The 227,031-nt window shown below is 63.6% G+C and carries 222 protein-coding genes, 3 tRNA genes, 3 pseudogenes and 1 CRISPR repeat array (1 of these 229 only partly in view); of the genes and pseudogenes, 118 read left to right on the forward strand and 110 right to left on the reverse strand.

Going from position 1 to position 227,031, the window contains the following annotated elements; genetic code table 11:
- Positions 1-276: 276 nt before the first annotated feature.
- Positions 277-636, forward strand: a complete 360-nt coding sequence (locus NO887_RS06060; protein ID WP_256417583.1) for a response regulator — start codon at positions 277-279, stop codon at positions 634-636.
- A 15-nt stretch (positions 637-651) separates the two neighbouring features.
- Here the strand turns inward: NO887_RS06060 and NO887_RS06065 are convergent, their stop codons facing one another.
- Entirely contained in the window at positions 652-1,032 is a 381-nt protein-coding gene (locus NO887_RS06065) for a DUF7522 family protein (protein ID WP_256417584.1), read from the reverse strand.
- Positions 1,033-1,220: 188 nt separating this feature from the next.
- Between NO887_RS06065 and aglJ the strand changes: the two genes are divergently transcribed.
- The 4 genes from aglJ to NO887_RS06085 all read left to right on the forward strand — a co-directional run bounded on the left by aglJ (position 1,221) and on the right by NO887_RS06085 (position 5,574).
- On the forward strand, positions 1,221-2,285 hold the full coding sequence (aglJ, locus tag NO887_RS06070; protein WP_256417585.1) for an S-layer glycoprotein N-glycosyltransferase AglJ: 1,065 nt from the start codon (positions 1,221-1,223) through the stop codon (positions 2,283-2,285).
- 97 nt (positions 2,286-2,382) lie between these two features.
- Positions 2,383-3,501 carry an AI-2E family transporter gene (locus NO887_RS06075; RefSeq protein WP_256417586.1) on the forward strand — a complete coding sequence of 373 codons (1,119 nt, stop codon included), beginning with the start codon at positions 2,383-2,385 and terminating at the stop codon, positions 3,499-3,501.
- Between the two features lie 92 nt (positions 3,502-3,593).
- Positions 3,594-4,739, forward strand: coding sequence for an FtsZ/tubulin family protein (locus NO887_RS06080; RefSeq protein ID WP_256417587.1), 1,146 nt, complete (start codon positions 3,594-3,596; stop codon positions 4,737-4,739).
- Positions 4,740-4,839: 100 nt separating this feature from the next.
- Positions 4,840-5,574, forward strand: a complete 735-nt coding sequence (locus NO887_RS06085; RefSeq protein WP_256417588.1) for a profilin-fold protein — start codon at positions 4,840-4,842, stop codon at positions 5,572-5,574.
- A 24-nt stretch (positions 5,575-5,598) separates the two neighbouring features.
- Here the strand turns inward: NO887_RS06085 and NO887_RS06090 are convergent, their stop codons facing one another.
- A complete protein-coding gene (locus NO887_RS06090; protein WP_256417589.1) occupies positions 5,599-5,823 on the reverse strand; it encodes a hypothetical protein in 225 nt (74 codons plus the stop codon).
- 225 nt (positions 5,824-6,048) lie between these two features.
- On the opposite strand from NO887_RS06090, the gene NO887_RS06095 reads away from it, so the two are divergent.
- The 3 genes from NO887_RS06095 (at position 6,049) to NO887_RS06105 (ending at position 9,436) form a co-directional block, all read left to right on the forward strand.
- Positions 6,049-7,230, forward strand: coding sequence for a 5-(carboxyamino)imidazole ribonucleotide synthase (locus NO887_RS06095; protein ID WP_256417590.1), 1,182 nt, complete (start codon positions 6,049-6,051; stop codon positions 7,228-7,230).
- A gap of 297 nt (positions 7,231-7,527) precedes the next feature.
- Positions 7,528-8,136 carry a 5-(carboxyamino)imidazole ribonucleotide mutase gene (gene purE, locus NO887_RS06100; RefSeq protein WP_256417591.1) on the forward strand — a complete coding sequence of 203 codons (609 nt, stop codon included), beginning with the start codon at positions 7,528-7,530 and terminating at the stop codon, positions 8,134-8,136.
- Positions 8,137-8,185: 49 nt separating this feature from the next.
- Positions 8,186-9,436, forward strand: coding sequence for an NAD(P)/FAD-dependent oxidoreductase (locus NO887_RS06105; RefSeq protein ID WP_256417592.1), 1,251 nt, complete (start codon positions 8,186-8,188; stop codon positions 9,434-9,436).
- 29 nt (positions 9,437-9,465) lie between these two features.
- On the opposite strand, the gene NO887_RS06110 is transcribed toward NO887_RS06105, so the two are convergent.
- From NO887_RS06110 to NO887_RS06120, 3 genes are all read right to left on the reverse strand, one after another.
- Positions 9,466-9,909, reverse strand: a complete 444-nt coding sequence (locus NO887_RS06110) for an Hsp20/alpha crystallin family protein (protein ID WP_256417593.1) — start codon at positions 9,907-9,909, stop codon at positions 9,466-9,468.
- A 3-nt stretch (positions 9,910-9,912) separates the two neighbouring features.
- The gene (locus tag NO887_RS06115) at positions 9,913-10,068 is read right to left on the reverse strand and encodes a DUF7559 family protein (RefSeq protein ID WP_256417594.1); all 156 of its coding nucleotides are present in this window, start codon (positions 10,066-10,068) and stop codon (positions 9,913-9,915) included.
- Positions 10,069-10,215: 147 nt separating this feature from the next.
- The gene (locus NO887_RS06120) at positions 10,216-11,784 is read right to left on the reverse strand and encodes a hybrid sensor histidine kinase/response regulator (RefSeq protein ID WP_256417595.1); all 1,569 of its coding nucleotides are present in this window, start codon (positions 11,782-11,784) and stop codon (positions 10,216-10,218) included.
- A gap of 287 nt (positions 11,785-12,071) precedes the next feature.
- Here NO887_RS06120 and NO887_RS06125 point away from each other — a divergent pair, with 287 nt between their 5' ends.
- The 3 genes from NO887_RS06125 to NO887_RS06135 all read left to right on the forward strand — a co-directional run bounded on the left by NO887_RS06125 (position 12,072) and on the right by NO887_RS06135 (position 15,823).
- Positions 12,072-12,854, forward strand: a complete 783-nt coding sequence (locus NO887_RS06125; RefSeq protein ID WP_256417596.1) for a sulfite exporter TauE/SafE family protein — start codon at positions 12,072-12,074, stop codon at positions 12,852-12,854.
- Between the two features lie 115 nt (positions 12,855-12,969).
- Positions 12,970-14,862 (forward strand): radical SAM protein, encoded by a 1,893-nt coding sequence (locus NO887_RS06130; RefSeq protein WP_256417597.1) that lies wholly within the window; start codon positions 12,970-12,972, stop codon positions 14,860-14,862.
- Positions 14,863-14,866: 4 nt separating this feature from the next.
- Complete coding sequence (locus NO887_RS06135) at positions 14,867-15,823, forward strand: MBL fold metallo-hydrolase (protein ID WP_256417598.1); 957 nt, start codon at positions 14,867-14,869, stop codon at positions 15,821-15,823.
- Positions 15,824-15,854: 31 nt separating this feature from the next.
- On the opposite strand, the gene NO887_RS06140 is transcribed toward NO887_RS06135, so the two are convergent.
- Positions 15,855-16,475, reverse strand: coding sequence for an HAD family hydrolase (locus NO887_RS06140; protein WP_256418002.1), 621 nt, complete (start codon positions 16,473-16,475; stop codon positions 15,855-15,857).
- Positions 16,476-16,533: 58 nt separating this feature from the next.
- A complete protein-coding gene (locus NO887_RS06145; protein ID WP_256417599.1) occupies positions 16,534-17,022 on the reverse strand; it encodes a DUF7321 family protein in 489 nt (162 codons plus the stop codon).
- Between the two features lie 151 nt (positions 17,023-17,173).
- Here NO887_RS06145 and NO887_RS06150 point away from each other — a divergent pair, with 151 nt between their 5' ends.
- The 7 genes from NO887_RS06150 to NO887_RS06180 all read left to right on the forward strand — a co-directional run bounded on the left by NO887_RS06150 (position 17,174) and on the right by NO887_RS06180 (position 21,530).
- On the forward strand, positions 17,174-18,025 hold the full coding sequence (locus NO887_RS06150; protein ID WP_256417600.1) for a DUF7319 domain-containing protein: 852 nt from the start codon (positions 17,174-17,176) through the stop codon (positions 18,023-18,025).
- A gap of 95 nt (positions 18,026-18,120) precedes the next feature.
- On the forward strand, positions 18,121-18,768 hold the full coding sequence (locus NO887_RS06155) for a halocyanin domain-containing protein (protein ID WP_256417601.1): 648 nt from the start codon (positions 18,121-18,123) through the stop codon (positions 18,766-18,768).
- Positions 18,765-19,154: a DUF7318 family protein gene (locus NO887_RS06160; RefSeq protein WP_256417602.1), complete on the forward strand. Its 390-nt coding sequence runs from the start codon at positions 18,765-18,767 to the stop codon at positions 19,152-19,154. The genes NO887_RS06155 and NO887_RS06160 overlap by 4 nt, the downstream gene beginning before the upstream one ends.
- Positions 19,155-19,161: 7 nt before the next feature.
- Positions 19,162-19,971 (forward strand): cytochrome b, encoded by an 810-nt coding sequence (locus NO887_RS06165; protein ID WP_256417603.1) that lies wholly within the window; start codon positions 19,162-19,164, stop codon positions 19,969-19,971.
- Positions 19,972-19,975: 4 nt separating this feature from the next.
- Positions 19,976-20,764 carry a cytochrome b family protein gene (locus NO887_RS06170; protein WP_256417604.1) on the forward strand — a complete coding sequence of 263 codons (789 nt, stop codon included), beginning with the start codon at positions 19,976-19,978 and terminating at the stop codon, positions 20,762-20,764.
- Positions 20,765-20,803: 39 nt separating this feature from the next.
- Positions 20,804-21,241, forward strand: coding sequence for a DUF7315 family membrane protein (locus tag NO887_RS06175; RefSeq protein WP_256417605.1), 438 nt, complete (start codon positions 20,804-20,806; stop codon positions 21,239-21,241).
- Positions 21,242-21,245: 4 nt separating this feature from the next.
- Complete coding sequence (locus NO887_RS06180; protein ID WP_256417606.1) at positions 21,246-21,530, forward strand: DUF7314 family protein; 285 nt, start codon at positions 21,246-21,248, stop codon at positions 21,528-21,530.
- Between the two features lie 484 nt (positions 21,531-22,014).
- Here NO887_RS06180 and NO887_RS06185 read toward each other — a convergent pair whose 3' ends face one another.
- From NO887_RS06185 to NO887_RS06205, 5 genes are all read right to left on the reverse strand, one after another.
- A complete protein-coding gene (locus NO887_RS06185; RefSeq protein WP_256417607.1) occupies positions 22,015-22,458 on the reverse strand; it encodes a DUF7313 family protein in 444 nt (147 codons plus the stop codon).
- 14 nt (positions 22,459-22,472) lie between these two features.
- Positions 22,473-23,348, reverse strand: coding sequence for an NAD(+)/NADH kinase (locus NO887_RS06190; protein WP_256417608.1), 876 nt, complete (start codon positions 23,346-23,348; stop codon positions 22,473-22,475).
- Between the two features lie 72 nt (positions 23,349-23,420).
- Positions 23,421-24,773 (reverse strand): M28 family peptidase, encoded by a 1,353-nt coding sequence (locus NO887_RS06195; RefSeq protein WP_256417609.1) that lies wholly within the window; start codon positions 24,771-24,773, stop codon positions 23,421-23,423.
- Between the two features lie 64 nt (positions 24,774-24,837).
- The gene (locus tag NO887_RS06200) at positions 24,838-25,473 is read right to left on the reverse strand and encodes a DUF420 domain-containing protein (protein WP_256417610.1); all 636 of its coding nucleotides are present in this window, start codon (positions 25,471-25,473) and stop codon (positions 24,838-24,840) included.
- Between the two features lie 87 nt (positions 25,474-25,560).
- Positions 25,561-26,613 (reverse strand): NAD(P)-dependent glycerol-1-phosphate dehydrogenase, encoded by a 1,053-nt coding sequence (locus NO887_RS06205; RefSeq protein WP_256417611.1) that lies wholly within the window; start codon positions 26,611-26,613, stop codon positions 25,561-25,563.
- A gap of 198 nt (positions 26,614-26,811) precedes the next feature.
- Here NO887_RS06205 and NO887_RS06210 point away from each other — a divergent pair, with 198 nt between their 5' ends.
- Positions 26,812-27,210, forward strand: coding sequence for a DUF6276 family protein (locus NO887_RS06210; protein WP_256417612.1), 399 nt, complete (start codon positions 26,812-26,814; stop codon positions 27,208-27,210).
- 246 nt (positions 27,211-27,456) lie between these two features.
- On the opposite strand, the gene thsB is transcribed toward NO887_RS06210, so the two are convergent.
- From thsB to NO887_RS06235, 5 genes are all read right to left on the reverse strand, one after another.
- Positions 27,457-29,112: a thermosome subunit beta gene (gene thsB, locus NO887_RS06215; protein WP_256418003.1), complete on the reverse strand. Its 1,656-nt coding sequence runs from the start codon at positions 29,110-29,112 to the stop codon at positions 27,457-27,459.
- A 304-nt stretch (positions 29,113-29,416) separates the two neighbouring features.
- Positions 29,417-29,584, reverse strand: a complete 168-nt coding sequence (locus tag NO887_RS06220; RefSeq protein ID WP_256417613.1) for a hypothetical protein — start codon at positions 29,582-29,584, stop codon at positions 29,417-29,419.
- A 295-nt stretch (positions 29,585-29,879) separates the two neighbouring features.
- A tRNA-Ser gene (locus tag NO887_RS06225) sits at positions 29,880-29,961 on the reverse strand.
- 27 nt (positions 29,962-29,988) lie between these two features.
- Positions 29,989-30,222, reverse strand: coding sequence for a DUF7981 family protein (locus tag NO887_RS06230; protein WP_256417614.1), 234 nt, complete (start codon positions 30,220-30,222; stop codon positions 29,989-29,991).
- A complete protein-coding gene (locus NO887_RS06235; protein WP_256417615.1) occupies positions 30,223-30,603 on the reverse strand; it encodes a Rid family detoxifying hydrolase in 381 nt (126 codons plus the stop codon).
- Positions 30,604-30,689: 86 nt separating this feature from the next.
- On the opposite strand from NO887_RS06235, the gene NO887_RS06240 reads away from it, so the two are divergent.
- A complete protein-coding gene (locus NO887_RS06240) occupies positions 30,690-31,061 on the forward strand; it encodes a DUF7577 domain-containing protein (RefSeq protein WP_256417616.1) in 372 nt (123 codons plus the stop codon).
- A 39-nt stretch (positions 31,062-31,100) separates the two neighbouring features.
- Here NO887_RS06240 and ubaA read toward each other — a convergent pair whose 3' ends face one another.
- On the reverse strand, positions 31,101-31,913 hold the full coding sequence (ubaA, locus tag NO887_RS06245) for an SAMP-activating enzyme E1 (protein WP_256417617.1): 813 nt from the start codon (positions 31,911-31,913) through the stop codon (positions 31,101-31,103).
- A gap of 193 nt (positions 31,914-32,106) precedes the next feature.
- Here ubaA and NO887_RS06250 point away from each other — a divergent pair, with 193 nt between their 5' ends.
- Both NO887_RS06250 and NO887_RS06255 read left to right on the forward strand, forming a co-directional pair.
- A complete protein-coding gene (locus tag NO887_RS06250) occupies positions 32,107-33,171 on the forward strand; it encodes an ornithine cyclodeaminase family protein (RefSeq protein WP_256417618.1) in 1,065 nt (354 codons plus the stop codon).
- Between the two features lie 66 nt (positions 33,172-33,237).
- On the forward strand, positions 33,238-33,735 hold the full coding sequence (locus tag NO887_RS06255; RefSeq protein WP_256417619.1) for a dihydrofolate reductase: 498 nt from the start codon (positions 33,238-33,240) through the stop codon (positions 33,733-33,735).
- A gap of 6 nt (positions 33,736-33,741) precedes the next feature.
- Here NO887_RS06255 and NO887_RS06260 read toward each other — a convergent pair whose 3' ends face one another.
- Both NO887_RS06260 and NO887_RS06265 read right to left on the reverse strand, forming a co-directional pair.
- A complete protein-coding gene (locus tag NO887_RS06260; RefSeq protein WP_256417620.1) occupies positions 33,742-33,993 on the reverse strand; it encodes a hypothetical protein in 252 nt (83 codons plus the stop codon).
- Between the two features lie 16 nt (positions 33,994-34,009).
- Positions 34,010-34,858, reverse strand: coding sequence for a 23S rRNA (uridine(2552)-2'-O)-methyltransferase (locus NO887_RS06265; protein ID WP_256417621.1), 849 nt, complete (start codon positions 34,856-34,858; stop codon positions 34,010-34,012).
- A 192-nt stretch (positions 34,859-35,050) separates the two neighbouring features.
- On the opposite strand from NO887_RS06265, the gene NO887_RS06270 reads away from it, so the two are divergent.
- The 14 genes from NO887_RS06270 to NO887_RS06335 all read left to right on the forward strand — a co-directional run bounded on the left by NO887_RS06270 (position 35,051) and on the right by NO887_RS06335 (position 45,996).
- Positions 35,051-35,233, forward strand: coding sequence for a CbtB domain-containing protein (locus NO887_RS06270; protein WP_256417622.1), 183 nt, complete (start codon positions 35,051-35,053; stop codon positions 35,231-35,233).
- A complete protein-coding gene (locus tag NO887_RS06275; protein WP_256417623.1) occupies positions 35,234-36,076 on the forward strand; it encodes a CbtA family protein in 843 nt (280 codons plus the stop codon).
- The gene (locus NO887_RS06280; RefSeq protein ID WP_256417624.1) at positions 36,073-36,432 is read left to right on the forward strand and encodes a (2Fe-2S) ferredoxin domain-containing protein; all 360 of its coding nucleotides are present in this window, start codon (positions 36,073-36,075) and stop codon (positions 36,430-36,432) included. Before NO887_RS06275 ends, NO887_RS06280 begins: the two co-directional genes overlap by 4 nt.
- A gap of 173 nt (positions 36,433-36,605) precedes the next feature.
- Complete coding sequence (cbiT, locus tag NO887_RS06285) at positions 36,606-37,223, forward strand: precorrin-6Y C5,15-methyltransferase (decarboxylating) subunit CbiT (RefSeq protein ID WP_256417625.1); 618 nt, start codon at positions 36,606-36,608, stop codon at positions 37,221-37,223.
- Positions 37,220-37,918: a cobalt-factor II C(20)-methyltransferase gene (locus NO887_RS06290; RefSeq protein WP_256417626.1), complete on the forward strand. Its 699-nt coding sequence runs from the start codon at positions 37,220-37,222 to the stop codon at positions 37,916-37,918. The genes cbiT and NO887_RS06290 overlap by 4 nt, the downstream gene beginning before the upstream one ends.
- Positions 37,915-38,841: a cobalt-precorrin-4/precorrin-4 C(11)-methyltransferase gene (locus NO887_RS06295; RefSeq protein WP_256417627.1), complete on the forward strand. Its 927-nt coding sequence runs from the start codon at positions 37,915-37,917 to the stop codon at positions 38,839-38,841. The genes NO887_RS06290 and NO887_RS06295 overlap by 4 nt, the downstream gene beginning before the upstream one ends.
- The gene (gene cbiG / locus NO887_RS06300) at positions 38,838-39,953 is read left to right on the forward strand and encodes a cobalt-precorrin 5A hydrolase (protein ID WP_256417628.1); all 1,116 of its coding nucleotides are present in this window, start codon (positions 38,838-38,840) and stop codon (positions 39,951-39,953) included. Before NO887_RS06295 ends, cbiG begins: the two co-directional genes overlap by 4 nt.
- Entirely contained in the window at positions 39,950-40,846 is an 897-nt protein-coding gene (locus NO887_RS06305; RefSeq protein WP_256417629.1) for a precorrin-3B C(17)-methyltransferase, read from the forward strand. Before cbiG ends, NO887_RS06305 begins: the two co-directional genes overlap by 4 nt.
- A 22-nt stretch (positions 40,847-40,868) precedes the next feature.
- Positions 40,869-41,894: a precorrin-3B C(17)-methyltransferase gene (gene cobJ, locus NO887_RS06310; RefSeq protein WP_256417630.1), complete on the forward strand. Its 1,026-nt coding sequence runs from the start codon at positions 40,869-40,871 to the stop codon at positions 41,892-41,894.
- Position 41,895: 1 nt separating this feature from the next.
- Complete coding sequence (locus NO887_RS06315) at positions 41,896-42,198, forward strand: ferredoxin (RefSeq protein WP_256417631.1); 303 nt, start codon at positions 41,896-41,898, stop codon at positions 42,196-42,198.
- Positions 42,195-42,959, forward strand: a complete 765-nt coding sequence (locus tag NO887_RS06320; RefSeq protein ID WP_256417632.1) for a cobalamin biosynthesis protein — start codon at positions 42,195-42,197, stop codon at positions 42,957-42,959. The genes NO887_RS06315 and NO887_RS06320 overlap by 4 nt, the downstream gene beginning before the upstream one ends.
- Complete coding sequence (locus tag NO887_RS06325) at positions 42,956-44,185, forward strand: CbiX/SirB N-terminal domain-containing protein (protein ID WP_256417633.1); 1,230 nt, start codon at positions 42,956-42,958, stop codon at positions 44,183-44,185. The genes NO887_RS06320 and NO887_RS06325 overlap by 4 nt, the downstream gene beginning before the upstream one ends.
- 1 nt (position 44,186) lies before the next feature.
- A complete protein-coding gene (locus NO887_RS06330; RefSeq protein WP_256417634.1) occupies positions 44,187-44,558 on the forward strand; it encodes a DUF3209 family protein in 372 nt (123 codons plus the stop codon).
- Complete coding sequence (locus NO887_RS06335) at positions 44,536-45,996, forward strand: transcriptional regulator (RefSeq protein WP_256417635.1); 1,461 nt, start codon at positions 44,536-44,538, stop codon at positions 45,994-45,996. The genes NO887_RS06330 and NO887_RS06335 overlap by 23 nt, the downstream gene beginning before the upstream one ends.
- A 29-nt stretch (positions 45,997-46,025) precedes the next feature.
- Here NO887_RS06335 and NO887_RS06340 read toward each other — a convergent pair whose 3' ends face one another.
- Entirely contained in the window at positions 46,026-48,293 is a 2,268-nt protein-coding gene (locus NO887_RS06340) for an ATP-binding protein (RefSeq protein WP_256417636.1), read from the reverse strand.
- A 34-nt stretch (positions 48,294-48,327) separates the two neighbouring features.
- On the opposite strand from NO887_RS06340, the gene cobN reads away from it, so the two are divergent.
- Genes cobN through NO887_RS06355 form a run of 3 tightly spaced genes read left to right on the forward strand, consistent with a single transcriptional unit; the run spans position 48,328 to position 53,952 of the window.
- A complete protein-coding gene (gene cobN, locus NO887_RS06345) occupies positions 48,328-52,347 on the forward strand; it encodes a cobaltochelatase subunit CobN (RefSeq protein WP_256417637.1) in 4,020 nt (1,339 codons plus the stop codon).
- A 28-nt stretch (positions 52,348-52,375) separates the two neighbouring features.
- The gene (locus NO887_RS06350) at positions 52,376-53,176 is read left to right on the forward strand and encodes a precorrin-8X methylmutase (protein ID WP_379812350.1); all 801 of its coding nucleotides are present in this window, start codon (positions 52,376-52,378) and stop codon (positions 53,174-53,176) included.
- On the forward strand, positions 53,173-53,952 hold the full coding sequence (locus NO887_RS06355) for a cobalt-precorrin-7 (C(5))-methyltransferase (RefSeq protein WP_256417638.1): 780 nt from the start codon (positions 53,173-53,175) through the stop codon (positions 53,950-53,952). The genes NO887_RS06350 and NO887_RS06355 overlap by 4 nt, the downstream gene beginning before the upstream one ends.
- A gap of 25 nt (positions 53,953-53,977) precedes the next feature.
- On the opposite strand, the gene NO887_RS06360 is transcribed toward NO887_RS06355, so the two are convergent.
- From NO887_RS06360 to gatB, 3 genes are read right to left on the reverse strand one after another with little or no spacing between them, the layout of a single operon-like run.
- Positions 53,978-54,481: a GNAT family N-acetyltransferase gene (locus NO887_RS06360; protein ID WP_256417639.1), complete on the reverse strand. Its 504-nt coding sequence runs from the start codon at positions 54,479-54,481 to the stop codon at positions 53,978-53,980.
- Positions 54,478-54,696 (reverse strand): ubiquitin-like small modifier protein SAMP2, encoded by a 219-nt coding sequence (gene samp2, locus NO887_RS06365; RefSeq protein WP_256417640.1) that lies wholly within the window; start codon positions 54,694-54,696, stop codon positions 54,478-54,480. The genes NO887_RS06360 and samp2 overlap by 4 nt, the downstream gene beginning before the upstream one ends.
- A gap of 31 nt (positions 54,697-54,727) precedes the next feature.
- Positions 54,728-56,215, reverse strand: coding sequence for an Asp-tRNA(Asn)/Glu-tRNA(Gln) amidotransferase subunit GatB (gene gatB, locus NO887_RS06370; RefSeq protein WP_256417641.1), 1,488 nt, complete (start codon positions 56,213-56,215; stop codon positions 54,728-54,730).
- Positions 56,216-56,312: 97 nt separating this feature from the next.
- Between gatB and NO887_RS06375 the strand changes: the two genes are divergently transcribed.
- From NO887_RS06375 to NO887_RS06405, 7 genes and pseudogenes are all read left to right on the forward strand, one after another.
- Positions 56,313-57,008 carry a phosphoribosyltransferase gene (locus NO887_RS06375; protein WP_256417642.1) on the forward strand — a complete coding sequence of 232 codons (696 nt, stop codon included), beginning with the start codon at positions 56,313-56,315 and terminating at the stop codon, positions 57,006-57,008.
- Between the two features lie 15 nt (positions 57,009-57,023).
- Complete coding sequence (locus NO887_RS06380) at positions 57,024-57,689, forward strand: HD domain-containing protein (protein ID WP_256417643.1); 666 nt, start codon at positions 57,024-57,026, stop codon at positions 57,687-57,689.
- Positions 57,690-57,886: 197 nt separating this feature from the next.
- Positions 57,887-59,308, forward strand: a complete 1,422-nt coding sequence (locus tag NO887_RS06385) for an FAD-dependent oxidoreductase (protein ID WP_256417644.1) — start codon at positions 57,887-57,889, stop codon at positions 59,306-59,308.
- Between the two features lie 86 nt (positions 59,309-59,394).
- Positions 59,395-59,550 carry a hypothetical protein gene (locus NO887_RS06390; protein ID WP_256417645.1) on the forward strand — a complete coding sequence of 52 codons (156 nt, stop codon included), beginning with the start codon at positions 59,395-59,397 and terminating at the stop codon, positions 59,548-59,550.
- An 11-nt stretch (positions 59,551-59,561) separates the two neighbouring features.
- Positions 59,562-60,560 carry a YeiH family protein gene (locus NO887_RS06395; RefSeq protein WP_256418005.1) on the forward strand — a complete coding sequence of 333 codons (999 nt, stop codon included), beginning with the start codon at positions 59,562-59,564 and terminating at the stop codon, positions 60,558-60,560.
- 247 nt (positions 60,561-60,807) lie between these two features.
- Positions 60,808-61,242 (forward strand): annotated as a pseudogene (locus NO887_RS06400) (transposase); the annotation flags it as partial.
- Between the two features lie 237 nt (positions 61,243-61,479).
- Positions 61,480-62,787 (forward strand): acetamidase/formamidase family protein, encoded by a 1,308-nt coding sequence (locus tag NO887_RS06405; RefSeq protein ID WP_256417646.1) that lies wholly within the window; start codon positions 61,480-61,482, stop codon positions 62,785-62,787.
- An 85-nt stretch (positions 62,788-62,872) separates the two neighbouring features.
- Here the strand turns inward: NO887_RS06405 and NO887_RS06410 are convergent, their stop codons facing one another.
- The 4 genes from NO887_RS06410 to NO887_RS06425 all read right to left on the reverse strand — a co-directional run bounded on the left by NO887_RS06410 (position 62,873) and on the right by NO887_RS06425 (position 65,735).
- Positions 62,873-63,013 carry a hypothetical protein gene (locus tag NO887_RS06410; protein WP_256417647.1) on the reverse strand — a complete coding sequence of 47 codons (141 nt, stop codon included), beginning with the start codon at positions 63,011-63,013 and terminating at the stop codon, positions 62,873-62,875.
- Between the two features lie 109 nt (positions 63,014-63,122).
- Positions 63,123-64,286 carry a CapA family protein gene (locus NO887_RS06415; RefSeq protein WP_256417648.1) on the reverse strand — a complete coding sequence of 388 codons (1,164 nt, stop codon included), beginning with the start codon at positions 64,284-64,286 and terminating at the stop codon, positions 63,123-63,125.
- 11 nt (positions 64,287-64,297) lie between these two features.
- Positions 64,298-64,630 (reverse strand): type II toxin-antitoxin system HicB family antitoxin, encoded by a 333-nt coding sequence (locus NO887_RS06420; protein WP_256417649.1) that lies wholly within the window; start codon positions 64,628-64,630, stop codon positions 64,298-64,300.
- 79 nt (positions 64,631-64,709) lie between these two features.
- A complete protein-coding gene (locus tag NO887_RS06425; protein WP_256417650.1) occupies positions 64,710-65,735 on the reverse strand; it encodes an NADP-dependent oxidoreductase in 1,026 nt (341 codons plus the stop codon).
- 124 nt (positions 65,736-65,859) lie between these two features.
- On the opposite strand from NO887_RS06425, the gene NO887_RS06430 reads away from it, so the two are divergent.
- Positions 65,860-66,168, forward strand: a complete 309-nt coding sequence (locus NO887_RS06430) for an AbrB/MazE/SpoVT family DNA-binding domain-containing protein (protein ID WP_256417651.1) — start codon at positions 65,860-65,862, stop codon at positions 66,166-66,168.
- Positions 66,165-66,593 (forward strand): PIN domain-containing protein, encoded by a 429-nt coding sequence (locus NO887_RS06435; RefSeq protein WP_256417652.1) that lies wholly within the window; start codon positions 66,165-66,167, stop codon positions 66,591-66,593. The genes NO887_RS06430 and NO887_RS06435 overlap by 4 nt, the downstream gene beginning before the upstream one ends.
- 261 nt (positions 66,594-66,854) lie before the next feature.
- Here NO887_RS06435 and NO887_RS06440 read toward each other — a convergent pair whose 3' ends face one another.
- Both NO887_RS06440 and NO887_RS06445 read right to left on the reverse strand, forming a co-directional pair.
- Positions 66,855-67,799, reverse strand: a complete 945-nt coding sequence (locus tag NO887_RS06440) for a DUF368 domain-containing protein (protein WP_256417653.1) — start codon at positions 67,797-67,799, stop codon at positions 66,855-66,857.
- 99 nt (positions 67,800-67,898) lie between these two features.
- Positions 67,899-71,048: an oligosaccharyl transferase, archaeosortase A system-associated gene (locus NO887_RS06445; protein ID WP_256417654.1), complete on the reverse strand. Its 3,150-nt coding sequence runs from the start codon at positions 71,046-71,048 to the stop codon at positions 67,899-67,901.
- Positions 71,049-71,182: 134 nt separating this feature from the next.
- On the opposite strand from NO887_RS06445, the gene NO887_RS06450 reads away from it, so the two are divergent.
- The 10 genes and pseudogenes from NO887_RS06450 to NO887_RS06495 form a co-directional block, all read left to right on the forward strand.
- Positions 71,183-72,325 (forward strand): glycosyltransferase, encoded by a 1,143-nt coding sequence (locus tag NO887_RS06450; protein WP_256417655.1) that lies wholly within the window; start codon positions 71,183-71,185, stop codon positions 72,323-72,325.
- Positions 72,322-73,377, forward strand: a complete 1,056-nt coding sequence (locus tag NO887_RS06455) for a glycosyltransferase family 4 protein (RefSeq protein ID WP_256417656.1) — start codon at positions 72,322-72,324, stop codon at positions 73,375-73,377. Before NO887_RS06450 ends, NO887_RS06455 begins: the two co-directional genes overlap by 4 nt.
- Before the next feature lie 103 nt (positions 73,378-73,480).
- Complete coding sequence (locus NO887_RS06460; RefSeq protein WP_256417657.1) at positions 73,481-74,542, forward strand: glycosyltransferase; 1,062 nt, start codon at positions 73,481-73,483, stop codon at positions 74,540-74,542.
- A 190-nt stretch (positions 74,543-74,732) separates the two neighbouring features.
- On the forward strand, positions 74,733-75,506 hold the full coding sequence (locus NO887_RS06465) for a hypothetical protein (protein ID WP_256417658.1): 774 nt from the start codon (positions 74,733-74,735) through the stop codon (positions 75,504-75,506).
- Complete coding sequence (locus tag NO887_RS06470; RefSeq protein WP_256417659.1) at positions 75,503-76,723, forward strand: sulfatase-like hydrolase/transferase; 1,221 nt, start codon at positions 75,503-75,505, stop codon at positions 76,721-76,723. Before NO887_RS06465 ends, NO887_RS06470 begins: the two co-directional genes overlap by 4 nt.
- A gap of 2 nt (positions 76,724-76,725) precedes the next feature.
- A complete protein-coding gene (locus NO887_RS06475; RefSeq protein ID WP_256417660.1) occupies positions 76,726-77,712 on the forward strand; it encodes a glycosyltransferase in 987 nt (328 codons plus the stop codon).
- Positions 77,713-79,149: an oligosaccharide flippase family protein gene (locus tag NO887_RS06480; RefSeq protein ID WP_256417661.1), complete on the forward strand. Its 1,437-nt coding sequence runs from the start codon at positions 77,713-77,715 to the stop codon at positions 79,147-79,149. It abuts the gene before it with no gap.
- A 555-nt stretch (positions 79,150-79,704) separates the two neighbouring features.
- Complete coding sequence (locus NO887_RS06485; protein WP_256417662.1) at positions 79,705-79,953, forward strand: hypothetical protein; 249 nt, start codon at positions 79,705-79,707, stop codon at positions 79,951-79,953.
- 6 nt (positions 79,954-79,959) lie between these two features.
- The gene (locus NO887_RS06490) at positions 79,960-80,391 is read left to right on the forward strand and encodes a DUF7985 family protein (protein ID WP_256417663.1); all 432 of its coding nucleotides are present in this window, start codon (positions 79,960-79,962) and stop codon (positions 80,389-80,391) included.
- A gap of 138 nt (positions 80,392-80,529) precedes the next feature.
- Positions 80,530-80,898, forward strand: a pseudogene (locus NO887_RS06495) (sugar phosphate nucleotidyltransferase); the annotation flags it as partial.
- A 216-nt stretch (positions 80,899-81,114) separates the two neighbouring features.
- Here NO887_RS06495 and NO887_RS06500 read toward each other — a convergent pair.
- A complete protein-coding gene (locus tag NO887_RS06500) occupies positions 81,115-82,299 on the reverse strand; it encodes an orc1/cdc6 family replication initiation protein (RefSeq protein ID WP_256417664.1) in 1,185 nt (394 codons plus the stop codon).
- A 1,621-nt stretch (positions 82,300-83,920) separates the two neighbouring features.
- Between NO887_RS06500 and NO887_RS06505 the strand changes: the two genes are divergently transcribed.
- From NO887_RS06505 to NO887_RS06515, 3 genes and pseudogenes are all read left to right on the forward strand, one after another.
- Positions 83,921-84,433 carry a winged helix-turn-helix domain-containing protein gene (locus NO887_RS06505; RefSeq protein WP_256417665.1) on the forward strand — a complete coding sequence of 171 codons (513 nt, stop codon included), beginning with the start codon at positions 83,921-83,923 and terminating at the stop codon, positions 84,431-84,433.
- Complete coding sequence (locus NO887_RS06510; protein ID WP_256417666.1) at positions 84,430-84,882, forward strand: toxin-antitoxin system TumE family protein; 453 nt, start codon at positions 84,430-84,432, stop codon at positions 84,880-84,882. The genes NO887_RS06505 and NO887_RS06510 overlap by 4 nt, the downstream gene beginning before the upstream one ends.
- A 41-nt stretch (positions 84,883-84,923) precedes the next feature.
- Positions 84,924-85,184, forward strand: a pseudogene (locus NO887_RS06515) (hypothetical protein); the annotation flags it as partial.
- A gap of 96 nt (positions 85,185-85,280) precedes the next feature.
- Here the strand turns inward: NO887_RS06515 and NO887_RS06520 are convergent.
- From NO887_RS06520 to NO887_RS06525, 3 genes are all read right to left on the reverse strand, one after another.
- A complete protein-coding gene (locus NO887_RS06520; RefSeq protein WP_256417667.1) occupies positions 85,281-86,507 on the reverse strand; it encodes an orc1/cdc6 family replication initiation protein in 1,227 nt (408 codons plus the stop codon).
- Positions 86,508-87,133: 626 nt separating this feature from the next.
- A complete protein-coding gene (locus NO887_RS18790) occupies positions 87,134-87,604 on the reverse strand; it encodes a toxin-antitoxin system TumE family protein (protein ID WP_465261999.1) in 471 nt (156 codons plus the stop codon).
- Positions 87,604-88,266, reverse strand: a complete 663-nt coding sequence (locus NO887_RS06525) for a DUF7342 family protein (protein ID WP_256417668.1) — start codon at positions 88,264-88,266, stop codon at positions 87,604-87,606. The genes NO887_RS18790 and NO887_RS06525 overlap by 1 nt, the downstream gene beginning before the upstream one ends.
- A gap of 340 nt (positions 88,267-88,606) precedes the next feature.
- Here NO887_RS06525 and NO887_RS06530 point away from each other — a divergent pair, with 340 nt between their 5' ends.
- The 4 genes from NO887_RS06530 to NO887_RS06545 all read left to right on the forward strand — a co-directional run bounded on the left by NO887_RS06530 (position 88,607) and on the right by NO887_RS06545 (position 90,826).
- Positions 88,607-89,041, forward strand: coding sequence for a toxin-antitoxin system TumE family protein (locus NO887_RS06530; RefSeq protein WP_379812361.1), 435 nt, complete (start codon positions 88,607-88,609; stop codon positions 89,039-89,041).
- Between the two features lie 81 nt (positions 89,042-89,122).
- Positions 89,123-89,947 carry an SWIM zinc finger family protein gene (locus tag NO887_RS06535; protein WP_256417670.1) on the forward strand — a complete coding sequence of 275 codons (825 nt, stop codon included), beginning with the start codon at positions 89,123-89,125 and terminating at the stop codon, positions 89,945-89,947.
- A gap of 178 nt (positions 89,948-90,125) precedes the next feature.
- Entirely contained in the window at positions 90,126-90,383 is a 258-nt protein-coding gene (locus NO887_RS06540) for an AbrB/MazE/SpoVT family DNA-binding domain-containing protein (protein WP_256417671.1), read from the forward strand.
- Positions 90,383-90,826, forward strand: a complete 444-nt coding sequence (locus tag NO887_RS06545) for a type II toxin-antitoxin system VapC family toxin (RefSeq protein WP_256417672.1) — start codon at positions 90,383-90,385, stop codon at positions 90,824-90,826. The genes NO887_RS06540 and NO887_RS06545 overlap by 1 nt, the downstream gene beginning before the upstream one ends.
- 414 nt (positions 90,827-91,240) lie before the next feature.
- Here NO887_RS06545 and NO887_RS06550 read toward each other — a convergent pair whose 3' ends face one another.
- Positions 91,241-91,585: a DUF2249 domain-containing protein gene (locus NO887_RS06550; protein WP_256417673.1), complete on the reverse strand. Its 345-nt coding sequence runs from the start codon at positions 91,583-91,585 to the stop codon at positions 91,241-91,243.
- Positions 91,586-92,339: 754 nt separating this feature from the next.
- On the opposite strand from NO887_RS06550, the gene NO887_RS06555 reads away from it, so the two are divergent.
- The 3 genes from NO887_RS06555 to NO887_RS06565 all read left to right on the forward strand — a co-directional run bounded on the left by NO887_RS06555 (position 92,340) and on the right by NO887_RS06565 (position 99,720).
- On the forward strand, positions 92,340-93,029 hold the full coding sequence (locus NO887_RS06555; protein WP_379812364.1) for a fumarylacetoacetate hydrolase: 690 nt from the start codon (positions 92,340-92,342) through the stop codon (positions 93,027-93,029).
- A gap of 1,141 nt (positions 93,030-94,170) precedes the next feature.
- A complete protein-coding gene (locus NO887_RS06560) occupies positions 94,171-97,143 on the forward strand; it encodes a hypothetical protein (RefSeq protein WP_256417674.1) in 2,973 nt (990 codons plus the stop codon).
- A gap of 291 nt (positions 97,144-97,434) precedes the next feature.
- Complete coding sequence (locus NO887_RS06565; RefSeq protein WP_256417675.1) at positions 97,435-99,720, forward strand: nitric-oxide reductase large subunit; 2,286 nt, start codon at positions 97,435-97,437, stop codon at positions 99,718-99,720.
- Between the two features lie 78 nt (positions 99,721-99,798).
- On the opposite strand, the gene NO887_RS06570 is transcribed toward NO887_RS06565, so the two are convergent.
- From NO887_RS06570 to NO887_RS06580, 3 genes are all read right to left on the reverse strand, one after another.
- On the reverse strand, positions 99,799-100,110 hold the full coding sequence (locus NO887_RS06570; protein WP_379812368.1) for a CGCGG family putative rSAM-modified RiPP protein: 312 nt from the start codon (positions 100,108-100,110) through the stop codon (positions 99,799-99,801).
- A gap of 134 nt (positions 100,111-100,244) precedes the next feature.
- Positions 100,245-101,333 (reverse strand): radical SAM protein, encoded by a 1,089-nt coding sequence (locus NO887_RS06575; RefSeq protein ID WP_256417677.1) that lies wholly within the window; start codon positions 101,331-101,333, stop codon positions 100,245-100,247.
- A gap of 155 nt (positions 101,334-101,488) precedes the next feature.
- The gene (locus NO887_RS06580; RefSeq protein WP_256417678.1) at positions 101,489-101,863 is read right to left on the reverse strand and encodes a DUF2249 domain-containing protein; all 375 of its coding nucleotides are present in this window, start codon (positions 101,861-101,863) and stop codon (positions 101,489-101,491) included.
- A 495-nt stretch (positions 101,864-102,358) separates the two neighbouring features.
- Between NO887_RS06580 and NO887_RS06585 the strand changes: the two genes are divergently transcribed.
- A complete protein-coding gene (locus NO887_RS06585; protein WP_256417679.1) occupies positions 102,359-103,048 on the forward strand; it encodes a helix-turn-helix domain-containing protein in 690 nt (229 codons plus the stop codon).
- Positions 103,049-103,090: 42 nt separating this feature from the next.
- On the opposite strand, the gene NO887_RS06590 is transcribed toward NO887_RS06585, so the two are convergent.
- From NO887_RS06590 to NO887_RS06625, 8 genes are all read right to left on the reverse strand, one after another.
- The gene (locus NO887_RS06590) at positions 103,091-104,086 is read right to left on the reverse strand and encodes an ABC transporter permease (protein WP_379812497.1); all 996 of its coding nucleotides are present in this window, start codon (positions 104,084-104,086) and stop codon (positions 103,091-103,093) included.
- A 20-nt stretch (positions 104,087-104,106) separates the two neighbouring features.
- On the reverse strand, positions 104,107-104,877 hold the full coding sequence (locus NO887_RS06595) for an ABC transporter ATP-binding protein (RefSeq protein WP_256417681.1): 771 nt from the start codon (positions 104,875-104,877) through the stop codon (positions 104,107-104,109).
- A complete protein-coding gene (gene nosD / locus NO887_RS06600; RefSeq protein WP_256417682.1) occupies positions 104,874-106,400 on the reverse strand; it encodes a nitrous oxide reductase family maturation protein NosD in 1,527 nt (508 codons plus the stop codon). The genes NO887_RS06595 and nosD overlap by 4 nt, the downstream gene beginning before the upstream one ends.
- Positions 106,390-107,175, reverse strand: coding sequence for a hypothetical protein (locus tag NO887_RS06605; protein WP_256417683.1), 786 nt, complete (start codon positions 107,173-107,175; stop codon positions 106,390-106,392). Before NO887_RS06605 ends, nosD begins: the two co-directional genes overlap by 11 nt.
- Before the next feature lie 3 nt (positions 107,176-107,178).
- Complete coding sequence (gene nosZ / locus NO887_RS06610; RefSeq protein WP_256417684.1) at positions 107,179-109,098, reverse strand: TAT-dependent nitrous-oxide reductase; 1,920 nt, start codon at positions 109,096-109,098, stop codon at positions 107,179-107,181.
- Positions 109,099-109,409: 311 nt separating this feature from the next.
- Positions 109,410-110,000, reverse strand: coding sequence for a halocyanin domain-containing protein (locus NO887_RS06615; protein ID WP_256417685.1), 591 nt, complete (start codon positions 109,998-110,000; stop codon positions 109,410-109,412).
- Between the two features lie 132 nt (positions 110,001-110,132).
- A complete protein-coding gene (locus NO887_RS06620) occupies positions 110,133-110,675 on the reverse strand; it encodes a DUF2249 domain-containing protein (RefSeq protein WP_256417686.1) in 543 nt (180 codons plus the stop codon).
- 72 nt (positions 110,676-110,747) lie between these two features.
- The gene (locus NO887_RS06625; protein WP_256417687.1) at positions 110,748-111,983 is read right to left on the reverse strand and encodes a pyridoxal-phosphate dependent enzyme; all 1,236 of its coding nucleotides are present in this window, start codon (positions 111,981-111,983) and stop codon (positions 110,748-110,750) included.
- 96 nt (positions 111,984-112,079) lie between these two features.
- Between NO887_RS06625 and NO887_RS06630 the strand changes: the two genes are divergently transcribed.
- Entirely contained in the window at positions 112,080-113,003 is a 924-nt protein-coding gene (locus NO887_RS06630) for a Vms1/Ankzf1 family peptidyl-tRNA hydrolase (protein WP_256417688.1), read from the forward strand.
- A 141-nt stretch (positions 113,004-113,144) separates the two neighbouring features.
- On the opposite strand, the gene NO887_RS06635 is transcribed toward NO887_RS06630, so the two are convergent.
- The 5 genes from NO887_RS06635 to NO887_RS06655 all read right to left on the reverse strand — a co-directional run bounded on the left by NO887_RS06635 (position 113,145) and on the right by NO887_RS06655 (position 116,139).
- Positions 113,145-113,678, reverse strand: a complete 534-nt coding sequence (locus tag NO887_RS06635) for a PIN domain-containing protein (protein ID WP_256417689.1) — start codon at positions 113,676-113,678, stop codon at positions 113,145-113,147.
- A gap of 5 nt (positions 113,679-113,683) precedes the next feature.
- A complete protein-coding gene (locus NO887_RS06640; protein ID WP_256417690.1) occupies positions 113,684-114,271 on the reverse strand; it encodes a helix-turn-helix domain-containing protein in 588 nt (195 codons plus the stop codon).
- An 87-nt stretch (positions 114,272-114,358) separates the two neighbouring features.
- Positions 114,359-114,802 carry a rhodanese-like domain-containing protein gene (locus NO887_RS06645; RefSeq protein WP_256417691.1) on the reverse strand — a complete coding sequence of 148 codons (444 nt, stop codon included), beginning with the start codon at positions 114,800-114,802 and terminating at the stop codon, positions 114,359-114,361.
- Positions 114,802-115,128: a cupin domain-containing protein gene (locus tag NO887_RS06650; RefSeq protein WP_256417692.1), complete on the reverse strand. Its 327-nt coding sequence runs from the start codon at positions 115,126-115,128 to the stop codon at positions 114,802-114,804. The genes NO887_RS06645 and NO887_RS06650 overlap by 1 nt, the downstream gene beginning before the upstream one ends.
- Positions 115,129-115,158: 30 nt before the next feature.
- Positions 115,159-116,139, reverse strand: coding sequence for an alpha/beta fold hydrolase (locus NO887_RS06655; RefSeq protein ID WP_256417693.1), 981 nt, complete (start codon positions 116,137-116,139; stop codon positions 115,159-115,161).
- Positions 116,140-116,441: 302 nt separating this feature from the next.
- Here NO887_RS06655 and NO887_RS06660 point away from each other — a divergent pair, with 302 nt between their 5' ends.
- Complete coding sequence (locus NO887_RS06660; protein WP_256417694.1) at positions 116,442-118,073, forward strand: sulfatase family protein; 1,632 nt, start codon at positions 116,442-116,444, stop codon at positions 118,071-118,073.
- Complete coding sequence (locus NO887_RS06665) at positions 118,073-118,495, forward strand: GtrA family protein (RefSeq protein WP_256417695.1); 423 nt, start codon at positions 118,073-118,075, stop codon at positions 118,493-118,495. Before NO887_RS06660 ends, NO887_RS06665 begins: the two co-directional genes overlap by 1 nt.
- 134 nt (positions 118,496-118,629) lie before the next feature.
- Here NO887_RS06665 and NO887_RS06670 read toward each other — a convergent pair whose 3' ends face one another.
- Positions 118,630-119,331 (reverse strand): TVP38/TMEM64 family protein, encoded by a 702-nt coding sequence (locus tag NO887_RS06670; RefSeq protein ID WP_256417696.1) that lies wholly within the window; start codon positions 119,329-119,331, stop codon positions 118,630-118,632.
- 153 nt (positions 119,332-119,484) lie between these two features.
- Between NO887_RS06670 and NO887_RS06675 the strand changes: the two genes are divergently transcribed.
- Both NO887_RS06675 and NO887_RS06680 read left to right on the forward strand, forming a co-directional pair.
- Positions 119,485-119,826, forward strand: a complete 342-nt coding sequence (locus NO887_RS06675) for a 4a-hydroxytetrahydrobiopterin dehydratase (protein ID WP_256417697.1) — start codon at positions 119,485-119,487, stop codon at positions 119,824-119,826.
- Positions 119,827-119,926: 100 nt separating this feature from the next.
- Positions 119,927-120,409, forward strand: coding sequence for a hypothetical protein (locus NO887_RS06680; protein ID WP_256417698.1), 483 nt, complete (start codon positions 119,927-119,929; stop codon positions 120,407-120,409).
- Between the two features lie 36 nt (positions 120,410-120,445).
- Here NO887_RS06680 and NO887_RS06685 read toward each other — a convergent pair whose 3' ends face one another.
- From NO887_RS06685 to NO887_RS06695, 3 genes are all read right to left on the reverse strand, one after another.
- Positions 120,446-121,408 (reverse strand): ATPase, encoded by a 963-nt coding sequence (locus NO887_RS06685; RefSeq protein ID WP_256417699.1) that lies wholly within the window; start codon positions 121,406-121,408, stop codon positions 120,446-120,448.
- The gene (locus NO887_RS06690) at positions 121,405-121,686 is read right to left on the reverse strand and encodes a DUF5827 family protein (protein WP_256417700.1); all 282 of its coding nucleotides are present in this window, start codon (positions 121,684-121,686) and stop codon (positions 121,405-121,407) included. The genes NO887_RS06685 and NO887_RS06690 overlap by 4 nt, the downstream gene beginning before the upstream one ends.
- A gap of 100 nt (positions 121,687-121,786) precedes the next feature.
- Positions 121,787-123,043: a KaiC domain-containing protein gene (locus NO887_RS06695; RefSeq protein ID WP_256417701.1), complete on the reverse strand. Its 1,257-nt coding sequence runs from the start codon at positions 123,041-123,043 to the stop codon at positions 121,787-121,789.
- A 223-nt stretch (positions 123,044-123,266) separates the two neighbouring features.
- On the opposite strand from NO887_RS06695, the gene NO887_RS06700 reads away from it, so the two are divergent.
- On the forward strand, positions 123,267-124,094 hold the full coding sequence (locus NO887_RS06700) for an NAD(+)/NADH kinase (protein WP_256417702.1): 828 nt from the start codon (positions 123,267-123,269) through the stop codon (positions 124,092-124,094).
- Between the two features lie 52 nt (positions 124,095-124,146).
- Positions 124,147-124,827, forward strand: coding sequence for a TVP38/TMEM64 family protein (locus tag NO887_RS06705; RefSeq protein ID WP_256417703.1), 681 nt, complete (start codon positions 124,147-124,149; stop codon positions 124,825-124,827).
- A 378-nt stretch (positions 124,828-125,205) separates the two neighbouring features.
- Here NO887_RS06705 and NO887_RS06710 read toward each other — a convergent pair whose 3' ends face one another.
- The 3 genes from NO887_RS06710 to NO887_RS06720 form a co-directional block, all read right to left on the reverse strand.
- On the reverse strand, positions 125,206-125,928 hold the full coding sequence (locus NO887_RS06710; RefSeq protein WP_256417704.1) for a DUF4382 domain-containing protein: 723 nt from the start codon (positions 125,926-125,928) through the stop codon (positions 125,206-125,208).
- Between the two features lies 1 nt (position 125,929).
- Entirely contained in the window at positions 125,930-126,217 is a 288-nt protein-coding gene (locus NO887_RS06715) for a hypothetical protein (protein ID WP_256417705.1), read from the reverse strand.
- Between the two features lie 312 nt (positions 126,218-126,529).
- Complete coding sequence (locus tag NO887_RS06720; protein ID WP_256417706.1) at positions 126,530-126,892, reverse strand: DUF5518 domain-containing protein; 363 nt, start codon at positions 126,890-126,892, stop codon at positions 126,530-126,532.
- A 130-nt stretch (positions 126,893-127,022) separates the two neighbouring features.
- Here NO887_RS06720 and NO887_RS06725 point away from each other — a divergent pair, with 130 nt between their 5' ends.
- The 3 genes from NO887_RS06725 to NO887_RS06735 all read left to right on the forward strand — a co-directional run bounded on the left by NO887_RS06725 (position 127,023) and on the right by NO887_RS06735 (position 128,642).
- Entirely contained in the window at positions 127,023-128,012 is a 990-nt protein-coding gene (locus NO887_RS06725) for a hypothetical protein (protein ID WP_256417707.1), read from the forward strand.
- 7 nt (positions 128,013-128,019) lie between these two features.
- Positions 128,020-128,346: a WNWW family protein gene (locus NO887_RS06730; RefSeq protein WP_465262002.1), complete on the forward strand. Its 327-nt coding sequence runs from the start codon at positions 128,020-128,022 to the stop codon at positions 128,344-128,346.
- A gap of 119 nt (positions 128,347-128,465) precedes the next feature.
- Entirely contained in the window at positions 128,466-128,642 is a 177-nt protein-coding gene (locus NO887_RS06735) for a hypothetical protein (RefSeq protein WP_256417709.1), read from the forward strand.
- A gap of 63 nt (positions 128,643-128,705) precedes the next feature.
- Here NO887_RS06735 and NO887_RS06740 read toward each other — a convergent pair whose 3' ends face one another.
- The 3 genes from NO887_RS06740 to NO887_RS06750 all read right to left on the reverse strand — a co-directional run bounded on the left by NO887_RS06740 (position 128,706) and on the right by NO887_RS06750 (position 132,030).
- Positions 128,706-129,773: a type II glyceraldehyde-3-phosphate dehydrogenase gene (locus tag NO887_RS06740; protein ID WP_256417710.1), complete on the reverse strand. Its 1,068-nt coding sequence runs from the start codon at positions 129,771-129,773 to the stop codon at positions 128,706-128,708.
- Between the two features lie 137 nt (positions 129,774-129,910).
- On the reverse strand, positions 129,911-131,668 hold the full coding sequence (locus tag NO887_RS06745) for a tryptophan--tRNA ligase (protein ID WP_256417711.1): 1,758 nt from the start codon (positions 131,666-131,668) through the stop codon (positions 129,911-129,913).
- Between the two features lie 68 nt (positions 131,669-131,736).
- Positions 131,737-132,030 (reverse strand): hypothetical protein, encoded by a 294-nt coding sequence (locus tag NO887_RS06750; protein ID WP_256417713.1) that lies wholly within the window; start codon positions 132,028-132,030, stop codon positions 131,737-131,739.
- Positions 132,031-132,384: 354 nt separating this feature from the next.
- Here NO887_RS06750 and NO887_RS06755 point away from each other — a divergent pair, with 354 nt between their 5' ends.
- Positions 132,385-132,570: a hypothetical protein gene (locus NO887_RS06755; RefSeq protein WP_256417714.1), complete on the forward strand. Its 186-nt coding sequence runs from the start codon at positions 132,385-132,387 to the stop codon at positions 132,568-132,570.
- A 128-nt stretch (positions 132,571-132,698) separates the two neighbouring features.
- A complete protein-coding gene (locus NO887_RS06760) occupies positions 132,699-135,308 on the forward strand; it encodes a hybrid sensor histidine kinase/response regulator (protein WP_256417715.1) in 2,610 nt (869 codons plus the stop codon).
- A 63-nt stretch (positions 135,309-135,371) separates the two neighbouring features.
- Here NO887_RS06760 and NO887_RS06765 read toward each other — a convergent pair whose 3' ends face one another.
- Positions 135,372-135,767: an OsmC family protein gene (locus NO887_RS06765; RefSeq protein ID WP_256417716.1), complete on the reverse strand. Its 396-nt coding sequence runs from the start codon at positions 135,765-135,767 to the stop codon at positions 135,372-135,374.
- Between the two features lie 122 nt (positions 135,768-135,889).
- Here NO887_RS06765 and NO887_RS06770 point away from each other — a divergent pair, with 122 nt between their 5' ends.
- Complete coding sequence (locus NO887_RS06770; RefSeq protein ID WP_256417717.1) at positions 135,890-136,753, forward strand: aldo/keto reductase; 864 nt, start codon at positions 135,890-135,892, stop codon at positions 136,751-136,753.
- 12 nt (positions 136,754-136,765) lie between these two features.
- Here NO887_RS06770 and NO887_RS06775 read toward each other — a convergent pair whose 3' ends face one another.
- Positions 136,766-138,118 carry an adenylosuccinate synthase gene (locus tag NO887_RS06775; RefSeq protein ID WP_256417718.1) on the reverse strand — a complete coding sequence of 451 codons (1,353 nt, stop codon included), beginning with the start codon at positions 138,116-138,118 and terminating at the stop codon, positions 136,766-136,768.
- Positions 138,119-138,461: 343 nt separating this feature from the next.
- Between NO887_RS06775 and NO887_RS06780 the strand changes: the two genes are divergently transcribed.
- On the forward strand, positions 138,462-138,767 hold the full coding sequence (locus NO887_RS06780; protein WP_256417719.1) for a hypothetical protein: 306 nt from the start codon (positions 138,462-138,464) through the stop codon (positions 138,765-138,767).
- Positions 138,768-138,841: 74 nt separating this feature from the next.
- On the opposite strand, the gene NO887_RS06785 is transcribed toward NO887_RS06780, so the two are convergent.
- Both NO887_RS06785 and NO887_RS06790 read right to left on the reverse strand, forming a co-directional pair.
- A complete protein-coding gene (locus NO887_RS06785) occupies positions 138,842-141,181 on the reverse strand; it encodes a DUF7527 domain-containing protein (RefSeq protein ID WP_256417720.1) in 2,340 nt (779 codons plus the stop codon).
- Between the two features lie 83 nt (positions 141,182-141,264).
- Positions 141,265-141,750 carry an NUDIX hydrolase gene (locus NO887_RS06790; protein ID WP_256417721.1) on the reverse strand — a complete coding sequence of 162 codons (486 nt, stop codon included), beginning with the start codon at positions 141,748-141,750 and terminating at the stop codon, positions 141,265-141,267.
- 3 nt (positions 141,751-141,753) lie between these two features.
- Here NO887_RS06790 and NO887_RS06795 point away from each other — a divergent pair, with 3 nt between their 5' ends.
- Both NO887_RS06795 and NO887_RS06800 read left to right on the forward strand, forming a co-directional pair.
- Complete coding sequence (locus NO887_RS06795) at positions 141,754-141,951, forward strand: hypothetical protein (protein WP_256417722.1); 198 nt, start codon at positions 141,754-141,756, stop codon at positions 141,949-141,951.
- A 40-nt stretch (positions 141,952-141,991) separates the two neighbouring features.
- On the forward strand, positions 141,992-142,474 hold the full coding sequence (locus tag NO887_RS06800) for a cupin domain-containing protein (protein WP_256417723.1): 483 nt from the start codon (positions 141,992-141,994) through the stop codon (positions 142,472-142,474).
- Positions 142,475-142,523: 49 nt separating this feature from the next.
- On the opposite strand, the gene NO887_RS06805 is transcribed toward NO887_RS06800, so the two are convergent.
- Positions 142,524-143,495, reverse strand: coding sequence for a transcription initiation factor IIB (locus NO887_RS06805; protein ID WP_256417724.1), 972 nt, complete (start codon positions 143,493-143,495; stop codon positions 142,524-142,526).
- Positions 143,496-143,811: 316 nt separating this feature from the next.
- Here NO887_RS06805 and NO887_RS06810 point away from each other — a divergent pair, with 316 nt between their 5' ends.
- Both NO887_RS06810 and NO887_RS06815 read left to right on the forward strand, forming a co-directional pair.
- A complete protein-coding gene (locus NO887_RS06810; RefSeq protein ID WP_256417725.1) occupies positions 143,812-144,996 on the forward strand; it encodes a M24 family metallopeptidase in 1,185 nt (394 codons plus the stop codon).
- Between the two features lie 114 nt (positions 144,997-145,110).
- Complete coding sequence (locus NO887_RS06815; protein ID WP_256417726.1) at positions 145,111-146,295, forward strand: MFS transporter; 1,185 nt, start codon at positions 145,111-145,113, stop codon at positions 146,293-146,295.
- Between the two features lie 43 nt (positions 146,296-146,338).
- Here the strand turns inward: NO887_RS06815 and NO887_RS06820 are convergent, their stop codons facing one another.
- From NO887_RS06820 to cas6, 14 genes are all read right to left on the reverse strand, one after another.
- A complete protein-coding gene (locus NO887_RS06820) occupies positions 146,339-146,575 on the reverse strand; it encodes a DUF7120 family protein (RefSeq protein ID WP_092566076.1) in 237 nt (78 codons plus the stop codon).
- A gap of 57 nt (positions 146,576-146,632) precedes the next feature.
- Complete coding sequence (locus tag NO887_RS06825; RefSeq protein ID WP_256417727.1) at positions 146,633-147,235, reverse strand: CDP-alcohol phosphatidyltransferase family protein; 603 nt, start codon at positions 147,233-147,235, stop codon at positions 146,633-146,635.
- On the reverse strand, positions 147,232-147,822 hold the full coding sequence (locus NO887_RS06830) for an adenylate kinase family protein (RefSeq protein WP_256417728.1): 591 nt from the start codon (positions 147,820-147,822) through the stop codon (positions 147,232-147,234). The genes NO887_RS06825 and NO887_RS06830 overlap by 4 nt, the downstream gene beginning before the upstream one ends.
- Positions 147,819-148,913, reverse strand: coding sequence for a histidinol-phosphate transaminase (hisC, locus tag NO887_RS06835; RefSeq protein ID WP_256417729.1), 1,095 nt, complete (start codon positions 148,911-148,913; stop codon positions 147,819-147,821). The genes NO887_RS06830 and hisC overlap by 4 nt, the downstream gene beginning before the upstream one ends.
- A gap of 83 nt (positions 148,914-148,996) precedes the next feature.
- On the reverse strand, positions 148,997-149,179 hold the full coding sequence (locus NO887_RS06840) for a DUF7511 domain-containing protein (RefSeq protein WP_256417730.1): 183 nt from the start codon (positions 149,177-149,179) through the stop codon (positions 148,997-148,999).
- A gap of 127 nt (positions 149,180-149,306) precedes the next feature.
- On the reverse strand, positions 149,307-150,125 hold the full coding sequence (gene hisF, locus NO887_RS06845) for an imidazole glycerol phosphate synthase subunit HisF (protein ID WP_256417731.1): 819 nt from the start codon (positions 150,123-150,125) through the stop codon (positions 149,307-149,309).
- A 162-nt stretch (positions 150,126-150,287) separates the two neighbouring features.
- Positions 150,288-151,629: a CRISPR direct-repeat array (repeat unit 30 nt; unit sequence GCTTCAACCCCACGAGGGTTCGTCTGAAAC).
- A 103-nt stretch (positions 151,630-151,732) separates the two neighbouring features.
- Positions 151,733-151,993, reverse strand: a complete 261-nt coding sequence (gene cas2 / locus NO887_RS06850) for a CRISPR-associated endonuclease Cas2 (RefSeq protein WP_256417732.1) — start codon at positions 151,991-151,993, stop codon at positions 151,733-151,735.
- A 1-nt stretch (position 151,994) separates the two neighbouring features.
- Positions 151,995-152,990, reverse strand: a complete 996-nt coding sequence (gene cas1b, locus NO887_RS06855) for a type I-B CRISPR-associated endonuclease Cas1b (protein ID WP_256417733.1) — start codon at positions 152,988-152,990, stop codon at positions 151,995-151,997.
- A gap of 2 nt (positions 152,991-152,992) precedes the next feature.
- A complete protein-coding gene (locus NO887_RS06860; RefSeq protein WP_256418006.1) occupies positions 152,993-153,541 on the reverse strand; it encodes a CRISPR-associated protein Cas4 in 549 nt (182 codons plus the stop codon).
- A gap of 8 nt (positions 153,542-153,549) precedes the next feature.
- Positions 153,550-156,180, reverse strand: a complete 2,631-nt coding sequence (locus tag NO887_RS06865; RefSeq protein ID WP_256417734.1) for a CRISPR-associated endonuclease Cas3'' — start codon at positions 156,178-156,180, stop codon at positions 153,550-153,552.
- A gap of 3 nt (positions 156,181-156,183) precedes the next feature.
- Positions 156,184-156,963, reverse strand: a complete 780-nt coding sequence (cas5b, locus tag NO887_RS06870; protein WP_256417735.1) for a type I-B CRISPR-associated protein Cas5b — start codon at positions 156,961-156,963, stop codon at positions 156,184-156,186.
- Positions 156,964-156,965: 2 nt separating this feature from the next.
- Positions 156,966-158,060: a type I-B CRISPR-associated protein Cas7/Csh2 gene (gene cas7b / locus NO887_RS06875; protein ID WP_256417736.1), complete on the reverse strand. Its 1,095-nt coding sequence runs from the start codon at positions 158,058-158,060 to the stop codon at positions 156,966-156,968.
- A 3-nt stretch (positions 158,061-158,063) separates the two neighbouring features.
- Positions 158,064-160,196, reverse strand: coding sequence for a type I-B CRISPR-associated protein Cas8b/Csh1 (cas8b, locus tag NO887_RS06880; protein ID WP_256417737.1), 2,133 nt, complete (start codon positions 160,194-160,196; stop codon positions 158,064-158,066).
- Positions 160,183-160,989 carry a CRISPR-associated endoribonuclease Cas6 gene (gene cas6 / locus NO887_RS06885; RefSeq protein WP_256417738.1) on the reverse strand — a complete coding sequence of 269 codons (807 nt, stop codon included), beginning with the start codon at positions 160,987-160,989 and terminating at the stop codon, positions 160,183-160,185. Before cas6 ends, cas8b begins: the two co-directional genes overlap by 14 nt.
- 259 nt (positions 160,990-161,248) lie before the next feature.
- On the opposite strand from cas6, the gene NO887_RS06890 reads away from it, so the two are divergent.
- Positions 161,249-161,707, forward strand: coding sequence for a DUF7992 family protein (locus tag NO887_RS06890; protein ID WP_256417739.1), 459 nt, complete (start codon positions 161,249-161,251; stop codon positions 161,705-161,707).
- 44 nt (positions 161,708-161,751) lie between these two features.
- Here the strand turns inward: NO887_RS06890 and NO887_RS06895 are convergent, their stop codons facing one another.
- Positions 161,752-162,777, reverse strand: a complete 1,026-nt coding sequence (locus NO887_RS06895) for an aldo/keto reductase (protein ID WP_256417740.1) — start codon at positions 162,775-162,777, stop codon at positions 161,752-161,754.
- A gap of 79 nt (positions 162,778-162,856) precedes the next feature.
- Here NO887_RS06895 and NO887_RS06900 point away from each other — a divergent pair, with 79 nt between their 5' ends.
- Positions 162,857-163,561, forward strand: coding sequence for a haloacid dehalogenase type II (locus NO887_RS06900; RefSeq protein WP_256417741.1), 705 nt, complete (start codon positions 162,857-162,859; stop codon positions 163,559-163,561).
- Between the two features lie 55 nt (positions 163,562-163,616).
- The gene (locus NO887_RS06905) at positions 163,617-164,357 is read left to right on the forward strand and encodes an SDR family oxidoreductase (protein ID WP_256417742.1); all 741 of its coding nucleotides are present in this window, start codon (positions 163,617-163,619) and stop codon (positions 164,355-164,357) included.
- 205 nt (positions 164,358-164,562) lie between these two features.
- Here the strand turns inward: NO887_RS06905 and NO887_RS06910 are convergent, their stop codons facing one another.
- The 4 genes from NO887_RS06910 to NO887_RS06925 all read right to left on the reverse strand — a co-directional run bounded on the left by NO887_RS06910 (position 164,563) and on the right by NO887_RS06925 (position 168,972).
- Entirely contained in the window at positions 164,563-165,735 is a 1,173-nt protein-coding gene (locus NO887_RS06910) for a pyridoxal-phosphate-dependent aminotransferase family protein (protein WP_256417744.1), read from the reverse strand.
- Positions 165,736-165,834: 99 nt separating this feature from the next.
- A complete protein-coding gene (thrS, locus tag NO887_RS06915; RefSeq protein WP_256417745.1) occupies positions 165,835-167,820 on the reverse strand; it encodes a threonine--tRNA ligase in 1,986 nt (661 codons plus the stop codon).
- Between the two features lie 55 nt (positions 167,821-167,875).
- Positions 167,876-168,298, reverse strand: a complete 423-nt coding sequence (locus tag NO887_RS06920; RefSeq protein ID WP_256417746.1) for a CoA-binding protein — start codon at positions 168,296-168,298, stop codon at positions 167,876-167,878.
- Between the two features lie 71 nt (positions 168,299-168,369).
- Positions 168,370-168,972, reverse strand: coding sequence for an RAD55 family ATPase (locus NO887_RS06925; protein WP_256417747.1), 603 nt, complete (start codon positions 168,970-168,972; stop codon positions 168,370-168,372).
- A 211-nt stretch (positions 168,973-169,183) separates the two neighbouring features.
- On the opposite strand from NO887_RS06925, the gene NO887_RS06930 reads away from it, so the two are divergent.
- A tRNA-Arg gene (locus NO887_RS06930) sits at positions 169,184-169,258 on the forward strand.
- Positions 169,259-169,751: 493 nt separating this feature from the next.
- Here the strand turns inward: NO887_RS06930 and NO887_RS06935 are convergent.
- The 3 genes from NO887_RS06935 to NO887_RS06945 all read right to left on the reverse strand — a co-directional run bounded on the left by NO887_RS06935 (position 169,752) and on the right by NO887_RS06945 (position 171,588).
- Complete coding sequence (locus NO887_RS06935) at positions 169,752-170,759, reverse strand: tyrosine-type recombinase/integrase (protein ID WP_256417748.1); 1,008 nt, start codon at positions 170,757-170,759, stop codon at positions 169,752-169,754.
- 58 nt (positions 170,760-170,817) lie between these two features.
- Positions 170,818-171,192 (reverse strand): hypothetical protein, encoded by a 375-nt coding sequence (locus NO887_RS06940; protein WP_256417749.1) that lies wholly within the window; start codon positions 171,190-171,192, stop codon positions 170,818-170,820.
- Between the two features lie 213 nt (positions 171,193-171,405).
- Positions 171,406-171,588, reverse strand: coding sequence for a hypothetical protein (locus NO887_RS06945; RefSeq protein WP_256417750.1), 183 nt, complete (start codon positions 171,586-171,588; stop codon positions 171,406-171,408).
- Positions 171,589-171,643: 55 nt separating this feature from the next.
- Between NO887_RS06945 and NO887_RS06950 the strand changes: the two genes are divergently transcribed.
- A complete protein-coding gene (locus NO887_RS06950) occupies positions 171,644-172,786 on the forward strand; it encodes a DUF8102 family protein (RefSeq protein WP_465262000.1) in 1,143 nt (380 codons plus the stop codon).
- A 429-nt stretch (positions 172,787-173,215) separates the two neighbouring features.
- Here the strand turns inward: NO887_RS06950 and NO887_RS06955 are convergent, their stop codons facing one another.
- A complete protein-coding gene (locus NO887_RS06955; protein ID WP_256417752.1) occupies positions 173,216-176,050 on the reverse strand; it encodes a helix-hairpin-helix domain-containing protein in 2,835 nt (944 codons plus the stop codon).
- A gap of 287 nt (positions 176,051-176,337) precedes the next feature.
- Between NO887_RS06955 and NO887_RS06960 the strand changes: the two genes are divergently transcribed.
- The 3 genes from NO887_RS06960 to NO887_RS06970 all read left to right on the forward strand — a co-directional run bounded on the left by NO887_RS06960 (position 176,338) and on the right by NO887_RS06970 (position 178,167).
- Positions 176,338-176,931, forward strand: a complete 594-nt coding sequence (locus NO887_RS06960; protein WP_256417753.1) for a site-specific integrase — start codon at positions 176,338-176,340, stop codon at positions 176,929-176,931.
- 167 nt (positions 176,932-177,098) lie between these two features.
- Positions 177,099-177,686: a nucleotidyltransferase domain-containing protein gene (locus tag NO887_RS06965; RefSeq protein WP_345780159.1), complete on the forward strand. Its 588-nt coding sequence runs from the start codon at positions 177,099-177,101 to the stop codon at positions 177,684-177,686.
- Positions 177,679-178,167 (forward strand): DUF8154 family protein, encoded by a 489-nt coding sequence (locus NO887_RS06970; protein ID WP_256417755.1) that lies wholly within the window; start codon positions 177,679-177,681, stop codon positions 178,165-178,167. The genes NO887_RS06965 and NO887_RS06970 overlap by 8 nt, the downstream gene beginning before the upstream one ends.
- 819 nt (positions 178,168-178,986) lie before the next feature.
- Here the strand turns inward: NO887_RS06970 and NO887_RS06975 are convergent.
- Positions 178,987-180,324, reverse strand: a complete 1,338-nt coding sequence (locus NO887_RS06975) for a restriction endonuclease (protein WP_256417756.1) — start codon at positions 180,322-180,324, stop codon at positions 178,987-178,989.
- Between the two features lie 289 nt (positions 180,325-180,613).
- Between NO887_RS06975 and NO887_RS06980 the strand changes: the two genes are divergently transcribed.
- Positions 180,614-183,517, forward strand: coding sequence for an N-6 DNA methylase (locus tag NO887_RS06980; protein ID WP_256417757.1), 2,904 nt, complete (start codon positions 180,614-180,616; stop codon positions 183,515-183,517).
- Between the two features lie 47 nt (positions 183,518-183,564).
- On the opposite strand, the gene NO887_RS06985 is transcribed toward NO887_RS06980, so the two are convergent.
- The 5 genes from NO887_RS06985 to NO887_RS07005 form a co-directional block, all read right to left on the reverse strand.
- Positions 183,565-184,401 carry a hypothetical protein gene (locus NO887_RS06985; protein ID WP_256417758.1) on the reverse strand — a complete coding sequence of 279 codons (837 nt, stop codon included), beginning with the start codon at positions 184,399-184,401 and terminating at the stop codon, positions 183,565-183,567.
- A 234-nt stretch (positions 184,402-184,635) separates the two neighbouring features.
- Entirely contained in the window at positions 184,636-184,869 is a 234-nt protein-coding gene (locus NO887_RS06990) for a UPF0058 family protein (RefSeq protein ID WP_256417759.1), read from the reverse strand.
- A gap of 369 nt (positions 184,870-185,238) precedes the next feature.
- Positions 185,239-187,365: a DUF7845 domain-containing protein gene (locus tag NO887_RS06995; protein WP_256417761.1), complete on the reverse strand. Its 2,127-nt coding sequence runs from the start codon at positions 187,363-187,365 to the stop codon at positions 185,239-185,241.
- Between the two features lie 523 nt (positions 187,366-187,888).
- Positions 187,889-187,960: transfer RNA gene (locus tag NO887_RS07000), tRNA-Ala, on the reverse strand.
- Between the two features lie 84 nt (positions 187,961-188,044).
- A complete protein-coding gene (locus tag NO887_RS07005; RefSeq protein ID WP_256417762.1) occupies positions 188,045-188,554 on the reverse strand; it encodes an SRPBCC family protein in 510 nt (169 codons plus the stop codon).
- 125 nt (positions 188,555-188,679) lie between these two features.
- Here NO887_RS07005 and NO887_RS07010 point away from each other — a divergent pair, with 125 nt between their 5' ends.
- Genes NO887_RS07010 through NO887_RS07025 form a run of 4 tightly spaced genes read left to right on the forward strand, consistent with a single transcriptional unit; the run spans position 188,680 to position 193,310 of the window.
- Positions 188,680-189,873 carry an ABC transporter substrate-binding protein gene (locus NO887_RS07010; protein ID WP_256417763.1) on the forward strand — a complete coding sequence of 398 codons (1,194 nt, stop codon included), beginning with the start codon at positions 188,680-188,682 and terminating at the stop codon, positions 189,871-189,873.
- The gene (locus NO887_RS07015) at positions 189,870-191,147 is read left to right on the forward strand and encodes an ABC transporter substrate-binding protein (RefSeq protein WP_256417764.1); all 1,278 of its coding nucleotides are present in this window, start codon (positions 189,870-189,872) and stop codon (positions 191,145-191,147) included. The genes NO887_RS07010 and NO887_RS07015 overlap by 4 nt, the downstream gene beginning before the upstream one ends.
- Positions 191,140-192,351 (forward strand): FecCD family ABC transporter permease, encoded by a 1,212-nt coding sequence (locus NO887_RS07020; protein WP_256417765.1) that lies wholly within the window; start codon positions 191,140-191,142, stop codon positions 192,349-192,351. The genes NO887_RS07015 and NO887_RS07020 overlap by 8 nt, the downstream gene beginning before the upstream one ends.
- 2 nt (positions 192,352-192,353) lie before the next feature.
- Complete coding sequence (locus tag NO887_RS07025; RefSeq protein ID WP_256417766.1) at positions 192,354-193,310, forward strand: ABC transporter ATP-binding protein; 957 nt, start codon at positions 192,354-192,356, stop codon at positions 193,308-193,310.
- 65 nt (positions 193,311-193,375) lie between these two features.
- Here NO887_RS07025 and gltB read toward each other — a convergent pair whose 3' ends face one another.
- The 3 genes from gltB to NO887_RS18520 all read right to left on the reverse strand — a co-directional run bounded on the left by gltB (position 193,376) and on the right by NO887_RS18520 (position 201,749).
- Positions 193,376-198,058, reverse strand: coding sequence for a glutamate synthase large subunit (gltB, locus tag NO887_RS07030; protein WP_256417767.1), 4,683 nt, complete (start codon positions 198,056-198,058; stop codon positions 193,376-193,378).
- A gap of 282 nt (positions 198,059-198,340) precedes the next feature.
- Positions 198,341-198,520: an HEWD family protein gene (locus NO887_RS07035; protein ID WP_256417768.1), complete on the reverse strand. Its 180-nt coding sequence runs from the start codon at positions 198,518-198,520 to the stop codon at positions 198,341-198,343.
- Positions 198,521-198,647: 127 nt separating this feature from the next.
- Complete coding sequence (locus tag NO887_RS18520; protein ID WP_256417769.1) at positions 198,648-201,749, reverse strand: PGF-CTERM sorting domain-containing protein; 3,102 nt, start codon at positions 201,747-201,749, stop codon at positions 198,648-198,650.
- Positions 201,750-202,064: 315 nt separating this feature from the next.
- Between NO887_RS18520 and NO887_RS07045 the strand changes: the two genes are divergently transcribed.
- A complete protein-coding gene (locus NO887_RS07045; protein WP_256418007.1) occupies positions 202,065-202,805 on the forward strand; it encodes a hypothetical protein in 741 nt (246 codons plus the stop codon).
- Between the two features lie 53 nt (positions 202,806-202,858).
- Here the strand turns inward: NO887_RS07045 and NO887_RS07050 are convergent, their stop codons facing one another.
- Together NO887_RS07050 and NO887_RS07055 are read right to left on the reverse strand one after the other, a co-directional pair.
- On the reverse strand, positions 202,859-203,449 hold the full coding sequence (locus NO887_RS07050; protein WP_256417770.1) for a DUF7097 family protein: 591 nt from the start codon (positions 203,447-203,449) through the stop codon (positions 202,859-202,861).
- Positions 203,450-203,547: 98 nt separating this feature from the next.
- The gene (locus NO887_RS07055) at positions 203,548-204,894 is read right to left on the reverse strand and encodes an alkaline phosphatase family protein (RefSeq protein ID WP_256417771.1); all 1,347 of its coding nucleotides are present in this window, start codon (positions 204,892-204,894) and stop codon (positions 203,548-203,550) included.
- Positions 204,895-205,014: 120 nt separating this feature from the next.
- Between NO887_RS07055 and NO887_RS07060 the strand changes: the two genes are divergently transcribed.
- The 3 genes from NO887_RS07060 to NO887_RS07070 all read left to right on the forward strand — a co-directional run bounded on the left by NO887_RS07060 (position 205,015) and on the right by NO887_RS07070 (position 207,333).
- Positions 205,015-206,001 carry a PhzF family phenazine biosynthesis protein gene (locus tag NO887_RS07060; protein WP_256417772.1) on the forward strand — a complete coding sequence of 329 codons (987 nt, stop codon included), beginning with the start codon at positions 205,015-205,017 and terminating at the stop codon, positions 205,999-206,001.
- 90 nt (positions 206,002-206,091) lie between these two features.
- Positions 206,092-206,286, forward strand: coding sequence for a DUF7333 family protein (locus NO887_RS07065; protein WP_256417773.1), 195 nt, complete (start codon positions 206,092-206,094; stop codon positions 206,284-206,286).
- A gap of 96 nt (positions 206,287-206,382) precedes the next feature.
- Positions 206,383-207,333 carry a calcium/sodium antiporter gene (locus NO887_RS07070; RefSeq protein WP_256417774.1) on the forward strand — a complete coding sequence of 317 codons (951 nt, stop codon included), beginning with the start codon at positions 206,383-206,385 and terminating at the stop codon, positions 207,331-207,333.
- Positions 207,334-207,345: 12 nt separating this feature from the next.
- On the opposite strand, the gene NO887_RS07075 is transcribed toward NO887_RS07070, so the two are convergent.
- Together NO887_RS07075 and NO887_RS07080 are read right to left on the reverse strand one after the other, a co-directional pair.
- Positions 207,346-208,455, reverse strand: coding sequence for an OBG GTPase family GTP-binding protein (locus NO887_RS07075; protein ID WP_256417775.1), 1,110 nt, complete (start codon positions 208,453-208,455; stop codon positions 207,346-207,348).
- 271 nt (positions 208,456-208,726) lie between these two features.
- Positions 208,727-209,179 (reverse strand): hypothetical protein, encoded by a 453-nt coding sequence (locus NO887_RS07080; protein ID WP_256417776.1) that lies wholly within the window; start codon positions 209,177-209,179, stop codon positions 208,727-208,729.
- A gap of 202 nt (positions 209,180-209,381) precedes the next feature.
- Between NO887_RS07080 and coxB the strand changes: the two genes are divergently transcribed.
- From coxB to NO887_RS07095, 3 genes are all read left to right on the forward strand, one after another.
- Positions 209,382-210,155, forward strand: a complete 774-nt coding sequence (coxB, locus tag NO887_RS07085) for a cytochrome c oxidase subunit II (protein WP_256417777.1) — start codon at positions 209,382-209,384, stop codon at positions 210,153-210,155.
- Complete coding sequence (locus NO887_RS07090) at positions 210,152-212,650, forward strand: cbb3-type cytochrome c oxidase subunit I (RefSeq protein WP_321169352.1); 2,499 nt, start codon at positions 210,152-210,154, stop codon at positions 212,648-212,650. The genes coxB and NO887_RS07090 overlap by 4 nt, the downstream gene beginning before the upstream one ends.
- A gap of 151 nt (positions 212,651-212,801) precedes the next feature.
- Complete coding sequence (locus NO887_RS07095) at positions 212,802-212,948, forward strand: hypothetical protein (RefSeq protein WP_256417778.1); 147 nt, start codon at positions 212,802-212,804, stop codon at positions 212,946-212,948.
- Positions 212,949-213,032: 84 nt separating this feature from the next.
- Here the strand turns inward: NO887_RS07095 and NO887_RS07100 are convergent, their stop codons facing one another.
- Complete coding sequence (locus NO887_RS07100; protein WP_256417779.1) at positions 213,033-213,782, reverse strand: GNAT family N-acetyltransferase; 750 nt, start codon at positions 213,780-213,782, stop codon at positions 213,033-213,035.
- 99 nt (positions 213,783-213,881) lie between these two features.
- Positions 213,882-214,157, reverse strand: coding sequence for a cytochrome C oxidase subunit IV family protein (locus NO887_RS07105; RefSeq protein WP_256417780.1), 276 nt, complete (start codon positions 214,155-214,157; stop codon positions 213,882-213,884).
- Positions 214,158-214,301: 144 nt separating this feature from the next.
- On the opposite strand from NO887_RS07105, the gene NO887_RS07110 reads away from it, so the two are divergent.
- Entirely contained in the window at positions 214,302-214,820 is a 519-nt protein-coding gene (locus tag NO887_RS07110) for a hypothetical protein (RefSeq protein ID WP_256417781.1), read from the forward strand.
- A gap of 56 nt (positions 214,821-214,876) precedes the next feature.
- Here the strand turns inward: NO887_RS07110 and NO887_RS07115 are convergent, their stop codons facing one another.
- Positions 214,877-215,413 carry a halocyanin domain-containing protein gene (locus NO887_RS07115; protein WP_256417782.1) on the reverse strand — a complete coding sequence of 179 codons (537 nt, stop codon included), beginning with the start codon at positions 215,411-215,413 and terminating at the stop codon, positions 214,877-214,879.
- Positions 215,414-215,547: 134 nt separating this feature from the next.
- Between NO887_RS07115 and NO887_RS07120 the strand changes: the two genes are divergently transcribed.
- Positions 215,548-216,147 (forward strand): hypothetical protein, encoded by a 600-nt coding sequence (locus NO887_RS07120; protein ID WP_256417783.1) that lies wholly within the window; start codon positions 215,548-215,550, stop codon positions 216,145-216,147.
- A gap of 70 nt (positions 216,148-216,217) precedes the next feature.
- The gene (locus NO887_RS07125) at positions 216,218-216,931 is read left to right on the forward strand and encodes a diphthine--ammonia ligase (RefSeq protein WP_256417784.1); all 714 of its coding nucleotides are present in this window, start codon (positions 216,218-216,220) and stop codon (positions 216,929-216,931) included.
- 39 nt (positions 216,932-216,970) lie between these two features.
- Here the strand turns inward: NO887_RS07125 and NO887_RS07130 are convergent, their stop codons facing one another.
- The gene (locus NO887_RS07130; protein WP_256417785.1) at positions 216,971-218,224 is read right to left on the reverse strand and encodes a Glu/Leu/Phe/Val family dehydrogenase; all 1,254 of its coding nucleotides are present in this window, start codon (positions 218,222-218,224) and stop codon (positions 216,971-216,973) included.
- A 167-nt stretch (positions 218,225-218,391) separates the two neighbouring features.
- Positions 218,392-219,021: a class IV adenylate cyclase gene (gene cyaB, locus NO887_RS07135; protein ID WP_256417786.1), complete on the reverse strand. Its 630-nt coding sequence runs from the start codon at positions 219,019-219,021 to the stop codon at positions 218,392-218,394.
- A 152-nt stretch (positions 219,022-219,173) separates the two neighbouring features.
- On the opposite strand from cyaB, the gene NO887_RS07140 reads away from it, so the two are divergent.
- Together NO887_RS07140 and NO887_RS07145 are read left to right on the forward strand one after the other, a co-directional pair.
- Positions 219,174-220,109 carry an FKBP-type peptidyl-prolyl cis-trans isomerase gene (locus NO887_RS07140; protein ID WP_256417787.1) on the forward strand — a complete coding sequence of 312 codons (936 nt, stop codon included), beginning with the start codon at positions 219,174-219,176 and terminating at the stop codon, positions 220,107-220,109.
- A 56-nt stretch (positions 220,110-220,165) separates the two neighbouring features.
- Positions 220,166-220,426 (forward strand): DUF8049 family protein, encoded by a 261-nt coding sequence (locus NO887_RS07145; protein ID WP_256417788.1) that lies wholly within the window; start codon positions 220,166-220,168, stop codon positions 220,424-220,426.
- A gap of 48 nt (positions 220,427-220,474) precedes the next feature.
- Here NO887_RS07145 and NO887_RS07150 read toward each other — a convergent pair whose 3' ends face one another.
- The 3 genes from NO887_RS07150 to NO887_RS07160 all read right to left on the reverse strand — a co-directional run bounded on the left by NO887_RS07150 (position 220,475) and on the right by NO887_RS07160 (position 222,331).
- Positions 220,475-221,110, reverse strand: a complete 636-nt coding sequence (locus NO887_RS07150; RefSeq protein ID WP_256418008.1) for an RAD55 family ATPase — start codon at positions 221,108-221,110, stop codon at positions 220,475-220,477.
- A 65-nt stretch (positions 221,111-221,175) separates the two neighbouring features.
- The gene (locus tag NO887_RS07155) at positions 221,176-221,868 is read right to left on the reverse strand and encodes a MinD/ParA family ATP-binding protein (RefSeq protein ID WP_256417789.1); all 693 of its coding nucleotides are present in this window, start codon (positions 221,866-221,868) and stop codon (positions 221,176-221,178) included.
- 70 nt (positions 221,869-221,938) lie between these two features.
- Positions 221,939-222,331: a YlbF/YmcA family competence regulator gene (locus NO887_RS07160; protein WP_256417790.1), complete on the reverse strand. Its 393-nt coding sequence runs from the start codon at positions 222,329-222,331 to the stop codon at positions 221,939-221,941.
- A gap of 124 nt (positions 222,332-222,455) precedes the next feature.
- On the opposite strand from NO887_RS07160, the gene NO887_RS07165 reads away from it, so the two are divergent.
- The 6 genes from NO887_RS07165 to NO887_RS07190 form a co-directional block, all read left to right on the forward strand.
- A complete protein-coding gene (locus NO887_RS07165; RefSeq protein WP_256417791.1) occupies positions 222,456-222,656 on the forward strand; it encodes a DUF7576 family protein in 201 nt (66 codons plus the stop codon).
- Between the two features lie 112 nt (positions 222,657-222,768).
- Positions 222,769-223,494: a ribosome assembly factor SBDS gene (locus tag NO887_RS07170; protein WP_256417792.1), complete on the forward strand. Its 726-nt coding sequence runs from the start codon at positions 222,769-222,771 to the stop codon at positions 223,492-223,494.
- Positions 223,495-223,585: 91 nt separating this feature from the next.
- Positions 223,586-224,068 carry a YbaK/EbsC family protein gene (locus NO887_RS07175; protein ID WP_256418009.1) on the forward strand — a complete coding sequence of 161 codons (483 nt, stop codon included), beginning with the start codon at positions 223,586-223,588 and terminating at the stop codon, positions 224,066-224,068.
- A gap of 125 nt (positions 224,069-224,193) precedes the next feature.
- A complete protein-coding gene (locus tag NO887_RS07180; RefSeq protein WP_256417793.1) occupies positions 224,194-225,237 on the forward strand; it encodes a metal ABC transporter substrate-binding protein in 1,044 nt (347 codons plus the stop codon).
- A 94-nt stretch (positions 225,238-225,331) separates the two neighbouring features.
- Positions 225,332-226,072 (forward strand): metal ABC transporter ATP-binding protein, encoded by a 741-nt coding sequence (locus NO887_RS07185; protein WP_256417794.1) that lies wholly within the window; start codon positions 225,332-225,334, stop codon positions 226,070-226,072.
- On the forward strand, positions 226,072-227,031 hold the 5' portion of the coding sequence (locus NO887_RS07190; RefSeq protein ID WP_256417795.1) for a metal ABC transporter permease. 114 nt of this gene lie beyond the right edge of the window; only the first 960 of its 1,074 coding nucleotides appear in the window; the start codon lies at positions 226,072-226,074; the stop codon falls past the right edge of the window. The genes NO887_RS07185 and NO887_RS07190 overlap by 1 nt, the downstream gene beginning before the upstream one ends.

The following is a 227,031-nucleotide window of genomic DNA, read 5'->3' on the forward strand; positions in this document are numbered from 1 at the left end:
TGGTTTGTGCCGGAGTTGTCGGCTTCTGCGCGCGGGCCGAGGCCCGCTCGCACGGCCCGAGGCGCGTAGCGCCTCGCTGTCCTCTCCGGCCTACTCGCGTCGTCCTTCCGACCGGCGTCGGAAGTCCCCGCTCCTTGAGGCCGGAGGCTCCGCCTCGAAACTGCTGATCAGTTGTCTCGACTGTGGTCAGCGTGACCCTCACGTCGGAGATCTGTCCCCGGTTCGCCGGTGCGCGAATCCGCGCGCTTTATGCCACCCACGCGCTCATCCGCGGACATGACCCAGCGGGTGCTCGTCGTCGACGATTCGGCCTTCCAGCGGACCGTGGTTCGGGATGCGTTGGAGGATCCCTTCGAGGTCGTCGGCGAGGCGGAAAACGGTGCGGAGGCGGTGGAACTGTTTGAGGCGTACGAGCCCGACGCGGTGTCGATGGACGTTGTCATGCCAGAGATGACCGGAATCGAGGCGACGGCAGCGATCAAGGACCGCTGGCCTGACGCGGTGATCGTGATGTGCACGAGCGTCGATCAACAGGAGAAAATGATGGAGGCGGTCAAAGCCGGCGCTGACGGCTACGTGACGAAACCCGTCGACGCCGACGAGTTGGTCCCCGAGTTCGAGAGTCACTTCGGGTGACAGGAATCGGGACTGTCAGACCGGGTCGAACGACCGCAGCACCGACGCCAGCGCGCTCGCGAGCTCCTCGAAGCGGTCGATCTCCATCGAGTCGGTTGTCACCCACACGCCGTGATCTCCAGCGATCACCCGCGTGAGATAGCCGTTCTCGAACACGCGTACGGTGAACAGGTAGTCTCCGAGTTGGGTGTTCGCGTACATGGACTGAGAGTGGAACCCCTGCCGCTCGTTCTCCGCGAAGCCGACGAGGTCGGCCGTCTGGCTCAGGTCGCTGCGGAGGTACAGCTGTTCGATCTCGTCTTCGGTGAAGTACGTCAGGCTCCGGAGTTCGTCACCGATGGCCGTTCGCGCCGCGCTGAGCAACTCGTCGACGTTGTCGTCTGCTGGGCGTGACATAGATTGACATTCTGTCGTCGGATACATGAGCGTATGGGTGGCCGCAGAACCGACCGCACCCGGAACTCGGCCGTCTGTACGCCGACTCCGCCTGCACCCGCCCGGATTTGTCCGAGAATCCGTTCGAGTTCCCGATCGGCCGTCACGGAGGGACAGAGTTTAGCGACTCCCCCGACATCGACCCGCTAATGAGCGACTTCGACGACGTCTGCGTCCTGTTGCCCACGATGGACGAGGTCGAGACCGTCGCGCGCGTCGTCGAGGACTTCCGCGAGGCCGGACTCGACGAGATTCTCGTGATCGACGGCGGGTCGACGGACGGGACGCGTGCGGCCGCCAGCGAGTCCGGCGCGCGCGTCGTCGAACAGTCCGGACGCGGCAAGGGTCAGGCCGTTCGCGAGGCTGTCCGCGACCACGTCGATGCCCCCTACGTCGTGATGGCTGACGCGGACGCAACCTACGACGCGGCCGATGTCGACGCGATGCTCGAACCCCTCCTCGCCGGCGAGGCCGACCACGTCATCGGGAACCGGTTCGCGGACATGCGACCGGGAGCGATGACGCGGCTGAACCGGATCGGGAACCGATTGATCAACGCCGCGTTCCGCGCCATCCACGGTGAGCGGTACCGCGATATCCTCTCCGGCTATCGCGCGTTCACGCGTGAATCGTTCCTGCGGCTCCACCTCACTGCTGACGGGTTCGGCATCGAGACAGAGATGGCGGTCGAATGCGTGAAAAACCGGGATCGGGTGGCCGTCGTCCCGATCACCTACCGCGAGCGCCCCGGCGGCTCCGCGACGAACCTCCACCCGATCCGCGACGGCGGCGTGATAATCATCGAGTTGTACCGGAAGGCCAAGACCAACAACCCCCTGTTTTACTTCGGGAGCCTCGGTGCCGTTTCGACTGGTTTCGGTGCGATGCTGACCGCCTACGTGCTTTACCGCTGGTTCGTGCACGGCGAGGCCCATCAGATCGTCGCCATCGGCGCGGTCGGCGCGGCAATCTTGGGGATCCAACTGCTCGTGTTCGGCGTGCTCGCCGACATGATCCTGTCGCTACACCGCGAGCAGGTGACGCGCTACGAGCGGGCACTGGCCGAGCGGCCGGCGGCGCAGTCGTCGGATTCGCCGTCGACCGCCGACGCGGAGGAGACGCGTGGGGCGGTGGGCGACGGTGGGGCCGATGGAGATGACGAGAGGGGGAACGACCACAGCGCCGACACCGCCGACGACGCGTCGGGGAAGTGACGCGGCTCGCTGCTGGGGAGACTGACGCGGGCTCGCTGCTGATTCTGTATCGCCCGCGAGCCCCATAGTTTATGTCGACTCACGGAGACGAGCGGCCATGGACGAAAAGCGGTTCGTCATCGCAATCTTCGGCCTCGTCATCGCCCTCCTCGTCGGATTCATCGGCTACCGGTTCGTCGCGCCGCTCACCGTCGCGGTGTTCCTGTACTACTCGACCCGGCGGCTGTTCCGGAATCTCGCTCGCTTCAGACTGCCTGCACGCGCTCGGGCGGTCCTCTCGCTGTCGCTCATCGGTGTGCCGCTGATCGGGCTGTTGGGGTACACAGTGCTTCTCGTCTTACTCGAGGCTCGTCGATTCATCGAACGATACCCTGTCGCCGAGACGGTCGGACCGGAGAACTCGTGGGTCGCCGACCTCGCCGCGCTCTCGAACCCGACGTTCGAGGGACTCGTCGCGGCGTACCGGTCGGGGCAGTTCGACCCGCTCATCGAGTTCGTCTCCGAGCAAGCGCCGCTGCTCGCGAGCACGCTCTCGGGGCTCGCGCTCAACCTCCTCATCACGATCGTCGTCACGTACTACCTGCTCCTCGACGGCTCGAAGTTCCACGAGTGGCTGCTCACGTTCGACGACGACGCGATCGTCCGCGAGTACCTCGAGGCCGCAGACGAGGAGCTTGAGGCGGTGTTGTACGGAAACCTGCTCAACGTCATCGCCATCTCGATCATCGCAGTCGTGACCTACACCGGGTACAACGTGATCGCCCCGGCCGCAGTCGAGATCCCGTATCCGGCGCTCGCCGGTGCGCTCACGGGGGTCGCGAGCCTGATTCCGGTGATCGGGATGAAAATCGTGTACATCCCGCTGGCGGCGATAACCGCGATCCAGCCGATTCTCTCGGAAGAGCTTTCACTGCTCGCGTATGTCGCGGGCTTCCTCGTTGTCGCCGCGATCGTGGTCGACACCATCCCCGACATAGTCCTCCGCCCGTACTTCAGCGGGAAGACGACCCACGTCGGACTCCTCATGCTCGCGTACATCTTCGGTCCCGTCGTGTTCGGGTTCCACGGACTGTTCCTCGCGCCCATCATCCTCGTGTTGGCGCTCACGTTCGCCGACACGGCGCTGATCCGTCTGCTCGGCGGAGAGCGAGACGACGGCGACGACGAACCGGGCCGGACTGTGTCCGCCGGGCAGCGTCGACTCAACGACTTCTGAGTCGGATCGCGGTGCGAACGCGTCCCGTCGATCTCGACCGCGCTCCCGTCCGTGAAAAGAGATATACCGCCGGTCAACGACCGGTGTGACATATGCGTGTACACGCCATCGGCCTCGGCGGTGCCGGGGGCCGGATCGTCGATCGATTCGCGGCCGACCACGACGGGGAGCGGTTCCTCCACGGCGTCAGCGCGTTCGACACCGACGCGGCCGCGCTCGGCGACCTGCAGTCGCTAGACGAGTCGCGGCGGTACTGCTTCGGTGACGCCGCGGGCGGAGACGGGCTCGACGGCGACCTCCACGCGGCGCGTCGCCTCGGCGACGCACACGCCAGCGAACTTGGCCGGGAGATGGACGACCAGCGCCCGTCGGTCGCGGATGCGTTCCTGATCGCCGTCGGCCTCGGCGGCGGCGCGGGTGCCGGCGTCGCCCCCGCTCTCGCCGAGGAACTGATGCGGCTCTACGACACGCCAGTGTACGCGCTCGGACTCCTCCCGACGCCGGCGGAGTCGGAGCCGACCCCGATCGACCCGGCCACGGCCGGATCGGCGGCACCCGAGGAGCGACCGCCAGAGCGACCGCTGGCCGAGAAGAACGCGGCGCGAACGCTTGAAGCCCTCTCCGAGCGCTGTTCAGCGATGTTCCCGTTCGACAACGACGCGTGGCTCCGGCCCGGAGAAGATCTCACCGGGGTGCGAGACCGCCTGAACGGCGTCGTCGCCGATCGGGTCGCGGCGCTGTTCGGCGCGGGCGAGTCGGACGACGCCGAATCGACGCCACAGCAGGTGCTCGACGCGAGCGACGTGGCGCGAGCGGTCGGCGGCGACGGCGAGATCGCATCGATCGGGTACGCGACGCAGACGGTCGATCCCCCCGAGACGGAATCCCGGTTCGGGCTCGGGCTGTTCGGGTCCGCGGAGCCGGCGAAGGTGGACACGAGCGCGGCGGTGTCGGCGATCGAGACGACGATCCGAAAAGCGGTCCGCGGGAAGGGCACCGTCGAGGTTCGGGAGGGGCGGGCCGACCGGACGCTGCTCGTGGTCGGCGGTCCGCCCCCATGGCTCAACCGCGAGGCGATCGCCGACGGCCGGCGGTGGCTCGCCGAAGAGACCGGCTCGGGCGCGATCTTGAGCGGCGACGCGCCCGTCCCGGATGGCGAGGAGGTGTTCTCGGTGGTGGTGCGGTCGGGGATCGACGAGCCCGAGCGGATCCGCGAGATCCGAGAGGCCATCCGGTGAGTAGCTGCCTGAGTAGCTGCGATCACCACCGCCCGAGTAGCCACGACTTTCCCTCCCGCAGATCCGACTTGATTAACCCGATGCGGCGCACACAGACTGTGTGACCAGCCACGCCGATCTCGGCTTCGATATCGACATCCGCGACACGGACGCGGTCGCCGACCGGCGCGACGAACTCGTCGCCGCCGTCCGTGACCACGCCGGACAGATCGCCTACCAACTCGCGCGGCTTCAGGGCGGTGACTACGGTCGACAGGCGTTGTCGACGCCCGGCGGCGAGTGGACGGTCAAACACGAGGCCGGCGAGCTCGAGTTCCTTCTGTTCTCGCCGACCTCTGGCTCCGACGTGTACGTGGTCTCGACGAAGCAGCCGCCGGACCCCGGAGCCCTCGCGACCGCCCTCGCCGACTACCCGAACGTCGTCGCCGCGTGGAACGACCACGTCGCGTCGCTGTCCGGCGTGCTCGACGACGTGAGCGCCGACTTCCCCGAGCCCGACTCCACGGACGGCCTCGTCGCCGAGCGCGACCGCGTGCTCGACGCGATCCGCGACGCCTGCTCGGTGATGGCCGGCGAGATCTACCGGTACGAGGGCGACGAGTACGGAACGTTCACCTCCCGCGTCGACGGCGACCGATGGGAGTTGAAGTGGGACGAGGGGACGGTGTCGTACCTCCGTGTCGGAGGCACCGGCGGCTGCTACCTCCTCTCGCAGTACGAGGCTCCGTCGGCGCTCGACGTCCGCGAGTACGCCGAGCCGTTCCGCGGGTTCGTCGACGCGTACAACGAGTTCGTCGCCGACGCCGAAAGCGACCTCGCCGCCGTCGACCTGTAGCGGGTCGCAGTCGCCTCGACAGGCTCACCCGTCGGCCGACGGCCGAAACGCCCCGAACGCGTACTCCAGCCCGAACATGACGACCGCCATCGTCAGGGCGCGAACGAGGAGGAGTTCGCCGCTCGACAGCAGACCGAAACCGAGAACGCCGACGGCCGCAGACGCGCCAAGCAGGGCCGCGTAGCGCCCGCGGGAGAGCCCTCGAACCCACTCGTCGCCCCGGTCGTAGAGCCGCTTCGCGGTGTTCATACGTAGCGGAGACGCCCCCGAACTGATACCTGTTCCGGAGGCGCGGCAGCGCTTCGGTGTCGTGTCCGATGTCGCTTTCGCGTCCGATATCGCTCGCGTCCGGCCTTTCTCGCGTCCGATATCTCTCCCGTGTCCGGCCTCTCTCGCAGATCTATCCACGTTCGTGCATAGGACTTCACCCAATGTGGGAATATTTATGCAGTGACGTTCGGTACGCGGCCGTGTATGTCGATCACTCTGCCGGGACCGACGCTCGGCGTCGTCGGCGGCGGACAGCTGGGCCGGATGATGGGCGAGGCGGTCGCGCGCCTCGGCGTCGAGGTCGTCGTGTTGGACCCGACGCCCGACTGTCCGGCGAGCCCCGTCGTGAGCGATCAGATCGTCGCCGACTTCGACGACGCCGACGCGGTCCACGAGCTCGCGAGCCGCGTCGACGCGCTCACCTTCGAGATCGAACTGGCCGACCCCGACGTGCTGACGGCTGCGAGCGAGGAACACGACGTGCCCGTTCAGCCCGACCCGGACACGCTCCGGACGATCCAGGACAAGCTGGTTCAAAAGGAGGCACTGCAAGACGCCGGAATTCCCGTTCCCGAGTTCGTTCCCGTCGCGACGGCCGAGGGGCTCGAACGCGTCGTCGAGGAGTTCGGCGGCGTGATGCTGAAGGCCCGCGAAGGCGGGTACGACGGGCGGGGGAACGTTCCGGTCGAATCGCCAGACGACGCGGCCGACGCGCTCGATTCGATCGGCGGCGACGCGATGGCCGAGGAGTTCCTCGACTTCGAGCGCGAGATTGCCGTGATGGGACTGAAGGGGGCCGACGGCGAGACGCGGACCTACCCCGTCACGGAGACGATCCACCGCGAGGAGATCCTCCGCGAGAGCGTCGTGCCGGCCCGTAGCGACGACCCGGTGATCGCCGAGGCGGAGGCGGTCGCGGACGACGTCCTGTCGCTGCTCGACGGGCGGGGAGTTTACGGGATCGAACTGTTCGAGACCCGCGAGGAGGAGGTGTTGGTCAACGAGATCGCACCGCGTCCGCACAACTCCGGGCACTGGACGATCGAGGGAGCGGCGACCTCCCAGTTCGAGAACCACGTCCGCGCCGTTCTCGGCTGGCCGCTCGGCCCGACCGACCTCGTCGCCCCCGCGGTCACGGCGAACGCCCTCGGCGACGTGGATGAGACCCAGCCGGCGACACTCCGCGGCGTCGAGAGTGTGATCGCCGCGCCCGACGCCGCCCTCCATTGGTACGGCAAAGAGGACGTGCGCCCGCTCCGGAAGATGGGACACCTGACGGTGACCGGGGAGGACGGCGAAAGCGAGGCTGACGGCGAAGCCGACCGCGACGCGCTGCTCTCGCGTGCGCGAGAACTACGCGACGGATTGACCTTCCGCGACGCGTGAGGCCCGAGACGGATTGGTCCTCCGCGACGCGTGAGTTTGTCCGGGCCACACTCGCGTTCGACGAGGGCGGTGGCGCGCCTGCGAGCGCCCGATAGGGCGCGAGGAGCCCGCGAGGGAGGGAAGGGGCGGCCGCGATGCGGTGCGGGTCCGCGGCCGCCCCTGACCGAGGTTGGGGAGGAGTGAGGCGGTGCAGAGGTGTGAGGCGGTGCAGAGTGTGAGGCGGTGCGGCGACGGATTTCGACGACGCAACGAGACGCATTCGGCACTTCCTTATCTCCGACCGCCGAAACCGCGCACATGCCCAGCGTTCAGGACCTCATCGACCGACTCGAATCGGAGGCCGAATCGGACGCGGACCCGGAGACGACCCCGGACGTGGGAATCATCATGGGCTCTGACTCCGACCTCCCGACCATGGAAGGGGCGTACGACGCGCTCGACGAACTCGGGTTCGCAGAGCAGACGGACTTCACCGACGCGCCCGACTCGCGGTTCACCTACGAGAGCTACGTGGTCTCCGCGCACCGCACCCCCGAACTCATGTACGCCTACGGCGAGACGGCGGCCGCCCGCGGGCTCGACGTGATAATCGCCGGCGCGGGCGGGAAGTCGGCCGACCTCCCGAACATGACCGCCTCCATCGCGTACCCGATCCCCGTGATCGGCGTGCCCGTGCAGGAGAAATCGGTCGACTCTGTCATCGGGATGCCCACCGGCGCGCCGATCGTCGCCGTCGACGCCGGCAAGTCGTTCAACGCCGGGCTCTCGGCCGCGCAGGTGCTCGCACGCGAGCACGACGCGATCGAAGAGCGGTTGATAGCGTACCACGAGGACCTGAAGGGCGGCGTCGCCGACGTGTCTGCGGACCTCCACGACCTCGGCATCGACGGGTTCCGCGAGCGATAACGCGCGCGTCGCCCGGCATCTCTTCGGTCGCACCCGACGCAACTGCTCCATGATCGACCGAGACGCACCGCCCCCGGCGGTCGCGGTCGTCGGCGGCGGCGCGGTCGGCGTCACCGCCGCGGCCGACCTCGCCGCCCGCGGCGCGGACGTGACGCTCTACGAGCGCGACGACCTCGGGAGCGGGAGTTCCGGCCGCGCCGCCGGAGTGCTGTACGACGCCTACGCCGAGGATGTCGACGCCGCGATCGCCGCGCGGTCGATGGAGCGATTTCGAGCGTTCGACCGGTCGCTCCCCGGATTCGCGTTCACGCCGTGTCCGTACGTTCTCGCGGTCCGCGAGGGCGACGAGGACGCCGACGCCGTCCCCGCGATGATCGATCGGATGCGCACACACGGGCGGGCGGTGACGCTCGTCGACCCCGCGACGCTCGCCGACCGCTTCCCGATCGCCGCGGACGACCTCGCGGTCGCGGCAGTTGCTACGAACGCCGGCCGGTGTGACCCCGCGAGCTACGTCGCCGCCATGGCCGACCGGGCCCGCAGCGAGGGCGTCGCGATCGAGACCGAGACTCCGGTGAGGCTGTCTCGCGACGATGATCAGCTGACGGTGTCTCGCGACGACGGTCGGCCGACGGTCCGGACGCGCTCCGCGGGCGACTCCGTGGACGCGTCGGATCGCGGCCGCAACGACTTCGATTCGGTCGTCGTCGCCGCCGGCGCGCACACCGCGGCCCTGTTCGACAGCGTCGGCGTCGACGTGCCGGTGATCCCCTACCGCGTGCAGGCGCTCGTGGCGGCCGTCTCCTACGACGGACCCATGGTCTACGACGCGACTGCCGGCGTCTACTTCCGTCCGCATCCGGCGGGACTCCTCGCCGGGGACGGCACCGAACCGCTCGCGGCCGACCCGGATGGCTACGATCGTGAGGCCGACGACTGGTTCGTCGAATCGGTCACGGCGACGCTTCGCGAACGGCTCGCCGACGCCGCGACCGATGAGGACGGGCCGCCGGTGAATCGCGCGTGGGCCGGACTCTGTACGGCGACGCCGGATGGCGATCCGCTCGTCGGTCCGATCGCCGACATCGACGGTGCGTTCGTCGCCGCCGGCTGGCAGGGACACGGGTTCATGCGCGCACCGGCCGTGGGTGAGCACGTCGCGGAGGGCGTGTTGGCGTCGCTCTCGGACGACGGACCGGACGAGCCGTGGATCGACGCTTTCGATCCCGATCGGTTCGAGGGCGACGAGACGTTCGACGTACGGGACGGAATCGCCGTGGAACGGCGAGACGAGGGATAGCTAGGGACGGGCAGTCGGGGACCGGTCAACTAGGCGCTGTCCGTCGGCTCATCGTCGGTCGCGTCCTCCTCGACGACGGTCACGTCGCTCGCCGCGTCGGACTTCGGAATCTCGACGTGGAGCGTCCCGTTTCGCGCGAGCGTCGCGTTCGCTCCCTGCGGCGTCACGTTCGCGTCGGCGGGGAGCTCCACGCTTCCCGACAGCGAGACGCCGCGTCCGGGGAACACCAGTTCGTAACCGTCGTAGAAGTCGCGGAAGCGGTCGAGCGTGACCTCGACGGTGTGATCGAGGAAGGTGACGTTCAGGTCCTCTCCGCGCACGCCCGGCGCGTCGAAGACGACGAGGTAGGCGTCGTCGCTCTCGAGGAGGTCGTACGAGAGCGGACGGCGCTCCTGCATCTTGCTCCACCCCCGCCCGACGCGTTCGAGGACCTCGCGAAACGCGGACCGTCCGGCCTCGACGAGTCCGCTCACGGGTTACACCTCGATTTCCGCGAGGTCGCTCCCACCGCAGTACGGACACGAGAGATCCGTGACCGAGTGGTCGTCGGGAACGTCGTAGGTGTAGTGGTTCTCGAACATGTCGAGCTCGCAGTCGTCCGACTCACATTTGACCTCCATGGTCGATGGCATATACTCACCCGTTGGACCGGCGGCGGCTTAAACGACGTGGCGACGGAAGTCGTCCCGTCCACGGAGCATCCGGCGGAACCGATCGTCGGGACCACGGCGATCTCGGAGCACGCGACCGTCGGAGCACACGCCCGCCGGGCCCGCGGTTCAGTCCCACTCGACGCCGGTCACCGCGATCCGAGCACCACCGTCCGTCCCCGCTGTGGCCTCGACGTTCCAGCCGTGCGCCTCGGCTATCTGCGCCACGATCGGGAGCCCGAACCCCGTGCCGTCCTCCTCCGTCGAGAACCCCATCTCGAACACATCCTCGCGGTGCTCCTCCGGAATTCCCGGCCCGTTGTCTTCGACGTAGAACCGCTTCTGGCTGTCGCCGCCCTCGGTGGGTCCGCGATCGCCACCGATCTCCCCGACGGTCACCGTCACGTCGTCGCCGGCGTGTTCGACGGCGTTGCGCGCGAGGTTCTCGACGAGCTGCGCCAGCCGGCTCGGGTCCGCCTCGACGGTCCGGTCGATCTCGACCGCAAGCGTCGCGTCGCCGGTGGCGACGTTTCGCCACGCTCGTCGCACGACGGCCGACAGCGACACGGGCTCCGTCTCCGTTATCCGCTCGCCGCTCCGTGCGAGCTCTAGGAGATCGTCGATGAGAGACTCCATATGCTCGTGGGCGGCGGCGGCGCGGTCGAGGTGATTGCTTTCGACCTCTTCGCGGGCGAGTTCGACGCGACCGGACGCCACGTTCAGCGGGTTTCGGAGGTCGTGAGAGACGATGCTGGTGAATCGTTCGAGCTCTCTGTTCCGCCGTTCCAGCTCCTCCTCGTAGCGCTTTCGCTCGGTGATGTCGAAGATGAACCCCTCGAGCACCGGCTCGTCGCCGTCTTCCGGCGTGACGAGCTGTCCTCGCTCCCACATCCACTTGATCGAACCGTCCTTCGTGTGAATCCGGTACGTGACTTCGAACTCGCTGTCCGAGTCCATCGCCTCCTGTACGACCTCCCATGTCCGCTCGGCGTCGTCGGGGAGGAGAACGTCGTCGCCCCAGACGACCTCGTCGCTCTCGAGTTCCGCCGTGGTGTAGCCGGTGACAGACTCGCTGTCGCCTTTCACGATCTCCATCGGCCACTCCGGCTCGTTCCGACAGCGGTAGACGAACCCCGGGAGGTTACTGACGAGCGTCTCCAGCCGCCGGGCGTGGTCGGCGTGGCGATTCGCCGTGTCCGCGGTCTCACCGTCTTGACCGGCTCGTTCGACCGCTGACCGAATCGCCGCCGCGAGCGCGTCGTCGCCGCTGTCGGTACCGTCTACGCCGTCGCCACCGTTGTCGTCTGTTCCATCACCAACGTCATCGGCGTCAGCGTCGCTCTCATCGCTCTCACCGGGAGGATCCCGCGGCACGTAGTCGGTGACGCCGGCAGCGATCGCCTCGCTGGCGACCGCCTCGGATCCGTCGGCCGTGTAGAGCACGAACGGCACGTCCGAAACGATCTCGCGCACGCGCCGGAGGAACTCGATCCCGTCCCACTCGGGCGGGCGGTGGTCGGAGACGACACAGTCGACCGACGCCGAACGGATTCGTTTGAGCCCTGCTGAGGTCGTCGTCACGGTCTCGACGCGCACGTCGCAGCCTCGATCTTCGAGGGCGCTCACGCCGTGCTCGACGACCGCCGGGTCGCCGCCCGCTGCGAGGACGCCAAGTGCGTCGGCGACGGCGTCGGACATAACCGACTATTCTCCATAGGTGTGATAATAGTTAGGGGTTCAGCACGCTTCACAGTCGAACCGGAACCGCGCGCTCCGCAAGCGCGACGAGGATGCCGTCACCGCCCGCGACGTACGCATATGCCCCGACCGATCCAGTGTGAAATTGGCGTCCACACCGCTGACGGTCCCTCCACAACTCAGCAGCTCGATCGCTTCGCTCTCGGCGGTGTCTCGATACCGTCTCTCAACAGCGGACGACATCGAGATGCCGAACCAATATTATATCTCCTCAAAAGTGGGAACGTATGGGTGGTCTCGTGGGCGGATTCCCACTTCTCACACTTCTGGTAGGTATCGCATTTCTCTCCGGAGTCGGTATTACGACACTCGGGCCCGGTGGAATCTTTGTGACTATCGCGTTGTACTCGCTGACATCGATCCCGTCAAGTACGGTCGCCGGAACGGCTCACGCGACGTTCATCGCGACCGGGGTCGTCGGAAGCGTTGCGTACGCTCACTCTGGAGAGATTCAGACGGGTCAGGGTCGATTGATAGCGACGATACTTAGCCTCTCGAGTGCCATCGGGGCTCCGCTCGGGGCGTATCTCAACGCCTTTCTGCCAAGAACGACCTTCGGCGTTTTGCTGGGTGTCGTCGCGATGGCGACCGGTGGTACTATCATCTATCGTGAGCGGCGTCGACTCAGTCCGGTGTACCAACTGGACGCGGCAGATCGCCGGGATCAGATCCTTCTCGGAGGGATCGGACTCGTTCTCGGAGCCGTCAGCGGGGCATTGGGTGTGGGTGGTCCTGTGCTCGCGGTTCCGGTGCTGATTCTGATCGGCGTTCCCATGTTGCTGGCGATCGCTGTCGCCCAACTCCAGTCGATCTTCATCGCAGCGTTTGCAACGACGGGATACGTTCTCCAAGGCGATGTCTCACTCCCACTTGCAGCGACAATCGGGATTCCACTACTCGCGGGCACCGTCGTCGGCTGGAAAGTCGCTCACGTGGTCAATCCGGACAACTTAACGATCGCGTTGGGCGTCGTTCTCATTGCTGTCGGTCCGGCTCTCGCATTCCACTGACAGCTCGATGAACACGATCGCCCGTTCTCCCCGCTCGCCCTGACCGATCGGGCCAGAGTTCGCGCGTTTCTCTTCCGCACGCTTTTCCCGTCTCGGCCGACTACGGTGGGGTAACATGACCGATCCGTCCGCGGCCGGCCGCGGCTCTCTCCCGCCCGCTCCGGCCGACCTCTCCGTCACCATCGTCGACGGCTACGTCGACGAGCCGGCGCACTTCGGGGTGCCGCCGTACATTTCGACGTACCCGCGGTACACGGCCGGCGCGCTCGTCGACGCCGGTGTCCCCGAGTCGCAGATCACCTATCACACCATCGACGAACTCCGCGACGACCGCGGCAAGCGCGCCGGCGTGGCCGACGCCGACCTCTTCGTCTATGTCGGCGGGATGACGGTGCCGGGCAACTACGTCGGCGGGACGCCCGCCGAACCCGACGAAGTGCGAGAGTTGGGGTGGACCGCCGACGGCGTCACGCTGCTCGGCGGGCCCGTGCGGTTCGGCGTCGGCGAGGAGAACGCGGGCGCGACCGAGACCGAGCGCGACGACCTCGACTACGACTTCGTCGCGATGGGCGACGTGGAGGCGGCCGCGTTCGACCTCGTCCGCGAGGGGTTAGAGGGGTACGGCAACCGGATGCGGAGCAACGAGGAGGTCGACCGCTGGGCCCGCAAGGGGGCGTTCGTCGTCGAGCAGCACCCGAACCACCCCGACTACCTCATCTGCGAGATGGAGACCTCCCGTGGCTGCGCGTACCGGTGTTCGTTCTGCACGGAGCCGCTGTACGGGAGTCCGGCGTTCCGCGAGGCGCGGTCGGTCGTCGCCGAGGTCGACGCGCTCTCCGACCGCGGCGTGCGCCACTTTAGGCTCGGTCGGCAGGCCGACATCCTCGCGTTCGGCGGCGACGGCGAGGCCCCGAACCCCGACGCGCTCCGCGAGCTGTACGGCGGGATTCGTGAGGTCGCGCCCGATCTCCGGACGCTCCACCTCGACAACATGAACCCGGTGACGATCACGGAGTACCCCGAGGCGTCCCGCGAGGCGATCCGTGTCATCGCCCGTCACAACACGCCGGGCGACACGGCGGCGTTCGGGCTCGAATCCGCCGATCCTGTTGTCCAAGAGCAGAACAACCTGCTCGTCACCGCCGACGAGTGTCTTGAGGCGGTCCGCGTCGTCAACGAGGAGGGCGGCTGGCGGCCGGGTGACCCGCCAGCCGGCGAGCCCGGGGGCGTCCCGGGACCGGACACCAACCGTCGGTACGGCCCCTCCACCGGGCCGGACGCGAGCCCTCGACTACCGAAGCTGCTCCCCGGGATCAACCTCGTCCACGGGCTCGCGGGCGAACGGCCCGAGACGTACGAGCACAACAAGCGGTTCCTCCAGCGCGTCTACGATGAGGGGCTGATGCTCCGGCGGATCAACGTCCGACAGGTGATGGCGTTCGCGGGCACCGAGATGGCCGAGACGGGAGCCGAGATTGCACAGGAACACAAAGACCAGTTCCAGTCGTACAAGCGGGAGGTCCGCGAGACGATCGACAACCCGATGCTCGACCGGGTCGTCCCGCCGGGAACGATCCTCCCCGACGTTCACTTGGAATACCATCAGGATGGGAAGACGTTCGGCCGCCAGATCGGCACGTACGCGCTGCTCGTCGCCGTCCCGGGCGAGCGCGATCTGGGAACCGCGATCGACGTGGCGATCACGGACCACGGCTACCGGTCAGTCACGGGCGTCCCGTACCCGATCGATATCAACGCCGCGTCGATGGACGAACTGACCGCGATACCGGGTATAAATCGAAGCAAAGCGGGGGACATCGTCGTCGGCCGGCCGTACGCCTCGATCGACGAGGTCGACTCCGGGGTCGCGGATCTCTCGCAGTTCGCCGTCGTCGACGACGTCGACGTCCCGATCCCCGGTCGCGAGCGATCGGGGGTCGGTCCCGGTCCGGCTGCGCGGTCGCTGCTCGACCGGCGTGACTCATCGTCGGCCGGGCGCGGCGACTGAGACGATGACGGAGCAGGCGTCGTCGCCCGCCGTCACTCGCGTCGAGATTCAGGTCGACACTCGCGCGCCCGGCGGGACCACGAACGCGTACCTCGTCGACGGCCTCCTCGTCGATCCCGCGGCCCGTACGGACGCGTTGGACGCGGCTGTCGGGATCGGCGACGCGGCCGACAAGAATGCAGCCGATAGCGACGCGGACGATCACGACGCAGCATCACCCCACTCGATCGAGACCATCGCAGTCACTCACGCCCACCCGGACCACGTCGGCGCAGTCTCCGAATACGCCGACCTGACGGACGCGACCGTCGTCGCACACGCGAATTTCTGCGACCGGTTCGCGGACGCCACGGAGATCGAGCCGGACGAGATCGTTTGTGACGGCGACCAGATCGGCGACAGCGCCGTCGTCGCGGTCGAGACCCCCGGGCACGCCGCCGACCATCTCGCGTTCGCGGTCGGCGGCGGAGGCGACGAATCCGGTGACCGGGGCGAGGGTAACGCTGACGGCAGAACCGCCGACAGCGCCGCTGACGGAACCGCTGACGGAGCTACAGACGGTCACGAACTGATCTGCGGCGACCTCGCTGTCGCCGACGGGAGCGTCGTGGTGGGTGCGCCCGATGGAGACCTCGACGCCTACCTCGCGAGCCTACAACGCGTCCGCGACGCCGGGTACGAGCGGATCCACCCCGGTCACGGACCGCCGATCGACGATCCGGCGGCGACCTGCCAGCGCCTGATCGATCACCGGCTGGCCCGGGAACGGTCGGTTCTCGACGCGATCGAGCGGGGCGCGAGCGATGTCGACGCCGTCCTCGACGCAGCCTACGAGAAGGATCTCTCGGGCGTCGAGGACCTCGCCAGAGCGACCGTCGTCGCGCACCTCCGGAAGCTCCTCGCGGAGGGGCGGATCGGATCGGCGTGGACGGAGCGGCTCGACTGCGGGTGCGAGCACTGAGACGTGAATCCGCCGGAGTCGGAGGCGCGGCCTACTGCTGGGCTTCGAGTTCGCTTGCGACCGCCGACAGCGGGGTCTCCGTCACGTCGACGAAGCGACCGCCGATGTCGACGATTCCTCCGTCGGTCTCGGAGGTGTCACCGACGTGGACCAACGTTTCGGGCGCGACGCCGAGCGCGTCGGCGGTGGCTTCGAACGCCTTCGGATGCGGTTTTCGCCACCCGCAGCCGGCGCTCGTCGTGACCGCGTCGAACTCACCGCGGAGCCCGGCGCGGATCAGCGTCTTCGGGACTAACTCGGGGACGGCGCAGTTCGAGAGCAGGCCGACCGGGGCCTGGTCGCTCACGTCGCGGACCGCCGCCAGCGCGCCGTCGCGCCGTGTCACGTCCGGGTCGAACGCCGCGACCACGGCGTGCCTGACGACGTTCCCGGACGCGTCGACTCCGCGCGATTCGAGCGCGTGCGCGGCGTGCGCCGGCAGCGGGACCTCGGCACCGGCCGGTGCGTCCACATGCCGTTCGCCGTACGCGACGTGCCAGTCGTCGGGCACGTCCACGCCGCGGGACTCTAGCTCGCGCGCGACGACCTCTGCCGGGTCGGACGGGTACGCGACGTCGACAAGCGTCCCGAACAGATCGAAGGTGACTGCCACGATGCGCACTATAGGGCGAAACCAGGATTGAACCTATCGGTTGTTGCGACCCGCTCGCTTACCAGCCCATCGCCGTGGCGACGTGGATCGCATAGAACCGATACAGACCGGTGACCCACGCGCAGAGCCACAAGAGCATGAATCCGGCCACGCCGACGCGGAGCCGCGAGCGCCAGTGACCCATGTCTTCGTGGATCTCGTCGATGTCGCGGTCGGGATTCTCGTAGGCGTCGGCGTTCCGCTTCGCCTGGAGGATGCGGACGATTCCGGTGAGCGCGAACGCGAGCAGCGCGTACGCCTGCAGTCCGAGGAACGCGTGGATCACGGCCAATCCCGTCAGCCGCCGGAAGAGCCGGGGGATCATCCATCCGACGACCGGGACGGTGGTCAGAGCCAGTCCGGCACCGATGTGCCACAGATGGTGCGTGAGGACGTTCCACGTCACGGTCTCGGCGTCGATCATGATCCACGCCCCGTAGAGGAGAAACGGGAGACTGGCCGTCACGGACAGCCCCGCAGCCGCCGCGACGACCGAAGAATCTACCATCGGCGACCGGTACGGTCCCCGGCGCGTAAAACTCCTCGATCGGTCGGCGAACTCGGCGAACTCGGCGAGTTTGCCGCGATCGGCCGCGACGTTCCCTAACGCTCGGTTGCAGACGAAAACAGTTAGCGTCCGGAGCCCGTACTCCGGGACGATGGAGGACACCTCGACGGGATCTGACGCCACGACTCGGTCTGATCCGGAGACCCAGTCGGGCCCGGAAGCTCAGTCGGATCCGGGGACGCAGTCGGATCGCGATCCCAAGCCGGCGAGTGACGACCGACCGGCGGGCGACCTCGACGAGCTCCGCGAGCGCGTCGAGTCTGAGTACGACTTCGACGACTTCGGCCCGTCGGACATGGCGAAGATGAGCGCCGAGGAGTGGGACGCCGCCTTCGACCCCGACACGTGGATCACCGGGGACCGACTCCTCGACCGCGCTGCAGACGAGTTGAAGTCCCGCATCGCTCGCCGGGACGTGTTCGGCGTGTTAGAACGGGTTCGAGCCGACGACGGCGAGCGGCTCCTCGTGTACTCGGACGAGGGGTACGCGATCATCCGGCCGACCGGCGAGGTGATCGGGCAGGGAACCGTCCACAGGGATGTCGAGCCGGTCGTCGCGCTCGCGGCGATGGAGTCGTACGAGGTGCCGCCGCCGCCGGACGACTGGTCGCTACCGCACCCCGACAGCGTTCCGGAAGGAACCGGCGAGTTCGGGAACCTGCTGATACAGGTGATCGCGACCGTGCAGGTTCTCGCTGGCGCGGCACTGCTCGTCGCCACCGTCGCGACCGACCTGAACACGATCGTCGCCCCGGCGATGGGAATTCTGTTCCTGCTCGTGGGCGTCTTCCTGTTCGTGATCGTGGCGAACGCTCGGCTCTCCGATCGCTTCCGGTCCGAGGAGTATCGAAACCGGTTACGGGCGCTCCGCGAGGCGAAGGAACGTCCCGAGTTCGTCCCGGTCGACGAGGGGGGCGTAATCGAGGACGAACTGGAGGAGTGAACCGGCGATATCGAGAGTTACAGACCGTGTAATCCCTTCCCCGTCTACGGGTTCAGTCGGTGGGTTTAAGCGCACCCCGTCCTGAGTGAGCCTGTATGAAAAGGCGGGAATTCGTGCGGACGGCCGGCGGTGCGACCGCCGCGGTCGCGGCCGGGGCTGGGGCGACCGGATCGGCCGCCGCACAGGAAGTGCAACCGGAGTGGCCAAGCGGGGTCACGAGTGGGAACCTCGGGTCGTACGTCGACGCCCGCGGCCAGAGCGAAGTGACCGTCCAAGTCGGAGCCGGCGACGGCGGTCTCGCGTTCGACCCGACGCAGCTGTGGGTCGACACAGGCACGACGATCACGTGGGAGTGGACGGGCAACGGGGGGTCACACAACGTCCAGACCGTCGAGGACGGCGGCCCGGCGAGTCTCGACAGCGGCGACCCGGTTAGCGAGGAGGGAACGACCTACGAGTACGAGGTCACTGAAGAGGACGCGGGCATCACTCACTACCACTGTGTCCCGCACACCTCGACAGGAATGCACGGCGGTATCGCCGTCGGCGAGGACGTTTCGACCGTCGAGGTCGGCGGTGGATCCACCGGCTGGCCCGAAGACATCGCGCACGTCGGTATCGTGCTCCACCCGCACTGGGTCGGCCTCGCCGCAATCTTCGGCGTCGGGCTCACGTTCGTGTTCACGTTCTACCAGCTAAAATACGGCGAGTCCGCACACACCGGACACGGGGGTGCGAGATGAGTTCCGGCGAGTCCTCCTACGGCGACATCCATCGGTACGAGCCCGCTAGAGAGAGCACCGCCGCCGCCATCGCTATCGTCCTCTTGACCATCATCGAGGTCGTGTTGGTCTCGCTTTTCGTCTACGGACTCATGTCGGCGTGGGCCTCGACGGAGTTCGGCAACATGTTCGTCGGCGCGCTGATGGCGATGATCTTCATCGACCTCGCGTTCGTTCTCATGTTGTACCGCAAGGAGTTCCTCCCCGACGTGATGATAGTCAAGAAGCGCCGCCGCAAGTGGGAGGATCTGTATGTCCGCGAGGACGAGAAAGACGGCGTGACGGTGGACACCGGCAGCGCAGTCGAGACGCTCAAACGCGCCGTGTATCCCTACTACAAGAAGTGATCCCCCAATGAGTCTTAAAAAACAAGACGAGATGGACCACAACGCGTGGCTCAAAAAGCAGGACCTGACGGTCGTCGAGACCGCCTTTTTGACCACGCTCATCTGGTTGGACAAGCGGCTTCGCATCGTTGACTACCTCGAACTGCTGGAGACGATGTACTACCGCGCGAACCTCCAGATGCCGAAGAGCCACACCGAACAGTACGACCTCGACAACAAGTTCTGGTACTGGTACCCGCTCTACTCGCTCGGATCGCTCTCTATTATCGCGTACCTCGTCGCGGCGATCACCGGCGCGCTGTTGGGATTCTACTACTCGCCCTCGACCGCGGGCGCAGCCGCGCAGGGCGATCCGACGGCCGCGTACGACTCGCTCGTGTTGATCATGACCGATGTTCAGTTCGGATTCATGCTCCGGTCGATCCACAAGTGGGCCGCCCAGTTCATGACGGCGGCGGTGTTCCTCCACATGCTCCGCGTGTACTTCACCGGGGCGTACAAGGAGCCGCGTGAGGTCAACTGGGTGCTCGGCGTCGTCCTCATCGCGCTGACGCTGTTCTTCGGGTTCTCCGGCTACGTCCTCCCGTGGAAGCAGCTGTCCTACTGGGCTGCACAGATCGGCGTCGAGATGGCACTCGCGACACCCATCGTGGGCGAGTGGGCCGCACAGCTCGTCTTCGGCGGATTCACGCTCGGCCAAGCGACGCTCGTGAGAATGTACATCCTGCACGTCTTCGTGCTGCCGTTCGTGGTGACCGGCCTCATCGCGCTCCACGTCGGCATCGTGTGGGTGCAGGGTATCGCGGAGCCGCACTAATCCAATGACCGACGATCACACTCCCATGACTGACGGAGGCACCGACGGCGAAGCGCGTACCGACGGCGGCCCGCCGGCGACGGTTCCGCCGGACGACGAGACGCCGACTTGGTCCGAGCGCAAGGAGCGCTCACAGGGGCTCGCACAGCTCACCTACCAGTACTTCGAGCGATCGCGCCGCGAAGACGAGGACCTCCGCGCCGAGTCGACCTACGTCGAGCGCGACGTGCTCGGGTTCCCGGCGTGGCCCCACGAGACGCTCCGAAACCTCGCCATCACGAGCTTCTTCATCGGAATCATCGTGCTCGTCGCGGCCGTGTTGCCGGTCCACTTCGGATCGCCGGCGAATCCAGGCTCGACGCCTTCGGTCATCCTTCCCGACTGGTATCTCTACTGGTCGTTCGGACTGTTGAAGCTCAACCCGATAAACCCCGGACTCGAAGTGCTTGGCGGGAACATCCTGCTCGGCAACGAGTTCCTCGGGATCATCGCGCACGGTATCATCTTCGCGGCTATCACTCTCGTGCCATTCCTTAACAAGGGGAGCGCACGGCGACCTGTCGAACAGCCGTTCTGGAGCGCCGTCGGCGTCGCGGGTGTCATCCTCTCGTTCACGCTCGCCGCCCTCGCGATTCAGAACTTCTTCCCCATCGGGCTCGACCTCCTGTTCACGCTCACGTTCCTGCTGCCGCCAGTCGGCGGTATCATCACCTACGCGGTGTTGAAGACGATGCGTGAAGGGTACATGTACGACCTGAACCGGCGGTACTACATGCTGCGGCCGCCGAAGTAACGGCACACCACACCCGTCGATTTTCCCATCACCGCTTTCATGTCTCCACCTCCTTCAGCCGCCGATGACGACCCGCAGGCGTTCGACGAGACAGGTGATCCCGTCGCGGCGGACGACGGCGACGATCCGCGAAACGAGCCGACCGGTCCCCGAGAAGGCCCCGCTGGGCGCGAGGTCGTCGTCCCGTTTCGGCTCTACAAGGCCGTCACCGTGTTCTCGACGCTGGCGGCGGCGCTCGCGTACATCGTCGGATTCACGCTCATCGACGCGGCGACGCTCCAGTTGAGCGTCGTCCGAAACGTGATCATCTACCTCCTCGACAGCGTCGGTGTTCGCCTGCCGGACGACGTGCTCGTCGCGGCGCTCGCGATCGCCGGAATCGGTTTCATCGTGGCCGGAACGGCGGTGTACGTCCTAGGAACTCGCTTCCGTGGACGCGGGATGGGAAAGTCTCAAGACGGCTCCGACGAATCGTGAGGTAATGGCAGACGAGTTCATCAAAGGGTTCGCCCTGTTCGCGCTCGGGGCGCTCGCTTGGTTCACCTTCGGCGGGTGGTACCGGACACCGTCGTACTACGAGATCGTCCAGCTTGTCAACCCGGCAGAAGGGGTCAACACCGCCTACGGACAGGTCGCACTCCTCGCCGGCGACGTGGCCTTCTGGCTCATGATCGTGGGTCCGGTCGTGTTCTGGGTGCTCATTCCCGCGAGCCGGGAACTCCGGAAGTCGCTGAACGACGACGGCGACGCCGAAGCCGCGAACTGAGACGAGTCCTCTCGGTCGACGTTCTTTTGATATCGATGCTCTCGGTGCGGTCGCGTAGCCTGCCGGGAGTACCACGGTGGTGCCGCCCGCACGCTCGTCGCGCGAGCGGTTCGCCAGCACACTACTCCCGCTCCTCGAAACGACGAACGATGTGCGTAGCGCCCTGCCGACACGACTGTCTCGTGAACTGCCTCGGAGTCAAGCCCCGAGGCACTCTGCCCCGAACTCTGTAGACGGCACGGCCCCTCGTGCGATCGAACCGGGTGGAGCCGCCTTCGAGGTCAGGCGTGAACACTCCTGTTCTCGATCGTTGCATCGGGAGTCGTTCCGGAATGAGACAGGCACGTCGGGCGAGACGGTTCGAATCCGCGACCGCGCGGCGGCGAGAAAGGATCCACACACTGCAGTCGGCTGGGCGACAGTCACGGCGGTCGGTTGCCGGAGAACGATGTGTCGGTAGTTCCGTCGAGGTGGATGGAACGCTCTATGCGACGATGAACTGGTTCCAGATCCCCTCGACGAGGAAGAACAGCGCGTAGTAGGATGCGTACACCAAAAGCAGGACGGAGGCGGCGATCGCGCTTTTGGGCGCTTCTATCGCCATGTCGTTTCGGGCTTCGACGTTGCGCGCCTCCAACTCGAACAGGTCGGCGAGTAGCATCGTGATGACGATCACGGAGACGATAACGCCGCTGATTGGCGAGTCGATAGCGAACAGCACGCCCAACAGGAGGAGCCCGACGTTCGTGAACACGTGCGGCGTGTACGGCTCGACGCTGTCACCGTCCGTTCCCTGATCGACGTGCTGCCTGTGTGCGAGGTGGCGCGTCACGAGGTTCGCGACGGCCATCGTGAAGATCGCGTACGGCAGCACCGGTCCGACGGCGGCAAGCCAGCCGAGGGGAACGAGGAACTGCAGTGGGTCCATACCGACACATCCGGTTACGAGTTATTAGAGTGTTTCCGATCGTCGCGCTCGGCGCGGGGCGTCGACACCGCGAGATCGACCTGATCGACCGCCTCGATCGCGATCGGCCGGTTCGGGTCGACGAGTCCGAGCTTCACCCCGTCGACGATCAGCGCCACCGGTTCGCTCTCCCGTTCGACGGTCACCGTCAGTTCCGCGGCAGCGATCCATGAATCGGTCTGCGTTCTGAACGGCGCGATCGGTACGACAGCGAGGCCACCGCCCGGTTCGACGATCGGCGCACCAGCGGCGTTCGCGTATCCGTCGCTGCCGAGCGGTGTCGCGATTGCGACCCCGTCCGCACGAAACATCGCGTCCGTCCCGCTGGCGAACCCGACCGCGAACTCCGAGATTCGCGCGGGCGCGTCGGTGACAAATGCGACATCAAGTGCGGCCCGCCGTGACGACGACGCACCGTTCACCGCGAGGACGGGATGGGAGACGCAGCAGACGCCGTCGGTCGACGCGAACGCCGCGGCGAGATCATCGTCAGCATCTGGAGGTGGGGAGCCGGCATCGGAGGGCGCGGAGCTGTGTATCGCTGTGCCGTCGTCGTTCGCGTCGACCGCGCGACGAAGGAACTGCTTCGCGCGGTCGTCATCGAGCGCGAGCCGCCCTTCACCGACTGGGATCACCGTTCCGCTCGGCGCGGCGGCGACGACCCCTCGGAGTGCCTCTCGGCCGACGGCGACGACGAGCGCGGCGTCGTCCGATTCGCTCGGATCGACAGCGGTCGTCGCGGGCGGAGGAGCGTCGGCAGCCGTACCCGCGATACCGCCGATGACCCTCCGAAGCTCCGCCGTCCGATCGTCGTCACCGACGACCGTGACGCGGCGTTCCGACGCGTCCATGATCGGGGGTGTGACCGGGGCGCGTGAAAACCTCCCGGTTCGCGGCGGGGCTGTTCCTCGGTGGAATATCGGTCAAAAGGGCCAGTCGCCGGTGATCTTCATGCCGGTCGCCTTCCCTTCCGCCTCCAGCGTCGACGCGATCGCCTCGCGGTCGCGCCGCTCCGTCGTCACGGTCTCATCGGCGAGTTCGACGACCAGTTCGGTCAACAAGATCGCCTGTTCGCGGAGGTTCCGCGATTCGAGCTTGTCGAGCGTGTCCGCCCCGGTGTGGCCCCAGCCGCGGCCACGGCCCGCTGTTTCTCCGGACACCATGTATCCGGGGATTCCCCGCTCGACGAACGGCCAGTGGTCGCTGTGTGGGACGAGTTCGCCACCGAGCGACACCGGGTGGTCGAAGCGGTCTACCACGCGCTCTGCGGCCGCTTCGAGCGCGTCGAATCCGTGGTGATCGAATCGCAGCGTGCGGCCGAACACGTTGCTGTCGACGTTGACGACGGCCTTGACGTGCTCGGGGTTGACGCCAGCCGCAAACCGCGAGGACCCGACCAGCCCGACCTCTTCGGACCCGAATCCGGCGAACCGGACGCGGGTGTCGAGGTCGTCCTCGCGGGCGGCGAGCGCGCAGGCGATCTCGACTAGCGTCGCCGTCCCAGCGCCGTTGTCCATTGCCCCCTCCGCGAGATCGTGGGCGTCGACGTGCGAGGAGACGATCAGGTACTCGTCGGTGTCGGGTCCGATATCGGCGACGACCGTGCCGCTTTCTGCCTCGGAGGTCGCACAGTCGACGGCGACGGCGAGTTCCTCGCCCTCGTATCGGCGCGCGAGGCGAGCCCCGGTCTCCTTGCTCACCCCGACCGCGGGAATCTCGCCGAGCGGCGCGTCCGCGGTCCCGACGCTCCCGGTTGGGGGCAGCGTCCCCTCGACGTGGTTCGCGAAGACGAACGCGGCCGCGCCGGCCTCGACGGCGCGGTAGTACTTCTCGCGTCGGTGGACGAACCGGTCGATCGAGTCGGGGCTGTCGGACGAGACCATCACAACTTCCCCGTCGAGGTCGGCGTCTGCGAAGTCCTCAGGGACGCCGTAGCCTAGATCGACGAACTCGCCGGACGCCTCCGCGGCCGGGCTTCGCGGAAGCGCGATACACTGGTTTGCGCCGCTCGCGACGGTGGCGGGCGTGCTCCCGACGGTGTTCCCCTCGTCGCTTGCGATCCGCCGGATCGCGCTGTCCCCGCGCGTCCAGCCCTGCACGTCGAACGGCTCGATGCGGGCGTCGCGCGCACCGGCGTCTGAGAGCGCGTCGCGCGTGCGCTCCAGCGCCTCGCGCTCGCCGTCGGATCCGGCCATGCGGGTCCCGATGTCGACGAGGGCTTCGAGGTGGGTCCAGCCGACATCGCTCGTGAAGGTGTCGCCGATCCAGTCGGTCATGCGTGTGGGTGCGTCGGCGAACGCTCAAGCATTTCGGTGGCGGCGGTCGGTCCCCGCGTTCACGTTACACTCCCGGAACGACCGGTAGGAGCACCGCCGCGGTCTCGGCCGCCTCGAACGTCGAGTCGTACACGTGGTTCAAGAGGAGATACGTGACGACGCCGAGGACGAGCGAGGTCAGCCACGCGCTCGCCGCGATCCGGCCGACGCGGCGGTGGGGTGTCCGATTCCGGAGTTCGTGCTCGCTGTGCGTGAGCCCGAGCACGAACGCGTAGAGGACGACGGGCACGGAGACCACGGAGAGCAGGATGTGGACCGCGAGCATGACCAGGTACGCGTAGTACGCCGGATCGGGGCCGACGAAGTACTTCGTTCCGCCGCCCGCGACCTTGGGGAGGTACATCCCGAGAAACAGGAGGATGAGTCCGAACGAGGTCGTCATCGCCGCGGCGTGTTTTTTCACCTCGTCGTTGCGGATCCAGTACCAGCCAAGGGAGAGGGTAACCACGGTGATCGTGTTGACTGCGGCGATCGCGTGCGCGAGGAGATCGACGGTCCCCTCGGTCAGCGTGGGAAACAGCGCTTGGAACTCGGGGACCAGAAACACCCCGCCGACGGCCCCGTAGCCGACGACGGTGAGGAGCAGCGTGATCGCGCCGGCTCGGTTTTTCGCCCGATTGCGGAGGGTGGAAGTAGACATATCTGCGGTAGTCGCGCGATGGTTAATTCCCTTTCGAGGCCGGCCGCCACGTTCGCCACGCCCGCCGCGACGGACCGGAGAGACGCGTCACTCCTCGATGATGCCCGTCGCGGTCGCGACTTCGACCGCCGCCTCCTCGTTGATCCCGCCCTGTAAGATTGTGTACCGGTCGCGGATTTCGTGGGCACTAGTCAGGGCGGCGATCAGCTCCGCGTCGTCGACGCCGAGTTCGGCGGCGGTCGTCGGCGCATCCAGCTCGGCAAGCGCGTCGCGGATCGCCGCCCACTGGCCGTTTTCGCCGCTGTGGAGGTACTCGGTCAAGATCGAGGCGACGCCGACCTGATGGCCGTGGAGCGCCTTGTCGGGTGCGATCCGGTCTAGCTGGTGGGAGATGAGGTGTTCCGCGCCTGAGGCGGGCCGCGAGGACCCCGCGATCGACATCGCGACGCCCGAGGAGACGAGCGCCTTCACGACGACCCACGCGGACTCTTCGAGGCCGGGCCGGATCATGTCCGCATTCTCGACGAGCAGTTCCGCGGTCATCTCCGAGAGCGCGCCCGCGTACTCGCTGTACTCGACGTTGCGCAGGCGACGCGCGAGCCGCCAGTCCTTCACCGCAGTGTAGTTGGAGATGATGTCCGCACACCCCGCGGTGGTGAGCCGCCACGGAGCCTCTGCGAGCAGCGTCGTGTCCGCGATGACTGCAAGCGGCGGGTCGGCGGCCACCGAGTGGCGCGTGTCGCCTTCGGGAATAGACGAACGTCCGGAGACGATTCCGTCGTGAGACGCCACCGTGGGGACGGAGACGAACCCAACGCCGAGGTGGTCGGCGGCCATCTTCGCGATGTCGATCGGCTTGCCGCCTCCCAAGGCGATCAGGTAGCCGGGATCGACCGCCTCCGCCGTTTCAGTGAGGTCTTCCACTGCCTCGAACGAGGCGTCCCTGACCACGGCCGTCGCGGGATCGTCGAACTGGGCGCGAACCCGGTCGCCGGCGATGTCGTTCGGCGTGGGGCTCGTCACGATCAGCGGTCGGCCCGTGAGGTACAGTTCCCCGACCGCCTCGCCGAGGTCGTCGAGGACGTCGTGGCCCACGAGCACGTTCCTCGGGAGCTTGATCCACGTGGTCTTCTCGAACATAGACCACGAATACGACTGGAGTGTCTAGAAGATGCGGATTCGCCGACGGTCATCGCACATCTCCGCGACGCCGATCGCGCATCCTCGCTGACGGCCATCGCGCATTTTCCGTCGCCGAGCGCGTCTGTCACGGGCCGCACGCGGTCGCGGGTCTCGTCGTGCGCCAGTCTCATCTATCGCCCCGTGCTACCGTCGGTCGTGTCCTGTCCTCACTGTGACGCCGCGGTCGTCGCGTTCGCGGTTCCCCCCGAGATCCGCGAGCACGCGCCGGCGGCCGAGACGGCGATCTGCACGCACTGCCTGCGAACGATGCCGATCGCGGAGGCCGGCGTGTCCGACGGCGACGTGCCACCCACAGAGGCCGTCGACTTCGGCGCGGTCGATCCCGCGTTCCCGAGCGGCGAGGCGGGTGTCGCGCTCGCACTCGTCTGCGGCTACCTGGACTCGCTCGCGCTCAACCGCGACGCCGTCGAGACCCTGATCGAACACGCGGAGTGCGCGGGTGCGGACGTCTTCGCGTTCCTCGGTCGACTCGACGCGTCGGACGCCGCCTTCGACCTCGACCGCCGTCGCGCGGCGCTTCTCGATCTGCTGTGATCGTCGGTCGCTGCCCGGAGCGGCGGCTGTCGAACGGCCACTGAGATCGGCAAAATACGGTGCACGGTCGAATTACGGTGCGCGGTCGGATCGGGAGCCTGACGGGCTATGAAATTCTGTCTTCGACAGATTTCACGGGTCGCGGGTCGCAGACGCTCACGGGGCTACGCCCCGTTCGCTTCGAGGTTTTCTTCGGTCAACCTCGCTCTCCCCGCTCGCCGGTCCGAAGTTCCTACGGAACCTCGCTTACATCGCGCCGCCCATGCCGCCCATGCCGCCCATGCCGCCCATGCCGCCGCCGGGAGCGCCGCCCTCGTCGCCGTCGCCGGCGGTCGAGAGATCGCCCGCCGAGATGATGTCGTCGATTTTCAACACGAGGTTCGCGGCCTCGGCAGCGGAGGCGATGGCCTGCTCTTTGGCGTGGGCCGTCTCGACGACGCCGGCCTCGGCCGTGTCCTCGACCTCGCCGGAGAAGACGTTCAGCCCGGCGTGTGCGTCGCCGCCCTCGTGAGCTGCGCGCAGGTCGACGAGCAGATCGATCGCGTCGAGTCCGGCGTTTTCGGCGAGCACGCGCGGAATCAGTTCGAGCGAGTCGGCGAACGCCTCGACGGCGAGTTGCTCGCGTCCTTCAACGGAGTCGGCGTAGTCGCGCAGCCGCCCGGCGAGTTCGACCTCGATGGCACCGCCGCCGGGGAGGGTGCGCCCGTCGGAGACGGTCGTCGCGACCACGTCGATTGCGTCCTCGATACCGCGTTCGAGTTCGTCGACGACGTGGTCGGTGGTGCCGTACAGGAGCAGCGTGACGCCGTGGGAGTTCCCGCCCTCGACGTAGAACAGCTCTTCCGTCGTGTCGCGCTCGATCGAGCCGACCGCGAGATCCGCGGCCGTAAGCGAGTCGAGGTCCGTGACGATAGGGGCATCGAGCACGTTCTTCAGGAAGGCGAGGTCGGACTTCTTTGTCCGGCGGATCGCGAGGATGCCTTCCTTCGCGAGGTAGTGCTGTGCGAGGTCGTCGATCCCCTTTTGACAGAAGACGACATCCGCGCCGCTCGCGACGATCTGGTCGACCTTCTCGCGCAGCTGTTTCTCCTCCTGATCGAGGAACTTCTGAAGCTGGTCAGGCGAGTCGACGTTGACGGAGGTGTCAACGTCGGCCTCCTCGACTTCGATCGGGTCGTTGAGGAGGAGGACGTTCGCGTCCTCGAAGTCGGTCGGCATGTCCTCGTGGACGGGGTCCTTGTCAACGACCGCACCGGAGAGCAGCCGGGACTCTCCGGCGGCGCGCCCGGTGCGTGTCTCGATGTTGAGGTTCGCGAGATCGACGACGTGCGAGCCGTCGTCGGCCTCGACGGTGACGCCTTGGATCGCGCGGACGACGAGGTCCGCGAGGACTTCTTTATCGAGTTCCGCGCCCTTGCCTGTCATCGATGTCTCGGCGACGTTTTTCAGCGTCGTCGTGTCGTCGGCATCGACCGGCGTGGCGATCTCGTCGACCTGCTCGCGGGCGTACTCGCTCGCGAGGTTGAATCCCTTGATGACCGCGGTCGGGTGGATGTCCTGTTCGAGGAGATCCTCGGCGTTCTTCAGGAGCTCACCCGCGATGGCGACCGCGCTCGTCGTGCCGTCGCCGGCCTCGTCCTCCTGCGTCTCGGCGACCTCGACGATCATCTCGGCCGTCGGGTTGTCGATGTCCATCGTCTGCAGGATGGTGACGCCGTCGTTCGTGATTGTGACGTCGCCCGTCGAGTCGACGAGCATCTTATCCATCCCTTTCGGCCCGAGCGTCGAGCGTACCGACTCGGCAACGCCGCGCGCCGCGGAGATGTTGTACTCCTGTGCGTCTTTGTCCTTGACGCGCTGGGCGTCGTCGCCCATGATGATCATCGGCTGACCCTGCTGCATTCGCTGGCTCATACAGCGTTTGATTGATTGTGATTCTATATAAATGTGTCGTTGATTGGTGCCTCGCCGTCATCACGAGTTGAACACTGATTGAGAGGAAAAACGCAAGACTGTGTCGGTTCTACGCGTGTTATATGAGGGTAGTTAGCACGCCACTTTAACAGGATTGAACCACGCATCGTGTGCTGTTTATATACCTCCTCTCTGCGACCGAACGCGATCCCGGAACGCGCCCGCGAAACGGGCCGCTCGCGACGTGGCAGTCGTCGAGGGGTGATAGAAGAGGGGACGCGTGGCCGCGAGATCACCGACCTCGTTCGGTGTCGGTCGCGAGGTACTCGGCGTCAGTTCCGAGGGTCGACGGCTCCGGTGGTTTGTCGTCGGCGTCGAGTTCGCGTCGATTGAGCCGACTCTCCAACTGCCGGCGCTTGTTCTTCCCTTTCTGCTCGCGGCCTGCTTTCGTGTCTGGCATCGTCACCCATGACAACAACTCCCACGCATATGTATCTTGCGTCGGACACCATTCCGTCCCGACGCGACCAGATGCGAGACCGGTGCGGCGTCGGTGCCGCCGCTCGCGAAATCCGGCTGATCGACGGACTGCGCCGTCGGCGGCGTCGAAAAGCGGTCGCAGAAAACGCCAGGAGAGGGATTTGAACTCCAGTCGTTCCGCTCGCTTCACTCCTTGGTTCAAATCTGGTGTCTTTCGCTGTCGCGGTACTCGCTCGTCGCTGGCGCTCCTCTCTCGTCATTGCGACAGCGAAAGACGCCAGGAGAGGGATTTGAACCCCCGATCCCGGATGGGAACACGCTTTCCAGGCGTGCGCCTTACCACTCGGCCATCCTGGCCCGTTTCGAGGTAATCCGGAGAGACTGTTAAGTCCTTCTTTTCGCGTGGAGTCGGTGTTCGGTCAGGTACGCGATCCCGCCGGACGCGACGGCGATCCCCGCAGCGATGGCGACTAGTCCGACAAACGAGACTGGAAGGTCGCTTCCGGCGACGAGCCGGTATCCCTGCGCGAGCGCGAGGAACGCGAACCCGCCGACGAACCCCCATAGGACGGCCGATATCGCGCGATCGCCGCCGACCGAATCTGCCCCGTTGGCCATCTACTCGACGAGCGCGACCGCCTCGATCTCGACGCCGACGCCCTTGGGGAGCGCGCCCGCCTGCACCGCCGACCGGGCCGGCGGCGACTCCTCGAAGTAGGTCGCGTACGTCTCGTTCATCGCCTCGAAGTCCTCGATGTCGGCGAGGAAGACCGTCGTCTTGAGCACGTCCTCCGGCGACGCGCCCGCCTCCGCCAACACGGCGACGAGGTTGTCAAGCGCCTGTTCGGTCTGCGCGGCGATCGGCGCGTCGTCGAGCAGGTCACCGTCAGGCGTGAGCGGAATCTGTCCGGCCGTGAACGCCAACTCGCCGGTCGTCGTCGCTTGGCTGTACGCGCCGACCGCCTCAGGAGCCTCGTCGGTGTGGACGATCTCTTTCATGCGGTTGGCGGTTCGACGCGAGCCACAAAGAGTACCGGGGACCGCGACCGACGCCCATTTACTGCTGGCGTGCTAACACTACCCACATGTCTGGGGAACTCCTCGTGCCGATCGCCGCGGTGTTCGGGACGCTCGCGTTGACCCTCGCATCCGCGTGGCTCCTGTTCCGACGCGATACGGAGGCGGACACGCTGCTCGGGGGTGAGCGGATCGAATCGTCCGGCAACGCGCCCGACGCGTCCGCACGGTCCGTATCTGGCGACGGCTCGGTCGCGGGAGGCGTTCCGAGCGGCGATCCGCCGCTGCTCGACGCCGACGGCGAGACCGTGACCTGTCGGCACTGCGGCGCGGAGAATCGACCGACGTTCCGCTACTGCCGGTGGTGCGTCAACGACGGGTTCGCCGGCGGCGAATCGGACGCGGCAGCCGGACCGACGATGACCGAACGCTCGCTGTGACGCGGAGGTAGTCGCAGTCGCCGTGACGCGGAGCCCGCCTCAGTCGGCGTCGATCTGACAGCCGCCGGCGTAGTCGACTCCGGCTATCGTCTCGATACCGTCGTCACCGCACACCGGACAATTGGGGTTTCGCTGGTACGACACCGTCTCGAAGGACATGTCCATCGCGTCGTAAAACAGGAGGCGGCCGGCGAGCGGCTCGCCGGCGTCCAAACAGAGCTTGACCGCCTCGGTCGCCTGGATGCACCCGAGGGTCCCGGGGAGGACGCCGAGCACGCCCGTCGCCGCGCAGTCCGGCACGGTCCCGGGCTCGGGTGGCTCGGGGAACAGACACCGATAACAGGGGCCGTCGGGGACGAGCGTCGTCGCCTGCCCCTCGAACTTGTAGATCGCGCCGTGAGCCACCGGAACCTCCTCGATCCGGGCGGTATCGTTGACGACGTACCGCGTGCGGAAGTTGTCGGCGCAGTCGACGACCACGTCGTACTCGCCGATCAGCTCGCGGGCGTTCGTCTCGTCGAGGCGCGTCTCGTGGGCTTCCACGTCGATGTCGGGGTTGAGCCGGTCGACGTACCGCGCGGCCGACTCGACTTTGGGCTCGCCGATGTCGCTCTCGCCGTGGATCACCTGTCGCTGGAGGTTCGAGCGCTCGACCACGTCGTCGTCGACGATTCCGAGCGTCCCGATCCCTGCGGCCGCAAGATACTGGATGACCGGCGCGCCGAGTCCGCCCGCGCCGAGCACGAGCACACGCGAATCGAGGAGCCGCTTTTGACCCTCGGGGCCGACCTCGTCCATGATGATGTGTCTGGAGTAACGGTCGAGCTGCGTCGCGTCGAGCGAGAGGCTCATGGGTCGACGTGGGTGACGGTGAGGTATAATCATGTTCCCGCTGGGGGTGCGTCGGTCGTCGCGAACGGCAGTGCTCACATACACGCCGACAGCGGTGGGAACGGTCGTCAGCAGGTGCCGCTGTCGCCGCGATCATCTTCGTTCTCCCGCCGACTCCTGAGAGTATATATACCGGACTGGCGAAGATTTTGGTATGCAGACCTTGCTGTTGAACGCCGCTGACGTGGACGAGAACGCTCGCATGGACCGGGTGATCGAGGCAGTCCGCGGCGCGTTTGCGGCCTACGAGCGCGGCGACGCGACGATGCCGGCGAAGTCGTACATCGATCTCCCGGAGTACAACGGCGACTTCCGGTCGATGCCCGCCTACCTCGACGTGCGTGAGGCGGACACCGACGAGGAGACGGCCGACGGTGAGGGGTGGGACGCCGCGGGGATCAAGTGGGTGAACGCCCACCCGGACAACCCCGCCGACCACGACCTCCCGACCGTGATGGGGACGATGATCTACTCTGACCCCGAGACTGCGTTCCCGCTGGCAATCCTCGACGGCACGACGCTCACGATGAAGCGCACGGGCGCGGCCGCAGCGGTCGCCACCGACCACCTCGCGCCCTCCGACGCGACCAGTCTGGGGATCGTCGGCGCGGGCGTCCAGTCGTACACCCAGTTGGAGGCGATCGCCGAGGTGCGCGACATCAGGGAGGTCGTGGTGAGTGACCTCGACGCGGAGCGCGTCGCGGACTTCGTCGCCGCCTTCGAAGACCGGTTCGACGTGCGCGCCGGCTCCGTCTCGGAGGCCGGCCACTGCGACATCCTCTCGACCGTGACGCCCGTCGAGGATCCGATCGTCGGGCCCGACGACGTGGGCGAGCACACGCACATCAACGCGATGGGTGCCGACGCCGCGGGCAAACACGAACTCGCGGATTCCCTCCTCGCCGTCGCCACAATCGTCATCGACGACCACGAGCAGTGCACCCACTCCGGCGAGATCAACGTTCCCTACGCCGCGGGCATCCTGACCGACGACGACATCTACGGCGAACTTGGCGAGATTGTCGTGGGACGGCGCGCCGGCCGGTCCGGGACCGGAAGCGCAACCGACGCCAACGCGGACGTCGGAGTCGAAGGCGTCACCGTCTTCGACTCGACTGGCCTCGCGATCCAAGACGTGGCGGCCGCCCGCGTCGTGCACGAGCTGGCCGACGACAACGACAACGGCTATCCGTTCGATCTGCTCGGACTCGCCGACTGAGCGTCGCCGGCCGAGCAGACACGTCCGACGCGCGGGTTTTTCACCGTCGATGTCCTTACTGATCCCGTGCAACTCGTCAGCGTCGCGGCGCTCGCGGAGAACCGAGCGATCGGGCGAGACGGGGAAGTCCCGTGGCCCCACATCGAGGCGGACGTGCGGCAGTACCGCGAGCGCGTCGCGAACGCGCCGGTCATTCTGGGTCGCCGCACGTTCGACTCGATGCGCGACGATCTCCCCGGCAGCCGCCAGATCGTCGTGAGCCGCAGCGCCGACTCGACCGGCGTGCCGACCGCGGTCGTCGCGAACGGCGTGGAGGAGGCGATCGGTCGCGCCCGTGACTTCGCGAACGCGCTCGACGATCCCGTCTACGTCCTCGGCGGCGGGGCGATCTACAACCTGTTCCAGCCGCACGTCGACCGGATGGTCCTGAGCCACGTCACGGGCACCTACGACGGCGACACGTTCTTCCCCGAATGGAACACCGAGGAATGGAGCGTTGCGTCCGAGACCGACTACGATCGGTTCACGCTCCGCGAGTGGGTCCGTCGAGAGATCGCCTCCTGACCGGCGTCACTCCGATTCGGATTCCGGAATCCGACGGAGCCGCCACCTGACGGCGAGGCCGACGACGAGCACGGTCCCGAACGTGACGATCCCCGAGATCAGCGCGCCGCGGGCCGTGGTCGCGCCGGTCGCGATCGCGGTCGTCGACGCCCCACCGCCCGCGAGCGCCGCCGCGCCGGCGATACCGCCGAAGCCGAGACAACAGAGGCTCAACAGGCCGACGACCGACAGCGATCCGAATATCCCGTCGCTTCCCATGGGTCGCTACGCCCCGCTACTCCTCGCTGCGTCCTGCGTCATCCGTGCCGTCGCGGTCCGCGTCATCCGTGCCGTCACGCTCCTCGCCGGTCCCCTCGCGGACGCGCTCTGCGAACCCGAACCGCGGCTTGGCGTCGACGATCTCGACGGTCAGCGTCTCGCCGACGGCGGCGTCGGAGACGAACAGCGAGTACCCCTCAACGTAGGCAATTCCATCGCCCTCGTCGCCCAGTTCCTCGACGGTCACTTCCAGACGGTCCCCGGCCGCGACGGGGGCCGTGTTGAGCCCTTTGGCGACGAGGTACACCTCCGACGACGAGTCCCGTGAGGCGGGCGGCGAGACGGTCCGGAGGTACTGGAACTCCGCGCGCACGTCCTCGCGGAACGCGTCGAGGTCGTCACCTTGGAACACCTTGACGACGAAGTCCCCGCCCGGCGCAAGCAGTTCCTCCGCCACGTCGAACGCCTGTCGCGCGAGGTGGACCGATCGAGCGTGGTCGAGCCCGTACTCGCCGGTCATGTTCGGTGCCATGTCGCTCACGACGACGTCCGCGCCGCCCTCGCCGACCGCCTCGCGCAGGTAGTGGCGGGTGCGCTCCTCGGTCATGTCGCCGCGGATCGTGTCCACGTCGTGGTCGCCGAGCTCGTCGATGCGCTGGAGGTCGACGCCGACGACGGTGCCCGACTCGCCGACTTCCTCGGCGGCGACCTGCAGCCATCCGCCCGGCGCGGCACCGAGGTCGACGACGGTGTCGCCGCGCTCGAAGAGGTCGGATTCATCGTTGAGCTGCTTCAGCTTGTAGGAGGACCGGCTCCGGTACCCCTGCTGTTTCGATCGGTTGTAGTAGTCGTCTTTGCCGCTCATGCGCACACCGCCTCTCCGGATTCCGTGAGTCGCCCCCCGACTGCCGGCGTATTCGCGTTCATACGCCGACGTACGTCACGGATCCGGAAAGGTACGTCGAACGGGCGGGACAGATTGGGGAGTGACTCGCCGACTCTTTTGCAGTCGGAAAGATTTACAAGCGCGCTTTCTCTCGTACAAATCAGATTGTCAATGACGGCGAACACGGTTCACGATCGGCTGGCGCTCGCGCGAACGACGCTCACGCCCACGCAGGTGATCTCGGTTCTCCTCGCGGTGGCCGCGCTCGGATTCACGCTCGTGTTGCTTCAGGATCCGACGGCACACGAGGCGATGCACAACTTCCGGCACGCGGCGGGCGTCGTCTGTCACTGAATGATCGCCGCCTACGTGGTGAACGGCGTCAAGGCCGGCCTCGTCGCCGGCGTCGTGTTCGGGCTCCTCGTGGCGCTCGTGGCGAACCCGCTCGTGGCGTTCGCGGAGGAGCGCGCCCAAGTCGAACACGAGGGTGCGACCGCGGACGGCCACGATCACGGTAGTGGCGACCTCGAGGGTCACGACCACGCTGGTGGTGACGCCGGCGGCCACGACCACGCGAGCGGCGGGCTGCCTGCCATCGTGTCAAACGGGGTGAGCGTGCTGTCCGGCGTGCTCTGGGGGGTCTTCCTCGGCGTCGCGGGGTTCGGCATCGCCTTCTACGTCCTCGAACCGATCGTCCCGGGATCTGGGTCGGTCCGGAGCTACGTGTTCGGCGGCGCGGGATTTCTCACGGCGTCGGTTGCGCCGTGGTTCGTCTTCCCGCCCGCGCCGCCCGGCGTCGTGCGGTCGCTGGATCCGAATACGGCGACGCTGCTCTACTGCGGGGCCGTCGCGGCGGGCGCGGTCGCCTCTGTCGCTGGAATGTACGCCCACGACCGGCTCCGAGACGCTCGGGGCCGACTGACAGCTGGCGTCGGTGCGGTCCTGCCGTGGGCGCTGTTCGTCGCGGGCGCGGTCGCCGTCGCCGGCGTCCCGACCGTTCCCGTTCCGGGCGGCATGTCGGCGACGCTCGCGACCGGGCTAGCCGGGCTCGTCGTGTTCGGACAGGCGCTCACGTGGCTGGTGCTGGCCGGTGCGCACGCGCGGTTTCACGATTCTAGCGGCGCGAGCGCAGGACCGACCGACACCGGCACAGTCGCCGGTAGCACCGCGGACGACGTACCCGCGGGGAGCCCGTGAACGAGCAGACCGAGTCGGTTCGTGAAGCCGGCTTCACCGACCACGTCCTGGTCTGCACGAACGCCCGGGAGTCGGAGTACGCCGCCTGCGCGGAGGGCGACGCCGATGCGGTCGCCGACGCGGTGCGGTCGTGGCTCCGCGAGCGCGACGTGTTCTGGTCGCGCGTGTACGTCGCCGAGACGGGTTGTCTGGGGCTGTGTAGCGCCGAGGGGGCCGCGGTCGCCGTTCACCCGCGCGGCCGGTGGTTCACCGAGGTGACGCCCGCAGAGGTCCCGGATCTCATGGTGGACGTGTTCGGTCCCGACGCGACCGACCTCGGCCGCACGGCGGACGAACTCCCGGCGCAGTCCGGCTGATCGTTCCGCAACGCGCCGCTCCGCACCGCTCCGCACCGTTCCGCTGAGCGAGGTCGACGACCGCAGCGCTCCTCGACCCGCCGCGTACCGCTCGGTCTGTGCGCCGTAATTCAATATAACTTTTCTTAGAACAATCCAAATTGTTATTACGCGGGCTTCCTCTCGTGGAACCGATGCCTCGAACGCCGGCGACACGCCTCCCCCACGACGCGAAGGCGGGCCCCACGAAGCCCGAAATCCGAGCCGTGACCGTCTCGAAGCTGGGTCTCACTCCCGAGGACCACTTCGTCGAGGTCGGCTCGTGCACCGGCGCGGTGACGATCGAAGCGGCCCGACGGGCGGGCCGCGTCACCGCGCTCGAACGCAAGCCCGATCGGCTGGCGGTGACTCGCAAGAACCTCGCGGCGAACGCACCGCTCGACGCGGACGTGGAGCTCGTCGAGGCTGAGGCCCCGGCGGGCCTGCCCGACGACGCGGACGCGTTGTTTCTCGGCGGGTCGCGCAACTTCGAGGCGGTGCTCGATCGCGCGGTCGAGACGGGCGTCGAGCGAGTCGTGATGAACGTCTCGCGGCTCGAAGTCGCCGGCCGCGCGGTCGAGGCGTTCCGCGACCGGGGCATCCTCGACGAGGTCGTCCAGTTCCAAGCGAGCCACGGCTACGAGCTCGCCGGCGCGACGAGCTTCGACTCGGACAACCCGGTGTACGTGATCACGGGCGGCGTCGGGGACGGATCGGGCGACGGTGAGGACGAAGCGGAGTCGGCTGTGAGTGCCGAGCGAGGTGACGCGTGACGCTGTACGGCGTCGGCCTCGGTCCCGGGGCCGCAGACCTGATCACGCTCCGCGGGAAGCGCGTTCTAGAGTCGGCCGAGACGGTTTACACGCCCGGGCGGCTCTCGCGCTCCGTCGCTGTCGAGCACGTCCCCGAGTCGCGGCTCGGCGACCTCGACTTCCCGATGACGCGCGACCCCGACGAACTCCGGCGGGCGTGGCGGGAGGCGGCCGACGCGGTCGCGCCCGTCGCCCGCGACGGCGACGCGGCGTTCGTCACCCTCGGCGACCCGAACGTGTACTCGACGTTCGGTCACCTTCGGCGGACGCTCGACGCGTTCCACCCGGACGTGGGCGTCGAAACGGTGCCCGGCGTTTCGGCGACGACCGCGTTCACGACCGCGCTCGGTGTCGAGGTGGAGGCCGGCGCGGGGTTGGCGCTCCGCGAGGCCGACGCTGGGAAGTCCCCGACGGGGCCCGACCGGATGGTGCTGTTCAAGGTGACCGACGCGCCCGCTACCCACGAGGGGCTCGTCGCGGCCGGCTACGAGGTCACGTACGGCCGCCGGCTGTTCATGGAGCAGGGCGAGACGGTCGTGACCGATGACCCCGAAGCGATCGCCGACCGCGACTACTACACGCTGGCGTACGCTCGCCGCCCCGACGCCGGCGCGGAGCCGGCAACCGCGGCCTTCGCGGAGGTGGGAGACGCGTGAGCGACCCGCTCCCCGATCCTGCGACCGAAGTGCTGGACGACCGCGAGGGAATCCCGTTCGTTGGCGCGGGCCCCGGCGACCCCGGTCTGCTGACGGTTCGCGGGCGGGCACTCCTCGAAGACGCGGACCTCGTGGTCCACGCGGGGTCGCTCGTGAACAGCGAGCTACTGGACGCCTTCTGTGACCACGCCGAACAGGTGAACTCCGTCGGGAAGGATCTCGAAGAGCTGATCCCGCTGATGCGGGATGCCCACGAGGCCGGGCGGACCGTCGTCCGACTCCACTCGGGCGACCCGTCGATTTACGGGGCCGCCTTAGAGCAGATGGACGCGCTGGAGTCGGAGGGTATCTCCACGTACTTCGTCTCGGGCGTCACCGCGGCGTTCGCCGCGAGCGCGACGCTCGACACCCAGTTGACGCTCAACGAGGTGTCGAACCACGTCGCGTTCACCCGGCCGCAGGGGAAGACCCTGAGTCCGGAGGAGGACCACATCTCGGAGTTCGTCCGGATGGGCGACGTGACGACCTGCATCTACCTCGGCACCCACGCGGTCCGCGAGACGATGGACCGACTGCTCGACGACGGTGTTGACCCGGACACGCCCGTCGCGGTGGTGTACCACGCCTCGTGGCCCGATGAGGACGTGATTCGCGGGACCGTCGGCGACGTCGCCGACGCGGTCGAAGAGGCGGGCTACCGTGCCTCCGCGCTCGTGGTTATCGGCGAGGCGGTCACCGGCGGGGGGTACGAGCGCTCCTACCTCTACGGCGATTGGGCCAACGGCGGGGGTGAGGTCGAGCAGGAGCGAGACCTCGATTCGAGCGGGGAGCGAAGCGACCCGCGAGACGAGAGTGGTGGAACCGACGAGAGTGAAATCGACGCGGACGACGCCGACGCGATCACGGAGGGATCTACGCAATGAGCACGGACGACGACACGACGGACGCATCGACAGAGGACACGGCGGGAACGACGCCCGATTCGGATGCATCGACCGATTCGGACGCGTCAACCGATTCGGATGCATCGACCGATTCGGACGCGTCAACCGATTCGGACGCGGGCTCCGAATCCTCGGATTCGGGCGGCGGGCACTGTTCCACGGCGGACTCCGACGGCGAGGTGGCGGAGACGCTCGGGATCGTCACCTTCGAGCGCAAGCGCGACACCGCAGAAGAGATCAAGGCGGGACTCGCCGACCGATACGAGCGTATCGACCTGCTGGAGTACCACGGTGACGTGTTCGCCGAGCACTGGGGCGAGTACGACGTGTTCTGCGGGCTGATGGCGAGCGGCATCGCGATGCGCAAGACTGCGCCGCTTCTCGACGACAAGTGGGACGACCCCGCGGTGGTCGTCGTCGACGAGGAACTGACGTGGGCGATCCCGCTCACGGGCGGCCACCACGGCGCGAATCAGGTCGCAGACGACCTCGCCTCGCTGGGTGCGGTGCCGGCGATGACGACGGCCAGCGAGGCCGCGGGCAAGCAGGGCGTCGAGGAGCGCGCGAAGGCACTCGACGCCCACGTGGTCAACGGCGACTCGACGGTCGCGACGAACCTCGCCGTCCTCGACGACGACCTCGGTCCCGTCAAGCGGCTCGACGGCCCCCAAGCGGTGCTCGTCGGCGACGACGTGACGGTGCTCAAACGGAACAGCGACCCCGAGGCGGGCGTCGTCCTCGGCACGGGGAGCGTCTCGGGCGCGACGGCCGAACAGTTCGAGGCGGCGTGGGCGCGCGCGCTCGACGCGGCCGACGCCGACTGGGACGACGTGGAGTTCGTCGCCACGGGCACCCGAAAAGAAGAGGAACCGGGGCTGCTTGAGGCGGCCGAAGGACGCGGTCTCGGCGTCGTGAGCTTCGAGAAGTCGACGCTTGAGGAGCACGAGGGGCCGACCCCGTCGCGCTCGAAGGAGCTGATCGGCTGGCCCGGCATCTCGGAGGCGTCTGCCATCGCCGGCGGCCGCGACCACGAGCTCGTCGTCGAGAAGATCGGCTACGAGGACAGCGTCACGGTGGCGGTGGGGCGATGAGCGGCGACACGAAAACAGAAAAAACGGGAGCGCTCCCCGCCTCGCGCGCGGCCGCCGGCGGCGACCCCGACGGCGACGCGCCGGACGGGTACGGAACGCTGTACGTCGTCGGCATCGGCCCGGGGCTCCCCGAGGAGATGACCGACCGCGCCCGACGCGTGATCGAGACGGCCGACTGCGTGATCGCCTCGAACTTGTATCAGGCGTTCCTCCGCGACGACGGGACGCTCCCGCCGGAGGAGGCGCAAGCGGACAGTGAGCAGGAACTGGTCCGCTCATCGATGGGCAAACAGGTCGAACTCGCACGAGAGGCGTTTGAGCGCGTCCGCGACGGCCAGGACGTGGCGCACGTCTCCGGCGGCGACCCGAACGTGTACGGGAAATCTGATCTGCTGTTCACGATGGCCGAGGCGGAGGAAGCGACAGACGTGCCGATCGAGATCGTCCCGGGCGTCACCGCGGCGCTCGGCGGCGCGGCGACGCTCGGCGCGCCGCTGTCGAACGACTTCTGTACGATATCGCTGTCGGACAAGTGGCGCGGCTGGGCGGAGATCGAAGAGAAGCTGCGGGCGGCGGCCGTCGCCGAGTTCGTCGTCGTCCTGTACAACTGCTGGCGCGACTACGAGCGGGCTATCGCGGTGCTTCGCGAGGAGCGCCACGACGACGTGCCCGTCGCCATCGTCAACGACGCTGGCCGGGGCGACGCCGGCCGCAACGTCGACGGCGAGACGTACACCCTGACGACGCTCGGCGAGGCGACCGAACACGACGAGGAGGTCGGCGGCATGGGCACGTCGATCCTCGTCGGCACCCACGAGACCGAGGTCTGGGAGAACGACTACCGCGACTACCTCGTCACGCCCCGCGGTGGGCGCGACGTGGACGACTTCTGAAACCGATACCACAGCACAAACCATGAGCGACGACACCACCTGCGGCGGTTCGACGGCGACGGATAGCACGGACACCGAGACGAGCGCCTGCGGTGCGACGACCGACGGCGGGACGACAGCCGAGACGGCGGAGGCAGCGTCCGCTGCCGGTTCCTCGGCCTGCGGCGCGTCGTCTGACTCTCCGGACGACGACACGGACAGCGCGAGCGCCTGCGGCGGGTCGAAGAGCGCGACCGACGAGAAGGTCGAGGCCACCGTCGACGACTTCGACGCCGACCCCGGTCGGCTCGTCGCCGTCGGGCTCGGCCCCGGACACGCCGAGGGCATGACCGCGCGGGCGAAGGCGGCGCTTTCGGACGCCGAACACATCGTCGGCTACACCACCTACATTGACCTCATCCCGGACGAGATCACGGAGGGGGCCGACGAGCTGTACGACACGCCGATGTGCGGTGAGGTTTCGCGGACTGAGGAGGCGATCGACCGCGCGCTCGCCGGCAACGACGTGGCGATCGTCGGCTCCGGCGACCCCAACGTGTACGCGCTGTCGGGGCTCGCGCTGGAGATACTGGAGTCGAAGGGCGCGACCGCCTCGATGGTCGACTTCGAGGTCGTCCCCGGCGTCCCCGCGGCGCAGTCCTGCGGGGCCCGGCTCGGCGCGCCCCTCGTCAACGACTCCGTGTCGGTGTCCCTGTCGGATCACCTCACGCCCATGGAGGAGATCGAGTCGCGCCTCCACGCCGTCGCCGGCGAGGGGTTCACGATCACCATCTACAACCCGTGGAGCCGCAAGCGCCGAGAGAACTGGGAGACGGCCTGTGCAATCTTGCGCGAGCACCGCGCGGACGACACGCCCGTCGGGATCGTCCACGGAGCCGGCCGCGACGACGAGGCGACGGAGATCACGACGCTCGGCGAGTTGGAGTCGTACGGCGAGACCGATCTCGTGGACATGACGACGACCGTCGTCGTCGGTAACGAGGACACGTACGTGTGGGACGACCGGATGGTCACCCCCCGCGGCTACGAGAGCAAGTACGACTACTGAGATGTGCGAGCCAGCCAGCTACACGGTGACGGTTGACCGCAACGCCTGCGACGGCGTGTTCGCGTGCCTCGTCCGAGATCCCCGGTTCGTGGAGGACGACGAGGGGCTCGCGAGCCTCGACGCCGACGCCGCCGAGACGCTGACGCGAACGGCCGCGGGCGTGACGGCGACGTTCGCCGACGACCGGATCGAAGAGGCGAAACAGGCGGCCGCGGCGTGTCCGCTCGACGCGATCGCTGTTGCGTCCGCGGAGGAGGTCGCGTCCGCGGAGGAGGTCGCGTCCGCGGAGGAGGGAGACGAATGAGCGGGCGCGCGGACTGGACCGACGCCCCGTTGCCGACGGTCCCGGACGACCTCCTCGCCGCGACGCCGCAGGCGGCGTACCTCTGGGGTCGCGTGGCCGCAGACGGCGCGGTCGACGGCGACGAGGTGCGGGTCCGGGTCGGCGGCGCGCCGGCGGCCGAGCGGGTCGCGGCGCTGTTCGGCGCGCGCGACGTTGACCGCGCTCGCGAGGTGACCGAGCGCGAGTACGCCCACGACACCGACGTGACCCGCACGAGCGACGAGTACGTCGTCGCGGTCGAGACGCCCGCGGCCCGCCGCGCAGCCGCCGCGTTCGGGCTTCCGACCGGCGGTGCCGCGTCCGAGGGAGTCGCCGGCGGCTATCGCTTTTCGGCGCTTGACGACCACCGCCGACAGCTCCTCCGCGGGCTCGTCGAGGGCTGCGGCACGGTGTGTTATAAGTCGGACCCGAACGCGGTGGGCATCTCGGTCGTCCACGACGACGAAGCGCTGCTCGCGACGGTTCGAGACCACCTCGACGCCACACCGGTCGACGCCCCCTACGGAGACCTGAACGAGTCGTCGTCGGGCGGATACTGGTTCGGTGTCGCAGACGATGCCGGGCCCGTCCTCGGCGAGTGGCTGTACGAGGGGAGCGCGGAGTCCGGCCTGTTCGCCCCCCAGCGACGCAGCAAGACCCGAAAGAGCATCGAGCGCGTCCGCGAGGCGGCGGGCGCAGACGACGAGGAAGGGAGTCAGACCGGCGAGGGGGAGCGCGCGTGAGCAGCGACGCCGCCCCGACGCCAGCCTCGCTTTCCGACGAGGCGGTGTTACTCGTCGGGCACGGCTCCCGCCGCGAGAAGTCGAACGAGCAGGTCCGGACGCTCGCGGCCGATCTCGAATCGCGGCTGGGGGTCCCGGTCGACGCCGCGTTCCTCGAACTCGCGTCGCCGGCCATCGACGACGCGATCGCGGGCTTGGCGGGGACCGTCTCTCGCGTCTCGGTCGTCCATCTCTCGCTTTTCGCCGCGAGCCACGTCAAAAACGACGTGCCGCTCGCCGTGAAGCGCGCCCGGGCCGACCATCCCGACTTGGAGATCCGGAACGGCTCGCACCTCGGCGTGCATCCCGCGCTGCTCGACCTGCTCGACGACCGCGCCGCGGCCGTCGAGCGGGAGTTGGGCGTCGACCGCGCCGACGACGAGGTCGTCGTCGTGCTGTGTGCCCGCGGCTCGTCGGACCCCGACGCCAATGCCGACGTGCACAAGCTTGCACGGCTGCTGTACGAGGGCCGCGAGTTCGCCGACGCGCAGGCGACGTTCATCGGCGTCACCGACCCGACGCTCGACGAGACGCTCCACCGCGTCGCGCGCGGCCGGCCTGACGCGGTCGTCGTGCTCCCATACATGCTCGGCGACGGCGTGCTTACCGGGCGGATCAAAGGGGGAGCCGAGGCGTTCGACGCGGAGTACCCCTACGTCGACGCGGCTCCCGGCGAGCCGCTCGGGACCGACCCGCGGTTGCTCGATGTCCTCTCGGACCGCTGGCAGGAGGCCCGGACGGGCAGCGTCGAGATGTCCTGTGACACCTGCAAGTACAAGGTCGAACTCGACGGCTACGAGGCCGACGAGGGCGGCGCGCGAGCCATGCTGCGGGCGCTGACCCACAGCGCGACCCACGCCGACCGCGAGTCGGTCGACGACGACCCGCACGCCCACGACGCGCCCGCTAACCACGTCGCGGTCTGCACGAACCAGACCTGTGCGGCCGCCGGATCGCCGGCGGTGCTGGAGCGACTTCGACAGGCCGTCCGGGACTCCGACGCCTGCGACGCGCGCGTCACGCGGACCTCCTGTCTCGACCAGTGCGGCGATGGCCCCATGGTGGCCGTCTACCCCGACGGTGTCTGGTACGGCGGCGTCGATGAGGCTGACGCGGACCGCATCGTCTCCTCGCACCTCGACCGCGAGCGCATCGTCTCCGACCTCGTCCACGACACGTTACAATAGCATGAGCTGTCACGAACTCGAAGCCCTACGACTCGGCCTGATGAACGTCCTCGGCACCGACGACCGCGCCGCGCGCGAACACGCCGAGAAGGAACTGGACGGCGAGTTGTCGGGTCCCATCGAGGGGCTCGCGACCGCCGAGACGCTCGACGAACTCCGTCGCCACCTCGACGCCGCGCTCGTCGACCTCGAGGAGGAGGTCGCGACGCTCGCCGCCGACGACCCCGAGGCTGACTACGTCCGCGGCCGGCTCGTCGCCGTCCGTGACGCCGAGCGGAGCCTCGCCCGCCTTGCGACCCACGGCGACGACTTCCTCGACGGGCTCGGTGAGACTCACCACGACCTCCACGATGCCTTCCCCGTCGAAGAGTGAGGAGTCCGGCGGCGACGCCGTGACGAACGCCTCACAGCCCGACCACACGCTCGCCGGCCACGCCGCCGCGTCGCTGGGCGATATCGATCCCGGCGGATCGCGCCAGCGAGGACGCCGATCCGCGGCCGAGCTGATCGGTGACGCGGTCGTCGTCGGCACCGCCGACGGCGATCTCCGTGCGTTCGACCGCCCCACCGGCGACGCCCCTCCGACCGACAGCACCGGCGACGCTCCTTGCGGTGACGGACGCGAAGCCGAGCGCTGGCATCTTCCGGGCGACGAACCGGTGGTCGCGCTGACGCCGTTCGACGGCGGAGTCCTCGCCGGCACCCGCGGCGAGCGCGGTCTCGTGCGCCTCGTCGACGCCGACGGCTCCGAGCGATGGTGGCTGGCGACGGCAGACGACGTGGGACCGCCCGCAAAGGAGACTCGCTTCTGGTACCCGTTCGTCGCCGCGATCGAAACGCACGGTGACCGAGCGTACGTGGCCGCCCGGCGGTACGAGCGGCGACGCGAGACGGACGCGCAAGCAACCGGCGACGACGCCGGAACCGACGGTGACGCCGAATCCGGGACCGACACCGACGCGAGCGCCCGGCACTTCGAGAGCGTCGTGTACGCGCTCGATCCGGACGGCACCGTCGCGTGGCGGTACGCGGCCGCCGCCTCGCCAATCGCGGTGGCGGCCGGCGGCGACCGAGTCGCGATCGCGTATAATCGCTGTCCCGATCCCGACGCCCACGACGACGGGCTGGTCGTGCTCGATCCCGACTCGGGAGCGGTCCGTCTCCGGTGGGACCCCCGTCACGCGCCGGACGCCGGGGGCGACGCCGCAGCGGCCCGTCCCGTCGGCGATGTCGCGCTCACTCCGGACGGCTACGCGGTCGCGAGCCACGCGGACTACCGGGGATACCTGCTCGATCGCGACGGTACAGTCCGGGCGTCGCTCGACCTCGGCACGCCCGTCGAGCGCTCGACCGACGCCGCTGAACCGGACCGTGTGTACGCCTATCCGAACCACGTTCACACCGGCGACGACGGAATCGCGTTCGTCGTCGGCAACACCTTCCCCGAAGAGGGTCGGGAGACGACGGCACGCCATCCCGCCGAGCACACCGCCGTCGGCGTCGACCTTACCGGCACGGAGCGGTGGCGCGCCGACGTGGGCGGGTTCGCCCACCACGTCGCGGGCACGGACACCGCGCTCGCGGTGCCGGCGGCACAGCACTTCCGCGACCGCGATCCGGGGGTCCACGGGGTCCGCCTGTTCGACCTCCAGCGCGGGACCGTGGCGGCCGCGGACACCGATGGCGTTTCGACCGCGGTCGCGCTCGACGGCGACGCGGTCGCCGCGGTCGAGGAGCCGGTCGCGTACCACGACGGCGACGCCGACGCGCGCGGGGCGTACCGGGTCCACCGCTGGCGACGTGATCCGTAGAGGATACTGTCCCGCCCGCTCCGCGACGACTACCGGTTTCTGGTCTCTCTTTCCCCCGTCCCGCCGAGCTCCCGGTCGACCCGCTCGGCCGACAGCGCCGACAGCGGCACGCGCTCGCCGCCGGTCGAATCGAGCAGTGTCGGGACGACGCCCTCGGCGTCGCCCGCGTCGACGACGAGCGTCCGATCGGCGGCTTCGCGGAGGCGACCGCCGGCCTCTCGGACGGCCGCGGTGGGGCGCTCCGCCCCGTTCGCGCCGCCGTCGGTGACGACGACCGCGAGCGATGCGTCGGCATTGGCGCGCGCGATCGCGTCCGCCGCAGCGTCGACCCCGGCAGCGAGGGGCGTACGATCGCCCGTCGGTAGCTCCTTCAGGTGGCGTGCCGCCCGGCCCACGTCGTCCGTCGGCGGGAGCAGGACGCCGGCGTCATTGCCGGCGAACGCGACCAGTGCGACGGCGTCGCGGTGCTCGTAGGAGTCGCGCAGCAGGTCGATCGCCGCGCCCTTCGCCGCCCGCATCGGTCCGCTCATCGACGCGGAGGCGTCGACGGCGAAACACACCAGCGTCTCGGCGGAGCCCGCGCGAACTGATCGCCGGAGATCCCGCTCTTCGACTCTCTTGCCGCCGCGTTCCGCCGCCGCCCGGACCGACGCTCCGGCGTCGATCCGGTCCGCCGAGGTCGCGCGCTCGGTCCGGACCCGCGGACCGGTTCCGCGCGGTGAAGGGTCCGCGTTCGACCGCCCGGTCTCGTCGCCCGCGACCGACGCTCCGGCCTCGGGTGCCTCCACCTCGGGGGCGACCGCGTCGCCGACGCCGACCCGGTCGGACCCCGGCACCAGCGGCGTCGCCTCCTCGGAGCCATCTTCGCTTTCGTCCGGGGAGTCACCGTCCTCGTCCGAGGAATCGGCACTCTCGTCGTGCGGGTCCGAATGCCGGTCGTTTGCGGCGATCTCATCGGCCGACGCCTCAGGCTCACCGCGACTGTCGCCGTCGCGGCGGTCGGTCTCCCCATCGTCGTCGCTGGCAGCGTCTGCGTCGTCGCCTCGGTCATCTCTCTCGTCACCCTCATCGCGGCCGTCGTGCGCTCCGTCGCGCTCACCGGAGCCGTCACTCTCGTCACCGCTGTCAGTCTCGTCTCCGTCACTTCCATCAGCCTCGTCTTCGCGTTCGTCGGTCTCTCCGTCCGCCGTTCCGTCGGTGTCGTCGCCGGCGTCTCCCTCTCCGGATTCCGGGTCGTCGTCGCCGAGATGCTCGTCGATCAGGTCCTCGGCGTCGGCCGACTCCTCAAATGGATCGGTGCGGAGGCGGTGCGGCAGCGCGAACGACGCGGCCTCGCGCACGTCGCCCTCGATCACCCGGGTGCGGCCGTCCAGCGCGGCGAGGGTGCGGGCGCAGCGCGCGGCCGCGATGTCCGCGCGGTGGCCGTCGACGCCGGCGTCGCGACACAGTTCGACGAGGTCGCGAACGAACGAGTCCGGAAGCGTCACCGATCCGAGACGCTCGCGGGCGTCGGCGATCGCGGCGGCGGGATCGGCGAAGGCCGGATCGGTCGGCGTGTCACCGGGGGTATCGCTAGCGGCTTCGGCGGCACTGTCGCCCTCGGCGTCGCGGTCGAGCGCTCGGTCGACGACGGCCATTCGATCCTCGGTCGCGTCGAGACCGGTCACGTCGACGGCGAGGTCGAACCGGTCGCGGAGCTGCGGTCTGAGCGCGCCTTCCTCCGGGTTCATCGTCCCGATCAGCGTGAATTCGGCGGGGTGCGTCAGCGAGACGCCGTCGCGCTCGACGGTGTTCACGCCCGAGGCGGCCGCGTCGAGCACCACGTCGACGAGGTGGTCGTCGAGGAGGTTCACCTCGTCCACGTAGAGGACGCCGCGGTTCGCGCGCGCAAGCAGCCCCGGGTCGAACGCCGCGTCGCCGTCGAGCGCGTCGGCGACCGACAGCGACCCCACGACCGCCTCGCGGGTCGCCCCGAGCGGAAGCGTGACGAACGGTGCCGGCCGGACCGCGACCGGGAGGCTCGCCCGCCGGCGACACGACGGGCACTGCCGGCTCGGGACGTCGGGCGGACAGCCGTACCGGCAGTCGGCGACGACGCGCTGTTCGGGGAGATACGAGGCGAGCGCACGGGCGAGCGTCGACTTGCCGGTTCCCTTCTCGCCGCGAACGAGCGCGCCGGCGAGGTCGCCGTTCGCGCCGACTGCCGAAAGCGCCCGCTTCAGTTCGGTCTGGCCGACCACGTCGTCGAACTCCGCGGCCGGCGTCGGTGGGTTTTTGTCGCTGCCTTCATCAAGCACAGTTGACTTACAGCAACGAGGATTTACAAACCTTATGACGACACTCGGACTCTACACGGCGACCGAAAACGAACTCGGGTCTGCGGCCGCCGCCGCGGACGAGACGACAGTCGACCTCCTCGCGCGCTCGAAGGGTGACCTCGACGACCCGGCCGACGTGGACGCCTTCCTCTCGTCGCTCGTCGAGGCCGACGCTGCGGCGGTCGTGTTGTGGCTCCACGGAGGAACCGACAGCATGCCGGGCTACGAGCGGGCGACGGCCCGACTCCGCGAGGCGGGAATTCCGATCGTCGTGAAGGCGACCGGCGACGCGTTCGCCGCCGAGGACACGACGGCCGACGAGGCGGTCGCGGAGCGCGTTCGCAAGTACCTAGAGCGCGGCGGGACCGCGAACCTCGCGAACCTCCTGCGATACCTCGCCGACACCTACGGTGCGTCGACCGACGCGCCGGCCGACGGTTACGCGTACGACGACCCGGTCGCGCTGCCGTCCGAGGGGGTCTATCACCCCGACCACCCGGGCGCGGACTACGAGGAACTGACCGCGACGTTCGACTCCGACACGCCGACGGTGGGCGTGTGGTTCTACGAGTCGCACTGGACCCACGAGAACACGCGCTACGTCGACGCGCAGGTGCGGGCGCTCGAAGCGCGCGGCGTCGACGCGCTCCCGATCTTCTGTAACCCCGCCGGCGACGAGGACGGGTGGGACGCGGAGCGCGTCACCGACGAGTGGCTGCTCGACGACGGTGAGCCCGTCGTCGACGCGATGTGCTCGTCGTTCATGTTCGCGCTCTCGATGGACGAGCGCGGCCGCGACGCCGACGACGAGGGCGCGGACGCCGAGTCGGTGTTCCTCGATCGGCTCGGCGTGCCGGTGCTCCAGACGGTGACGACGATGCGGTCGCGCTCGCGCTACGAGGCCAGCGACACCGGCGTGATGGGGTTCGAACTGGCGCTGTCGGTGGCGCTCCCGGAGTTCGATGGCAACGTTATCACCCATCCCATCTCGGGGAAAGAGCGCACGGACGACGCCGCCGGGATCGGCTCGGCCCCGAAACAGCACTACCCGATCGACGACCGGATCGACCACGTCGCGTCGCTCGCGGTTAACTGGGCGCGGCTGCGACACCGCCCGCCCGACGAGGCCCGCGTGGCGGTCGTGCTCCACAACTACCCGCCGAGCGACGACGGCATCGGCACGGCGTTCGGCCTCGATACCCCCGCGAGTACCGCGAATCTGCTCGCAGAACTCGACGACCGCGGGTACGACCTCGGCGCGGGAGACCATGGAGCGGGGAGAACCGACGCGAGCGGGAGCGGAGACGACGTGGCCGGCCCGCCAGCCGACGGCGAGGCGCTCATCGACGCGCTCACCTCGCAACTCACGCTCGACGACCGCTGGGTCGCGCCCGAGGACGTTCGCGACCGCAGCGTCGACACGGTGTCGCCCGACACATATCGGACGTGGTTCGACGGCCTCGACGACGACTTCCGCGAGGCCGTCCTGACGGAGTGGGGCGACCCGCCCGATCGTCCCTTTGCCATTCCGGGCGTCGAGTTCGGCAACGTGCTCGTCACCGTTCAGCCGCCGCGCGGCTTCGGGATGGATCCTTCGAAGGTGTACCACGACTCGGACCTCCAGCCCCCGCACGACTACGTCGCGTTCTACGGCTGGCTCCGGGAGTCGTTCGACGCCGACGCGGTCGTCCACATGGGCACGCACGGGTCGCTGGAGTGGCTCCCGGGCAAGACCGTCGGGCTGGACTCGTCGTCCGCGCCGGACCAGCTCATCGGCGACCTGCCGAACGTCTACCCCTACGTGATCAACAACCCCGGCGAGGGGACGCAGGCGAAGCGCCGGTCGTACGCCGCGGTCGTCGACCACCTGACGCCGCCGATGGCCAACGCCGGGACCTACGACGACCTCGCCGAACTGGAGGAGCTGGCCGACCAGTACCGCGAGGCCGGGACGACCGACGCGCGCCCCGACGACGGCGAGCGGCTCGAAGACCGGATCCGCGAAGCGGTCGACGACCTCGACTTGGCGGTCGAACTCGGTGTCGCGGGAGAGATAGACGAGCAGGCCGACGTGCGCGGTCCTGACGCGGCCGGATCGACGCTCGCAGAGGGGACGGTCGAAGGCGACACACTCGCCATCGACGACCTCGTCGAGCGAATCCACGCGTACCTGACCGACGTGAAGACCACTCAGATCCGGATGGGGTTGCACACGCTCGGCGAGCCGCCCGCGGGCGACCGGCTCGTGGAGTATCTCGTCGCGCTCACCCGACTTGAGAACCCCGGCGCGCCGAGCCTCCGCGAGTCCGTTGCGGGTGTCCTCGGCGTCGACTATGACCGGATGCGCGCGGAGCCGGGCGCGTACGACGAGCAGTTGGGGATGACCTACTCGGAGGCGGCCGACCGCGTCCACGAGGTGAGCCGCGACCTCGTCGCGACGCTCGCCGAGCGCGGCTTCGACGTGCCCGAATCCGAACGAGAGGCCGGACCCGACGACGAGGTCAACATGAACCTGCTCGTCGTCGATGTCGACACGATCGGCGACGCTCGGGCGAAATCGGGCGCACACGACGACCTCCGTAAGGCGCTCGCGTACATCTGTGAGGAGGCCGCTCCCCGCGTCGGCGGCGCGCGAGCCGAGGTCGGCAACGTCGCGGACGCGCTCGCCGGCGAGTACGTCCCGCCGGGGGGAAGCGGCGCGCCCACGCGCGGCGGCGTCGATCTGCTCCCTTCGGGCCGGAACTTCTACACGCTCGACCCGCGGAAGGTGCCCGCGCGCGCGGCGTGGGACGTGGGACGGGAGGTCGCCGAGGGGGTCCTCGACCGCCATCTGGAGGAGAGCGCGGCGCAACGCGCCGCGGAGGAACCGAGCGGGGAGGGGACCGACCCGCGAGTCGAGGGCGAGTATCCGGAGGAGGTCGGCGTCGTCGCCTGGGGGACGCCGACCGTCCGGACGCGCGGGGAGACGATCGCGCAGGTGCTCGCGCTTTTGGGCGTCGAGCCGGTGTGGTCAGACGCCGGTCGCGTCGAGGACGTGGACCCGATCCCGCTTTCGGACCTCGATCGCCCGCGGATCGACGTGACGACGCGCGTCTCCGGGCTGTTCCGCGACGCCTTCCCCGCGGCGGCGGGCGTGATCCACGACGCCGTCGACGCGGTTGTCGACCTCGACGAACCCCACGAGATGAACTACGTGAAAAAACACGTCGAGGAGGAGACCGAGGAGCTCGCCGCCGCGGGCGTCGACGACCCCGAGTCGGCCGCGACACATCGGGTGTTCACGACGACGCCCGGCGGCTACGGCGCGGGGACGAACAAGGCGGTCGACGAGGGCGAGTGGGAGGACCGCTCCGACCTCGCGGACGTGTACACGCAGTGGGGCGGCTACGCCCTCGGCAAGCGCGGCCGCGTGAGCGAGGCACACGACGCCTTCGAGCGGCGGCTCTCCGGCGTCGAGGCGACCGTGAAGATCGAAGATACCGACGAGCAAGACGAGTTCGACTCCTCCGACTGGTACGCGTTCCACGGCGGGTTCATCACCGCGGTCACGGAGCACGCGGGTGAAGAGCCCGCCTCCTACGTCGGCGACTCCTCGGACCCGGACGACGTGCGCGTCTACACCAACGAGGAGAAGGTCCGGAAGGCGCTGCGCTCGCGCGTGTTGAACCCGCGCTGGCTCGACTCGATGGAGGAGCACGGCTACAAGGGTGCCGGCGACCTCTCGACGACTGTCGACGTCGTGCTGGGCTGGGACGCCACCACCGGCGTCGTGAGCGACACCCTCTGGGAGGCGGTCGCCGACGCGTACGCCTTCGACGAGGACCGCCGCGAGTGGCTCGCTGACGTGAACCCGTGGGCACTCGATTCGATCACCGACACGCTGACGGAGGCGATCGACCGCGGGCTGTGGGACGCCGACGCGGAGACGGAAGAGCGCCTGCGCGACCTGAACCTCCACGCCGAGGGCGCGATCGAGGAACGCGAGTCGCGCGGCGACGCGGACGCTCTCGCGGGGCGCGCGGACGACGATTGACGATCCGACTGAGACCCATACCACCACAATGAGCGACACACCGGAGACATCCGACGCGACAGCGACGACGAGCGAGACCGGCGAGGAATCGAACGAGCGGGAGGCGTACGCCGACCTCGGAGCGACGACCGAGGCGGCGATGGACATCGCCGAGACGAGCATGGACCGCGTCCACGAGCTGGTGCCACAGGAGACGCTCGCGGATCGTCTCCGCGCGAAGTCGGTCCACGCGACCGGCGATCCGGAGTTCCAGCATCTCGTCCGCTTCACCGGCGCAGACAAGGATGAGCCGGTCCGCGCCGGCGCGCGAGCAGTGCTCGACGAGCGCCCGATCGTGACGGACATCACGATGGTGAAAGCCGGGATCACCGGCCGCGGCCACGACTGCCCGGTGCGGAAGGCGATCGGCAACGGTGCCGAGCTGGCCGCCGAGACCGGGATGACGCGCACCGCGGCGGCCGTGCTCGAACTCGACCGCGAGAGCGTCTACGACGGGGCGATCGCCGTCGTCGGGAACGCGCCGACCGCGGCGCTCGCGCTCGCGGACTGCATCGAAGACGGCACGCGGCCGGCCGTCGTCGTCGCGACGCCAGTCGGCTTCGTGAAGGCCGCGGACTCGCGCGAGCGGCTCCGAGAGGTCTGTGCCGCCAACGGCGTGCCCGCGGTGACGAACGTGGGCCGCCGCGGCGGGAGCGGTCTCGCGGCCGGCCTGACGAACGAACTCGTCCACGTCGCAAGCGACGTTCGGGACGGGGAGGTCTCGCTAGAGACCTCCAATAGGTCGAGCGGCGAGGATCGCGAGCCGCGAGACGGGGAAGTCGAACTGTGAACGGCGACGACTCGCCCGTTCCCGACCTCCCCGACCTCCCAGACAAGCCGGCCGAGGCAGCGAGCGCGGTTCCCGAGCGATCACGAACCGACTCCGAGGACAGCCCGGTCCACGCGGTCGGGATCGGTCCCGGCAACACCGAGTTCCTGACGCGGCGCGCGGGGCGACTGCTTCGGGAGGCGGACGTCGTCGTCGGCTTCGAGACGGTCGTCGAGTTCGTCGCCGACGAGACCGAGGCAGATCTCATCACCTGCGGCTACCGCGACGAGCCCGAAGCGCTCGGCCGGTTCGCCGCCCGCGTCGCCGACGGTGCACGCGGCGTCGCCGTGCTCATGGGCGACCCCAACCACTCCGGCTACCAGTTCCTCGGCAAAGTCGAAGCCGCGGTCGACGCGCCGGTCACCGTCGTTCCCGGCATCTCTTCCGTGCAGATGGCGGCGAGTCGCGCACGCACACCCCTTGAGGAGTCCGTCTTCGAGACGCTTCACGTCAGGGGCGACCTCTCGCCCGCGCTCGCCCGCCTCCGCCGGGCCGTCGGCGACCGCCACCTGATCGTGATCCCCCGGCCGTACGACTGGATGCCCGAAGACATCGCGGCTGACCTCGTCGACGGCGGAGCCGACCGCGACCGCGCTTCCCTCGTCTGCGAGCGGCTGACCCATCCCGACGAGCAGATCACCCGAACTGACCTCGAAACGCTCGCCGACGGGGCGGGCGGCGACGGCCCCGAAGATAGTGACTTCTCGGATCTGTCCGTGCTTGTCGTTCGCGCGTGAGTCGAGGGAGCGTCGATCAGTCGGCCTATTCGACGGAGTCGTCTCGAACGCGCTGGCGACCCCAAAACCGCCCGTCACTACCGTCGTCGTCTGCCACCGAAGCGACGTCGAACCCGAGATTCCGATAAAATCCCGTCAGTTCGGCGTCGAACTCAGCGGTGACGGCCCGCGTTTCGGGATCGCGCTCACCGCGCCGAACCTCCCCCGCGACGAGCGCGGAGCCGATTCCCCGGCCGCGACGCGGCCGGCGGACGGCGACGGCGTCAACGTGGAGCCGTCCGGGCTTCGGCCGCGTGGCGACCAGCGCGCCGACGACCGCGCCCGTTCGATCGAAGCGTGCGACGACCGCGTCGCCGTCGCCGATCGCCGCGCCGACGAGTTCGGCGTCCGTCTCCAGCATCGCGGCGTCGAGCACGCGGAGTATGTCGAGTCGGTCGTCTGGAACAGCGGGCTCGATAACGACGCCGTCGGGCGGCGAGGCTGCCGGACCGCCGGGCGCTTCGCCGGACGGATCGCGTTCTCCGCTCACGCGTCCGTCGGCGTCGCCCCGCCCTTGATGAGCCTGAGCAGTCGGACCTCGTCGGCGTCGACGACGCGGTCGCCGGGGACGGGCGAGCCGTCGACGAGAGCCGACGCCTCCTGCGGGTGATAGCCCGCGGCGCGGATCAAGTCGTCGTAAGTCGCGTCGGCGTCGAGTTCCATCTGCTCTGTCTCCCCGCCGACGACCTCGACGGTGACGTTCATCGGCGGCGCGCCTCGGTGCGTTTGTCCACGACTACCCGTCCAGCTCCTCGCGGAGCAGCCCGTTCACGTCGCCCGGGTCGGCGCTGCCGCCGGTCGCCTGCATCACCTGTCCGACGAGGAAGTTGATCGCGCCCTCGTCCCCGTCGTGGTAGTCGGCGACCGCGTCGGGGTTCTCGTCGATCGCATCCGTGACCGCGGCCGCGACCTCGTCGCTTTCGGCCACGCCGAGTCCCTCTCGCTCGATGACCGTCTCCGGATCGTCGCCCTCGTCGAGCATCTCGCGGAGGACGACCTCCTCGGCGTTTTTCACCGTCAGCTCCTCGTTCGCGACGAGTTCGACCAAGCGCGTGAACTCGTCGAGTCGACCCTCAACGTCCGTAATCTGCATCTCGCGGTAGTTGAGTTCGCCGAGCAGGTTGTCGGCGACCCACGTCGCCGCCAGTTCCGGGTCGAACTCGCTCGCCACGTCCTCGAAGAAGTCCGCGACCGCCTTCGTGGAGGTGAGCTTCGAGGCCGCCTCGCGGTCGAGCCCGTACTCCTCGCGGAAGCGCTCGCGACGGGCGTCTGGCAGCTCTGGGATCGGAATCTGCTCCTTCCAGTCCGACACTTCAAGTGCCGGCAGGTCCGCCTCGCGGAAGTAGCGGTAGTCCTTTTCGGCCTCCTTCGAGCGCATCGAGACGGTGACGCCCCGCGCCTCGTCCCAGTGGCGGGTCTCCTGTTCAATCTCGCGGCCGCGCCGGAGCACGTTCTCTTGGCGGGTGATCTCGTACGCAAGCGCCTGTTCTGCGCCCTTGTGACTGGAGATGTTCTTCACCTCGGCGCGGTTCACGTCCTCCAAGGCGTCGTCGGTGATGGTCCCGTCGTCTGCGACGTCCTCCTCGGGGACCAGCGAGACGTTGGCGTCGACGCGGAGGCTCCCGTCGCGGGTGGGGTCGAAGACGCCGAGATACTCCAAGACCTCCTCCAGTTTGGCGAGGAACGCCCGCGTTTCGGCCGGCGAGCGGAAGTCCGGCTCGGTGACGATCTCCATGAGCGGCGTGCCCGCGCGGTTGTAGTTCACCAAGGTGTGCGTGGCGCTCTCGATGGAGCCGCCCGCGTGCTGGATGCTACCGGGGTCCTCTTCGAGGTGCGCGCGGGTGATCCCGATGGTCCGGGTTTCGTCGTCGACGCGGACCTCAAGTTCTCCCGATTGGCAGATCGGCGCGTCGTACTGGGTGAGCTGGAAGTTCTTCGGCAGATCAGGGTAGTAGTAATTCTTCCGGTGGAACGTCGTCGTCTCGGGGATGTCGGCGTCGATCGCCTTCCCGATCTTCACCGCGGCCTCGACGGCCCCCTCGTTGAGGACCGGCAGCGCGCCCGGCAGCCCCAGACAGGTCGGACAGGTGCGCGTGTTCGGGTCCTCGTCGTCTCCGGGCTCAGTCGAGCAGCCGCAGAAGATCTTCGTGTCGGTCTCGAGCTGGACGTGAACCTCCAGCCCGATCACGACCGTCCGCTCCGCCGTCGCGGCCTGCGTACTCATTACCGACCCGTTGTGAGCGGGCCACCTAAATCGTGTCGGGAGCGCTCTGGGGACGTTGCTAAACCCTTATCAGCGCGCGGGTGGGACGAACGGCCGTATGAGCGACCTCCCGGACGACTTCGACTGCACCCTCACCAACTGGGAGTACATCTACGGGCTCTGCCGCAACGTCTCGAACGCGGTGAAGCGCGCGGACTTCGAACCCGATGTTGTCGTCGCGCTGGCGCGTGGCGGCTGGTTCGCGGGGCGGTGTATCTGTGACTTCCTCGGGCTCGACGACCTGACGAGCCTCAAGATGGAACACTACGTCGGGGCCGCAGAGAAGACCGACGAGCCGCAGATCCGCTACCCGATGCCGGAAGGTAGCGTGAAGGGCAAGAACGTCCTGATCATCGACGATATCGCGGACACGGGCGGGTCGATCCGCCGGGCCGAAGAGTACGTCGAAGACAGGGACGCGGGCGACGTGCGAACCGCCACGCTCCAGCTTCTGGGCACCTCCGAGTTCCAGCCCGACTTCGTCGGCGAGCAACTCGAACAGTGGACGTGGGTGGTCTACCCGTGGAACTTCCTCGAAGACATGATCGACCTCACCGAGGGGGCGATGGAACGCGCCGACCAGACCGTCTTCGATCGGGAGGACATCCGTCACTACCTAGAGGAGTATCACGGCATCGGCCGCATCGAGATGGAGGTGGCTCAGCCCGACCGGCTCGGCGAGGTGCTAGATGAGATGGTCCGTCGAGACGTGGCTGCCCGGACCGGCGAGAACTCGCTGACGCTCGTCCAGTAGCTCGACGCATGCGCGATGTCTGACGACTCCGACGACGATCTTGTTCCGAACGACGGACCTGAGCCCACGCTCGACGCTGTCCTCGACGCCTACGCCCTCAAAGACGAGCGGCGCACGGGGTGGCAGCTCCGCGGCGTCGACGACCCCGAGTCCGTCGCCGCCCACACCTGGGGCGTCGCGTACCTCGTGTTGGCGCTCGGCGACCGCTTTCGCGAGGATCTTCCCGGTGTCGACCTCGACCGCGCGCTCCGGCTCGCGGTGGTCCACGACGTGGCCGAAGCGGAGACGGGCGACATCGCGACGCGCGCCGACTCGACGGCCGAACCACCGGACCCGGCCGCCAAGGAAACGGCCGAACGAGAGGTGATGGCCGACCTCGCCGCCCCGCTTCCCGACCGCGTCCGCGACGCGTGGGAGACCTACGAGGACCGCCAGTCGCCGGAGGCCGTCCTCGTCAAGGAGTGCGACCTGCTCGATGTCTGCCTACAGGCCGTGATCTACGAGCGCGGCGACCGGTACGATCCCGCCGCCGGCGACCCGGGAGCCTTCCGCGAGTACGACGACCTCGACGAGTTCTTCGCGACGACTGAGCCCCGGCTGCGGACCGAGACAGGCCGTGACCTATTCGAGCGGCTCCGCGAGCGGTATCGGAGCGTTCGAGACACACCGGACCGCTCGTGACCCGGAGCACTTGTGACACGTCAGGCCCTCCTGAATCGGATCGCTGGTGACGCGTGGGCCACCCACCCCAACTTTTTTCGACGATCGTCGTACACTCTAAACGACGTTTGTAGGGCTTCTACGGGGGGATTCCGCGCAGAGATGGCAAAATGGTTAACCGGGGAGTTCGTCTCGGGACGTGAGAGCTTTCACCACGCATGTCCGAACACACAGATCTGATCATCGTCGGCGGGGGGATTAGCGGGGCGTCGCTTCTCTACACGGTGGCGAAGTTCACCGACGTGGACGACGTGACGCTGATCGAGAAGGAACGGGAGATTGCGGCGGTCAACTCCCATCGGACGAACAACTCCCAGACGCTACACTTCGGCGACATCGAGACGAACTACACCCTCGAAAAGGCCGAGGAGGTCAAAGAGGGCGCAGAGCTGCTCGCGGGCTACCTCGAAGGGACCGACCCCGACCGCGAGATGCACAGCAAGCGGAGCAAGATGGTGCTCGGCGTCGGCGACGACGAAGTCGCGGCGTTAGAAGAGCGCTACCACGAGGAGGGGTTCGGTGACCTGTTCCCGAAGCTCCGCGAGATCGGCCGCGACGAGATCGAAGAGCTGGAGCCGAAAGTCGTCGAGGGGCGCGACCCCGGAACGGAACTCAAGGCGCTCCAGACGCCCGACGGCTACGTCGTCGACTACGGCGCGGTCGCGCAGTCGTTCGTCGATGCCGTCCGCGGGCAAGAGGGCGTTTCCGTCCATCTCGGCACCGAGGTAACAAACGTCGACGAGGGTGACGAGGGGTTCACGGTCGAGACCGACGACGGTGACTTCGCGGCCGATTCGGCGGTCGTCACCGCCGGCTCCCACAGCCTCCAGTTCGCGAAGGAGATGGGCTACGGCGAGGACATGTCGCTTCTGCCCGTCGCTGGCAGTTTCTTCCTCGCCGACGACCTGCTGAACGGGAAGGTGTACACGCTGCAGATGAAGAGTCTCCCGTTTGCCGCGGTCCACGGCGACGCCGACGTTCACGACGACGGTGTCACCCGGTTCGGGCCGACCGCGAAGCTCGTGCCCGCACTCGAACGCGGCGAGATATCCACTGTCAGTGACTTTGTGGACGTGTTCGAGCTTAACGCCTCGTCGATCCTGAGCTACGCCAACATCCTCGCTGACCCCATCCTCTTCCCCTACGTCACGAAGAACCTCGTGTACGACGTTCCCGCGCTCGGCAAGCGCGCGTTCCTCCCGCACGTCCAGAAGGTCGTCCCGACCGTCGGGGCCGACGACATCCAGCGCGCGAAGGGATACGGCGGCGTGCGCCCGCAGATCGTCGACACCGACAACAAGACGCTCGACATGGGCGAAGCGAAGATCACCGGCGACGGCATCCTGTTCAACATCACGCCCTCGCCGGGCGCGTCGACGGCGCTGAAGACCGCGATGATCGATGTCCAGACCGTGCTCGACTTCTTCGACGGCGAGTACGAGTTCGACGAGACAGCCTTCCGCGACGCGACCATCGAGAACTTCCCCCGACCCGACGATATTGAGGATAATTCTGCCGCTTCTGAGGTCGACGAATCCCCCGGTGACGACGACCCCGTCGCCGCCGAAGCCGACGACTGAGTTCGATCGCGTTCGGTTTCTCTGTTTGCCCTCCGAGTTGTGCCGCGAGCGATATCGGTAAGTAGTGCCGTGATGACGGACACGTAATGACATCGGACGCCGGACCGTCCGCTACCGATCGACCCGCGTCACCGCTCGTCGACCGCTGGACCGCACTCGATCGGGGCTGGCAGGCGCTCGTGCTCGGGCTGGGTATCGTCGCCGTTCACCTCGCGATCCAACTCGCGGTCGGCTCGCCGTGATGCGGCACGCCGTGACTCGCTCCGCCGCCGCCGTTTGGACGTACGTCCCCGGCTTCGCGCTGCTCGTCGTCGGCGCGCTGCTGGCGAACGGCGTGGCCGGCGCGGTCGACGGCCTGCAGCCGCTCGTCGTCGCCGTCGGGCTCGGCGCGCTCGTCGGGAACACGGTCGGCACGCCGGCGGTCGCCGAGCCGGGCGTCGGCGTCGACAAGCTCTTCTTGGAGACGGGGATCGTCCTGCTCGGCGCGGCGGTCGTGATCGAGGAGTTCGTCGCGGCCGGACCGACCGTCCTCGGCCTCGTCGTTCTCGCGGTCGGTGGCGGGCTCCTGCTCGCGGAGGCGATCGCTCGGCTGCTGTTCCGGTTGCGCGGGGCGACGCCCTCGCTTCTGGCCGCGGGCGCGAGCATCTGCGGCGTCTCCGCGGTCGTCGCGATCGGTCGCGTGCTCGACGCGCGCGGCTCGTCGATCACCTTTGCGGCCGCCACCGTCCTGCTGTTCGACGCCGTCACGCTTGTCGCGTTCCCGCTGGCCGGTGAGTGGCTCGGCCTGACGAGCCGCCAGTTTGGTGTCTGGGCGGGCGTGAGCATGTTCTCGACGGGGCCCGTTGCGGCCGCCGGCTTCGCGCACTCGCCGGAGGCGGGCCAGTGGGCGACCGTGACGAAGCTCGCGCGCAACTCCCTGCTGGGCGGCGTCGCGGTCGCGTACTCGCTGGTGTACACGGCGCGCTCGGCGACCGACCCGGGCGTGCGTCGGCTGTGGTCCGAGTTCCCGAAGTTCCTGCTCGGGTTCGTCCTCGTCGCCGCGATCGCCAACAGCGGCGTGCTCTCGCCGGCCGCGCTCGACTCCATCGGCCGCGTCTCGGACGCGCTGTTCACGCTGGCGTTCGTCGGGCTCGGCCTCTCGATCCGGCTGCGGGAGATGCGCGAGGTCGGTGGTGCGGCAGTCGGGGCCGTGCTCGTCCACCTGCTCGTCGTGAGCGCGCTCATGCTGGCGGCGGTCCGCTGGCTGCTCTGATCGACTCCCGCAGTTAAGTGGCGAGCGCGCGCACCACCGCCATGAGCACCATCGGCTTCATCGGCGGCAGCGGCATCTACAGAGAACAGAGGAGAGAGCCCACGGCTTCAGCCGTGGGGTGAATCCGACAACTGGGAAAGAAACCACGCATCAAGATCCTCCCGGATATTCACTCTGTTAGCTCGTCCAATCCTGCCTCTAACACCTCTATATATGCTTCCGAAAGATCCAAATCGATCGCTTCTGCGTAACCGACTTGCTTGAGACGCACTGGTCAGCCGATACCAACGCGAAGACGCACAACTTCTGGGCGTTCAGGAAGTTCACCGAGCGACTGGCCTGTACCGCCGAAGAGTACGGCATCTCGGTGGAGATTCGGTCAGAAGCGTGGACGAGTCAAGAGTGTCCAGACTGTGGGTCAACTGATCGAACAACGCGGCATCAGGACACGCTCACGTGTCTGTGTGGGTTTGAGGGCCACGCCGATCTCACAGCATCGCGAACATTCCTCGAGCGGCAGACAGACGAAGCAGTCAGGCCGATGGCACGGCCCGTGCGATTCGAGTGGGACGACCACGAGTGGTCGGAGATATCATACTCTCCTGAGAGGGACAGTCCCAAAGAGGAGCGCACAAACCGGAGTACCAGTACTGGGAAACTTGCCTCTGGGGAGACGGCATAGCCACTATCCCACCAGAGGAATCCCACGACTTCAGTCGTGGGAGGATGTCAATACGTTCCGTATCGAACCGTCTCGGAGTATCAGTGAGTGCTCGCCTGGAAGTCGAAACGTCTGATTAGCTCTCCGGAGCTCTATCTCTCGGCCATGCACGGACGATCACGCCAGTCCAGTCTATCTGCCACGACGGATTCCGCGAACACTAGCGTTATTCCGCTGTGCACCGTACAGTCCTGTGGTATGTCACAGCAAGGCGTTCAAGAGGAGCTGTACGTCGACCAGTACACGCTCGGGCTGGTCGGGCCCGACCAGGAGTGGGCCGGGACGGTCGCGGACGGCGGGACGGTCACCACGTACACGCCGCCGGGGTGTTGGGGGCCGATGGTCACGCCGTCGTTCCGGGGCGGCCACGAGGTGACGCGGCCGATCCGCGTCGAGGGCGCGTCGGTCGGCGACGCCGTCGCCATCCACATCCGCGACGTGGAGGTGACGAGCATGGCGACGAGCACGGGCTCGATGGCCGAACGCGAGGGGGCGTTCACGGACGACCCGTTCGTCGACCACCGCTGTCCCGAGTGCGGGACGACGTGGCCCGACTCCGTCGTCGAGGGCACCGGCGAGGACGCGATCCGCTGTGCGGAGTGCGGCGCGAACGCCTCTTCGTTCGGCTTCGAGTACGGCTACACGGTCGCGTTCGACCACGAGAACGCCGTCGGGATCACGCTCGACAAGGAGGGCGCACACGAGCTGGCGCTCGACGCCGAGCGCGTGATGGACATCCCCGAGAACTCCCGGCAGCACCCAATCTTGCTGTACGAGCCCGACGGGATGCCCGGCACGCTCGGTCGCCTCCGGCCCTTCATCGGGAACATCGGCACGACGCCGTCGGTGACGATGCCGGACTCGCACAACGCGGGCGACTTCGGACAGAATCTGATCGGCGCGGACCACGACTACGGCGTCGAAACCGAGGAAGACTTAGAAAAGCGGACGGACGGGCACATGGACATCCCCGAAGTCCGCGCGGGCTCAACCCTGATCTGTCCGATCGACGTCGACGGCGGCGGAGTGTACGTCGGCGACCTCCACGCGAATCAGGGCGACGGCGAACTCTCGTTGCACACCACCGACGTGAGCGGTACCGTCACCTTCGATGTCGAGGTGATCGAGGGGCTCCAACTCGACGGGCCCGTCCTGCTTCCGAACGAAGAGGATCTCCCCTTCATCAGCAAGCCCTACAGCGACGACGAGGTGGCGGCCGGGCACGACCTCGGTGCCGAGCATGGCGTCGACGTGGACTCCGAGATGGCCCCGATTCAGGTGGTCGGCTCCGGCGCGACGGTCAACGACGCGACGCAGAACGCCTTCGATCGCGCCGGACAGCTCCTCGATATGAGCGAAGGCGAGATCCGAGCCCGGTGCACCTTCACCGGCGGCGTCCAGATCGGTCGATTGCCGGGCGTCGTCCAACTCGACATGCTCGCGCCGCTGGACCTGCTCGAAGACCGCGGGCTCGACGGCGTGGTGCGCGAGCAATACAGGCTTTGACGGTTCGAAACCCACCTGTCCTTCCGGTGCAAAACGCACCGACACTTGGTTGAACAGGTAGGCTGCTGCCCGTGCCAAACGACCGTTACTCGGTTTCGAGGGCGTCGTAGATGTCTCGGTTCGTGTCTCGATCGCCCGCCGCGACTCGGCGAACGAGTTCCCGCCGGATGTCTTCCATCACTTCATCGAGTGGGGAGCCGGATTCCACTCTGTCCTCAGTCGCCATATCTTCTCTCTCGTCCCGAGCGCCGTTAATCATTCGGGTGTAAACCACAATATCCCAACCCAGCGGCGCGGTGCCGTGGGAATCCTCGCGCTTCAGCGCGGGGAGGATGTCAATCGCCGAGCGGAATCGTGAGCTGTCCGTCCTCCCGTCGAACCGGCGTACCGTACGGCTGCGAGCGTTCGGCGACGGTGTCACGGACCCACGTCGCGACCTCGCCCTCGGCCAGCGTCGCCGCCTCGTCGACGATGTGGACGGGCACGACTTCGAGCTCGACGAGGTCGCCGTCGCGCACGATCAGCTCGAAGAGCGCGCTGCGCTTGTTGTGGACGCCCTCCCGATCGATGTAGTCGACGTAGTCATCGACGAAGTCGCCGGCGTCGTAGATGATCGGCGAGCCGTCGTACACCTCGACGCCCTGTAGCACGTGCGCGCTGTGGCCGTGGACGATGTCGACGCCGCGGTCGATCAGCCACCGACCGAACCGCTCGTGGACGGCTCGTGGTTCGGTTTCCCAGTTCGGTCCCCAGTGTAGCGAGGCGACGACGAGGTCCGGATCCAGTTCGTCGGCGCGATCAAGTACGTCGTCGACGAGCGCTCGCGTCCCCGGCCGCCCGGGATCGAGTGTCGCGTACGCGGTGCCAGGCTCGTCGTCGGTCGCCGCGAACGCCGTCGACTGATCCGTGAGTCCGAATACTGCGACACGGATGTCGCCCGCCTCGAACACCGCGGGTTCGAGCGCAGTCTCCCGATTTGTGCCCGCACCCGCGTGGGCGATGTCAGCGTCCGCGAGGTGCGTTCGCGTGTCCCGTAACCCCTGCTCGCGGTAGTCGAGGATGTGGTTGTTCGCGAGCGAGACGAACGACGCGCCGGCGGCCTCCAGTGCGGGTATCGCGAAGGTGGGCGGCGACCGGAAGTAGTACGTTTTGTCCGGCCACTGCTCGCCGCGATCCGATATACAACACTCTAGGTTGGCGACGAGTCCGTCGAGCGCCTCCAGTCGCGGGAGCGTCGACCCCCAGACGCTAGTGGAGTCCGCATCGCCGTCGTCGACCCACCGGTCCGTGACGCTCCGGCCCAACATGAGATCGCCGACGAAGCCGATGCGGGTGTCGTCGCCGTCGGCGGTGTCGTCCTCGCCCGTCGCATCGCCGTTTCCATCCGCATCGCCTCGGTTCTCATCGGGTCCCAGCGGTGCGCCAGCACAGCCGGCGAGGCCGACGAGACCCGCGGCCCCGGCACCGCCCGCGGTCAGCAGGTTCCTGCGCGTCTGCATCGGCTGATGATTCATCCTTGCGGCGGATCCATCTCCTCGGCCAACTGTCGAGAGCGTTCCGCACGTTCTCGGTAGCCTTCCGCGAGCCGCTCTTTGTCTATCGGGGGTTTGATCGTGATCGCGTCGGCGTCCACGCTGATCTCGTCGAGAAACAGCTTTTCATCGTCTATCGGGTCGCCGCCGCCCGCATGGAGAGTCAACGCGTCCGCGAGTCGAGAGAGTGCAATCGGCTTCGACGTGCCAGACGCGGTGACGCCCGACGCAACATCACGCGCCGTTACGAGGTCCGCTTCATAGGTGAACTCCACTCCGTCGCCGCAGTCGTTTTCCGAAGTGGTCGCCATTGCCTGCAGTAAGGCGTGGTATCGGTGAAAAGCGTTCTGACGGGTGATTCCCGTCTCTGGGTTGTGCCGGTTCTCAGAGTTATTCCTCGCCTGAGGCGGGAGCCACCCGGACCACCTGCTTGCCGATGTTGTCGCCGGCGAAGAGCCCCAGGAAGGCGTCGGACGCGTTCTCTAACCCGTCGACGACCGTCTCGCGGTGGCGCAACTCGCCAGCCGCGACCCACTCGCCGAGTCGCTCGCTCGCCACTTCAAATCGGGTCGCGAAGTCGCTCACGAGCAGTCCCTCCACCTTCGCGCGCGGCGCGATGATCTGCGGGAGCTTCCGTGGTCCCGTCGGTACCTCTTCGTCGTTGTAGTGAGAGATCTGCCCGCAGACGGCGACGCGCGCGTCGAGGTTCAGCTTCGTGAACACCGCGTCGGTGATGGGCCCGCCCACGTTGTCGAAGTAGACGTCGACGCCGTCTGGCGCGGCCGCATCGAGTGCGTCGCCGTAGTCGTCTGTCGTTTTGTAATTTATCGCGGCGTCGAAACCGAGGTCGTCGGTGAGCCACTCTGTCTTCTCGTCGGTGCCCGCGAAGCCGACCACGCGACAGCCGTTGCGCTTGGCGATCTGGCCGACAACGGAGCCGACTGCACCCGCTGCGCCCGATACGACAACGGTGTCGCCGGGCTGTGGCTCGCCGACCTCCAGCAGGCCGAAGTAGGCCGTCCGGCCGGGCATCCCGAGCACGCCGAGGTAAGCCTCGGGATCGGCGACCGTCGGATCGACGGGGGCGACGTCGTCGGCGTCGAGGGTCGCGTAGTCGGCCCACCGGCCCTCGCCAGTGACGAGGTCGCCCGCGTCGTACGCGTCGCTTTCGCTCTCGATCACTTCGCCGACGATGCCGCCTTTGAGCGCGTCGCCCACGTCCCACGGCTCGGCGTACGACTCGGCGTCGCGCATCCGGCCGCGCATGTACGGGTCGACGGAGAGGTATCGGGTTCGAACGAGGAGTTCGCCGAGATTGGGGGAGGGAACGTCTGTCTCGCGCAGCTCGAAGCAATCTAGGTCGGGTTCGCCGTCAGGGCGGGCGGCGAGGACCCACTCGCGGTTGGTGTTCGTCACGGTCGGGGTTGGACGAGGCGACCCAATAGAGTTTGGACGCCAGCAGGAAGCGGGGTCGACATGAACTACCCAAGCCAGCGCTAGCCTTTTGTATGACTAAATAAAAGTAATGATTAAGAATAGTATGAACAAAGTAGAGTCTGAAAAAGTCGTGTCTGTATCGTCGCGTGGACAAGCGACCATTCCGAAAGAGTTCCGCGAGGAGTTGGGTATCGACACACCTGGCCGAGTGAAGTTCATTCGGACCGACGAGGGTGACATCGTCGTTCGGCCCATCCACTCGGTCACAGACCTGCGTGGGGTGCTAGAAGGAAAAACCGACGAACAGGGGCGCTCGGCAACCGAGCGGCTCCAGGAGGAACGCGACGCGGACAAAGCCAGCGAAGCGGAGTTGCGGCAGCGTTACGCCGGTGACGACGAGGCAGACATATGATGGACGGGACTGCGATACCCGAAACGATCGTCTTCGACGCCGAACCGCTCATCGCCTACTTTTGTAACGAATCGGGGAGCGACACCGTCGAAACGTACGTCGACGCCGTTGAACGCGCAGCAGACGGCTACATCTCGGCTATCACTCTTGCCGAGATTCACTACGTCGTCCGTGCAATCGACGGCGAGGAGCGAGCTGATGCCGTCGTCGACGTCCTCGAGGAAAGCGGCATCCGTCGCGTCGACACCGAACACACCTGGGCGTCAGCAGCCGACTTCAAATTCCGCTACGCGCCGGCGCTTGGCGATGCCTTCGCGCTCGGCACCGCAGCACACGTCGACGGGATGCTGCTTGTCGGTGCCGATGATGACTACGACGATGTCACTGAGGTTCCGATCACCCGGTTCCGAACCGAACCGGCGTGAATCCCCTTCGAAGAAAGATAGCTGTCCGCCGACCCACGATTCGGAAGCGGACGATCCGGTCACTAGCGACAAGATGTCGTCGAGACCGAACAGTGACCAGTCATCACTGACTTTGAGCCCGTCGTGTCGTCGTAGAAGGTCATTATCTAGATAATCATTATTTGGATAATGACGTAATCGTTCGGCCGTCGTAGCTAACGGTCAATCGGCAACATCTCGGTGGATGCGTGAGCGGCTTGAACGCTGTCCGCTCGTTACGTGTCAGTACTCGATTGCGCCGGAGTAGCGGTCGAGAACGAGCACGAGGAGTGCGCCGCCGACAGCGGCGAGCGCGAACCGTGGCGCGGCCGCGCGCCATGACTCGCCGCTCTCAGCCAGCCGGACTGACACCTCGACGAGCGGCGCACGAAGCGCGCCGACGACGAGACTGACGAGAAAGGCGAGCGTCGCCGCACGCGCTCTCGCGAGCGCGTAGCGGACCGCGTGGGCGATGGTGAACAGGCCGACGACGCCCCCGGCGAGGAAGGTGACGACTGGCGGGAGCGTCTCGACGAGTGCGTCGCTCCCGTTGCCGCGCGCGAGTGCTGCGAGCCCGGTGACCGCGCGGCTCACCATGCCCGACATATACTCGTACTGGCCGAGCACGACCAACAGGAGCGAGCCCGAAATCCCCGGCAACACCATGGCGCTGACCGCGAGCGCGCCGGCGACGAAGACGACCGGCAGGGGGTGTCCGAGCGAGGTTGCGGCCGCGCCGGAGGCGAGAAAGGCGAACGCGAAGCCGCAGAGCGCGGCTGCCTTCCGCCGCGGCGTGTCGAGCGCGATGTCGTCGAGCAACACGGCCGCACTCGCCGCGATCAGCCCGAAGAAAAAGCCGTAGGTCGCGACCGGTCGGGTGGCGAGTAGGTAGTTGACGCCGCTCAACACCGTCACGACTGCCGTGGCGATGCCGGCCCCGAGCACGAGGAGGAACGCCCCGTCGACTTCGCGAAACGCTGCGCGCGCGTCGGGGAGGTTCGCGGGGCGAACGCCCGTGAGCACGCGCCGGATCCGGTCCGGGTCGACCGCGGTGACCGCCGCGATCAGCCGCTCGTAGATCCCGACGATCAGCGCGATGGTGCCGCCGGAGACGCCGGGGACCGCGTCCGCACTACCCATCGCGACGCCCTTCAGGTACAGCGCAAGCCAGTCTCGGCGGTCACTCATGGCGCTCACGGTCGGCCGGGGAGCGGTCAGACGAGGTGATAATCATGCAGTACATGCGACACGTAATAAAACGAGCGGACAGCGAGCAGTGCGCCGACGCTACGGGCTCGCGATCGCGGGGCCCACAGCGTCGTCGACGGCGAGTGTGTCGGCCGCGGTCACCGCGCTCGCCGTGTTCGTGTCGCTGGTGGTGCCATCACTCCCACCAGACTGGTCGCCGTCGGTGGTGTCGCTGCTGTCGCTGCCGTCGCTGCTGTCGTCGCCGTTGCCGCCGCCGAGCGTCGTCTCCTCGAGTTCGACCGTGGCGGCCGCGTCGTCAGCGCCGACGACCTGCCCTTCGGTCACGTTCACCGTGCCCGAGAGCGCGGTCGGCGTGCCGTTGTCGATCGAGAGGCCGGTCGAGACTTGGTACGGACCGGCCGCGCGAACGCTCGTGTTCGTGTAGCCGTTCTCGGGGCCGAACTCGTCGTAGCCCGTCGTCGAGTACGGTACCGTCAGCTCGAAGCTGCCGTCGTCGTCGGCGGTCGCGTACTGCGTGTACGTGAACGTCTGCCCCGACGGTTTCTGCATCTCGACGGTGGCCTGCACCTCTTGGCCGGGCTCTGCGCCCGAGCCCTCGATCGTCGCGCCGGGGACGCGCTCGAACGTCTTCACCCAGTCGTCTTGGTACGCCTGCAGGACGTTCTCGCCGAGCGCGCTCTGGAGGTCGACGCCGAGCTGCTGGAGGACGCTCACCTGCAGCGCGGAGGGCGACTGCCCCTGCGATTCGCTCGCGTGGACGAGCCGGTAGTGTTCGAGCGCGTCGATGCGCTCGGAGGGGACGCTGCCGACGCCGCCGATTTGGGCGCTGCCGTCCTCCTCGACGAACGCGCGGGCCTCCTCCATCGTGTCGAACTGGCGGACCACGTTCGAGGTGTTGCTCGGGGCCACGTCGATGTCGATCCGCTCGCCGCTCGCGGTCTGGGCGGCCTGCTGGTTCCAGTCGACGACGACCGGGCGCGGTTCGACCGCGCTGCCGTGGTGTTCGTACAGGCGGACCATCTGGCTCTCGTGGTAGCGCTGCGTGTTCACCTGCATCAGCGTCTGGAACCCGCCCTGCTCGGTCTGCTGGTAGAGGACGCGGTTGAAGTCGCTCGTCGTCTCGTTGCCCGAGTAGAAGGTGACGGGTGCGTTGAACTTGGAGTTCGGCGAGACCATCTGGCGGTCCACCATCACGTAGCGGGTGTTCGCCCCCTCGTCGCTCTGGCTCGCGAGCACTTCGCGGGCCTCGGCCTCGCTCGGCGCGAGCAGGTAGTCCGCCGCCTCGTTCGCGTTCTGCTGGAACGGGTTGGCGTTCGGGATGCGCTCGGCGCGCGTGGTGATCCAGTGGCCGTAGTCCCACCACGACTGTACGCCGTACGCGCCCTCGGGATACTCGAAGTCGCCGTCAGCGGGGCGCTCGTAGGTGCCGTACAGCTCCATCGGGTTGTTCGCGCCCTCCAGTTCGCCCGGCTGGGGCGTCTCGTCGTTCATCCACTGGAGGCTGTCGTCCCACTGGACGACGCTGCCGGGGCCGGTGGAGTTGCCGGCGGTCCACACCGGGGTGGCGACGCCGACGAGCGGGACGACGAGGATCGCGACCACGGCGAGCGCGGTCATCACCTGCCAGCCCTCGATGTTGCGGAGGTCCGCTAGGGAGGTGAGATCGACCGCGTCGAAGGCGAGCTGGAGGAAGTACGCCGCCCCGACCGCGACGATGACGGCGAGATAGTAATTAAAACGGGTCTGGGTGAACGCGGCGCTCCCAATGAAGGCCGCCCACACGACGAAGTACAGCTCCTCGGCGTCGTACTCGACGAGGAACGTCGCGCCGACGAGGAACGCGGCGGCGAGCGCGAGCCCCACGACCTGCCAGCTCACGCCGATGACGCCGCCGATGGTGTCGTACAGAGCGGGGACGGCGTAGACGGAGCCGACGACCGCGAGCGCGGCCGGGATGTAGAGCGTGTGGTTGGTGTCGTCAGAGCGGTAGAGCGGGCGCGCGACGATGGTGAGGACGGCGATCAGGGCGAGGAAGAACGCGAGACCGTACTGGGAGAGCACGAAGTCCGCGAAGGAGGCGTTCTGGAGCGGGGGTTGGGCTTCGCCGATGGTGCGGAAGGCGGCGGTCGCGCTGAAGCCAACGAAGTTGAGGAGGTTGGTGGTGAGCGTTGACCATAGTGATGGAAGTGCGATCCAGACGATCCCCGAAGCAAGCGCGATGAGGCCGCCGACTGCGGGAGGATAGGCATTCACGTCGAGGTCGCGCGCTTCCCACAACCGGGCGAGCCATGCAAGGAAGACCGCACCGACGGCAACGCCTAGTGGGAGGATGATCTGGAGGAGCGAGTAGGCGGTTGTGTTGAAGCCGAACGTATCGAGCGGAATTACCTGCATCAGAGCCGTGATCGACATTGCAACTGCGCCTACGAAGGCGATTGGCTCGGGGCTCCCTCCATGGAAGGTGTCGCTCGTGAGTTTCACCGCAAGGAAGACACCGGTGATCCCGACCAAGAGAATACCGGGCTGCCACGTCCAGATGTAGAGCCCGAGTGCGACGCCAGCTGCCGCAGCATACGCGAGCGGACGACGGAGTGCGTTCCAGTCGCGATCGACGACAAGCTCCCAAACAGGCTTTTCGCGGGTTGCAACGCCGAACGCGACGAGGAACGCAAGTACTGCGAGACTCTGGAACAGCACTTCGGCCGCGCTGTGGTCAGGAAAGCCGACGAGTGAGTAGCTGAAGAAGGTCCCCGGGAGGAGGGCGAGCACGCCGGCACCGGCGAGGGCAGCTGGACGACCGACGAAGCGCCGGGCGATGAAATAGGTTGGAACCGCGACAAGTGCGCCCGCAATCGGTGCCATGACGAGCATAACCTCTTCGGGGCTACCCAGGATTGGACTGGCGATCCAGATACCGACCACCATAATGTGGTCCCACAGGGTGCCGAACTGCCCAACGGCAGTGCCGAACGGGAAGCCAGTCCACGGATCGAATGACATTGTGCTCGGCCAATTCTCCATGAGGTACGTTGTTTCACGGAGATGGTACCATGCGTCGTTTCCACGGAAGTACACCTCGCCATCGCGGACGAAGTTGCCGTACGACCGGATCCGCGTCCACAGCATGACGGCGAACACGCCGACAAGTACCGGGACGTGGAACCAGCGTTTAAGAAGATCGAGCGGAGAGCGGTCCGATCTCTCGGACAAGTCCTGTTGCTGGCTCATTGTTGGTAGGGATTCGGAAAACGTGCTTAAGGCTTGTTATATACGTGTCGTCGTCGGAGTGTAGTTTCGATGTCTCCGTCTCTTCTGGGCCTGTCCCGCGTAGGTTTTTATCCTCTAGGCTGCAAGCGCCGACAATGAGTCCGCTTGTAGTCGTCGCTGGATCGCTTCTCGCGATCGCGGCGATGCCGTACTTGGCGTTCCTCGGGCTGTACGCGGTACTGCGTCCGTCCGGATCGCCGGCCGAGAAAGCTGCGGCCGAACCAGCGGTGAGCATCGTGCTCCCGACGTACAACGAGTCACGTATCGTCGAGACCAAGCTCGACGACTTGATGGCGCTCGACTATCCGATGGAGAAAGTGGAACTTGTCGTCGTTGACTCTTCGACGGACGAGACGCGCGAGATTCTTCGCGGGTACTTCGAAGATCTGGACGCACCGGACCTCACACTGATCGAGGAAGACGAGCGCCGCGGGCTCGCGCCCGCGCTTAACGAAGCCTACGAGACGGCACGCCACGAGATGGTTGTGAAGACGGACTGTGACTCAAAACTCCCGCCAGATGTCCTCCGCGAGGCGGCCGCGAACCTCGCGGACCCCGAGGTGGACGCCGTGACCGGACGGAACGTCGAGGTACTCGGCGGGAGCGAGGTGGAATCCGGGTACCGCGGCGTCCAGTCGCACATCCAGCAGCTGGAGTCGCACCTCGACTCGACGCTCATCTTCCACGGCCCGTTTTCAGCGTTCGAAAACGACGCGCTGTTGCCGATCGACCCGAACTCGCTCGCGGACGACACGGAGTTGGCGTTGAAGATTCGACGGCAAGGGGGAAGAGTGGTGTTCGATCCCGCGGTGAAGTATATGGAGGCCAGCTTCTCGGACTTCGTGAAGCGCCGCAAGCAGAAAGACCGGCGTGGGATGGGGCTGATTCGGCTACTGGTCCAGCACCGTGACGCGCTTGGGAAGTACGGGAACTACGGGAAGCTCGTGCTGCCGTTCAACTGGTGGTTTATGATCGTCTCACCGTGGCTGCTGGCGGTGACACTAATCGTCGGGACGGGGGCTGCCGTGTCGCTGTTCGGTATCGGTGGGATCGCGTTGCCTGCCGCGGTGGGGGCGTTCGCGTACCTCGGGCAGAACGACTGGCTCGGGCCGCTCCAGGCGTTCTACTCCATCTTCGACACGCAGGTGTCGTTGCTTCGGGCGAGTGTGGAGCTGCTGCGTGGCAAAGGCGACGGCACGTGGGAGGTGGACGCAGAGTTGCGGGAGGCGTTCGAATGAGAATTCTGTTCGTCACGCACCGCTACCCGCCACACACCGGCGGCGTCGAAACGCACGTCCGGAAACTCGCGACGCGGCTCGTCGACCGCGGCCACGACGTGACTGTGTTCAGCGCGGATGCCGGCCCCGATGTGCCCTCGGAGAGTACCGAAGATGGTGTCACAGTCCGCCGATTCCGGTCGCTCAGCCCTGGTGACGCGTTCTACGTCGCGCCGCAAATGGCGCTCGCCGTCCGCCGAGCGGACGCCGATGTCGTGCACGCACACAACTATCACGCGTTCCCGCTGTTCTTCGCAACACTCGGGGTGACAGACGAACGGTTCGTCGTGACGACCCACTACCACGGCGAGAGCGCGAGCGGCTTCCGTGACGTCCTGCTGTCGTGCTACCGGCCGTTCGGTCGATGGGCTGTTCGGCAGGCCGACGACGTGATCGCGGTGAGTGAGTGGGAGCAAGAGCGGTTGCGAGCGGACTTCGGCGTCGACGCGACGGTGATTCCGAACGGCGTGGACGTCGAGCGATTTGCGAACGCAGAGCCCGAGGAACGGGACCGCCCGTACTTGCTGTGTGTCGGTCGGCTCGAGGAGTACAAGGGCGTCCAGCACGTGATTCGCGCGCTGTCGGAGCTTCCCGATTACGATCTGTTGGTCGCTGGAAGCGGGCCGTACCGGGACGAACTGGAACGGATTGCTCGTGAAGAAGGTGTGGCTGACCGCGTAGACTTTCTCGGATACGTCGACGACGAACGTCTGCCGGGACTGTACGCCGGAGCCGAGGCGTACGTGACGATGTCGGAGTTCGAAGCGTACGGGATGACCGTGGCTGAAGCGTTGGCCGCGGGGACGCCGTGTGTGGTGCGGGAAGCAGGGGCGCTCGAGGACTGGATTCAAACTTCAGGGATTGTTTCGATACCGTCACCTTCCGAATTCAGAGTTGCTGATTCGATCCAGCGCGCGAGTAGATTTGATCAGCGTGTCGAATTTCCAGACTCATGGGATTCCCATGTTGTGCGACTTCTACCAGTCTACGGCACCATTCAGCAAGACAATTAACCGACTAGCAAGTACTCCCCCCAGACGAGTAATCCTCTAACTTGAAAATGGTCGGGAACTAACCCACGTCACAGTTCCATGAAGAAATTAAGGAGATGATCAAATGAAAGTTACATTCGTCTCGACACCGAGAAACGAGGACTGCGGTATAGCCAAGTACACCACGTCGCTTGAGAATTCGATTCCCGGAGAAACTTCCCGGACATCAGTCGATCTCGGGTCCGCGAATATTCTCCACTACATCAGGAAGACCTTTGGACTAGCGTTCACTGACTCCGATGTTATCCATGTTCAGCACGAGTATGGAATCTTCGGACCAAAGAGTATCGCAAGTTGGTTTGTGTTCCCGCTTCTCTGGATTATCTCAAGAATCCGGGGGGTGCCCGTTGTAATGACCTTTCACACTGCGTGGGGGCGGGAAACGATCTCTCCACCCCTGATGGAGCTGAAAGTATTCTACGTAACTCTAAACAACAAGATGCTCGCCTTCGTCGCCGATCACTCCCTATTCCTCTCTGAAGAGACAAAAGAGATATTCGAGTCGAGTGCCTCTCTGGAGTCTGCAGAAGTCATTCCTCACGGAGTCCAAACGGAGGTCCACCCTATGAACCAGGAGGAGGCGAAGGAACTTTTGGGGTTTAACCCGGACGAACCACTCGTCGCGGAGCCCGGTTACATCCGTCCGGAGAAGGGGAACGATTTCATGGTTGAGGTCGCCAAGCAGATACCCGACAGAACGATTGTACTCGGTGGGGGAATCCAGAGCGAGTCGGAAAGGTGGTATCTCGAGGAGATCCAGGAGGAGGCCCCGGACAACCTCCAGATAACAGGTGTTCTGGACGACGAGGAGTTCCATGCTTTCTTTAATGCGATCGACGTTGCGGTTCTCCCATACGAACAGATGTCCCAGAGTGGAATTGTCAACTGGTGTGTCGCGTACGATGTCCCGATGGTGGCGAGTGACATCCACCGGTTCAAGAATCTCGAGGAGGGCGAAGGGATTGTGAAGACCTTCTCTCAAGGGGACGCTGACGCCGCCACCACGGTGATTGAAAACGTACTTCAGAATGATGGCGAATTAAAAGATATGCTGGAAGAGTACCGTACCAATCGGACGATGGACGAGGTTGGTAAGAAGCATATGCAGGTGTATCAGGATGATTAATGTAAGTTCCAAGATTCGATATGCCGTTTCAGAGATTTCTGAGAACGGAAGAGATCCATATTGGTGGAGGCAACGGTTTGCATCAAGAGTAGCTGGTCCGACACTTGGCCACATTTATCGGAACTCGGGTGTGGACTATCTGTCCCGAGACTGGGATAATTTACTGATCTTAGATGCATGTAGAGCGGATATGTTCGAAGAGGCTTACGATGCCTCAAGATTTGACGAATACGAGTCGGTTCATTCCATCGGATGCTCGAGTCCAGAGTGGATGCGTAACACGTTTGAAGGGAAAGAATTTCCAGACACCGTTTACGTCACGGCAAATCCATGGATTTCAAAGATTGCCCCGGATTCTTTCCATCACGTCGAGAACCTGTGGCTCCGAGATTATGATGCTGCTCAGGAAGATCTTGCTGAAGCCTCTGTCTTGGAGGAAGCGGGACTTGGGGATATACCTACTATCTATCCAGATATGTTATCAAAGGCCGCCCGTGACCTCCAGGAAGAGTATCCGAACAAGCGAATGATTGTCCACTACTTCCAACCACACGCCCCCTGTGTTGGAAACCCGGACGGATCTCGGAAAGAAAAAATACTGGACGAAATGCATCCAGGAGATGATCTGAAGGACGGGAATGTCACTCGAGATGAGGTGTGGCAAGCCTACATTGACAATCTAAAATACGCCTTCTATTACGCAGAAAAACTCTCCCGAGATCTTGGAGGTCGCTCTGTTTTCACTGCAGACCATGGTGAACTCTTCGGTGAGTGGCTGTGGCCGTTCCCGATTCGCGGATACGCGCATCCAGATGGTGTGCGCCACCCGAAACTTACTGAAGTCCCGTGGGCAGTGGTAGAGCACGGGGACCGTCGCACGATAACTGCAGGTTCGACGTCTCATCACGAAGCCGATGAAGATGTGGTGAACGATCGACTGGAGTCATTGGGGTACAAAGTATGAGAAATATCGCCCTTATTGTTCTGGATACAGTGAGGAAAGATATTTTCGACGAGGAAGCGAAGAAATTGAAGGAGATGGCTGATGTCGATGTAGACTGCTATGCTGCCAGTTCATGGACTGTTCCCAGCCACGCCTCGATGCTCACTGGGAAGGTGCCGTCAGAACACGGGGTTCATTCCTATTCGCCAGATTTCGCCCAGATTTATAGGGATACCTTTCTTAACAGTATCCCACATACGACCTATGGCCTGAGTACTAATGGCTGGGCAAGTCCAGATTTTTCCTTTGATATACTCTTTGACGAGTTTCTCCACTTCCATGGGTCACATGAACTGATACCAGGGGGAATCGACATAACTCGAGAGTATAATGGGGAAGGATCCTCCTTTCGGTACTTGTCTTTTTTTAAAAAGTCTAGGGGACAGATGCTAAGGAGTATTGCGAATGGGGCTTGGGTAAAGTTTAATGACTTCACTCAAGGGACGAGTATTCCGAAGATGGGTGATTATGGCGTGCGCCGCCTTCGAAAAGAGGCCAAAGAGATGGTAAACGAGGAACCATACTTCCTCTTCATAAACTTCATAGATGCCCACGGCCCCCACGAGAATCTTTTGCGATATAGAGAGAATGATGTCCCCAATTCATGGACATCGACAATCAAATCCACTATAGATCTGAACGAAACTCCTGATAAGGATTACTTCAAAAAGTATCGAGAACTGTACCGGAGCTCGATCTCGTACCTTGATCAAGAGGTAGCAAATCTAATTGAGTGGCTGATAAATGACGGTACAACAGTCATAGTAACATCGGACCACGGGGAAGGTCTCGGACATCCGGATCCAGTCTTCGGTCATAAGCGACTATCACAGAGTGTGGTTAATGTGCCCCTTCTCATCATTAATTCTCCGGAGGTATCTGATATAGACTTGTATTCTCACCTTGATCTTCCAAATCTCATACTAGGAGTGATAGACGGAAAGACAGAACTGAGGGAATTCGAAGAAGTGGTATTCGAGAGAATTGGAGATCCAGATGTTGATGATCAGTACTATGATAAGACCTTACGTGGAAAATACGATGGGGATGATTACACGGTCTGGGACGAAGTGACGGACATAGACAAGGTATTCGATACTCCAATTTGCGAGATCGAAAAGGAGAATGACTACACTGTACACAACCAGGCCCAATTAGAGGATCTTGGTTACTTATGAATGTGGCAGTCTTGCACGAAGCTGCATTCGAGTATGGTGGGGGAATGAGGGTGGTAGACTCCCTGGGAAGTGAATTAGGTGCGGATATTATAATTGGATTCTCCACAGAAGAGGTCGCGAGAAAGTCCAGAAATAATCCCCGAATCCTCTGGAACAGAGAGGTACACGGAGGAACATCTCGTGCGATTCAAAGCATAATGAAGTTCCCTTTTGTATCCCTCCAACAATACGATGTTGTGATACAGTCTGGGAGTGGTACACACTGGTATATTCCTAAGGGTGACCAGAAGATTATTCGTTATGTCCACTCTATCCCTCTGAGTTACAGAGAGAATGGATTCCTTGATAAAATCTCTCGAATTTTAAGAAAGCCAACGGTCGAGACCGCTAATCGATACGTTGCAAATTCTGATCAGACTTCGGAAGAAATCAAAAACTATCTCGGAAAGGACTCCGAGGTTATATACCCTCCAGTCGACACTAATGCGTTTTCGGCAAAGAAAGGTGAAGGATTTGTGACTATCTCAAGGCTCACTGAAGAGAAGGGAGTTCGTGAGGTCGTTGAATTTTTCAACTCCCGAGATGAGTCCCTGACAGTTGTGGGTTCAGGTCCGCTCCTTGAGGAGTTGGAGGCGATATCCGAGGAAAATGTACGGATTACTGGATGGGTTTCAGAAGAAAAGAAGAAAGACATACTCAGAGAGGGGGGTGTCTTTGTCCTTAATTCGGGGAATGAGAGTTTCGGCATCGCACCTATTGAGGCGATGGCCTCGGGGATGCCCGTCGTTGCTCGAAGGGGAGGATACACACCCAATCAGGTAAAGGATGGATTCAATGGAATCCTGTTTGAGTCACTTGAAGACGGAATCCGGAGGTTCCTGTCAGAAGGTGTCGATGCGACACCCGAAGAAATAGTCCACGAATCAGAGAAGTACTCCATTGAGTCGTTCACTGCAGACTTCCAAAGGATCATCAGTGAGGAAATATAGATGTCGGATGCGAGCGAAATAAGGCTCGGCTGGGAAACAACCAAGGCGCTTGTCGGAAAATTTGGTCAGGCTGCCACCGGGTTCATCGGGATGCTCATATTTACGAGGGTCGTTGGGAAGTCCGACTTCGGTGGCTTCTATTTGCTCCTGACCCTCGTAATGATAGCAGATAGACCGATCAGAGGGTTTGGCCAAGCTGTCCAGAAGCGGTGGTCAGAGGACGATGCACCAAAGGAGGAAATTCTTGGAAGTGTATTAGTGGTCAATACATGCGCGATTCTTGTGGCTGGAATCGGCGCACTCCTTGCCCGGGATTTTCTCGTGTCGTACACCAGTCTCGAGGGATCCCCGCTTCTCTTCGCGACCCTCTTCGGGTCTCTTGCGTTCTTCTTCCCCTTCCAGCAAATGATGGGGGCAGAGGGCTGGCCCGCCAAGCAAACCTGGAATGATACCCTCCGGTCGTTTTTGACGCTCCCCCTTCAGGTCGTCCTGGTAGTTGGTGGACTTGGAGCACTGGGGATGGGCTATGGACTGGCCGCAGCGACCCTCCTCGTAGTCCCTGTTGCCATCTACTTCGTACGTGTTCGCCCATCCCTGCCAAGCAAAGAAACAATTCGGTCCCTGTGGAAGTATACCCGATACAGTACTCCAGCCGCCGTCGTCGGGAAGGCATATGACAGGATCGACGTGCTTCTCTTGGGATTCCTCATCGGGACGACATCGGTCGCGAACTACGAAGTTGCTCTCAAACTCACTGTGCCTGCTCTCTTCATCTCGGGTGTGCTCTCAAGTGCCCTCATGCCGAAGATATCCAATACTATCTCGAAGGGTGGAGAGTTCGTAGAAGATATCACGAATTCAGTGAGTTACGTCAGTATCCTCGCGATTCCAATCTTCTTCGGGGCGCTCGCGATCCCGAAGCCACTCGTCGTGACAGCGTTCGAGCCACGTTACGCTGAAGCGGCACCGTACCTCATTGGCCTGGCGCTCTACCAGGCCATCTCGACCCAGACTGCGATTTACTCCCAAACGCTCGCCGGGATGGATCTCCCGAATGTTGAGTTCAAGATCCGAACAATCACGTTATCGTTCAACGTAATTATCGGCGTTGCCCTTGCACTCACCATCGGCCCAATTGGGATTGTCGTTGCGACAGTCCTTGCTGAGAGTCTGAAGTACATCGTGTCGGCGGGGTGCGTGGTCCGTCGCGTTGACGGAATTGACGTGGTCCCGACGCCGCTTGTGATGCAGGTTATCTCAGGACTTACGATGTTCTTCGTCGTTAAGCTCCTCCAGAGGAAGATGCTAATCCAGTCCTGGCTTGATCTTGGAACTATCATCGGAGCAGGGGCACTCGTCTACGGAATTTCCCTCTTCACGATCTCTCCAGGCGTCCGGCTTACTGCCAAGTCCGTGTACCGTGATGCCACATCCTAACACCGGGCTCACGGCCCTTTGAACTAAACCGGCCCCCGGATGATCCTAATCGGTATAGGGGGATCGCCTACTTTGGGGTTCTCACTGCGATTAACAAGTCTTTTCGCGTCACTGCAAAGGAGTTCTATCGGGTGGTTCGACTGATAACGCTCCACTCTTTCGAGGGGCTCCTCCACGGCGGCCGGCTCAGCTCTCGACGCTCTCGAAAATTGGTACCACGTAACCGTGTTGAGCGCGGTCCTCGCGTTCATTTGGCTGCCGTGCAGATGTAGGCCAACTTCACGCAGAACAGCGAAGCGTACTTTTCTGGGAACGACGCGTACTACCACTTCTGGGAGGTAATGTACATAGTCCAAAACTGACGATTGATTAACTAATAGTAGCTAATGATTCTTCCGAATTGTTAATTAATGGAATTCTACACGAAAACCACTCATTCGATTATAATTTACTTGAGGTAATTGTACAGTTAGTTGCCAGAAGACACTTACCTGTCTTCCAGCTATCGCGCCCATATGTACCGGGGCGCAGCCGGTACATCACCACCCCGCACATATGATCACACGGGCAGTCACCATCGAAGACATCGATGACCTGTACCTGACGTGGAACGGCCATATCAACGGCTCTGCCCTCTATCGCCGCGCCCTCCGCGAGGAGATGGAGCTTCGCGATGTCGACCCGGACGAGCTTCGCAACCTCTTCGAACGGGCCCGCGAGCAGGGCTACACGAAAGACGAGATCGTCGACGAGACCAACCGCTACGCCGATCTCAAGGCGCTCGTCGACGATACCGAGGAGTAACCCGCTATGTCACAGGACAATACGCCCTCCGAGACGGCGTCGAATCGCGCCGACAGCCAGTCCACGGTGGCGAGCAAGCTTCCCAAACAAGCCACGCTCATCGTAGTCGCCCTGAGCCTGTTCGCTGTGGAACCCGCCGCTGCACAGACGAACGCAGTCTGTAGCGCAGACAACCTCCCCAGTATGATCGAGGGCTTCTTCCAGCTTACCACGGCGCTGGGTATTGTCGGCCTCGTAGTCGTGTGGCAGGCCGATTCCCTTATCGAGATGTTCTCGATCACGCCCGAGCAAAAGAAGGCACTCAAGCGGCACAAACGGTCGGCGCTGAAGTCCGCTGTCATCTTGGTTGCCCTTGGCCCGCTCTATACCGTTGCCGGATCGATGATGAACCTCTCGTTAGCTCACACTCCCGCTACGACTTTGGAGAGTTGCGGCTGAAGCCCCTCGCCGAACAGTATCTGGAATCAGAGAAGGAACGGCTACCGGGCCACTGATTAAACACCAGAATCAGGCTGAATCGGGCGTGGAAAATACAGCGGTACGGTTGAATAAAGAAATCGGATTACCAACAACTGCTACGAGGAGGCGAGCCGGTACGGCGTCCTCGACACCAACGAGTACGGCGAGGTCGTCGAGGTCGTCGAGACACCCGACGACCCGCCGAGCAACCTCGTGATGACCGGCTTTTACACCTTCACGCCCGCCATCTTCCACGCGTGTCACCTCGTCCAGCCCTCCGACCGCGGCGAGTACGAACTCCCCGACGCGATCGATCTGCTCATCCAATCGGGCCGCACCATCGACGCGATCCGCCTAGACGGCTGGAGAATCGATGTCGGGTATCCCGAGGATCGTGACCGCGCCGCGGAGCGACTCGACGAGGAGGCCGCCGAGGACGCAGACGAGGCTACCGAGGAGACGGAAGAGGCGGTCGTCGACTCGTGAACTACACTACCCTACTCACCCGCTCGCGCGGGTTCCTTGAGGGCGTGGCTTCCTGTTTCGACGATGCGACCTGCACTGACGGCCAGTTCGTCAAGATTTTACCCAACGAATCACACTGAAGACCGCACCCAGTGGAGTGGATATACCCCCACCCCACCACTTCCGCTGTTACGGAACAAACACGACTGTCACCAGCGAAAATGATGGCACGCCGATTCAAGCGGACTCTAACAACGTCGATAACCCACTCCGGACCGCCGAAACGGACTGCTCCAACCGATGTTCGTTGTACTTCCCACCGCCTTTCCCTCGGTTATGTTCTGTCGAACTCGTGATCCCCAACTGCGCCAATTCGCCTAGGTAGTCACGTACCGAACGCTCCGAAACCGGACTTACCCCTTCTGAGTGAGCCACTTGTCGGTACGTATTCACGACTTCACGCGTCCGTACTGGCGTCTCACCACGTTCATGCAGTAGCGTAAGTGTGTACAGTACCAGCTTCCCGTGTTGAGAGTAGTTCCGTATTCCCTCTACCACTTGATCCGTCTGAACCCGTTCACGAGCTTCCTGTACATGTGCTTCGGTCACGATGTCCGAGCCACTTTCGCGCGCCACATCACCAGCTTCCAAGAGAAGATCCAGAGCTTTTCGTGCATCACCGGAGTCTTTCGCGCCGTAGGCCGCACACATTGCGATGACGCCGTCTTCGAGAACGTCGTCTTGAAACGCGACCCGTTCGCGCTGTTCGAGTACGAGTCGGAGTTCATCGGCATCGTACGCGCTGAACGACACCTCCTTCTCGCAGAGTGACGATCGAACCTTCGAGGACAGCTGCGTCCGGAAGTCCAGATCGTTTGAGATACCGATGACGCCGAGTTTCGCCTTACTGATGTCGCCGTTCGAGCGAGCACGCGGCAGTTTGTACAGAAGCGAGTCGTCCCCGATGTGATCGACTTCGTCGAGGACGATAAGCACCGTTCCCCCACACGCGTCGAGTTCGTCGAAGAGGAACTCGTACACGCTCGCCTGTGGATACCCCGTGTTGGAGATCTGCCGTCCCGGATCCCGGAGTTCGTTAACCAGTTTTACTGCCACCTGATAGGACGTGTTCAGTCCGTCGCAGTTGACCTCGATCGTCGTGAGCTCGAGTGCCTCCACGTCGGTTGCGTCCCCTTCAAGCGTACGAAGCAGGTAGCGCGTGGCTGCGGTCTTTCCCACCCCGCTTTTCCCGTAGAGAAAGACGTTCGAGGGAGTCTCGTTGTTGATGACCGGCTGGAGGGCCGCGTGATATCGACTGAGTTCCTCGTCGCGCCCGACGAGGCTGTCCGGCGTCCACTCCTCGAGGAGCGCCTCCCGATTTTCAAAAATGGAGTCGTTTGGGGTGAAAGAGAAGTCGCCCATACTAACAGCATTCTCATATTTCTATATAAAACCATCACTTCCGCTGTTTCCGCTGATATCGATTCATTATATACGTCTAACCCCATCGGTTCCGCTGTTAACAGCACTGTGTCTCTCGGTCCGCTACTTCTTGAGCATACACAACTGGTTCCGTCGATAGACTAATCACCCCTCGCTAACAGCGGAACCGACGGGGTGTGGACAAGCACACCTCTACGAGAGGTGATACGCTAACAGCGGAAGCGGTGGGGTGGGACTGTGAGATCACGACGACATCTCCGCCGCAGTACAAGACTTCGAACGCTATCGGGGCCTCCGACACGCGTTCGTAGCTCGACGAAATTGATTTTGCTCTGATGGACGATACACTCGACACAGCGAGGTGGGCTCCTATCGGTACGACTCTGGCTGACTGTGAGAGGGGGGCGCCCCGCAGTTCGTCTTCGAGTTGATAGTGGGCAGTCTTAACCAACACTTCGACGACACGGGAGTCTATGTTGGTTAACCGACCACGACGTCGACTCGACAGAGTGCGCAGCAAACAATACTCGACAGCCGATACGCAACCGGATACCTTCGGTGGTGTTTCAGGTAGTACTCCTGCCGCAAGATATGCAGTGCAAACGTGTGAAACGGTGGCTGCATCTACCCACAGTCCGATAGTCGGCGTCGCAGCCACTCGGTAACTGGATGTCGAGCGTGGTGGTACCCGCGATAACACGCCGCTGTGTCGCCGCTTCAACATCAACGTTGAGTCATCGGATCACTGTACCTCGTCCAGAGATATACTATACAACCAACACCTTATTTCTGAAACGGCTGATCACCTCCCAAAGTATGGGGGTGGTGCGGCAGAACACGACATACTAGTTCTCTGATAAGTCATCGCTATCTCGATGGGTTCGGCCACTCACCCCTAGCAGCGATGACAACCGATCTTGCCTGCAGTCGTGCGATCTGCTGTGTGGCCTCCACTGATCCGGTCGTTCCACGACAGCCCCCCTCGTGTAGTTGTGTTTTTTTCGTGGTGGTGATCGAGTGTGTCACCCGTTGCACACAGATCTATTGCGGATGGTATGTTACGTGAAACTCCCAAACAAATTGCTAACGCTGTGGAACTCTCTACCGACTCGACGGCTGGCGGTCCCGCGAGCTTGCGAGCGGGGCCTCGGGTGACCGCGTCACCCGGTGGATCGACGTGGGCTACCCCGAGGACCGCGACCGCGCCGCAGAGCGACTCGACGAACTATCGACGAACGCCGACGCCGATGAAGAGACAGAGCCCGTAGAAGCAGACGAGGCGACTGTCGACTCGTAGCGGCTGTGTCGGTGCATCACTATCGAGACAGAGACACACCACGTTTGCGTTCGTCGACGACGAGGACGAGCAGAGAGACGAGAGCGGCCTCGAATCTGGGCACTATCGAAACACTCGGTACGGACAAGAACCACTCGATCTGACTCACAGGAGCCCGTCCTATGTGTTCAGTATCGCTTCGTCACGATTCTGAACGGCAGCCCACCACGTCGCAAGAATCGCGTACGTCACCCGTTCGGGGTAGTGGTAGTAAGAATAGATTTTCTAGAAAATTATTTGTTCTCATAGTGCGTAGCGTTCAGTATGACCGGAACGCGAGATACCGTCAACGAACAGGTCAAGGCAGACTGGAAAGACGACACCACGCCATTCGAACGGGTGTACGAGATCGTCGAACAAACTCACGAGGGGCAGTCGGCAGCCGAGATTGCCGATCGAGCCCTCGTGAGCGAGCCGACCGCACGTCGACACTGCAAGACGCTCGTGAACACGGGATTCGCCGAGACGACACACGAGGGACAAACCACGCTGTACCAGCGTAACAGCGACCGGATTCTGATGTCCCGAATCCGTGAACTCCGTGACGAAGCGGATCGGACGGAGTTGCTCGACGGCATCAAGGAGATGAAAGCCGATATCCGCCGTTATGAGGATCGCTACGATGTGGTATCACCCGAAGAACTCGCACAGCAGCTTGACGCCGACGAGACGGAGGGGTGGGACGATCTCACCGCATGGCGAACCACCCGGCAGAATCTCGCGGTCGCGCAAGCAGCGCTCGCCTACGACGAGGCCAGCCACCAGCTCACTGCATGAGCGACCACGACCGAGCGGGTGAGTTCGGCCCGATCTATCTCCCGGCCCTCCAGCGGATTCGTGACTGCTGGCTCGAACTCGAGCCGCTCGTCGAGGCAACGTCATACGACGATGTCGTCGCACCCACGGAACTCCAGATAACTCTCACCGACGGACTCGGAGACGCCGACGCTGCGCGACTCGATATCCAATGGAGCGAACTGGGAATGTACTCGTTTCACTACGTTGATTCCGCAGATGTCAACTGGCGATTCGATCGCCACCCGAATACACACTCGCCGAAAGTCCATTTTCATCCGCCGCCAGATGCGGCCACCGCGACGGCCAAACCGTCCTGTATCGACGTGACTGAAGTTTCACTTGTAACCCGCGCTGTCCACGTGATGTGGCGAGCAGCGTATGAGAACGACGATACCGATCGACTGAACAGCGCATCGAACCCGCCGTGAACTACCCCACCCTACTCAGCCGCAGGTGCGGCTTCGTTCCGATCCCGCCTGCCGCCCGCAGCGAGTACGAACTCCCCGACGCGATCGATCTCTGCATCCAGTCCGGTCGCACCATCGACGCGAGTCTGCTCGATGGGTGGCGGTCCTGCAAGTTTGTGAGCGGGACCTCGGATGACTGCGTCATCCGGCGCATCGATGTCGGGTATCCCGAGGACCGCGACCGCGCCGCAGAGCGACTCGACGAGGAAGCGACCGAAATCGAAGCGGGCGACAACGTAGACGAGGCGACTGTCGACTCGTAGCGGCTGTGTCGGTGCATCACCATCGAGATAGAGACACACCACTTTTGCAAGTGAAGCCCGGTCAGACGACGCCCCCGATCGGCTTGGCCTGCCGAATCAGGTGATATCGTTCATCGACCCGATCTCGCGAATCGTTTCGATCTCGGGTGACAGCCGAAGCACGTCCGACATCGCTTCGATCGCGCTCGTGAACGGAACGTTCAGTTCGTAGCTGTAGTAGTTCCCGCGAGAGCCGCTCCGGTTCTCGGAGGCGGAGAGTATTCCGAGCATCCGCAGGTCCGAGAGGTGGTTGTGTACCGATCGCTGCGCAAGCGCGTCTGTCCCGGCGGACTCACAGAGGGACGCGTATTCGTCGTATACGGCCCGAGTCCGACACGGCGTTTCTTGTTTGGCCGTTTTCGACACGACGGCAAGCAACGCCAGCCGTCCGTGCGTCGTCAGCTCTCGCATCCCCTCTTCGACTCGTTCTCGTTCGAGCCTCGACCGCGCTTGCTTTGCGTGTTCCAACTCGATACACGCCGCATCTTCACTCTCGGCAACCTCTCCGGCCAGCCGAAGCAGATCGAGTGCCTGCCGTGCGCTTCCGCTATCGCGGGCGGCGAGCGCTGCACAGAATCCCAAGACACCGTCGGCAACTGACTCCTCTCGGATCGCGACATCCGCTCGGCTCTGGAGAATGTTTTCCAACTCGGGCGCGTCGTAGGGAGGAAACTGTAGCTCGCGTTCGCACAGCGTGTCTTGGACGCGGGGGTCCAACTCGTCGCGAAATTTGAAGTCGTTGCTGATTCCGATGACACCGATCTTCGTCTGTTCGAGATTACCGTGTGCCCGCGCTCGTGGAAGTTCATAGAGCAACTCGTCCCGGTCACCGATTGAGTCGATCTCGTCTAACACGAGCAGGACCGTTCCCCCGATCGCCTCGAGTTCATCGTACAACTTGTTGAATACCGTTTGTTGCGGGTAGCCGGTTGAACTGATCTCGGTGCCTGGTTGTCGGAGTTCGTTCACGAGTTCGACTGCAACCTGATACGAGGAATTGAGCGTCTTGCAGTTGAGAAAAATCACCGAGAGATCTATATCGTCGTACGCTGCAACATCTGATTGAAGCTGATCGAGGAGAAAATCCGTCACCGCCGTTTTTCCCACACCCGTGTTACCGTACACGAACACGTTGTTCGGTTCCCAGCCGTCGATGATCGGTTGAAGGGCGTGCATGTACTCCTCAATTTCTTCGTCTCGCTCTTCGATCTGATCAGGCTGATAAGACTCACCGAGAGCATCCTTGTTCGCGAAAACGTTCTGTTTTCGCTCAAACCGGCGCATATTCACAGATCCCTCGTATAGTATTTAAAACCAGCTATTCAAGTGTTTCAACTGAACGGTGGTAGCTATGGTACTCCTGACAGAGACACACCACGCCTGCGAGTGAAACTGAGAGAAAAATATGACGCAGGCCTCTCGCTTGGGGGTGATACGCTGTTCTGTGCTCACATTTGAGACGAGAGTAGTCACGACTCGTGAATATGACACACCATGTTTGCAAGTGAATCATGAACGAGATCGGTGAGAACAGTTGATTGACTACTACGGAGTAGGTACTGTTGTTCAAACGATCTCCCCACCACTGCTGTTGTCCCACACCACAGTCGTTGCTGTCTTCACTTGCAGGAGTGGTGTGTGACTGATGTAATTGAACTCCATCAGTAGCGAGGAGGGCATATCAGACAACGACGGGAACCACCCATTCACGGTGCCTATTCATCCAAGCTTCACTCGCAAAAGTGGTGTGTGTCTGGTCTGCTCTTCCGAGCATGCATTCGGTTCAACGTTCTATGAGGAATGCCAGTCCGTCTCCTACGATATCGTCGGCGTCCGAGAGGACACCACTCCACCAACCGAGCGCCTTCTCTGCTCCGACTGCCGCAGTGAACTCCCCTCCAGTATTCCCACTAGGGGAGCCCGTCCTGTGTGTTCAGAACTGCTTCGTCGCCACGCTGAACGGCAGCCCACCATGTCGCAAGGACAGCGCGCGTCACCCTCTCAGGTGGGTGATTCGCCCCAATACACGATTGCAGATGCGTGCCCAAGTCGTCCGGGGGATGAAAATGATAGACGGGGTATGCCGTACTCTCGTTTGCGGTCTCGCATCCGAACCGGAACTCCAGCCCGTGCTCCCGATAGTGGTATTTGTAGTCCCCATTCGTCCACCACTGGATGTCGAAGTAGCCCGCCACCTGATGGATACCTGGCTGAACCGTGAGTCTCGCTTCCCGTGGTCTAGACGGGGTATCCTCGTACTCCCCGTGGCGTGTATTCTTGAATCGCGCTCGGAGCAATCCCCGTCCGAGTTGATCCGCCGCCGTATTCACGCTCACGAGAATCTCGTCTGGATCGAGGGCAGACCCGTTTCCGAGGACCATTACTGTGCGGATGCAGGGCCAGAATGCTCACCCGACGCCTCCAAGTTAGCTGCAGGCGTTCGTCGTTTCGCCTGCTGAATTCGATACGCAGCGCGAAGGTACTCCAGATCTCGGACTGCTGCTCGCCAGTGCGAGATGTCACTCAGCTCATCAGCTGTAAGCGTTCGGTCGGAGACAAGCAGCTCTTCTGGAGAATCCGTATCGTACCGCTCACGATAGTCGGCAATCTCGCCTTTCACAGCCTGAATCCGATCGACGAGATCATCCGACATGGATAAGCGATGGATCTGTTCGATCAGGTATCGATCCGGATCACGCTGATATGTAGCCCCGGACTCGGTTCGCTCGATACAGGCAAGCCCCTCCTCAGCGAGTGACTTGAGTGCAGTTCGAGCTTTGGTCTCTGAGACGGCAGCAGTATCGGCGATTTCACGTGCCGTTTTCGGTGAGACAGTCCGCTTGAGAACGGCCCGGATTCGTTCGTCTGCTGTCGTCGACCCTTTCCACTCCGCGGTAGCGAGTTCATTGATATCGCTGATGCCACTCGTTTCGGTGGCGAACGGAGAGATATTGTCCGGTGAAAGTTCTCCGTCCGGGAGTTCGTCACCGGTTGGGTATGTATCAGGGCCGTCTGATTCGTCCTGAGGTGCCGAATCATCCATCAGTGTGATACCGTAGGAGCTCAAGACACATATATGTTTTAGGAACAGATATGTATGGTACACTTGGTACGTGGGGTGGATATCGTTACGCGGCAGAACAACACCGAGAGTGATTGAGCGGTGCTCGCAGAACACGGGAGTATCAGGTACGAAGGGGCCGGAAGCGCAAAGAAACCACGGCTCACGCAGGATCATTTAGACATGCTGACTACGACGACCTCGACGAGGTTTGGCTGGAATTAAGCGAGTGGCACACGATCAGAACGCGGATCGAGCGGCTGGAAGCCGTTCGACGAGAACGCAGCTCAGACTCGTCCGGCAAAGAGAACGCCGCGTGACTGTGAGCGGTCCCGATCTGTCACGATCTGTCGACGAGGAGATCATCAGATATCTCAGTCGATTGTTTGGTCGCCAATCCGAGGTTCACCACACGTCCCTGTTCCCGACGAACAAGTCTGAGTGTCTGGTCGTGGCGCTCGATACGGAATACTACCCCGACCGCGTCGATAGCGTCTCGATCGAACTCCGTGCGTACACGAACGGTGACTTCCATATCTCGTACATTGAGGTATACTCGGGAGACCGCCGACGGTGTCGATGGGACCGACACGATCAACCACACAACTCCCGGGATCACTACCATCCGCTTCCAGCTGCGAGCACAGCTGCTGCTGTCGATCATGAGTACGCAACAGATCTCACACGAGTCGTCGAAACAACTGTTCTCCCGTGGATCGACGACAGAGTCGGCATACGTTGGGACTCAGTTGCGTGAGTGTGTCACCCGTTGAACACAGCTGTATTGCGGGTTCAACAGCGCACATTTTTGCGGATTGCGATGAAACGACCCAAACACATGAACGTCACCGAAGACGCGATTCGCGATATTTGCACGGACGCCGTCTTCGAGCGCGGAGAGAACTACCTCGCCGAGAGCCGTCTCCGCGATATCCACCACGTCGACACCACAGTGACTGCCGTCGTGAGCGGCAGTCGTCAGTACGACGTTCATGTCGATTGCGCGGCTGACGGGTTCGATCCGTGGTGTGACTGTCCGTACGACGGTCCAGGCGCGTGCAAGCACGTCGTCGCCGTACTGCTTCGATGTGTCGACGACGCCCCGCCAGACGAGAGCGACCGCCTCGACGCCGCACTCGACGCGGCCGACGCCGACGACCTCCGGGCGTTCCTCCGTGAGATGCTGGCGACCGACACCACGCTCCGCGACCGGTTTTTCGCTCGGTTCGACGGGTCGTCGACGCGGTCGGTCGCCGAGCTTCGCGCCGCGATCGATCGGCAGTTCGAGCGGACGAATCCCGACTACGCCGTCGTCTTCGAACCGATCGACTTCTCGGAGTGGTTCGATCTCGCAGAGGCGTATCGCGATCAGGGTCGAGACGCGGCGGCGGCAGCCGTCTACCGTGCGCTCGTCGAGTCGCTCGACGACAACATGGACCTCGTCGACGGCGCGTACGACCACTTCTCGCAGGCGTTCGCCCGCGCGCTCGACGGCTACGTCGACTGCGCCGCGGCCGCGACCCGGGAGACCGATGCGGTCGCGGACGCCGCCGCTTTCCTCGACGAGCGGGTGACAGCTGGAACGCCATACCTCGCCGACCAGTTCGAGCGTGCGGCGAACGAACTACGCGAAGAGCTGGCAGAAGAGTCGTGCGATGGCTGACCGAGAACAGACGAAACGAGGTCTGTGCAAGCACAACGAGATCGCTAGTGAAACGTGATAGATGGGTGCTGAATAGCGCTACGCTACCAGATTGTGCTGTCTGTGACGCTCACGCTCTTCTCAGAGCTCTATCTAATTAGCCATCCAATTTATCCGACTGGGCGCGAAACGGTAGGGTATGTCGAGTGAGTCGGACGCCCATATCGAGGCGGAATCCACCATTAACGACAGCTATGGGACGACCATCCCAGCAGAGATTCGGAATGCGCTTGATGACACACTTGAGCCAGGCGATACCGTTCGATGGGTCATCGTGGACGGGGACCTCTCGCTTGAGATCGTCCACGAACGGTACGGGGCGTTCGAAGACGTTGAGCCGTTCGACGGGCCGGCGTGGGATAGCGAAACTGCTGCTGAGAGCGCGTGGAGCGAGTGATGCCTGCAGTCTGTATCGATGCGAATATCGTCCTCGCAGCACGAAACGCAAATGCGAAGCGTCACAACACTGCCAAGTCAATAGTTGCCGGGATTGACAACGGTGAGCTACCGCGCGCGAGACTGGTGAACTACGTCGTTCCTGAGGTTCTTCACCCGCTCCAGAAGCGCATCAGCAAGGCAGCTGCGATCGAGACGCTTGATCGTCTCCAAGCGAGTCGAGGATTCGAATTCGTCCACGTCTCGAAAGGCGTCCACCTACACGGCGAACAGTTGTTCCGACTGTATGAGGCGTCAGCTGGCCCGGAGTGGGTCGATTCGATCATCGCCGCGTATATGCAGCGTGAAGATCTCGAATACATCTACTCGTTCGACGACGACTTCGACGCGTTCGATGGCGTGACCCGACTCACGAGCGCGACGAACCCGTTCGAACCGGAGTAATTGGTGCGACCTACGGGCGAGACAAGGCGGGTGTCTCGGGGGGCTTACGGGAGTACAAGGAGAAAGCCTCGCGCTTCAGCGCGAGGATGAATCCGACACCGCCAGCATAAGCTCCGATCAGCGTGGGTAACGAATATTTTTAAGTTGTCACACACTGCATAGGTAATTATCCGAGGCGGTCGATCCGCCCGCTTAATTGGACAATATCGGGATTCCCTCACCCCAACGCAGAAACACCCTTTCTGCGGGAGTGGTGTGAGTGTCGGTAACAGTAACTCCGAATCCCATGCCGGGATAGGAGTACCGGCTGATTGGCACAGCCAGTAGCTGTCATGCCGGACAGCTACAAACCACAATACCCAACCCAGCGGCGCAGTGCCGTGGGAATCCTCGCGATTGAGCGCGGGGAGGATGTCAAGGATGCGTCGTCCGCGCGAACCACGTCTCCGGGTTCTGTCGTTTGACGCGGAAGCTCGGAAGCGCGTCGGCGTCGACGTGATCGAGGAGGAACCCGCGGACCGGCGCGGGATCGCGGTCACTGACGATCAGGCACTCCTCGCCGGCGTCGAGCGACGCGAACCGCTCGCGGACGCGTTCTTTTCGGGTCGCCGGGTCGAGTCCGCGCAGATCAACAGCGCTCGCGGGGAAATCGACGTTCCAGATCGCCTCGTAGCGCTCGTCGACCGCCGCGGCGAGGTCGGCGGCACCCGGCGGGTGCGTCTTCGGCGACGGAGTCGATCCGCCCCTGCTCGGGGTCAACCCGGACCTCCTGTACGGCCGTCTCCTCCGAAAGTTTGGCGAGGGGACAGCACGCGCACGTCGGCACCGCGACGCGAACTTGGATCGTGTTCACGACGCCAAGAGCTACGGACGGGACGACAAAAAGGTTGGACCAACTCCGACTAGCGACCGCTATCCGCGACGATCGGGAAATAGTATTAATTTTATATACTATTATAAATCTTGATAAATATGGAAACAGACATCGATCGAACACCTACGGCACAGATGCAACAACCGGTTATCGGTCGCTTGCGATAGATGTCAGAGATCACGACACGGATACCAAAACGGTGACCGATCGTCCTAACGAGCGACCGTGACTGCGTGATTTAATAGATACTATCGCCTTCAAAACTGTTATAATCATAATATATAGCGATATTTAGTGATTAAATTAGCGTATTGTTGTATTCATGTCGATAATATCATCTCGGTATGACACTAAGTCGCGTTGACGGGACTCACAGATCCACGTCGTATTCCACTGCCGTGCGATCCGATCTCGGGTAGCGGTCTACGTAGTTCAAAACTGAAATAGACACATAATACAAATTATAAAATAGCAGAATACCTATTTTACAGACTAGTATGATCGACGGGTACGGCCCCGTCTCAGTTCATGTCGCCTCCGGAGCCGGATCCGCACCGGAGTCGGTGACCGGTGATCCCACCGAGAGGGCCTGCAGTCGAGAACGTACTTTTATGCCAATCGGTGTCGATGTGCGGGTGAATGCGTTACCATCAGCTGAACATATCAGGAGACAGACGTATTTCGGTGCGTCGCGAGGGCGCGACGTACGACCTCACGAGCGCCGACGCGGACCTCCGATCGTTCGGGGACGTGGCTCGTGCGGCGAGCGTCGCCGGATCGTCGGTCGACGAAATCGCCGCCAGACTGCTGGACGACGCCGATACCGTCGCCGAGGCGTTCGTGGCGAACCACGCCACGGTGCCGGTCGACGCGACGGAGGTGTGGGCCGCGGGCGTGACCTACGCGATCAGCGAACAGGCGCGGGAGGCGGAGAGTTCCATGCCGGACATGTACCTCGACGTGTACGACGCCGAGCGCCCCGAGATCTTCTTCAAGGCGACGCCGTCTCGGACTGTCGGCCCGGGCGAGGCCGTCGGCGTCCGGAGCGACTCGACGTGGAACGTCCCCGAGCCGGAGCTCGGGATCGTCCTCCGGCGCGGGGAGATCGTCGGCTACACCGTCGGCAACGACGTCCGGGGTGTTCATCCACTTAATCGTCCCCCAGTCGAGTCGGATCGTCTCGACATCGTCCGGACTGACGAACCGCTTTTCTGCTGCCATGGTACGAATTCTCAATCACAGGTATCTGTTAAATATGTTGGTGATCGGTCGACAACCTCCGATCCGACCAGCGCCGAGCGTGCTCGTGCATCTATTCACATATCGTAAATGGGATTCGTGTAGTGGAGCGCATCTCCATCGATCGAACTGCATATTCAGTTATTAATCATGTGGATTTTTTGCCGGGTCACTGACGGATATCTGCGCTGCTATCTGGCATGCGCCCCGCGAAGGCCTTCCTTTACCGGTGGTTTGTGGCAAATCACAGCCGATCTTGGAGTTCGTACCGCCAAGGAGCGTTAGACTCCTAGCGCAGTCGTTCATTTTTCGTCGAACCGATCGGTTCACTGGTATATTTTATTGTATGCCGTCTAGAACAACATATGATCGTAAATTATGGCACGATCTATCTGTTCGCATATTGAGAATGAAGCAGATTGATTGGTAATATCGATTCACACGTCACCTACACATTACAATTATAGTCTTGTAATTACTTCTTCGCCTCAGAGGACCGCCATTTTGCGACCAGACCAGCGATATCGCGACGCCTCCATCTCCCGCAGTGTCAATGGAAACCACGGCGCGTTGTTCCCTTTTGCAGTTCCCACCCCGGCGGCGATAGAATATTTGATAATTGAGTATTTACACGTCAACTAATACTTTTTATATATTGAGAACATTCAAATTCTCATTTCCATCTCACCTCTACTCGCGATCGTGTTCGCGATACGCTCGTTGAAGAGATGCCGAACCGCTGCCGAAATTCACCGATAAGAACCACCGCGTCATCAAGTCACAGCTATTGAGAACTCCCGCGAAAACATTTCGATTAACGCATTAAATATACCACTTTCAGCCATATATGTGATTTTTGTAGGAGAATTGACGACCAAACACTGTCAATTCTGTTCGCCATCGAACCGGAGCACGGATTTCTCGATCGCGACGTGATTCGAACTGCGATCGATTTCCGATTGTGGATCACCGTTGTGAACGCAGTCCGAACACTCGACTGAGTCTATTCGTGTGTTATATAAAAAATAAAGAATACATTTAAAATGAATATATCTAGCAGACAGACCGGGATTCTGCGATCACTATCGACATGAAAATACGAGCGCGAGCCTCCGGTACGCTTCGACGAGGCCGACGATTGGCGACGGCCCGAGATGGGCGGTGCCGGGAGGCTACAACGGCGGTTTGTGTCACCGATATCACTTTACATGTGACATCGGTACCTCCGTGTATGGTACGACCCTCCCGTCGGCGCTTCCTCGGAGGAAGCGCCCTGACGCTCGCGGCGCTGACAGGGGTTCTCGACCCCGAAACCGACCCGCACGCTCTCGGCCATCCGAACGGATCTCCGGCCGATCTCGATGTCGACCTCTCGGCACCGTTCGCCGACGCGTTTCTCCCGGTTCCGGCGGGCGACGCGTTGTCAACGACGTACGCGACGGTCATCGCGGACCGCGTCGACGCCGACGCGGACGAAGAGCTGAGCTACCGCGCCCGCTCCGCGACCGAGCGGCTCGAGGTCGAGGCCGACGAGTTGTCGGCGACGGTCTCGGTCACGCCGAGCGACCGCGGGGTCAACTTGGTGACGGCCACCGGGGGCTTCGACCGACCCGACCGCGGCGCGACGCTCGCGATCGGCGAACCGAACGGTGACGGAGGCGGCGCGGCCGATGACGAGACGCCCGCCGACGCCACCACGGAGGCCGAGGCGACGGACGACCTCCCCGCAGGCTGGCGGCTCGCGGACGACGGCGAGACCGCACTCGTCGCCGGCGACGGCGTGGCGGCCGCCGTGACGGGCGGTGGCCCCTCGTCGAGCCCTCGCGGTCGCTCGACCGCGTCAGGAGACGACGGAACCGACCGGCGTATCGAGACCGCCCGGGCCGCCGGCCGCGCGGCTGCCGCCGAGACCGACCGTCTCGCGGAGTCGCCGCTGGGGGCGGCCGCATTACCCCGTCTCGGCGGATTCGAAACGGTGCTTTTGATTCCGGACGCCGCCGGCGGGCCGTTCCCGACCGCGGTTCCCGACAGCGTCGACGCGTTCGCCGCCGGCTTCGAGACCGCCCCCGAAGATCTCCGCGACCTGAAGGGAACGGCAGAGAACGCGTACGTGATCCGTCCGGCCGATGAAGCAGACGATCTCACCGACGAGACCGCTGAGCGACTCGTGCGCTCGGTCGACCCCGCCGAGCCAGTCGAGACCGCGATCACTCGAACTGACGGGATCGTGCTCGTCGACGCCGTCGTCGAGGCACCCCCGGAGCTGGACCGCGAGGCGTCCCCGGACGCCGAGGTTCGGTCACGATTCGACCGTGCCACCGGAACGGTGACCTTCGAGCACGTTGAGGGCGAGGCGGTGCCAGCCACAGAGCTGGAGGTGTGGCACGACGGCGAGGAGGTGAGCGACGCGGTCCTCGACGGTGAGGAGTTCACGGCAGGCGACGATATTACCGTCGAGACCGGACTGATCGGGACCGTCACGCTGCGGTGGTTCGACGCGGACGCGAACGCCTACGACACCTACGCTCGCGAGCGGGTCGACCGCGAGGCGTTCGCCGTCGACTACGAGATGGCGAGCGAAACGTTGGAGTTCACCTATGAGGCCGATCGCTCCGCCGACGCAAGCGATCTTCGAGTGGTCCACCGCGGCGAGGATGGCACGCGGACGGTCGGGAGCGACTTCACCGACGGGACGCTCGAACCCGACGACGCCGTCACCGTCGAGGACGTGTCGATCGGCGACAGCGTCCAACTGGAGTTCGACGTCGAGCAACCGCCGGGCGTCGGTCGCGGCTCGCTCGTCCACTACCGCGCCAGACCCCCGCAGGTCTGGATCCGCTCGCGCGTCGAGGAAGGGACCACCGTCAGGTACGACGGCGAAGAGTCTCGGCCCGCCGACGCGTTCGTGACGCTGGTCGACGGAGAGACGACCGACGCCCAGTTCGCCGACGAGTACGACACCCTCTCCGGGGACGAGGAGCTCGTGCTCGGTGAGCTCCCACTGGGGAGTACCGTCGCAGTCGAGTGGCGCGAGCCGGACGAGCCGGTCGTCGTCGCCGAGGAGACGGTCGTGCCGAACACGCGTGCGACGATGGAGTACGACGCGGACGCCGGCGAGGTTACGGTGCAGCATCGCGGCGGCCGGGCGCTGCCCGCCTCGCAGTTGGAGCTACAGGCCGGGCGGACGCCGACAGATGCCCAGCCCGCGGACGAACTCGACGAGTTCGGCCCGGACGACTCGTTCACCGCCCCCGTCCCGGCGCTCTCGCGGGTGCGGCTCGTGTGGACCGGCGGCGATCGCGAGCACCACCTCGGCGGGACGACCACGGCCCGCGACGCGGTCGCGGCGACCTACGACGCCGACGCCGAGGCGATGACGGTCGAGTACGTCGGCTCACGGCCCGTCGACCCCGAGCGACTGCGCGTGTCGACGAGCGGTGCCGGCGAGCGGCGAGGGCGAGAACGCGATCAGGAGTCGGCGTTCGCGGCCGAACACGACGAGCTGACGAACGGAGACGCGATCACGGTCGACGGCGTCGGGCTCGACGACACCGTGGTCGTCAGCGTCCACACCGAGTTCGAGAACGGCTCGGCGACGAGCTCCGTCGCCCACTTCTCGGCGGCACCCCGCCGCGGATTCGTCGTTGACGAGGAAGCCAGAGGTGAGGAAGCCAGAGACGAGCGAGGAGGCGGCAAAGCCTCGGAGACGACGCTCCGCTACGTCGACGAGGTACGCCGCGACGCCGACGCGTTCCGAGTCCTGATCGACGGCGAGCCCGCGGCGGTCCAGCCCGCAGACGAGACGGACCGACTAACCGGCGGAGAGACGCTGTCACTCAGCGATCTGTCTGCCGGTACGACGGTCGCCGTCGAGTGGACCGGCGGCGACGAGACCCGGACCGTGACCGAGCACGTAATCGCGCCACAGGCGACGTTCGAGGTCGCGTACGAGCCCGACGATGGCGAGGGCGGCGTTGTGACGTTCGCCCACGCCGGCGGCGATGCACTTGACGCCGATCGCGTTGATGTCGCTGTGGAGCCAGCAACGGAGGGGCTACGCCCGTGGGCTCCGGACACCGATGTCGACGAGGTGACTGACGACGACGAGACGACAGTTACGGTCGACACGGAGCCGCGGATGGCCGTCGTCGTCTTCCGCGAGCGCGAGGTGCTCTACCGTCAATCGTTCGACCGAGACGGGTAGCCGCCCGCTGGCACGCTCTCTCGACCGCGTGCCGCTGCCGCCGACACACTCAACTGGCGTCCAGTCACCAGAATTGAGGCGAGAATGCCCCTTCCTCAAGGAGTGACCAACGGGAGCGAGTAGGGAGGGGATACAGCGCCGCATACTAGTACAAACCATTAAGTTGACACAGGTTAATTAGCGGGGAATAAGCGCGTATAAAGCGCGATCTGTCGACCGGGAACTGATTCGGCGCTGCAAGGTAATATGTTCGGGAGTCCGGGTTAGTACACCCGGCGGCCACGGGTAGACATGGAGCTACAACGAAAGACGATCGCGAAGGTCATCGCGGCAGCGTTCATTCTCAATCTCGCCGTGATGGGGGCGGGCGCGTGGTTCGCGTATCAGGAGGCACCGCCGATTCCAGAGCAGATTGCCGGGCCAGACGGGCAGACCGTCGTGACGGATGAAGCCATCAGAGACGGGAAAAAGACCTTCCAGCGGAACGGGCTGATGAACCACGGGTCGATCCTTGGGAACGGCGCGTATTACGGCGAGGATTACACCGCCGACGCGCTCGAACTGAAAACGCAGTTCATGCGGTCGTACTACGCTCAAGAGCGATACGATGACGGGTACGACGCGCTCCGGTCCGAAGAGCAGGCGGCGGTTGATGACGTGGTCCGTACTGACCTAGACAGCGGATACGACGGCGGAACCGTCGAGTACTCGCCGGCGGAGTTGTACGCTCATCAGCAGGTCCGCGAGGAGTACGTGGAACGGTACCACGAGGGGAGCCATGACCGCGGTGTACCCGCCGGCATGATCGAGAGTGAGGACGACGCTCGGCAGTTCGCCGACTTCGCCATGTGGACGGCGTGGTTCTCCCATACCGACCGGCCGAACAGCGACCACTCGTACACGAACGAGTGGCCCTACGCGCCCGGTGCCGGCAACGACGCGACCGGCGCGGCCATGACGTGGAGCGTCATCGCCATGATTCTGCTGGTCGGGGGTGCCGGATTCGGAATCTGGCTGTACAACTCGGTTCGGCTACCCGAGCCCTCCGCGGAGGATATCTCGGTGCCGGAACCCGGTGAGGTAAGCGTCTTCCCCAGCCAGCGGTCCGCACTGCGGTTCGTTCCGGTCGCCGCCGGCCTGTTTCTCGCACAGGTCGTGCTTGGCGGACTGCTCGCTCACTTCTACATCGAGCGCGCCGGCTTCTTCGGCATCGAGGAGATCTTCGGCGTGCATATCCTCCAACTGCTCCCGTTCGCGATCGCCAAGACGTGGCACATCGACTTGGGGATCCTCTGGATCGCCGCGACGTGGCTCGGCGCGGGACTGTTTTTGCCACCGCTTTTGACCGGCCACGAGCCGAGACACCAGTCCACGCTCGTCGACGGGCTGCTAGGCGCTATTGTCGTGGTGACGGTCGGCGGCCTCGGCGGCATCTGGATCGGTGCGAACGGGTACCTTGACGGTGCGCTGTGGTGGCTGCTTGGCAATGAGGGACTGGAGTACCTCGAAGTCGGGAAGATCTGGCAGGCCGGGTTGCTGGCCGGATTCGGACTCTGGGCTGTGCTCTCGATTCGGGGGCTCAAGCCGCTGCTCGACCGCGAACCGGTGTACGGCCTCGCGCACATGATACTCTACGCCGGCGGATCCATTGCGCTGCTTTTCACCGCCGGGTTCTTCTTCACGCCGACCACCAACATCGCGGTGACGGAGTTCTGGCGCTGGTGGGTCGTCCACATGTGGGTCGAGGGGGCGTTCGAGTTCTTCATCGTCGCCATCGTGGGACTGACGCTGGTCTCGATGAACCTGCTGCGCCGCCGGAGTGCGGAGAAGGCGGTGATGTTGCAGGCACTCTTGGTGATGAGCACCGGCGTTATCGGCGTTTCCCACCACTACTGGTGGATCGGAATGCCCGACATGTGGCTGCCCATCGGGAGCGTCTTCTCGACGCTCGAACTCATCCCGCTCGTGTTCATCCTCTACGAGGCGCTGGGGCAGTACCGAACGATGGCCGAAAGCGGGACCTTCCCGTACCGGCTGCCGTTCATGTTCATTGTCGCCAGCGGCGTGTGGAACTTCGTCGGCGCGGGCGTCCTCGGGTTCTTCATCAATCTCCCGCTCATCAACTACTACGAGCACGGGACCTACCTCACGGTCGGCCACGCCCACGCGGCGATGTTCGGCGCGTTCGGCTTCCTCGCGCTCGGCATGGTCACGTACATGTTGCAACTCTCCATCGAGCCGGACCGCTGGGACGGGTCGTGGCTGCGCGGAGCCTTCTGGTGTTGGAACCTCGGGCTCGCGCTGATGGTGTTCGTCTCCGTGCTCCCGGTCGGATTCTTACAGCTCGAGGCGGTGTTCACCGGTAGCTACGCCGCTGGCAGGAGCCTCGCCTTCTACGAGCAGCCGATCGTTCAGACGCTGTTCTGGGCCCGCCTGCCGGGGGATACGCTGATCATCCTCGGCACGGTGCTCTACGTCGGCGATCTCGTCCGCAAGCGATTCGTCCTCCGCCAGTCGGAAGACGATCCGACCATCGACGACATGGCCGTGGCGGAAGGGATTCTGAGCGACGACTGAGACGAGCGGCGAAGAAGTACCTCGGCCGAGAAATTCGTGCCGCCGTCACCGGATGTGACCTCGGTCTCCCGTCTTTCCTTACTGAACGTGGACGCGCGTGACGTGGCCGCCACAGCCGCACTGTTGGACGTACGTGACCTCGATGTCGTCGCCGTAGACCGCGTCGAGATGCGAGAACAGGTACGTCACCGGGTGGCCGTGGTTCCCGTGCGTGACGAGGTTGACGTGGTTGCCCGGAACGGTCTTCTCGACTGCCGTCTCCGCCTGTTCGAGCACGAGTTCTTGGTCGTCCGCGTGGGCCGGTCGCTCCAGATTGGCCGACCAAGAGTTGTCGTGGCTGTGCTCTGTCACCGGTTCGATCGCGTCGTGAGAGGGTGCAGTCACGTCCAATCATACTCTCGGTCGCGTGATACCCTCCCTGCCGAACACGTTCGCCCCATTCGTCGGTAGCGGCGATAGACCGAAAAGGATCACAGGCGACAATACCTTCACAGAGACCGTGCCGGCGGCTATCGTCCGGCTCGTCAGTCGCCAGCGATGTCCGGCTGCTCCGCCTGCGCGTCCCAGCCGTCCGGAACGTGTGCACAGAGCGGGTCACTCGCCAGCGGGTCGCCCGTCGCAGCGTAGGCGCGGGATCGGCTGCCGCCGCAGACGTTCCGGTACCGACAGACGCCGCACTTACCGGAAAGTTCGCTTCGGTCCCGCAGAGACTGAAACAGGTCGGCGGTGCGATACACGTCGACAACGTCGTCCCTCCGGACATCGCCTGCGGCCTTCGGGAGGAATCCCGAGGGATAGATGACACCGGTATGGCTGACGAAGGCGAACCCGTCGCCGGCGACGATGCCCGCGCGCCGCGTCGGACCCTGCGACCCGTCGTCCGACGACCGGTCGCGTCGTTCGATTCCTACCCGTCGGTAGTGAGGTGCCTCGGTGGTCTTGATTCCGAACGGGACCTCGGCGCGGATGTCGTGGAGCCATGACATGACGCTCTCTGCCCGCCGCGGTGAGACGGGGTCTAGGATCTGCCCGCGGCCGACGGGGACGAGGAAGAAGACGCTCCAGAGCACCGCGCCGAGCTCCTCGACTAGGTCGGCGATCGCCGGCAGCTCCTCGACCGTCTGCGCGCAGACCGTCGTGTTGATCTGGAGCGGAAGTCCCGCCGCGGTCGTCGCGCGGGCCGCGCGGAGCGTCTCCTCGAAGCTCCCGGTCTCGCCCCGGAAGGCGTCGTGTGCGTCGGCCGTCGCTCCGTCGAGGCTCACCGCCATGCGACAGAGTCCCGCCGCGGCCAGTTCCTCGATGCTGTCGCCGGTCAGTGATCGCGTCCCGCTCGGCGTCAGCGTCATCGTGAGTCCGATGTCGGTCCCGTACTCGACGAGTTCGACGAGGTCCGGTCGCCGCATCGGGTCCCCGCCGGAGAGCACGACGAGCTGGCCCTCCGTAAACGCCCTCACGTCGTCGAGTATTTCTTTCCCCTCGGCCGTCGAGAGCTCGTCGGGATGTCGCTCCGGGCGGGCGTCCGCGCGGCAGTGCCGACAGGCGAGCCCGCAGGCCTGTGTGACCTCCCAGACGAGAACCAGCGGCCGTCGAGCCGTGTCGAGGTCGTCCAACATGGATCGTGTTCGGGGTACGGACTCGATCCGTTTGGGGACATACCCGAACGTGTTCCTCAAGGAGGGGCGAATCCCCCACCAAGACGGAGCGAGGGCTCACCAAGACGGCCGGAGTTCTCTCCGGGACAATCGACTCTCGCACCCACCGCGGAGGATCACGGAATCGACGTCTCCTCCGAGGCCGCGTCGCTCGCGCCCGCCGCGTCCCCGTCGTCCACCTCGTCGCGCCAGATCGCCGTGACCACGGCGTCGGTCTCGTCGATATCGTCGATATCGTCGGTCTCGATCCCGACGTGCGCGAATCCCCGATCGTCGAGTCGCGGGAAAAGGAACTGCGGGATCCGGTCGTTGTACTGGAGTAAAACGTCCACCTCGGAGAGCGCCTCGACTCGTTCGAGGGTTTCCCGGAGCGGTTCGGGCGGTCCCAGTTCGCGGACGTCGAGATGTGTGATCTCCCCGTCGGTCGGCGCGTCCGTCTGCTCGGCCACCGCCCGTTCGATCGCCGTCGAGTCGACGGTTTCGAGTTCCATGTGTAACGGGACGCGTCCCGGCCTTGGGTCGCTTGGGGCGAACATGTTCCGGCTGCTCGCCCCCAATCGGCGGACGTGTTCGGAGACGGCTTGGGATGGGGGACGTGTTCGGAGACGGCTTGGGATGAGGGACGTGTTCGGAGACGGCGTGCCGCGAGTCGAGAACGAAACGGCCGGTACGGCACCACACCTCGCGCCTCCCCAGCCTCGTCGGGCACGTCCCGCGAGCTCCCTCCGGTCGCCCTCGGCGCGCCCGACTCCCTCGCGTTCGGGTTCGCGCCCTAGCGGGCGCTCACCGGAACGCGCCACCGCGACCCCCGTCCGGGAGAACCGTCGATATCGCCTTGGGAAGGCGCAAGCGTGGTCCGAGGACGACGATACGGCCGCGGAGCCGAAGGCGGCTGGGAACTTAGGAAAGCCGGGAACCCAAGACGGCTGTGAACCTAGGACAGCTGGGAGCCGAAGGTACTTGCACGACGGAACCGAAGCGACCCCATGGCACAGGCACGTCTCCGCGTGGACATCCCGGACGGCCCGTGGGTCGGCGATGTCTCACGCGAGTTCTCGGACGCGCGGTTCCAGGTGCTGACCGCGACGCCCGACGACGGGGCCGGCTTCGCGCTGGTCCGAATCACGGCCGACGACGTGGACCCGATCCTCGACGCGATCGAGGACCACGACACGATCACGGACGTCTCGGTGATGGCCGAAGATAACGGCGTGGTGACGGTGCAAGTCGAGGCGCTCGTCCCGCTGTTACAGATGGTCGCGCGGCGGGCGGGCGTCCCCATCGAGATGCCTGTCGAGATCCGAGAGGGCGTCGCCCGCGTCGATGTCACTGGTCCTCACGAGCGCGTGGCAACGTTCGGCGACGCCCTGCGCGACGTTGGGGCCGACTTCGAGGTCGACTACGTCCAACAGCGCGTGAACCCCGGCGGGTCGCTCACAGAGCGCCAGCGCGAGGTTCTCTTCGAAGCCGTCGACCACGGTTACTACGACGTACCCCGCGAGGCCACGCTCACCGAGGTTGCCGAACACGTCGGTATCGCCAAATCGACCTGCAGCGAGGTGCTCCAGCGCGTCGAGCGCACCGTCGTCAGAGAGTTCGTCGACGACCTCCCGCGCCGGCCGATCGATTTCGAGGCGGTCGACGACGGCGCTGAGGGCGTCGACCGCGTCCAGTGACGCGACCCGCGCCGACCGAGTCGAGCGAAAAAGACGGGATCGTCAGAGTCGGCGACGGCGGACGAGCTGCGACGCGGCCGCGACTGGAACGGCACACCACGCGACGAGCGCGGTCGCGAGCAAACCCGTCGAGAGCCCGCTGCCAGCTAACAGGGCGGTGAACCCTCCGCCACTCGTGGTCCCGAGCCCGCTCAACACGAGCACGCGGAACGCGCTCACCGGATTCGAGAGGACGAAGGCCGTGAGCGCGGCGTTCGGCAGCTCGAAGGCGGCGACGAGCCCGAGCGCGAGCAGGTCGTGGACCAACACGAACCAGACCCACACGAGAAGCGCAGCGCCCAGCGCGTGGGTCTTCTCGCGGGCGACCGTCGACAAAAGCAGCGCGACCGCGAGGAACGCGGCCCCCGCGGCGACCGCGCCGAGGAGGAACCCGAGGAACGCCGACCACTGACCGATCCCGTACTCGCGGACGATCAGGACGCCGCTGAATCCGAATCCGAGGACCGTCGCTCCCGCGAGCACCGCCAGCCGCCCGAGGTACGTCCCGACGACGACCTCGCTCCGACGCACGGGCAGCGAGAACACGACCGCGAGCCACCCCTCGTCCTCGCGGCCGACGACGGCGTCGTAGCCGAGCGCGAGCGCCGCGAGCGGGACGAGGTAGGCGGCGAGGCTCGTCAGCGACGCGATGACGCGTTCCGCGCCCTCGGGGCCGACCGCGGAGCCGCTGAAGGTCATGATCATCGCGCCGAAGATGACGAACAGCCCGGTCAGCGCGAGCGCCCAGCGGCTCCGGACCGCGAGCCGGTACTCTGTGGCGGCGACAGTCAGAATCCGTCGGAGCGCACCGCGGGGATCTGCGGCGTGCGCGGTTGTCGTCGCCGTCTCCGATTCCGACGGATCGACCGATTCCACCGTCTTGACCGACTCCGCGACCGTCGCGCGGGCGTGCCCGCCGTCGAGGCGCGTGTCCGTCTCTGCGGGGGCAGACTTCCGATCCTCCGGATTTCGGTCGTCCGGGCCCCGTCCGTCCGACACCCGCTCGTCGGCGGGGTCCGTCATGGAGCCACCTCCGACGCCTCGTCGGGGGCGTCCGTCACGGCCTCGCGGAACGCGGCGCGGAGTCCGTCTTCGCTGGCGGGCGCGTCCGGATCGGCCGCGGCGTCGGCCGCCAGCTCCTCGACGGGGCCGGCCGCGCGGACCCGTCCCTCGTGGAGCACCGCCGCGCGGTCACAGAGCCGGTCAACCTCGGGGAGGACGTGCGAGCAGAACACGACGGTCGCGTCCGTTGTCGCCGTGATCTCCTCGACGATGGCGTGGAACTCGTCGACGCCCCGGGGGTCGAGTCCCGCGGTCGGCTCGTCCAATATCAGCACGTCGGGGTCGGGGAGAAGCACCGTCGCCAGCCCGAGCCGTCGACACATCCCGTTCGAGTAGCCCGAGACGCGGCGGTCAGCCTCTGCCGGAGTCAGCCCGACGCGGTCGATCGCGCGGGAGACGCGGCCGTCAGAGGGGAGCCCGCGCATCCGCGAGTGGAAGCCGAGCACCTCGCGGCCGGTGAGCCCGTCGGGGAAGCCGACGTGTTCGGGGAGGTAACCGACGCGCTCGCGGATCCAACGACCGTCCGTAGTCACGTCCGTGCCGCCGACCGCGACCGTGCCGGCGTCCGGCCGGTCGTGGCCGACGAGGATACGGAACAGCGTCGACTTGCCGGCACCGTTGGTGCCGACGACACCGAACGTCGACCCGCTCGGAACCGAAAGCGAGAGCCCGTCGAGGGCGGTCACGTCCCCGTACGCCTTGTGAACGTCAGTGGCGTCGATTCTCATTGGTGTCCCTCCGCGTCCGCGGATCGATTCCCGCCGCGGTCGGGGCCGTCGTTCGGCGCGTAGACGCGCCAGTCGTGGTTCGGCTCGGTCAGGGGGCGGCGGTCGACGACGCCAGACGACTCGATCACCGGAAACGAGCTCTCGGCGAGCCGAACCGCCTCGAACGCCGGGCTGTCGGCGAAGACGGCCGCCTGCGGATGGTCGTCCACGAGGGTCTCGACGAGCCCGATCGGGCGGTGACGGATCTCGCTCACGCCGTCCCCGTCGCGGTCGGCGACGCGCGCGCCGGACCAGTAGTTGCCGCGGTCGGTGCCGTTCCACTCGGCGAGCGAGTTGCGGGCGGTCCGCGCGGCGCGGTCGTTGGCGACGAAGCTGTTGCCGGCCACGACCGCGTTGTTGCTCTCGGCGGCGCTGTGGACACCAACCCCGTTTCGGTACAGCAGGTTGTCGACGACGCGGTTGTCCTGCGCGTTGTACAGGTACAGGCCGTGCCGGTTCGCGACGAGGTGATTGCCGGCGATCGTCGACTCCTCGATGTCTTTCGCCATGATCCCGTGGCCGCTCGTGCCCCCGTTGCGTAGGGCGGTGTTGTTGCGGACCGTCAGCCCCTCGCTCACCATCAGCGCGTAGCCGACGCCGTTGTCGACGGCGACGTTGTCGACGAGCCGGTTGTCGTCGGAATACATGTAGTGGACGCCGTACCGCGCGTTCCGGATCGTGTTGTTCGCAGCGAGCACGTCGGTCGCCCACTGGAAGTAGATCCCGTCGCGGACGTGCGAAATCTCGCTGTCGCGGACGACGGTGCCGGTCGTCTCGTAGAGGTGGATCCCGTTGCCGCGGTCGGTCACGGGGTAGACCTCCTCGCGGCCGTCGATCCGCACGTCCTCGACGACAGCCTCGTCGACTCCGTCGATCCAGATCCCGTACGCGATGCCCGTGATTCTGACCGACTCGATCCGGGCGGCGTCGCCCGCGACGAACACGCCGGCGTCCTCGGTGCCGAGGTCGCTCCCGGACCCCCGGATCCAGACCCCGGAGACCGTGACGTTCTCGCCGCTCACGGTCAGCACGCGTCCCTCGCCGCCGCCGTCGATCACGGCTCCGTCCGCGGCCGCGACGAGGCGGATCCCGTCGACGCTGGCGTTGACGCGCTCGTCGAACCGGCCGTCGAGGACGACCGTGTCGCCGGGATCGGCGGCGTCGACCGCGGCCTGCGCCGACGCGAACTTCTCGCCGTCGACGGTCGCGGTGCCGTCGCGGTCGGGTGCGGTCACGCCGGTCGCCGCGTGTCCGGTCGACACGTTGGGGGCGATCCCCTCGTCGTCGCCGGTCTCGTTGGCGACGCTCTCGGCACCCGATCCGCTCGGGGTCACGTCTCCGTTCGCGTCCGCGACCCCGCCCACGTCCGCGACCCCGCCCGCGTCCGCGACTCCGGCTCCGGCGACGACCGGCAGGGCGACCGCGAGAACGACGGCGACGCAGGCGGCGGTGAGGAAGGCGGGTTCGACGCGACTACCCGTCATAGTTCCCTCCGTCTCGGCGGTTCGGCTCGGAATCCTCGTCGCGTCGGTTCGATCTGGCGTGCTCGCCGCCTCGGCGTCGCGTGACGGTCTCGCGGATTTCGCTCGGAAGCGCCCGGGCCAACGCGGGGAGGTCTGCGACCGTCGCCTCGGAGTTCCGCGCGAGGTACGCGACCGCGAGCAGCGCGACCGCGAGGACGGTCAGGTACCCGCCGGGACCGAACCACGCGAAGCCGCTGATGTTGGCGACCTCGTAGGGGCCCAGAAGCGGCGGCGTGAACCCGTCGATGCCGCGCAGCGGCGCGTCCGGGTCGAGCGAGTGGCCGGCCTGATAGAGCCGGTACTGGATGAACGCGAACATGCCGACGAAGACGGCGATCGTCCCAGCGAACTGCGCGGTGAGCCCGGCCTTGAGCTTTCGGACGGTCGGCGCGAACGCGACGAAAGCACCGGTGAGCGCGAGGCCGACGAACACGACCGGCCCGAGCAGCCACTCGGGGACTCGAATGGCACCCTCGTGCACCGCGTAGTTCGGGTCGACGTACACCGGGTCCGGGTAGTAGAAGCCGGCGTACTTGTTGAGTCCCTGTACCTCCGCGAAGTCGCCGCCCAGACGCGGGTAGGCGTACAGCTCGATGAGCAGCTCCTGACCGGGGTACTGCGGTGCGGTGAGCGTGATCTGCCACATCGGAACCGCCAGCGCGCAGACGAGCAGCGCCGCCGCTGCGAGCGGGAGCGCGCGTCGGATCTCGGTCAGCCGCGCGAGCGACGAAGACATGCGTTATCCCTCCGGTTCAACGATCAGCCGCGAGCGCATCTCCAAGTGCAGCGCGCTACAGAAGTGCGCGCAGTAGATCCAGTAGACGCCCGGCTCGTCCGCGGTGAACGTCGCCTTCCGCGTCTCTTGGGGAGCGACTCGCATGTTGATGTCGTGCTCGGGGATCGCAACCGAGTGGAGCATGTCGTTCGTGGTCTCGATGTTCGTCACCTGCATCTCGATCGTGTCGCCCTCCTGCACGGTCATCTCCTGGAAGCCGTAGTGATTCCGCGTCGAGTACATCTCGATCTCGACGCGGTCCTCTGAGACACGCTCCATCGTCTCCTCGCCCTCGTCGGTGTAGCTGAGTTCAAGGTCGTCGGGGTCGTACGTCTTCGCCGGGTCGAGCTTCGACTTGTGGCAGATCGACGCGTCGTGCGGCTCCGCCTGCGCTGGCGAGTCCTTCACGAGCTGCATCCCCTCCTCGTCGTCACCGATGTAGATGAGCTGGTCGTTCTCGGGGTGTTGCGGGCCGACCGGGAGGAACCGGTCTTTCGACAGCTTGTTCAGCGAGATGAGCCAGTCGCCCGCCGGGTCCTCCGTGTACGACTCCGAAGCGATGAGGTGGCCGGGGTTGTAGTGGACATCTATCTTCTCGATGACGGGGCTCTCGGAGCGCGCCTCGGCCTCGACGGCCTCCTCGATGTCCCACTTGACGACCTGCGAGTCGATGAACAGCGTCGTGTACGCGTGCCCCCGCCCGTCGTAGGCGGTGTGGAGCGGGCCCAGACCGAGCTTCGGCTGGCCGACGATGGCGTCGTCGGGGTCGTCGACCTCGTCGATCGCGTCGATGTCGATGACCGACGCGGTCGGGTCGAGCTTCCCGCTGACGATCACATACTCGTTGTCCGGCGTGACGCTGACCCCGTGCGGGCTCTTCGGCGTCGGGATGTAGTGGACGATCGGCTCGTCGCCCTGATTGAGCGAGCTGTCCTTCCGACCGTCGACGACCGGAACTTCGTTTATCGTCTCGTAGTTGCCGGCTTCGACGGCGGCCTCGATCCGCGGGATGTCGAACGCCTTCACGTCGTCGCGGTCGTCACGCGTCATCCCCGACTCGGTTGCGGCCTCCTCGCTGTTGTACGCGCTTGTGAAGAAGTACCGACCCTCCTTGCTCCCGTCCCCGTTGTCCATGTTGCCGTCGATGAGCACCTCCCACTCGACGTTCATCGACTCGGGGTTGATCGCGGCGAGGACGGAGCCGTATGAGTCGGGATCGTGCAGTTCGCCGCTGCCGTCGTTGGGGATCGGCGTCCGGAACTCGCCGACGCCGAAGATCAGGTCGGTATCCGGCAGCTGCGCGCACGCGCCGTGGGTCCCCTGCTGGTTCGGGATGTCGACGATGGCGTCCGTCTCGAAGTACGTCAGGTCGATGCGGGCCATTCGGCCGTTCGCCTTGTCGTTGACGTACGCGAACCGGCCGTCGTAGTCGCCGTCAGTCTGGCTGATCCGCGGGTGGTGGGTATCGCCCCACGTGTAGCCGCCCGCGTCCTCCAGCATCTGTCGACTCTCGTCGTCGTGGCCGTACCCCTGACTGGCGTCCCGATTGAACACCGGGATGCGGATGAGTTCGCGCATCGACGGGAGCCCGTACACCCGCACGTCGCCCTGCTGGCCCCCGCTGAGGAACGCGTAGTACTCGTCGTGTTCGCCCGGCGGGACGGAGTTGTCGGCCCCGCTCGCCGACGCCGTCCCGTCGACGGTCTCTTCGTCGCTCAACAGACTGGTACAGCCCGCCAGCCCGCTGAGACCGCCGACCGCGGCACCGGCCTTCATGAAGTCCCGGCGACGGAGTCCGGGGAGCATCGAGTCGAAGCCGTCGTCACCGGTCGCTTGGTCGCCCGATTCCCCCGCGTCCGTGGACCGTCGTGTATCCTGTGACATAGGTGGTCTCCGCGAGTGGCGTGTTCTCGCGACAGTCGGACGTTGTGGACTCCCGTATATACCTCGTCAAGCGGCTTGCGGGGCCGCTAGAAACGCGCGAACACGTTCGGGAGATACGCGGCGGATTTTTGCGATCCAAGAACGTGATCCGGGTGAGCATCCCTCGCCGGCGGTACGCGGCGGATATCGTCGCGGGTATCGTCGCGCAGCGCGCGAGCGACGGTGATCGCTCTCGCGCCGCCGACGGATCACTCTCGGAGGTGGGTTCGCAGAAAAGGAGCACGTGGCCGCAGTCGGTCAGCCGGGCGGCGTCACCGGACGACGATAGCGCCCTTCATGCCGACGGTCTCGTGGGGCGTACAGGCGTACTCGTAGGTCCCCGTCTCCTCGAAGGTGTGCTCGAAGGTGTGTCCCTCCTCGCTTACCGTCTCGCTCTCGAAGTCGCCCGACTCCGCGGAGACGTTGTGGCCGCCGCCCTGGCCGGTCCACTCCCAGACGACGGTCGTCCCCGTGCTCACCGCCACCGCGGCCGGGCCGAACGAGAGGCCGTCGGCCGCACCGACGCTGACGGTGACCTCATCCTGTCCCGTGGCGTCGACCGTCTGATCGTAGTTGCTCACGCCGTCGAACCAGCCGCCGTAGTCCGGATCCTCGCTCAGGTACTCGACGCTGCCGCCGGAACCACCGTCGGAACCGCCGCTTCCGCTGTCGCCGTCGGAACCGTCGCTTCCGCCGTCCGAACCATCGGAACTATCGGAGCCGTCGGAACCGTCGCTATCACCGCCGCCCCCGGAACCGTCGTCACCGCTCCCACCGGAACAGCCGGCGAGCAGGAGCGTCGCGCCGGCGGCAGTCGTCGCCTGTACGAACCGTCGTCGATCGAGTCGCGTGTCGTTCGTCATGACGTATCGGGTGATCTGAGCGTGGTGTTTGTAACGGGTCGTGCGCTGCCTCGGTCGTCGAGAACGCGTCGAACACGTTCGGGGTCGAGAGACGGGCCGCGGCGTCCGTTGCGGCCCACTCGCATCCGCATCTCACGCCTCGGACCGCTCGGCGAGTACGACGAGCGCGGTCGCGTCCTCGCGCGCGGTCGGTTCGACGGTCCGGTCGCCGTCGAACCGCAGGAGTTCGCCGGCCTCGACGACGTGGGTCTCGTCGTCGATCCGCACGTCGAACGACCCCTCAAGCGCGTGGAACAGCACCGCGCGGCCGGGGTGGTCGTGCGCGGCGACTCCCTCGCCGGCGGACAGCGAGAGCCGGACCGTCTTCGGCTCGCGTCCGGGGAACGCCTCCGCGTGCGGTTCACCGTCGATCGCGTCGATCCGAACGGTCTCGACGGAGCCGTCGGTCGCGGCCTTCGGTAGCTCGGCGACGAACCGCTCCGGCCCCTCGCGATCAACGGTGTATCCCTCGTCGTCGAACGCCGGCACTTCCGCCGACAGCTCGTAGTAGAGCGGTTTCGGGTCGTGATCGTTGACGATCGTGAGCGACTCGCCGGGAGCGAGATCCGCGAAGGCGTCGTGGATGCGGTCGTGTCGTTCGTTCGGGGGGATCTCCCTGACGTCGAGTTGAGTCATCGCAGTGCACGGTCGGATACCCGGACACGTGTCGAACGTCGCGAACATGTTCGGATGGCGGGCGGGCGACGCTCAGATCCCCTGTCCCATCAGGTGGCTGCGCAACACGTCGGGCGTCTTGAGCCCGGCGTCGCTGTTGACGAGGACGACGGTCTCTCCCCCGTCGAAGAAGCCGTCCTCGGCGAGCGCCCACGCGCCGGCGGGCGCGGCACCGCCCGTCACACCCATCTCCATGACCTCGTTTTGCGCGACCGCGACCGCGCTCGCGAGCACGTCTTCGTCTGCAACGCCGACCGCGGTCCCGCCGCTCTCGCGGATCGCCTCCACCGCGGCCGCGCCGCCTGCCGGGTCCGCGATCTCCAGCTCGCCGCAGATCGTGTCGGGTGTCTCCCACGGCTCCGGCTCGTCGAGGCCGCGCTCTATCGCGGCCGCGATCGGGGCGCAGCCGGCCGCCTGCGCCGCAACGACCGTCGGCGTCTCATCGATCGTGCCGACCCGCTCCAGCTCGCGGAACCCCTTGTGCACGCCCGTGAGGACCTCGCCGGTGCCCGTCGGGACGACGACCACGTCCGGGGCCTCGCCGAGGTCGACGACGAGTTCGAACGCGAGCGTCTTGACCCCGTCGTGGCGGTAGGGAGTTGCGAACTCCCCGAGGTCGGTGTAGTCGGTCTCAAGCTGCTCTGCGACCGCTCCCGCGGCGTCCGGGAACCGCCCACCGACCACGCGCATGTCGCCGCCGTGGACGTTCGTCATTGCCTTGTTCGAGAACGCGCAGCGCGAGGGGACGAACGCGTACGACCGGAGGTCGGCCCGACCCGCGTACGCCGCCATCGACTGCCCGGCGTTGCCGGGGCTCGCACACGCGAGCGGCTCCACGTCCGCGCCCGCGGCCGCCCGCCCCGCGACAGCGGTGAGTGCGACAGAGAGCCCGCGGTCGAGCACGGTGCCAGTGGGATTTCGTCCCTCGTCTTTGACGTACACCGCGTCGACGGCGAGCTCGTCGGCGAGGCGCTCGGTCGGAACGAGCGGGGTCGCCCCCTCGCCGGCCGACAGCGCCGCATCGGCCGGGAACGGGAGCAGCGAGTCGAACCGCCAGTGCCCCCGCCCGGCCCCGGCGGGACCGTCGCGCGCCGGTGCCAGCAGCGTCTCGGGATCGACCGCGTCGTAGTCGTAGACGGGGTCGAGTCCCCGCGCCTGCTCGTCGTCCGGAACGGTCGTCGGGTCGGCCGTCTCGTGGACGCGTCCCGACGCGCGGCTCTCCAGCCCGCGGAACGCGCTCGTGGTCTCGATCGGCTCCGTCGGATCCATACCCAGCATTTCGACGGCGGCGACTAATCGCTTCCCTCTCGGCGATCCGCCTCCGACGGACGCACCTTTTAGGTCGTCGGGCGTCCCGCACTCGGTATGATAGACCGGCTGCTCGGTCGGGCCGAGCTCAAAGAGCAGATCGCGGAGTTAGAGGAGGCGAACCGCCACCTCGAACGCCGCGCCGAGGCCGAAGAGGAGCGGCGGTCGGACGCCGTCGCCGACCGTCAGCGTGCCGAAGAGCGCGTCAACGAACTCGAACACCGGATCGAGTCGCTGGAAGAGCGGCTTGAGCGCGCCGGCGGCGACGAGGCCGCCGTCGACTTCCGGCGCGTGAGCAACGCGCGCGGCGCGCGGCTCGACGACGCACTCGACCGGCTCCGCGCGATGGAAAGCGACGGCCCGGAGGGACTCCTCACGGCGTTCGTCCCCGACGCCAACGCCGTCCCGGAGAGCGTGTCGGACTGGTTCGGGGACCGTACCCCGCTGATCCGGCGGGCCGCTCCGGCGGTGGTGCTCGCCGACGACACCGGCGCGGTGAGCGTCGCTATCACGCCGCCCGTCGAGCCGGCGGCGTTCGACGGCTGGGACGACGAGTTCCGGCTTGATCCGTCGTGGTTCCGTCCGACCGGTCGGGTCGTCTTCGCGGTGGTCCGCTCAGACACCTTCGCGCTCGGCGTGTACGAGGGCAACGAGCGCGTCGCCTTCGAGGGGTTCACCTCCGAGGTGAAGTCGGCCCACTCGAAGGGCGGGTTCTCGCAGGGTCGGTTCGAGCGCCGCCGCGAAGGACAGATAGACGACCACCTCGACGACGCCGTCGAGACGCTCGCAGAGTACACGGAGAACGGGTCGGTAAACGGAGGCGACGGAGACCGAACGATCGTCGTCGGCGAGCGGAGCGTCCTCGGTCGAGTCCGCGAGCACGCGGACGTCACCGACGTCTCCGACGCGACGGGGAGCCCGAAGGAGGCGCTCGACGACGCGTTCAGGGACTTCTGGACGGCGCGGATCCACGCGGTGTAGATTCTCGACAAGTACCATCGAATGATACGCATACTCGCGTTTTCTCTCTGGAACCGGTCAATACACCCACTCTGTTATCGTCGGATTTCCGCACTCGTGCCACCGATTTCGACTTGATTCCCATGAGAACGGGGAAAGATGTCACCTAGAAAACTGGTATCGATTCTCGACAGACGTGACGAAGTCGAAGGCCTTGACGAGCTGAACCGGATCCTCGTAGCCGTGCTGTGAGAGAGCTCGCTCGATCCCGCGGAACGCCGGTAAATCGTTCGTGTAGATAGCGATCGACTCTGTCCGGCCGCGTTTGAGGAGGGTCGCTGCCGCTCCACCAACTTCCGCGTCCGCCTGCTCTATCGTGTGCTCGGGACGATCGGTGGCGGCAGAGATATACTGACGAATCATATCCATCGTCGCTGAAACGACTGGATTCGCATAGTCAACTTCCTCACAACGTTGAACCCACCCGGCGTCAATTGCATCCTCTATCGGAGGAGTCTCGTACGGATGCGATTCGGGCGTGAGTTCTTCGTATACTCGCGTGGGAAGCAGTAGGATGACATCCTGCTCTGTGACAGCCCGCTCAAGTAGATCGACGGTACCGTGGCGCTCGAACCGGATGAAGAGGTTCGCGTCGATAATATGGCTCTCGACAGACGGGAACAGTTGCGATGACACGAATGTTATTCGTCCACTCGGTCATCGACGGCGGCGTCAAGCTCTTGGATGTCGAGGCTCGTAGCGGTGTCAGGCTCAGTCTTGTGGAGGATCTCTTCGAGTTCTTGGAGGATAGTTTCTGCTTCGAGAACCGAGAGATCCTGTTCACGGGCCATGATTCGAGCGTTCATTTTCGACTGGGCGTACGACCGAGCGTACTCGATCGCCGTTGCAAGTCCGCTGACACCGTGTCGGTCGATGTAGAGGCGAATATTCTCGTTCGATCGACGTTCCGCGAGGGCGACGAGGAGCGTCGGAGTGATCTGGAACGTCTCCCCGCTGGCCTGAATCATCATATCGATCTGACCCGCTCGATAGCGGTGCGGTTGCGTCTCCGTAACGCGTTCTAGGAGATCGATCTCCACGAGATGTTTGACATCCTCGTAGACGGTTGTCGTCGAACTCTCGACGCCTTCAGACAGTTCTTCGACGGTTGGAGAATCGAGTTCGAGGACGCGGGTATAGAGCCGGGCAAGCCGGTTGTTCCGAATCACGTCGGAGACCGCCAGCATCGTATCAAGTGGGTGTGACTGCGATACCGCGGATTCTGCCATGTATTCTATTTTCCGCGGAATGTTAAAAAATCTATCGGAGGTTTGGGTTCACGTCTGAAGACGAGGTTCTGAACGCGAACGGTCGGGTTAGAAGGGAGCTGCTGGCCCCTCATCGTTACCGCCATCGGGATCATCGGTGCAGTCTCCACCGGATTCGGCATCGCAGTCGACATCCCCGCGCTCATCCGCGTCGCCCTCTTGTGACGTGGCGACCAGCTCGCCCGCGTCTCGCTGCCACGCCTCGATCCCGCCCCGGAGGCTCTCGACGCGGGCGTCCTGCGCGTCGGCGTAGGTCCCGATCAGCTGGGCGGCCTGCTGACTGGCGATCCCGTGGGGGCAGACGGTGACGATACGCGACGCGCCCGCCAGTTCGGTGATCCGTGTCGATAGCTCCGGGAAGGGGATACATTCGCTTCCGGGGACGTGTCCGCGGTCGAACGCCCGCCGGTCGCGGATGTCGACGATCCGAATCTCGTCCCGCTCGTCGTCCGGCAGCGACGCCAGATCGTCGGGGTCGATTTCCGCGACCATCAGGGGAGCGGACAGAGGCTCGCCGTGACAACGGCGAGCTCGTCGGTCTCGTTGCGGAGCCCGTGAACGACGCCGCGCTCGTTCGGGACCACCGCGGGGGCCGCGAGCGACTCGGCGTCGTCGCCACGGACCACCGTCGGTTCTCCTTCGATCACGTGAAAGACGTTCGTCGCGTCGCCGTGCTCGTGCGGATCGATCCCGGAGTCCGGTCCGAGGACGAACGCCTTCACGAGCACGTCGTCGGTAACGACCAGTTCGGCCGTCTCGACCGCGCCCGGATCGGGTCGCAGGTCGTCGACGGCGTCGGCGTATTGGTCTATGGTCATGTCCGCCCGTCCGCGACGGCGACACCTAAATCATTCGCGCGCGCCGGGCGGCAGCGGATCGGCGTGGTCGGCGATCGCCTCGGCGACGCGGTGGGGCTCCTCGTGGACGACCCAGTGAGTCGCCGTCTCGAGCGTGAGGAGTCGACCGTCGGCGCAGTGGTCGACGCTCCGTCCGGCCATCCGTCTGGTGAGAAACCGGTCTCTCGCGCCCCAGATCACGAGCGTCGGGACCTCGACGGTCGTCCGCTCGGGAGCGGGGCGATCGCGGACGATCGCCCGGTACCAGTTCACCATCGCCTCGAACGCGCCCTCGCGGCTCCACGCCCGACGATACCGCCTGAAATCCTCGTCGTCGAACGTCCCGGGGGAACTCGACTCGCGGAGGCCGCGTACCGCGAGCCGCCAGTTCCCGGCGCGGGCGACGGCCTCCGGCACCTTCGGGAGCTGGAACGCGAGGACGTACCAGCTCTTGAGCCGCTGGTCCCACGAACCGCGCAGCTCGCGCTCGAAGACGGTCGGGTGCGGGACGTTGACCGCGACGAACTCCGAGACGCGGTCGGCGTGGTGGAGCGCGAGCCACCAGCCGACGGCCGCGCCCCAGTCGTGGCCGGCGACCGCCGCCGTCTCCCGGCCGTACGCGTCGATGATCCCGACGATATCGCGCGCGAGTTCTCCGATCCGGTAGTCGCGCACGGCGGGTGGCTTCTCGGAGCAGTTGTAGCCGCGCTGGTCCGGGACGACGACGCGGTAGCCGGCGTTCGCGAGCGACGCGAGCGCTTCGTGCCACCCGTACCAGAACTCGGGAAACCCGTGTAGCAAAATCAGGAGCTTCCCGTCTTCTGGACCGGACTCGACGACGTGAAGCCGGACGCCGTTGGTCTCCACCGCCCGCGACTCGCCCGGGACTTCGTCGGGGATCTCGTCCGCTGGAACCGGTTCGTCGAGGACGCCGATGTCGCGGACGCTCGAAGCGTCGTCCTCATCGCTCGGATCGGTTCCTGAGTCGTGCATACCCGATTGTCGGTCGCCAGCGGCAAATAGCTACGTTCGGGTCCGGGACGACCGTGCAATCGAAATCCTCAAGCCGCTGGCAGCCGCCGCTCCGGGTAGACTAGCGATTCTGACGCTCGGCCCGGATGCGGTGGGGACGCTGCCCGCAGCGGGCGGCGACGGTCCGGGGCGGACGGACGCCTCCGGACCAGACCGAACCGGATCGGTTCTGTCGGGTGAATTCGGTCGAAGCCGGATCCCCCGTCGAACCGATCGGGATCGGTCGACGTCTCGGCCGCGTCGGAACGCGCGGATCGCACACCATGGCATCGAACACGTCATCACCGGACGGGACAGCGGCGGACGAAACGGACGGATCGGATATTGACCCGGATCCCGACGACGCAGAGGCGGCCTCGGCCACGCAGGCGGCGTCCGGGTCGGAAGCGACGTTGGAGTCGGAATCCGGGTCCGAGTCGCCGGACATCTCGAACGTGCTGCTCGTCACGATCGACTCCCTCCGGGCGGACGCGATCGCCCCGTACGACGGCGACCGCCACTCGCCGGTGTTACAGGGCCTCGCCGACGGCGGGACCGTGTTCGACAACGCCTTCGCGACCGGCAACTGGACGCCATTCTCGTTCCCAGCGATCCTCGCTTCCGAGCCCGTCTTCGCGCGCGACGGCGACATCGGCGTTCGCGGTGCCCGGACGCTCGCGTCAGAGCTCTCAGACGCCGGGTTCGAGACCGCGGGCTTCAACGCCGCGAACGGCTTTCTCACCTCCCACTGGGGGTACCCGGAGGGGTTCGACGAGTTCGAGTCGTTCGTCACGAGCGTCGGGTCGAGCCGGTACAGTCGGTACCTCGCGGCGCATCCGACCGTCGAAGCGTGGATCCAGCTCGCGTCCTCGCCTATCCGGCGGCTCGGGTCGAAGCTCCGCGGCGAGCGCGACGACCGCCCGTTCCTCGACGCCTCCCGGATGTTCGACGTGGAGGACGCCGCGACGGACTTTATCGACGACACCGACGACCCCTTTTTGCTGTGGGTTCACTACATGGACACCCACACGCCGTACGTGCCCGCACCCCGGTACATCCGCGAGGTGTCCGACGGGATCGTGGGGACTCACCGCATGCTACACGCACACACCCGGACGAGCCTCGGCTGGGAGGTCGGCGAGCGAACGCTCCGCGAGCTGCGGACGCTGTATCAGGCGACGGTGCGACAGGTCGACGCCAGCGTCGGGCGGCTGCTCGACACGCTCGAAGCCGCCGGTATTGCCGACGAGACGGCGATCGTCGTCGCGGGCGATCACGGCGAGGAGTTCCAGGAACACGGTCACCTCGCGCACTACCCGAAGCTGTACGACGAGCTGATCCACGTGCCGCTCATCGTGAACGCCCCCGGCGTGGACGGCGGGCGTCGCGTCACGGAACACGTCGGACTCGACGCCGTTCCCCCCACCGTAGCCGACCTCTTGGGCGTCGACGCGCCGGCCGACTGGCGCGGGGAGTCGGTCGCGTCCGCGGTTCGCGGCGAGTCGGATCCTGCGGACGACCGCGAGTTCGGCGGCGAGAGCGAGTCCGACGGCGACCCGGTCGTGTCCGTAACGGTGCGCGGCGAGGAGGTGACGGAACAACCCATTCCGCGTTCGCTGTCCGACGGTGATCTGCTCGTGAGCGTCCGCGACGCCGAGTGGACGTACATCGAGAACGTCGACGCGGACACGGTGGAGCTGTATCACCGACCGTCGGACCCGACACAGCAGACGGATTTGTCTGCCGATCCCACCGACGAGCAGCGGGCGGTCATCGAGCGGTTCGCGCCGATAGCTGCCGACCACGACGCGGAGCTCCGCGACAGCGAGGCGGCGGCAGAGGCGTCGGGCGATACCGATGGGGACGAGGTTGACGCTGACCTCGAAGCCCGGCTCGAGGCGCTCGGCTATCGGTGATGATACGGGCGATCCTCCGCGATCTGTCGAGCGGACCGATCGCCGTCCAACTCCGCCGGTTCGTTGTTGTCGGCGCGGTCACGGCCGGGATCCAGATGGCCCTCCTGTGGGCGTTCGTCGACGCCGCAGGACTGAACTACCTGATCGGCGCGACGATCGCCATCGAGATCACGATCGTCCTCTCGTACGTGGGCAACAACGCGTGGACGTTTCAGGCGAAGCAGAACACGGGCGTCTCGGAGTATCTCTCCGGCCTGCTCAAGACGAATCTGGTGCGCGGGACCGCGATCCCGATCCAACTTGCCGTGCTCTTCGCGCTCGTCGAGTGGGCGGGGATCTTGTACCTCGTGGGAAACGCCGTCGCGATCTTCATCAGCGGGATCTACCGGTTCGTGCTTGACGCCCTCTGGACGTGGGGGTGACGAGGCCGTCCGGCCGCAGTTCGGACCGTGGCGATCGAAATGACAGGAAGAACTGTTCGAGGCGCGCGAGTGGATGTGACCGTCCTAACTGTCGCGAGCGACAACACCTTGATCGAGACGAGATACCGGGAGAGTCAGAATGGAAGCCGCGGTTCAAGGCGCGCGACGATGTCTCTGACCGACTCCTGTTTGTAGTAGCCGACGACGGAGACGAGGACGACGAACGCGATGATCGCGAGCGCCGAGCGGAACCGCCCGCCGGCCAGCTGGCCGCCTGCGTACACGGTGATAACGTACGCAGGAAGTCGACCGACGCTTATCACGGCCATGAACGTCGGCAGCCGCCACTTCGTGAGACCGCTCAGAAAGCAGATGGCGTCGTCGGGGAGGCCAGGAATCACAACGAACGCGAACAGCCCGGGAACACCCACCGTGTCGACGAAGCCGTCAAACCGGGCGACTACGTCCTCGTGAAGCACGTCTTCGACGAACGAGCGGCCGAATCGCTTCGAGAGCGAAAACGCAACTGCGCTCCCGATGAGCACGCCGGTCAGGCTGTAGACGGTGCCCGCAACCGGGCCGAACAGGTAGCCGGCGACCAAGGCGACGACTTGGCCCGGGATCGGCGCGACGATCACTTGGAGCGCTTGGAGGAGCACGAACACGAGTGGAGCGAGGACGCCGAACTGGCGGAGCCACGCACGGAGAGCCTCGACGTCGGTGATGAACGCCGCGTACTCGCGGACGAACAGGTAGAGCGCGGCGAACCCGACCGCGACGCCGACCAGCGCGAGGAGTCCCCGACGTCGGTCCGACGCCGAGGCGAAAAGTTGCATCCACGGTACCCACCGGCACGGGTCGCCTTGAAGCTTACCAAACGGAACGTTTCGTCCTGTCGGTCGGCGTCCCGAGGACGGCGTCCCCGCAGGTGACGGCTCACATTCGGCGCGTGCGGAAGGTACAAACCACTCGTCGCCCAATCGAGTCCCATGTCACCGTCGCTCGCGGACGAGCCGGTCGAACCGCCTGCGGAGGGAGCCGAACCGCTGACTGAATCGGCGTATGGCGAGTACCTCGACACGCTCGGCGACGCGTGGGAGGTCGTCGACGGCCACCACCTCGAAGCGACCTACGAGTTCGACGATTTCGCGTCGGCGCTCGCGTTCACGAACGAGATCGGCGAACTCGCCGAGGCCGAATGGCACCACCCCGACATCCACCTCTCGTGGGGCGAAGTCGGCGTCGAGATGTGGAGTCACGATATCGACGGGCTCGCCAAGTCTGACTTCGTGATGGCTGCGCGCATGGACCGGATCTACGAGGACAGGTGAGCGAGGCGACGCGCGGACCGCCGAATCGGTGTCTACCCACGGCACTCGGGGGCGTCGGCAACGGACGGGTTTAAAACCCTCCCGGCGAAACGGAGATTCAATGAGTGCGAACGTCTTTCTGGTCCCGATCGATCCGGAGAACTTCGATCGAACGGTCCGGTCCGCGGTCGATCTCGCCGAGTACGACGACCGCCCCGATGCCCTCGCCGACGCTGACGAGGCACGCCTGTGGGCCGTCGACGACGACAGTGGCAACGGATCGACGTTCGACCGGATGGAGTCCGGCGACCTGCTGCTGTTTTACCACGACGACGAGTACGTCGCGACCGGCCGCGTCGGTACGTCGTTCGAAGACGACGACCGCTGGGTCAGCGGTACATTCTGGACCGCGTTCCCGACGACTCGCGTGTACACTGTCACGGACTTTTCGGCCGTCTCCGCCCCCAAGCGCGCAGTCAACGCGCTGTTCGACTACTCCAAGTCGTACACTCCCGGCTTCATGCGCGTCGCCGACAGCCGCGTGACCGCGGATCTGTCGTCGATCGAATCGGCGATCGACCACTACACGAAGCGGAACGCGTAGCGGACGCGTCACCCCCGTCGTCTTGCTTCTGCGGCGCTACACCGCCTCGAACAGTTCTTGATACGCCGGCCCGTACGCCGACGCCACCCGGTCCGGGTCGCCGCGCCGGTCCCCCCCGAGCGCCGGGAGGTCGACGGTCGCGAGCGGATCGATCATCGCCGTCACCGCATCCGTGTGTTCCTCGCGCGTCCCCTCGCGGGGACTGCCGGACGCCACGTCGCGAGCCTTCGCGTATCGGTCCCCGGCATAGATCCGCGCCCGGCCGGGGTCCACGACGGCGACCGCGTCGGGCTCGACCGGGCCGTCTCGCGGGAGCGGGCCGGCGACGTCCGCGTACGACTCGACGGCGACCGGAACGCCGGCTGCCGCGGTCGCCGAGACCCGCTCTGTGAGGCGATCGAGGGCAGGGAGATACGCGGCTGCCATCACGTCGTTGAACGCGGGCACGCTCTCGACCCGAGTCCCGTCCGCAAGCGGGAGCCTGTCCCCGAGTTCGTCCGGGAGGAGACCGGACGACTCGGCCGCCCCGTTGACGACGAACCGTGTGTCCGACGCTGCTGGACCGCTGTCCGCGGCGGGATCGTCGTCCGCATCGGAGTCATCGTCCGCCGCGGGGACGGTCACTCGGTCACAGAGAAACGTCCGGTCAGCGTCGCCGAGCATTCCGGTTCGGTCCGGCGTCGGTCGCCACAGTCGGTGGATCGGGTTGATAGATTCGGGCGTGATGACATCGGGGCCGCCGGCGAGCGCCAGCGTGCTCGCGGCGGCGAGGCGGCGGGCGTCCTTCCCGTAGAGTCGCCCCGACTCCGTCGCAATCTCGTAGTCGTCGTGGTCGAACCAGAAGTCGTTGCCGGCGCGGGGCTTGACCCCGATGGCGTCGCCGACGCGGTCGGCGAGCGCGCGCACGAGGCCGGTCGAGAACGTCGTCTTCCCCGCGTCGACGCGTGCGCCGCCCGCGACGAGAACGACCGGCGCGCGATCGCTCCGTTCGCTGATCACGACTCGACGGCGGCCGGGTCGAGGCCGTAGTAGCCCGGACCGTCCTCTGTCAGGGGTTCGGCGATCACCATGTCGTCAGCGTGGGCCATTACCCACGGGATCGCCCAGTCGATCAGCACGGCTTCGGTGTCGGGATCGACGTCGGCGTCCGGTTCCAGCCCCTGAAGCAGCCGACCGATCTCCGGTATCGTGTACATGAGATCGGGTTCGAACAGCTCTGCGGGCTCGTAGAACTCACACGGGAACGTCTCCTCGAACGTGTCCTTCGGTTCCGGCATACGCGAGGGTACGCCCGCGGCTCCGTAAACGGTGCCGATACGGGATCAGCGATCCGACCGTGTCGCTGCGAGATCAGCGATCGATCCGAGCGAGACGGCGTCAGAAGATGTTTGCCTGATCGTACACCGAGATGCCGGTATCGGTGATGTCGTACGGCTTCGTCTCCCGGGAGTGGTTCGCGTCGCGGATCTTCTGGATCTCCACGGCGAGCCGCGTCTCGCGGAAGTCCGACCCTCGGACGTACTGCAACACGAACACCGCGTCGGTCAGGTACTCGACGATGCCATGGCGGGAGGCGTACGGCGACTCCTGACTCGCCTCGGAAGTGAGGAGTGTCGTCACGCCGGCCTCCTTCAGCGACCGGGTGAACCCGAACACCTCAGAGCGGCGCTTCGACGGATGGTCGTACATCATCTCCAAAAGCGAGACGGAGTCCAACACCAGTCGGTCGGCGTCGAACTCGGCGATGAGCCGCGTGAGGTCGTTCCGGATGGACGCGAGCGAGTTCGCCATCTCGATCGGGTCGATGGCGACCACCGCGAGCCGACCTTCGGCGGCGTGGTCCTCGAAGGACCACCCCTTTTCGGCCGCCGTCGACAGGATCGACTCGCGGGTCTGTTCGAGCGTGATGTACACGCCCTTCCCGTCGGATTCGAGCGCCTCGTTGAGAAACTGGAGCGCGAACGTCGTCTTTCCGGTCCCCGCGCCCCCGATCACCGAGATCAGCGACCGGGCCGGGACCCCGCCGAGGATCATCTCGTCGAGCCCCTCGATCCCCACGTCGATCCGGGGGATCGCCGACTCGAACTCGTCCGGGTCGATGTCGAACCCCGCGGGATCGGCGTTGCCCGCCGTGCCCGGTTCGTCTCCGCCGCCGAACTCCGCGAATCCGAACGCGTCGTCCGGCGAGGGGGCGGTTTCCCGGTAGCCGCCGAATGGGTCCGCGTCGCCGAACGGATCGTCTCCCCCCGTCGCGTATTCGGTCGTCTCGCCCTCGGACTCGATGTCGGTAGTGGGCTCACCTCCCGATCGATCGGCTCCGCCCGCCGCACCGCCGAACGGGTCTGCGTCGCCGAACGCGTCGCCACCGAACGGCTCGTCACCGCCGTCAAAGCCGGAATCAGGGACCGCCCCCGTCTCGGTATCGGGTTCGCCAGAGCCGATGTCGCCTCCACCGTCTCGGTCTGCGTTCCGGACCCCACCAAACGGATCGTCGCCCTCTCCCGGGTCGACTTCGTCGGATCCCTCGTCGCGTTCGGAGGGTTCATCAGACCCCGCCTCGTCGTCGCCGTCGCTGTCGGCGTCCTCGTCGAGGTCGCGCAGCGCGCGCTCGAACCAGTCGTCCTCCTCGCTCATCGTCTCAGTCGGCCGTGGGGGGTCGACATGTGACGGGCAACGCGGGCGGGCGGCTTGAAACTTTCCGGGAGCGTCGCGTCTCCCGACGATCCGGTCGCGGCGGGGCGGTACGCGACGATCCGGTCGCGACGGGGCGGTACACGACGACCCAGTCGCGACGGGGGGTGCCGCCGGGCCGAGCGATGTCCGCACCCTTTTGGTCGCGCGGCGGAATCGGTGCCGCATGGACGTGGGAATCGTGGCGCGAAAGGGGAGCGATCGGGCGGTTGCGGTCGCCGCCGACCTCAGAGAGGCGGTCACCGCGGCCGGCGCGTCCGTCTGGGTCGATACAGAGACCGCGGACGCCCTCGACGGAGTGCCCGCCGGCCGACCGGTCTCAGCGCTCACCGACTGCGACCTCGCCGTCGCCGTCGGCGGCGACGGAACGCTCCTCTTCGCCGCGCGCAACGCCGGAGACACGCCGATCGTCGGGATCAACCTCGGCGAGGTCGGCTTTCTCAACGCGGTTTCTCCTGAGAACGCCACCGAGGCGGTCCTCGACGAGGTCGAAGCGTTCAACCGCGGCGAGATGGCCGTCCGCGAGGTGCCGCGTCTCGCCGCCCGGTCAGGCGAGTGGACTTCCGTGCCCGCGGCGAACGAGATTGTGATCCAAGGCGGACGACGCGGGCCGGGAGCCGGGATCGACTACGCGGTTCACATCGACGGGAGCCGGTACTCCGGGGGCCACGCGGACGGCGTCCTGATAGCCACGCCGACCGGCTCGACCGCCTACAACCTCTCCGAGCGCGGGCCGCTCGTTCACCCGAGCGTGAGCGGCCTCGTCGTCAACGAGATGGTCGCAGACGAGGGGATGCCGCCGCTCGTGACCGACATCGATTCGACAATCACCGTGTCGGTGGAGGGCGTCGACGAGGCCGTCGTGGTCAGCGACGGCCGAACTGTGACCGAACTCGACGCGCCGGCCGAGGTGACCGTCGAGCGGACCACGCCGCCGATGCGGCTCGCGGGACCACCGTCGGACTTCTTCGAGGCGCTCGGCAAACTCTCGTGAGCGGAGCGCGCGACCCACAAAGCGTTTATCGTCCGGACGGCGACCACACCGCGTGACTCGTCGGGCCGTCGTCGCCGGGTATGCCCTCGCCGCCGTCGCGGTCGCGATCTCGATCGCCGCCGCGTGGACCGCGTCGCCGGCGGCGGTCACCGGACCGCTCACCCGGCTCGCGGACCGACCGCTGTGGTTCGGCGTCGCGCTCGTGGGCCTCGCCGCGGTTCGGCCCGCCCTCGCGTGGCCGACGACCCTGCTCTCTGCCGCCGTCGGCTTCGGCTACGGATGGGGAGGCATGCCGGTCGGCGTCGCGCTCGTGACGGCGACCGCGCTGCCGCCGTACGGACTCGCTCGCTGGGGAATGTCGCGCGGTCGCGACGACCGCGCGACGGGAGTCTCGGCCCGCGTCCGTGACGTCTGCGCGCGACTGGCCGCGGTCGGCGGGGGCGCTCGAACGGTGGCTGCGACGCGGCTGCTTCCGCTGCCCTCGGACGCCATCTCACTGGGTGCCGGCGTCTCCGGGGTGGCGATCCAACCCTTCCTGCTCGGCACCGCCGTTGGCGAACTGCCGTGGGTGTTCCTCGGTGTCGCCGTCGGGGTCTCGCTCGATCGACTGGCCACCGGAGACCTCTCGGCCGTCGATCCGGCGGCGCTCGTGGCGATGGCGAGCGTCGGAGTACTGCTGCTCGCCGGGCCAGTGTATCAAACCGTCAGCGAAGAGCCCGCCATGACAGCGTGACAGTCGCGGGCGACAGCGTGACAGTCGCGTGTGACGACCACCGCAAGAACGGGCGGAACGTCGCGGGTACGGTGGGACGTTCGACCGGTCGAACGCAGCGGCCTGCGTCGCCCGGCCGAACCGAATCGTGTGCCTCCGATCGGGACCGATGCGAGCGTGCATTCCCCCGGTCCCCAGATCCCGGGACCGCTCCCAGCCCTAACCCCGAAGCCCCCCTCGCGGAGCCGTCGGTGGCCCGACAGGGGATACTTCAACGGGGGATCGAGGGATATGCACGCCGCTCGCTGGACCACGACGATCGGACACGCGTCGCCGCGTCTGCGTCGTTTCCGCCGTGTTTCGACGCGATCACCACTACTGTTCTTGTCGCTTCTGCCGTTAGCTGTCGTCGTCGCTTCCGTTGCTTTCGCCGCCGTCTTCTCCCTCATAGGAGACCTCGATACCGCTCGGCACGGGACGGAGGAGGTACGATTCGGTGCCGCGGCGGACAGGTGCGAAGTCGGCGATGAAGCTCGTTCGCGCGTTCTCTCGCACTTCAAACTGCTCATTGAACGTGAGCGGAGCGTTCCCCGGAAGATCGATGGATGCCTCATCGCCGCCGGAGAGCGTCCCGTCGACGGCCGAGACGTCAAGCTGGAGGAACTGGTAGGTTCCGACCGCCAGTTCGCGCTCGTCGATGAGTTGCGTCTCGCCGTCCTGTAGCTGGACGAGGTCTGCCTCCTGTGGCTCGTCGAATTCGAAATACTCGCGACCGGCCGGTTCGTCCTCGTCGTCTTCGCTGTCCGTCTGATTCGCGCCTCCGTCGTCCGTTTGCGTGTCGTCAGTGTCGTTTGCGCTGTCCGCGTCGTCTGCGCCGTCCGTCTGCGTTTCGTTAGCGCTGCTTTCTGCGCCCTCGGGGCCGAGCCAGATCCCCTCGATGGTGACCACGAGCGACTCGAAGTCGGCGATGTCCGCCGGCTGGTCGGTTACCCGTGTCGCCAGCGTTCCGGTCGCCGTGCCGACGCAGCCGGCGAGGCCGACGGTCGCGAGTGCGGCGGCACCGGTGGTCTGCAGGTAGCGCCGCCTGCCGAGTGCGCCGAGGTCTGTGAGCCGATCGGACACGCTAGTCTCCTCCCTCCCCGCGAGCCGCGTCGCCGGCGATATCGCTCACCGCGTCGCCGAGACTATCGAGATCGCCGGAGAGGAAGTCGGTGACGCTCCCGAGGATGTCACCGACGAAGTCGGGGACCGGACTCGGGAGGTCGCTCGGCGGGCCGGCGGTCGCGTTCGCGTCCGCCGCACCCGCCGCGTCGTCGGGTCCGGGCGCGGCAGCAGCGGTACCGGCCGCCGCACCGACGATCAGTACCGCCGCGGCGAGCGCTGCGATCAGCGTCATTCGGATAGCGTTCATAGGCACCTGCCGCTCGGAGCGCTACCACCTTTAATACCGAAAGTCGTTCAACTGATTTTCGCCCAGTTAACTCGGTTTAACCGTCCGAAGACGGGCGAACGCGGCGATCGGGTGGAATCGGTTCGAATCGCGACTCCCGCGTCCACATTCGAACCACATACGCGCGAGGTCACTCATCGCCCGCAGTTGTTCGTCGGTGGCCGTCGCCGCCGAGACGAAATCGTGCCGATAATGTCAGTCGGTACCACTTCACGTAACGAGAGTTCGGTTCGTTCGACGACCTCGATTCCGGAGGGACACCCACCGCGGCGGTCAGTCGCCGAGTACGCCGCCAATCGCGCCGGCCAGCGCGGAGTCGATCGCGAACAGGACAGTCACGAAGAGTCCCACGACGAGGACGCCGGCGCTGCCGAGCAGACTGCCGATCGGTCCGCCGACGAGTCCGACGAGCCCACCGAGAACGGCGAGCGTCAGCGTGACGACGAGCCCGCCGACGGATCCTGCGAGCAGTCCGTGCCAGAGCCCGGACCCGATGCCGCCGCCGGCGACGTACCCGGCGACGAACCCGCCGATCAGCCCCGCGCCGATGTGGCCGACGATTGGCGCGAGCGTCGCGAGCAGTCCCGCAACGATCATCACGACGAACCCGTAGCCGACCGCGCGCCAGTTGGTCATGCGGTTGCTCTCCGGGGAACGTACAAAAATCTCTTGTAGGTACAAAGCGGTCTCGACCTGCACCCCACCGCCGATGGCGAGGGCGACGCGGCGACGACGGTTTATATCGATCCGAACCGAAGACGGTCGCATGCCCTCCGGACAGCGCCCTCCGTCAGCGAGCGTGCACCCGGATGCTGCCTCCGCATCGCTCGATGAGGCCTCTGAGTCCCCTGAGGCCGCCGACACCACAGATGCCACAGACGCCGGGGATACGGCGATCGAGTGGGGACCGGTTAGCTACGACCGGATCCGCTCTGTGACCCTCGGAATCGCCGCGGTCATCGCCACGGTCGTCGTCGCATTTCTCGCCTCTCTGGTACCGGTCGTGGTGACTGGGTTCGCGGCTGAGGGCGGCGGAGCCAGCCTCTCCTCGATCGACGCGTCCACGATCGCCGTCGGCGTTCTCCTAGTGGCCGCGGCCGCGATATCGCTGCTGCCGGTCGCGGGCGTCGCGCGCTCGGAGTGGGCTCCGGAATCAGGGTCATTCCGCGAGGCGGTCGATCTCTCGTGGATTCGACCGCTGTGGCTTCTCGGAGGTGCCCTCGCTACGGTCGGGCTGTTCGTGGCGCTCCCGTCGAACGCTGTCGGCGGGCTCTGGCCGCTCGCGTGGTCGGTGTTCATGCTCCCGCAACTCCTCAGATCTACGGGGACGACGGTGCGGGTCGATCCGACCGAGGCCGTGATCGAACGCGAGAACCAGACGACCGACCGGAGTCGATGCGACGACCTGCAGGCCGTGGTCCGGACGCGGCGGATCGATCTCCCCCTGACGGCGACGACGCTCTTCGTCCTCGCGTATCGCGGGAACGCGTGGTACCGGTCGACGCCGTGGCTGTTCGTGCCGAGCGACCGAGCCGATGCGGTCGAGTCGCGCCTCGACGCCGTGCTCGCGCGCGGCGACGGCCCCGAACGCGCGACGACACCGGAGCGGGTGACGCTTGCGTTGCTCGGGTCAGCCTCGCTGGTCGTCGGCCTCGTAATCGCCGTCGCGGCCGACGAGGGAGCGGCCGGCGTGTTCTTGGCCCTGTTGACGGCACCGTTCAGCCTCCTGTTTCTCGCACTCGCGGCGCGGCTGTGACTCGAGCATCCAAGTATCGCGCCCCCGTAGGACAGGCATGGACAGTCGCCGGCTCGAACGAGAGCTTGAAGATGCCTTCGACGGAACCCAAGCAGCGCGGCGAGCCGTCGCCCGCGCGGCGACCGACCTCGCCGACTCCGAGCAGCCCTCTCGCGATCGCGGACACGCGCTCACCGTCCCCGAGGTGATAGCGAACCTCGAAGACGCTCCCGACGGGCTGTCGGTCGTCGACCGCTGGAACTGGTGGATCGGAGCGCTCGATGTCGCCTACGGCGGCTACGACTACTTCTCGGTCAGCGCTGTCGGGGACGACGCGGGCGACCTTCGGCGGTAGTTGGCGATGTCTGGGAGATACGCTGACCGATTCTCCGGAGAGTGCGCTCAACGCGACCACTTTCAGTTTCACTCCGCGGATGGCTCAGGTATAGGGGTGTTACGGCCCTCTTGTGGGGTATGAGCGCGAGCAGCCACGACCGACCGCGGTACGCGACGGCGACGCGCGTAGATGTCACGGAGTGTCGAACGGATCGGATCGTCGACCGAAGCCGAGATAACCGCGTTCGCGGGAGCGAGGTACACCTCGAGCGTCGGGGCGGACGGACGTTTCTCGTGACGACACCGACGGCGTAAGCGACGACGCCAGACAGCCGTACGCCTACAGGACCGTTCGGATCAGTCTCCGGTGTTTCCGACTCAGTCGTCGGCCGTCACCGGCGCTTCACCCGTACCGCCGTCGGCGAGGAGGCTGTTGAGCCCGACACCGAGCGCCTCGTTCGTGCGTGCGACCGACTCCGCGCGAGACACGTCTGTCACGAGCGCGCGGATCGCGTCGACGTTCTCGGGGACCACGTCGGCCTCCTGGTGGACGTTCTGGAACAGGTACAGGTCCCGCCCCTCGACGCTCACCGATTCCTCCCAGACGCAGTTCTCCCAGAGGTCGCCACGTGACCGGCCCAAGTCGGAGGCGTAGTCTTTGAGTGTCCCGGCACCGTCGATGCCGGCGCGTTCGGGGATCTGGAACACGCGGGACTGCTCGGCGAGCAGGCCGCGGACGGCCGAGGTCGACGGCTCCGTGTCGAGCGTGACGTTGACGCTGTGCGTGTGCATGCCCGTCACGGGCGCTTTGAGCGCGGCGGTGTCGATGTCGATGTCGGGCAGGATTTCGTTGACGTCTGGGCCGTGGTGTGAGGGAACCGTCGCCGGGTCCGGGATCACGTCGTTTATCGGACCGCGGTCTGTCTCGCTCGGGTCGCCGCCGCGGCGGACAAGCGTGACGCGGGCCTTTTCCACGCCGAACTCCTCGTCGAGCGGGGCGAGAATACGAGAGAGTCCGGTGCTGTTACACGAGACGACCCGGAGGGAGTCGGCGTCAGCCACCTCGTCGCCGCTCGCGCGAGCGTTGAACGAGGCGTCGGCGATCGCCGCATCTTCGCCGCCCTGATACACGGCGGGGGTGTCGTGCGCCTCGTAAACTGGGCGGTTCCGTTCGCCGATGCCGGAGGGAGCGCAGTCGACGATCACGTCGACGGCGTCGAGCAGGTTGGCGAGCGTCCCCGAGACGGTGAGTCCAGCCGTCTCGAACTCGTCGACGCGATCGTCTATCGCGGCGTATAGGTCGTAGCCCCGCCGGATCGCGGCCTCCGCGCCGTAGTCGGGACTGGTTTTCGTCACGCCCACGAGTTCCATGTCGGGTTGGGCCGCGACCGCGTCCGCGACCCGCTTGCCGATCGTGCCGTACCCGTTGACGCCCACGCGTGTCATATGCTCCATTCGAGCGGGGTGCCGCATAATGTTTTCGAGAAACGCGAATCGAAATTAACTACGGCGCGAGTAATCCATCGGTTAATTCGACGCCGGTTCGGGGCGGACGAATGTAACTCTGTTTCGGAATAGAGTTGTTAGTGGTCGCCGCCGGTCCCGCGTCGGTCCGAATCGAGATCGATGTCGAGCTCCTCCAAGAGTTCCTCGGCCTCCTCGCGCTTCGCTTGGTGGTCTTCGAGGAACTCGCGCATGAGCTCTGCGGCCTGCTCCTTGCAGCCGCCACAGAGGCGCTCGCCAGTCACGCACTCGGAGTACACCTCCTTCGTCAGTTCGTCGTCGTCGCCGGCGAGAAGGTAGGCATACAGCTCGTAGACGGGACACTCGTCGGCCTCGCCGCCGAGTTCGCGCTGCTTCTCTGCGGTGTCGCGGCCGCCCGTCGTCGCCGCCCGGACCTTGTCGTATCCGTCCTCTGGGTCGTCCAACAGCGAGATGTGGCTCGCCGGGATCGACGAGGACATCTTTCCGCCGGTGAGACCGGTCATGAACCGGTGGTAGATCGAGGACGGCTGTCGGAAGCCGAACCCGTCGTGGTCGATCTCGATTTCCCGCGCCAGCGACTCGGCCTCAGTCTCCGATAGGTCTAAGGCATCAACGTGGGCGTCGTAGACGCGCTTCTTGCCGTCAATATTCTCAATCAAGGCTTTGAATGCCTCGTCAGTGGCATTGCGATCGAGGAAGCGAGTTCGGCGCTGAAGCGGTTCCTGACCTCCAGATTTTAGCTTTTTCTGAAGAGAGTTGACAGCCTCACCGGGGGTCAATCTGTAAGGCTCCACCTCAAGTGGTACCAAAGTAGAGAGGATTTTGTTCCACTCTTCACCCGAAAATCTATGTCCGGCATCAGCTAACTCCTCTACCGATAGGTGATACTCCCTCAATCTATTCTCATCTAGGGAGACATCATCTAATTCTTTCAACAGATATGACGCTTGACGACAGGTGACGTTACCCAGATCTGCGTCGTCAACGCCAATTCTGTTGGTTTTCATCCCGAGACCTGATCTGATTGATTCCTCGACCTTCTCATAGAGCCAACTGACCAGCCGCCGTTCGTCGTCGTCGAGCTCGAAGCTCGCGAACGCCTCGGTCACCTTGAAGTAGCGCACCCGAGTCGCTAGGTCGCGGGTGAGCCGGACGTGCGGGTCTTGGTCGGGACCGACCGGGATCACGGTGGGTTTCGGCTCGTCGACGAGTTGGGGATACAGGATGTCTGCGGTCTGGGTCACGACGCTTTGCATGTGCGAGATGTTCGTCTCGCCGTCGAAGCCGTAGATTGCCTCAAACTCCGAGAAGTTCGCCTTCGAGCCGAGTTCGAACCCGAGGTCTTGGACCGCGCGGTTGTCCGACTGGCGGTATACCTCTCCCTCCTCGGCGTCGAATCCGAGTGCCAAAAGCGACAACAGGTAGCTGCGGGCGTGCTCGTCGATCTCGTCCCACGACATCCCCCGCGCGGAGTGCGCCTCCAAGTCGGCGATCAGACCGAAGGCGTCTGCGCCCCGCCGTTGATGCCAGATAATCTCGTCGAAGACGAGCTTGTGGCCGATGTGCGGATCGCCCGTCGGCATGAATCCCGACAGCGCCGCGAACGGCTCGTCGTTCGCCATCGCCTCCGCGACCGCGTCGTACTCGCGGTGACCGAAGATGACGCCGCGACGCATCAGGTAATGCGGGTCCGTCACCTCGTCGGCGACGTCGTCGAACGCCTCGATGCCGAACTCCGCGAACAGGTCCGCGTAGTCGCCGACCGACGCCGAACCCCACGGGTCGAGCGCGACGTCCTCGCTCGGTTCGCCGTCCGCGCGCTCGGTCCCGCCGTCACCGAGGGTATCCTCGTCCATACGTCTCCTCCCGTCGGTCGACGCAAAAACCGTTCGGATGGGCAAGCACCGAGCGAACCGGTCGTTCGCTACCGCGGCGACGCGATCCGCGCGACGACTCGCACCGCCGTCGCCGCGGATAGCGCCCACCCCACGAACACGAGCGCGGCCGCGAGAACGACGGACCACTCGCGAGCGGCCGCCCAGAGCGGATAGATCGCCGCCGAGTCGGCGATTCCCGACCCGATCCCCGCTGCGAGCGCGTTGGACGCTCCCGGTGTTGCGACCTCGTTCGTCCCGTCCGCGAGTGCGGTGACCGTCAGCGCGCCAAGACCGAAAAGCGGCGGGACAGACATCGCGAACAGGACGATCCCACACGCCACGGTGCGTCCGAGGCGGCCGAACCGACCCGGCACGCCTCCGGACTTCCCTCGCAGTCGTCGCGTCCGCGAGCGGCGTGCCCGCTGATAACCCTTTTCGCGTCTCCGATCGATCTCCCCCGTCCGATCGCTCGGTTGCTCCCGACCGGTGCCCGGCCGCCGCCGAGTTCGTGAGTGTCGACCGACCTCTCGCCGGTGACTCGCTCCCCGTTGCCGTCGCATGGCGGGCGTGGCCGCGGTATCACTTATAGCGAGCAGGGTCTCCGGACGCGTGCCTCGCTGATCGCCATCGTTCGTCGCGGTTCCGCCACACGTCGAGATGCGCGTCCTTTTGTCAGGGCGTCTCGTAGTCCGGACGTGACACCCCGGACGCCGAACTACCGGACGCTCCGTCTCCTGTGTGCGAACGGGGCCGGTATGTTCGGGTTCCTGTTGGCGTACGTCCTCGGACGGGACCCCGTACTCGCGGTCGCGACGGGGGCCGTCGTCGCCGCTATCGGTTACGCGGCCTCCAGCGCGGTGGTCGAGTACGCGCGCGGGTGAGTCGGTCGCGGTCGACGCCGTGGTTCCGCGGACTGTTTCGTGGATGGCAACTGCTGCGCACCGCTTTGCGACCCCCAACCGATAAATATGCGAACGGTTATCATTTTGAATCCCGTGGACACTATCGAATGACGGAACGAGACGAGGCGAGATCGGTAGCCGGCGCGACAGCGGGGTCCGGTTCTCCGATCGAGGTTCTCGTCGTGGCCGGAGACGCCGACACCGCGGACGCGACCGCGACGGCGATCGAGCGCCACGGGAGTCGGGTAACGGCGACGACGGATCCGACCGAGGCGTTCCGCGCACTCGACCGCGACTCGTTCGACTGCGTCGTGAGCGAGTACCACCTCCGCGACGGCCACGGGATCGATCTCCTCGAATCGGTTCGCGACCGGTACGCCGATCTGCCGTTCGTCCTCTTCGCCGAGGAGGAGTCGGCGACCGTCGCGAGCGAGGCCGTCTCCGCGGGTGTCGACGAGTACGTCCCGAAGGGCGGCTTTTCTGACCCGTTCGACGCGCTCGTCTCCCGGATCGACGACGCCGTGTCGCGGGCGCGAACCGAACGACAGCTCACGGCCCACCTCGACCGGATGACGGACGCCTTCTGCCGGATCGACGGCGACTGGCGGCTCGCGTACCTCAACGACCGCGCGACGGAACTGCTCGATAGAGACGCCGACGACCTTCTGGGCCGGCGGATCTGGGAGTGCTTTCCGGGCCTCGACGGGACGGCCCTCGAAGCGGAACTCCGATCGGTGATGGAGACGGGGGAACCGACGACGTTTGAGTACCATGCCGATCTGCTCGATGCGGATCTCGAGATCGACCTGTACCCCTCCGCGACCGGCCTGTCAGCGTACTTCCGAGACGTGACCCCTCGGAAGGCTCACGAACGCGAGTTGGAGGAGCTATCCGAGCGACTCCAGCTCGCCCTAGAGGGCGCTGACGTGGGCGTCTGGGACTGGGATCTTCGTACCGACAAGGTGGAATACGACGACCGCTGGGCGGAAATGTTGGGGTACGAGCCGTCGGAGATCACGCCAGATCTCGCAGAGTGGAAGGCCCGCGTCCACCCCGACGACATCGACCCGGTACGGGCGGCGCATGAGGCGCACCTCGACGGAGACACGGAGCACTACCAGTTCGATCACCGGCTGCGATCGAAGGACGGTGACTGGCTGTGGATCCGCGACCGCGGACGGGTCGTCAAGCGCGACGACGACGGCGAGCCGCTACGTGCCGTCGGCATCCACATCGACGTGACCGAAGAGAAGGAGCGCGAGCGCGCGCTCGAACGCTACCGCCGGCTGATCGACGAGCTTCCGGAGGGGGTCTGCGAATACGACGCGGAGGGACGGTTTGCACTGGTTAACGGCCACATCGCGTCGGTGTACGGGATGTCTCCCAAGGAGCTCACCGGGCGACCGAGTCCGCTCGTGGACCGCATACGCGAGATGTCGGACGGCGACCCGTTCGCCGAACTCGTCGCGGGCGACCGCGAGCGGCTGTCGGGGACGGTGGAGCTCGACCTTCCGGATCGGCCGGGGACCATCGTGGACTTCGAACTGCAGCGACTCCTGATCGATGGCGAGTTCGACGGCGTTCTCGGTATCTCCCGCGACGTGACCGACGAGCGCCGTCGCCAACGGCGACTCGAACGAACCTCGGCGCGGCTGGGGGCGCTCTACGAGGGCTCGCCGGACATGATAGACATCCACGACGAGGAGGGGCAGATCGTCGACGCAAACCGGGCGATGCTCTCAGAGCTCGGCTACGATCACGAGGCGCTCACCGAACTCGCCGTCTGGGACCTCGACGAACAGATGGAGCCGTCGGAGGCGGTCGACACTTGGGAGGGGTTAGAGACTGGCGAGACGGTTCGGATAGAGACGACGTTCCGTCGCGCGGACGGCACATCGCTTCCCGTCGAGGTCCACGTCCGTCGCATCGATGTTCAGGAGGAGTCACGGTTCCTCGCCAGCAGCCGCGACATCTCCGAGCGGAAGGCGTACGAACGGCGGATAGAGCGCGAAAACGAGCGGCTCGACGAGTTCGCGAGCATCGTCTCACACGATCTCCGAAACCCGCTCAACGTCCTCTCCGGATACCTGCACCTTGCCATGGAGACGGGCAACGACGACTACTACGAGCGGTGCGAGCGCGCGCTCGACGAGATGGAACGGCTGATCGAGGACGTGCTCACGCTCGCGCGGCAGGGTAACGCGATCGACGACGTGGGGACGGTCGACCTCCGCGAGGTCGTGACTAGCTACGCGGAAGACGAATTCGGTCCGATCGACGTTCCGGACCGATCGAACGACGGAGACGCCGCGACGGACGACGCCCGTTCGGGCGAGGACGCGTCGACGAGAGAACCGGACGCCGAGGCCGTGACGATCGATGTCGCCGTCGAGACCGATCAGACGCTGTTTGCCGACGCCGGCCGACTCAAGCGGCTCCTCGGGAACCTCCTGCGGAACGCTGCCGAACACGGCGGGTCCCGAGTCGTCGTTGGCGACCTCCCGGACGGGTTCTACGTCGAGGACGACGGCCCCGGAATCCCCGAAGACCGTCGGGACGCCGTGTTCGAAAGCGGCTACTCGACGACCGGGACGGGGACCGGATTCGGCCTTGCGATCGTCCAGAGCATCGCCGAGGCGCACGGGTGGGACGTGACGCTTTCGGCGTCGGAGTCGGGCGGCGCTCGGTTCGAGTTCACCGGCGTTGACGGACCGTAGCCTGCGGCAGCAAAAAGTAACGGTTCAGATTCGGAGGGCGTCGCTACAGCGTGCTTCCGTCGTTCAGAACGCGCCCGGATAGACGCTGATCTCCGCGTGAAGCCCCTCGCGCAGGGCGCTGTGGACGTGACAGATCCCCTCGGCCCGCTCGGCGATGTCGGCGGCCGTCTCGTCGTCGAGGTCGGCCTCGACGTGGACGTCGAACGCGATGGACGCCAAGTCGTCGTCGTCGAGCTCGGCGCTGGCGTCGATCTGTACCTTTCCGAGATCGTCCTCGCCGCGCTGGCTCCCGCCCACGCGGAACGCGGGCAGGTAACAGGAGGCGTACGTCGCGACGAGCGCGGCGTTCGGGTTCGGTCCCGTCTCGTCGGTCGCGTCGATCTGCAAGTCGAAGTCGCCGACTTGGCTCGTACAGGCGTATCCGTCCTCGGAGACGGTGGTGGTCTCGATGTCTGCCATAGTCATCGTACGCTTCGGTCGTGGCCGAATAAAGGTTGCCGACATCGACACGGCGCGCGGTCGACCGCGACGGTACGTCCGCTATCCCCACTCCTTTGAGCGTGGCGAACCTCCCCCCGACGATGGATCCCGATATCAGAAACGCCAGCGATACGTTCGAGTTCGACGACGGTACGACCGTCAACCGCCTCGGCTTCGGCGCGATGCGGCTCACCGGCGAGGACATCATCGGCGCTCCCGGCGACGAGGCGGAGGCGACACGCGTCCTTCAGCGCGCGGTCGAGGCCGGCGTCGACTTCGTTGATACCGCGGACTCCTACGGACCGGGCGTCTCCGAGCGCCTGATCGGCGAGGCGATCGACGACGATCCCGACGTGCTCGTGGCGTCGAAAGCGGGGCTGCTCCGCAACCGCGAGGGCGACTGGACCCCGCACGGCGACCCCGAGTTCCTGAAAAATCAGGTACTGTGCAGCCTCGATCGGCTCGGCGTGGACACAATAGACCTGTACCAGTTCCACCGTCCGGACCCCGACACCGACTTCGAAGCGTCCGTTCACGCCTTCGCCGAGATGAAGGACGAAAAGCAGATCGAGCGCGTCGGCCTCTCGAACGTCTCCGTCGAGCAGCTGGAGACCGCACTCGACATCGTCGACGTCGCCACGGTTCAGAACCGCTACGACGTGGGAAACCGCGACGAGGAGGCCGTCCTCCGCGCCTGCGAGAAGCGTGGGATCGGATTCATTCCGTGGGGGCCGATGTACGCGGTCGACGAGGACGAGGCCGGCCCCGTGCTCGATTCGGTCGCCGAGCGGCGCGACGCGACTCCCCATCAGGTCGCGCTCGCGTGGCTGCTCGGACACTCCGACGTGACGCTCCCGATCCCCGGCACGTCGAGCGTCGACCACCTCGAATCGAACCTCGAAGCCGCGCGGCTGGAACTGACAGACGAGGACGTGGCGGCACTCGACGGGATCGATCCGCGATAACAGAGCGCTATTTCACTCGTCGAACGGGTTCGTCAGCTCGACCGTTTCCTCGCGGTCGGGGCCGACGCCGACGGCGTACACCGGCGTGTCGATCTCGGCGGCGACGAACTCGAGGTACTCGCGGGCCGCGTCGGGCAGCGCCTCGTATCCCGCCTCGGCGACGGCGGCCGAGTCGAACGGTTTCCACGTGTCGAGCGTCTCGTAGATAGGGTCACAGCGGGCCCACCGCTCAGTCGTGGTCGGGACGGTATCGAGTGTCTCGCCATCAAGCTCGTACCCCGTACACACCTTCAGCTCGTCGAGGCCGGCGAGCACGTCGACGTGGTTGACCGCGACACCCGTGAATCCCGAGACGCGCGTGGCGTGGCGTAACATCGGGAGGTCGAGCCAGCCGATCCGCCGCGGGCGACCGGTGACTGTCCCGAACTCGCCGCCCCGTTCGCGGATGTCGTCGGCGAGCGCCTCCTCGTCATCGTCGCCGTCAAGTTCGGTCGGAAGCGGGCCGGAGCCGACTCGTGAGAGGTACGCCTTGACGATGCCGACGACCTCGCCGTCACCGACGGTCGTGACTCCGAGCCCGGAGCCGACGGCGGCCCCGCCGGCCGTCGGATTCGAAGAGGTGACGAACGGGTAATTCCCGTGGTCGACGTCGATGTGCGTGCCCTGTGCGCCCTCGAAGAGGATCTCGTCGCCGGCCTCGTGGCGTCGATGGAGGAAATCCGAGCAGTTGACGGTCATCCCCTCGTCGGCGAGGCGCTCGCCGATCGCGGTGAACTCCTCGTGGAGGGCGTCCACGTCGAACGCCTCGGCGCGATCGTCACCCGAGAGATCGAGCCCGTACACATCCTCGACGACCGCGCGCTTCTGCGGAACGGCGTACGCCAACTTCTCGCGGAGCACGACGGGATCGAGCAGGTCAGCGATCCGAATGCCCCGTCGGCCTGCCTTGTCTTCGTAGGTGGGACCGATGCCGCGGCCCGTCGTGCCGACCTCGTCGCCGTCGTCGTCGTCGGCTTTGACTTCTTCTTCGATCCCGTCCAGAACGCGGTGGTACGGCATGATGACGTGCGCTCGTCGAGCGACCCGAACGTCGGGGTCGAGCCCGCGCTCGCGCAGGTCGTCTATCTCGGTGAACAGCGTTCGCGGGTTGACGACACAGCCGTTTCCGAGTATTCCGACCGTCCCTCGGACCGCGCCGCTCGGAACGAGCGAAAGCTTGTACTCCGTGCCGCCCTCGACGACGGTGTGGCCGGCGTTGTCGCCGCCCTGATAACGGACTACGACGTCCGCGTCCCCTCCCCACCGGTCGACGAGCGCGCCCTTGCCCTCGTCACCCAGCTGGGAGCCGACGATGGTGAGTGTCATACGACCGCTGTGTTCCCTGCGGGGGGTAAAACCGATTACGGTCCACGGCCGAAAATACTGCACGAACGTGAATATCGCATTTCCTCCAGCCCCGGTTCTGTTGCTATTTGTGTACGATCTGGCGGAGAGACGGCCCGCGTTGCGTCCGCGTCGAACCCGATCGAAAGACTCGAGAGCGAATACATCGAGAGCGAACACATCGCGATCGGGTCCGTCTCACGCGGTTTCCGGGTCTCGGGACCGAACACGTTAACTATCCCCACGTCAAACTGCTCGATCGAGCGCTCTGCGGCGACGCCCGACAGCAACTTTTAAACGGGGGCATGACAAGTTAACATGTGCCATGATAGATCGACTAGAGAAGGAGGTAGACATGCTGGAACGACACCTCCAGGTCCTGCGGATGGTCATCGAAAACGAACCGATCGGCATCGTCAAGATGTCGAACGAGACGGGATACCCGCACCACAAGGTCCGCTACTCGCTCCGCGTGCTCGAAGAGGAGAACCTCATCGAGCCGTCCAGTCAGGGTGCGATCACGACCGAACGGACCCACGAGTTCGTCGACGAACTCGACGAGAAGCTCGACGAGACGGTCGAAAAGCTCGGCTCGATGCGTATCGACGACGCCGCCGAACTGGAAAGCTAAACTGACTGCCGCACACTGTCTCGATTTCTGCGTCACCTCGCCACCTCCGTCTCCGTCTTCGACACTCGCACCACTCAGAGGTCAGGGACCGTCATGTGGAAGCCGCCGTCGCGAGCCTCGACGAGACAGAGGTGGTAGCCGCGCTTGCGCGAGAGCTTCACAAAGCTCGCGCGCTTGGACCGACTGAACAGTCCGCCGCCGACGGCGTCGCTCGCGGTCTCCAGTGCGCCCGGCTCGAAGAAACTCTCCGTCACTGCGAACGCGGCCGCGAACGGATCGTTCGACTCCGCGATGTCCCGACCGTTCGACACGAGCGACTCTAGCGTTCCCTCCGCGGTCGGGTCGCGGCTGTCGTTGAGGTCGGCGACGAACAGCGGGTTCCCCATCCGATCGCGTAAGACGAGGTCGAACTGTCGCTGTTCGCGGGTCTCTTCGCCGCCCTCGCGGATCGCTATCGACACCGAGCCGCCGATCTCGGCGCGGTCGATTTCGGGGAGCGCGTCGTACAGGTCGCGGAGCACGCTCTGGCTGCCGGTCTCGCTCACCTCGAACGGGAGATCCTCCACGAGCCACCGGGTGAAGCCGTACTCGATCGTGTCTCGCAGGAACTCCTCGTACGGTCGCCCCTCGACTGCGAGCCCCTCCGTCTCGAAGCTCGTGTGGTGTTCGATCCGGAGGTTCTCCCGGAGGGAATCCCGGTCGACCGCGCCGTCGTGTGCGTCTTCGAGGGTCGCGCCGCCCTTGGAGTCGTACCGGACGAACAGGTTCGTCCCCTCACGGGCCTCGGCCGCCGACAGGTTCCGATCGCTCTCCGGGAGCCGGTCACGGACGGCCGACAGCTCCTCGCGGAGCCGGTCGCGCTCCTCGCGGATCGTCGACAGCTCGGATTCGAGCCCCTCGACCTCGGCGGCGAGGTCGTCGCGCTCGTCAGCGATCTCGTCGCGTTTGGCCGCGAGCCTGTCTCGTTCGGTCTCAAGCGACTCTCGGGCCTCGGTCGCCGTTTCGAGCGCCGATTCGAGTTCGCGGATCCGTGATGCGGCCCGTTCGGCGGACGGGGCGGCCGACCCGCGACTCGTTGACCGCTGTGTCACCGCGGCGCTGTTGGATCCGGTTTGCTCGGTCGCTCTCGGTTCAGCCGAGCCGTTCTCGCCCCCGTTCGTCGCGCCCGGCTCGCGGTCGTGCTCCGGCGGCGGGCTCGCCTCGCTTGGGTCGAGCGCCGGTATCGACTTCTGCTCGCGCCACTGCTCCTCCTCGGAGAAGACGTCTTCGTCTGCGGGCGACGACGCGGATTGTTCGCCGTCCGATGGGCTCCGATCACGGCGATCCGTCCCGGTCTCTGACCGCACCGGTGACCGATCCGACTCCGCGTCTGCGGCCGTCGAACCGCGGTTGCCGGCTCCGTCACGGTCCGTCTCGGATGTATCGTGCTCGCTACCGGACGCGCGAGCGTCGGCATCGCTGGCAGTCGCGTCGGCGTCTGCGCTGTCGTCGGCGTCACGTCCGTCGTTTACGGCGTCTACACCGGTGTTCCCGTCGTCTACGGCGTCTACGTCGTCTGTATCGGAATCGGATACCCCGTCAGCGTCGGCCGCCACCTCCGCCGTTTCTTCGGTTCCCGTTTCTTCGGTTCCCGTTTCGTCAGACTCCATCTCGTCACCCCCCGTCTCATCGGCCGACGGGTCCGCCACGACGGGATCTGGAGTCGTTTCTGTCGCCCCCGGGGACGAGTTGGAGGCCGCCTCCGCGTCTACACGCACCTCGTCCGTCGCGGTCGGTTCCGCCTCGGTCACCGCGGCTCCCGGTCCGGCCGCCGCCGATCCGGAGTCCGTCACCTCGCCGTCCGCGTCACCTGTCGCGCCGCTCGTCGCGTCGTCGCCGGTCGGCAACTCGCGAACGTCGAGGTCGACCTCGTAGACGGTGTAGATCCCGACCTCGTCGTCGGCCAGATCGAAGGCGTCGTCGCCGGTTTCGAGCCGGCGCGAGTTGCCCACGTACGCCGCCGACATCGACTCGCCGGCAGTGTAGGTAACGTAGTAGTCGCCCGAGAGCACGTTCTCGGACAGCTCGACGTAGCCGGTGTAGCCTCCTTGCGAGAGCTTGCGATCTGCCTCCGAGAGCGGCGTGTCGTTCGTGTAGTACTGCGCCCGCGGCTCGCCGCCCCGCTCCTGCATGGCGAAAAGCACCGGCAGGACCTCATGCGGAGCCTCGTAGACGGTCCCGGACGCGTCCGCGAACCCATCGAGATCGCCGTCGGCGACCCCGACCACGCGGCCCTCGAACACGAACAGCCACGCCACGCCGTCGGTCACCGCGCCGGAGAACTCCCGGTCGACGAGACCCGCCAGTCCGGCGAACCCGTCCGAGAACTCGCGGGCGTCCCACTCGGTGATCTCCGCTCTTCGCTGTGCGTCCATCTTGGACGTACGTCGCCCGCTTTGACCCATATAGCTTCCGGACTGTGAGACGGCCGTCTGACACCGGAGCGGGGTTCAAATCCTCACCGCGATCGCGACGCGTCGCCGACGGTCGCGATCGCCTCGCGTCCGAGGTCAATCACGTCCGGCTGGAGGTCGCTCGCCGCCAGTTCTTCGGCGGTGAACCAGCGCCAGTCGGCGGCGTCAGCCTCGTTGTCGCCGCGCGGCGCGATCTCGCGCGAATCGACGCGAGCGAAGTAGAGGTGATCGACGTGCTGGTGCCCCACGGACCCGTCCTCGTGGACGTTGATGTCGTGAAGCAGCAGATGCGCGGGCTCGGGGATACCGCGGGTGTTCGGGCCGGAGACGGCCGACTCGCTCGCGACCAACTCGGCCGCGAGACCCGTCTCCTCGCGAACCTCCCGTAGCGCGGCCTCGTGCGGCAGTTCGTCTCGGTCGACGTGCCCGCCGGGCGGGAGTCGGACGCCGAGCCGCTCGTGCTCGTGGAGCGCGGTGGCACCGGCGTTGACGACGTACGTCGTCGCCGTGAAGTGACGCGTGGTCTCCATACCGTGGGATGGGCGCACGCTGCCTTCGCGGTTTCGACCGACGGTTGGTCGCGGATGACGGACGGCCACGGACAGGCGACGGCCACGGACAGGCGACGGCCACGGACGGACGACGGCCACGGACGGACGACGGCCACGGACTGGCGACGGTCGCGAAGGGGCGACAGTCGCGGACGGTCGATGCCCGCCGACCGGAGCTGACGACGAGAAGACCTTTGCCGCCGCCGCGCGATCGGACATCATGGCGCGCGTTAACGCGGATGAACTCGCGTGGAGCGAGCCGGACGACGACGCGGCCGGCTGGCGTCGGAAGCGACTCGGGGCGGCGGCCGGCGGGAACGCCCTCGGCTGCAGCCTCTACGAGCTTCCGCCCGGAGAACGCTCGTGGCCTTACCACTATCACACTGCGAACGAAGAGGCGCTGTACGTCCTCGCCGGGGAGGGCCGCCTCCGGCTCGACGGCGAGTCTCACCCCCTCCGGGCGGACGACTACGTCGCGTTCCCGGCCGACGAGTCGGGCGCGCACCGAGTCGTCAACGACGGCGACGCGACGCTGCGATACTTGGTCGTCTCGACGATGCGCGAGCCGGACGTGACGGTGTATCCGGACTCCGGGAAGTTCGGCGTGTACGTCGGGTCGCCGCCCGGCGGTCGAGCCGAGCGGACGCTCGACGGGTACTACCGGATCGGCGACGACGTGGACTACTGGGACTGCGAGCGATAGCGATCGAGTTCGGTCGAACTGCGGGCGCGGCGGTGATAACAGGGAACGGTCAGTTCAATGCGACGCCGTCTTCGGCCTCAAGCAGCTCGTGGTAGCGGTTTCGGATGGTGACCTCGCTGATGTTTGCCACCTCGCTGACATCGCTTTGGGTCACCTTCTCGTTCACCAAGAGGGAGGCGGCGTACACGGCGGCGGCGGCAAGGCCGACCGGGGATTTCCCCGAGTGGATCCCCTCGGCCTTTGCGGTGTCGAGGAGCGACCGCGCCCGGCGTTCGGCCTCGTCTGAGAGCCCGAGATCGGACGCGAACCGCGGCACGTAGCTCCCGGGATCCGCGGGCTGAATCTCTAGTTTTAGCTCACGAACGACGTAGCGGTACGTCCGCGCGATCTCGTCTTTTTCGACTCGCGAGACGGCCGCGATCTCGTCGAGGCTCCGCGGCGTGCCGGCCTGTCGCGCGGCAGCGTATAGCGACGACGTGGAGACGCCTTCGATCGAGCGTCCCGGGAGGAGGTCCTCGTCGAGCGCACGACGGTAGATGACCGAGGCGGTCTCGCGGACGTTGTCCGGGAGTCCAAGCGCCGAGGCCATCCGATCGATTTCGCCGAGCGCCTGTTTCAGGTTTCGCTCCTTCGAGTCGCGCGTGCGGAACCGCTCGTTCCACGTGCGCAGGCGCTGCATCTTCTCGCGCTGCCGGCTCGACAGCGACTTCCCGTAGGCGTCTTTGTCCTGCCAGCCGATGTTGGTGGAGAGCCCCTTGTCGTGCATCATGTTCGTCGTCGGGGCACCCACGCGCGACTTGTTGTCCTTCTCTTTAGAGTCGAACGCGCGCCACTCCGGCCCGCGGTCGATCTCGTCTTCCTCGACGACGAGCCCGCAGTCAACACAGACCGTCTCGCCGTGTTCTGTGTCGGTTGCGAGCTGGCCGCCGCACTCAGGGCAGCGTAGCTCCTCGTCGGCCGATTCAGTTTCCGACTCGTCGCGTACCTGCTCCGCCGTATACGTTCGAACGTTTTCGCTCATTGGGTTGTGTCAGGTGGAGGGAACGCAGGGGACCGAGAGACGCGTTTCGGTTACTTATCCTCACTCTCGGATACGGTCCCGATACATTTAAACCTTCGTCTGGATCTCTCTATCCGATAATACGCCGCAGAACACGGTGAAAACCTCGTTTATTCGAGTTTTTTGTGTGCCAAATATCCGATCCAGATCCGGTCGAAGATGGCTGCGGTCGGACGAGAGTCTAGTATAAATACGTTTCGCGGTCGCGGGTCGCTTCCGCCGCTTCAGTGAGACCCGGCAGGGCAACCGATTTCACGATCGGCCGACCAGAGTGCGTATGAACCGCGCGCGCCTCGACGCCCGCCTCGCCGACCTCGACACAGACGGGTATCTGCTCGACGCCGACCAAGACGACGCCAACCAGCTGTACCTCTCCGGGTTCACCGGTCCCGATCCGTTCTTGACGCTGTACGTCGACGGCGAGGTCCACCTGCTCGTCTCGGGGCTCGAATACGGTCGCGCCCGGTCGGAGTCGGCGGCTGACACCGTCGAGCGCCACGCCGACTACGACTACGACTACGGCGGCCGCGAGGCCCGACTCGACATGTACGCCGCCTTCGTTCGTGACAAGGGCGCGGAGTCAGTGTCGATGCCGCCGCGCGCGCCCGTCGGCACCGCGGACGCACTCCGTGAGCGCGGGATCGATGTCGTCGTCGACGGCGAGGACCGACTCCGCGATGTCCGCGCGGTGAAGACCGACGACGAGATCGCGTCTATCCGCGAGGCCCAGCGCGCCAACGAGGCGGCCATGCGATCCGCGGAGGCGCTCCTCGCCGGGGCCGACGTGGCGGGCGAGTCGCGTGCGGCAGCCGACGACATCGAGCCTGGGACGCTGCTGGTCGACGGCGAATCCCTCACGAGCGAGCGCGTCGCCGAGGAGATCGAGGTGACGCTGCTCCGCCACGGCTGCGCGCTCGACGAGACGATCGTCGCCGGCGGCGCGCAGGCCGCGGACCCCCACGACCGCGGCTCCGGGCCGCTCCGCGCGAACGAGGCGATCATCGTCGACATCTTCCCGCGCTCGAAGGCGACGAAGTACAACGCCGACATGACTCGCACCTTCTGCGTCGGCGAGCCGCCAGCCGTGCTCCGCGAGTGGTACGACCTCACCGAGCGCGCGCTCGACGCCGCGCTCGACGCCGTCGAACCGGGTGCCACCGGCTCGGACGTGCACGCCGCGGCCTGCGAGGTGTACGAGAAGGCGGGCGAGCCGACGTTCCGGACCGACCCCGAGACGGAGACCGGGTTCATCCACTCGACGGGCCACGGGATCGGCCTCGCCGTCCACGAGGATCCCCGGCTGGCGAGCGGCGGCGGCGAACTGGAGCCGGGCCACGTGATCACCGTCGAGCCCGGGCTCTACGATCCCGACGTGGGCGGAGTCAGGATCGAGGACCTCGTCGTCGTCACCGACGATGGCTACGACAACTACACGGACTACCCGATCGAGTTCGTCGTCTAGTCGCCTCGCTGCGGTGGACGTGATACCGCTATTGTCGGCGCGAGCGCCCCGTCCAGATCCGGATCCGTCGGCCGCGATCGGAACCGGCTTTCGGCGGGATGTCGCACGACGACCGTGAACTGGCGGTACGAACACACGGCGCTCGCGCTCTGCACGCTCGCGTTCACCGCGACGATGGTCGCTCGGCTGGTCATCAGCCCGCTGGTCCCGGCGATCACGACGCGGTTCGGCGTGACGAACGCGACCGTCGGGCTCGCGCTCTCGGGAATGTGGCTCGCGTACGCGCTCGCGCAGTTTCCGTCCGGACTCCTCGGCGACCGATACGGGGAGCGGCGAGTCATCCTGACGGCCCTCAGTGCCACCGCCGTCGCCTCGGTACTGATCGCGACCGCGCCGTCGATCGGCGTCTTCGCGCTGTTCACCGTCGCCCTCGGCGCGGGTGCGGGGCTCCACTACTCGGTGGCGACCACCTTCCTCACGCGCCAGTTCGACGACATCGGTCGGGCCATCGGCGTCCACGTCGCCGGCGGTCCGGTAGCGGGCCTCGCCGCGCCGCCGCTCGCCGCCCTCGTCGGCTCTCGGTACGGCTGGCGCGCGGGGATCCTCCTCGGGACCACCGTCGCCGTGCCCGTCTTCGCGCTGTTCGCGTGGCGGGTGCGACCCACACCGCCAGTCAACCCGGGCCAGCCCGTCCGTGACCGACTCGCGGTCGGCCCCCTCGCCGAACTTCTCTCGCGCCCCTCGATACGGTACACGACCGCGATCGCGACGATGGGCGCGTTCTCGTGGCAGGCCACCGCCTCCTTCCTCCCGACGTTCCTCGACGTGGGAAGCGGACTGTCGACGGCGCTGTCCGCGCTGCTGTTCTCGCTGTACTTCGTCGTCCACGGCGGCACGCAGCCGGTGACGGGTTCCCTTTCAGACCGGATCGGTCGCGACGCGACCGCGATGGTGACGATGGCGTCCGGCGTCGTCGGCTACGGCCTGCTCGTCGCGACCGCGCGCTTCGATCTCGGTCTCGCGCCGACCGTCGTCGCCGTCGGTTTCGTCGGCGTCGCGATGTCGTGGGGAGCACCGATCCAGTCGCGGTTCATGGACCTGCTCTCGGACACCGAACGCGGTGCGGGGTTCGGGCTCGTCCGCACGGTCTACATGACGGTCGGGGCGTCCGGCAGCGTCGTCGTCGGCTTCGTCTCCGACGCCGCCGGATGGGCTCCCGCGTTCGCGCTTCTCGCCGGCGTGATGGCGCTCGCGCTAACCGCGCTGCTGACGAACCGGCTGCTCGGTGGACGGTTCTGATCGGAAACGAACGAAAACGAACGCCGCGGATCGACGGCGGGAGCTAGAGCCGATCGTCTTCGAGGCTGCCCGGGTCCTCTGCGGTGTCGAACATATTGTTTTCCGCCCCGTCGAGCATCTCGTCTCGGGGCTCGTCGTCGACGACGCTCACGTTGTACGCCTCGATACCGGAGGCGATGAGGTCCTCTGCGGCCTGCTCTTCGGAGACGAACTCTTGGTCTGCGAGCTGTTGGAACTCCGCGTACACGTCGTCCGAGAGATTGAGTTCGAAGGTGGGCATACCCCCCCGTTCCGGCCGGATGCTTTTAAACATTCCTTCGACGGCGGCGACGATGGCTTATAAATCGCGCCACGCGCCGAGAAACCGCTGGACGGCCGTCAGGTGGCCGACCGCGGCGAACAGCGCGAGCAGGAGATCGACGACGGAGTAGCCGGCGACGATCGGCGCGGGGTAGACGGCGGCGACGAGACCGACGACGCCCATCAGCGCGAGGCGGTCGGCGCGGCCGAGCAGCCCGCCGTACTCGCGCCCGATGCCGACCGCCTGTATCTGCGTGCCCATGTAGGAGGTCATCAGGACGCCCGTCACCGCGAGAAAGCCCAGCGCGTAGGCGTCGACGCCCGCGGTGAATCCCGCGATGATCGCGATGTCGGCGTACCGGTCGAGGACGTGGTCGAGGAGGTCGCCGCCGTCGGAGGCGACGTCGAGCCGGCGCGCGAGCGCGCCGTCGACGAGGTCGAGCCACCCGTTGAGGAGGACGCAGGCGGCACCGGCGGCGTAGAACGCGGCCGTTCCGACCGCGAATGCACCGCCGCCGGCGACCGCGACGCCGAACGCGACGACGCTCACCTGATCGGGCGAGAGCCCGAGCTTCGCGGCCGCGGTCACCCACGGGCCGAGCAGCCTGTCCGCCACCGATCGGTACCGATCGAGCGTCATCCGTCGCCTCGACTCTCGCCGCCGCCTCCGATATACTCGATGAAGTCCACGGTGCCCGCGCTCGGCTCGCGGTCGCCCTCGACGACCGCGCGGATCGCCGCGGCGACGGACTCGGGATCGGCGTCGGTCGTGTCGATCTCGTAGACGCTCTCTTGCCCGTGTTCTGCGACCGCCTCTGAGAGGATCACGTCGAGCGCCTCGCTCTCCGCATTTTCCTCGGCGGTCGCCGCCGACTCCCCGCGCTCGCGGAGCCGCCGCTCGACCGTCTCGGGATGACAGCGCAACACGACGACTCGGTCGACGTCGAACCGATGTGCCAGATGCGAGTCGAGGACGCCGGACCAGTCGCCGAGGCGCTCGCGGATTGCCTCCAGATCCGCGACCAGCGTGTCCCGGTCGGCGTCGCGTTCCGTCCACAGGTCGTCGTCGTCTTTGATCCGATCGTTGAGGTGGGTCACGTCGTACGCGTCGTCGAGCAGCGCCGTCGCCGTCGATTTCCCGGTTCCCGGCGTTCCGGTGACGGCGACGCGGTCGGCTCGGCCGCGATCGGAATCGGGGCCGGACGCGGATCGCTCGTCGTCGGTCACGCGCGAACACCGAGGTCGAGTTCGGCGAGAATCTCGTTGAGCGTCTCAACCGCCTCGGGCGTCTCCGTGCGGGTTCCGGTCGAGATCCGGATATGCTCGGGGAGGCCAAAGGAGGTGCAGTCGCGGATGATCACGCCGCGCTCCTGTGCCGCGTCCGCGACGCGTTCGGCGTCACCCACCCGGGCCAACACGAAGTTCCCCGCGGAGTCGACGGTCGGCGCGTCGAGTTCGTCCGTGATGTACTCGCGCGCCCACCGCGCCGTCTCGACCGACTCCGCGACGTGCGCTTCGTCGTCGAGCGCGGCGAGCGCGGCGCGACACGCCAACTCGTTCGCGGCGAAGGGGGTGTTGACGCGGGCGTATGCCTCGCCCCACGACTCGGGCACAACGCTGTAGCCGATCCGGAGTCCCGCGAGCCCGTACGCCTTCGAGAAGGTGCGCAGCACCGCCACGTCGTCGCGTTCGTCGACGAGCGGGATCGCGCTGTCGATCTCGGCGAACTCCCCGTACGCCTCGTCCACGACGACGAGCGTCTCCGGAGCGGTCGCGTCCGCGAGCGTCTCGATCGCCGAGAGCGACATCGTCGCCCCAGTGGGGTTGTGCGGCGAGGTGACGTAGACGATCCGCTCGCTGCCGTAGGCTTCGAGCACCGTCTCCGCGTCCTGCGCGAACCCGTCGGTCGGGTCGAGTTCGTACTCGGCCACGTCGCCGTGGTGGTACCGCGCGGACATCGCGTAGTACGCGAAGCCGGGGTTCGGAACGAGTACCGCGTCGCCGGGCGAAATCGCCGCCCGCGAGAGATAGTCGATGGAGCCGTCTGCGCCCGGTGAGACCCACACCTGCTCCGGCTCAACATTCCACTTCTCGGCGAGCTTCACGGTCAGGTCCGTGTGCGAGGACTTGGGATACTGGTGGACTCGGTCGGCGTGCTCGCGGATCGCCTCGACCGCCGCCGGACTCGGTCCGTGCGGGTTCTCGTTCGAGGAGAGTTTGATCAGGTCGTCGGGGTCGAGCCCGCGCTCGCGGGCCACCTCCTCGACCCCCCGACCGGGCACGTACGGCGAGTGATCGGAGAGATCTCGTGGATGCATGGGGACGTATCCGAGCGGGCCGCTCTTAAGGATGGCCGAACGGGTCGGGCGACGGGATCTGCCGTCGCGGCCCGACTCGGGGGCTACCGCCACTCGGACCGCGGCACGCAGTCGGACTCGCTGACCGTGATCCAGCGCGTGGTCCGGTCGTCGGGATCGCGCTCCCTCTCGAAGAACGTCACCTCTCCGCTCGCGTCGGCGTCGTCGGTCCGCTTGCAGACGAGCTCCGGGGGCTCGGCACGCACACGCGTCGGTGACGTGGACATACGTACCGATTTAGTCGGGATCACATAATAACTGTTGATTTCGGGTCGGAAGAACGAGAACAACGATGAGTTCTGTCCGAGATCGTCACTACACCCGGAGTATCAAGTATCGCTCTCGTCCGGCGCGCTACAGCCGAACCGGGACGCCGCGCTCGTCGAGGTACGCCTTCGTCTCCTCGATCGAGTAGTCGCCGAAGTGGAAGATGGAGGCGGCGAGACCGGCGTCGGCGTTCGCTTCGGTGAACACCTCGTACATGTCTTCCGGGCCGCCACAGCCCGAAGAGGCGATAACGGGCGTCGAGACGGCGTCACAGATCGCGGCCATCAGCGGGATGTCGTACCCGTTTTTCGTCCCGTCCTTGTCGATCGAGTTGACGAACAGCTCGCCCGCGCCGCGCTCCTCGGCCTCTCTCGCCCACGAGACGGCGTCGATACCGGTTCCCTCCCGGCCGCCCTTCTTCGTGCACTCGAACCACACCGTCTCGCCGTTGTCGTCCTCGTAGAAGTGGTCGCCTGCGTCGTCATATCTCCGGCGCGCGTCGACGGAGATGACGATACACTGGCTGCCAAACGCGGCTGCTCCCTCTTCGATGAGTTCGGGCCGCTCTAAGGCACCGGTCGTGATGGAGACCTTGTCAGCACCGGCCCGCAACGTCTCTTTGATGTCGGCTTTCGTCCGGATGCCGCCGCCGACCGTGAGGGGGATGAAACACTCGTCGGCGACCGCGTTCACCACATCGAGCATCGTCTCGCGCCCCTCCGCGCTCGCGGTGATGTCGAGAAAGACGAACTCGTCCGCACCGGCGGCGTTATACTTCTTCGCCAGTTCGACCGGGTCACCGGTGTACTCTAGGTTCTCGAAGTTGACGCCCGTGTACACCGCCGCGTCGCCGTCGGCGTCGAGGTCGACGTCGATACAAGGAATAATGCGCTTCGTGAGTCCCATCTGTTGCCAGCAGTTGACGACGCTGGCGGTTAAAATGCGCGGGGGCCGTCGGGGGCGATGTTAAATTAAGAACGAGGCGTCGCGTTTCGAATGGTCTATATCTGAATCCAACCGCCTCGACGGCTGTACAGGATGGATCGACTTGGAGTTTGTGGAGCGAGAGCCGACACCCCACGAGGGTTCGTCTGAAAGCCAGGCGTCGGGGCGCACACCCCGGCGTCGTCTTTGCTTCAACCCCACGAGGGTTCGTCTGAAAGAAGGGTGGCGGGCGACTCCCGCGGCACGCTCAAGAAGCTTCAACCCCACGAGGGTTCGTCTGAAAGTGGTCAATCGTGATGTGGCGCTTGTCGTGGGCGGTGCTTCAACCCCACGAGGGTTCGTCTGAAACCGACGGCTCACCGTTACGGTTAAGCCGTCGTCGCGAGCTTCAACCCCACGAGGGTTCGTCTGAAACCGCGTTCGGCGGCGTTCTCGCCGCCCGTCGTCTGTTGCTTCAACCCCACGAGGGTTCGTCTGAAACGAGTAGCCTGCCGCGCGACAGAGGCGGACAAACTTGCTTCAACCCCACGAGGGTTCGTCTGAAACTGCGCCGGGTCGGGCCGTCGGCCAGCGGCTCCTCGCGCTTCAACCCCACGAGGGTTCGTCTGAAACACGGAGGTTCAACGCGTCCGTCAACTCCTTGCGCTCGCTTCAACCCCACGAGGGTTCGTCTGAAACACTTATCCTGCCTACCAGCCGCCCCCCACACCCCCTGCTTCAACCCCACGAGGGTTCGTCTGAAACGTACACGACCTCGAAGACGTGGACGGAGAACACGACGCTTCAACCCCACGAGGGTTCGTCTGAAACGCGTCCGGCCGAACGTATCGGTGTGTTCCAGCGGGAGCTTCAACCCCACGAGGGTTCGTCTGAAACCACCATGCCAGCGCCAGCCCCACGTTCGCCTTGTTGCTTCAACCCCACGAGGGTTCGTCTGAAACCACCATGCCAGCGCCAGCCCCACGTTCGCCTTGTTGCTTCAACCCCACGAGGGTTCGTCTGAAACGAGTACCATATTAACATTTCACATCCGACGGTGGAAGGCTTCAACCCCACGAGGGTTCGTCTGAAACGCGTGACGATCCAGCGGGAGGCCGTGGTCGACCCCGCTTCAACCCCACGAGGGTTCGTCTGAAACCACTGCTCCCCGCGGGAGTCGGCCTCGGTCAGCTCGCTTCAACCCCACGAGGGTTCGTCTGAAACCTGGCCTGGCGCCGTCGCAGCGAGTCCACGCTCGTCGCTTCAACCCCACGAGGGTTCGTCTGAAACACGTCCGGGCTGTAGCTCCCGCGGTAGTGTTCGAGGCTTCAACCCCACGAGGGTTCGTCTGAAACCGGGCCGGCAGATTCGATTTCGACACCCTCGCTCGCGCTTCAACCCCACGAGGGTTCGTCTGAAACAACATGGCCGCCAGCAGCCCCATCGCGACGGCCGCGCTTCAACCCCACGAGGGTTCGTCTGAAACCATGCCCGATTTCCGGGACATACACCTGCTAACGTGTGGATACAGTAAAGGGCTTCCGTCAACCCTCAATAGACCGCGTCCCCCGTAGGGTCGACGGAACTGGCTATAGAAACCGCTGGTCTTCGGTTGGATCGACACCATACACCGTCCGATTGAGGAGTGTATCGGAGGATAATTCATAGATAATCGTGGATTCACCGGAGTTTAGCAGGTCATCGACCTCATTTTTCAGCGTAGCCAGATCGCCTTCTGAGATTTCACCTTCGAGTACGGAGTTCTGGACGTGGGTCAAGTACCGTCGACCGAGTTTGAGAGCCTTCTGTGTGCGGTCAGCCTCCAAATCGTAGACCATCACGACGTACATATCACCACCACCGTTGGAACGGATCGTATACCTCACCGGTGAGCAGATGTTTCTTCAGCTTGTACGCTTCGAGCCGCATCAGATATTGATAGCTGACCTTGCGATCCAGCGTCGGGTGCTCAACAGTCCGTTCCAGCGTTTCTTCGAATGCCTTCGTGTACGTTTTTCGTCCGGACTCGTTCAGCAAACAGGAGCCGAGTTCCGTCTCGAAATCGGCATCCGAAATCTGGTTTCGGTTCACCAGCCGGAACAGGACCCGATCAGCGAGCACCGGTTTGAACAGGTCGGCGATATCGAGCGACAACGAGTACCGTCGCTCCCCCGGCTCGTGGAGGTAGCTGATTGTCGGATCGAGTGCGGTGGCCCGGATCGCCGAGACGCAGTTAGCATAGACCAGTGAATTACCGAACGAAATGAGGCTGTTGATCTCGTTGGGTGGTGGGTTGTACTCCCGTCGGCTCAGCTGGAACTCGCTTGGAAGGATCTCGTTGAAACTCCGGTAATAGGCTTTTCTCGCCGTCGCCTCGACACCCAATAATTCATCGATAGGAAGTGATTCACCGACGCGTGCGGCCGCAGCCTCCAGATCATCGATGACATCATCGAGATCACACTCCCGGCCGTTGTAGTAGACGACGTTCGTCCGCATGTTGTGGATACTTCCCCTCACAATCGCGGCGGCGAGCTGTCGCCGATGCTTGCTATCCTCGTAGGCTCGAACTTGGTTAACGACGGTCTTACCCGAGGTCTGCCCGCGTTTCGGCATCACTGAACCCGAGTAGTAATCCTCCCAGCCGAAGACGTGGAGTGCGACTGTCCGATCGTTGAGAAACGACATCAGTCGCGTGTTGAAATCTATCTGGCCATGGAGGAAGAACGCCTCGGCGTTCTCAATTGGAATATACTTCTTCTCGCCCCCGTCGTCGGGAACGAGTCTGAGCGTGTCGTCGCTTCGTTCGAGTCGGCCGTCCGAAAAGACGTGGTAGTTTCGGTCCATGATTAACACCAACAGAAGTCGTGATACGCACACGAGTCACAGAAGGGTTTCTCCTCCGCCGGCGGCGGCGAGGACTGTTCAACGATGTCGTGAATCCCGCGGATCGCCGTTTCGACTTTTTCGATCCGTTCGTCGGTGAGGTCGACCGGCTCTCGCTTGCGTTCTCGGGGATGGGCTAAGACGCCATCCCGTTGGATGTCAGCCACACGGTCGAGATACCAGAGGTAGTACGACAACTGCATCTCTGCCGGCTCGGTCAGCGTCGAGGAAGGCTTGACCTCGACGACGCGACCGTCGTCCAACAGATCGAGTGATATCATCCCGAGATGGAGGTTCTCCCGTTTGTCGCTATAGGCCGTGTCGTCGACGCGAGTCCCGCGAACGACAGTCGGGTTCTCGCGGTCGATTTCGAGGTTTCGACTCTCGAACCAGAGTTCGCGCTTACAGACGTAGTAGTACTGCATCATCACGCCTGTAACGCGAAACGGCTCGTCGACCGGCTCGCCGCGGGCCGTTGCCAGCAGGCGGTCGACCGGATCGGTGTCGGACACTTCGTTAGTCATAGGAATCTGTTGTCCACGGTTGGACTTGGGACTGAGAGTCCGGTCAGTGGTGAGTAGGCGTCGTATTGATCTGTTTTTGCTTTCACCTGCCGTCGCATTGAACCTGCATGAACCGGATTCAATTCTGCGATTTGTTGAGCTTCTTCACTACTCTCATCGTATATTGGAATCGAGACTTGAAGTTCTCGTGTTTGGTCAACTAATTTTTCAAGACTATCATAGTCGTAGTCATCGAAGGCTTCGTCAATATTGTCAAGTAGTTCGGTCTCGGTTTTAGTACGTGCAACAACGACATCTACACTTTCGCCGTTCGTAATCAATGACTGTCGACCTAACTGAGATATTTGCGAATTTAATAGATAGTCAACATATTCTTGTCGTCCGGGATTTCTGTCTTGTAGTCGGTCAAAATATTCATTAACAACATCCCATGTCATCGTCGTCTCTGAGAATAGACACTCACTCCTATTGTCACGATGGGAATTTATTGCTTGTGCAGTTAGTTTCGGACGGCTTTCTTCGTTATCACCGCCGTAGACGGCAGTAGCTGGTAGCTGTTGTGAATCAGTAGGTTGTCCAAGCAGCCACACTATGACAGTTCCGCGATCATGCTCAAAAGATCTGTTACATCGTCCTGCAGCTTGTACGATACTACTCATTGGTGCAAAATCTCGGAATACACGGTCAAAGCTGATGTCGACTCCGGCCTCAACCAACTGTGTCGTCACAGCATATACCGGAATTCTGTTTTCTTGGAGTTGCTTCGTGACTGTAATTAAGATCCGTCTGTCTACAGGGCGGTGTCGAGTAGTGAGATGCAGTAAAACCGGCTTTTTAGAGCTATAGGCGTCTGCGACAGCTGCCACAATATCCTCACACGATATCTCAGTGGTCAGTTTTTTAGAATCGTTTAGGTAGTCATCATATACCTGATTGAGTGATGTGAATTCATGACTTGATGTGAGTGCATCAGTCAGTTCTCTCGCGCTGTCAATTGTGTTGCATATGGCTAAAGATGAATCTTCTTGAGTGCTATCGGACAACAATTTTTCTGCCGCGGTTGTGTAGTCCAACGGATCGGGATTGCGATTAATAAACGTGTTAGCTGATTCTTTTATTTCAAATTCAACTCGATCTAGTTCGGAATAATACTGTTCGGGAGACTGTATAAGAGAATATGTTGTGTTCTCATCTTGTTCAAATACTTTCGGCTGAGTTGCAGTCATGACGATAATTTGTGCATCATATTGTTCTGTTATCATCGTCATGAGACGTTGGACAAGTGGCCACCACGCTTCAGGAATTGCTTGTGGCTCATCGATGATGACAACGCTCTCATCAAGTGACGGAAGTTTCATTGACTGACTATTTGAGGGGCCAGCCAAACTTTCGAACAATTGAACAAACGTTGTAATGACCATTCCTGAACGCCAGCTGTCACCGAGCAATGCCTCAATATGTGCAACCGTATCTGGATCTACATTTCCGAGATCAGCTATGTCGATAATTGTTTCTGCAAGATGGTGATCAACAGTAAGCACTTCATCATGTCCATTCGTTTTGAACATGTCTCGACATTTTTCTTCGACTTGGTCGATAATAGACGTAAACGGAAGAGCGTATATAAGCCGTCCAGTTGTGCTTCTCCGAGATAACAGCGAAAGCCCTGCATTGAGTCCCGTTAAAGTCTTACCAAGCCCCGTTGGAAGTGTGAGTGATGCAACTGATGTATTTGCAGTGGCGAAATCTTCAATTGATTCCATTACTTCCTCGTGGGCATCTCCACGTAAATTGTGAATATGTTCTTCATCGGCGGTTGCATCGGAATTAAGTCCCTCTGATTGTAGTGACTCAATTTTGCGAATGAGACGTGACAAAGACGGTTGTGTTCCGTCATACACAGACGTATCGAGTTCTGCACCAGAAGTGAGTGCTGCAGCGCTGGTCTTATCGGCTAACGTTAATGTTGACCAAACTGGGAGTATAGACTCATAAAAATCGACAGGAAGAGTATCTTCCTGTGGACTTGTTGGTCTTCCTATCCCACTTGTCACGAGATTCAAAATAGTAAGTAGCCACTCATTGTTGACCATTTTCTCTGCAAACTCATTCCACGACCCAGCACCACCAGTTGCTTCAGTTAGGATTTGATCTGCCAGTGTAGAGACGTTAGAATCGATATCTCTGACTTGTGCCCGAACCATCGGAATACGTCGACTCCCTTGTGATTGATCCGGATGTACGTGATTGAACACATAGTCGGCTACATCAGGAAGTGTTCCGTGGTGTTTAGCAATAGCAACGAACCCTGTCAGAGCGTCAATACTCTTGTATCCTCTTGATTTGAGTACGTAAAAACCTACAAATGCACCTAACGGGGAATGAGAAGTATTTTCATCTATGTCTTTCTCATCAAGATGCTTCTGAAATGCAGTCGTAAGTTTTCCAAAGTCGTGGACAAGCGAAATAATTTCGGAGATTTCTGAAACGGGTGTTCCAGTACTCGTTGTTGCTTCTTTTGGGGTAAGATACAGAGAGCGGTCGGCAACATCTTGATGATGCTTCTGAAGATGAACCGGTGTTCCATCGTGTTGATAATGGGAATATCGATCAGTTCGGGTGAGCATGAATTAACTGAACATGACTGTTCGATCATCGACAATACACGCATCACCATCACGAACAGTGAGTGATTCACCGTGTGGACTGTATCCATATGAAATAAATCCAGTTGTGATACGCCCCTTTCCGTCAGCGCGCATGAATCCCGGTGAGCGTTCCGTTCGCACTAGGGTCTCAGGTTCCAGAACAATATCGTCAACAGTTTCGACAACTGCGGAATCAACTTCTGGGTCGGGAGTAGCGGTTTCCTCGATGATATATTCTCCATTATATGAGATCGATGCTAAACACTCGGAAAGTCCTAGGCTCGGTGGGTAATAGCTCTTACCCTCACTAAGTCGATGATGGAGTTCGCTATAGGTCTTGTCGTCGTCAATCCAACAATCAATCCGATACTCAGGATCAACGAGCATCTCGTAGTTATGTTGTTGCCTGAGATCAGTTGGATCGGGTAGGCCGATGCGAGCGTGCCCATGCGAAGGATGCATCTCGATATTCGCTTTCGCTGTTGACAGCGTATTTATAGGGATATTCATTGTTCGAAGTTCCCCACAGGGTTCAATGGCGATGGCAGAGGTATCCTCGCCAAACAGGTCGTAGTACTCGTTTCGTTCGATTCCGAGTACAGCTGCAAGCATTCCAGCGACAGTCGTGCGCGGCATCAAACGATAGCTCTGCTTAACGATGTTTCCCTCAACCCGACGAAAGTGACCCCACTCTGCCTGAACAGTAAACGAGAGACATGACTTACCGACCGGCTGACTATCGGTAGTGTCTGTGTCGCCCATGATTAGTCGTCCGTGTCAGGAAGTGTCGTCTTGAACTCATTATGTACATTGATTCTATGTACTTTGTCTGCACCGAGTGTGTCCTCTAGTTCTGTGTATAATGTCTCGATACCTATTATATCACTATCATGAGAGAGTTGTAATGAAGGACTTCCCACAACGTGGATTGTATCGATTCGACTAGCATTGTCGCTGAGACATTCAATGAACGGCTCAATATCCACGACGATATCTTGAATCGTCCGGAGTTGTTCATCAGGTTCTGAGCGTTCCTTGTCTACTTGAATTTTATGTGAGAGGTCTCCAAGGTGGAAGCTCTCGTCAGCGTACTCTACACGAATGTACAAACGTGGTTCCTGTCCGATCTTGCTCCGACTCGTCGTCTGGTTCTTTAGGGCTCGCCAGCATAGCGTATCAAGCCGTTCAATATCTGATTTAGTCAATTGGGTATCTTTAGCCCCATGTTCATCGACAAGACCACGGAAGCGGATTAGTGCGTATTTAATTCGGTGATCATCTAAGTCAAATCCACCCTGTTCTTTTCCTTTGCCTGTGGCAATGACACTTGTGAGGCTATTATATTCTTGATTTTCCTCAACAGAGTGCATAGATTTACCGGGTGAGAATTGAACGGGGCCTTGCAGATGGTCGGGCAGGTAGTCATCGAAGTCTTCGTATTTTCCTTTCAGGTCAACGCTCATCGTTGCACCAAAGTACCGTACATCTACGCTATGATCGAGGAACGTACCATAGACTTCATCGAAGAGATCCTGTTCGTCTTCTTCACTCAAGTCGTTAAGGTCCCAGTCATTGGGATCAAGATCACGAAGTCGATCAGCGAGTAATTGTTCACGGCTGTAACGGTCTCCGTCATTAGTTTGAACGCTTCTGATATACACGCCGTGACCATCGGCATCGAGTTGATCTCGAAGGTACCGCTTAAGCCGAACATCGGTAACGATACACTGCTGAGTTTCAGGATCAATTCGCGGGCGGTTTGACCCACTTAGTGGATTTCCGTTTGGATTTGCGTCAACAGCGTCGTACAGGAACACGATTTCGGAACGGTTCGTCACGGTTTGGGATGTGTCAGACATGATTTATTCCTCCTTATCTACATTGGTTTCGTTTGATTCGTCGTCCGGTTCGTAGTCGTTGAGTCCGTAGGTAACTCCAAGCGAGTAATAAAACCGGAGATCCGTCGTATCCATTTTCCACTCATCCGGATCTGTTTTGCTCGCTGAAATCGCCTTTCGGAGTTCATCCACAACTTCAGCATACATCGTCCCACTCATCCGGTTATCGCGTGAGTAGACGATGTCTTTGTCCACTGCTTCGTGTAATGTTCTCTTAAATTTCTTGATGGTCAATCCTTTGATCGGATATTGATCAACGAGTGTTGTTGCACGATTCTCTTTCGATTCTTGATATCCAGATACTTGTCCAATGAGCACGCCCAAGAGAAACGCGGATCTCCGTTGTGCGTCTTCGTTAATCGCGGGCGTATCATTGATGAACGATTCAAGTTTCTCTGTGCGTTTGAGAGCGGTGCTTCCACCGTCCGCGCGTATACTTTCTGTGTTAGTCATGGTGGCTAGTGAATTGTACGTTGTCTCTTGTGTCAGTGGTTCGTAGCGTGGATCATTTGTTTTGAGCAGATCTGCATTCGCCAGTGCAGTCAACTGCGCGAACTGTGATGCGACTGTGAGTGATGGATGGTCATCACCCGCGGAATCAGTGATTGCTTGCGTGTATGCATCAAGCAGTTCCTCGACAAGTAGTGGCTCCCCTGAAAGGATTCCAACCAATGCTTCGATTCGGTAATCATCAGGAGAAGTATCCTCATTTGGTTCAAGATCAGGAAATGTTTGGGTTAGATACCATCCGGTTGCAATACTTCGAAGTTGTGAGGTGGGAGTCAATAGATCCCAGTCAGGATGTGTTGGTAAGGGTGGTGTCCGATCACTCGACCCTCTTGCTGTGAACAAGGGACTCTCAATAACCGTCTGGTGAGAATCTGAGAGATCAACTGGATACATGAGTGCTCCATCCAACGTATCACCGAATACATCGAACCGCTTTGCCTGTTGGTATCGTATCGCTCCGACGTAGAACCGAAGTTCTAGGTCAGAGGTGATACCGAAAGTACTGTCACCGCGATACGAACGGTATGCTGCTTCGACTGGTGTCAGGTCATCGTTTTGATAGACATTATACAGGATATCGTACAGTGCAAGTGCTTTCTCTGTGGTCGGCCGACCGAAGAAGTATGGTAAATAGTACACTCGCATATTCAATGCTCGATAAGAGCATGAATCAATGAATGTTTGTGCGTTAATAATTGTCACGGCACCATCTTCTGATATAGGATGTGACCGCCACGCTTCTTCCGGATCAAGACCCGGGAACGATTCATGTTGTTTGCCGAGGAAATAATTAAGTGGATCTTCTGCCATCCCGACAGTCTGTGACTCTTCACCAGTGATGAAGTCGACTGCCGACCCCGTTGAATTGCTTGCAGCATTCTTATCAACGAGTTTTGATAGCTTTCGTGCTCGCATAGCAACCTGAAACACGTCGGTCTGATCGGAACCTGCGGTCTCGGTCGCCAGTTCGCCGGGATAGAAATATTTGTCACTCCCCGGGGGGCGGACTCGGATAGTCGTTAGTGCAGTCGTTGTACCGTCGAGCTGTGATTCGGTCGCCGTTTGAATCCGTTCGGACAGTGATTCGTCTTTACCCAAGCTGGCGAGTGAGTCAATGAGCCATCCGTCTTCATGATCTGCAGCAATTTCTTCAACTACGTCATCGACCGCCCATCGCGTGAGCCTGTCGACGAGATAGCCTGCTATTTTGTCTGGTGACTTGTCTTGTCCCGTCCGGTGGGTAATACTGTGATCGATACCTGCAGAGGAGTCATAATCACAGTGGGCGACCGCTGGAACGAGTTGCTCGGTAAGACTCGTGACGAAGACAGGTTCCTCAGCTAAACTAGCTGTACCGTCAGCTGCAAGGTCGATTTGTAGGGCGACAAGGCTTTCAGGTTCATTCAGAATATCTCGGGATTCATCTGGAGTGAGATATGCCGAAAATTCACCACCGCCTGCAGTTGCCAGTGTGTAGAGTCGACCATACAGGTACTGGATATCTCGAAGCGTCGAGATTGGACGGGTGGGGAGTTCTGATTCCAGCGTATCCTCGTACTCCGTCTTGTATTCTTCAGGCGAAAGCATCGCTTCCCTCCAATTCACTCTCGCCCGGTCGCGTTTTGTCTGTGATATTCACGAACCCGAGTCCCAGCGAGTTCCGTTCGCCGAGCCCACAATCCAACGCGAGGTTGAGATGCCGGCGATGATGGTCGTCGCGAACGGTATACGAAAACTCCCACTTGCTCAGGACGTAGGTCATCTCTTGGCCCTCGGTGACGGTCACTGGGACGGCGAACGTCTTGATGAGTTCGTAGCCATCGAACAGATCGCCGTCGACGTCGCTCGGCCCCGGCAGGTGGTCGTGGGCGAATCGGTCGTGTTTCTGATCGAGGTTGGCCTCCAACTGCGTACGGAGCGGCTCCATCGAGTGCTCGGGTCGCCAGAAGACGGCGGTGTCGCCGCCGGGGTGGTCGATGCCGTACTCCTCGCAGCGCCATGGCGGAATCCGAATCAAGAGACCTGTCCCCGTTTCAATCGTCCCACGCGTGCCCGGTTCGCCGACATCGGGTTCAAGCGACGTCACGTCATCGACGTGGAACGGCATCTGGCCGACGTTCAACTCCTGCTCTTCGAGCAGATCGGCTGCGACGTTAGCCAGTAGCTCCTCCTCTGGCGAGGCGACCAACAGCTTGCGGTCGTCGCCTTCTTCCATGTCGTGGGGCGGAAACGGGTTCGAGTAGGCGAACCCTGGCGGCTCGCCGTCGTCATGTCGCTCGCCGTAGGCTGTTCCCTCAAGTGCGTCCCAGAGACGGCCACGAAGCTTGTGGTGGTAGTCATTCTGGTAGACTGCGTCCGCACGTGCCGATAAATGGGCCATTACACGCACTCGGATGACTCACCTCTGTTGCGGGGAAGCATGTAGTCTCTCATACAAACAACGCATACAAAAAGGGACGCAAAGGTCAGTGAAAGTGAATGTCTCCACTCGGAGTGTATGGACCACAAGAGTGACTCGCTTGGATCAGTAGCTGGTTCCATTTGAACCGAAACAGTTACCCTACAAAGAGTCTCAGCGTACTCTACTACGTTATACATCTCACAGGCATACTTATGCGCATCGTGGCTAAATCCGAAACATGAGCCTCGATGTCCAGCCTCCCGAACCGCCGGAACTTCAAGAGACGGATCCGAATGAGTACGACGACGCCGAAATCGTGGGGGACACGGATTACAAACGGACTGAGTTAGAGGAGTTTCTGAAAGCCGGTGCGTGGGAAGAGGCGTTTACAGAGTGGGCAGAAAGCAGCGATATGGATCAACAGGAGTTTCAGATCGTGACCGACCTCGGTCTCATCCAACGATTCGACTTCTTCTGGGATTCGTTCGCCGAGCGCGTCGGCTACCACGCGCCCGGTCTCCCCGAGGACTGGAAGGAGCGCGAGCTTCATCCCGACCTCGACTCGTGGGGGACAGTCTCCGCGATTAACGCCGGACTGACCGAACTGGGACAGATCACCTGCGACGTGCTGAAGAACGAGTACATCGACTGGGAGACAGAGTACGAAGCACCCGATGATCTCCCCGACTTCGACTAGGATACCCTCGTCGTTGTGGTGAACGCGAGCTGCCCGACCGGAACTCAGTGTCCCCAGAGGTTCCCCTCAGAGTCGTACCGCGCGTCCATGATCCGGTCCCACTGCGCGTCCGAGAGCGCGAGATCCGTCGCGGCGACGTTCTCCGTGAGCTGGTCTGTCGTGCGCGCGCCGACGATGGGGACGCACGTGAACTCGTCCCACTCGGTGAGCCACGCGAGCGCGACCTGCGCCGGCGTCGCGTCGAGTTCGTCTGCGACCTCGCGAACCGCGTCAAGTACCTTCCACCCGCGCTCGGAGAGGTAGAAGCGCTCGAACCGGTCGTCGAAGCTCGCGCGCGACCCGTCCGGCGCGATCACCTTTTCGGGGTCGGCGGGGTCGGCGCGCTCGTACTTTCCGGTGAGGAAGCCGCCGGCGAGCGGGGAGTACGGACAGACGGCGATGTCCTGGTCGATACAGACGTCGAGGTACTCTTTAACATCCTCGTAGTAGCCGGCGTGGTGAAGCGGCTGGACCACGTCGAATCCGGTGTAGTCGTTGGCGTCTGCGGTCCACAACGCCTTCGTCAGCTGCCACGCCGCCATCGTCGACGCGCCGAGGTAGTGGACCTTCCCCGCGGAGACCAGCTCATCGAGCACGCGCATCGTCTCCTCGATGGGCGTCTCCTCGTCGAAGCGGTGGATGTAGTAGATGTCGAGGTAGTCGGTGTCGAGCCGGTCGAGCGTTCCCTCGATCTGCGCCCGGATATGCTTACGTCCCAGCCCCGAGTCGTTGGGGCCGGGCTCGCCGCGGCCGTCGAACGGGAAGTACACCTTCGAGGCGATCACGTAATCCTCGCGGTCGCGCTCCGCGAGCCAGTCGCCGACGTACTCCTCGCTCGTCCCGTTCGGCGTCCCGTAGACGTTCGCCGTGTCGATGAAGTTGATTCCGTGGTCGGCGGCGGCATCGAGCAGTTCGTGGGCCTCCTCTCGACCCGTCTCTACGACGCCGTTCGTCTCTCGCCCGAATCGCCACGTCCCGAAACAGAGTTCGGAGACGGACAGTCCTGTGTTGCCGAGTCGTCGGTAGTCCATACCCACTCTTCACACCCGCCGTTTTATAAAGCGTGACGACAGCGGCGGACGCCACGGTTATGATGTACGACGAAGTAGCGTGCTCATGGAGTACGATTCCATCTCGACGGTCACGGTCGACTCGTACAGCACGCTCGTCGACATCGGGTCACAGGAGGCGGTGCTCGAAGCGCACGTCGACGGACTGGACGACGCGGAGTCCGTCTCGCAGCTGTGGCGCGCGCAGTACCTCCAGTACTCGATGATCGCCAACGACATCGACGCCTACCGACCGTTCTGGGACCTCATCGGACAGGGACTCCGATACGCCCTCGAAGCGAACGGCTACGACGTGCCGAAAGCCACCCGCGACGAGATCCGACGCACCGTCTACGAGGACGAACTCTCCATCTTCGACGACGTCAAAGAGGGGATCGGACGCATCACCGACGCGGGCTACGAGGTGTACATCATCTCGAACGGCTCTCCCGAGATGCTGGACCATCTGGTCGCGGCCGCCGACCTCGGCGACACCGTGACGGACGCGATAAGCGCCCACGAGGTCGAGACGTACAAGCCGGATGCGGCGATTTACGAACACGCGGCCGAGCGAACGGGCACGCCCATCGACGAGGTGCTCCACGCCTCCGGCGGCGGGATGCGCGACGTCTGGGGCGCGAAACACGCCGGGATGTCGACGGCGTGGGTCTCCCGCCCGGGAGAGGAACTCCCGACGGAGGAGCTAGGCCCCGAGCCCGACATCGTCATCGAGGACTTCCACGACCTCGCCGACCGGTTGGAGTGAGTCGATCGCGGGTGCCGGCGTGCGTTTTATGCGCGCGCTGCGCGACCGTTCGCACATGACGACGCTCGACGACGCGGCGGTGCTGGTGACGGGCGCGAGTTCGGGGATCGGCGAGGCGACCGCGCACGCGCTCGCGGAGCGCGGCGCGAACGTCGCACTGTTGGCCCGTCGCAAGGAGAAACTCGAATCGATCGCCGAGGCGCTCCGCACCGAGTACGACGCGCAGGCCCTCGTCGTGCCCGGAAATATCCGCGATCCGGCGACCGCCGAGGCCGCGATCGCGGCCGTCGTCGACGCGTTCGGCGGCCTCGACGTGGTCGTCTCCAACGCCGGGATCGGGCGCGGCGGCGACGTCGAGACGATGACGGACGAGGAGTACGCGGCGATGCAGGAGACGAACGTCGACGGGACCTTCTTCCTCACCCGAGAGGCGCTGCCGCACCTGAAGACGAGCGAGGGATCGCTCGTCGTCGTCGGGAGCTTCGCTGGGAAGTTCCCTCGCCCGTTCAATCCCGTGTACGCCGCGACGAAGTGGTGGGTGCGCGGGTTCGCTCACAGCGTCGCGGCGCAGGTCGGAGACGAGGGCGTCGCCGTGAGCGTGGTCAATCCCTCGGAGGTCCGGACCGAGTTCGGCAGCGAGGACGGCGAGCCGTTCGAAGAACGATTCCAGCCGGGATCGGTGACAGAGCCGGAAGAGGTCGCCGAGGCGATCGCCTTCGCGGCGTCGCGACCGGGATCGACCGCCCAAGAGATCGACCTCTACCGCCGTGACAAGTACGCTGACACGATGGGCTGACAGTCACGGACGGTCACGGACGGTCACGCATCGGTGCACCACACTCCGGACAGGTGTCCCGCTCACACGAGACAGCCAAGTCACACTCCGGACAGAACCGCCGGTCGCAGGCCGAATCTCCCATGGTCGGATTTGACGTGACTCGCTCACAAAAAGCTCCGGCTCGGACGGGCCCGAGAAACAAGGCCTCACAGCGGGACGCGAGCTACGCCTCGTATCCCTGCGCGGCGAGCGCATCCTCCAGTGCGGCCAGTACGTACTCGACATTTTTCGGCCGCGCGGAGTGGCCCATACACCCGATCCGCCAGATGTCGCCAGCGAGATCACCGAGGCCGGAGGCGATTTCGATATCGTACTCGGCGAGCAGGTGATCGATGACGGCGGCGTCGTCGACGCCGTCGGGGACGCGCACGGCGTTCAGGCTCGGGAGCCAGTACTCGTCGGCCGCGTTCATTTCCAAGCCGAGGTCCTGTAAGCCGGCTTTTAGCTCGCCGGCGACCTCGTTGTGGCGCTCCCACCGCGCTTCTATTCCCTCCTCTGCGACCAGTCTGAGCGCCTCGCGGAGCGCGTAGACGTTCGTGATCGGCGCGGTGTGGTGATACGATCGCTCGTCGCCCCAGTACCCCTCAAGGAGCGAGAGGTCGAGGTACCACGACTTGGGCGGCTCCTCCCGATCGAGCACCTTGTCCATCGCCCGATCGTTGAGCGTGAGCGGGCTCGCACCGGGTGGACACGAGATGCACTTTTGCGGACCCGAGTACGCGACATCGATGTCCCACTCGTCGACCCGCAGTTCGACGCCACCGAACGACGTGACGGAGTCGGCTATCACGTACGCATCGTGTGCGTGTGCGATGTCGGTCAGTTCCGGGACGTTCGGCTGTAACACGCCCGTTGAGGTCTCGGCGTGGACGAAGCCGAACACGTCCGGCTGGTGTTCGTCGAACGCGTGCTCGACGTCGACGGGGTCGAGCGGCTCGCCCCACGGCGCGTCGACCGTGACCACCTCGCCGCCGGCGCGCTCGGCCATCGAGCGCATTCGACCGCCGAAGTAGCCGTTCGTCGGAACCAACATCGTATCGCCGGGTTCGACGAGGTTGCCGATCGCGGCTTCCATCGACGCGGAACCGGTTCCGGAGACGGGAATCGTCCACTGGTTGTCAGTCCGGAACGTGTATCGAAGCAGATCCTGAACCTCGTCCATGATCTCGATGAACGACGGGTCGAGGTGGCCGACGAGTGGCGTGCTCATCGCCCTGAGCACCCGCGGATGCACGTCGCTCGGACCGGGGCCCATCAGCGTTCGGTCCGGCGGCGTCAGCTCGTCGACCGCGGGCGCGGCCTCCGTCGAGCGCTCTACCTGCGGGGTTTCGCTCATACCGGATATGGCGGCGGTGACCGTCAAAAGTTCAGCGGAACGATCGTTCGTGTGCCACTTTGGCGCACGGGCGGGCGTAGATGGCAGCGGCGGCAGGTCCTAGGCGGCGTCGACGAAGTCCGGACGGGTCCGTTTCTCGTCGCGTTCGTCGGTGAGGTGATCGACGAAGGTGTCGACGTCGACGTCGCCGCGCTGGTTCTCGAAGCGGTCGCGCACGGAGACAGTCCCCGCCTCCGCCTCGTCGTCGCCGACAACGACCATGTACGGGAGCCGGTCGTCGTGGCCGGCGCGGATCTTGCGGCCGACCGTCCAGTCGCGGTCTTCGACCTCGACGCGGAAGCCGGCGTCTTCCAGATCGTTTTTCACGCGGTGCGCGTAGCCGAGCGTCTCGTCGGAGACGGGGAGAATACGAACCTGCTTTGGCGCGAGCCACAGCGGGAAGTCGCCGTCGAAGTGCTCGATGAGCACCATGAAGAAGCGCTCGTAGCTGCCGTACAGCGCCCGGTGGATCATCACCGGCTGGTGCTCTTCGTTGTCCTCGCCGGTATACGTGAGATCGAACCGTTCGGGCATGTTGAAGTCGAGTTGGACGGTCGGACCGTCCCAAACGCGACCCAGCGCGTCCTCGAAGCCAAAGTCGATCTTCGGTCCGTAAAAGGCTCCGTCGCCCGGCTCGACGTCGTAGTCGTAGCCCCCCGATTCGAGCACGTCGCGGAGCTGTTCTTCCGCCGACTCCCAGATCTCGTCGCCGCCGACGGATTTGTCCGGGCGGGTCGCCAGCGCGACCTCGACCTCCAGATCCAGCGTCTCGACGACCTCGAAGATCATCTCGATCACTGATTCGATCTCCTGTCGGATCTGGTCCGGCCGCACGAACAGGTGGCCGTCGTCGATGGTGAACGACCATACCCGCGAGAGCCCGGAGAGTTCGCCGCGCTGCTCTTTCCGGTACACCTTCCCGTTCTCGAAGTAGCGCTGCGGGAGGTCGCGGTACGACCACGACTGCTGGTCGAAAATCGTCGCGTGGCCCGGGCAGTTCATCGGCTTCAGCCCGTACTCCTCGTCGTTGACATCGAGGAGGAACATGTCGTCTTTGTAGTTCTCGTAGTGACCCGACTTCTTCCACAGCTCGGTCCGGAACACGTGTGGCGTCTCGACCTCTTCGTAGCCGTGATCGCGGTTGAGCTCGTTCGCGAAGTCCGACAGCTCGCGGAGCACGGTCTTGCCCGGTGGGTGGTATAAGGGGAGGCCGGGACCGGTCACGGTCGGGATCGAAAAGAGGTTCATCTCTTGGCCGATCTTCCGGTGGTCGCGCTCTTTGGCCTGCTCGCGCATCTCCAAGTGCTCTTCGAGGTCGGACTCCGAAGCGAACGCCGTGCCGTACACCCGAGTGAGGGTGTCGTTGTCCTCGTCACCGCGCCAGTAGGCGGCCGACACCTCAAGCAGAGTCGCCGCGCCGATCTCGCCGGTCGAGTCGACGTGCGGCCCCTGACAGAGATCCTGCCAGCCGTCCTGCACGTAGAAGGTGACCTCCTCGTCGTCGGCCTCTTCCTCCAGAATCTGTCGTTTGTACTCGTTGTCAGCGTAGATCGCTTTCGCCTCCTCCCGGCTCCTGACGACCCGCTCGATGTCGTAGTCGGCCGCGATGATTTCATCCATCTCGGCTTCGATCGCGTCGAGGTCGTCCTCGTCGAGGTCGACATCGGTCACGTCGTAGTAGAACCCCTCGTCGGTCGGTGGACCGATCGTGAGCGTCGCCTCGGAGTGGAGTCGCTGGAGCGCCTGCGCGAAGACGTGCGCGGCGGAGTGACGCAGTACCGTGAGGTACTCGTCGGACTGATCCGTGACGATCTCGATCTGCGCGCCGTCGTGGACCGCGGCGTGTTTCTCGACGAGTTCGCCGTCGATCTTCCCCGCCACGGTGTCGCGGCCGAGTCCGGGCCCGATCTCGTAGGCGACGTCTTCGACCGTCGCTCCCGCCGGAACGTCGAGTTCTGATCCATCCGGGAGGACGACCGTCACCGCGGCGTCGTCGGCCTCCACATCGGTCTCGCTCATACCTCCTCGAAGCCGGACGAGCGGCATAAGTGTGTTCGATTCGCTGTTTCGACCGAACACGCGGTGTCCCCTCGTCTCGCGATTAGCTGCGCAGCCGTTCGTGTTCCACCTTCATGCATCGGTCCTGCACCACGTCGATCCCGTCAGCTTCCGCCTCAGCTGCCGCCTCGTCGTGGCTGATCCCGAGTTGGAGCCAGACCGTGCCGGCGTCGCCCCGTTCGGCGTGACGATCCCGCACAGCCGCGACGATCTCCGGAACCTCGTCGCTCGGGCGGAACACGTCGACGATATCGATCTCGACTGGCACGTCCCCGAGCGTGTCGTACACGGTCTCGCCGAGGATCTCGTCAGCAAAGGGGTTCACCGGAACCACGCGGTAGCCCTGTCGCTGGAGATACGCCGGCACCTCGTGGGCGGCCTTCCCGGGCGACGACGAACAGCCGATGACGGCGATCGTGTCGGCATCGAACACGGCGTCGAGCGCGGCATCGTCAGTGATAGGCATGCGTCGGACTACGCGCCGGCACACCGTAAAACATCCTCCGGATCGCCTCGAATCGTCCCCGAATTCCTGTCTCAGGCGAGTCGGATCTCGGGTTCCTCGTCTTCCGAGAGTGTAATAACGCCGTCGAAGAGCTGCTTTATCGTGTTCATTTCCTTATCGTCGTGTGCGGTCGAATCAATGCTGAACAGCCCGAGTCCGTTCACGCTCTGGATCCGACCGGTGAACACGTGGAGAAAGCGGAACACGGTCTGTAAGTCCGAGTACATCAACAGCGTCGACAGCGAGTGAACCATCACGCGGTTTCGGTCGATGCCGCGGTCGCCGAACGCCTGTAGGAACTCGGAGAGCTTGATACCGATTCCCGTCATGTCGACGGGCGACGACGCGTACTTAATCCGGTCCGACTCTCCCGGGTCGCTGACGCCCTGTTGGCGGGTGACGCAGTCGATGACGGCGACGGGCTTGCCGTCGTAGGACGTGCGTTTAGCGTAGTCTTTCAATACGCGGTCGCCGCTGTCTTTCGTCGTGACGATGATAGCACCGTCGCCACTGTCAGTTCCTTCCGCCAACATGTCCAACATTAGCGACCGCTTGCCGCTCAGGGGTGGTCCCGTCAACAGGATATTCGTGCCGAGTTCTACCTCCTCCTCGAAGTGAGGACTCAGGTCATACATAGGCACACCTCAGAGATGGCTGCAGAAATTCGGGCCGCTCATTCGGCTGTGACGCCATACGACCAAGACACATCTAACTACAGAAACAATACCCAGTACGAATAATATTCTTTTTGATCGCCCACGATGAGTAAGACCGACTGATGTCGTTCGGAACGGATCCGCACAGAATCGCGGGACTTAACACGGTCACAAAATGAACCGAATACAGGGGCGCTTAGCTCAGTCTGGATAGAGTGCTTGGCTTCGGACCAAGTTGTCGCGGGTTCAAATCCTGCAGCGCCCATCTGAAATAAACCTTCTTCAGAGCAAATGCGAATACTCTCCTAGAGCACACAATACGCCTGTTTTCGTCCTTTTTGGGATTTCAGAATTTCCTCAAAAGCTTGCGCTAAACCCGTCTCTGAAAACGCCCCCTTCACGTCACCCGATTCTCTCCGCAAATCGGGGTGATCTGCGATGAGTTTGGGCTATCGATCGACTGAGAAATATCTATCCACTGTTAATAGCGCCGGTACACGTGCTGTAAACTGCGGGATCCAGTGAGCAGAGCCAACGTGACCACGCTCAGTACAGTGATGCGTCGCTCGCGATACTGATCGCGACGAAAAAACATGGACTCGCGGGGGTCTCGTGAGCGAAGCGAACGAGACCAAGCGGGGAAACGAGACGAACGAAGTGAGTCGAGTGGACTCGCGGGGGCTTGCTCAATACGGGTGCCTGCCGAGGCTATGGTAGAAGACGCACCGTTTCCGCGTGGAGTGGAGTGTATCATCCGACTACATCCCCTCTATGAAGTCACGGCGAATCTGCATTTTTTCGCGCTCAGTACGCTCGTCGTAGTGCTGATCAAGGATCTCCTTCGACACGTTCGATCGGTCAGTAACGACCTCCTGGGGCGTCCCAGTTCGCAAGTGCTGCGTGATCGATCCACGACGGATGTCGTGTGGAGAGTGAGACGAGGGACAACCAGCCCGCTGACTGTGCTGTCTCCATTTACACGTCTCTGGCTCCTTGTCGTGTGGACACTCACCGATTTCGCACGGCTGGGTGAGACGGTAGATCGTTTCCCGGATCGATGGGTCACTGAGTCGGCCGTACTGGCTGGTGATGAGAGGACGCCGACCGTGATCGTCAGTTGCTTCTTGACGATTGTGGTCGATGTAGTCCTGAATCACGTCGCAGTAGTGTGGACCCACCGCGATTGAACGCTCCGCAGCCTGTTTGTTTTTCAACGGAGTATCCGATTCCGGCTGATGCCGTAAGTCGAGACACTGCTGCTCCGGATCGAAGTTCTCGACGTCGAACGTTCGCAGGCTCCCGAGTCGGATCCCTGTGTGCCAGAGAAGAGCCATGATGACATGGTCTCGGCTGGCGTACGAGAACCGCTCAAGATGATCAAGGATCTCTTCGGCCCGATTGGCCTCAAGAAACACGTCACGAGCTTCTTCGCCCGAATCGATATCGGGAAGTTTGACGCGCTCTCTCAGCCCGGGCTCGACAGCCTCAATAGACGCACAGAATTCGAGGAAGACCCGAAACGTTTGGAGCTCACCTTGGAGAGTAACTGGCTGGATGTCTTTACTTCTCCAAGTGCGGTAGCGATGGAGATCTCTGCCAGTCAAGGCGTTCATCTCCTCGATTTCGTATTCGGTACAGAACTCAAGGAACCGTTCCAGCCGATAACCCTGGTTCTGATGTGACTTCTCAGAGAGGTCCGACTCTCGCTCAGCGAGATACCACTCCACGGCCTCGGCAGGCGTCGTAGGTTCGAGGTTCTCGCTCATAGGACCTCTTCTGTCCTGAACCTCGGAACCCTCAAAGGTACTTCGGCGTCCGTCAGCTTCACTCATCCTCCACCCCAGTGTGGTTCGACGGAATATCCGGCTCGTGGAAAAGCTCGTTTAGTGACTTCGAGCGGGTTCCCTCCCGTTTTTCCGTCCACTCTGCAGCTCTTTCGATGAGGTGTAGAATTGTTGTGGCCTCATCGAGCTGTTTGATGGCGTCGTCGAGCTCTCGGAATTCATCAGAGAGGAGAACGGATCGGATTTCTCCGTTCTCACCCTTCCGACGCTCTTGGACGTTTGCGATTCGCGCGAGCGCGTCTTCTGCGTCCTTCGTTGCGGACCAGTAGAGCTCTTCCTCACCCTCGGTGAGGGTATTGGCGTATGGGTAGTCGTAGTCGATGCGTTCGCGGTGAACGTTGGTGTCGATTTGCATTCGTTCGGTGTGTCGCCGATTTCGGGTCCGGCGAACCCGGAGCGAACGCGGGTGAGGAAAACGCATTTACCGTACGCCTGCGAAGGTAGGCATACGGAGCGCCGTTCACCGGTTCGCTCCTGATTGGTCGCTTCGACGCGTTGGGGATTGGTTTAGGGCCTTCCCCCCGCGTCATTCGATTCTTCTTAGCGAGTCACGACTCAGGGACCCCAGTTAGTTCTTCGCCTCGTCTGGGTCGTACTGCGTGACCATATTACGGAGGAGATCGTCGTAGGTTTCTCCACCGCGCTTCTGGGCTTTGACTAGCTCACGTGTCGCGCGTGAGACTGGGATTCTGGTATCGGTCGTCATTGCTGGGTCGTGATCGGCCGCCTTTGTGGCAGCGTTGATAGACATGATACACCCCGGTAAATATATTTCCACTGAGTAGTAATGATGAAATGACTTTACTATGTCGTCTGCAACAGATCGGCCTCGAGGGTTTCTCACACCGGCAGATAGGGAATTCTTGATCGGACTCAAGGAGTACGATCATAAACAACAGTATTCGAATCGTCGACAGGATATCCGAGAACGAACGGCGAACGCTCTCCTTGATTTTTCTCTTCTCCAGTACTCACTTCGGGATCGAGACCGAAAACGGATCTTTCAGAGTCCAGCTGAGGAAGCCGGTGTCGAGGAGGTACAGTTTCAGGAGAGCATTCAGTCGATGCTCTATTGGACATATCTAGGCCTCAAGGAGCAACGATACGACTTTGAAGGACTCCTAGTACGGGCCATCGAAGAGGCTGAGAAGGATTTTGCTCGGAAGTATTTCGGTGAAACCGTTGAGATCTCCGTGAGCTTCGACGTTGATGTCATCCGTTCACACGACATTGATACACTCATTACTCAGATCGAGTCGGGAGGTCCAGTTCCGGCAAATCGGCTTTACGATTTACTTCAATTATCGAAGGGCGTCCCGATCGATGTTGACGATTTGAGTACGCTTCGTGTCTGGTTCAAATCGGGGTATCCCGACGGGGAGAAAGCTGTTCTTGAGACCCTTTTCTCGGAGTATCTGGGCTCTGATATCGATATTGTTGACGCCCAAGCGAGAATCGATCCCAGCGAACTCGGAATCGAGAAAGAAGATGCGGTCATAGATTCCGACAGTTCATCGATTGATCCTTCCGAAATCAAGAATAAGCCGACTATAGACTACTCTCCTTCTGATGACACTATAGAGGAAATCAAGCAGGCTGAAATGGAACGGCGGATTCGACACGGAAAAGAAGACAAATCGGAGGACTCTACATCGATAACCGAGGGGGTCATCGACTCTATATTCGAAGAATCCGACAACGATTCTCGATCGATCTATACTGTTATCGAGAACGAGCCGATGCGGGAAAAGGATGTGACGCCCGAGAATGTTCTTGCACTCCTCGAAGGCGTTCGAGAGCAGCTTGTAAGTACTGAAGACGTGGCGGCAGCGTTTGGATGTAACCCCGATATTGCGCACAATGTACTCTCTGAAATCTCCGAACTGAAGGCGCAATCTGTGCTGGATACCCAACAGAGTCGTCTAGAGATTTGGACGTGGGTTCAATGATAATCTTAGTAGAACTTTTTTGTTTCTGAGTAGCCCATACAGTGACTTACGTAGACAATCTGCATCAGAAGCCCCTCCCTATCTCGTAGGACCAACTCTGTCTCCTCCTTCACATGGTCACGAACCCGTTCGAATCCACCGTCTCCAACTTTTACAGTGAGCGCGCGTACAATTGCGTCTAAGAGGTCGTCACGGTTCGAGTTCCCGATGCGCCGCACCCACGGCGGCCGGTCATGATATCCAATTGCGATAAATTCAACTAGTATCTGGAAACCGCATTAAATTAGTGAATGAGGCGTTCGACCTCAGGGCGTTTATGACCCATATCGAACGCCTCAGCGAAGGTGTCGAGTATAATGTATCTTCCCCAGGTACACACGGCTACAGCAGAGTGCAGGGAGAAGTCTCCCCATGACCTCAACAGAGCAATTATTTGGTATATTGAAGTAATTTCTCAGCAGTCACAGGACCAACCTGTGGGACAGAGGTCAGCTCAGACTTCGTTGCTTGACGCAAATCTTCGACAGTCTCGTATCCCGCATCTTCGAGTTCCGTGATGCTTCGGATACTGAGGCCAGCGATATATCTATCAAGCTCTTCGGTAGGTGTGTGCAGATTAATCGATGACTCAGCTGGAATGAGTTCAGCCTCGATTAACGCATTTTCCCAGGAACCGAAGCGATCGTAAATTGATGCTATACTCATTGTGCCATATTGATTCATGTCGTCCTCAGTTGGCAATTCTCCTAAGTCGTCTGCTAGTAATTTAATCGCATGCAACAAACGGGCTCGAGAATACACCGTATCTGTTCTCGTTGGACTCCTTTCAGTCGTCGTATTATTTGTTGCTGTGTTCACGCCCGAATTATCCGATGAGAGTGCGCTATCACAGGCTGCCTCCCACGAACCAAATCGGAGGACATAGGTAGAGACTGAAGTTTGACCTTCGGCGTTCATTTCATCGACAGTTGGCTTCCCTCCGACTACATCACTCACCCGTTCGAGTTCCTTGACGAGATCGATACCGAGGGGTGGATACCACATTGTTGGGATGTCTGTCCGATTTTCTGTTTCGAGCCCAGCCATGTTCGCCGCAGTTGTAAAGTCCTCATACTGCTCCTCGATAGTGGAGATGGAGATCTTGCCTGTATTCTCGTACAAATCCGGGATAATCTGAATGGGGGATCCTGATTCTGAGGCAATATCCCAAAGTGCCGAGGATATCTCTGTTCTCATTTCGCTGGACACAGTTGACGCACGACCGTTACACTCTGTTTCTGATTTAGAATTATCGTTGACTGCTGCGATAACGTTCTCAACGTTCCCAAACATCGAGATATACGTCTCTGGTGAGAACGGTGTCTTCTGTGCCAAGTGATACGGTGTGAGCTCACCCGACACATCTTCTAGGTTAGGTACCTCCGATAGCAACCTCGCTCGGTATTTTTCAACCTCCTCAGGGCCGTAGCTTTTGCTGATATGCTCCGGCCCCGCATTTCTCGCTGCAGTCCACGCCTTTCGCATTGACCCGAATCTATCTGTAATAACTTCAGTCTCGTATGCTAAGAGATGAGAGAGAACTTCTTCTGGCGGTCTCGCTCCAAATTCTTGTTCTAGACGGTACAAGTCGGCGGTCAAAACATCGCGAGCGTACTCGGTTGGTTCGTCAGTGCGCACACCAGCACAGTCGACAGCTGTGTTGAACTCGCCGAACGCAGCGATATACGAAGTTGAGGTACGGTCAGTCCACGTATCGATGGTGGTCTCAGTAGGATTCTGACCAGTTTGCACAGCACATCTCTCGAGAGTCAAGAGAAGAGAGCCAAAGATATCTTTGCGCTGAGTCGGCCGCATCGCTGACCAATCATCAGCATCGGAGGTAGAACAGTTCACAACATCCTCCCATGACCCAAACCTCAAGAGATACGTTTGCGGAGAGTATGCCCCAAGAATTTCGACATCAAGTGGTCGCGGAATACTACCCGTCTCGTCTGTGACACGGTCAAGATCATCCAACAATACCGTGTCACTACCCAGTCCTTCGTCAATACGAAGCTGATCTTCGAAGGTGAGGCCTGCAGCATCACTCGGAAATAGGTACTTGTCTTGGTTCTGCGGTTGACGATAGGGCACGCCTGCAATCGTCGTTGTCAGTTTCCACGACCCGAACTTATTGAAGAGGGCGTACGGATCTATTATCTCCTCATCAAGGACAGTCTCGAACGACGGAACCGGAGTTGTCTCTGTTATTGTCTCGAATGTCTTGCGAACGTCGTCTATAGAGACTGCCCTCAATCCGGACATTTCCTGCTGTGGAGTTAGCCCCGCAGCTTCTACAGCAGTCTCCCATCGCGTAAATTCACTCTGGTACGTCTCAATGCTGTGAGGACTATGTGTATTAACCGCCTGAATCGTGTGATTCCCACCCGTCTGTTCGGATACTCGACGAAGATCGAGTGCAAGCAATAGCTTTGTGGAATTCTGGTAGTTGTTAGCCGAGATATCAGATGTTCGGTTCGCCGCTCTGAGAAGACTGCCCCAATTACCGAATCGGCGAATATAGGTTAGTTTTGAGTAGGGAGTGTACTCTGTGACCTCTTCCGGGAGCGGCGGTCTACCTAGACGGTCCCACAGGTCTACGTATCCCTCTAATAATGCATCTTTGGAGGTTGCAGAATACCCTCCTGACGGGATATCTGCACGATCCAACGCACTTTCCCAAGACTGGAAGTACGCACCATACTTCCGTAATGGGATGGTACCTGAGCGGAGGACATCTGTAGCCAAGGGAGGACGACCTAAGCTGTCTCTAAGAGTTCTCAGATGCTCACAAAGGCCATCCAACGTGTAGACTTCTCCAGATAGTCCTTCTTCAACGCGTTCGATGGCAGCTCTAAGTGAACCAAACTGTGCGACAAAATCCTCTAACTCGAATATTCCAAACTGTTGAATCTCTGTGTCGTTGGGTCGTCGCCCTACCGAGCTCAGTATCAAATATAGGTCTTTTAGTAGATCATTGTGCGAGGGTGGGTCCCGTTGCTGAGGAGAGCCTTGGTCGACAGGTGATGTCGGGAACGGGACCGTCTGTTCACTGATCCCAGCTGCGTTACGAGCCTCTGCCAGTGATCCAAATCTGGATTGATACACTGAGTCTGAGAACTCACCGTACCGCGATATTTCTCTCTTACATGGAGGATGTTCGAGTGCATCAGAAAGCCGCTGTAGTTCTTGGAGTAGAACATCATCTGTTAGAATATCATCCATCGCGTTGTTAGTTACTCAGATAGACTGCACATATAGTGTTCCTGCTACGCGGATATGTATGTTGAGTTCGTATTATATTGGTTACAGGTCACTGGATATGTTGGATTTTCAACAGAGTCAATGGTCAATATACAGGATTCCGTGAATGGCTGTTTTATCTGAGAAGGTAGAATGTTTAATCGAGTTATTGTATAACCCGATTACGAACTAGCCGTTGGACGGCACTAATCGGTGAAGTTGGCCTCAAGAAAACAAATCTATAACCGGGTTTACTATGATATCCGATTATGGTTCGCATCGACGACAGCGAGGACGTGACGAAGTGCTGGCTCTCCCCTGACGAACTGGACCAGCTGGAGCGAACAGCTGGGGAGAACGGGTGGGAGCGTGAGGTGGCGGTCCAGCTGATGGGTCGATGCGGACTCAGGGCGTCAGAAGTGAGCTATCCGAACGACAGCAACCTACGATACTCCGACGATGGTGACATCTGGCTCTTCGAGATCCAGGGGAAGAATACGAAAGGCGGGTCAAAGACAACACGCGACGCATGGATGCCTGACGACGTCGCCGAGGACATCCACAAATACAGCCGTGAACGAGACCTCAGCCTATCCGACCCGTGGGTCGACGCCAGTACCCCCTCTGTTCGTCGATGGGTTAAGGAAGCAGCTCACGCCGTTTCAGAGCAAACTGGCGACCCACGCTGGCAGTCAGTCTCGTCGCATGATCTCCGTCGGTCCTGGGCAACGTATCATCTCGTCGAGCGCCAAGTCGACGTCCGGACTATGATGAGTGTCGGTGGGTGGTCTGACTACTCTGCCATCGAGCCATACCTTGCAGAGCCGACCGAGACACGAATCGGAGAGGCAATGCGGACATAGAGACCGAACTAAGAGAGTTGCAATCCAGCACGTCGTAATTGGACCAGTTCACCGCCAGAGTTTTCATTCTGTTTCCTAATAGGAATTCTATGCCTAATAAGAAAGATTCTATCTCAATAGAGTTGCAGTATCCGTTTCCGGAGGATCGGGTATTCCGCTACCAAGCAATGCAGGACGTTCTCGACGTTCTCATCGATCAACCGTATGCGACGTACTCGATGAGCGAGCTTGCGAATCTTACAGGGGCAAATCAAGGGACGATCTCAAAGGCGGTCAGGCTGCTTTCCGATCTCGACGTCATCGAAACAGCACAGGACGGACGAACCCAGCAGGTCCGGATCAACCGTGACCGGCTCACGAAACCGGACCCGATTCTCTCGATCCCGCAGGGCGAGTTTCACCAACCGGTTCGGGCGTTTCTGCAACAACTCCAGGACGAGTTGGATGAGTTAGTCGGAGTCGTCCTGTTCGGAAGCGTCGCTCGGGGGGAAGCAGATAGGACCAGCGACATCGACTTATTGGTGATTGTCGACGAAGATAGAACTGCAGCTCGCCGGACTGTTCAGTCGGTCGTTAGTGATCTCGAAGACCAACGGTTCGAGGGGAACCGGTACACGTACCAGCCGCTCGTCGAATCGACGGACAGCGTCCAACGAATTGGTGACCAACTCCGTCCCCAGTTCAACGACGGGATTACCTTGGTGGGCTCTGATCAACTCTCCGAGCTCCGGACCGAGGTGTACGCCGATGAATAACGATATCCGAGACCAATTGGTGGAGGCCGAGCGGACCTTCGAGGGTAGTCCCGGAACGATCGAGGAGGGACTGGACGTCGACGACGCAGAGTTAGTCCAACTTCGCCGTGCCTGCCGGCTATTGGAGGTCGGATCGAACCTCCTCGACCAAGGGTACTACACGGTCGTGATCGAGTCGGCGTTCGTCGCCATCGAGCGCACTATCCAGTTTCGGTTGATCCACGACGGGGCCATGTCCGCCGCGGAGGTCATCAGCAGCCACCGACGGCTCTACCAACGTGGTGCCGAGATTGGCCTCTACGACGACGCGTTTGGAGAGGACCTTGCCGAGCTGTGGAACCGGAATCGAACGAAGACCTACTACAGGCTCGGGATCGCGACGAAGGAACAGGCCGAGGCGATGTACCGGCTCGCCGACGACATCCACCGGCACCTCGTCGATATGACTCGGGTGTCACACGAGTGTCTCTGTCGGGGGTGATGGGTACTCCACGAGTAGATAGGCCGGCACTGAGGACTGGGAGAGCCGGGAAGAAAACAGGAGCTCGACAGTGAGGAAGATCCCCGGTGGAAGTAAATCCGATCTATCCGTAGAACCGGAATCTCGCTCGGCCAGAACGTCGAAATTCGGATTTGGAGATACGGGTACAGCCGTTGGGGGACTCGGGAGGGAGTCTCCCCGGCTCATCGGAAGGAATTGGTCGGGTAATGGCCGAAAGCTGGCAGGCTTCAGTGAGCAACACATGAACGGGTCGGCGAATAACCCCGTTCCGTCGTGAGAATCGCCTTTCTCGCCGGGCGAAATAGCTGTATTCGTTTTCGGGAGGGTAGGGACTATTCCCTATCGACGGGGGTGAAATGGTTGAAAACCGACCCCTCGACCCCGGTAATCGCCGGGGACTCTCCGGTGACGACGAAGATCGCCTTTGTTTCAAACGTTGCGAATTATTCTATCGGCTAAACCCCTATTTTCGCCGGGCGAAACGACCGTATCTGGATTATGCAGGCCGGGGCTCGTCACCTATTAAGCGGGTCCAGTTGGTCGGGGATTCCTCCAATACCACTGGCAGTTGGTCGGGGTGATTGGGTGTCAGTCAAACACGGCTCGTGATACCGGGTTCTATCGGATGAACGGCCTTTTCTGTCGGGCAAAACGTCCGAATTCGGTTCGATGCATGCCTCCCCAACGTCCCGGATCGGCCATATGTTCGGGGGATCGGTTGGAAGTCATCAGCAACCGATGTGCCCGAGATATCGACGTAACAGACTGGCACAAATAGAACGGGCCGGAAGCCTCAACCTATTCTTTCTCCCTTGGTGGTTGCACGACCTCCCCAAGCGACCGGACCAACTGCACCCCATTCTCGTAGTCGGTGGTGGCCCGATACCCCTCCTCGTCCTGTTCGACGACCCCCACAGTGGGGTGGGCGAGGAGCTGGAGGGCGGACCGGATCTCCTCGGTGGTCGGGATGTCGTCGGAGTCCTCCATGCCTACGACGATCCATCGGACGTCCTCCGCCGTCTCCACGGGGCCGTCAGCGCGTTTGAGGGCCCGAATGACCGCGAGGAGGGTCTCCCCGGCGTCGGTACGGTCCTGAATAGATTCGTCGAGGAGGTCGAGCCTATCATCTTGGAAGGCCCCGGAGCGAGTCAGGAGAGCAAGGGTCTCCTCCGGGGGAACGGCGTATCGGTCCCGGCGGTCGAGGAGCTCGACGAGGTCGTCGACGGCGAGGGTAGTCAGGTCGGTCGTCTCGGCGTTGTCGATGACCTTCGGGGCGAATCCGGGGGCAACCACGATAGCATGGTCGGCCCCTCGTTGGCGGCGATGCTTGTCCACATTGGTGACCTCAAGGGAGTTGACTCGCCCGTTACCCCGAGCCTTAACTTCGACAACGACGTGTTCCGGGGATCGGATCTCCACATCGGTGTCACCCCCTCCCTCGATCCAGTCGGCGGTACACCCCAGCTGGGAGAAGGCCTTCGCGACGAGTTTTTCGAACTCCTCGTGGGCGGTTCCGTCCGTGCTGGCCGCACGGAGTTGGTTGGCGAGGTCGGGGGTTGGTCCGTCGTCCTCGTCGTCTTCGTCGTCGACAGGGTGGACACGCTCGCCGGCATCGGTCAAGTCGGCGATGGCGGTCTCAACCGACTCCTCCCCGGCGAGTTGGTCGAGGCGCTTGTCGGCGACTCGGGTAAACCCCTGGGGACGGTAGGTCTCGTCGTAGCCGACGAGCTCGTTGAACTCCTCGATGTCGACTTCGACCTCCTCGACATCAGTGAGGAAGGTCATGTATTCCCAAGGGCTCTCATCGTCCCATCGGCCGTGGTTGACGTTCTCCTTCCAGAGGTACTCCGCGAGGTTGGGGTCGTGCCGCAGTTGAAGGACTTGACCCCTCGCGATGAACTCTCCATCATGGTAGACGAGAACGATGTCGTTGCGCTCGACGTTCCGCCACGCACCGTCTACCGAGGTGCCCCAAACATGGACGAGATCTTCGTCAGATGTTGTCCGAAACAGTTCGAGGTCATCCTCACTGAGATAGGACTCGATGTCGTCAATCGGATGCCCGTCTCGGACGAACCGCTTGTAGTCCTCGAAAGCGTCGTCGCGACCAGCGGGGAGAATCACGATTCCGGTCATACCACATCGATAATCGTATTCGGATTTCAAATAGGTGATCTATTCTGATACGGTCCAAAACATACACTCTCGCTCCGAGACTTACCAACGACACCACCAAGACTAATCACTCGAAAAACATTCTTATCACGCATCTCTAATATAGTTCCATCAACGAAAACAAAGGAATCCGTCATGCTGAACTTGTCCTCTTCATTCACATTACAGTACGTTGAAACGGTATGATCGAAGTGTATCTGTGGGTTCTGGGATGTTAACCTTCATATCCTTCCGTTGATACAGATTGGCTATGCCAGCGGAATTTGAGTTTCACGCTCGCCTGTTTTCATCGTTCAAAGACTACATAAATGAAAACGAATCTGACTTCAATGAGCCAATAGGAGAAGAAAAAACGAAAACAGGATTCATCGACATCTATCTTCCATCCAATCTTCGGGAGGGCGTTGTTATCGAAGTGAAACGTGGCGATATTGATCCCCACTCGTACGAAGTGGTTAAGCAGGGTCATCGATACGCCCGAGACAAAGGCGTTGAGCTGTTCGCGACCGCGAACGAAAACGACGTGTTCCTCTTCCGGAGAACCGAAACCGCAACCAGTATCACGGAACTTGACCGGAAGCACTATGATTTGAGAAATCTCTCGCTAGAACAGTTTTTCGAGCAGTTTTTAGAAGATATCAAGGAACTACAGGAAGGCAGGGGACGGGTATTCCAGTTCGACGATCTGATTGTTAGCCGGCTACGTAGTTTCCATACCAGTATTTATCCGACGTATCAGGAGCTGATTGAACGGGAGTTCAACGAGAACGAACACTTCGAAGAGCAGCTTGTTGAGTGGGCTCGGGAGAACGATTATCCGTTCGAGTATCCCGGCGTGGAGCGGACGTTCAAGCTTGCTGCACAGCAATACGCGTATCTGTTGATGAATCGTGTCGTGTTTTACGAGCTCGTCCGGGAACAAGACGTGGATACAGAGAGCGGGTTCCCGTTAAATCAGATATATGGCGGCGTTTCAGTCGATAAACTCGATCAGCATCTGGAAGACTGCTTCCAGTCAATTATGGAGGAGATCGACTACGAAGCGATCTTCAAGAATGACAGCGAGTTCTTCAAACAAATCCCTGAGAACGATCTCACCCGGACACGACTCCATTCGTTCACTCGGAGTATCGAGGAGGAGCCGTTACGAGATATCAGCGTTGACGTGGCCGGACAAATCTACCAGGAGCTCATCCCCGTCGAAGAGCGGAAAGAACTCGGTCAATTTTACACACCAGATGAGATCGGATCTATTCTCTCTAACTGGGCGATCCAGTCAAGCAACGATCGATTTCTCGATCCGTGTAGTGGATCCGGCTCAATCACCGTGGAGGCATATAAACGGATGGAGGAACTGGATGGGCTCTCCCACGAAGAAATCATCCGGAATATTACCGCAGTGGATATCAACAAATTCCCGCTACACCTCACTGCACTGAACCTCGCGACGAGAAATATTCACCAACCCACGAATGAGCTGTTTGCATATCATGCAGACTTCTTCGATCTCGATCCCGACACAATGCGGTTCGAGAGTAGCCGCCTCGGTGTTCGCGGCGAGGAAGCAGACGGATCTAACGAACCGATCGGAAAGTTCGATGCAACAGCAGCTAATCCCCCATACGTCCGCCAAGAGTATCTCTACCCGAATCGAGACCACTTCCGAGAACACCTGAAAGAGTTTGGTCCGAGCTCAAAACAGGTATACTACGATGGGGAGAAAGAAATCGACGGACGAAGTGACCTCTATTGCTATTTCCTCACCCACATCACAAGTTTCCTCCGTGAGGGAGGACGACTGGCTTGGATCATTCCAACAAAATGGATGGTTGCTGACTACGGCCCCAGTCTTCAGCAGTTCCTCTTCGATCACTACAAGGTAGAAGCCGTTGTCGGATTTCGGAAACGTGTTTTCGAGAGCGCTCTCGTCGATACAGTGTTGCTAATGATCGAACGGTGTGAAGACCCGGAAGAGCGGAAAAACACAGAAACGAACTTTGTCCGAATTAACAGCCCGATCGATCCAGATGACGCGATCCGTGTTATCGATCGAGATTATGCCATTCCGGATGACTCGTTCATGAAGATTCACAGTAGGCCGAACTATCGGACTATTTCAGTCGATCAATCGTATTTGATGGAGAATGTCGAGGAGAAACTTCATCACTATATTAACGCGCCAGCACTATATACGGCCGTTCTCGAACATAACAACACAATTCCGCTATCAGACGTAGCGGATATAACCCGTGGAAAAAAGACGGGAGCAAATCCAATTTTCATTCTCGACGAGGACGAGATCAGGTCACGAAACATCGAAGATGAGTTCCTACGCCCTGCAATCAAGAGCGTAAAAGAAGTTGACGGATTTGAGCATACTCCCGATGACGCCACAAAGTGGATGCTTGATATGAACAATTATGTTAACGACATCATGTCGACATCGGGATTCGGTGAAACCAGCGACCTGGAAGACCGAGTCTTACAATCGCTCCGTACCGATGGATACGATGGCGTCCTCTCGTATTTACAGTGGGCCGACAATCAGTCGTCGCGGACAAACAAGTCAATCCAGAACTATAATCCTTGGTTCAATATGGGATCGCTAGAAGACAAACTTACACCAATCATCTGTCCACAGGCAATGGACACCCGATTGTTCTTCTTCAAAACGAACCAAGATATAGTTCCCAGTAATCGATTCCTCTTGGTGAAGCCGCATGGGGACGCTGAGCTTCTTCTCGGGTTGCTCAATTCAAGTATCACTAAGATCGTTATCGAAAGCCACGGAAGAGTCACGGGTGGCGGCGCAATTAACCTCTCTGGGTCTGATCTCCGTTCGCTACGAGTACTCAACCCTAATTCTCTCTCTGATAGACAAGCGTCGAAGGTGAAGAATGGATTCGAGAAAATGACGAATGGAAATGGAGAGGGACTGAATGATATTGATGAGGTGTTTATCAACGCTCTCAATCTTGACGTGACAACGGAGGAGGTTCAGCAGATGGCTGAAACGATCAAACAGGCACGCCGCACTAAAGGCCAAGAAGTGGAACCGCTCATTCAGGAGCTTGACGAACTAGAAGGACAAATTGAGATGGCGTTCCAAGATAATAGTCCTCAGCAACAGGGACTTTCGGAGTTTAGTGGCTAACTAGGTCGAAAACCCCCTCTAGTAACAAAGCAAACTCTGTTAGATAATCATAAATCAAGTAGCTGTTGTTTTGCGTCCTCGGCAGACAAATAGTCCAGATCGAAATCCAACCAAGTGCGGGCATCTGATTCATCGGGCGGGTCCGAAACAGAACTAGAGTGAGAATTTCGGGAGAGATTGCCATAATATCCGACCCCTGTATCATCATTTAGTCTCTCCATCGGGTGATGGATCATAATCGCTTCAGTGCCACTCCGTGAAGCAGAGTCAGCTAAGAGGAAGTAATTACGACGGTCTTCGTAGAATGGCCACCAATCTTCGACTGATCCAGGCCAGTCACTCCGTTTAATTTCGACTTGACCGAGAGCGGTTCCATTTCCATCGCCGACCAAGATATCGACATCGATTACTGAGTATTGAATCGGCATGTTATTTCGGACCCAGTTTTGAACCGGCGTTACTGATCGGTTGATGTTTTTACTTGTCTCCCCAGCTGGAAGAGATGTTCCCATAATATCTTGAAGTTCACCTTCGAGATCATCAAGTCCGACAAATTGAGTCGATCCTGTTAGTGAATTTCCGTTAGGACTTATTTGCCCAACCTCCGCTTCCCCTCTAAGGCTTCGCCAGTCAGCTCTCGCCTCACCAATCCAGATAAGTGGCACTTCTGCTCTCTCTGCGAGGTCTGAGGCGCATTCTAAACGAGTAACTGGTGGATCCCTTGATCCGCTTGGATTGAAAGATTCCCAATCATCTGGCCAATGAATCGAGATTCCTTTTAGATCTACATCACCATCATCACGTATTCCCCACAGTTGAATCTCATGTCCTACTGATGAAACGTGTAATCCATCTTGTGTGTATTGGATAAATTCGTCATCCATATTTCAATAAAAGAATATCCTATGTGATTAATCTGTTGACAAACTAATGTCAAACCAGAGTATTCGCTAGTGGTTACAATATCAGGGTGAAAATTCCTAATCCTCTGATATCTCAAGCGGTAGAGATGGGATTATTCAGTAACTAGCAGGAAAAAATGGATGTTAAATCTCAGAGCTTAATCGAAAACTGTTGGTACTGATTGTGTCGAAGTTATCGGTACGTCAGCAGAAATTTCAGTCAGCAGTAGGAGCGAGAGGCTCGGACTGCTCTTCTTCCATCGGCTCTGTAATCCCCCCGGTTAGCTTGAAAACAGCGGCTTTGTGGTCGGTCTTCGATTTGTGAATGGATGTTGGTTTGACGCCGAGTTCCTCGTAGGCATCCAGGTCAATATCTTCGTCCCAGAATTCACACTGCTTTCGTACTTCTGCGAGGAGGCCGTGAAGGTGGATAAGCTCCTGCTTCTTCATGAGTACCAATCCTTTGCTACCGGAGGTTTATATTATTATCCTGAGTCACGTTACCACACATTGGATTCACCAATTTGAATCGTACTTGCAAGTAACTATTACACGGCGCGCCGAGTCAGGCGCGCCGACCCCCGCGTTTCTGCTGTAATCTGTCGAGCGAAGCGAGACAGTGGTTTACTCCAGTGGCTCCTTAGCCACACACGTAACTGAGAGTTGGGTACCCCACATCGAAGTTACGCCGGTGGGAAAAACCGTGCAGTCGCTCAGGGATCAGATCATCGACGAAGCACTCGCGAACACCGCGAGAAAGCAGCAAAAAGAACCGCTAAATGCCTGGATCGATAGTGATGCCTCTCACGAGTCCCCGAGCTAGCCGGGGGTTCCTAACGCGTCGGCAAAGTGACTGGGTTCGTATACACGACCGTCGATGAGGGTGATCTTTGGCGCGAACTCGAACGCGAACTTCCGAAACTTCTCGCCCGTTACCTTCGACCACTGGCTCGCCCCACTCCGGAGAAGCCGACGGGCCTCAGCGAGGGAATCGGGCTGGAAACCGATGTCGAGCTGATCGGGATCAACGCCTTCCGTCCGACTGATCTCTCCGCCGTATCTGTCGAGCCAGCGACTCCACGGGTCGTCGTCACCGCCGTGAGCCTCTGCTCTGGTGAGCCCGTCAAGCGTGTTCTCAAGACCGGACTTGATGCTGTTCGACACCGAGTCGATGTAGCCCGTCAGTTCCTGGGCAATGTACTTCGACCCGATTTGAACCTCTCCGTAGGTATGATCCACGAGCGGCGAGAGCCGCTTGAGAGCGCGATAGACGGTGTCGAGATGAACACCGATGGAATGGGCCAACTCCTTCGGCGACGTCTCTCCGCCGTCCGTGAGCAGCGTCTCGACCAGCTCCGTGTCCGTCTCGTTCATCTGTGTCGCCGTCCCGAAGATCTGGTCGTCTTGTTTGGTCTCTATTCGCGGCAGACGGTCGGGAAGGATCTTCCGCCACCGTCGAGATCCGGTTACCTCGAAGTAGTCGTCGTCGACGAACATCTGGCCGTCCGGACGGGTCGGAATGCTCGACCAGTTGAGAACGTTCAACAGCGCCTCGTCGAGTTCCGTGACGAGCGTGTCGAGGTCTTTCCAGTACAGCGTGTCGTCGTGGATCGAGTTCTGGAAGGAGACGCCAATCTTCGGATTTTCGAGCGCTGTCCCCTCGACTGCGTCGGGGTTTCGCATGTGGTAGTGCTTGAACTCTTTCGCTAGGTCATGGCTGCCGACTAACTTGCCGGCACGACGCGAGTCGATAGTCGCAGTATGGTAGTGACCAGGGCACTCCCGGTCGTCACGAACCGACTTCGTGTACCCTTCGCGGTCGCCGGCGAGCAACAAAGAGATCTCGTGAAGCGTCCCGTCGTACGCGATGACCTCACCGGTCTCCCCTTTGAGCACTCTGACGTATAGCTCCGCGTCAACGATGTTCGACGACTTGTGGAGCCGATCCTCGTCGAAGTCCGCCGGATAGATGGGCGTCGGACTGTTGAATCGGAAACCCTGGCGCGTCGCGAGCGCATCAAGCGACTGCCGGAGCACCGTCGGGTACTGTTCGAAGTTCCAGTATGACCCCTCAACCTCGACGTCGTACCCCTCCAAGTCGTAGGGGTTGGACATCGCTCTGTTCCCCTGCTTTGTCTCGATGTCTGGCCACCGAGGAGAGATTCGGAAGTACGCGCGCTTCCGAGCTTCTGACTTGGCAGCACCCCACGAGTCGTACCCCCTCGGATAGACATACACGAGGTACTCCCGGACCTCATCGAGTTGGAAATTCTCGGCAGCGCGTGGGGCAAGACCGGAGGATTTGAATCCGAATTCAACGTTCCACTCGGTCCCGTCAATTTCGGCCGTCGTCCTGAGTCGCCCGTGCTGCTCGAAGTCGTGCTCTCCCTGGAGGGAGCGCAGGCCAAAGTACGATCGGAGCGGATTATCGAGGTCCTCACAGTTCCATTTGAGATATGCGTGGAACTCGTGGGGCTGCGGGTCGATGAACGTACGGGCGAAGTGCTCATCGTCAGAGTCGGCTTCCTCGGTGGCCTCGTCAGTGTCGGTCGTGTCCGCCTCGCTCTGTTCTCCGGAACGCTTCTCGGCGCGCTGGTACGCCTCACATGTCTTGAGATGGTGGGTCGAGTCGTCGTCCCGGGTATGCGTCTCTCGGCAGTATCGACACTGTGAGACTACTTCAGTGTCGCACCTGCCCTCGTGCCTCACCGCGATACGGTGCTGTTTGAATTTACACCGACAGAACCGACATCTGGCGATGTATCGGGGGTTAACGGTTCGTTGCCGTGACTCCGTGAATGTGGTTGAGTTGGCTGTCGTATCCGCATCTGCACGGAGTGCGTCCGCTTCTGTTTGTTCGACCGATGTTTGGACAGAGTCTGTCCGGTCGTCAGTAACTGCCTCGGCCTCTTCGAGCTGCCCGAAGAGGTCATCCGAGTCGGTCATCGCGACCACCTCCGTATGGAAGGTGCGCATGTATCCGTCCCAGTGTGATCCCGTCCGGCGCGATCTCTCGCGCCGTAACGTTCAACACACCCCAAGGAGAGGTTACACACGCCAGACCACCTCCGTTTGTGGAGCTGGTCGGCGTTCAATCGGTACGTCTGAACACGTACACCCACCGGCGCGGGCAACTGCCTTGGAACAGTTTGGAGCCCGCGCGGGTTGGTTTCGGGTCACGGCTGACACCTCCCATCCTCGAGCGCCGCGCAGCGCTGTCTCGGATGTTCGATCTCGCAGCCGCAGAACTCACAGATGAGCAGGAGGCCCTCTGCCGGGTCGATATGACCCGTCATAATGACCACCGCTGCTCACCGTAGAGATCGCTAGCGGGCGACGACCCGCCTAAGCGGTTCTTATGAACTCCCTTTTTGCAGGGAGTGGTTGTCAGCCCAGAAAGTGCGAATCCGGCCGCTAGAAGCGTCCTACCTTGCGGTGAAGAACACTGGTTACGGCGAGAAAACGGTAGTGGACTCGCGGGGATTTGAACCCCGGGCCTTCCCCGTGCCAGGGGGATGATCTACCACTGATCTACGAGCCCTCGTACGCATCCGTTCGTTCCCCGGTGAATATATTAAGGCCTTCGACTCGACAGCGAGGGCGACCTGCTGCGGTCGCCGCACCGTCAGATCCGTTCGGAATCCACATACACGTCGAGGTCGACATCGCGGGTCGATCCCTCTAGGTCGCGTACGGCCCGCTCGACGACGCGCTCGGCCTCGCCGCGGATGAGCGGAACCGCCTTCGCGAGCACCCAGTCGAACGAGACGAGCCGAGGGAGATCGAGCGCGTCGGGGCTGGCGGAGTCGGGATCGAACTCGACTTCCAGCGCAACCTCACAGGAGTCGCCGTTCGGCGTGATGCGCCAGCAGCCGCCCGCGTCGATGTCCTTCGTAATCTGCCAGTCGATTCGCTCCGGTGGTTCAACGTCCGTCACCGTGGAGTGAGCGGTGTACGTGAGCTTCCACCACGCGAACGTCAGCGCGTAGCGGGTCCCCGGCCCGCCGTCGCCCGCCGCGGTCCGCACGTCGCGGAGGTACTCCGTGTAGCGGGCATACCGCGGAAAGTCGAGCAAGAACTCGTACACGTTCTTGGGATCGGCGTACACGGTCGTTCGCACGACGAGTTCGTCCACACTCTCACTGGGCGCTGCATCCTGTTAAATCCGCTCGTCGCGGGCGTGTACACCCGCGTAGCCGGGGTAATTAGGTATGCCTAAAAATCGACGGGGTTTTATTTGTTTAGGGTGGCCTAAACAGTATGTTCCCCGATCGCGTATCGAGGCGTAGTGTACTCACGACGAGCGCAGGATGTCTGACGGCGTCGCTCGCGGGGTGTTCCGCCGCCGGTGGCGACGGTGGAGACGGCGATAGCGACGGCGGAGCGGTCGATGACGGCAGCGACGGAGCAGACGGAGGCGGCGGCGACGGGAGTTCAGACGAGGTCACACACACGGTTTCCATGGAGCCCGTCGGCGAGGTCGAGTTCCGCGGTGTGCCGCAGCGCTGGCTCACCTACTTCCCGGGCTACGCCGATATGGGCGTCGCGCTCGGCCACGGGGACGGCCTCGTCGCCGTGGGGAACGTCCCGCGGTACCACGTCGACGCGTACGACGAACTGCCGGGCGTCTCCGTGAATACCGACGACCTCGCACAGGTGCTCGGCGAGGGCGGTATCGACACGGAGATCTATTACGAACTGGACGCCGACGTGCACCTCACCGATCCACAGTGGCTGATCAACAACGCGGCGTTCGGACTGGAGGCGGACGCGGTCGACGAAGTCGCGACCAACGTGGCTCCGTTCGTCGGCAACACCGTCTTCAGGCGGACCGACGCGTGGCACGAGTACCGATATTACACGCTGTACGAGGCCTTCGAGACGGTCGCCGAAGTCTTCCAAGAACGCGAACGCTACGAGACACTTCGCGCGTTCCACGACGGGGTCGTCTCCGACGTTCAGGCCGACCTTCCACCGTCCGATCAGCGGCCGAACGCCCTCCTCACGTTCGGTAGCGGAGACGAGCCCGAGCGGTTCTCTCCGTATCGCCTCTCCGACCGCGGCACGAACAAGAAGCAGTTCCGCGATCTGGGGCTCACAGACGCGCTCGCGGAGACGGGTATCAGCGGGCTCTCCACGACCGACCGCGGGCGGATCGACTACGAGACGATGCTCGAAGTCGACCCCGACGTGATACTCGTCCGCGGCCATGAGGACAAAAGCGCCGGGGAGTTTGCGGACACCGTCCTCGCGTTCATGCGAGACCACGACGTGGCGAGCGAACTGACAGCTGTGAGAACCGATCGCGTGTTCCGCGGTGGCCCCATCTATCAGGGCCCCATTCAGCACCTGTTCTCGCTCGAACGCGCCGCCACGGAGATCTTCCCAGACACGTTCGCCGGCAAACTGTTCGACCGCGACGAACTGGCTGCGATCGTCACGGAGGAGCCGTGAGCGACGACGCCCGGGAGCCGGCGCTGACCCGCCGTCGGCTCATCGTGACGGGGAGCGCCGCGGCCGCAACGGGGGTAGCCGGCTGCGCCGGCGATATCATCGGCGGTTCCGCGGGTGGAGCGGCGGACGCGTCCGACCCAACTGCAGACAGCGCTCGCGAAGATACGGGCGGTGGCGACGACGCGAGCGCCGTCGACGACGAAAACGACACACTCGACGCGTGGACCGCATCGCTCGCGCCCGCCGGAGACGTGACCTTCGAGTCAGTTCCGGAGCGCATCGCGGCCTACGACCTGCTCTCCGCCGATCTTGCCGTCGCGTACGGCCACGCGGACGCGATCACTTCCCTCGGATTCGACACCGCGGTCGGTGGCGAGACGTTGTCGGCCTACTACGAGCGGCTCGACGGGGTCGATCCCGACTGGGAGGGGCTGACACAGCTCAACACGGGGGAGACGGGCGTGAACGTCGACGCCGAGCTGTTGTACGAGCTCGACTCGGATCTCCACCTGATCGATCCGGCGCTCGTCACGTCCTTCGAGGGGTGGACGCGCGAGGAAGTCGAGGCAATCGGCGAGACCGTCGGCCCTTGGATCGGAAACAACTACAGCCGGAGACACGGCGAACCGCCGGCCGCGTGGGATGACGAATACGCGTACTACACCGTCTGGGAGGTCGCAGCACGCGTCTCGACAGTCTTCCGTGCCGAGGCGCGATACGAGGCCCTCGCCGCCGTCTACGAGAACCTGCTTGCGACGATCGAAGCCGACCTCCCACCTGCGGAGGATCGGCCGACGGTCGCGATGGCCCTCCTCATAGACGGGACGTTCTATCCGACCGCGGCGAACGCACCCGGATACGCGACGGCCCACGTCCGGCCGTTCGGCGTCGAAGACGCCTTCGCTGGCGAGGCGGTCTCCTTCGAGACCACGTACGACTACGAGGCGATGCTCGCGTTCGACCCCGACGTGTTCTTGCATCCATACGGGCTCGCCTCGCACTACTCGGTCCCGGACGTGCGCGAGATGCTCGCCGACCACCCGGTCGGGTCCGAGATCACCGCGGTCGACGGGGGGCGTGTCTACGCCTCCGGCGTCCCGATGCAGGGACCGATAGTCACCCTGTTTCAGACCGAGATGACAGCGAAGCAGCTGTTCCCCGACCGGTTCGGTGAGTGGCCCGACTACGCCGGCGGTCCGTATCCGGAGATTCCAGAGGGCGAACGGCTGTTCGACAGGAACCGCGTCGCGGAGGTGGTTCGCGGCGATGTCTGAGTCGCCCTCCGGAGCGTCGAACGGGTCGCGTGCAGGATCGGACGCGACAGATTCTGCGGAGACCGCCGCGACGGCAGCCGCTCGCGATCGGTTGGCGTCGCTTTTCGCGGAGTTCGATGGGACGCTCGCGTCGGTCGTCGTCGCGAGCGTCGCCGTCGTCGGCCTCGGCGGGTTGGTTCAGGTGAGCTTCGGGACGTACTCGATGACCGTCCTAGAGGCGTGGCACGCCGTGTTCGATCCGATGGTGTGGGGCCACCCCGGTCTGCTCGCGGAGTACTTCCTCGGCGAGACGCTCGGCGGGCTCCTCGCCGTGCAGTTCGGCTGGGCGACCGACGTGGAACTCTCCCATCCGACGCTCATCGTCTGGACCGTTCGGCTGCCGCGAGTACTTGTCGCGGTGCTCGTGGGAGCCAACCTCGCGATTTCGGGAGCGATCTTCCAAGCGGTGACCCGGAACGAACTCGCGAGCCCGTACATCCTCGGCGTTTCATCGGGTGCGGGGCTCGCAATCTTGCTCACGCTCGTGGTCTTCTCGGGGATGAGCGCGTTCCTCCCGATATTCGCCGCGCTCGGCGGCACCGTCGCGTTCCTGATCGTGTACGCCATCGCGTGGAAAGGCGGCACCTCGCCCGTGCGGCTGGTTCTCGCCGGCGTCATCGTCGGGACGGTCTTTCAGTCGCTGCAGACGGGGCTGTTCTTTTTCGCCGACGATCTGGGCGTGGTTCAGTCGGCGATCGCTTGGACGACGGGGTCGCTCACCGGCACCGACTGGGAGCAGGTGCGGCTGGCGCTCCCGTGGACGATCCTCGCGGTCGGGTTCGCGCTCGCGGGGTCACGACAGCTCAACGTGCTCCTGCTCGGCGAGCGCACCGCGCGGTCGCTCGGGATGTCTGTCGAGCGGGTCCGCTTCGCGCTCTCGGGCGTCGCCATCCTCGCGGCCGCGGCCGCCATCGCAGTCGCGGGGATCGTCGGATTCGTCGGACTCATCGTCCCGCACATGGTGCGAACGCTCGTCGGGTCCGACTATCGTCAACTGATCGTCGGCTGTGCGTTCGTCGGCCCGGCGCTCCTCGTCGGTGCCGATGTCGGCGCGCGGCTCGCGATGGATCCGGTCCAGATCCCCGTCGGCATCGTCACCGGACTGGTCGGCGGGCCGTACTTCCTGTACCTGATGCGGCGACAGGACAACTTGGGTGATCTGTGAGTATGTCCGGGATGCACACCGACCCCAACGCTGCCGCAGACGCCGCGACCGACGCTACTGCCGATTCCGACACTGCCGACACCGCCGACACTGTCGACTCCGACACTGCTGACACCGACGCTACCGACGCCATCGCAGACGCTACGACCGATGTCGGCGCTGCCGACACCAAAGCTGCCCTCCACGGTGAGGATCTCGCGCTCGGCTATCCCGCGACGGACGAGCCGGTCGTCGAGACCGAGCGAGTCGACGTGCCCGCGGGAGAGGTGACCGCGCTCGTCGGCCCAAACGGCTCCGGGAAGTCGACGCTGTTGAAGGCGCTGGCGAAGCAGTTGAAACCGGATGCAGGACAGGTACTTCTCGACGGCGAAGACATCGTGAGCTACGGTCCGAAGGAGTTCGCTCGCGAGGTCGGCCTGCTCTCACAGGAGAACGAGGCACCGGGGTCCACCACGGTTGAAGAGCTCGTATACCATGGACGGTATCCGCACCGTGGCTTCTTCGACGCAGTGACCGAAACGGACGACGAGGCGGTCGACCGGGCCATAGATCTGGCGGGGATCGATCACCTGCGTGACGCGTCCGTGAGCGACCTCTCCGGCGGGCAGAAACAGCTCGCGTGGATCGCGATGACGCTCGCACAGGACACCGACGTGCTCCTCTTAGACGAGCCGACGACGTACCTCGACTTGCACCACCAGCTCCGCGTGATGGAGGTCGTTCGCGAGCTAAACGAGGACGCCGGTGTCACCGTCGCCGTCGTGCTCCACGACATCGCGCAGGCTGCCAGATTCGCGGACAACCTCATCGCGATGCAGGACGGTGCGGTGTACGACTGGGGACCGCCGGCGAAGGTGGTCACCGAAGGACTGTTGGCAGACGTCTTCGACGTGGTCGCGAGCGTCGACACCGACGCCCCCGACGGACCGGTCGTTCATCCGCACCACCCCGTTCGTTGATCCCTCGGTCGCTCTCGCTCCCGCTCGATCGTCGCCTGCGTTCCGTGTGATAACGCGCCGGCCGCTCAGTCGTCGCTCGACACCTGTCCGGCCGCGTCGCTCGTCGAGCCGGGCACGGCGTCGGCGGGCTCCGGTGGCTCCTCGCGAACGTCCTCGCCGACCCCCTCCGCGATGACATCGGCGTAGGCGTCCGGGAAGACGCGGACGAAGTCGTCGAGGACCGCGCCCCAGTCGTCGAGCAGTTCGGCCGCGCGATCGCTGCCGGTGTACGCCCGGTGGTTCTCCACGAGCCGACGGAGCATCCGTTCGTCCGACTCGTCGAGGGTCCGCGAGACGGAGATCATGTCCCTGTTCACGCGGTCTGCGAACCGGTCGTCGGGGTCGTACACGTAGGCGACGCCGCCGGACATCCCGGCCGCGAAGTTGCGCCCGGTGTCGCCGAGCACCGCGACGACCCCGCCGGTCATGTACTCGCACCCGTGGTCGCCGACGCCCTCGACGACGGCCTTGACGCCCGAGTTACGGACGCCGAACCGCTCGCCCGCGACGCCGTTCACGTACATCTCGCCGGAGGTCGCGCCGTACAGACAGACGTTCCCGGCGACGACGTTCTCGGTCGGGTCGTAGCCCGCCTTCTCCGGCGTGTTGATCACGAGGCGGCCGCCCGAGAGCCCCTTGCCGACGTAGTCATTCGCAGCACCGGTCAGTTCGAGGGTGACGCCGGGTGCGAGGAACGCGCCGAAGCTCTGTCCCGCGTAGCCGTCGAACCGGCAGGAGATCGTGTCGTCGGGGAGGCCGTCACCGCCGTGTGCGGAAACGACGCGGTTCGAGAGCGTCGCGCCGATGGCGCGGTCGACGTTCTCAACGTCGCGAGTGAGCGCGACGGGGGCACCGTCCTCGATGGCTGGTGCCGCCTCGTCGATGAGGCCCCAGTCGAGCAGGGCGTCTATCTCGGCGTCCGTCTGCTCGCGGGTCTTCGTGCGCGCGTCGCCGGCGGGCTCGGCGATGACCGCAGACAGGTCGAGGTGTTTCGCCTTCTCGTGGTCGGTCTCGCGCTGGGACAGAAGCTCTGGCCGGCCGATGAACTCCTCCACTTCGGTGTAGCCGAGGTCGGCCATGATCTCGCGGAGCTCCTGCGCGATGAACGTCATGTAGTTGATGACGTGTTCCGGCTGGCCGGGGAACCGCTTCCGAAGGTCCTCGCGCTGGGTCGCGACGCCGACCGGACAGGTATTCTCGTGACACTGCCGGGCCATCACGCAGCCCGACGTGACCAGCGACGCGGTGCCGAACACGTACTCTTCGGCACCCAGTGCGGCGGCGACCGCCACGTCGCGGCCGGTCTTGAGCCCGCCGTCGGCCGTCACGCGGATGCGGTCACGGAGGCCGGTCGCGCGCAGCATCTGGTTCGCCTCCGCGAGTCCGAGCTCCCACGGGAGCCCCGCGTTCTTGATCGACGTCTTCGGCGAGGCCCCGGTCCCGCCGTCGTGGCCGGAGATGTGGACGACGTCGGCGTTGGCCTTCGCGACGCCGGCGGCGATGGTACCGATGCCGGCCTCGGAGACGAGCTTCACGTTCACGTCGGCTTCGGGGTTCGCGGCCTTCAGGTCGAAGATGAGCTGTTTGAGGTCCTCGATCGAGTAGATGTCGTGTTGCGGTGGCGGCGAGATGAGCCCGACGCCCGGGGTAGAACACCGGACATGCGCGATCATCTCGTTGACCTTCTCGCCAGGGAGGTGACCGCCCTCACCGGGCTTTGACCCCTGTGCCATCTTGATCTGCAGTTCGTCGGCGTTCGCGAGGTACTCCGACGTGACGCCGAACCGGCCTGAGGCGACCTGCTTGACGGTACACTCCTTTTCCGTGTCGAACCGCTCTGGCGGCTCCCCGCCCTCACCCGTGTTCGACTTCGCGCCGAGCCGATTCATCGCGATGGCGTTGTTTTCGTGAGCCTCAGGTGAGATGCTCCCGAGACTCATCGCGGCCGTGGAGAAGCGCTCGACTATCGACTCGACCGGCTCGACCTCCTCGACCGGAACCGGATCGCGGTCTGACTCGAACTCGAGGAGTCCGCGAAGCGACTGGAGCTTCTCGGACTGGTCGTTCACCAACTCTGCGAACTCTTGGTACTGTTCGTAGTCGCCGCCGCGTACCGCCTGCTGGAGCGTCCCGACAGTCTGTGGGTTCCAGCCGTGTTTCACGCCCGAGGAGCGGTGCTCGTACTCGCCGACGGTCTCCAGTTCCGGATCGGCACCGAACGCCATCGCGTGGCGGGTCCGAAGGTCGTCTTCGATCTGCTCGATGCCGATCCCCTCGGTGCGGATCTCGGTCCCCTCGAAGTACTCGGCGACGAACGCCGAGTCGAGCCCGACCGCCTCGAATATCTGGGCTCCCTGATACGATTCCATCGTCGAGATACCCATCTTCGCCATCGTCTTCAGGAGGCCGTCCTCCAGCGCGCCGCGGTAGGCGGCGAGCGCCTCTCTTTCGTCGGCACCGTCCGGTCCGGCGACGACATCTGCGATGGACTCGTACGCGAGGTACGGATCGATCGCGTCCGCGCCGTAACCGACGAGCGTCGCGATGTGGTGGACCTCGTGGGGCTCGCCGGACTCGACGACGACGGCCGCGCGGTTCCGGAGGCCGTTCCGGACGAGATGGTGGTGTACCGCTCCGGTCGCCAGAAGGCTTGGGACCGCGAGTCTATCTGGTCCGACCGCTCGGTCGGAGAGGACGACGACATCCACGCCCGCCCGAATCGCCGCGGCAGCGTCGTCGCGAATGCGGCTCACGGCGTCGACGAGCGAGCCGTCGCGTTCGTATGTCGCGTCGACGATCTCCGACGTGAAGGCAGGACTGTCGCCGTCGACCGGATTTCCGGAGAGGTCTTTCAGCGCCGACATCTCGGTGTCGGTGAGTATCGGCGACTCGGAGACGATCTGCTGAGCGTGTTCGGGGGTCTCGGAGAGCAGGTTTCGCTGGTTGCCCATGCGAGTCTCGAGCGACGTGACGAGCTCCTCGCGGATGTAGTCGATCGGAGGGTTCGACACCTGCGCGAACAGCTGTTTGAAGTAGGTGAAAAGCGGTCGATCGAAGTCGGTGAGAACTGAAAGCGGCGTGTCGTCGCCCATCGATCCGACTGGGTCCTTCCCCTCCTCCGCCATCGGCTCGACCAAGTGGTTCAGAGAGTCTGTCGTGTAGCCGAACGCCGCCTGATGAGCGCGGACGGATGGAGTTGCATCGGTGTCGCCAACGTCTGCGTCGGCGGTGATTGACGCGTTCTCTCCGGTGTTGTCCGCGTCGACATCGTCGACGGCAGCCACGTCGTCGAGGGTGACCTGTCGCTCGTCGACCCACTCGCCGTACTTCTCGTCGGTGAGGTCGTCGAACACCTCGTCGTCCGGAACGATGCGACCCTCCTCGGGGTCGGCGACGAAGATTTCGCCCGGCTGGAGGCGACCGCGGCGAGTCACCTCGGAGGGGTCAGTGGGAAGCGCGCCGACCTCGCTGCCGACGATCAGCCGGTTGTCCTCGGTCACCTCGTACCGGCACGGACGGAGCCCGTTGCGGTCGAGGACGCCGGCGACACGGTCGCCGTCGAAGCCGATGACAAGTGCGGGGCCGTCCCACGGTTCGACGAGTGAGGCGTGGTAGTCGTAGAAGTCCGCGCGAGCGGCGTCCATCAGATCGTCGTCTCGGAACGCCTCCGGGATCAGCATTCGGAGGGTGTGCGGCAGGTCGCGGCCGGCCTGTAAGAGCAGTTCGACCGCGTTGTCGACGCTCGCGGTGTCGGACTGGTTCGGGTCGTCGATCACCGGCTTGATCGTGTTGAGTTCCGCGCCGAAGGACGGGTGATCGAGGTCGTTTTCGCGGGCGCGCATCCAGTTGACGTTTCCGCGAATCGTGTTGAACTCGCCGTTGTGAACGATGTTGCGGTACGGGTGTGCGAGGTGCCACGCGCCGAGCGTGTTCGTCGAGAACCGCGCGTGGACCAGCGCGACGTGGCTCGCGAAGCGCTCGTCGGTGAGGTCGAGGTAGTAGTCGGCGAGCTGTGAGCCCTTCAGCAGTCCCTTGTAGACGACTCGCTGCCGGTCGAGCGAGCAGACGTAGAAGCGTCCGGCACCGTCGACGTCAGAGACGGCGTTCTCGATCTCTCGTCGAGCGGCGTACAGCGCGCGGTCGAAGCCGAGTATTGCGGGGTCGGTGTCGCCGTCCCGGTTCGTCTCGTCCGTGAACCGCTCCGCGAGGCCCGCACCCTCGACCGGTGCGGCGAACAGCTGCGCGACCTCCGGCTCGGAGTCGAGCGCCGTCTCACCGAGGTCCGCGTTATCGGTCGGAACCGACCGCCACGCGAGCACCTCCAACCCGTAGACGGAGAACACCTCGGCGATGACATCGTGGATCTCCGCCTGCACGCTCGGTTCCGTCGGCATGAACACGGATCCGACCGCGTACTCGTCCGGGAGATCCGCGTCCACGACCTCGCGAAAGAACTCGTCTGGGCGCGCCACCATGATTCCCGCGCCGTCACCCGTGTTCTCTTCTGCACCAGTCGTTCCGCGATGTTCGAGATTCTCCAGCAACTGGACCGCGTCGGTGACGGTGTCGTGACTCGGCGACCCGTTCAGGTCGACGATACCACCGATACCGCAGTTCGATCGCTCGTCCGATACGCTCGCGAGTCCCCCAGCGTGGCCCGCGGGATCCGCATCGGGTACCCCGCGGGTGTTACTACGTGGCTCGGTCATGGTTTCTACTCACAGGGTGTGGCTTAAAGGTATGACCCTGATAGGAGTGGTAATCATTGTACACACATTAGGGAATATAATGTAATAATCCATCAGGGGTGTGTACCCCACACGTTACAAGACGATCGACGAAACCACGTGGACATAAACATCTCATTCCAGCAAAATTCTCGCGAGATTAATCAGGATATCAACTGATACCCGAAACCAGTTCGGGAATGTCATTACCGGGAATCGACATCTGCATTCATTTGGTGAAACAACGCTCAACAGTCGCTCCGATCACGACGATTTGGACGGCTCGATCGGCGTGAACGATCCGTTGATATCCCACTCGTGGATGCAGTACACGTCGCCTGTTTCGCCGTCGATCTGCCAGCCGTCGCGGTCGTCGTCCCACCGCTCTGTGCGACCGCACAGCTCGCACTCGCGCTCTCGCGGCGGCGTGATGGTGACGCTCATGGATCGAAGAACATCCCGATACAGCAAAAGGATACCGCTGTGTCGAATATCGAACGACGGTGACACCCGGATAGATCCCGTTCCGGATGAGCGCCAGCGCTCGACGGCCGCATTCACTAGACGGTAGTCACGTCTCGACTGACCGTCGACGGGCGACAAGCAGTCCCGTCGAGACAACTGCGAGAAGCGCAGCAAGCGGACCGAATCCCGGGACATCCTCCGCAGTCGCCCGGATCGGCGCGTTCTCGTACGTCGGCGTCGTGGTACGCCTCGTCGGATCGGCCGCCTGCTCGGAGGTCGCCGCGGCGTCACCGCCCGCCACCTCCGTTTGTCCGCCGCCTGTGACACCGGTGCTCGTTTGGCTCCCTGCGGTGCTCTCGGCGTCGATCACTGCTGCGACAACTGACATCGTCAGCGGACGTGCGGCCGACGCTTCCAGAACGTCTGCCGCCGGACGGGTACCGAATCGATCCCCGTTTTGTGAGGGGAGACGCCACCTAGCGGTTTCGTCGGATAGCCACGGATCGCTACGTCCGGACGAGGCGGTACCGCCTCCTGACGTGGTTGTGCCACCTCCTCCACCGCCGCCGCTACCGACACTCGCAGCCCCGCCGCCGCCACCACTGGCTCCGCCTCCGCCGCCACCGATGGCTCCGCCTCCGCCGCCACCACCGCCCGCAGTACCACCACCACTGGCTCCGCCTCTGCCATCGATTTGTTCGTCCGCGTCTCCCGGTGTCTGTTCGGTGTTTGACGCCTCGAACGTCAGCGTCGTGGAGACGGTGTGATCGTCGTCCGGATCGGCTGCGTCTCGTAAGGTGTCGTCCGTGACGCGGAACGTAGCGGTGAACGATTCCCCGTCGGCCGGGAGGTTCTCAGTCGCCAGTGCCTCGCCGCCCTCGGCGACGAGGAGGAGACCCCGATCGTCGAGGTACGCGGAGGTGTTTTCGGGTGTGTCCCCAACGTGATCTGTCTCGGCCGTCGAGAATCCCGGATCGGTTGGTGCCACACCAAACTGGAGACCGTCGAGTCGAGCAAGGTCACGTCCCGTAGCGAGCGAGACGTTTCTCGCGGCTGGCAACCCGGAGAGCCCTGACGCGTTCGCCGCGTACACGATCGTGTCGTCCGGGCTGACCGTCGTCGACGTCACCATCGCTCCGGCGTCGATCGCAGTTCTGACCGCGCTGGCGGAGTCGAACTCGGATGGATCGAGGTCAGTCGTGTACGCCGTTATCCCCTCTGTCGAACGATTTTGAAGCGTCACGAACGTCTTGTTCGCCTTCGTGACCGCGTCGTACTCGGACCGAGCTGCGATCTCGTACGTTCCCGGTGAGAGAGTCCCGTTGTCTGTCGATACGTTCACCGATTCGACTGTCGCCCCCGTCCCCGTCGTGACGAGTTCATCACTCAGTGACGCGTTTTTCGCGGCGTACGTGTTGAACGAGATTGGCGTCGTACCTTGGCTGGGTGTTGTGAGTTCGACAGTTGCAACGGTGGAACTGCTTTCTTTTATTTCTAAAACAGATTTGCTATATGTTTCAAATAGTACTACTGGGATTTTTGATCCAATCTCAGTCTTGTTTTGTCTTGTATCTTCATCAATTCGAAAATTGTTATTTTCAATAATTTCTACGTCATGTGAACTGGTTTGATTCGAATTCACATCATTGATAGTTATTTGATACTTGGCCGGGACTGGAGGATCGATCCGCTGTTCAAGTTGTGTTTTATTATTCACTTTAAATTCATGTTTCTGTATCATTGATGAGTTATCTCCAGAATATGTTAGGATAATATGTCTTCTTAACGAATCAGAGCTAAACCGAATTATATGTTCTGTAGTTGTTGCTGTGCGTGGGATCGTAGGATTAAACGATATATTGACTGGTTCAACAATATAATTATTAAATTTTGATTTACTCTTAATTGTATGATTTCTCATCGACATTCGAGATCCATTGAATACCACGATATTTCGCGAGGAGTACAATGGAACTACGCGTTCATTGTCTTTGACTAGTTCAATATCATTAATCTCTTCTGATTCTGAATAAAATCCAAAAGGTACTCCATTATTCACTGATATATTCTGAGGAGTGCTAATCATCTGATTGATTCTAGTTGGAGCATATTTATTTTTGGATATAAACTCACCACCAGTATCTGATGTAATGTTTTCTATAGAAACGGAGGTTATATGTGGGTATCTGATATCTTTTGTGCTGGGAAATAATCTCAGTTTGTTTCTAGAAACACTATATTGGTCAGAATCATTCGTAAGGTGAATTGTTGAGGAGGATTGATTAAAGTAATTTATATTTATAGTTCCGGTATCCTTGCTTAGGTTCGTATTAAATTCGAATACGAGAGGGGTCTGAGACTTGGAATTTTGACTAGAATTAGTCTGATAATATATCGGCTCTTGTATTGTCTCAATCGGGATTGGTGCTCTTATGGTTGTTGTGGTTATAGCATAGATCACGCTCTCTTTTGGTCCATGGACATCTGGATGAGCGGTGATAGCAATATCAGTAGATCCCTCAATTGAACTTTCATTTATTATTATACTCTTTTTCGCACCTTGGACCTGTCCAAGTTGGCTACCTAACTGTCCCTTAGAAGATAAACTCCATACAATAAGATGATCTGTAGAATTATCAATCAAATTTACTTGGTCAATTGCGACTGAACTATTCGTTCTGTTATACACTCGAGGACCAAGTGTAATTTCAGCTGGGGAGCGAATTTTGAATTGAATATCCTCTTTTTGTCCGTCTTGCTCAACCACATATGTGATATTATTATCTATCTCAGATGTATCTGTTCTATATTTCGAAATATTCTTACTATTTATGTTATTTATTTCTATATCAAAAGTGTCTTGGCTAGTTATTGCAGAGCTTTTGACTATTATTGTGGCATCAGTGCTCTCTGGATTTTTAATAAATACCTCATCTACTACTGTTTCTTCTCCATTATTGAGTGTGTACGAAGATGGATCTTCCGAAAATTTGGCTCCTTTGTCAACTAATTCTCCAACACGTATCTCCACATCGTGTGACGTACTGTAAACTTTAATTCCACCAACTGTCTGGTTTTCACTGGGAGATACCGTAATGTCGTTAACGTAATCCACATTCCACAAAAATCCGGCCACTGGAAGTGTGCTGACCCCAACAAATCCAACAGCCACAACGATAACCAACACAGCGACTACAACGAGTGGCACGTACCGATGTAAACTTATCAGGCCCATTGTGTTCGTTTATAGCGACTAGACCTGCAGCTAAGGGACTCTCACGCCGAAAGTACGACATCACGAGCCCACCACGTAACCGAAGTCTCACGTCGCGGATAGTTCAACTCGGGTCGATAATTTATAAATCAGTTGCGAATTCTGAAGTTTCGACCGACAGAAATGATCGCTTCCGGTCGAGTCGGACAGTGCATCGTGTCGACATCCCGGAAGCGACCGAAGGCACAAAGTTCACGGTGTCCCGCGCGCGAGTTGATGCAAATGGAACGCCGAGGACAAACGGGGCTGGTGGAAGCGCTCCTCCTTGACGTGGTCCGGCTCCACGAGACGTGGATGGAGGTCGTCTTCCCCAGACAGTTGGACCCGAGTACGGTGCTGGGCAAGTGGAAGCCGGAGACGACCGCACAGACCATCGGATACAACCTCTGGGCTCTGCTTGGCGCGCCGCTCGTGGCGATCGCGTACCCCCTCCTACTCGTCGGGTTCGCCACGCGATACTACGCCGCGAAGTTCGACTCCGCAGTCGCGCGGTTCGGCGTCGCTGGCGCGGTCGTCGTTGCGACAGTCGTCTGGGGCTCGCTCACGCTCATCGCACACCTTCAACTGCCGACCGACGTAATGCTCGGTATCGGCGGTGCAAGCCTCGTCGCGGTCATCTCAGCCGGTCTCGCTGCCGGATTCTCAAAAATCGGCGGGCGATACGTGAGCATTCTCCTCGCGTATCCCTTCGCGATGACCGCGATATTCCTCCCGCCGGTCGTCGCCGCGCTGGTCACACCGGCGATATCGGATGTCGTGCTCGACCCGAGCTACGAGCTCGCACGGTGGATACTGGACACGTTCCTCGCCGTCGGCGGGATCAACGAGACGCTCCGTGGGGCGTTCGATCTGGAGACGTTCGGCGCACAGTGGGGCATCCCCGGACTGGGATACGTGCTGATGTGGGTCGGGATCTCGATCCCCCTCGGGTGGTTCCTCGGACTCCTCGTCTCGCTTGCCGACCTGATCCGTCCGAAACCGGACGAGTAACGAGATCCTCGCGGCTTCCGATTCAACCGCAGTCGATACGTTCTGTCTCCCGCTTACCCGTCGGCGTCGTCTCGGCCATCAGTCCGACTGCGACGCTCGCTCGCCGTCTCGAAGGCCGACTCCGCACGCGTCGTACGTTTTCTCACTTCTCGCTCCGCGATCGCTTTGGGAGCCGGACTCGCGTCGTCGTCGATCCGCGCGAACGACCGGTGGACCTTCGCGTGACACCACCGACAGAGTGCGACGGTGATCTCGTGAGGTCCTGTGTCCGCGCCGTCCGCCTCGTTGCGGTCTCGTGTTGACTCGTCCCGCTGTTCGGAGTGCCCGCGTCCGTACGACAGATGGTGCTCTTCCACGAGGGGGCGAGCGTCGTCGTGTGCCAGCCGCACCTCGGTCAGTCCGCACCGTCGGCACTCGCGCCCGTCGGTCGTCGAGCGGTAGTGCGGGCAGGCTTTCCAATCCCTGTCCGTACCAACGTGACACGCGTATCCGTCTGCACGTCTGTCAGCGCCGAACGCGGGGTCGTCTCTCGCCCGTTCCAGCGCGAAGCGGCAGCGACCGTCGTCGGTGAGGTGATCGCAGATCCCGGCGACTGCGTACGGGTCGTCAACGCCGACGGGAGTTCCGTCCGGCGTGTGTTCCATGCTCGGTGATATCCGGCGAAACACTTCAAGCCTCGCCGATCGAGATCCGTAGTTTTCGGTCAGTCGAGAAACGACGACTTCGGGGGGCGACCAGTCGGCTAGACGAGGCTCGCGCCGTCGAGGTCAGTGCGACCGTACTCGATGTCGAGGAGTCGGAGGAGAGTCGGCGCGATGTCGAGCAGATCCGCGTCTTCGACCTTCGCGTCCGGGTGGTCGACGAACAGTCCGGCGTCCTCGAATGTATGCATTCCCGTTCGCGGGCCGTCGGTGTCGAACACGGTGTCGTGCGGCCGAAATCCGGATTTGAGATCGAATCCCTCGTTCGGGATGACGACGAGGTCTGGCGCAATCTCGTCGTGCGCGCCGCGAAACACTGTCTCGCGTTCGACGACGCGCTTTGCGACGGGCTCCCCGTTCGGTCCCTCCCACGTTCGGAGGGCCTCTTGTAGTTCGGCGCGGACCGTTTCGTAGTCGGAGGCAGGCACGGTTCCGTATGGTTCGCGTCCCTCCAGATTGAGGTAGAATCGACCGGGAACGAGCGAGTACGCTCGGGTATCGTCATCGATATCAGCGAGCGTGTCGTGGTCGTCGCCGGTATACGAGAGCCACCCTTCTCGTTCGAGCCACTCGTTGCAGTACACGTCGTACCGAAGCCGCGTGAACCCGTGTGTGGACCCGACGACGAGGGTGACATCGTCTGGGAGCCGCTCGCGAACCGCTCCGACGTAGTCGTCGAGGGCAGCGTAAAACGAGAGGAAGTCGTCGCGGTACGTCCCGTCGTCAGCATAGTCGCCCCACAGGAAGTGATTCATCCGATCTGGAGCTGTGAACACCCCGAAAAACAGGTCCCAGTCATCCTCTGCGAGGTAGTGTGAGAAGGCCTCGTAGCGGGCGTCGAGGGTCTCACGGGCGTGATCGATGAAATCTGTCTTGTCGGATCTGTGCCCGAGCTTCGCGTTGACCGAGAGCCGGTAGTCGCTCTCGGAGAGGTGTTTGCGGAGTTCGTCGGGATGCGCGGCCGCGTCGATGTCCGGCGAGAGATAGCCGGAGACCATTCGCTGCACGGTCCGCTGTGGCGGGAAGGTGACAGGAACGTTCATAACCGTCGCGTTGAGTCCGGACTCGGTCGCACGGTCCCACACTCGGGTCGCCTGTACGTCGCGCCCCATCGGCACGTACGTGTCGTATGAGCCGACCTCGCGGTCTTGGAACCCATACACACCGGTTTCACCGGGATTGACGCCGCTCGTGAGTACCGGCCAGCACGCACTCGAATCGGGCGGAACAGTACTGTCGATCTGTCCGCCGTCGCCCTCGGCGGCGATCGCTGACAGCGTCGAAAACGTGTCCGGGTTGTCGGCGACGAGACCGTGCGGGAGGCCATCGATCCCGAGGAACGCAACCCGCGGGGTATCGTTCCCTCGCAGCCGGTCGAAGAGACCCATACCACCTCATCTGTCGTGGGAGACAAAAGGGTTCACATCGGTCGCCGACACGAGGACGGCCTCGAACGCCGACGAACCGCACCTCGGGACTCTTTTGAGTCCGGCCACAGAGGTTCGTCCATGGAGACGCGACGCGCGCTGCTCGTCGACGCATTCACGGAGGAACCGCTGACCGGGAACGTCGCCGGAATCGTCCCGGACGCGGCGGGACTGAGCGACGACCGGATGGCGCAGATCGCCGCGGAGCTCGGAGCTTCCGAGACCGCGTTTCTCACCCCAGCTACCCGCGACGGCGACAACGATCCAGAGGCGGATGGCAAGGCGGAGACGGCCGATGATCCGGAGACGGACGGCGAACGGATCCGCTATTTCACCCCATCGACTGAGGTGGACCTGTGCGGCCACGCGACTATCGCGAGCTACGCCGCGTTGTACGCGGACGGCGGGATCGCGGCGGGCGAGCGAACACTTCGAACGAATGTCGGCGACCTCTCGGTTCGTATGGACGACGACGGGACCGTCTGGATGCGACAGAATCCGCCGGTGGTCGACATCGTCGACGCGGATCGGCTCGGTGCGAAGCGGCTTGGCGAGGCGCTCGGTGTCGATCCGGCGGCGCTCACGGACATCGGTGCGGACCTCCCTGTCGCCGTCGCGTCGACCGGTCTCCCGTGGCTCGTCGTTCCCGTGAACTTCCTCCAGCGGCTCGGTGAGGCCGATCCGGACGCGGCCGCGATCGAGAGCCTCTCAGACGAGTTCGATGTCGCGGGCGTGTACGCGTTCACGTTCGACACGCTGGAGGCCGAATCGACCGTCCACGGGCGAGCGTTCGCGCCCGCGCTCGGGATTGATGAGGACCCCGTGACGGGAACCGCGAGCGGGGCCGTCGCCGGCTACCTCCGCGCCGTGGAGGTCTTCGACGGCGAGTTTCCCGAGGAGTTGCGGTTCGAACAGGGACACTTTCTCGACCGGCCGGGACGCGTTCGAGTCCATCTCGACGGCGACGAAGTCAGCGTCGGCGGGACAGCGGCGGTCTCCGCGGAGGTCGACCTCAGACTGCCGGCCGATGATGAAAACGACTCAGACGACGGGATCATCGAGGCCTGACCGCGTCCGAACGACGGTCTATTTACCGGTCAAACGCGGAGGTCGATTCGCCGGCCGAACGCTTAGGGTCGCGCAGGCCGTATCGTAAGCATGGACTTCGACCTGCCACGCGCAGCCGCGCTGCTGATACTGATCGTCGCGATCGGAGCCGGGGGACTGATCGGGGCGGGGATGATGCCGCTCCAGACAACGTTGATGATGGTCGTTCCCTCGATGCTCGTCTTCGGAGCCGTCGCGTTCGCCATCGGCGTGAAACACGGGCAGTTCCGCGCGACGCAGGTCTGATCCCGTCTCCCCGCCGACGCGACCGCGTCGAATCCGGCCTTGGGATGGAAGTCCGGAACCGCGACGCTTTTTGAACGGCGTCGAGAACAGAAGGTCGTGCCTCTCGGCTCGCCGCTGACTGAACTCCTGTTGCTCGCCGGTGGTGCTGCCCTCCTGTACGTCGGTGCCGAGCTGCTCGTTCGGGGCGCGAGCGACCTCGCGCTGGCGATCGGCCTGAAGGCGTCGACCGTCGGTGTCACCGTCGTCGCGTTCGCGACTACGACGCCCGAGCTGTTCGTCTCGCTTCTGGGTGCGATCACGGTGTCGACGGACACCGGACTGGGAGCGATCGTCGGATCGAACATCGCGAACATCGGACTCGTGCTCGGCGTCTCCGCGCTGATCCGTCCGCTTGACATCTCGGAGACCGTGCTACGGCGACATGTCCCCTTCATGGTGCTCGCCGCGCTGCTGCTCGTCGGCCTCGGTTGGGACGGGCGCATCGGCGCGCTCGACGGCGTCGTGCTCCTCGTGACGCTTGTCGCGTTCACCATCGTGATCATGCGTCGCATCCGCGCGACGCAGTCGGCGATCACGGACGCCGAACGGGAGGGAATGCCCGACGCGAAGCCGCAAGATATCGCTGCGGTCGTCGGCGGACTCGTCGCGTTGGTCCTCGGGTCCCGCTGGCTCATCGACGGCGGACAGTCGCTGCTGTCGGCCGCCGGGTTCTCCAACCTGTTCATCGGACTCACGGTGCTCGCGCTCGGCACGTCGCTGCCGGAACTGGCCGCAAGCGTCGTCGCCGCCGTCCGCGGCGAGGCGGAGTTCAGCGTCGGCAACGTGGTCGGATCGAACATCTACAACGTGCTCGCCGTCATCGGCATCGTCGCGCTCGTGACGCCGATCAGCGTGAGCCCGGGCGTGCGCGGGTTCGAATTCCCTGCACTCCTCGTGTTCACCGGCCTCGTCGTCGCGCTGATGCTCCGCCACGAGCAGGTCTCTCGGCTCGACGGCGGGATCCTCGTCGGCGGCTATCTGGTGTTCGTCTACCTGCTGTTGCCGTAGTGACTGCCAGCGTTACTTCCGTGCGACGATCCGGAGCACGTCCTCGTCGGCGAGCTCGTGCCCCTTCCCGACCTGCTGATCGTCGTGTTTCGCGCTCGGGCCGGAGACGCGTGCGAACTTGAACCGCTCGTCGAACTCGCCGCCGATCTTCTCGCAGGCGTCGCCGACGGTGTCGCCCTCGAAGAGGACGAGCGGCTCTTCGTAGTCGACGCCGCGGCCGGGCTTGTCCATGTAGATCCGAATGAGTCCGAGCTCCTCCCACAGTCGCTCTTTGAGCCCGTCGAGACCGAGCTCCTTCTCGGCTGAGATGAAGAGTACGTCGTCGGGGTCGAGGTCGCGCTCGCGGAGCTCGGATTTGACCGTCGGCAGGTAGCTCTTGTCGATGAGGTCGGCCTTGTTCACCGTGACCATTGACGGGAGGTACTCACGGTTGTCCATCACGGCGTCGACTAACTCGTCGATGGTGAGGTCGTGGGGGATTGTCACCTTGGCGTTGACGTAGCCGTACTCGCGGAGAACCTGCTTGACAGTGCCCTCGTCGAGACTCACCTCATCGCTCATCGTCACCCCGATGCCGTCTTTGTGCGTCTTCCGGATGTTGATGTTCGGCGGCTCCGTGTCGAGGCGGATGTTCGTGTTGTACAGTTCCTCGCGGAGCCGGTCGTACTGTTCGATCTCGAAGACGGAGAGCATGAACACGACTAGGTCCGCGGTCCGGACGACCGAGAGAACCTCCTTCCCGCCGCCGCGACCGCCCGCTGCCCCCTCGATCAGTCCCGGTACATCGAGAATCTGGATGTTTGCGCCGCGGTACATCAACATTCCCGGGTTGACATCGAGGGTCGTGAACTCGTACGAACCGACCTCGCTGTCGGCGTTGGTGAGGGCGTTGATGAGCGTCGACTTGCCAACGCTCGGGAACCCGACCAAGGCGACTGTGGCGTCGCCGTGCTTCTCGACGGCGTACCCGTGCCCGCCGCCGGCGGAGGACTGGTTTTCCAGCTTCTCCTTTTTCTCCGCGAGTTTTGCCTTCAGCCGCCCGATGTGTGCCTCGGTGGACTTGTTGTAGGGCGTCTCGGCGATCTCCTCGCGGAGGTCATCGATCTCATCCTCCAGTCCCATTGGCGGACAGTCGGCCGCTCGGCTCGTTAAAGGTGTTCTTTCTGCCCGCCGGACGGCAGTCGTCTGTGCCGACTTCGTTCGGCGTGGCCGTGTCGTGAGCGCACGACCACGCGAAAATGGCGATCCTTGGCTCTCGATCTGCCGTCCCGTGGACGCAGATAGTCCCGTGGACGGAGTAGACGACGCGCAGGCTCACAGGCTCTGAGTGTGGCAGATCTGTCGAGGGGGCCGACCCCGTCCGGATCGACCGCAACAGAGGCGGAGTTCTCAGTCAGCCGACGATACCGACGAGGAGCTGAACCGCGATGACGACGAGGAACACCAATCCGGTCGCGAACGACCCGGCCGCGACGCCGTGTGCGTTCCCGAGCCCGCGGCCGCGCGCGGCGAAGTACGCACCCAAGAAGACGAACCCGACCAACAGCAGTCCGACGGCGGCGTAGACGATCGAGAGGAGCGTCCCGGCGAGCGCCTCGGGAACGCCGAAGCTGCCGACGGCGAGCAGCGTAACCGCACCCACGCCGACGGAGATGACGAGGAATCCGATCGCCCAGACGACCGGCGTTCCGGCGATGTCGCTCAGCGTCTCTGTGACCGCGGCGTACCGATCTTGTTCGTCCGCGCCGGGGGCCGTTCGTTGCGCGCCGATCCGGGCCACGGCGACGAACGTGGCCACGACGAGCAGCCCCATCAATGCCGTGCTCAAGAGCGTGAGTGATACCATTGTGAGTTCGTTGTTGTCCCGTCCGTTCGCGCGTACAAATAGCCTTCGACACGCTCGGTTTCGGCGCTGGAACGGCGTCCGTCACCGGGCGTAGGGGGCTCGAAAAATCGGACACAAGCGGACGATAAATCGTGTCCCCGGTTCGCTACACAAGAGCTAAGTGTGCCATCGCCAAGGAGGTTACAAGAGCAGACAGACGAACATGATAGATACAGTGATACTGCAACAGGGAACCGGCTGGCGCGCGCAGGCGCAGGTCTTCGACGAGATATTCTTCGTCTTCCTCGCACTGGGCACCCTTATCGGTACGATAGTCGTTTCGTACACGCTGTGGAACGTGTACAAGTATCGCGACGACGGTGGGGAGCCCAAAGACGACTTCGACGCGCCGGTCGTCGGCGAACTTCCGACGGGACAGGGCGGTCCGAAAGCCAAGAAGCTTTTCCTCTCCTTCGGGCTGAGCGCTATCGTCGTTATCAGCCTCGTCGTGTACGCGTACGGGATCCTCCTCTACGTCGAGGAAGGCCCTGACACCGGCGATGATGGCGATATCGAGATCCTCGTCGAGGGGTATCAGTTCGGCTGGGAGTACGAGTATCCGAACGGTCACACCGAGACTGGTGAGATGATCGTGCCGGCCGACCAGCGGATCGACATCGAGGTGACCTCAAGAGACGTGTGGCACAGCTTCGGCTCCTCAGAATTACGGGTAAAATCGGACGCTATCCCCGGAGAGACTAGCAGTAACTGGTTCTCCGTGAGTTCTGAAGAAGTCGAGGCACAGGGCGGCGAAGCGACGTACACGGTCGAGTGCTTCGAACTCTGCGGTTCGGGTCACTCCGCGATGACAGGACAGATAACCGTGATTCCAGAAGACGAATGGGAAGAGTGGTACGACGGAACCGGAAGCGAGAACAGTTCGAGCGTCGAGAGCGGTAGCATCGACAGCGCGACCGCCGGAGGTGTTCCCGCATGAGCGAGCTACCGCCGACGACTTCGGTGAAGCGGTGGCTCGTCACGACGAACCACAAGGACATCGGAATATTGTACACGATCACCGCGCTGTTCTTCCTGCTTTTCGGCGGCGTTCTCGCGCTGCTCATCCGCGTGCAGCTGTGGGACCCGGCAAATCAGGTTCTCTCCGGGCTCGCGTACAACGAGGCCGTCACCGCCCACGGGCTGATAATGGTTTTCTGGTTCCTCTCCCCGTTCGGGTTCGGGTTCGCGAACTACTTCGTGCCGCTGCAGATCGGCGCTGACGACCTCGCGTTCCCGCGGCTGAACGCGCTCTCGTACTGGATGTACCTGTTCTCGGGAATCCTCCTCGGGATCAGCTTCTTCCAAGGCGGAACGCTGAACGCCGGCTGGACGATGTACGCGCCGCTCAACGTGCCGATGTACACGCCGAGCATCGGGTCGACCGGCGCGGTGCTCGCGCTCGCGATGTTTGTCATCGGCGTCACCGCGTCGACGGTGAACTTCCTCACCTCGATCCACCACTCCCGCGCCGAGGGGATGGGGATCATGGATATGCCGATGTTCACTTGGTCGATGCTCGCGACCGTGTGGATGATGCTGTTCGCGTTCGCGGCGCTGCTTGCCGTCGGGCTCATCTTAGCGTCTGACCGCGTGCTCGGGAGCGTCTACTTCTCCGCGACAGAGGGCGGCTCCCTCCTGTGGGGGCACCTGTTCTGGTTCTTCGGTCACCCGGAGGTGTACATCGTCTTCTTCCCCGCGCTCGGCGCGATGTTAGAGCTGTTCCAGACGTTCTCCGGGAGGCGGCTCGTCGGCCGCAAGTGGGTCATCATCTCTATCTGTCTGATTTCGGTGCAGTCGTTCCTCGTGTGGATGCACCACATGTTCCTGACGACTATCAACCTCGAGATCAAGACGCTGATGATGGCGACGACCATCGGGATATCGCTGCCGTTCGACTTGGTCGTCTTCTCGCTCATTTACACGCTGATCAAGGGCCGGATCCAGTTTACGACGCCGTTCCTGTTCGCGTTCGGCGCGCTACTGTTGTTCATCCTCGGCGGCATCACCGGCGTCTTCCTCGGCGCTATCGTGCTCGACTACGAGTTCCGCGGCACCTACTGGGTGGTGGCGCACTTCCACTACGTGATGTTCGGCGGCGCGACGGCGCTGTTCGGTGCGGCGTACTACTGGTTCCCGAAGATGACCGGGAAGATGTACGACGAACTCCTCGGGAAGATCCACTTCATCATATTCTTCGTCGGATTCAACGCGGTGTACTTCTCGATGTTCCTCGGCTGGGAGACCCCCCGTCGGGTGTTCGAGTACAACCCTGCGTTCCAGATCTACCACCAGATCGGGACGATCGGAGCGTTCCTGCTCGGATTCTCCTTTTTCATCATGTTCTACAACTTCGCGAAGTCGTACGTCTCCGGCCCGGACGCCGGAGCGAACCCGTGGGACTACTCGCGGACCGCGGAGTGGGCAGTCCCGTCTCCGCCGCCGCTGGAAAACTGGTCGAACCGCCCCTCGTACGCGTCGGGCAAACTCGAGTTCGTCAAGGACTACGTTCCTGACGGCGGCCCCGCGGTGAAAACCGACGATAACGGCGATGTCGCCACCGACGGCGGCGACAGCCACTCGGCGCACATCACCGAGTACCCGTACTGGGACAAACACCCGAGCCACGCGAGCATCTGGCCGCTCACGCTCTCGCTCGCGCTCGGCGTGCTGTTCCTCGGACTCTCCGGGTTCCACGACAACGTCGTCTTCGAACTCGGCGAGTCGCTCGCGGCGACGACGGTGACGATCTCGAACCCGGTGTACCCGCTTCTCACAGTCGTCGGGTTGGTCGGGCTGGTCGGCAGCGGCGTGAAGTGGGGTCTCGAAGACTTCTACGCACCGCCGACCGAGTTCGCGGAGCGGTGGCCGTTCAACGGCGTCGAGAAGGTCAAACTAGGCATGTGGTTCTTCCTCGCCTCGGACGTGATCGTCTTCGGCGCGTTCCTGTCGGCGGCCATCTTCGTCCGCTACAACGCTGGCTGGATGACTTGGGAACCGCTGACAGAATCACTGCCGGGACTCATTAACACGTTCGTACTAATCACCTCGTCGTTCACCGTGATCTTGGCGCTCGTCGCCGCACACCGCAAGAGCCGGCAGGGGATACTCGCCTCGCTGGGCGCGACGATCCTGCTCGGGTTCACGTTCTTGGCGATCAAGCTGTGGGAGTGGAACCACGAGATCTTCGACCGCGGCGTGACGATCGCACAGAACGCCCACGGTGACCCGGTTCAGGCGTCGATCTACTACGTGACCACCGGACTGCACGGAATCCACGTGGTGATCGGCCTCGTGATCGCCATCTTCCTGTTCGTCAGAGCGTATCAGGGACACTACTTGGAAGACGAGCGGCCGATCGAGTACTTCGGCCTCTACTGGCACTTTGTCGACATCGTCTGGGTGTTCATCTTCCCGCTGTTCTACCTCTTCTGAGGGGAATCACCGGTTTCGGGTGTGTACCGATACCCACGTCGCATCTGACCGATTCCGTTCGTGATTCACCGACCGATCACCATTCACGAGTGACTGGAGACCCCACGCTCGGGCTCGGTGCGTTTATCTGTCGCAAACGCCGAGGCTAGGTATGTTCGGAGTTCCGACCGGCGAGTTTCTGTGGGGTGCCGCGTTCGCGGTGCTCGGGGTCGGATCGTGGGGACTCGGGCTAGCGGTCGCGTATCTACTGTACCGTCGGTGGCGTGGAGACGGCCCGCGCGACGCCGACGCGGAGTGAACTGCGAACGAGACGATCCCAATACGGAACGCGTCGGTTTTGAAAACGGATAGCGAGAAGGACAAATCGGATTCGAACAGCGCGTCAGTACGCCGCGTCCCACCGAGACGGCTTACGACGGTTTCCGCAGCCCGCACACTCCATTCGATCCATCGTATCGATGGCGATATTCGTTCCCTCGCAGTTGCCACAGAAGAACCCGTAGCGTTGTTCCCTGTCGGGGTCGGCGTACGCGACGTAAAACGGTGAAAGCGATCCGCGTTCGCTCTCGTCGAAGGCGACGTAGATGCGCTCACCGTCGTCGGTCTCGACGACGCCCTCGGAGATGCCAGTCAGCCGACTGAGCTGTTTCCGGTATCCCCGCTCGTCGAACGTCTCCTGCCCGATTTCGACGGCCCGCTCGTCCACGAGTTCGTATCCCTCCGACTCGTAGAACACGGTACCGGCCTCGTTCGTGGTGAGCACGCGCGCCTCGATGCGGTCGACGTCGGCGTCTTTGAGCTCCGACTCGACGAACGCCAACAGCGCGGAGCCGATTCCCGATCCGCGGTGGTCCGGATGGACGTGAAGCCAGTCGATTTCGCCGACGCGTTCGCGACGACCGATGACGTAGCTTTCTGCGAACCCGACGACCTCGCCGTCGACGACGGCCACGGGACACACTGTTTCGTCGTCGTCGATGTCATCGTCGAGGTCGGCCGGATCGTACCACTCGTCGACCGCTTCTTCGAGGAGCGCTCGATCGACCGCGTGCTCGTAGGAGGCGAAGAGTGACTCGCGGGCGACCCGTCGGATGGCATCGATGTCGTCAGTCGTGGCAGATCGCAGTTCCATACCGCGATGTTCTCCCGCGACTACAAAAAACACGCCCGAACGTGTCAAATCTCACAGACGAGATCTCTCGTGTTCGGCGGCCCTACCGCGCGCGGCCGACTACGAAATGGAGTACGTCGCCGCTGCCATCAGCAGCATCGTGAGCGCGAGCGCGAGCGCCATCACGTAGGTCAGCGACCGGTTCTCCCAGCGGAGGTGCTGGAAGTACGCGACGATGAGGAGGGTCTTGACCGTCGCGATCACCATCGTCCCGCCGAGCGCCTGTGCGTACGTGAAGTTGAGGAAGTCGGCCTCGAAGAGAACGAAGTTGAGCGCGGCCGCGACCAAGAGCGCGACGTATATCGCCGAGTACAGTTTGAGGGAGTCGGACGACATTGCTTGGATTCCACTTCGTCCGTGTGCTTAAAGAATTAACCATCCGAGACCTGCTGTACGACGGGAGCGTTGGTGCGGCCCGAAACGCATATTTACGCTACGAACGGACAACACGTCGGTCGCAGACGCCGACCGGACCACACTGTGGACCCGCTTGAACCGACGGACGATCTGCTGGAATCGCTGTACGTCGTCAACAAGGCCGCGAAACAGTTCGCCGACGAGGCGACCGACGCCTACGACCGCGGCGACGTCACCGAGAGCAACGTCCGTTCCGCCCGCAAGGACGCCCTGTACCGAACGAAGACGGCAGTGATCACGCGCGTCGTCGCACACGACCCCGCACACGTGACCGGCGAGTACCACTCAATACACGGCGATGTCTGGCTCTTCTTGCGGATCGGTGACTGGCGGTTTCACCAGCCACCACACGCCATCGGAAACGATCTCACCGATCAGATCGAGACGACGAACGACCGAACGGATCCGAACGACACCCCATACGTCCGCGACTCGTCGATCGCTCGCTCCGATCGAACGCTGGACGAGGCGCTCTCGCGGTTGGCCGACGCCGGCGTCAACGCCAACGACTATCTCGCTCGCCCGACCGTCACGACCGAGCACGACAGGATCGTCGACGTTCGGTGGTCGCACCTCCCGTAGCGCCGCTCGCGAGGCAGATCGGGGGTTCCGATGAAGAAAACTCGGCAGTCGACGGATCAGCCTTCGACGACGTCGATTCCGCCGAGCATGCCGCTCGCTTGATGTGGCAAGCAGTAGTACAGTTGGACGCCGGCGCTGTCGAACGTCTGCTCGAAGGTCGTCCCCTCTTCGGTCACCGAACTGCCGCTGTTGAACTCCGTGTCGGATTCTTCCGCGGACTGGACGTTGTGTGCGCCGCCCTCGCCGGTCCACTCCCAGACGACGGTCGTTCCCGCATCGATGCGGATCGCCGCAGGATCGAACGCGTACCCGACGTCGCCCGCTCCGACGCTGACGGTCACCTCGTCTTCGCCCGTGTAGTCGAGGATAGTTCCCTCGTAGAGTCGCGCGTCGGCGAGGTACTCGTCGATCGCACTCGGCACGTCGTCGAGCGCCGGTGCGTCAGCGTCCCCGTCCGATCCTCCATCCCCGCTGCCTCCGTCGCCACCGTCACCACCGTCACCACCGCCGCCGGAACAGCCGGCCAGCGTCCCGAGCGTCAATACGGCTCCGGCTCCGGCGACGTACCGCCGTCTAGATAGTCTTTCAGACATCGTTGATCTATACGAGACGAGCGTATACAAACCCCTTGACCGCTCTCCGGTACCGGGACAGCTCCCGTCGTTTTATATCGGCGACATCGTAGTATAGCGGCGAGTTTATTCGCCGGCGGAGCACTCGTCCGCCCATGCGGGAAGACGAACTTGCGACGCACGTCGTCGACCACTACGCGGCCGTCCACGAGAACCCCGAAATCCGGTTGGAGGAGCCGTACGACGCGGACGGCCGTCGAGGGGTCGTCGACGTGTACGTTCGTCTCCAGTCGCCGGAACGGGTCGACCACGTCATCGAACTCAAAGGTGACGCGGCGGTGCGAGAAGCGACCGGCGCAAACGAAGTGCTCCGACAGTACCGACGGATGGAGCGGTACTTCCACGCGGACGCCGCCCACGAGCTCCGTCCGAAGCTCCGACGGACCGAACCGGGCGCGCGCTTCCTGCTGTGTTTCGCGCCCACGCCGACCTGCGTGTATCACGTCGCCACCCACCGCGCACTGTACGCGTCCGTCGACCCCGCCGCTCGCGTCGACGACGTGCCCGCGGTCCGGACCGTCGCGTTTCTCACGGGACTCGACGGGGACCCGGCGGACCTCGGCGTGGTCTCGCTCAACGCCGACGCACCGTTCGGGTCCGAGGCGTTCTTCGAGGCGGTCCCTCGCGGATCGCGGCTCGCGGACAGCCTCGACCGCGTCGACGACGAGGTGATCGATCCGGACGGGTCGAACTGACCGGCGTGCTCGCGGTCGTCGATACGAGACGGACCGCCGCCGCTTTATGCCTCTCCGACCGTGTTCACGCATGAGCGACTGGGTGAGCCTATTTTCGGGCGGTAAAGACTCCTCGTGGGCACTGTATCGCGCGCTTCAAGAGGATCTCGACGTTTCGCGGCTCCTGACGGTCCATCCCGCGGGGGACTCGTATATGTACCACACGCCGGCGACCGAACTCGCCGGACTCGCGTCGGAGAGCGTCGGTATCGACCTCGTCGAGGTCGCGCCGGACGACTTCGGTGCCGACGACGTGGACGACGCGGGTGCGCAGGGCGACGCGGAGTTGGAACCGATGGAGGCAGCGCTTCGCGAGATGGCGGCAGACGGCGACTGCGACCTCGTCGGCGTCACCGCCGGTGCGGTCGAAAGCGAGTTTCAGACGAGCCGGATTCAGGGGATGTGCGACCGGCTCGGGATCGACCTGTTCGCGCCGCTGTGGCGAGAAGATCCGGTCGAACTCGCCGAGGCGATGTTCGACGCCGGCTTCGAGATTCGGATTGTTCAGGTCGCGGCGTACGGGCTCGACGAGTCGTGGCTCGGGCGACGCTACGACGCCGACGCGCTGGACGACCTGCTCGACCTCCGCGCCGAATACGGCGTCCATCCGCTCGGAGAGGGCGGCGAATTCGAGACGTACGTCGTCGACGGACCGCACATGGACCGTCGGATAGCGATGGAGACCGACACGGTCTGGGAGGGCGATCGGGGGCACCTATCGGTGCGGAACGCTCGGCTGGTCTGATAGCGGTGGCTCGATGAGAATGTGGCGCGTCCGACCCGCTCAGGGCCAGCTCCCGGCCTGATCGTACGCGCTCACGACCCGATCGATGGCGACGACGTAGGCGGCGGTCCGGAGGTTCCGCGCGTCGTTCGATTCGTAGGCGTCCACGAGGTCGTCGAACGCCCCGACGATCACGCGTTCGAGCTCCTCATTGACACGCGATTCGGTCCAACTGAATCGCTGACGGTTCTGTACCCACTCGAAGTACGAGACGCTGACGCCGCCGGCGTTCGCGAGGATGTCGGGAACGACGTAGACTCCACTGTCGGCGAACACGTCGTCCGCGTCGGGCGTGAGCGGTCCGTTGGCCGCCTCGACGATCAGATCGGCGTCAACCTCGTGAGCAAGGTCGGCGTCGATCGCATTCTCTAGGGCCGCTGGGACCAACACGTCGACATCGAGCGTGAGCAGCTCGTCGTTCGTGATCGCCTCGGTGTCGCCGTAGCCGGAGACGGACCCGGAGTCGGCTTTGTGGGCCTTCACGTCGCGGGGGACGAACCCGTCCGGGTCGTAGACTCCACCGGACGAGTCCGAGACGGCGACGATTCGAGCGCCGAGGTCGGAGAGCAGCGCCGCGGCGACCGACCCCGCGTTCCCGTATCCCTGAACGGCGACCGTCGCGCCGTCGAGGTCGCGGTCGAGCCAGTCGAACGCCTCACGCGTGGACAGCGCGACCGACCGGCCGGTCGCCTCGACGCGGCCCTCGCTGCCGCCGGAATCGAGCGACTTCCCGGTGATAACGCCCGGTGCAGTGGTGTTTTCGAGCGTCTCGTAGGTGTCTTTGATCCAGTTCATCTCCCGCTGACCGGTGTTGACGTCCGGGGCGGGAATGTCTCGGTCCTCACCGATGAGCGGGCGCAACTCCGTCGCGAACGTGCGCGTCAGTCGCTCCAGTTCATCATCGGAGTAGTCAGCCGGATCGATCGCGATGCCTCCCTTCCCGCCGCCGTACGGGATACCGACGATCGCGCACTTGTAGGCCATCCATCCGGACAGCGCTTTCACCTCGTCGCGGGTGACGTTCGGGTGATACCGGATACCGCCCTTGTACGGCCCTCTGTCTCCGTTGAACTGCGAGCGGTACGCTCGGACCGTTTCGAGCGATCCGTCGTCAAGTTCGAACGTTAGGTTCGTCTCTAACACCCGCTCGGGGTTTTTCAGGCGCTCGATGACGCCCGGCGGCGCGTCGACCGCTCCGGCGGCGTCGTCTACCTGCTCCTGTAAGCTCTCAAACGGATTGGTTTGCCCAGACATGCAATCACGTCTGCCGGCGGCGGATTTAGTTGTGACGAACGATCCGGGAATTGGAACGGCCGAATGGGGGAGAAAGTGAACGAATGTGGAGTCGCTCGGTACCCTCAGAGACACCGACAGAGAGTACGGAAGACATCGCTTCACGGCGGTTTGGGTCGAACACAGCGTCACTCGCTCCGGTCTGTGTCGCCGCTCTCGCCACCGTTCGCGTCACCGGACCCTTCGTCCGCCAGTAGCAGGTCGAGGTACGAGGTTCTGATCTGGTCGGTGCCGTCGAGTCCGAGCGCGGCGAGCACGTCGAGCGCCGCGTCGCGGGCCGGCGCGACGGCAGAGCGGTCGTCGACCTCGCGTTCGACCTCGACGAATTCGCCGAGGCCGTCGACGCGGTCGAGCGTGACGGTGTGACCCTCGTACCGCCAGAACTCGCGGCGTTTCTCGACGGTCGCCGCCGGCTCGAATCCGAGCCCCGCGAATATGCCCGTCGCGGCCTCGTCGTCACCGACGCCCGTCTCGTGTTCGACGCGGGTCTTCGATCCCTCGTCGACGAGCGGGCCCTTGTAGGTCAACTTCGCCGTCTCGTCGCCGTCTCGTCCGCGATCCGAGCCGGACGCCGTGGCGGAAATCGGCATCTCCCGACGCAGCCGGAGCGCTTCGTCGGTCTCGGCGAAGTCCCGATCTGGAGCGTCGTAGTACACGTCGCGCTGGCGGCGAGCGTCGACGCGCTCGGCGTCGAGTCGGCGCAGCCGTTCCCGGACGGTGTCGGCGTCTGCCGGCACCTTGATTTCGACTTCGTACACGTCCGAGCGTCCGGCGGCGGCGGTGTTAAACGCCGCGGGAGCGGGATCTGTCGTGCCGTCACATCGGCGGCGTTGACGGGGACCTCGTGACGGGGACCTCACCGCCGGGGCGAACCGTGCGCCTTAAGGGTGTAACCGGTGACCTTGCGGGTATGAGCGATCAGGAGCAAGCGGACGCGGCCGAGGACGGAGACGAGGCCGAGACCGACGCCGAGACCGAGAGCGCCGGACTTGCAGACGGCGACTTCGTGCGGGTCGCGTACACGATCCGAACCGCGGACGACGACCGCGTCATCGACACCACCGACGAGGAGATCGCGGAGGACGCGGAGATCGACACCGAGGAACACGAGTTCGAGCCGCGCGTCATCGCGCTCGGTGCGGGTCACGTGTTCCCGTCCGTCGAGGAAGCGTTCATCGGCGCGTCGGTCGGCGACAAAGGAACTGTGGACGTCCCCGCCGACGACGCCTTCGGCGCGTACGACCCCGACGAGGTCGAGACCGTCAAGGCCGACAAGATCCCCGAGGACAGCCGCTACCCCGGCGCACAGGTCCAGATCGACAACCGGCAGGGATACCTCGAAACGATCATTGGCGGTCGCGCTCGCGTCGACTTCAACCACCCGCTCGCGGGTGAGGACCTAGAATACGAGTACGAGATTCTGGAGGCGATCGAGGACCGCGAACAGCAGGCTGCCGGCATGCTCGGGATGCACCTTCAAGACGCGCCGGAGGTCCGCATCGAAACAGTCACGGAAGAAGAAGAGACCGTCACCGAAGACGACGACGGCGAGGAAACCGTCGAGACCGAAGAGGTCGAAAAGGATGTCCTCTACGTCACCGCGACGCAGGCGATGCAGATGAACCAGCAGTGGATGTTCCAGAAACAGCAGATCGCACAGGATCTGATGAGCCGACTCGACCTCGACCGCGTCGTCGTCGAGGAGGTCATCGAGGGCGGCGGCATGGGCGGACTCGGCGGCATGATGGGCGGCATGGGCGGAGCCGGTGCGGGCGACATCGAGGAGGCCCTCGAAGACGTCGATGTCGACGCCGACGAGATTGTCGACGAGATCGACGACGCGTAGAGCCGTAGCCCCCAACCAACCGACCGATTCGCTTCGACTCCGCTATTTACCGAGACATGGAACTCGAACGCGCCAGAGAAGACGTCGTCGTCGCAGCGAGCGCCGGAGCGACGACCATCGCGCTCGCGCTGTTCTCCGGCGTCGCCGGCGTCGTCGACCTCGCGACGCTCCCGACGCTCGCGCCGCTCGCCGTCTACGCGGCGTACCTCTTCTCGCGGAAGGGCGGGCCGTACGGCTCGATCGACCGCCCGCGAACTTGGGCGATCGCGGCGGCCGCCGTCGGAGCCGTCGTTCTCGTCGTCGCCGCGGTCGCGTGACAGGCCGGAGAACGGGCAGTCGCGCTGCGTAAAATCCCAGACGCCGTCTCAGGCGATATCTCGGCTTGTGTCCACGGTCACCGTGTCGGTGAGCTTCAGTTTCAGCGGCTCTTCGAGGGCCGCGCCGCCGCGGAACTTCGGCACGACGAGCCGGTTCGCGATCTCCGTCCCCGTCACTGTTGTCCGGAGGTCGAAGACGACATCTGCAACCTGTTCCGTCACGGCCCGGGTGGGTCCGTCTGTCTCTCCCTTCAGCGCGTGTAACACCGCCAGTCCGTCAGCGTCGGCGACTCGTTGCCGAACGCCGTTGAGAAACGCGCGATAGCTGTCTCGATCTTCGGCCTCGAACGGGCCGACCGAGTCGACAACGAACGTCCCTCGATCCGGGAGGTCGTCGGCGATCGAGAGCGCGTCGTCGATCGGGTCAGCCTCGTCGACAGCGCTGACGACGACGCTCTCGTTTTCGTCCGCGCTGCGTCCGCGGTCACGACGAAGTCCGTCTTCCACGGCCGCCGGCGAGCGAACCGTCGTGAGGTACCGACACGCCCGGACGCGCGCGAGCCGGTCGACGATCAGTTCCGACTGACTCGCGGGGCTCGCCGTCAGAACGACAACACTACCGCTCGGGAGCCCCCCGCCGAACTCCCTGTCCAGCACCGAGATCCCGGTCGGAAGCGTCTCCATACGTTCGCTGCCGGCTCCGAGGGTTTGGCTCTGTCGGTGACCCGTCTCTAGGTCCGAGTCGGTACTCATGCGACGCGCCAGCGCGAGGCGAATTCACGCCGAACGAGCCGCCGCACAAGGTCGTCAAACGCCGACCGGACAGCCGGATCGGCGAGCGGTTCGGGATCCGCCTCCGGAATCCGTCCGAGGACGGGACATCTGAACAGGTCGCCGACACCCTCGGGCACCGACCCGGCTCGCACGGCGACGACGCCGATCGGTTGACAGTCGAGCCGCCGCGCGATCGCCGCCGTCTTGACCGCGTCGCGGAGCGCGGGTCGGCGCAGCGGCGTCACCAATAGACAGCGATCGGCCGCGCGGAGCGGTGCGGCGACGTCGGGTGACGCGCCGGCCGGACAGTCGAGAAGCGTCGGAACCTCCGGTGGTATCGCGCCAGCAAGCGACGCGAACACCGCCTCGGAATCGGCCTCATCCGGCGATCGCGGAGGCGCGAGCACGAGGGCCCGTGACCGTTCCGGGTGAATCCTTCCGGACTCGCGAACCGCGTCGACTATCGTCGGGTGGGTGTCCGTCGACACGGGTGGTGATGACGTCGGTTCAGAAATTCCCGCTTCAGTCGCGAGCGCGGTCAGGTTCGGAAGGTCCCAGTCGGCGTCGGCTGCGACGACTGATGCCCCGCGCCGAGATAGCGCGCTCGCGACCCCGACGGTCGTGGTCGTCTTCCCGCTTCCGCCTTTTCCGCCGGCCACGGCTATCACAGGTGGGATGGGTCGACATCCGATATAAGGAGGCTCACGCGATGTCGTTCGCGACCCTACACACCGGCACTCAGTCCTGACAGCACCCGCCCGCCTCGCCGCCGAAATCGACGGCAAGCGGGTCGGAGATGGCCTCGTTGACCACTTCCAGCGTGTCCGTCAGTTCCTCTTGTGCGTCGAGGAACTCGCTCATGACGGGCATCGAGTGGAGCTCGTCTTGCGCCTCCTGCACGCGCTGGAGGCCGCTGTTCGTCGCCTGTCCCGTCTGTCGGGCGTGCATGAACTCCGAGCGGATCTGCTCGAACTCGTCGATCTTCGCTTGGACCGCCTCGTCGCGCTGCACTGCTTCTCTCGCGTCTTCGAAGCGCTCGTACTCGGGAGTCTGTGCGATGCGTTCGCCCAGTTCGCGGCCGAGCTGCTCGATCGAGTCCTGTCCGTCGACAGTCGCCTGTTCGACGCTCATGTCCGTGAGTTGGCGCGGAGCGGCTTCAACCTGCCGGCGGCGGTCACCAAATGATCCCGCGGACACCCCGGCTAGAACTGCCGCCCTTCGCAGGTTCAAGTGCCCGGAGGTGTTGTGACCACCAATGGTAGATCCGACTTCCGACCTCGAGGAGGACGTCGACGAGGAGTCCGCGCCGCGCTGCGTCTCGTGTGGGGGACCGGCGCTGGGCGTCGGCCGGCGAACTGTCACGTGGGTCGACGGCGACGACGTGGTTCACCGACACTTCTGTTCGCAGTCGTGCCGCGACGAGTGGACGGACGAGCGACCGTCCGCGGTGAGCTGACTGGCTCGATGTCGATCGGGTCGATATTCGATCGGGCGCGTGAGTCCCGCAAATGTCGCGGCGACGACAGCGGCGCGGGAGGATTTTTCACGACGGGGGTGGTAGTACCGGTATGATATCGCTCGACGAGGCCGTGACGGCTCGGTTGGAGTCACACGGTGAACGCTTCGAGGTGCTGATCGACCCGGACGCCGCGCTGGCGATGAAACGCGGCGAGTTCGACGGCGACCTCGAAGACGTGATCGCCGCGGAGGACGTCTTCGAAAACGCCTCTCGCGGCGACAGACCCGCCGAAGAGGATTTAGAGACCGTCTTTGGAACGACGAATCCACTGGAGATCATTCCTGAGGTCGTCGAGCGCGGGGAGATCCAGATCACGGCGGAACAGCGCGAGGAGATGGTCGAGCGGAAACACAACCAGCTCGTTACCACCATCACGCGAAACGCTGTCAACCCGCAGATGGACGACTCGCCGCACCCGCCGGATCGGATCGAGCGGGCGCTCGAAGAGGCGGGATTCCAGGTCGATCCGATGGAGCCGGTGGAAAATCAGGTCGACGAGGCGCTCGACGCGCTGCGTCCCGTGATTCCGATCCGGTTCGAGGAGGTGACGATGGCGGTCCAGCTTCCGGCCGACTACGCGGGATCCGGTCAGGCACAGATCCGCGAGTTCGGCGATCTCGAAAGCGAGGAGTGGCAGAACGACGGATCGTGGGTCGGCGTGCTCACGTTCCCGGCAGGGCTGCAAAACGACCTGTACGATCTCGTCAACGAGGTCACCTCTGGTGAGGGCGACGCGCGAGTGATCAAGGACAAAGACGAGATCCGGACGCGCTGACGGCAGCGGCAGCCCGACCGAGTATTTGCCTTCGGGCGACTCAGAAACGTACCGCGAGGGGTTGATACCGGCTCCCGTTCCGTCGTGTTTCATACACGAACGCGCGACAGAGTTCTCGGATCGAGTTCGGGAGCGGTACGGCGTCGACATCGACGTGTCGGAGTTCGACGCGGGAACGAAGACCGCGGCCGCGGCGGCCGATGCCGTCGGCTGTGATACGGGGACGATCGCCTCTACCATCGTCGTATCGCTGGCCGGTGAGGGGACCGAACCCGAGTTGGCCGCCGCCGTCACAAGCGGGGCGAACCGCCTCGACCTCGACACGGCAGACCACTTCGGCGCGCCGTCGGCGTCGATGGCGGACCCGAGCCGGATCCGCGATGTCGTCGGCTGGAGTATCGGCGGCGTCCCGCCGTTGTGTCACGACACGGCGATTCCGACCGTCTTCGACCCGACACTCACGACGTACGAGACCGTCTACGGCGCTGCGGGGCCCCCGAGCGCGGTGTTCGCTATCGATCCGGAGACACTCGCCGATCTCGCCGACGCGATCGTCGTCGACCTCACGGGGTGAGCCGCGGCGTTGCCCGCCGGCTCTGCGAGTCGAGTTGTTAAACGGGGGCGCTCTCGACGACCGAGTTATTAATTTATAGTTGTGAAATAACAACTTTTTTCTGTTAATCAGCGGTATCGGTAGGTATGGCTCACTCACGACGGTCGGTGCTGCGGCGCGGCGCAGGGCTCGCGGCGACCGGAACGGCAGTGTCGCTCGCGGGCTGTTCCGACGCCACGACCGGCGACACGGGGGAGTTCGATGCCGGATACGCCGCCTTCTTCACCCTCAACGACTGGGCGAACCAAGTCGCCGGCGAGCACGCGACGTTCGAGGACCCGGTCAGCGTCGGGCAGCTCGGCCACGGGTGGACGCCCGACGGGACCCTCGCCGCCGACGTGGCTGCGACGGACGCGTTCGTCTACCTCGACAGTTCGGAGTTCTCGTGGGCGCAAGATCTGGCGGCGACGCTCGAATCCGACTACGATACGGTCGCCGTGATCGACGGGCTTGCGGGGTTGGAAGATGAACTGCTTGAGTGGGACCACTCGCACGGCGACGGGGAAGGTGATACTCAAAGCGACGGGGAAAGCGCCAGCCACGACGACGAGGAAAACCACAATCACGACGACGAGGACGGAAACGACGGCGGGCGGTACGATCCACACGTCTGGGTCGATCCGGTGCTCGCGGGCGATATCGTCGACACTATCGCGTCAGGACTGGCCGAGGCGGACCCGGACAACGCCGACGACTATGCCGACAACTCGGCCGCGTACATCGATGAACTCGACGCAGTCGACGCCGCCTTCGAGTCGATCGCGGAGAACGCCGCGCGTGACGTGGCGGTCATGGCGGGACACAACTCCTTCCAGTACGTCGAGGCGCGGTACGGGGTTCGGTTTCACTCGCCAGTCGGCGTGTCGCCGCAGAACGAGCCAACTCAGGGCGAAATAGCCGACACGATCGATCTCGTGAACGCGGAGGAGATCGACGTAATCTTGTACGACCGGTTTCAGTCGCCGAGACTCGCCGAGTCGATCGTCGAAAACAGCGACGCCACCGAGGCAGCCCCCGTCACGCCTGCGGGCGGGACGACCCGAGAGTGGAACGACGCCGGGTACGGCTATCTCGAACAGATGACCGAGATCAACGTCCCCGCGTTCGAACGAGCGTTCGACGCGCAATGAGCGGGACAGAACCGCCTCGTCGGCCGACACGCAGAGGGTTCGGCGACGGACTAAAAGAGCTAAACGTGCGGACGACTCAAGTGAGACACACGCAGTGAGCGCGATTGTCGACCTCGACGGTGTGACGTTCTCCTACGGCGACACGGTCGCCGTGAGTGACGTCTCTCTGACGGTCGAAGAAGGGGAGTTCCTCGGTCTCGTCGGTCCGAACGGCTCCGGAAAGACGACGCTGCTCCACCTCATGCTCGGGCTCCACGAGCCCGACGAGGGCTCCGCCGAACTGTTCGGTCGTCCCGTCGACGAGTTCGACGACGGCGGCCGGATCGGCTACGTCTCGCAGAAGGCGACGAGCCGGGGCGGCGCGATGCCGGTCACCGTCCGCGAGTGTGTCACCATGGGACGGTTCGCACACGCCGGCCGGGGGCGGCTCTCGACGGCCGACCGCGCCGCCGTCGCCGACGCGATCGAGACGGTCGGTATCGGGAACCTCGCAGACCGGCTCGTGTCGGAGCTGTCGGGCGGGCAGAAACAGCGCGCGTACATCGCGCGGGCGCTGGCGAGCGACGCCGACCTGCTCGCGCTCGACGAGCCGACGGTCGGCGTCGACGCCGAGTCGCGCGACGCCTTCTACGCCCTCCTCGACGAGCTGAACGACGATGGGATCACCATCATCCTCATCGAACACGACATCGGCGTCGTCACCGACCGCGCGAACCGCATCGCCTGTATCAACACCGAACTGTACCACCACGGCGACACCGAGTCGTTCGTCGAGAGCGACGCCCTCGCAGAGGCGTACGGCACGGCCGGACAGGTCGTCCACCACCACCACTGATGAGCGGGGAGACGCAGGCGGACGGCGAGGATCGTTCCCGATCCGACCGCACACGCCCCGACCGGGGGCTCCGCCGGAGCGCGGAACTCGTCGGTATCGGAGCCACGGCCGTCGTCGCGGTCGGGATGCTCGGGTTCGTGCTGCTCTACTGGGCGCAGGACCTCCCGGTGGCGAGCGAGTTATACGCCGCGTTTCGGTCGCTCGGCCGCGGGATGGACGCCGCGCTCGGGACGAACGTGTTCCGACATCCGATCATGTGGCAGTCGATGGCGACCGGGGTGCTCGTCGGGGTCGTCGCCCCGCTCGTCGGCTCCTTCCTCGTCCATCGCGAGATGGCGCTGATCGGCGAGACGCTCGCACACACCGCGTTCGCCGGGGTCGCGATCGGCATCCTCGTCACCTCCGCGACCGGATGGAACGGCTCGCTGCTGCTGGTCGCGCTCGTCGTGGGTATCCTCGGCGCGCTCGTGGTCCAGTGGCTCACCGAGCGAACCGACGCCTACGGCGACGTGCCGATCGCGATCATGCTCAGCGGGAGCTTCGCGGTCGGCACTCTGCTGATCAGTTACGGCGACGGACTCACCGGGGTCAACATCCAAGGGTACCTGTTCGGGAACCTCGCCGTCGTCACGCCACAAGGGGCGCGCCTGATGGGTGCGCTCTCCCTGCTCGTCGTCGCGGGCGTCGTGCTGACGTATAAACAGCTGCTTTTCATCACCTTCGACGAGCAGGCGGCGCGAGTCGCACAGTTGAACGTCACCGGCTACAACACGTTACTCGTGGTGTTGACGGCCGTCGTCGTCGTCGGCGCGATGCAGGTGCTCGGCGTCATCCTCGTGGCGGCGATGCTCGTCGTGCCCGTCGCGGCCGCCTCACAGCTCGCCCGGAGCTTCCGCGAGACGATGTACCTCTCCGTGATAATCGGGCAGCTGTCGGTTATCGGCGGATTCGCCGTCTCC

The organism is Halorubrum laminariae, assembly GCF_024494655.1.
Lineage (GTDB): Archaea > Halobacteriota > Halobacteria > Halobacteriales > Haloferacaceae > Halorubrum > Halorubrum laminariae.

Excerpts from the sequence above, each read along its gene's own strand:
- NO887_RS06160 (WP_256417602.1), top strand. The coding sequence starts at position 18,765 with ATGAGTTCCGGCGAGTCCTCCTACGGCGACATCCATCGGTACGAGCCC.
- NO887_RS07090 (WP_321169352.1), top strand. The coding sequence starts at position 210,152 with ATGAGCGAGCTACCGCCGACGACTTCGGTGAAGCGGTGGCTCGTCACG.
- NO887_RS06575 (WP_256417677.1), bottom strand. The coding sequence starts at position 101,333 with ATGTTGGACGACCTCGACACGGCTCGACGGCCGCTGGTTCTCGTCTGG.
- NO887_RS07165 (WP_256417791.1), top strand. The coding sequence starts at position 222,456 with ATGGTAGATCCGACTTCCGACCTCGAGGAGGACGTCGACGAGGAGTCC.
- NO887_RS06465 (WP_256417658.1), top strand. The coding sequence starts at position 74,733 with ATGTTCGAAGAGGCTTACGATGCCTCAAGATTTGACGAATACGAGTCG.
- NO887_RS06415 (WP_256417648.1), bottom strand. The coding sequence starts at position 64,286 with ATGCAGACGCGCAGGAACCTGCTGACCGCGGGCGGTGCCGGGGCCGCG.
- cobJ (WP_256417630.1), top strand. The coding sequence starts at position 40,869 with ATGAGCGACGACACCACCTGCGGCGGTTCGACGGCGACGGATAGCACG.
- NO887_RS06655 (WP_256417693.1), bottom strand. The coding sequence starts at position 116,139 with ATGCACGACTCAGGAACCGATCCGAGCGATGAGGACGACGCTTCGAGC.
- NO887_RS06720 (WP_256417706.1), bottom strand. The coding sequence starts at position 126,892 with ATGACCAACTGGCGCGCGGTCGGCTACGGGTTCGTCGTGATGATCGTT.
- NO887_RS06810 (WP_256417725.1), top strand. The coding sequence starts at position 143,812 with ATGAACCGCGCGCGCCTCGACGCCCGCCTCGCCGACCTCGACACAGAC.
- NO887_RS06175 (WP_256417605.1), top strand. The coding sequence starts at position 20,804 with ATGTCTCCACCTCCTTCAGCCGCCGATGACGACCCGCAGGCGTTCGAC.
- cas6 (WP_256417738.1), bottom strand. The coding sequence starts at position 160,989 with ATGGCCCATTTATCGGCACGTGCGGACGCAGTCTACCAGAATGACTAC.
- NO887_RS06500 (WP_256417664.1), bottom strand. The coding sequence starts at position 82,299 with ATGGGCGACTTCTCTTTCACCCCAAACGACTCCATTTTTGAAAATCGG.
- NO887_RS07120 (WP_256417783.1), top strand. The coding sequence starts at position 215,548 with ATGCGGGAAGACGAACTTGCGACGCACGTCGTCGACCACTACGCGGCC.
- NO887_RS06115 (WP_256417594.1), bottom strand. The coding sequence starts at position 10,068 with ATGCCATCGACCATGGAGGTCAAATGTGAGTCGGACGACTGCGAGCTC.
- aglJ (WP_256417585.1), top strand. The coding sequence starts at position 1,221 with ATGAGCGACTTCGACGACGTCTGCGTCCTGTTGCCCACGATGGACGAG.
- NO887_RS06305 (WP_256417629.1), top strand. The coding sequence starts at position 39,950 with ATGAGCGGCGACACGAAAACAGAAAAAACGGGAGCGCTCCCCGCCTCG.
- NO887_RS07060 (WP_256417772.1), top strand. The coding sequence starts at position 205,015 with ATGGAGACGCGACGCGCGCTGCTCGTCGACGCATTCACGGAGGAACCG.
- NO887_RS06995 (WP_256417761.1), bottom strand. The coding sequence starts at position 187,365 with ATGACCGACTCGGATGACCTCTTCGGGCAGCTCGAAGAGGCCGAGGCA.
- NO887_RS06075 (WP_256417586.1), top strand. The coding sequence starts at position 2,383 with ATGGACGAAAAGCGGTTCGTCATCGCAATCTTCGGCCTCGTCATCGCC.
- NO887_RS06335 (WP_256417635.1), top strand. The coding sequence starts at position 44,536 with ATGCCTTCCCCGTCGAAGAGTGAGGAGTCCGGCGGCGACGCCGTGACG.
- NO887_RS06490 (WP_256417663.1), top strand. The coding sequence starts at position 79,960 with ATGTCACAGGACAATACGCCCTCCGAGACGGCGTCGAATCGCGCCGAC.
- NO887_RS06765 (WP_256417716.1), bottom strand. The coding sequence starts at position 135,767 with ATGGCAGACATCGAGACCACCACCGTCTCCGAGGACGGATACGCCTGT.
- NO887_RS06895 (WP_256417740.1), bottom strand. The coding sequence starts at position 162,777 with ATGGACTACCGACGACTCGGCAACACAGGACTGTCCGTCTCCGAACTC.
- NO887_RS07100 (WP_256417779.1), bottom strand. The coding sequence starts at position 213,782 with ATGGAACTGCGATCTGCCACGACTGACGACATCGATGCCATCCGACGG.
- NO887_RS06620 (WP_256417686.1), bottom strand. The coding sequence starts at position 110,675 with ATGACTCAACTCGACGTCAGGGAGATCCCCCCGAACGAACGACACGAC.
- cbiT (WP_256417625.1), top strand. The coding sequence starts at position 36,606 with ATGCCTCGAACGCCGGCGACACGCCTCCCCCACGACGCGAAGGCGGGC.
- NO887_RS06180 (WP_256417606.1), top strand. The coding sequence starts at position 21,246 with ATGGCAGACGAGTTCATCAAAGGGTTCGCCCTGTTCGCGCTCGGGGCG.
- nosZ (WP_256417684.1), bottom strand. The coding sequence starts at position 109,098 with ATGTCACAGGATACACGACGGTCCACGGACGCGGGGGAATCGGGCGAC.
- NO887_RS07115 (WP_256417782.1), bottom strand. The coding sequence starts at position 215,413 with ATGTCTGAAAGACTATCTAGACGGCGGTACGTCGCCGGAGCCGGAGCC.
- NO887_RS06320 (WP_256417632.1), top strand. The coding sequence starts at position 42,195 with ATGAGCGGGCGCGCGGACTGGACCGACGCCCCGTTGCCGACGGTCCCG.
- NO887_RS06605 (WP_256417683.1), bottom strand. The coding sequence starts at position 107,175 with ATGTCTTCGTCGCTCGCGCGGCTGACCGAGATCCGACGCGCGCTCCCG.
- NO887_RS06910 (WP_256417744.1), bottom strand. The coding sequence starts at position 165,735 with ATGAGCGAAACCCCGCAGGTAGAGCGCTCGACGGAGGCCGCGCCCGCG.
- thrS (WP_256417745.1), bottom strand. The coding sequence starts at position 167,820 with ATGCCGCTCGTCCGGCTTCGAGGAGGTATGAGCGAGACCGATGTGGAG.
- NO887_RS06615 (WP_256417685.1), bottom strand. The coding sequence starts at position 110,000 with ATGACGAACGACACGCGACTCGATCGACGACGGTTCGTACAGGCGACG.
- NO887_RS06625 (WP_256417687.1), bottom strand. The coding sequence starts at position 111,983 with ATGGATCCGACGGAGCCGATCGAGACCACGAGCGCGTTCCGCGGGCTG.
- NO887_RS06410 (WP_256417647.1), bottom strand. The coding sequence starts at position 63,013 with ATGGCGACTGAGGACAGAGTGGAATCCGGCTCCCCACTCGATGAAGTG.
- ubaA (WP_256417617.1), bottom strand. The coding sequence starts at position 31,913 with ATGAGCCTCTCGCTCGACGCGACGCAGCTCGACCGTTACTCCAGACAC.
- NO887_RS06640 (WP_256417690.1), bottom strand. The coding sequence starts at position 114,271 with ATGGCAGAATCCGCGGTATCGCAGTCACACCCACTTGATACGATGCTG.
- NO887_RS06505 (WP_256417665.1), top strand. The coding sequence starts at position 83,921 with ATGACCGGAACGCGAGATACCGTCAACGAACAGGTCAAGGCAGACTGG.
- NO887_RS06080 (WP_256417587.1), top strand. The coding sequence starts at position 3,594 with ATGCGTGTACACGCCATCGGCCTCGGCGGTGCCGGGGGCCGGATCGTC.
- NO887_RS06135 (WP_256417598.1), top strand. The coding sequence starts at position 14,867 with ATGACGGAGCAGGCGTCGTCGCCCGCCGTCACTCGCGTCGAGATTCAG.
- NO887_RS06510 (WP_256417666.1), top strand. The coding sequence starts at position 84,430 with ATGAGCGACCACGACCGAGCGGGTGAGTTCGGCCCGATCTATCTCCCG.
- NO887_RS06520 (WP_256417667.1), bottom strand. The coding sequence starts at position 86,507 with ATGCGCCGGTTTGAGCGAAAACAGAACGTTTTCGCGAACAAGGATGCT.
- coxB (WP_256417777.1), top strand. The coding sequence starts at position 209,382 with ATGATAGATACAGTGATACTGCAACAGGGAACCGGCTGGCGCGCGCAG.
- NO887_RS07065 (WP_256417773.1), top strand. The coding sequence starts at position 206,092 with ATGGACTTCGACCTGCCACGCGCAGCCGCGCTGCTGATACTGATCGTC.
- NO887_RS06785 (WP_256417720.1), bottom strand. The coding sequence starts at position 141,181 with ATGGACGCACAGCGAAGAGCGGAGATCACCGAGTGGGACGCCCGCGAG.
- NO887_RS06865 (WP_256417734.1), bottom strand. The coding sequence starts at position 156,180 with ATGCTCACCCGAACTGATCGATATTCCCATTATCAACACGATGGAACA.
- thsB (WP_256418003.1), bottom strand. The coding sequence starts at position 29,112 with ATGCAGCAGGGTCAGCCGATGATCATCATGGGCGACGACGCCCAGCGC.
- NO887_RS06170 (WP_256417604.1), top strand. The coding sequence starts at position 19,976 with ATGACCGACGATCACACTCCCATGACTGACGGAGGCACCGACGGCGAA.
- NO887_RS06970 (WP_256417755.1), top strand. The coding sequence starts at position 177,679 with ATGAATAACGATATCCGAGACCAATTGGTGGAGGCCGAGCGGACCTTC.
- NO887_RS06155 (WP_256417601.1), top strand. The coding sequence starts at position 18,121 with ATGAAAAGGCGGGAATTCGTGCGGACGGCCGGCGGTGCGACCGCCGCG.
- NO887_RS06385 (WP_256417644.1), top strand. The coding sequence starts at position 57,887 with ATGTCCGAACACACAGATCTGATCATCGTCGGCGGGGGGATTAGCGGG.
- NO887_RS06645 (WP_256417691.1), bottom strand. The coding sequence starts at position 114,802 with ATGGTCGCGGAAATCGACCCCGACGATCTGGCGTCGCTGCCGGACGAC.
- NO887_RS06935 (WP_256417748.1), bottom strand. The coding sequence starts at position 170,759 with ATGAGCGAGAACCTCGAACCTACGACGCCTGCCGAGGCCGTGGAGTGG.
- NO887_RS06680 (WP_256417698.1), top strand. The coding sequence starts at position 119,927 with ATGAGTGCGAACGTCTTTCTGGTCCCGATCGATCCGGAGAACTTCGAT.
- NO887_RS06190 (WP_256417608.1), bottom strand. The coding sequence starts at position 23,348 with ATGGACGCGTCGGAACGCCGCGTCACGGTCGTCGGTGACGACGATCGG.
- NO887_RS06980 (WP_256417757.1), top strand. The coding sequence starts at position 180,614 with ATGCCAGCGGAATTTGAGTTTCACGCTCGCCTGTTTTCATCGTTCAAA.
- NO887_RS06230 (WP_256417614.1), bottom strand. The coding sequence starts at position 30,222 with ATGGCCAACGGGGCAGATTCGGTCGGCGGCGATCGCGCGATATCGGCC.
- NO887_RS06220 (WP_256417613.1), bottom strand. The coding sequence starts at position 29,584 with ATGCCAGACACGAAAGCAGGCCGCGAGCAGAAAGGGAAGAACAAGCGC.
- cas1b (WP_256417733.1), bottom strand. The coding sequence starts at position 152,990 with ATGGACCGAAACTACCACGTCTTTTCGGACGGCCGACTCGAACGAAGC.
- NO887_RS06440 (WP_256417653.1), bottom strand. The coding sequence starts at position 67,799 with ATGAGTGACCGCCGAGACTGGCTTGCGCTGTACCTGAAGGGCGTCGCG.
- NO887_RS06920 (WP_256417746.1), bottom strand. The coding sequence starts at position 168,298 with ATGCCTATCACTGACGATGCCGCGCTCGACGCCGTGTTCGATGCCGAC.
- cas5b (WP_256417735.1), bottom strand. The coding sequence starts at position 156,963 with ATGGGCGACACAGACACTACCGATAGTCAGCCGGTCGGTAAGTCATGT.
- NO887_RS06130 (WP_256417597.1), top strand. The coding sequence starts at position 12,970 with ATGACCGATCCGTCCGCGGCCGGCCGCGGCTCTCTCCCGCCCGCTCCG.
- NO887_RS06690 (WP_256417700.1), bottom strand. The coding sequence starts at position 121,686 with ATGCCGGAACCGAAGGACACGTTCGAGGAGACGTTCCCGTGTGAGTTC.
- NO887_RS06435 (WP_256417652.1), top strand. The coding sequence starts at position 66,165 with ATGATGGACGGGACTGCGATACCCGAAACGATCGTCTTCGACGCCGAA.
- NO887_RS06405 (WP_256417646.1), top strand. The coding sequence starts at position 61,480 with ATGTCACAGCAAGGCGTTCAAGAGGAGCTGTACGTCGACCAGTACACG.
- NO887_RS06770 (WP_256417717.1), top strand. The coding sequence starts at position 135,890 with ATGGATCCCGATATCAGAAACGCCAGCGATACGTTCGAGTTCGACGAC.
- NO887_RS06205 (WP_256417611.1), bottom strand. The coding sequence starts at position 26,613 with ATGTTCGAGAAGACCACGTGGATCAAGCTCCCGAGGAACGTGCTCGTG.
- NO887_RS07180 (WP_256417793.1), top strand. The coding sequence starts at position 224,194 with ATGGCTCACTCACGACGGTCGGTGCTGCGGCGCGGCGCAGGGCTCGCG.
- NO887_RS06725 (WP_256417707.1), top strand. The coding sequence starts at position 127,023 with ATGCCCTCCGGACAGCGCCCTCCGTCAGCGAGCGTGCACCCGGATGCT.
- cas8b (WP_256417737.1), bottom strand. The coding sequence starts at position 160,196 with ATGCTTTCGCCTGAAGAATACAAGACGGAGTACGAGGATACGCTGGAA.
- NO887_RS06150 (WP_256417600.1), top strand. The coding sequence starts at position 17,174 with ATGGAGGACACCTCGACGGGATCTGACGCCACGACTCGGTCTGATCCG.
- NO887_RS06235 (WP_256417615.1), bottom strand. The coding sequence starts at position 30,603 with ATGAAAGAGATCGTCCACACCGACGAGGCTCCTGAGGCGGTCGGCGCG.
- NO887_RS06065 (WP_256417584.1), bottom strand. The coding sequence starts at position 1,032 with ATGTCACGCCCAGCAGACGACAACGTCGACGAGTTGCTCAGCGCGGCG.
- NO887_RS06945 (WP_256417750.1), bottom strand. The coding sequence starts at position 171,588 with ATGTCTATCAACGCTGCCACAAAGGCGGCCGATCACGACCCAGCAATG.
- NO887_RS06975 (WP_256417756.1), bottom strand. The coding sequence starts at position 180,324 with ATGACCGGAATCGTGATTCTCCCCGCTGGTCGCGACGACGCTTTCGAG.
- NO887_RS06715 (WP_256417705.1), bottom strand. The coding sequence starts at position 126,217 with ATGAACGCTATCCGAATGACGCTGATCGCAGCGCTCGCCGCGGCGGTA.
- NO887_RS06940 (WP_256417749.1), bottom strand. The coding sequence starts at position 171,192 with ATGCAAATCGACACCAACGTTCACCGCGAACGCATCGACTACGACTAC.
- NO887_RS06670 (WP_256417696.1), bottom strand. The coding sequence starts at position 119,331 with ATGCAACTTTTCGCCTCGGCGTCGGACCGACGTCGGGGACTCCTCGCG.
- NO887_RS06315 (WP_256417631.1), top strand. The coding sequence starts at position 41,896 with ATGTGCGAGCCAGCCAGCTACACGGTGACGGTTGACCGCAACGCCTGC.
- NO887_RS07170 (WP_256417792.1), top strand. The coding sequence starts at position 222,769 with ATGATATCGCTCGACGAGGCCGTGACGGCTCGGTTGGAGTCACACGGT.
- NO887_RS06760 (WP_256417715.1), top strand. The coding sequence starts at position 132,699 with ATGACGGAACGAGACGAGGCGAGATCGGTAGCCGGCGCGACAGCGGGG.
- NO887_RS06990 (WP_256417759.1), bottom strand. The coding sequence starts at position 184,869 with ATGAAGAAGCAGGAGCTTATCCACCTTCACGGCCTCCTCGCAGAAGTA.
- NO887_RS07150 (WP_256418008.1), bottom strand. The coding sequence starts at position 221,110 with ATGGAGACGCTTCCGACCGGGATCTCGGTGCTGGACAGGGAGTTCGGC.
- NO887_RS07050 (WP_256417770.1), bottom strand. The coding sequence starts at position 203,449 with ATGGAACACACGCCGGACGGAACTCCCGTCGGCGTTGACGACCCGTAC.
- NO887_RS06565 (WP_256417675.1), top strand. The coding sequence starts at position 97,435 with ATGGAGCTACAACGAAAGACGATCGCGAAGGTCATCGCGGCAGCGTTC.
- cbiG (WP_256417628.1), top strand. The coding sequence starts at position 38,838 with ATGAGCACGGACGACGACACGACGGACGCATCGACAGAGGACACGGCG.
- NO887_RS06595 (WP_256417681.1), bottom strand. The coding sequence starts at position 104,877 with ATGAGAATCGACGCCACTGACGTTCACAAGGCGTACGGGGACGTGACC.
- NO887_RS07125 (WP_256417784.1), top strand. The coding sequence starts at position 216,218 with ATGAGCGACTGGGTGAGCCTATTTTCGGGCGGTAAAGACTCCTCGTGG.
- NO887_RS06090 (WP_256417589.1), bottom strand. The coding sequence starts at position 5,823 with ATGAACACCGCGAAGCGGCTCTACGACCGGGGCGACGAGTGGGTTCGA.
- hisF (WP_256417731.1), bottom strand. The coding sequence starts at position 150,125 with ATGGGACTCACGAAGCGCATTATTCCTTGTATCGACGTCGACCTCGAC.
- NO887_RS06270 (WP_256417622.1), top strand. The coding sequence starts at position 35,051 with ATGACGGCGAACACGGTTCACGATCGGCTGGCGCTCGCGCGAACGACG.
- NO887_RS06955 (WP_256417752.1), bottom strand. The coding sequence starts at position 176,050 with ATGGATGATATTCTAACAGATGATGTTCTACTCCAAGAACTACAGCGG.
- gatB (WP_256417641.1), bottom strand. The coding sequence starts at position 56,215 with ATGAGTACGCAGGCCGCGACGGCGGAGCGGACGGTCGTGATCGGGCTG.
- NO887_RS06455 (WP_256417656.1), top strand. The coding sequence starts at position 72,322 with ATGAGAATTCTGTTCGTCACGCACCGCTACCCGCCACACACCGGCGGC.
- NO887_RS07035 (WP_256417768.1), bottom strand. The coding sequence starts at position 198,520 with ATGAGCGTCACCATCACGCCGCCGCGAGAGCGCGAGTGCGAGCTGTGC.
- NO887_RS06095 (WP_256417590.1), top strand. The coding sequence starts at position 6,049 with ATGTCGATCACTCTGCCGGGACCGACGCTCGGCGTCGTCGGCGGCGGA.
- NO887_RS06485 (WP_256417662.1), top strand. The coding sequence starts at position 79,705 with ATGATCACACGGGCAGTCACCATCGAAGACATCGATGACCTGTACCTG.
- NO887_RS06165 (WP_256417603.1), top strand. The coding sequence starts at position 19,162 with ATGAGTCTTAAAAAACAAGACGAGATGGACCACAACGCGTGGCTCAAA.
- NO887_RS06805 (WP_256417724.1), bottom strand. The coding sequence starts at position 143,495 with ATGAGCGAAAACGTTCGAACGTATACGGCGGAGCAGGTACGCGACGAG.
- NO887_RS06350 (WP_379812350.1), top strand. The coding sequence starts at position 52,376 with ATGAGCGACACACCGGAGACATCCGACGCGACAGCGACGACGAGCGAG.
- NO887_RS07095 (WP_256417778.1), top strand. The coding sequence starts at position 212,802 with ATGTTCGGAGTTCCGACCGGCGAGTTTCTGTGGGGTGCCGCGTTCGCG.
- NO887_RS06105 (WP_256417592.1), top strand. The coding sequence starts at position 8,186 with ATGATCGACCGAGACGCACCGCCCCCGGCGGTCGCGGTCGTCGGCGGC.
- NO887_RS06560 (WP_256417674.1), top strand. The coding sequence starts at position 94,171 with ATGGTACGACCCTCCCGTCGGCGCTTCCTCGGAGGAAGCGCCCTGACG.
- NO887_RS06790 (WP_256417721.1), bottom strand. The coding sequence starts at position 141,750 with ATGGAGACCACGCGTCACTTCACGGCGACGACGTACGTCGTCAACGCC.
- NO887_RS06375 (WP_256417642.1), top strand. The coding sequence starts at position 56,313 with ATGAGCGACCTCCCGGACGACTTCGACTGCACCCTCACCAACTGGGAG.
- NO887_RS07055 (WP_256417771.1), bottom strand. The coding sequence starts at position 204,894 with ATGGGTCTCTTCGACCGGCTGCGAGGGAACGATACCCCGCGGGTTGCG.
- cas2 (WP_256417732.1), bottom strand. The coding sequence starts at position 151,993 with ATGTACGTCGTGATGGTCTACGATTTGGAGGCTGACCGCACACAGAAG.
- NO887_RS07105 (WP_256417780.1), bottom strand. The coding sequence starts at position 214,157 with ATGTCGTCCGACTCCCTCAAACTGTACTCGGCGATATACGTCGCGCTC.
- NO887_RS06545 (WP_256417672.1), top strand. The coding sequence starts at position 90,383 with ATGCCTGCAGTCTGTATCGATGCGAATATCGTCCTCGCAGCACGAAAC.
- NO887_RS06950 (WP_465262000.1), top strand. The coding sequence starts at position 171,644 with ATGTCGTCTGCAACAGATCGGCCTCGAGGGTTTCTCACACCGGCAGAT.
- samp2 (WP_256417640.1), bottom strand. The coding sequence starts at position 54,696 with ATGAACGTCACCGTCGAGGTCGTCGGCGGGGAGACAGAGCAGATGGAA.
- NO887_RS06250 (WP_256417618.1), top strand. The coding sequence starts at position 32,107 with ATGCAGACCTTGCTGTTGAACGCCGCTGACGTGGACGAGAACGCTCGC.
- NO887_RS06380 (WP_256417643.1), top strand. The coding sequence starts at position 57,024 with ATGTCTGACGACTCCGACGACGATCTTGTTCCGAACGACGGACCTGAG.
- NO887_RS06200 (WP_256417610.1), bottom strand. The coding sequence starts at position 25,473 with ATGTCTACTTCCACCCTCCGCAATCGGGCGAAAAACCGAGCCGGCGCG.
- NO887_RS06125 (WP_256417596.1), top strand. The coding sequence starts at position 12,072 with ATGGGTGGTCTCGTGGGCGGATTCCCACTTCTCACACTTCTGGTAGGT.
- NO887_RS06800 (WP_256417723.1), top strand. The coding sequence starts at position 141,992 with ATGGCGCGCGTTAACGCGGATGAACTCGCGTGGAGCGAGCCGGACGAC.
- NO887_RS07140 (WP_256417787.1), top strand. The coding sequence starts at position 219,174 with ATGAGCGATCAGGAGCAAGCGGACGCGGCCGAGGACGGAGACGAGGCC.
- NO887_RS06445 (WP_256417654.1), bottom strand. The coding sequence starts at position 71,048 with ATGAGCCAGCAACAGGACTTGTCCGAGAGATCGGACCGCTCTCCGCTC.
- NO887_RS06145 (WP_256417599.1), bottom strand. The coding sequence starts at position 17,022 with ATGGTAGATTCTTCGGTCGTCGCGGCGGCTGCGGGGCTGTCCGTGACG.
- NO887_RS06535 (WP_256417670.1), top strand. The coding sequence starts at position 89,123 with ATGAACGTCACCGAAGACGCGATTCGCGATATTTGCACGGACGCCGTC.
- NO887_RS06965 (WP_345780159.1), top strand. The coding sequence starts at position 177,099 with ATGCAGGACGTTCTCGACGTTCTCATCGATCAACCGTATGCGACGTAC.
- NO887_RS06660 (WP_256417694.1), top strand. The coding sequence starts at position 116,442 with ATGGCATCGAACACGTCATCACCGGACGGGACAGCGGCGGACGAAACG.
- NO887_RS06675 (WP_256417697.1), top strand. The coding sequence starts at position 119,485 with ATGTCACCGTCGCTCGCGGACGAGCCGGTCGAACCGCCTGCGGAGGGA.
- NO887_RS06585 (WP_256417679.1), top strand. The coding sequence starts at position 102,359 with ATGGCACAGGCACGTCTCCGCGTGGACATCCCGGACGGCCCGTGGGTC.
- NO887_RS06740 (WP_256417710.1), bottom strand. The coding sequence starts at position 129,773 with ATGACACGCGTGGGCGTCAACGGGTACGGCACGATCGGCAAGCGGGTC.
- cobN (WP_256417637.1), top strand. The coding sequence starts at position 48,328 with ATGACGACACTCGGACTCTACACGGCGACCGAAAACGAACTCGGGTCT.
- NO887_RS06825 (WP_256417727.1), bottom strand. The coding sequence starts at position 147,235 with ATGACGCTCGATCGGTACCGATCGGTGGCGGACAGGCTGCTCGGCCCG.
- NO887_RS06460 (WP_256417657.1), top strand. The coding sequence starts at position 73,481 with ATGAAAGTTACATTCGTCTCGACACCGAGAAACGAGGACTGCGGTATA.
- NO887_RS07020 (WP_256417765.1), top strand. The coding sequence starts at position 191,140 with ATGTCTGAGTCGCCCTCCGGAGCGTCGAACGGGTCGCGTGCAGGATCG.
- NO887_RS06650 (WP_256417692.1), bottom strand. The coding sequence starts at position 115,128 with ATGACCATAGACCAATACGCCGACGCCGTCGACGACCTGCGACCCGAT.
- NO887_RS06240 (WP_256417616.1), top strand. The coding sequence starts at position 30,690 with ATGTCTGGGGAACTCCTCGTGCCGATCGCCGCGGTGTTCGGGACGCTC.
- nosD (WP_256417682.1), bottom strand. The coding sequence starts at position 106,400 with ATGACGGGTAGTCGCGTCGAACCCGCCTTCCTCACCGCCGCCTGCGTC.
- NO887_RS06695 (WP_256417701.1), bottom strand. The coding sequence starts at position 123,043 with ATGAGCGAGGAGGACGACTGGTTCGAGCGCGCGCTGCGCGACCTCGAC.
- NO887_RS06700 (WP_256417702.1), top strand. The coding sequence starts at position 123,267 with ATGGACGTGGGAATCGTGGCGCGAAAGGGGAGCGATCGGGCGGTTGCG.
- NO887_RS07145 (WP_256417788.1), top strand. The coding sequence starts at position 220,166 with ATGGAACTCGAACGCGCCAGAGAAGACGTCGTCGTCGCAGCGAGCGCC.
- NO887_RS06905 (WP_256417742.1), top strand. The coding sequence starts at position 163,617 with ATGACGACGCTCGACGACGCGGCGGTGCTGGTGACGGGCGCGAGTTCG.
- NO887_RS06665 (WP_256417695.1), top strand. The coding sequence starts at position 118,073 with ATGATACGGGCGATCCTCCGCGATCTGTCGAGCGGACCGATCGCCGTC.
- NO887_RS06260 (WP_256417620.1), bottom strand. The coding sequence starts at position 33,993 with ATGGGAAGCGACGGGATATTCGGATCGCTGTCGGTCGTCGGCCTGTTG.
- NO887_RS07025 (WP_256417766.1), top strand. The coding sequence starts at position 192,354 with ATGTCCGGGATGCACACCGACCCCAACGCTGCCGCAGACGCCGCGACC.
- NO887_RS07075 (WP_256417775.1), bottom strand. The coding sequence starts at position 208,455 with ATGGGACTGGAGGATGAGATCGATGACCTCCGCGAGGAGATCGCCGAG.
- NO887_RS06555 (WP_379812364.1), top strand. The coding sequence starts at position 92,340 with ATGCGTTACCATCAGCTGAACATATCAGGAGACAGACGTATTTCGGTG.
- NO887_RS06120 (WP_256417595.1), bottom strand. The coding sequence starts at position 11,784 with ATGTCCGACGCCGTCGCCGACGCACTTGGCGTCCTCGCAGCGGGCGGC.
- NO887_RS07080 (WP_256417776.1), bottom strand. The coding sequence starts at position 209,179 with ATGGTATCACTCACGCTCTTGAGCACGGCATTGATGGGGCTGCTCGTC.
- NO887_RS06450 (WP_256417655.1), top strand. The coding sequence starts at position 71,183 with ATGAGTCCGCTTGTAGTCGTCGCTGGATCGCTTCTCGCGATCGCGGCG.
- NO887_RS06820 (WP_092566076.1), bottom strand. The coding sequence starts at position 146,575 with ATGCCCACCTTCGAACTCAATCTCTCGGACGACGTGTACGCGGAGTTC.
- NO887_RS07130 (WP_256417785.1), bottom strand. The coding sequence starts at position 218,224 with ATGTCTGGGCAAACCAATCCGTTTGAGAGCTTACAGGAGCAGGTAGAC.
- NO887_RS06420 (WP_256417649.1), bottom strand. The coding sequence starts at position 64,630 with ATGGCGACCACTTCGGAAAACGACTGCGGCGACGGAGTGGAGTTCACC.
- NO887_RS18790 (WP_465261999.1), bottom strand. The coding sequence starts at position 87,604 with ATGGTCCTCGGAAACGGGTCTGCCCTCGATCCAGACGAGATTCTCGTG.
- purE (WP_256417591.1), top strand. The coding sequence starts at position 7,528 with ATGCCCAGCGTTCAGGACCTCATCGACCGACTCGAATCGGAGGCCGAA.
- NO887_RS06890 (WP_256417739.1), top strand. The coding sequence starts at position 161,249 with ATGAGCCTCGATGTCCAGCCTCCCGAACCGCCGGAACTTCAAGAGACG.
- NO887_RS06060 (WP_256417583.1), top strand. The coding sequence starts at position 277 with ATGACCCAGCGGGTGCTCGTCGTCGACGATTCGGCCTTCCAGCGGACC.
- cas7b (WP_256417736.1), bottom strand. The coding sequence starts at position 158,060 with ATGTCTGACACATCCCAAACCGTGACGAACCGTTCCGAAATCGTGTTC.
- NO887_RS07010 (WP_256417763.1), top strand. The coding sequence starts at position 188,680 with ATGTTCCCCGATCGCGTATCGAGGCGTAGTGTACTCACGACGAGCGCA.
- NO887_RS06960 (WP_256417753.1), top strand. The coding sequence starts at position 176,338 with ATGGTTCGCATCGACGACAGCGAGGACGTGACGAAGTGCTGGCTCTCC.
- NO887_RS06925 (WP_256417747.1), bottom strand. The coding sequence starts at position 168,972 with ATGTATGACCTGAGTCCTCACTTCGAGGAGGAGGTAGAACTCGGCACG.
- NO887_RS06780 (WP_256417719.1), top strand. The coding sequence starts at position 138,462 with ATGATAGATCGACTAGAGAAGGAGGTAGACATGCTGGAACGACACCTC.
- NO887_RS06275 (WP_256417623.1), top strand. The coding sequence starts at position 35,234 with ATGATCGCCGCCTACGTGGTGAACGGCGTCAAGGCCGGCCTCGTCGCC.
- NO887_RS06540 (WP_256417671.1), top strand. The coding sequence starts at position 90,126 with ATGTCGAGTGAGTCGGACGCCCATATCGAGGCGGAATCCACCATTAAC.
- NO887_RS06630 (WP_256417688.1), top strand. The coding sequence starts at position 112,080 with ATGATAGACCGGCTGCTCGGTCGGGCCGAGCTCAAAGAGCAGATCGCG.
- NO887_RS06985 (WP_256417758.1), bottom strand. The coding sequence starts at position 184,401 with ATGGATGACGAATTTATCCAATACACACAAGATGGATTACACGTTTCA.
- NO887_RS06525 (WP_256417668.1), bottom strand. The coding sequence starts at position 88,266 with ATGGATGATTCGGCACCTCAGGACGAATCAGACGGCCCTGATACATAC.
- NO887_RS06480 (WP_256417661.1), top strand. The coding sequence starts at position 77,713 with ATGTCGGATGCGAGCGAAATAAGGCTCGGCTGGGAAACAACCAAGGCG.
- gltB (WP_256417767.1), bottom strand. The coding sequence starts at position 198,058 with ATGACCGAGCCACGTAGTAACACCCGCGGGGTACCCGATGCGGATCCC.
- NO887_RS06735 (WP_256417709.1), top strand. The coding sequence starts at position 128,466 with ATGAGCGCGAGCAGCCACGACCGACCGCGGTACGCGACGGCGACGCGC.
- NO887_RS06580 (WP_256417678.1), bottom strand. The coding sequence starts at position 101,863 with ATGGAACTCGAAACCGTCGACTCGACGGCGATCGAACGGGCGGTGGCC.
- NO887_RS06470 (WP_256417659.1), top strand. The coding sequence starts at position 75,503 with ATGAGAAATATCGCCCTTATTGTTCTGGATACAGTGAGGAAAGATATT.
- NO887_RS07160 (WP_256417790.1), bottom strand. The coding sequence starts at position 222,331 with ATGAGCGTCGAACAGGCGACTGTCGACGGACAGGACTCGATCGAGCAG.
- NO887_RS06430 (WP_256417651.1), top strand. The coding sequence starts at position 65,860 with ATGAACAAAGTAGAGTCTGAAAAAGTCGTGTCTGTATCGTCGCGTGGA.
- NO887_RS06390 (WP_256417645.1), top strand. The coding sequence starts at position 59,395 with ATGACATCGGACGCCGGACCGTCCGCTACCGATCGACCCGCGTCACCG.
- NO887_RS06745 (WP_256417711.1), bottom strand. The coding sequence starts at position 131,668 with ATGGACGAGGATACCCTCGGTGACGGCGGGACCGAGCGCGCGGACGGC.
- hisC (WP_256417729.1), bottom strand. The coding sequence starts at position 148,913 with ATGCATCCACGAGATCTCTCCGATCACTCGCCGTACGTGCCCGGTCGG.
- NO887_RS06330 (WP_256417634.1), top strand. The coding sequence starts at position 44,187 with ATGAGCTGTCACGAACTCGAAGCCCTACGACTCGGCCTGATGAACGTC.
- NO887_RS06775 (WP_256417718.1), bottom strand. The coding sequence starts at position 138,118 with ATGACACTCACCATCGTCGGCTCCCAGCTGGGTGACGAGGGCAAGGGC.
- NO887_RS06185 (WP_256417607.1), bottom strand. The coding sequence starts at position 22,458 with ATGGACCCACTGCAGTTCCTCGTTCCCCTCGGCTGGCTTGCCGCCGTC.
- NO887_RS06195 (WP_256417609.1), bottom strand. The coding sequence starts at position 24,773 with ATGACCGACTGGATCGGCGACACCTTCACGAGCGATGTCGGCTGGACC.
- NO887_RS06265 (WP_256417621.1), bottom strand. The coding sequence starts at position 34,858 with ATGAGCGGCAAAGACGACTACTACAACCGATCGAAACAGCAGGGGTAC.
- NO887_RS06840 (WP_256417730.1), bottom strand. The coding sequence starts at position 149,179 with ATGTCCACGTCACCGACGCGTGTGCGTGCCGAGCCCCCGGAGCTCGTC.